The organism is Methylomonas sp. MK1 (assembly GCF_000365425.1).
Lineage (GTDB): Bacteria > Pseudomonadota > Gammaproteobacteria > Methylococcales > Methylomonadaceae > Methylomonas.
In genome coordinates this window covers 57,672-288,357 of record NZ_AQOV01000001.1, presented here as the reverse complement: position 1 = coordinate 288,357, position 230,686 = coordinate 57,672, and the positions used below count along the sequence as shown (strand labels likewise).

At 51.2% G+C, this 230,686-nt stretch carries 203 protein-coding genes, 1 tRNA gene and 3 pseudogenes (3 of these 207 cut by a window edge); 122 read left to right on the top strand and 85 right to left on the bottom strand.

The window, feature by feature from the left end:
• Positions 1–3 carry the final stretch of a GTP cyclohydrolase II gene (gene ribA, locus G006_RS24630; protein ID WP_020481345.1) on the top strand. It extends 654 nt beyond the left edge of the window, so only the last 3 of its 657 coding nucleotides appear in the window; its start codon lies beyond the left edge, outside the window; the stop codon is at positions 1–3.
• Positions 1–697 carry the 3' portion of a RibD family protein gene (locus G006_RS0101280; RefSeq protein ID WP_020481344.1) on the top strand. 20 nt of this gene lie to the left of the window's left edge, so the window shows 697 of its 717 coding nt (coding positions 21–717); its start codon lies beyond the left edge, outside the window; the stop codon is at positions 695–697. The genes ribA and G006_RS0101280 overlap by 23 nt, the downstream gene beginning before the upstream one ends.
• Complete coding sequence (locus tag G006_RS0101275; protein ID WP_020481343.1) at positions 694–1,734, top strand: zinc-binding dehydrogenase; 1,041 nt, start codon at positions 694–696, stop codon at positions 1,732–1,734. The genes G006_RS0101280 and G006_RS0101275 overlap by 4 nt, the downstream gene beginning before the upstream one ends.
• Before the next feature lie 75 nt (positions 1,735–1,809).
• Positions 1,810–2,187 carry a 6-pyruvoyl trahydropterin synthase family protein gene (locus G006_RS0101270; protein ID WP_020481342.1) on the top strand — a complete coding sequence of 126 codons (378 nt, stop codon included), beginning with the start codon at positions 1,810–1,812 and terminating at the stop codon, positions 2,185–2,187.
• A gap of 13 nt (positions 2,188–2,200) precedes the next feature.
• Entirely contained in the window at positions 2,201–3,301 is a 1,101-nt protein-coding gene (locus tag G006_RS24625) for a glycosyltransferase family 4 protein (RefSeq protein ID WP_020481341.1), read from the top strand.
• A 4-nt stretch (positions 3,302–3,305) separates the two neighbouring features.
• Here G006_RS24625 and G006_RS29465 read toward each other — a convergent pair whose 3' ends face one another.
• A complete protein-coding gene (locus G006_RS29465; protein ID WP_442785756.1) occupies positions 3,306–3,503 on the bottom strand; it encodes a DUF6316 family protein in 198 nt (65 codons plus the stop codon).
• Positions 3,504–3,869: 366 nt separating this feature from the next.
• On the opposite strand from G006_RS29465, the gene G006_RS0101260 reads away from it, so the two are divergent.
• Entirely contained in the window at positions 3,870–4,400 is a 531-nt protein-coding gene (locus G006_RS0101260; protein ID WP_020481340.1) for an REP-associated tyrosine transposase, read from the top strand.
• A gap of 465 nt (positions 4,401–4,865) precedes the next feature.
• On the opposite strand, the pseudogene G006_RS29460 reads toward G006_RS0101260, so the two are convergent.
• From G006_RS29460 to G006_RS26785, 4 genes and pseudogenes are all read right to left on the bottom strand, one after another.
• Positions 4,866–5,129, bottom strand: a pseudogene (locus tag G006_RS29460) (GIY-YIG nuclease family protein); the annotation flags it as partial.
• Positions 5,130–5,300: 171 nt separating this feature from the next.
• Positions 5,301–5,990 carry a hypothetical protein gene (locus G006_RS0101250; protein WP_020481338.1) on the bottom strand — a complete coding sequence of 230 codons (690 nt, stop codon included), beginning with the start codon at positions 5,988–5,990 and terminating at the stop codon, positions 5,301–5,303.
• Between the two features lie 186 nt (positions 5,991–6,176).
• A complete protein-coding gene (locus G006_RS0101245) occupies positions 6,177–7,160 on the bottom strand; it encodes a lysylphosphatidylglycerol synthase transmembrane domain-containing protein (RefSeq protein ID WP_020481337.1) in 984 nt (327 codons plus the stop codon).
• A complete protein-coding gene (locus tag G006_RS26785; RefSeq protein ID WP_020481336.1) occupies positions 7,160–8,278 on the bottom strand; it encodes a CDP-alcohol phosphatidyltransferase family protein in 1,119 nt (372 codons plus the stop codon). The genes G006_RS0101245 and G006_RS26785 overlap by 1 nt, the downstream gene beginning before the upstream one ends.
• A gap of 257 nt (positions 8,279–8,535) precedes the next feature.
• On the opposite strand from G006_RS26785, the gene G006_RS0101235 reads away from it, so the two are divergent.
• Positions 8,536–10,128, top strand: a complete 1,593-nt coding sequence (locus G006_RS0101235; RefSeq protein ID WP_033193968.1) for a sulfatase-like hydrolase/transferase — start codon at positions 8,536–8,538, stop codon at positions 10,126–10,128.
• A 41-nt stretch (positions 10,129–10,169) separates the two neighbouring features.
• Here the strand turns inward: G006_RS0101235 and G006_RS0101230 are convergent, their stop codons facing one another.
• On the bottom strand, positions 10,170–13,334 hold the full coding sequence (locus G006_RS0101230) for a DEAD/DEAH box helicase (protein ID WP_020481334.1): 3,165 nt from the start codon (positions 13,332–13,334) through the stop codon (positions 10,170–10,172).
• On the bottom strand, positions 13,331–14,200 hold the full coding sequence (locus G006_RS0101225) for a hypothetical protein (protein WP_200860418.1): 870 nt from the start codon (positions 14,198–14,200) through the stop codon (positions 13,331–13,333). Before G006_RS0101225 ends, G006_RS0101230 begins: the two co-directional genes overlap by 4 nt.
• A gap of 1,092 nt (positions 14,201–15,292) precedes the next feature.
• On the opposite strand from G006_RS0101225, the gene G006_RS0101220 reads away from it, so the two are divergent.
• The 6 genes from G006_RS0101220 (at position 15,293) to G006_RS24615 (ending at position 19,273) form a co-directional block, all read left to right on the top strand.
• Complete coding sequence (locus G006_RS0101220; protein WP_020481332.1) at positions 15,293–15,730, top strand: DUF6152 family protein; 438 nt, start codon at positions 15,293–15,295, stop codon at positions 15,728–15,730.
• Between the two features lie 40 nt (positions 15,731–15,770).
• Positions 15,771–16,568: a hypothetical protein gene (locus tag G006_RS0101215; RefSeq protein WP_020481331.1), complete on the top strand. Its 798-nt coding sequence runs from the start codon at positions 15,771–15,773 to the stop codon at positions 16,566–16,568.
• Between the two features lie 33 nt (positions 16,569–16,601).
• Positions 16,602–17,633: a hypothetical protein gene (locus G006_RS0101210; RefSeq protein WP_020481330.1), complete on the top strand. Its 1,032-nt coding sequence runs from the start codon at positions 16,602–16,604 to the stop codon at positions 17,631–17,633.
• 7 nt (positions 17,634–17,640) lie between these two features.
• Positions 17,641–18,138 (top strand): DUF6644 family protein, encoded by a 498-nt coding sequence (locus G006_RS0101205; protein ID WP_020481329.1) that lies wholly within the window; start codon positions 17,641–17,643, stop codon positions 18,136–18,138.
• 5 nt (positions 18,139–18,143) lie between these two features.
• Entirely contained in the window at positions 18,144–18,620 is a 477-nt protein-coding gene (locus tag G006_RS0101200) for a DUF6644 family protein (RefSeq protein ID WP_020481328.1), read from the top strand.
• Between the two features lie 77 nt (positions 18,621–18,697).
• Positions 18,698–19,273 carry a cytochrome c gene (locus tag G006_RS24615; RefSeq protein ID WP_020481327.1) on the top strand — a complete coding sequence of 192 codons (576 nt, stop codon included), beginning with the start codon at positions 18,698–18,700 and terminating at the stop codon, positions 19,271–19,273.
• Between the two features lie 173 nt (positions 19,274–19,446).
• On the opposite strand, the gene G006_RS0101190 is transcribed toward G006_RS24615, so the two are convergent.
• Positions 19,447–19,920, bottom strand: a complete 474-nt coding sequence (locus tag G006_RS0101190; protein WP_020481326.1) for a 2TM domain-containing protein — start codon at positions 19,918–19,920, stop codon at positions 19,447–19,449.
• Positions 19,921–20,175: 255 nt separating this feature from the next.
• Between G006_RS0101190 and G006_RS0101185 the strand changes: the two genes are divergently transcribed.
• Complete coding sequence (locus tag G006_RS0101185) at positions 20,176–20,706, top strand: hypothetical protein (RefSeq protein WP_152428776.1); 531 nt, start codon at positions 20,176–20,178, stop codon at positions 20,704–20,706.
• Between the two features lie 124 nt (positions 20,707–20,830).
• Here G006_RS0101185 and G006_RS0101180 read toward each other — a convergent pair whose 3' ends face one another.
• From G006_RS0101180 to smbP, 5 genes are all read right to left on the bottom strand, one after another.
• A complete protein-coding gene (locus G006_RS0101180; RefSeq protein WP_020481324.1) occupies positions 20,831–22,072 on the bottom strand; it encodes a hypothetical protein in 1,242 nt (413 codons plus the stop codon).
• 79 nt (positions 22,073–22,151) lie between these two features.
• Positions 22,152–22,769: a redoxin domain-containing protein gene (locus G006_RS0101175; protein ID WP_020481323.1), complete on the bottom strand. Its 618-nt coding sequence runs from the start codon at positions 22,767–22,769 to the stop codon at positions 22,152–22,154.
• Positions 22,770–22,789: 20 nt separating this feature from the next.
• On the bottom strand, positions 22,790–24,853 hold the full coding sequence (locus G006_RS0101170) for a protein-disulfide reductase DsbD family protein (protein WP_020481322.1): 2,064 nt from the start codon (positions 24,851–24,853) through the stop codon (positions 22,790–22,792).
• A gap of 260 nt (positions 24,854–25,113) precedes the next feature.
• Positions 25,114–25,629, bottom strand: a complete 516-nt coding sequence (gene fae, locus G006_RS0101165) for a formaldehyde-activating enzyme (RefSeq protein WP_020481321.1) — start codon at positions 25,627–25,629, stop codon at positions 25,114–25,116.
• 137 nt (positions 25,630–25,766) lie between these two features.
• Positions 25,767–26,102, bottom strand: coding sequence for a small metal-binding protein SmbP (gene smbP, locus G006_RS0101160; RefSeq protein WP_020481320.1), 336 nt, complete (start codon positions 26,100–26,102; stop codon positions 25,767–25,769).
• Between the two features lie 485 nt (positions 26,103–26,587).
• Between smbP and G006_RS0101155 the strand changes: the two genes are divergently transcribed.
• From G006_RS0101155 to G006_RS0101140, 4 genes are read left to right on the top strand one after another with little or no spacing between them, the layout of a single operon-like run.
• Entirely contained in the window at positions 26,588–27,061 is a 474-nt protein-coding gene (locus G006_RS0101155) for a (2Fe-2S)-binding protein (RefSeq protein ID WP_020481319.1), read from the top strand.
• Positions 27,058–29,310 (top strand): xanthine dehydrogenase family protein molybdopterin-binding subunit, encoded by a 2,253-nt coding sequence (locus G006_RS0101150; protein WP_020481318.1) that lies wholly within the window; start codon positions 27,058–27,060, stop codon positions 29,308–29,310. Before G006_RS0101155 ends, G006_RS0101150 begins: the two co-directional genes overlap by 4 nt.
• A 43-nt stretch (positions 29,311–29,353) precedes the next feature.
• Positions 29,354–30,472 (top strand): XdhC family protein, encoded by a 1,119-nt coding sequence (locus tag G006_RS0101145; RefSeq protein ID WP_020481317.1) that lies wholly within the window; start codon positions 29,354–29,356, stop codon positions 30,470–30,472.
• A complete protein-coding gene (locus G006_RS0101140) occupies positions 30,456–31,052 on the top strand; it encodes a nucleotidyltransferase family protein (RefSeq protein WP_020481316.1) in 597 nt (198 codons plus the stop codon). Before G006_RS0101145 ends, G006_RS0101140 begins: the two co-directional genes overlap by 17 nt.
• Here the strand turns inward: G006_RS0101140 and G006_RS0101135 are convergent.
• The 4 genes from G006_RS0101135 to G006_RS0101120 form a co-directional block, all read right to left on the bottom strand.
• On the bottom strand, positions 31,035–31,412 hold the full coding sequence (locus tag G006_RS0101135; RefSeq protein WP_020481315.1) for a hypothetical protein: 378 nt from the start codon (positions 31,410–31,412) through the stop codon (positions 31,035–31,037). The two genes, G006_RS0101140 and G006_RS0101135, sit on opposite strands and share 18 nt — an antisense overlap.
• Before the next feature lie 147 nt (positions 31,413–31,559).
• Positions 31,560–32,903: a GAF domain-containing protein gene (locus G006_RS0101130; protein ID WP_020481314.1), complete on the bottom strand. Its 1,344-nt coding sequence runs from the start codon at positions 32,901–32,903 to the stop codon at positions 31,560–31,562.
• Positions 32,900–33,391 (bottom strand): hypothetical protein, encoded by a 492-nt coding sequence (locus G006_RS0101125; protein WP_020481313.1) that lies wholly within the window; start codon positions 33,389–33,391, stop codon positions 32,900–32,902. Before G006_RS0101125 ends, G006_RS0101130 begins: the two co-directional genes overlap by 4 nt.
• A 139-nt stretch (positions 33,392–33,530) precedes the next feature.
• Entirely contained in the window at positions 33,531–33,962 is a 432-nt protein-coding gene (locus tag G006_RS0101120) for a desulfoferrodoxin family protein (RefSeq protein ID WP_020481312.1), read from the bottom strand.
• 458 nt (positions 33,963–34,420) lie between these two features.
• On the opposite strand from G006_RS0101120, the gene G006_RS0101115 reads away from it, so the two are divergent.
• From G006_RS0101115 to G006_RS0101065, 11 genes are all read left to right on the top strand, one after another.
• Positions 34,421–35,092: a thiopurine S-methyltransferase gene (locus G006_RS0101115; RefSeq protein WP_235048807.1), complete on the top strand. Its 672-nt coding sequence runs from the start codon at positions 34,421–34,423 to the stop codon at positions 35,090–35,092.
• 552 nt (positions 35,093–35,644) lie between these two features.
• Positions 35,645–35,884, top strand: coding sequence for a cytochrome oxidase putative small subunit CydP (cydP, locus tag G006_RS0101110; RefSeq protein WP_020481310.1), 240 nt, complete (start codon positions 35,645–35,647; stop codon positions 35,882–35,884).
• Entirely contained in the window at positions 35,874–37,430 is a 1,557-nt protein-coding gene (locus tag G006_RS0101105; RefSeq protein WP_020481309.1) for a cytochrome ubiquinol oxidase subunit I, read from the top strand. Before cydP ends, G006_RS0101105 begins: the two co-directional genes overlap by 11 nt.
• Positions 37,431–37,454: 24 nt before the next feature.
• Positions 37,455–38,594: a cytochrome d ubiquinol oxidase subunit II gene (gene cydB / locus G006_RS0101100; RefSeq protein WP_020481308.1), complete on the top strand. Its 1,140-nt coding sequence runs from the start codon at positions 37,455–37,457 to the stop codon at positions 38,592–38,594.
• Positions 38,595–38,605: 11 nt separating this feature from the next.
• A complete protein-coding gene (gene cydX, locus G006_RS29400; RefSeq protein WP_020481307.1) occupies positions 38,606–38,761 on the top strand; it encodes a cytochrome bd-I oxidase subunit CydX in 156 nt (51 codons plus the stop codon).
• Entirely contained in the window at positions 38,758–38,970 is a 213-nt protein-coding gene (locus G006_RS0101090) for a YgaP family membrane protein (RefSeq protein ID WP_020481306.1), read from the top strand. The genes cydX and G006_RS0101090 overlap by 4 nt, the downstream gene beginning before the upstream one ends.
• 41 nt (positions 38,971–39,011) lie before the next feature.
• Entirely contained in the window at positions 39,012–40,283 is a 1,272-nt protein-coding gene (locus G006_RS0101085; protein WP_020481305.1) for an NAD(P)/FAD-dependent oxidoreductase, read from the top strand.
• A 122-nt stretch (positions 40,284–40,405) separates the two neighbouring features.
• A complete protein-coding gene (locus G006_RS0101080) occupies positions 40,406–41,743 on the top strand; it encodes a TolC family protein (RefSeq protein WP_020481304.1) in 1,338 nt (445 codons plus the stop codon).
• Between the two features lie 7 nt (positions 41,744–41,750).
• Complete coding sequence (locus G006_RS0101075) at positions 41,751–42,851, top strand: efflux RND transporter periplasmic adaptor subunit (RefSeq protein ID WP_235048806.1); 1,101 nt, start codon at positions 41,751–41,753, stop codon at positions 42,849–42,851.
• Positions 42,848–46,123, top strand: coding sequence for an efflux RND transporter permease subunit (locus tag G006_RS0101070; RefSeq protein ID WP_020481302.1), 3,276 nt, complete (start codon positions 42,848–42,850; stop codon positions 46,121–46,123). The genes G006_RS0101075 and G006_RS0101070 overlap by 4 nt, the downstream gene beginning before the upstream one ends.
• A gap of 98 nt (positions 46,124–46,221) precedes the next feature.
• A complete protein-coding gene (locus G006_RS0101065) occupies positions 46,222–46,620 on the top strand; it encodes a cupin domain-containing protein (protein ID WP_026146759.1) in 399 nt (132 codons plus the stop codon).
• 302 nt (positions 46,621–46,922) lie between these two features.
• On the opposite strand, the gene G006_RS24610 is transcribed toward G006_RS0101065, so the two are convergent.
• Together G006_RS24610 and G006_RS0101055 are read right to left on the bottom strand one after the other, a co-directional pair.
• Positions 46,923–48,488, bottom strand: a complete 1,566-nt coding sequence (locus G006_RS24610) for an NACHT domain-containing protein (protein WP_020481300.1) — start codon at positions 48,486–48,488, stop codon at positions 46,923–46,925.
• A gap of 567 nt (positions 48,489–49,055) precedes the next feature.
• Positions 49,056–49,931 (bottom strand): hypothetical protein, encoded by an 876-nt coding sequence (locus tag G006_RS0101055; protein WP_020481299.1) that lies wholly within the window; start codon positions 49,929–49,931, stop codon positions 49,056–49,058.
• 305 nt (positions 49,932–50,236) lie between these two features.
• Here G006_RS0101055 and G006_RS26780 point away from each other — a divergent pair, with 305 nt between their 5' ends.
• From G006_RS26780 to G006_RS0101010, 9 genes are all read left to right on the top strand, one after another.
• Positions 50,237–50,992, top strand: a complete 756-nt coding sequence (locus G006_RS26780) for a response regulator transcription factor (RefSeq protein WP_152428775.1) — start codon at positions 50,237–50,239, stop codon at positions 50,990–50,992.
• A gap of 75 nt (positions 50,993–51,067) precedes the next feature.
• Positions 51,068–52,444, top strand: coding sequence for a diguanylate cyclase (locus tag G006_RS26775; protein WP_152428774.1), 1,377 nt, complete (start codon positions 51,068–51,070; stop codon positions 52,442–52,444).
• Positions 52,441–53,382 (top strand): methyl-accepting chemotaxis protein, encoded by a 942-nt coding sequence (locus G006_RS0101040; RefSeq protein ID WP_020481296.1) that lies wholly within the window; start codon positions 52,441–52,443, stop codon positions 53,380–53,382. The genes G006_RS26775 and G006_RS0101040 overlap by 4 nt, the downstream gene beginning before the upstream one ends.
• A gap of 21 nt (positions 53,383–53,403) precedes the next feature.
• On the top strand, positions 53,404–53,649 hold the full coding sequence (locus G006_RS0101035; protein WP_020481295.1) for a hypothetical protein: 246 nt from the start codon (positions 53,404–53,406) through the stop codon (positions 53,647–53,649).
• Positions 53,650–53,800: 151 nt separating this feature from the next.
• On the top strand, positions 53,801–57,298 hold the full coding sequence (recC, locus tag G006_RS0101030) for an exodeoxyribonuclease V subunit gamma (RefSeq protein WP_020481294.1): 3,498 nt from the start codon (positions 53,801–53,803) through the stop codon (positions 57,296–57,298).
• Positions 57,295–60,966 (top strand): exodeoxyribonuclease V subunit beta, encoded by a 3,672-nt coding sequence (recB, locus tag G006_RS0101025; protein WP_020481293.1) that lies wholly within the window; start codon positions 57,295–57,297, stop codon positions 60,964–60,966. The genes recC and recB overlap by 4 nt, the downstream gene beginning before the upstream one ends.
• Positions 60,963–62,954: an exodeoxyribonuclease V subunit alpha gene (gene recD, locus G006_RS0101020; RefSeq protein ID WP_020481292.1), complete on the top strand. Its 1,992-nt coding sequence runs from the start codon at positions 60,963–60,965 to the stop codon at positions 62,952–62,954. The genes recB and recD overlap by 4 nt, the downstream gene beginning before the upstream one ends.
• A 347-nt stretch (positions 62,955–63,301) precedes the next feature.
• Positions 63,302–64,894: an AAA family ATPase gene (locus G006_RS0101015; RefSeq protein WP_020481291.1), complete on the top strand. Its 1,593-nt coding sequence runs from the start codon at positions 63,302–63,304 to the stop codon at positions 64,892–64,894.
• On the top strand, positions 64,878–65,732 hold the full coding sequence (locus tag G006_RS0101010; protein WP_020481290.1) for an HNH endonuclease: 855 nt from the start codon (positions 64,878–64,880) through the stop codon (positions 65,730–65,732). The genes G006_RS0101015 and G006_RS0101010 overlap by 17 nt, the downstream gene beginning before the upstream one ends.
• An 850-nt stretch (positions 65,733–66,582) precedes the next feature.
• Here the strand turns inward: G006_RS0101010 and G006_RS0101005 are convergent.
• The 3 genes from G006_RS0101005 to G006_RS28565 all read right to left on the bottom strand — a co-directional run bounded on the left by G006_RS0101005 (position 66,583) and on the right by G006_RS28565 (position 68,520).
• A complete protein-coding gene (locus G006_RS0101005; RefSeq protein WP_020481289.1) occupies positions 66,583–67,902 on the bottom strand; it encodes a TolC family outer membrane protein in 1,320 nt (439 codons plus the stop codon).
• Between the two features lie 250 nt (positions 67,903–68,152).
• Positions 68,153–68,356, bottom strand: coding sequence for a transposase (locus G006_RS29455; protein WP_081607869.1), 204 nt, complete (start codon positions 68,354–68,356; stop codon positions 68,153–68,155).
• Positions 68,353–68,520, bottom strand: coding sequence for a hypothetical protein (locus G006_RS28565; protein WP_160167649.1), 168 nt, complete (start codon positions 68,518–68,520; stop codon positions 68,353–68,355). The genes G006_RS29455 and G006_RS28565 overlap by 4 nt, the downstream gene beginning before the upstream one ends.
• A gap of 778 nt (positions 68,521–69,298) precedes the next feature.
• Here G006_RS28565 and G006_RS0100985 point away from each other — a divergent pair.
• Together G006_RS0100985 and G006_RS0100980 are read left to right on the top strand one after the other, a co-directional pair.
• Entirely contained in the window at positions 69,299–70,828 is a 1,530-nt protein-coding gene (locus G006_RS0100985) for a DUF4301 family protein (RefSeq protein ID WP_020481287.1), read from the top strand.
• Positions 70,829–70,845: 17 nt separating this feature from the next.
• Positions 70,846–71,091 (top strand): annotated as a pseudogene (locus G006_RS0100980) (UTP--glucose-1-phosphate uridylyltransferase); the annotation flags it as partial.
• A gap of 24 nt (positions 71,092–71,115) precedes the next feature.
• Here G006_RS0100980 and G006_RS0100975 read toward each other — a convergent pair.
• The 4 genes from G006_RS0100975 to dksA are packed head-to-tail and all read right to left on the bottom strand — an operon-like array spanning position 71,116 to position 75,302.
• Entirely contained in the window at positions 71,116–72,006 is an 891-nt protein-coding gene (locus G006_RS0100975; protein WP_235048805.1) for a DMT family transporter, read from the bottom strand.
• A 1-nt stretch (position 72,007) separates the two neighbouring features.
• The gene (gene acs / locus G006_RS0100970; protein WP_020481284.1) at positions 72,008–73,948 is read right to left on the bottom strand and encodes an acetate--CoA ligase; all 1,941 of its coding nucleotides are present in this window, start codon (positions 73,946–73,948) and stop codon (positions 72,008–72,010) included.
• A 26-nt stretch (positions 73,949–73,974) separates the two neighbouring features.
• Positions 73,975–74,847, bottom strand: coding sequence for a tRNA glutamyl-Q(34) synthetase GluQRS (gene gluQRS, locus G006_RS0100965; protein ID WP_235048866.1), 873 nt, complete (start codon positions 74,845–74,847; stop codon positions 73,975–73,977).
• Between the two features lie 23 nt (positions 74,848–74,870).
• Positions 74,871–75,302: an RNA polymerase-binding protein DksA gene (gene dksA / locus G006_RS0100960; RefSeq protein ID WP_020481282.1), complete on the bottom strand. Its 432-nt coding sequence runs from the start codon at positions 75,300–75,302 to the stop codon at positions 74,871–74,873.
• A 110-nt stretch (positions 75,303–75,412) separates the two neighbouring features.
• On the opposite strand from dksA, the gene G006_RS0100955 reads away from it, so the two are divergent.
• Genes G006_RS0100955 through G006_RS0100945 form a run of 3 tightly spaced genes read left to right on the top strand, consistent with a single transcriptional unit; the run spans position 75,413 to position 77,634 of the window.
• Positions 75,413–76,576, top strand: coding sequence for a pyridoxal phosphate-dependent aminotransferase (locus G006_RS0100955; protein ID WP_020481281.1), 1,164 nt, complete (start codon positions 75,413–75,415; stop codon positions 76,574–76,576).
• Positions 76,567–76,890: a rhodanese-like domain-containing protein gene (locus G006_RS0100950; protein WP_020481280.1), complete on the top strand. Its 324-nt coding sequence runs from the start codon at positions 76,567–76,569 to the stop codon at positions 76,888–76,890. The genes G006_RS0100955 and G006_RS0100950 overlap by 10 nt, the downstream gene beginning before the upstream one ends.
• A 15-nt stretch (positions 76,891–76,905) precedes the next feature.
• On the top strand, positions 76,906–77,634 hold the full coding sequence (locus G006_RS0100945) for a DUF3581 domain-containing protein (protein ID WP_020481279.1): 729 nt from the start codon (positions 76,906–76,908) through the stop codon (positions 77,632–77,634).
• A gap of 96 nt (positions 77,635–77,730) precedes the next feature.
• Here the strand turns inward: G006_RS0100945 and moeA are convergent, their stop codons facing one another.
• Positions 77,731–78,987, bottom strand: coding sequence for a molybdopterin molybdotransferase MoeA (gene moeA / locus G006_RS0100940; RefSeq protein WP_020481278.1), 1,257 nt, complete (start codon positions 78,985–78,987; stop codon positions 77,731–77,733).
• The gene (gene mobB, locus G006_RS0100935; protein ID WP_020481277.1) at positions 78,980–79,504 is read right to left on the bottom strand and encodes a molybdopterin-guanine dinucleotide biosynthesis protein B; all 525 of its coding nucleotides are present in this window, start codon (positions 79,502–79,504) and stop codon (positions 78,980–78,982) included. Before mobB ends, moeA begins: the two co-directional genes overlap by 8 nt.
• A gap of 77 nt (positions 79,505–79,581) precedes the next feature.
• Between mobB and G006_RS0100930 the strand changes: the two genes are divergently transcribed.
• Positions 79,582–80,073 carry a DnaJ domain-containing protein gene (locus tag G006_RS0100930; RefSeq protein WP_026146754.1) on the top strand — a complete coding sequence of 164 codons (492 nt, stop codon included), beginning with the start codon at positions 79,582–79,584 and terminating at the stop codon, positions 80,071–80,073.
• Positions 80,074–80,559: 486 nt separating this feature from the next.
• Entirely contained in the window at positions 80,560–81,540 is a 981-nt protein-coding gene (gene rpoS / locus G006_RS0100925; RefSeq protein WP_020481275.1) for an RNA polymerase sigma factor RpoS, read from the top strand.
• A gap of 79 nt (positions 81,541–81,619) precedes the next feature.
• Here the strand turns inward: rpoS and G006_RS0100920 are convergent, their stop codons facing one another.
• Together G006_RS0100920 and ppx are read right to left on the bottom strand one after the other, a co-directional pair.
• Positions 81,620–82,855 (bottom strand): hypothetical protein, encoded by a 1,236-nt coding sequence (locus G006_RS0100920; protein WP_020481274.1) that lies wholly within the window; start codon positions 82,853–82,855, stop codon positions 81,620–81,622.
• Complete coding sequence (gene ppx, locus G006_RS0100915) at positions 82,849–84,351, bottom strand: exopolyphosphatase (RefSeq protein WP_020481273.1); 1,503 nt, start codon at positions 84,349–84,351, stop codon at positions 82,849–82,851. Before ppx ends, G006_RS0100920 begins: the two co-directional genes overlap by 7 nt.
• A 118-nt stretch (positions 84,352–84,469) precedes the next feature.
• Here ppx and G006_RS0100910 point away from each other — a divergent pair, with 118 nt between their 5' ends.
• Positions 84,470–85,375: an ABC transporter ATP-binding protein gene (locus tag G006_RS0100910; RefSeq protein ID WP_020481272.1), complete on the top strand. Its 906-nt coding sequence runs from the start codon at positions 84,470–84,472 to the stop codon at positions 85,373–85,375.
• Complete coding sequence (locus tag G006_RS0100905) at positions 85,372–86,136, top strand: ABC transporter permease (RefSeq protein ID WP_020481271.1); 765 nt, start codon at positions 85,372–85,374, stop codon at positions 86,134–86,136. The genes G006_RS0100910 and G006_RS0100905 overlap by 4 nt, the downstream gene beginning before the upstream one ends.
• Positions 86,137–86,140: 4 nt before the next feature.
• Here the strand turns inward: G006_RS0100905 and G006_RS0100900 are convergent, their stop codons facing one another.
• The 3 genes from G006_RS0100900 to fliK form a co-directional block, all read right to left on the bottom strand.
• The gene (locus G006_RS0100900) at positions 86,141–86,875 is read right to left on the bottom strand and encodes a helix-turn-helix domain-containing protein (RefSeq protein ID WP_020481270.1); all 735 of its coding nucleotides are present in this window, start codon (positions 86,873–86,875) and stop codon (positions 86,141–86,143) included.
• A gap of 62 nt (positions 86,876–86,937) precedes the next feature.
• The gene (locus G006_RS0100895; protein WP_020481269.1) at positions 86,938–87,942 is read right to left on the bottom strand and encodes a class 1 fructose-bisphosphatase; all 1,005 of its coding nucleotides are present in this window, start codon (positions 87,940–87,942) and stop codon (positions 86,938–86,940) included.
• Positions 87,943–88,094: 152 nt separating this feature from the next.
• The gene (fliK, locus tag G006_RS0100890) at positions 88,095–89,600 is read right to left on the bottom strand and encodes a flagellar hook-length control protein FliK (RefSeq protein ID WP_020481268.1); all 1,506 of its coding nucleotides are present in this window, start codon (positions 89,598–89,600) and stop codon (positions 88,095–88,097) included.
• Between the two features lie 288 nt (positions 89,601–89,888).
• Here fliK and G006_RS0100885 point away from each other — a divergent pair, with 288 nt between their 5' ends.
• The 5 genes from G006_RS0100885 to G006_RS0100855 all read left to right on the top strand — a co-directional run bounded on the left by G006_RS0100885 (position 89,889) and on the right by G006_RS0100855 (position 98,005).
• Entirely contained in the window at positions 89,889–91,823 is a 1,935-nt protein-coding gene (locus tag G006_RS0100885) for a hypothetical protein (RefSeq protein WP_020481267.1), read from the top strand.
• A 535-nt stretch (positions 91,824–92,358) separates the two neighbouring features.
• Complete coding sequence (locus G006_RS26770; protein WP_020481264.1) at positions 92,359–92,550, top strand: hypothetical protein; 192 nt, start codon at positions 92,359–92,361, stop codon at positions 92,548–92,550.
• A gap of 366 nt (positions 92,551–92,916) precedes the next feature.
• On the top strand, positions 92,917–94,299 hold the full coding sequence (gene ltrA, locus G006_RS26520; protein ID WP_020481263.1) for a group II intron reverse transcriptase/maturase: 1,383 nt from the start codon (positions 92,917–92,919) through the stop codon (positions 94,297–94,299).
• A 453-nt stretch (positions 94,300–94,752) separates the two neighbouring features.
• On the top strand, positions 94,753–96,291 hold the full coding sequence (bchE, locus tag G006_RS0100860; RefSeq protein WP_026146753.1) for a magnesium-protoporphyrin IX monomethyl ester anaerobic oxidative cyclase: 1,539 nt from the start codon (positions 94,753–94,755) through the stop codon (positions 96,289–96,291).
• Between the two features lie 241 nt (positions 96,292–96,532).
• Positions 96,533–98,005 (top strand): IS1182 family transposase, encoded by a 1,473-nt coding sequence (locus tag G006_RS0100855; RefSeq protein ID WP_020481261.1) that lies wholly within the window; start codon positions 96,533–96,535, stop codon positions 98,003–98,005.
• A 292-nt stretch (positions 98,006–98,297) separates the two neighbouring features.
• Here the strand turns inward: G006_RS0100855 and G006_RS0100850 are convergent, their stop codons facing one another.
• Together G006_RS0100850 and G006_RS0100845 are read right to left on the bottom strand one after the other, a co-directional pair.
• Entirely contained in the window at positions 98,298–98,879 is a 582-nt protein-coding gene (locus tag G006_RS0100850) for an ANTAR domain-containing response regulator (protein ID WP_020481260.1), read from the bottom strand.
• 2 nt (positions 98,880–98,881) lie between these two features.
• Entirely contained in the window at positions 98,882–100,360 is a 1,479-nt protein-coding gene (locus tag G006_RS0100845) for an MFS transporter (protein ID WP_026146752.1), read from the bottom strand.
• Positions 100,361–100,791: 431 nt separating this feature from the next.
• Here G006_RS0100845 and nirB point away from each other — a divergent pair, with 431 nt between their 5' ends.
• Genes nirB through G006_RS0100825 form a run of 3 tightly spaced genes read left to right on the top strand, consistent with a single transcriptional unit; the run spans position 100,792 to position 104,633 of the window.
• Positions 100,792–103,332: a nitrite reductase large subunit NirB gene (nirB, locus tag G006_RS0100835; protein ID WP_026146750.1), complete on the top strand. Its 2,541-nt coding sequence runs from the start codon at positions 100,792–100,794 to the stop codon at positions 103,330–103,332.
• On the top strand, positions 103,332–103,712 hold the full coding sequence (nirD, locus tag G006_RS0100830) for a nitrite reductase small subunit NirD (protein WP_020481256.1): 381 nt from the start codon (positions 103,332–103,334) through the stop codon (positions 103,710–103,712). The genes nirB and nirD overlap by 1 nt, the downstream gene beginning before the upstream one ends.
• Before the next feature lie 3 nt (positions 103,713–103,715).
• Positions 103,716–104,633, top strand: coding sequence for a PhzF family phenazine biosynthesis protein (locus G006_RS0100825; protein ID WP_020481255.1), 918 nt, complete (start codon positions 103,716–103,718; stop codon positions 104,631–104,633).
• Positions 104,634–104,636: 3 nt separating this feature from the next.
• On the opposite strand, the gene G006_RS0100820 is transcribed toward G006_RS0100825, so the two are convergent.
• The 5 genes from G006_RS0100820 to G006_RS0100800 form a co-directional block, all read right to left on the bottom strand.
• Positions 104,637–105,152 carry a metal-dependent hydrolase gene (locus G006_RS0100820; RefSeq protein WP_020481254.1) on the bottom strand — a complete coding sequence of 172 codons (516 nt, stop codon included), beginning with the start codon at positions 105,150–105,152 and terminating at the stop codon, positions 104,637–104,639.
• A 61-nt stretch (positions 105,153–105,213) separates the two neighbouring features.
• Entirely contained in the window at positions 105,214–106,578 is a 1,365-nt protein-coding gene (creD, locus tag G006_RS0100815) for a cell envelope integrity protein CreD (protein WP_020481253.1), read from the bottom strand.
• 168 nt (positions 106,579–106,746) lie between these two features.
• Positions 106,747–107,994 carry a hypothetical protein gene (locus G006_RS0100810; RefSeq protein WP_020481252.1) on the bottom strand — a complete coding sequence of 416 codons (1,248 nt, stop codon included), beginning with the start codon at positions 107,992–107,994 and terminating at the stop codon, positions 106,747–106,749.
• 207 nt (positions 107,995–108,201) lie between these two features.
• Entirely contained in the window at positions 108,202–108,549 is a 348-nt protein-coding gene (locus G006_RS0100805; RefSeq protein WP_020481251.1) for a hypothetical protein, read from the bottom strand.
• 126 nt (positions 108,550–108,675) lie between these two features.
• Positions 108,676–109,554, bottom strand: coding sequence for an HDOD domain-containing protein (locus tag G006_RS0100800; RefSeq protein WP_020481250.1), 879 nt, complete (start codon positions 109,552–109,554; stop codon positions 108,676–108,678).
• An 88-nt stretch (positions 109,555–109,642) separates the two neighbouring features.
• Between G006_RS0100800 and prmB the strand changes: the two genes are divergently transcribed.
• From prmB to G006_RS0100750, 10 genes are all read left to right on the top strand, one after another.
• Positions 109,643–110,572 (top strand): 50S ribosomal protein L3 N(5)-glutamine methyltransferase, encoded by a 930-nt coding sequence (gene prmB / locus G006_RS0100795; protein ID WP_020481249.1) that lies wholly within the window; start codon positions 109,643–109,645, stop codon positions 110,570–110,572.
• Between the two features lie 2 nt (positions 110,573–110,574).
• The gene (aroC, locus tag G006_RS0100790; protein WP_020481248.1) at positions 110,575–111,663 is read left to right on the top strand and encodes a chorismate synthase; all 1,089 of its coding nucleotides are present in this window, start codon (positions 110,575–110,577) and stop codon (positions 111,661–111,663) included.
• The gene (locus G006_RS0100785) at positions 111,664–112,818 is read left to right on the top strand and encodes an MFS transporter (RefSeq protein ID WP_020481247.1); all 1,155 of its coding nucleotides are present in this window, start codon (positions 111,664–111,666) and stop codon (positions 112,816–112,818) included.
• 34 nt (positions 112,819–112,852) lie between these two features.
• A complete protein-coding gene (locus G006_RS0100780) occupies positions 112,853–113,467 on the top strand; it encodes a MotA/TolQ/ExbB proton channel family protein (protein ID WP_020481246.1) in 615 nt (204 codons plus the stop codon).
• Positions 113,467–113,901 (top strand): ExbD/TolR family protein, encoded by a 435-nt coding sequence (locus G006_RS0100775; protein WP_020481245.1) that lies wholly within the window; start codon positions 113,467–113,469, stop codon positions 113,899–113,901. The genes G006_RS0100780 and G006_RS0100775 overlap by 1 nt, the downstream gene beginning before the upstream one ends.
• Before the next feature lie 44 nt (positions 113,902–113,945).
• Positions 113,946–114,899, top strand: a complete 954-nt coding sequence (lpxK, locus tag G006_RS0100770; RefSeq protein WP_051067696.1) for a tetraacyldisaccharide 4'-kinase — start codon at positions 113,946–113,948, stop codon at positions 114,897–114,899.
• Complete coding sequence (locus G006_RS0100765) at positions 114,892–115,083, top strand: Trm112 family protein (RefSeq protein ID WP_020481243.1); 192 nt, start codon at positions 114,892–114,894, stop codon at positions 115,081–115,083. The genes lpxK and G006_RS0100765 overlap by 8 nt, the downstream gene beginning before the upstream one ends.
• Positions 115,080–115,847: a 3-deoxy-manno-octulosonate cytidylyltransferase gene (kdsB, locus tag G006_RS0100760; protein ID WP_020481242.1), complete on the top strand. Its 768-nt coding sequence runs from the start codon at positions 115,080–115,082 to the stop codon at positions 115,845–115,847. The genes G006_RS0100765 and kdsB overlap by 4 nt, the downstream gene beginning before the upstream one ends.
• A gap of 118 nt (positions 115,848–115,965) precedes the next feature.
• The gene (locus G006_RS28160) at positions 115,966–116,247 is read left to right on the top strand and encodes a hypothetical protein (protein WP_020481241.1); all 282 of its coding nucleotides are present in this window, start codon (positions 115,966–115,968) and stop codon (positions 116,245–116,247) included.
• A 731-nt stretch (positions 116,248–116,978) separates the two neighbouring features.
• On the top strand, positions 116,979–117,452 hold the full coding sequence (locus G006_RS0100750; protein ID WP_020481239.1) for a GNAT family N-acetyltransferase: 474 nt from the start codon (positions 116,979–116,981) through the stop codon (positions 117,450–117,452).
• Here the strand turns inward: G006_RS0100750 and G006_RS0100745 are convergent.
• Entirely contained in the window at positions 117,449–117,913 is a 465-nt protein-coding gene (locus tag G006_RS0100745) for an EVE domain-containing protein (RefSeq protein WP_020481238.1), read from the bottom strand. The genes G006_RS0100750 and G006_RS0100745 overlap by 4 nt on opposite strands.
• Positions 117,914–118,328: 415 nt before the next feature.
• Here G006_RS0100745 and G006_RS0100740 point away from each other — a divergent pair, with 415 nt between their 5' ends.
• Positions 118,329–122,144 carry a DUF1631 family protein gene (locus tag G006_RS0100740; protein WP_020481237.1) on the top strand — a complete coding sequence of 1,272 codons (3,816 nt, stop codon included), beginning with the start codon at positions 118,329–118,331 and terminating at the stop codon, positions 122,142–122,144.
• Between the two features lie 28 nt (positions 122,145–122,172).
• On the opposite strand, the gene dnaQ is transcribed toward G006_RS0100740, so the two are convergent.
• On the bottom strand, positions 122,173–122,892 hold the full coding sequence (gene dnaQ / locus G006_RS0100735) for a DNA polymerase III subunit epsilon (RefSeq protein ID WP_020481236.1): 720 nt from the start codon (positions 122,890–122,892) through the stop codon (positions 122,173–122,175).
• 8 nt (positions 122,893–122,900) lie between these two features.
• Positions 122,901–124,970, bottom strand: a complete 2,070-nt coding sequence (ppk1, locus tag G006_RS0100730; RefSeq protein ID WP_020481235.1) for a polyphosphate kinase 1 — start codon at positions 124,968–124,970, stop codon at positions 122,901–122,903.
• A gap of 126 nt (positions 124,971–125,096) precedes the next feature.
• On the opposite strand from ppk1, the gene cysM reads away from it, so the two are divergent.
• The 4 genes from cysM to truA are packed head-to-tail and all read left to right on the top strand — an operon-like array spanning position 125,097 to position 128,701.
• Complete coding sequence (gene cysM / locus G006_RS0100725; protein ID WP_020481234.1) at positions 125,097–125,987, top strand: cysteine synthase CysM; 891 nt, start codon at positions 125,097–125,099, stop codon at positions 125,985–125,987.
• Between the two features lie 58 nt (positions 125,988–126,045).
• Positions 126,046–127,368: a 23S rRNA (uracil(1939)-C(5))-methyltransferase RlmD gene (gene rlmD / locus G006_RS0100720; RefSeq protein ID WP_026146745.1), complete on the top strand. Its 1,323-nt coding sequence runs from the start codon at positions 126,046–126,048 to the stop codon at positions 127,366–127,368.
• A 16-nt stretch (positions 127,369–127,384) separates the two neighbouring features.
• Positions 127,385–127,885: a L,D-transpeptidase gene (locus G006_RS0100715; RefSeq protein WP_020481232.1), complete on the top strand. Its 501-nt coding sequence runs from the start codon at positions 127,385–127,387 to the stop codon at positions 127,883–127,885.
• Positions 127,886–127,897: 12 nt separating this feature from the next.
• Positions 127,898–128,701: a tRNA pseudouridine(38-40) synthase TruA gene (gene truA, locus G006_RS0100710; protein ID WP_020481231.1), complete on the top strand. Its 804-nt coding sequence runs from the start codon at positions 127,898–127,900 to the stop codon at positions 128,699–128,701.
• A gap of 45 nt (positions 128,702–128,746) precedes the next feature.
• On the opposite strand, the gene G006_RS0100705 is transcribed toward truA, so the two are convergent.
• The gene (locus tag G006_RS0100705; protein ID WP_020481230.1) at positions 128,747–130,027 is read right to left on the bottom strand and encodes an AMP-binding protein; all 1,281 of its coding nucleotides are present in this window, start codon (positions 130,025–130,027) and stop codon (positions 128,747–128,749) included.
• Positions 130,028–130,242: 215 nt separating this feature from the next.
• Between G006_RS0100705 and G006_RS0100700 the strand changes: the two genes are divergently transcribed.
• From G006_RS0100700 to G006_RS0100640, 13 genes are all read left to right on the top strand, one after another.
• A complete protein-coding gene (locus tag G006_RS0100700) occupies positions 130,243–131,469 on the top strand; it encodes an NAD(P)/FAD-dependent oxidoreductase (RefSeq protein ID WP_020481229.1) in 1,227 nt (408 codons plus the stop codon).
• Positions 131,470–131,500: 31 nt separating this feature from the next.
• Positions 131,501–132,649, top strand: a complete 1,149-nt coding sequence (locus G006_RS0100695; protein ID WP_033193881.1) for a beta-ketoacyl-ACP synthase — start codon at positions 131,501–131,503, stop codon at positions 132,647–132,649.
• Entirely contained in the window at positions 132,621–133,112 is a 492-nt protein-coding gene (locus G006_RS0100690) for an ApeP family dehydratase (RefSeq protein WP_051067661.1), read from the top strand. Before G006_RS0100695 ends, G006_RS0100690 begins: the two co-directional genes overlap by 29 nt.
• Positions 133,109–133,837 carry a 3-oxoacyl-ACP reductase FabG gene (fabG, locus tag G006_RS0100685; protein WP_020481226.1) on the top strand — a complete coding sequence of 243 codons (729 nt, stop codon included), beginning with the start codon at positions 133,109–133,111 and terminating at the stop codon, positions 133,835–133,837. Before G006_RS0100690 ends, fabG begins: the two co-directional genes overlap by 4 nt.
• Positions 133,831–135,066, top strand: a complete 1,236-nt coding sequence (locus tag G006_RS0100680) for a beta-ketoacyl-ACP synthase (RefSeq protein WP_020481225.1) — start codon at positions 133,831–133,833, stop codon at positions 135,064–135,066. The genes fabG and G006_RS0100680 overlap by 7 nt, the downstream gene beginning before the upstream one ends.
• A gap of 1 nt (position 135,067) precedes the next feature.
• Positions 135,068–135,823: a beta-ketoacyl synthase chain length factor gene (locus G006_RS0100675; protein WP_020481224.1), complete on the top strand. Its 756-nt coding sequence runs from the start codon at positions 135,068–135,070 to the stop codon at positions 135,821–135,823.
• A 208-nt stretch (positions 135,824–136,031) separates the two neighbouring features.
• Positions 136,032–136,280, top strand: a complete 249-nt coding sequence (locus G006_RS0100670) for an acyl carrier protein (protein ID WP_020481223.1) — start codon at positions 136,032–136,034, stop codon at positions 136,278–136,280.
• A 5-nt stretch (positions 136,281–136,285) separates the two neighbouring features.
• Positions 136,286–136,933 carry a hypothetical protein gene (locus G006_RS0100665; RefSeq protein ID WP_020481222.1) on the top strand — a complete coding sequence of 216 codons (648 nt, stop codon included), beginning with the start codon at positions 136,286–136,288 and terminating at the stop codon, positions 136,931–136,933.
• Positions 136,930–137,313 (top strand): ApeI family dehydratase, encoded by a 384-nt coding sequence (locus tag G006_RS0100660; RefSeq protein ID WP_020481221.1) that lies wholly within the window; start codon positions 136,930–136,932, stop codon positions 137,311–137,313. Before G006_RS0100665 ends, G006_RS0100660 begins: the two co-directional genes overlap by 4 nt.
• Positions 137,297–138,040, top strand: coding sequence for a glycosyltransferase family 2 protein (locus G006_RS0100655; RefSeq protein ID WP_020481220.1), 744 nt, complete (start codon positions 137,297–137,299; stop codon positions 138,038–138,040). The genes G006_RS0100660 and G006_RS0100655 overlap by 17 nt, the downstream gene beginning before the upstream one ends.
• Positions 138,037–139,014, top strand: coding sequence for an LpxL/LpxP family acyltransferase (locus G006_RS0100650; protein WP_020481219.1), 978 nt, complete (start codon positions 138,037–138,039; stop codon positions 139,012–139,014). Before G006_RS0100655 ends, G006_RS0100650 begins: the two co-directional genes overlap by 4 nt.
• Positions 139,015–139,016: 2 nt before the next feature.
• Positions 139,017–139,433, top strand: coding sequence for an acyl-CoA thioesterase (locus G006_RS0100645; RefSeq protein WP_020481218.1), 417 nt, complete (start codon positions 139,017–139,019; stop codon positions 139,431–139,433).
• Positions 139,434–139,557: 124 nt separating this feature from the next.
• Positions 139,558–140,124 carry a hypothetical protein gene (locus tag G006_RS0100640; protein WP_020481217.1) on the top strand — a complete coding sequence of 189 codons (567 nt, stop codon included), beginning with the start codon at positions 139,558–139,560 and terminating at the stop codon, positions 140,122–140,124.
• Positions 140,125–140,258: 134 nt separating this feature from the next.
• Here the strand turns inward: G006_RS0100640 and G006_RS0100635 are convergent, their stop codons facing one another.
• The 5 genes from G006_RS0100635 to G006_RS28995 form a co-directional block, all read right to left on the bottom strand.
• Positions 140,259–140,636 (bottom strand): rhodanese-like domain-containing protein, encoded by a 378-nt coding sequence (locus tag G006_RS0100635; RefSeq protein ID WP_020481216.1) that lies wholly within the window; start codon positions 140,634–140,636, stop codon positions 140,259–140,261.
• 30 nt (positions 140,637–140,666) lie between these two features.
• Positions 140,667–141,497, bottom strand: coding sequence for a polysaccharide deacetylase family protein (locus tag G006_RS0100630; protein WP_026146742.1), 831 nt, complete (start codon positions 141,495–141,497; stop codon positions 140,667–140,669).
• Positions 141,494–142,612: an acyl-CoA dehydrogenase family protein gene (locus G006_RS0100625; RefSeq protein WP_020481214.1), complete on the bottom strand. Its 1,119-nt coding sequence runs from the start codon at positions 142,610–142,612 to the stop codon at positions 141,494–141,496. Before G006_RS0100625 ends, G006_RS0100630 begins: the two co-directional genes overlap by 4 nt.
• Positions 142,613–143,178: 566 nt before the next feature.
• The gene (locus G006_RS26765) at positions 143,179–144,900 is read right to left on the bottom strand and encodes a rhomboid family intramembrane serine protease (RefSeq protein ID WP_020481212.1); all 1,722 of its coding nucleotides are present in this window, start codon (positions 144,898–144,900) and stop codon (positions 143,179–143,181) included.
• Between the two features lie 310 nt (positions 144,901–145,210).
• Entirely contained in the window at positions 145,211–145,762 is a 552-nt protein-coding gene (locus G006_RS28995; RefSeq protein WP_020481211.1) for a hypothetical protein, read from the bottom strand.
• A 234-nt stretch (positions 145,763–145,996) separates the two neighbouring features.
• On the opposite strand from G006_RS28995, the gene G006_RS0100605 reads away from it, so the two are divergent.
• Together G006_RS0100605 and G006_RS0100600 are read left to right on the top strand one after the other, a co-directional pair.
• Positions 145,997–146,230: a helix-turn-helix transcriptional regulator gene (locus tag G006_RS0100605; protein WP_020481210.1), complete on the top strand. Its 234-nt coding sequence runs from the start codon at positions 145,997–145,999 to the stop codon at positions 146,228–146,230.
• Positions 146,227–147,489, top strand: coding sequence for a type II toxin-antitoxin system HipA family toxin (locus G006_RS0100600; RefSeq protein WP_020481209.1), 1,263 nt, complete (start codon positions 146,227–146,229; stop codon positions 147,487–147,489). Before G006_RS0100605 ends, G006_RS0100600 begins: the two co-directional genes overlap by 4 nt.
• Before the next feature lie 420 nt (positions 147,490–147,909).
• Here the strand turns inward: G006_RS0100600 and G006_RS0100595 are convergent.
• The 3 genes from G006_RS0100595 to sbcB form a co-directional block, all read right to left on the bottom strand.
• Positions 147,910–147,996 (bottom strand) — tRNA-Leu (locus tag G006_RS0100595).
• 117 nt (positions 147,997–148,113) lie between these two features.
• Positions 148,114–149,295 (bottom strand): pyridoxal phosphate-dependent aminotransferase, encoded by a 1,182-nt coding sequence (locus G006_RS0100590; protein ID WP_020481208.1) that lies wholly within the window; start codon positions 149,293–149,295, stop codon positions 148,114–148,116.
• Positions 149,296–149,399: 104 nt separating this feature from the next.
• Complete coding sequence (gene sbcB / locus G006_RS0100585; RefSeq protein WP_020481207.1) at positions 149,400–150,839, bottom strand: exodeoxyribonuclease I; 1,440 nt, start codon at positions 150,837–150,839, stop codon at positions 149,400–149,402.
• Positions 150,840–150,966: 127 nt separating this feature from the next.
• On the opposite strand from sbcB, the gene G006_RS0100580 reads away from it, so the two are divergent.
• The 3 genes from G006_RS0100580 to G006_RS0100570 all read left to right on the top strand — a co-directional run bounded on the left by G006_RS0100580 (position 150,967) and on the right by G006_RS0100570 (position 152,943).
• Positions 150,967–151,560, top strand: a complete 594-nt coding sequence (locus tag G006_RS0100580; protein WP_020481206.1) for an SRPBCC family protein — start codon at positions 150,967–150,969, stop codon at positions 151,558–151,560.
• Between the two features lie 88 nt (positions 151,561–151,648).
• Positions 151,649–152,581: a YVTN family beta-propeller repeat protein gene (locus G006_RS0100575; RefSeq protein ID WP_235048804.1), complete on the top strand. Its 933-nt coding sequence runs from the start codon at positions 151,649–151,651 to the stop codon at positions 152,579–152,581.
• Between the two features lie 71 nt (positions 152,582–152,652).
• Positions 152,653–152,943: a hypothetical protein gene (locus G006_RS0100570; protein WP_020481204.1), complete on the top strand. Its 291-nt coding sequence runs from the start codon at positions 152,653–152,655 to the stop codon at positions 152,941–152,943.
• Between the two features lie 39 nt (positions 152,944–152,982).
• On the opposite strand, the gene G006_RS0100565 is transcribed toward G006_RS0100570, so the two are convergent.
• From G006_RS0100565 to G006_RS0100555, 3 genes are read right to left on the bottom strand one after another with little or no spacing between them, the layout of a single operon-like run.
• Positions 152,983–153,204, bottom strand: a complete 222-nt coding sequence (locus G006_RS0100565) for a FeoC-like transcriptional regulator (protein ID WP_020481203.1) — start codon at positions 153,202–153,204, stop codon at positions 152,983–152,985.
• Positions 153,201–155,516 carry a Fe(2+) transporter permease subunit FeoB gene (gene feoB / locus G006_RS0100560; RefSeq protein ID WP_020481202.1) on the bottom strand — a complete coding sequence of 772 codons (2,316 nt, stop codon included), beginning with the start codon at positions 155,514–155,516 and terminating at the stop codon, positions 153,201–153,203. Before feoB ends, G006_RS0100565 begins: the two co-directional genes overlap by 4 nt.
• Positions 155,513–155,746 carry a FeoA family protein gene (locus G006_RS0100555; protein WP_020481201.1) on the bottom strand — a complete coding sequence of 78 codons (234 nt, stop codon included), beginning with the start codon at positions 155,744–155,746 and terminating at the stop codon, positions 155,513–155,515. Before G006_RS0100555 ends, feoB begins: the two co-directional genes overlap by 4 nt.
• A gap of 248 nt (positions 155,747–155,994) precedes the next feature.
• On the opposite strand from G006_RS0100555, the pseudogene G006_RS27435 reads away from it, so the two are divergent.
• Positions 155,995–156,346 (top strand): annotated as a pseudogene (locus tag G006_RS27435) (phosphoketolase); the annotation flags it as partial.
• Between the two features lie 3 nt (positions 156,347–156,349).
• On the opposite strand, the gene G006_RS0100545 reads toward G006_RS27435, so the two are convergent.
• Positions 156,350–157,366, bottom strand: a complete 1,017-nt coding sequence (locus G006_RS0100545) for a DUF4129 domain-containing protein (protein ID WP_020481199.1) — start codon at positions 157,364–157,366, stop codon at positions 156,350–156,352.
• A gap of 85 nt (positions 157,367–157,451) precedes the next feature.
• Positions 157,452–160,514, bottom strand: coding sequence for a Tn3 family transposase (locus G006_RS0100540; protein WP_020481198.1), 3,063 nt, complete (start codon positions 160,512–160,514; stop codon positions 157,452–157,454).
• Positions 160,515–160,764: 250 nt separating this feature from the next.
• Here G006_RS0100540 and G006_RS0100535 point away from each other — a divergent pair, with 250 nt between their 5' ends.
• Positions 160,765–161,319, top strand: a complete 555-nt coding sequence (locus G006_RS0100535) for a recombinase family protein (protein ID WP_020481197.1) — start codon at positions 160,765–160,767, stop codon at positions 161,317–161,319.
• Positions 161,320–161,352: 33 nt separating this feature from the next.
• Here G006_RS0100535 and G006_RS0100530 read toward each other — a convergent pair whose 3' ends face one another.
• From G006_RS0100530 to G006_RS0100440, 18 genes are all read right to left on the bottom strand, one after another.
• A complete protein-coding gene (locus tag G006_RS0100530; protein ID WP_020481196.1) occupies positions 161,353–161,964 on the bottom strand; it encodes a hypothetical protein in 612 nt (203 codons plus the stop codon).
• Entirely contained in the window at positions 161,951–162,484 is a 534-nt protein-coding gene (gene xrtM / locus G006_RS0100525; RefSeq protein WP_020481195.1) for an exosortase family protein XrtM, read from the bottom strand. The genes G006_RS0100530 and xrtM overlap by 14 nt, the downstream gene beginning before the upstream one ends.
• Before the next feature lie 117 nt (positions 162,485–162,601).
• The gene (locus G006_RS0100520; RefSeq protein ID WP_020481194.1) at positions 162,602–163,132 is read right to left on the bottom strand and encodes an SMI1/KNR4 family protein; all 531 of its coding nucleotides are present in this window, start codon (positions 163,130–163,132) and stop codon (positions 162,602–162,604) included.
• A gap of 76 nt (positions 163,133–163,208) precedes the next feature.
• A complete protein-coding gene (locus G006_RS0100515) occupies positions 163,209–163,562 on the bottom strand; it encodes a hypothetical protein (RefSeq protein ID WP_020481193.1) in 354 nt (117 codons plus the stop codon).
• Between the two features lie 4 nt (positions 163,563–163,566).
• Positions 163,567–170,952, bottom strand: coding sequence for an RHS repeat-associated core domain-containing protein (locus tag G006_RS24575; protein WP_152428771.1), 7,386 nt, complete (start codon positions 170,950–170,952; stop codon positions 163,567–163,569).
• 30 nt (positions 170,953–170,982) lie between these two features.
• Positions 170,983–172,383, bottom strand: a complete 1,401-nt coding sequence (locus tag G006_RS0100505) for a putative Ig domain-containing protein (RefSeq protein ID WP_152428770.1) — start codon at positions 172,381–172,383, stop codon at positions 170,983–170,985.
• Positions 172,384–173,177: 794 nt separating this feature from the next.
• Positions 173,178–173,504 carry a hypothetical protein gene (locus G006_RS0100495; RefSeq protein WP_020481189.1) on the bottom strand — a complete coding sequence of 109 codons (327 nt, stop codon included), beginning with the start codon at positions 173,502–173,504 and terminating at the stop codon, positions 173,178–173,180.
• A complete protein-coding gene (locus G006_RS0100490) occupies positions 173,501–174,757 on the bottom strand; it encodes a DUF58 domain-containing protein (protein WP_020481188.1) in 1,257 nt (418 codons plus the stop codon). The genes G006_RS0100495 and G006_RS0100490 overlap by 4 nt, the downstream gene beginning before the upstream one ends.
• 13 nt (positions 174,758–174,770) lie before the next feature.
• Complete coding sequence (locus G006_RS0100485) at positions 174,771–175,688, bottom strand: AAA family ATPase (protein ID WP_200860416.1); 918 nt, start codon at positions 175,686–175,688, stop codon at positions 174,771–174,773.
• Between the two features lie 92 nt (positions 175,689–175,780).
• Positions 175,781–176,626, bottom strand: a complete 846-nt coding sequence (locus G006_RS0100480) for a S26 family signal peptidase (protein ID WP_020481186.1) — start codon at positions 176,624–176,626, stop codon at positions 175,781–175,783.
• A 228-nt stretch (positions 176,627–176,854) separates the two neighbouring features.
• Entirely contained in the window at positions 176,855–178,060 is a 1,206-nt protein-coding gene (locus G006_RS0100475; protein ID WP_020481185.1) for an NAD(P)/FAD-dependent oxidoreductase, read from the bottom strand.
• 17 nt (positions 178,061–178,077) lie between these two features.
• Positions 178,078–178,488: an outer membrane protein assembly factor BamE domain-containing protein gene (gene bamE, locus G006_RS0100470; RefSeq protein WP_020481184.1), complete on the bottom strand. Its 411-nt coding sequence runs from the start codon at positions 178,486–178,488 to the stop codon at positions 178,078–178,080.
• A gap of 93 nt (positions 178,489–178,581) precedes the next feature.
• Positions 178,582–179,331: a beta-ketoacyl synthase chain length factor gene (locus G006_RS26760; protein ID WP_020481183.1), complete on the bottom strand. Its 750-nt coding sequence runs from the start codon at positions 179,329–179,331 to the stop codon at positions 178,582–178,584.
• On the bottom strand, positions 179,331–180,533 hold the full coding sequence (locus tag G006_RS0100460) for a beta-ketoacyl-ACP synthase (protein WP_020481182.1): 1,203 nt from the start codon (positions 180,531–180,533) through the stop codon (positions 179,331–179,333). The genes G006_RS26760 and G006_RS0100460 overlap by 1 nt, the downstream gene beginning before the upstream one ends.
• Complete coding sequence (locus G006_RS0100455; RefSeq protein ID WP_020481181.1) at positions 180,533–182,863, bottom strand: MMPL family transporter; 2,331 nt, start codon at positions 182,861–182,863, stop codon at positions 180,533–180,535. Before G006_RS0100455 ends, G006_RS0100460 begins: the two co-directional genes overlap by 1 nt.
• Before the next feature lie 3 nt (positions 182,864–182,866).
• The gene (locus tag G006_RS0100450; protein ID WP_020481180.1) at positions 182,867–183,535 is read right to left on the bottom strand and encodes a LolA family protein; all 669 of its coding nucleotides are present in this window, start codon (positions 183,533–183,535) and stop codon (positions 182,867–182,869) included.
• On the bottom strand, positions 183,496–184,107 hold the full coding sequence (locus G006_RS0100445; RefSeq protein ID WP_020481179.1) for a hypothetical protein: 612 nt from the start codon (positions 184,105–184,107) through the stop codon (positions 183,496–183,498). The genes G006_RS0100450 and G006_RS0100445 overlap by 40 nt, the downstream gene beginning before the upstream one ends.
• 2 nt (positions 184,108–184,109) lie before the next feature.
• Entirely contained in the window at positions 184,110–184,373 is a 264-nt protein-coding gene (locus G006_RS0100440) for a phosphopantetheine-binding protein (protein ID WP_020481178.1), read from the bottom strand.
• 65 nt (positions 184,374–184,438) lie between these two features.
• Here G006_RS0100440 and G006_RS0100435 point away from each other — a divergent pair, with 65 nt between their 5' ends.
• From G006_RS0100435 to G006_RS0100405, 7 genes are all read left to right on the top strand, one after another.
• On the top strand, positions 184,439–185,020 hold the full coding sequence (locus tag G006_RS0100435) for a methyltransferase family protein (protein ID WP_020481177.1): 582 nt from the start codon (positions 184,439–184,441) through the stop codon (positions 185,018–185,020).
• A 58-nt stretch (positions 185,021–185,078) separates the two neighbouring features.
• Positions 185,079–185,321, top strand: coding sequence for a phosphopantetheine-binding protein (locus G006_RS0100430; protein WP_020481176.1), 243 nt, complete (start codon positions 185,079–185,081; stop codon positions 185,319–185,321).
• Complete coding sequence (locus tag G006_RS0100425) at positions 185,318–186,610, top strand: hypothetical protein (RefSeq protein WP_020481175.1); 1,293 nt, start codon at positions 185,318–185,320, stop codon at positions 186,608–186,610. Before G006_RS0100430 ends, G006_RS0100425 begins: the two co-directional genes overlap by 4 nt.
• A gap of 163 nt (positions 186,611–186,773) precedes the next feature.
• On the top strand, positions 186,774–188,207 hold the full coding sequence (locus tag G006_RS0100420) for an amino acid adenylation domain-containing protein (RefSeq protein ID WP_020481174.1): 1,434 nt from the start codon (positions 186,774–186,776) through the stop codon (positions 188,205–188,207).
• Between the two features lie 103 nt (positions 188,208–188,310).
• A complete protein-coding gene (locus G006_RS28155; RefSeq protein WP_020481173.1) occupies positions 188,311–188,652 on the top strand; it encodes a hypothetical protein in 342 nt (113 codons plus the stop codon).
• A 276-nt stretch (positions 188,653–188,928) separates the two neighbouring features.
• Positions 188,929–189,363: a restriction endonuclease gene (locus G006_RS26755; RefSeq protein ID WP_160167648.1), complete on the top strand. Its 435-nt coding sequence runs from the start codon at positions 188,929–188,931 to the stop codon at positions 189,361–189,363.
• 83 nt (positions 189,364–189,446) lie between these two features.
• Complete coding sequence (locus G006_RS0100405) at positions 189,447–189,977, top strand: REP-associated tyrosine transposase (protein ID WP_020481171.1); 531 nt, start codon at positions 189,447–189,449, stop codon at positions 189,975–189,977.
• Positions 189,978–190,113: 136 nt separating this feature from the next.
• Here G006_RS0100405 and G006_RS24560 read toward each other — a convergent pair whose 3' ends face one another.
• Together G006_RS24560 and G006_RS0100390 are read right to left on the bottom strand one after the other, a co-directional pair.
• Positions 190,114–190,857, bottom strand: a complete 744-nt coding sequence (locus G006_RS24560; protein ID WP_020481170.1) for a YkgJ family cysteine cluster protein — start codon at positions 190,855–190,857, stop codon at positions 190,114–190,116.
• Between the two features lie 164 nt (positions 190,858–191,021).
• A complete protein-coding gene (locus tag G006_RS0100390) occupies positions 191,022–191,663 on the bottom strand; it encodes a hypothetical protein (protein ID WP_020481168.1) in 642 nt (213 codons plus the stop codon).
• Between the two features lie 354 nt (positions 191,664–192,017).
• Here G006_RS0100390 and dbpA point away from each other — a divergent pair, with 354 nt between their 5' ends.
• The 3 genes from dbpA (at position 192,018) to mepA (ending at position 195,640) form a co-directional block, all read left to right on the top strand.
• Entirely contained in the window at positions 192,018–193,406 is a 1,389-nt protein-coding gene (gene dbpA, locus G006_RS0100385; protein WP_020481167.1) for an ATP-dependent RNA helicase DbpA, read from the top strand.
• A gap of 203 nt (positions 193,407–193,609) precedes the next feature.
• Positions 193,610–194,746 (top strand): acyltransferase family protein, encoded by a 1,137-nt coding sequence (locus G006_RS0100380; RefSeq protein WP_020481166.1) that lies wholly within the window; start codon positions 193,610–193,612, stop codon positions 194,744–194,746.
• A gap of 36 nt (positions 194,747–194,782) precedes the next feature.
• Positions 194,783–195,640, top strand: coding sequence for a penicillin-insensitive murein endopeptidase (mepA, locus tag G006_RS0100375; protein ID WP_020481165.1), 858 nt, complete (start codon positions 194,783–194,785; stop codon positions 195,638–195,640).
• A gap of 73 nt (positions 195,641–195,713) precedes the next feature.
• On the opposite strand, the gene G006_RS0100370 is transcribed toward mepA, so the two are convergent.
• Positions 195,714–197,081: an autotransporter outer membrane beta-barrel domain-containing protein gene (locus G006_RS0100370; protein WP_020481164.1), complete on the bottom strand. Its 1,368-nt coding sequence runs from the start codon at positions 197,079–197,081 to the stop codon at positions 195,714–195,716.
• Positions 197,082–197,298: 217 nt separating this feature from the next.
• Between G006_RS0100370 and G006_RS0100365 the strand changes: the two genes are divergently transcribed.
• A complete protein-coding gene (locus G006_RS0100365; RefSeq protein ID WP_026146738.1) occupies positions 197,299–197,721 on the top strand; it encodes an HIT domain-containing protein in 423 nt (140 codons plus the stop codon).
• A 526-nt stretch (positions 197,722–198,247) separates the two neighbouring features.
• Positions 198,248–198,622 (top strand): DUF2975 domain-containing protein, encoded by a 375-nt coding sequence (locus G006_RS0100360; RefSeq protein ID WP_231499571.1) that lies wholly within the window; start codon positions 198,248–198,250, stop codon positions 198,620–198,622.
• Positions 198,623–198,743: 121 nt separating this feature from the next.
• Here G006_RS0100360 and acnB read toward each other — a convergent pair whose 3' ends face one another.
• The 3 genes from acnB to G006_RS0100345 are packed head-to-tail and all read right to left on the bottom strand — an operon-like array spanning position 198,744 to position 202,970.
• Complete coding sequence (gene acnB, locus G006_RS0100355) at positions 198,744–201,302, bottom strand: bifunctional aconitate hydratase 2/2-methylisocitrate dehydratase (protein ID WP_020481161.1); 2,559 nt, start codon at positions 201,300–201,302, stop codon at positions 198,744–198,746.
• 22 nt (positions 201,303–201,324) lie between these two features.
• Entirely contained in the window at positions 201,325–201,939 is a 615-nt protein-coding gene (locus tag G006_RS0100350) for a Uma2 family endonuclease (RefSeq protein WP_026146737.1), read from the bottom strand.
• A 20-nt stretch (positions 201,940–201,959) separates the two neighbouring features.
• Positions 201,960–202,970 carry an isocitrate/isopropylmalate dehydrogenase family protein gene (locus tag G006_RS0100345; RefSeq protein WP_020481159.1) on the bottom strand — a complete coding sequence of 337 codons (1,011 nt, stop codon included), beginning with the start codon at positions 202,968–202,970 and terminating at the stop codon, positions 201,960–201,962.
• 320 nt (positions 202,971–203,290) lie between these two features.
• Here G006_RS0100345 and G006_RS0100335 point away from each other — a divergent pair, with 320 nt between their 5' ends.
• From G006_RS0100335 to G006_RS0100325, 3 genes are all read left to right on the top strand, one after another.
• Complete coding sequence (locus tag G006_RS0100335) at positions 203,291–204,211, top strand: ABC transporter ATP-binding protein (RefSeq protein ID WP_020481157.1); 921 nt, start codon at positions 203,291–203,293, stop codon at positions 204,209–204,211.
• Positions 204,208–205,503 carry an ABC transporter permease gene (locus G006_RS0100330; protein ID WP_020481156.1) on the top strand — a complete coding sequence of 432 codons (1,296 nt, stop codon included), beginning with the start codon at positions 204,208–204,210 and terminating at the stop codon, positions 205,501–205,503. Before G006_RS0100335 ends, G006_RS0100330 begins: the two co-directional genes overlap by 4 nt.
• Before the next feature lie 165 nt (positions 205,504–205,668).
• Positions 205,669–207,504 (top strand): hybrid sensor histidine kinase/response regulator, encoded by a 1,836-nt coding sequence (locus G006_RS0100325; RefSeq protein WP_152428769.1) that lies wholly within the window; start codon positions 205,669–205,671, stop codon positions 207,502–207,504.
• 129 nt (positions 207,505–207,633) lie between these two features.
• Here the strand turns inward: G006_RS0100325 and G006_RS0100320 are convergent, their stop codons facing one another.
• Positions 207,634–208,308 carry a response regulator gene (locus G006_RS0100320; RefSeq protein WP_152428768.1) on the bottom strand — a complete coding sequence of 225 codons (675 nt, stop codon included), beginning with the start codon at positions 208,306–208,308 and terminating at the stop codon, positions 207,634–207,636.
• Between the two features lie 139 nt (positions 208,309–208,447).
• Between G006_RS0100320 and G006_RS0100315 the strand changes: the two genes are divergently transcribed.
• Positions 208,448–208,768 (top strand): hypothetical protein, encoded by a 321-nt coding sequence (locus G006_RS0100315; protein WP_020481153.1) that lies wholly within the window; start codon positions 208,448–208,450, stop codon positions 208,766–208,768.
• Positions 208,769–208,789: 21 nt separating this feature from the next.
• On the opposite strand, the gene tnpA is transcribed toward G006_RS0100315, so the two are convergent.
• The gene (gene tnpA, locus G006_RS0100310) at positions 208,790–209,221 is read right to left on the bottom strand and encodes an IS200/IS605 family transposase (protein ID WP_020481152.1); all 432 of its coding nucleotides are present in this window, start codon (positions 209,219–209,221) and stop codon (positions 208,790–208,792) included.
• A 181-nt stretch (positions 209,222–209,402) separates the two neighbouring features.
• On the opposite strand from tnpA, the gene G006_RS0100305 reads away from it, so the two are divergent.
• The 6 genes from G006_RS0100305 to G006_RS0100280 all read left to right on the top strand — a co-directional run bounded on the left by G006_RS0100305 (position 209,403) and on the right by G006_RS0100280 (position 214,371).
• The gene (locus G006_RS0100305; protein ID WP_020481151.1) at positions 209,403–210,101 is read left to right on the top strand and encodes a hypothetical protein; all 699 of its coding nucleotides are present in this window, start codon (positions 209,403–209,405) and stop codon (positions 210,099–210,101) included.
• Positions 210,102–210,275: 174 nt separating this feature from the next.
• Entirely contained in the window at positions 210,276–210,563 is a 288-nt protein-coding gene (locus G006_RS0100300) for a hypothetical protein (RefSeq protein WP_152428767.1), read from the top strand.
• Positions 210,564–210,620: 57 nt separating this feature from the next.
• Positions 210,621–211,427: a hypothetical protein gene (locus G006_RS0100295; protein WP_033193948.1), complete on the top strand. Its 807-nt coding sequence runs from the start codon at positions 210,621–210,623 to the stop codon at positions 211,425–211,427.
• A 121-nt stretch (positions 211,428–211,548) separates the two neighbouring features.
• On the top strand, positions 211,549–212,253 hold the full coding sequence (locus G006_RS0100290) for a hypothetical protein (RefSeq protein WP_020481148.1): 705 nt from the start codon (positions 211,549–211,551) through the stop codon (positions 212,251–212,253).
• Between the two features lie 65 nt (positions 212,254–212,318).
• The gene (locus tag G006_RS0100285; protein WP_020481147.1) at positions 212,319–212,843 is read left to right on the top strand and encodes a CHAP domain-containing protein; all 525 of its coding nucleotides are present in this window, start codon (positions 212,319–212,321) and stop codon (positions 212,841–212,843) included.
• A 100-nt stretch (positions 212,844–212,943) separates the two neighbouring features.
• On the top strand, positions 212,944–214,371 hold the full coding sequence (locus tag G006_RS0100280) for an alkaline phosphatase D family protein (RefSeq protein ID WP_020481146.1): 1,428 nt from the start codon (positions 212,944–212,946) through the stop codon (positions 214,369–214,371).
• 186 nt (positions 214,372–214,557) lie between these two features.
• On the opposite strand, the gene ftsH is transcribed toward G006_RS0100280, so the two are convergent.
• The gene (gene ftsH, locus G006_RS0100275; protein WP_020481145.1) at positions 214,558–216,489 is read right to left on the bottom strand and encodes an ATP-dependent zinc metalloprotease FtsH; all 1,932 of its coding nucleotides are present in this window, start codon (positions 216,487–216,489) and stop codon (positions 214,558–214,560) included.
• Positions 216,490–217,093: 604 nt separating this feature from the next.
• Between ftsH and G006_RS0100270 the strand changes: the two genes are divergently transcribed.
• The 7 genes from G006_RS0100270 (at position 217,094) to G006_RS28560 (ending at position 226,417) form a co-directional block, all read left to right on the top strand.
• Positions 217,094–217,795 (top strand): hypothetical protein, encoded by a 702-nt coding sequence (locus tag G006_RS0100270; RefSeq protein ID WP_020481144.1) that lies wholly within the window; start codon positions 217,094–217,096, stop codon positions 217,793–217,795.
• 146 nt (positions 217,796–217,941) lie between these two features.
• Positions 217,942–219,288 carry a hypothetical protein gene (locus G006_RS0100265; RefSeq protein ID WP_020481143.1) on the top strand — a complete coding sequence of 449 codons (1,347 nt, stop codon included), beginning with the start codon at positions 217,942–217,944 and terminating at the stop codon, positions 219,286–219,288.
• Positions 219,285–219,953: a hypothetical protein gene (locus tag G006_RS0100260; protein ID WP_020481142.1), complete on the top strand. Its 669-nt coding sequence runs from the start codon at positions 219,285–219,287 to the stop codon at positions 219,951–219,953. Before G006_RS0100265 ends, G006_RS0100260 begins: the two co-directional genes overlap by 4 nt.
• Positions 219,954–219,977: 24 nt before the next feature.
• The gene (locus G006_RS27430) at positions 219,978–220,916 is read left to right on the top strand and encodes a peptidoglycan-binding protein (protein ID WP_020481141.1); all 939 of its coding nucleotides are present in this window, start codon (positions 219,978–219,980) and stop codon (positions 220,914–220,916) included.
• 444 nt (positions 220,917–221,360) lie between these two features.
• Positions 221,361–225,050: a PAS domain S-box protein gene (locus G006_RS26750; protein ID WP_020481139.1), complete on the top strand. Its 3,690-nt coding sequence runs from the start codon at positions 221,361–221,363 to the stop codon at positions 225,048–225,050.
• A 3-nt stretch (positions 225,051–225,053) separates the two neighbouring features.
• Complete coding sequence (locus G006_RS0100240; protein ID WP_020481138.1) at positions 225,054–226,034, top strand: response regulator; 981 nt, start codon at positions 225,054–225,056, stop codon at positions 226,032–226,034.
• A 206-nt stretch (positions 226,035–226,240) separates the two neighbouring features.
• Positions 226,241–226,417 carry a hypothetical protein gene (locus tag G006_RS28560; protein ID WP_020481137.1) on the top strand — a complete coding sequence of 59 codons (177 nt, stop codon included), beginning with the start codon at positions 226,241–226,243 and terminating at the stop codon, positions 226,415–226,417.
• A gap of 249 nt (positions 226,418–226,666) precedes the next feature.
• On the opposite strand, the gene G006_RS0100230 is transcribed toward G006_RS28560, so the two are convergent.
• Positions 226,667–227,209, bottom strand: coding sequence for a hypothetical protein (locus G006_RS0100230; protein ID WP_020481136.1), 543 nt, complete (start codon positions 227,207–227,209; stop codon positions 226,667–226,669).
• A 725-nt stretch (positions 227,210–227,934) separates the two neighbouring features.
• Here G006_RS0100230 and G006_RS0100220 point away from each other — a divergent pair.
• The 3 genes from G006_RS0100220 to G006_RS0100210 form a co-directional block, all read left to right on the top strand.
• Complete coding sequence (locus G006_RS0100220) at positions 227,935–229,329, top strand: CmpA/NrtA family ABC transporter substrate-binding protein (RefSeq protein WP_020481134.1); 1,395 nt, start codon at positions 227,935–227,937, stop codon at positions 229,327–229,329.
• Positions 229,330–229,420: 91 nt separating this feature from the next.
• Positions 229,421–230,434, top strand: a complete 1,014-nt coding sequence (locus G006_RS0100215; protein ID WP_020481133.1) for an ABC transporter permease — start codon at positions 229,421–229,423, stop codon at positions 230,432–230,434.
• Positions 230,435–230,444: 10 nt separating this feature from the next.
• A protein-coding gene (locus tag G006_RS0100210; protein ID WP_020481132.1) for a nitrate ABC transporter ATP-binding protein crosses the window boundary here: on the top strand, positions 230,445–230,686 show its beginning. It continues 1,519 nt past the right edge of the window; 242 of the gene's 1,761 nt are visible here — the first part of the coding sequence; it begins with the start codon at positions 230,445–230,447; its stop codon lies beyond the right edge, outside the window.

Sequence of the window (230,686 nt, the reverse complement as noted above, 5' to 3'; positions counted from 1 at the left end):
TGAGCGCTGGCTGACTGCCCAAACCGCGTTTTCCGAATCAGCCGAACGGCCGTTTGTCACACTGAGTTACGCGCAAAGCTGGGACGGCAGCATTACTACTCGCGCCGGCGAAACTCTTGGCTTGAGCGGCTCTGAATCGCGGCGTTTAACCCACCAACTCCGCAGTCTGCACGACGGCATCCTGGTCGGTATCGGCACAGTGCTGACCGACGATCCGCAATTGACGGTCCGGGAATGCTCTGGAAAAAGCCCGCAACCCATTGTCTTAGATAGCTGGTTACGCACACCCCCGACCGCTCGCCTGTGCCAACGCACCGACAAAGAGTGTTGGCTGTTAACCTGTTTAAAACCGGATGGCGAATTTGACGGCAACGCCGAAATCATCACCTTAGAGGGTGATGACGATGGGCGTGTTGACCTGTCGGCAGCCCTGCAACGGCTTTGGGAAAAAGGCATCCGGACGCTGATGGTAGAAGGCGGCAGTCAGGTCATCACCGCGTTTTTAAAAGCTCAGCTGGCCGATGCATTGGTTTTGACCATTGCGCCGACTTTGGTCGGCGGATACAAGGGCGTCGGCAATCTGGATTTGGGCTGTAAAAGCCAGTTGCCGCAAATTCGTCCACTGCATTCGCAGATGCTGGGACCGGATTTGATCATGTGGGGCAATCTGCATTATCGGGAGGCCGCTGCAGCGTGAAAGCCCATCAGCTTTGGTTTACCAATCCGCGTGCCGTCGAAATCCGCGAGCAGCCATTGCCAGCGCTGGAGCCCGGGCAAATGTTGGTAAAGAGCGTTTGCTCCGCGATTAGCGCCGGCACCGAGATGCTGGTTTACCGGGGACAATTGCCCACCGACATTGCGTTGGATGCCTCGCTAGCAGTTTTACAGCAGCAAGCCGCTTATCCCTTGCAATATGGTTATGCCTGTGTAGGCCAAGTCGAAAAAATCGGCGCTGGCGTCGATGCCGCTTGGTTGGATAAGCGCGTGTTTTCGTTCCAGCCGCACGCCAGCCATTTTGTTGCCACGCCAGATCAACTGATCGTTTTACCGGAGGATATCGAAGCGGAAGCGGCGGTGTTTTTAGCGAATATGGAAACAGCCGTTAATCTGGTACTGGATGGCAGTCCGGCGTTGGGGGAACGGGTGGCGGTTTTAGGGCAGGGCATCGTTGGCTTGTTGTTATCGAGTGTATTGGCCCGTTTCCCCTTGGCGCAGTTGCTGGCTGTGGATGACATCAACAAACGCCGCAATTACGCCGAATGGTTGGGCGTGCATCAAGCGTTCGATCCCAAGTCTGACAGGCAAATAGCCGAATTGAAAGACGCTTTAAGATTGCCCGTGGAACTATCGGCAACGCCGAAATCCGGCGCCGATCTGATCTATGAAGTCACTGGCGCGCCGGAAGCTTTGAATATGGCTATCGACTTGTGCTGCTACTCCGGCCGTATCGTGATCGGCAGTTGGTACGGCAACAAGTCCGCGCCAGTGCAATTGGGCGGCGTGGCCCATCGCCATCGCATCAAATTCATCAGCAGTCAGGTCAGCAGCATTGCGCCGGAATTATCCGGACGCTGGGATAAAGCCCGCCGCTTCCAAGAGGCTTGGGAAATGATTCGACGGTTAAAGCCGCAAGCGCTGATCAGTCATCGCATGCCAATCGACCAAGCAGCAGACATTTACAAGCGGCTGGATCAGGAACCGCAGCAAGTCTTGCAAGCCATATTTACTTATTAAAACTCCAACGCTATTTACTTCCCCTATTTTTTCAAACAGGGGAGTAGTCACCAAAGAACCCAAGGAAAAAATAATATGTACAGCGTAGCCGTCAGTCGAGATTTCATCGCCAACCATTATTTAATCGGCGGCGACTGGGGTAGCGAAAACCAACCCCACGCCCACCATTACATCGCGGAAGTGCGTATCGACGGCGAGCAATTGGATCAGCACGGTTATCTGGTGGACATCGTCGCCATCGAAGCGGCTTTGGATGACATCGTGGCGGATTTTCGCGATCAAATACTCAACGATAAGCCGGAGTTTGCCGACTTGAACCCCAGCATCGAGCACTTTAGCCGCATCATCTGCGAAAAAATCGTCGCCGCCGTTAATCCACCGGGAACAGGCAGGTTGCGGGTAAAACTCTGGGAAAACGCGACGTGCTGGGCGGCTTACCGTTTGGTGTTCTAAACCGGCAAACATCATGCACATTGGCTTGCTGGTCGTTGGCGATATGAATAGCGTCAGCGGCGGCTATCTGTACAACCGCAAGCTGGTGGCTTACCTGCAAAGCCGGGGCGATCAAGTCACCATCATTAGCCTGCCGCCGCGCAATTATTGGCGGCAGCTGGCTGAGAATATTACCGGCGATTTATTGGAAAACATCGCCGCTGCCAAGCCGGATATTCTGATTCAGGATGCCATGGTTCATCCGGCGGTGTGTTTTTTGAATCGGCGCATCAGCAAGCAACTCAGCATCCCGCTAATCGCCCTGGTACATCTGCTGACCAGCATCGACCAAGCACCTTGGCACAGAGCCTGGTTTTATCGGATTGTCGAACGCCATTATTTGCAAACCGTGGACGGCATCATCGCCAACAGCCAGACCACCCTAACTCAAATCCGCGAGCTGTTGGCCGGTGCGTTACCACCGCACTGCATCGCAGTGCCCGCCGGTGATAATTTTGCCCATGACAATATAAACCCGGCAGCCGTTTTGAAGCGCGCGCTGAAGCCCGGACCGCTAAGAATAGTGCTGGTGGGCAACGTCATCCGCCGCAAGGGCTTACATGTTTTGATAAAAGCCCTTAGCCAACTGCCGGCCCAGGACTACCAACTCAGCGTGGCAGGACGGCTGGATATGGAACCCGGCTATGTGGCGCAAATTAAAGCCCGGATTCGAGCTGCCGGATTGACGCAAAGCCTGTCCTTGCTCGGCTCCGTGCAAGGCGAAGCATTAGCCGACTTATACCGGCAACATCACCTATTAGTCATGCCGTCTGCTTATGAAAGCTACGGCATTGTCTATGTGGAAGCCCAGCAATTTGGCTTACCGGTGATCGGCACAAGGGCCGGTGCTGCGTGGGAGATTATTCGTGAGGGGGAAAACGGCTATTTGATCGAACCTGAAAATCATGGCGCCTTAGCCAATTTATTGCACACCCTGCATCAGAATCGTCATCTACTGGCGCAATTGGGCGTCAATGCACTGCATGCCTACGCCGCCCAGACAAAATGGGAGACAAGTTGCGCCGACATCCGCGCTTTTTTATCCGGTCAAGTCAGGGCCGGGCAAAGTCGATAAACGCTCAGCTATTCGCCAACAACCGCGTCCGCCTGCAGGCGAGTCCCTGTCGCGCGTAATCGGCAACATACTGATACAACGCCAATTGGGCATTGGTCTTGGAGGAAAACGGCCCTCTCCTGCCTTCCCGAGTCAAAAAATACCAGGCGGGAAGACCGGTATCAGGATTAACCACTGATAAAAATCGTTCGGTACGAAACATAGTATTTTCTTTGTAAAGTCTTGATATAAGAAAACTCATACCATTATTTATGCCGTGTTTTTAAGCCTTGCCAAGCCTGACTTTATTGCGCCGGATTAGAAAAAAATTGTTGCTGGGGATGCTGATACTGTTGGTGGGGTGTTTGGAAAACAAAGTGTCATGGTTTTAAAACATTTGATGGGTTTCGCTTTGCTCTACCCATCCTACGGTCCTGGTACTGTTGCTTGGGTGCTTGGAAAACAAAGTTTTGTCATTTCAAGACATGACTCACTGGGTTAGGCTTGGTCTAAACTCAATGGGCCTTGTAGGATGGGTAGAGCAAAGCGAAACCCATCACTAACCTCAAATTTATCCTGAAAAATAAAAATGACCGAATACCGTCGCCATCGAGTCCAAGGTGGCACTTACTTTTTTACGGTAAATCTGGCCGATAGAAGCCAAACACTATTGACCGAGCATATTAAGATTTTGCGAGAAGCCTTTCGTACGGTTAAGCAAAAGCATCCATTTACAGTGGAAGCAATTGTAGTATTGCCGGAACATCTGCATGCCATTTGGACCCTACCTGAGGGTGATGATGATTTCAGTTTACGTTGGCGACAAATAAAATCAGAATATTCCAGGCATATTGAAATTGGTGAGAAAATTTCCCATAGCCGTATTCGTAAAAATGAAAGAGGAATATGGCAAAGACGATTTTGGGAACACCGAATAAAAGACGAGAATGACTTTGCCAGACATGTGGATTACATTCATTTCAATCCGGTAAAACATGGGCATGTAACAAACGCTGCGGATTGGCCTTATTCATCGTTTCATCGATATGTTAAGCGAGGGATTATTCCCGCTAATTGGGGCGGAGTGGCGGGATTGGAAAATGATTTAAACTTGGAATAACGGTGGTTATGGTTTTATTTGATGGGTTTCGCGTTGCTCTACCCATCCTACGGTCCTGGACTCAAACAGTTCTGTAGGATGGGTAGAGCAACGCGAAACCCATCGTTAACGTCATACGGAACCACCGTATGTTTCCTCGTAATAATCTCTAAGCGATTTACCCATATAAGTCCAATGCGGACTGGGTTGAACGCTATGCTCTATCCCCAAAATCTGTCTTGTCGCAGCAGTTAGAGACATTTCTTCGTGATTGAAGACGATTTTTTTTGCTGAACAAACCGTGGCAATAGATGGCCCATGTACTGATAGCAATTCGGCACCGATTGGAATTCCCATCTCTTCGAAATTCATATTTGGTCGTTTGGATTTTAATTGTTCAGCAGCGATTACTGATTCCTGATCCAACGAAGTAGGCTGTTGTTCTATTTCGGCAGTTGCGTCTTCAGTATGAAGAAGTTTCAGTATTGCTATTGCCTGTTCAGGTTCAATCCTGAAGAACTCTCGTTTGGGATTAATCCGATTCGGAGAAAAGGCAACATGCAGAGCTTTTTCCACTTCTTCTGCGTTTTGCACCTTACAAGCATATTGAATCTCAAACGGTACAGGGACGCCTGTCGTGTAAAGTTGAGCGATGCGGGAGTTTGCGTCTTCTTGCGTTGTATACCCAATTTTTACCAAGCCAGGCATTGCCGAGTTAGTTAGGACGTATACGATATTTAAAGTGGCCATTTACTTCAGTTGCCTAAGATTAGAGATCGTTGGCATCATTATAGCCATAGGTATAAACAAAGCCGGCTGGGCGCCTGCCAAGACAAAACCTAATAGGGCGCAGTGATACTAATACTCAAGCCACTGGTGGTAGATGGGCTTCCTTTCGTCAGCCCACCCTCTCAAACGAATTTAATCCGCCGCAAAGCAATAAAAATAACCCGCGCCGCCGGTGCTGACCAGGTTTTCCTGGCTGCAGCCTTTGCTGTCGTGGGTAGAGTTCCAGGAGACATTGCCGCCGGTGGCGCCGCGGTTGGTGCGGTCGGAGTGACCGACGCGCACCGAGCCTTCGCCGCTGCTGGTGTAATTCTTACAGGTATGGTCGGCGGCATCGGTGTAGGCGCGGCCGTCCGGCTTGGAACCGGTGATCAGGTCGTGCTGGTTCGGTGTAGCGCCCACGCCATTGATCTGCGCGCCTTTTTCGGTGAGGTTGGTGGTGCGATGCACGTTGTTGCCCAACTGGCCTAACTCCACGGTGTCGCCATGCAGGTGGGCAACGTCGTTCGCGACAATCGCACCGTTGGCATTGGCCCAAGGTCCGTTGCCGATCCGGTCGCGGGCATTGATCGCAGGTTGGTCGGCGGTGGCTTGGGTGCTCAAATAGGCACGCCAGGTGCGGTTGCCGGCACCGGCATCAGTCGCCAGTTTTTGGCAATGCGCATCGGCGCCCGCCAGGCCGCCCAGATCTGCACCCTTGCCGGAGCCGACACTGGTGACAAAGAAGCCTAAGGGCGGCTTAGAGGCGTCGCTGGGGGCCTGTTGAGCGAAGGCTGTGTTAGCGCTCAGAATGAGCAGGCCAGCAACAAAGCTAGTTTTTTTCATGCATTTTCTCTCTGATTATGGGTTATCAAAATGGATACCTTGAGCAAGGTTCCCGCCCCCAAAACTGCACTAATCGTGCCGTATTTATTCACCAGGAAATGCTGTCGTTGAGCAGCATGAATGCGTGCGAGCTGTTGCGATACAGACAGAGCTTGCTGATACCCTGCCTTTAGATAAGCACTTGCGCTACCTACTTGCCTGTAACAAGCGCAAGCAACCCAGGCCGCCTATGAGAATAATGGCATCGCGTAAGCGCATTAAGGCAATCAAGCCAATCGCCGCATCAGCCGGCAAACTCAAGTATTGAAACGCCCAAAACAGCGCCGCCTCCAAGGACCCAATCCCGCCCGGCAACGGTAATAAAAAAGACAGGCGCATGGCCACCAAAATGACCAGGAACGTAGACATATCCAAGGCAAGATCGAATACGCCGAGCAGTAGCCATAACTCCAATAGCAAACCAGCCCAGCCGCACAGAGAGAATAGAAAGGCTTTGCATAGTGCGGGCTTACCTGATGCGACGGCTGCCTTTAAGTCGCTACTCAAACGCTGCCAATGCATTTCGATGTGTTGTAAGCGCGGATGATGCTGCCAGCGCCGGGCCAGGCGGTTTAGCCAGGCTAATACCCGTTCCGGCCGCTTTAAAATAAACCAGCCGAACAACGATAAAGCCAGCAAGATACCGGCAAGTACCAGCAGGATTTCCCGCCAGTTGGTGACAGCGCCGACCGGCGAAACCAGCAACAGCAGCACCGCCAGGACCAGGATGCTGAAGTTGATCCACAGCTCGTAAAACCTATCCAGACCCAATGTCAACAACGCCCCGTGCAGCGGCAAATGGCAACGTTTGTACAGCCAGAAAATCTGCAAAGGCTCACCGCCGAATTGAGGGCCGGGCGTGATAAAGCTGACGGCTTGGCCGGCTTGGCGAATCATCAATAACTGACCAATGCCGACCGGTAATTTCAGCAAATTACTTAGCATCCACCAGCGCTGGGCCGCCACTAGAATAATGGCAAGATTCAAGCCTATCCAGGCCAGCCATTGGCTGATAGATAACGCCTCGATACTGCGGGTGATGGCGGCAAGCGGCAATTGGCTGAGTACCGCTCCGATCAGCAGCAACGCCGGCAACCACAATAAAACCGGCAGCGCCTTAAGCCAGGTCATCAGGACCCGTCATAAAGTTGAATCCAGTCGTCGCCCCACGAATACAGACTATAGCGGCCGGTGCCCAGCAGCAAAATCCAGCTGGCAGCGAAGATCAACAAGTAAGACAGAACAGGATTACTAGCGGGCGGATAATGCCAACCCAACAAGACGATCACGATCAACGCTCCCAAGCGTCCGGCCAAGCCAAGCAAAACCAGAGTAGCGCCCAGCGGCAAGCCAAAAACCAACAGCTTGTCCGCCGCATCGATTGCATCCCTCATCAGCAAAAACAGCAGCAGCGCTAACAAGATACGTAAGCCCGGCTGAAAATACCGCTCGCTCCATTCCGCCAAATTCTGATAAATCTGCGGCGTTAACGCACCGCATACCACCCACCAGTCCGCCGCAAATCCGAACAGTACCGGCAACATGAAGGCAATCCCAGCGATGGTAGACAACTTAGGATCAAGCAAAGGCCAAAGTGCCACCGCGACGAAAGCCATTTGAAAACCCGCCAGCGTGCGGCGCAGCGGATTAGCCGGTAAGGCATGTAAGGGCAAACCTCGTAAACTGCGGCGCTGCAAGCCCCATCGATAAACATAGTAAGCCATGCTCAACAGCAGATAAGAGATATGCAGTTTCCCCAAACCGATCACCAATAGCGGCGCGATCACCAGCCCCAACGCATCGAAGCTAATATCCAATTCATTACCCAACAGGCTTACCTGTCCGTTGCGGCGAGCCGCGAAGCCGTCCAAGCGGTCGAGGATGGCCGCCAGCGTGTAAAACAGCGCCGGCAAGCAAAGATAAGAGGCAAGCGTTTGCTGCATAAACAAAAATCCGCCGGTCAGCGCGATGCAGCCGCCGCGCAAGATGGTTAAACGGTTGCCCCAGCCGAAGCTACCGTAAAGCGGCGCGTCCAAACTGGCGCGGTTCAACGGTAAACGCCGCCATGCGCATAGGCAGACATAAGCCCAGATTAGACTGGCGCGAAACAGCCAGAGGCCGGCGAGCTGCCAATCCTCCGCAACGCTGAATAAACCAAAACCAAGCAGCAGCACGCCCAAGCCCAATTGGGTGATTACGCGCAATTCCTGCTGCAGAAAATTTAAGTTGGCATTCTCGGTTGCTTGCATGTGTGTCTGTTACTGAGTCGGATTGGTCGATAAGCTAAAGCAGAAGCTGTGCCAGTTTGGCGTTGTTTTTGCTAACAAGCACTGTCAACCTTAAACACTCAACATCGCATCCGATCCAGCATGCCCGCCTCAGCAAACTTAAACTCACTTTATCGGCAACGCGTTTGCCGCCCAAATTTAACCGCCTTACGGGGATATAGATGCTAGGCGATAACAGAATTTTCAATCGTCACCGGAGCGCTCACTTCGCAAGCGGTTTGAATAGTTTCGCGGTGATTTATGTATTGGTGGCTTTACTTATTCCCAACCGCCTCAGCTCCATCACGTTGGAGGCTTTTGCTTACCTGCCGCTGGAAGGGCTATTGCTCGGCCTGGCGTTACTGGTGCCGGGCCGGATAGGGTTACTGCTTCGTCTATGCGCCGCCGGTCTGCTGGCGACGGGGATCATCTTTAAAATGGCCGACATCGCGGCCTATCAGGTTTTCGACAGACCGTTCAATCCGGTGCTCGATTCCCGCTTTCCGACGGACGGGATGAATCTGCTGCAAGGCACGATAGGCCGGATTGGCGCCATCGTCGTCGCCGGTTTGCTCATTGCCTTGTTACTGAGTATTTTTTGGTTGACCAACACCTTGCTGCGCCTAGTACAAACGCTGTTGCAAAGTGCCGCGCAAATTAGCGGCACAGGTTTAGTCGCCGGCCTTTTGGCTTGGAGCGCTTGCGCCTTAGCGGGCTGGCCGCAGGCCGGCAAACCGTTTTACGACCTAATGACCCAGCACGTTGCCAGCATCCGCAGCGGCATGGCCGATCTGGAAAGTTTCAACAACATCGTCGATAGCGATCCTTATGCCGCAGTACCGGACAGCGCATTGTTCGAAAAATTGAAAGGCAAGGATGTGCTGGTGGTGTTCATCGAATCGTATGGCCGGACCGTGCTCGACAAAGCCGATTACGCTGCCCACATCCGCCCGTTGCTGCAACAAAGCAGCACCGATCTCGCCGCAAACGGCTTGTCGGCGCGTAGTGCTTACCTGAGCTCGCCGACCTACGGCGGCATCAGCTGGCTGGCGCATGGCACGCTGATGTCCGGATTATGGATCAATAGCCAGACCCGCTACGACCGTTTGGTGATGAGTCAACGTCCTTCCCTAAATCGACTGTTCCACCGGGCCGGCTGGCGCACGGTGGCGGTACAGCCGGCGCGTACGATGGCCTGGCCGCAAGGCGAATACTTCGGTTACGACCGCATCTATGCCGCGCAGGACTTAGGCTACAAAGGCCAAACCTTCAACTGGATCACGATGCCGGACCAATACACGCTATCGGCCCTGCAAGCTTTGGAGCGCAAACCCGGCGCGCGCCAACCGCTGATGGCCGAACTGGCCTTAATCTCTTCGCACGCACCCTGGACGCCTTTACCGGAACTAGTGGACTGGGATCAGGTCGGCGACGGCAGCATTTTCAATCAAGCCCGTTTCGGCGATACCCCGGAAGTCGTCTGGCAAAACACCGAGCGCATCCGCGAACAATATCGAAAATCCATCGAATATGCGCTGGCAAATATCGTCTCCTACGCGATTAACTATGGTGACGACAACCTGGTACTGCTGGTGCTGGGCGACCACCAACCGGCACCGTTTGTGACCGGGGAATCCGATAGCCACGATGTGCTGGTGCATCTGATTAGTCGCGATAGCAAGGTGATGGATGCAATAAAGGATTGGCAATGGACGGACGGCATGCTGCCGGCCAGCGATGCGCCCGTTCTGGGCATGGATACATTACGAGAGCGATTTATCGCGGCGTTTTCCCGTCGGACATCAATCATCAGACTAACATCAAAATTTTAGAGAGTTGCTCTTCGAATAACTCGATTGCATTGTTAATAACGCTAACTTTCGAGTTGTTTCCAAATTGCATGATAAATACGCCCTGATTCATTACCCAAAGCATTGACCCATGCTTTAGCCTCCATTTGGCTCAATTTATTTCTAACTTCAGTTAAAGATTGTTTACCAATTGCTCCCATTGATTTGGCCAGAGGTATAGCTGCCATTCGCGGCACGCCTAACAAGCGCAGAGCAATAGCGTTGTCATCATTGACGCCGTAGTAAGCGCGGGAAGGTAAATTGCGCAAGGGGCTGTCTTCTTCAAGATCTCCAGTGGTCATGGACAACAAAGCACCCAATCCCCAAGAAGCAGTTTGGGTCAATTTACCAAACAAATTCTGACCACATTTGGTTATATCATCGGCAAAATGGGTTTTGGCTATCGTTTGTACCGGAATACCGTTGACCCAATCTTTTAATATCAAGGCTAATTTTTGACCGTCAGGGTTTTGTCCACCGGTAACTTCTTTAAGGTTTTCTTTCAACTCTGGCACTTTAAGCAAAATACCCATCATTTTTTGCAAATCGGTGTTGTTCTTATGAAACAAGGTTTCACTATTCCAGACAGTGGCTTTGATGCCTTGCTCGTTTACTGTTTTAAGTGCTGTTCGAATGCTTTGCAGGGAAAAACCCGTACTGTCCACCAACTTAATGAGCTGCTTGCGAGACTGTTGAAAATCGCTGACGTAGTTGCTTATGCCGCTGAGCAGAGTACGCGCTTGCTTTGGATAGTGTTGACGCAAATGCTCAAAGCCAAAGGTACCGCGTAGGATTTCTTCGATTTTGTCGACAAAATCAGGCGGATAATCCATTTGGCGGTAAGTATGAGTCAAATATTGCAAAAATGATGACCATTCTGGATGATAAAAAATAGCTCTTCCTAAATCTTCCAATAAATCTTTATCGAGTTCATGAGCTAATTTTTGGGCGAGTTCTTGAGTCTCTATCACCATAGAAATCAAAGCCGAATTCAAATCTCCACTTTGCTTGTCGATAAATTTTGCCAGCTTTTGCGCCTTTTCGTCATTGTCGGCAACCAATGCGACCACCCCTAAACTACCTTGATCAACCCTTCCGGCACGGCCTGCAATATTCCAAAAATCTTCCGGCGGCATGTCTTGCCCATAAGGGTATTGATGCGCAGCCATTACGACACCGGCAACCGGAAAATTGACACCTTGGGCAATCGTGGTGGTGGCGGCTAAAAAATCAATCTCGTTATTTTCAATCAGCCATTCCATCAAAACTCTGGTTTCATCCGACAAACCGCTGTGATGAACACCGACGCCATAGTTCAGTAAATCAATCAGCGGGAAACCATCTCCATATTCCAGACGCAAAAAGTCTTGCACTAAGCGGATATTTTCGGAAAGCGCCGAACGATGATTGCACTCTAGTTTTAATTTGTCCGCTAGTGACCAAACATTTTTTGGCGAACTGTGCATCAGGATGATCGAACCGCGTTGCTTTATGCTTTGTGCTGTTAATGCGGCTAAGTTGCCTTGCTTATTAGCTTGGCTATAGCTATGTCGGTCGTTTGCTTCTTTGGGCAAAGCAAGCTTGGAATCAATACTTAAAGTTTTTCGTGTCGTGTGTTTGGGTTTAAATTGCAGTTGGTAGTCATAGCTTCTACGATTAAGCGGTGCGCCTTGCTCTGCCTGAACAATGCCGATGACTCGATCATTGGGTTGCCAATCAACACTTAAACTGATGTCCTGTGAGTTAGCCTCGCCCAGCCAACGCGCTACTTCACGGGCGTTCTTGATAAAAGGGGTCAGAAGCAAAAATTGCGCGTGTTGGCACTCCTTGTTGATGGTCGCCAGTAACAACTCCAAGCGCAAACCTCTGGTTTTATCTTGAAGCGTGTGGGCTTCGTCGACTACTACCAAAGTCAAAGGCCGCCCAACTTTGGTTTCCAATTCCTGCCTTAACATCAGGTCGAGTTTTTCAGGCGTGGTCACAAGCACACGGAATGCGCTACGTTCATCTTGTTCATGCAGCAGCTTGGTTTCGATGCCGTCAATTTCCAAAGCCGGGCTAACTTGCTCAACGCTAACACCCAAAGGTTCAAAATCTCTTCGTAAACGCCGCGCTACCTGATTGACCAAGGCTTTGGTCGGTGCAATATAAGCCACCCAACCGCGCTCGGGTTCAAATTGGTTTAAGGCTTGCAAAATACGGAACTGGGCAATCAGCGTTTTGCCGCTGGAGGTGGGCAAGCTGACCACTACGGCACGACGACTTGAACCCAACAAACCTTGTTCTGCCAAAGCACGGCGTTGTGGCGGTAGTACATCAAACAGCACTTTATCGCCCCGCCCCCTGTCAACCAGACTTCTGACAAATGCGGTGACTCGCGAATTGACAGCACGGGTAACCGTCCAGATCGAATTGTCAGTTAATTGTTTAGCGCAAGATGCCAATAAACGGGTCATCGGTGCAAGCGTAGAACAGCCGGTAGGTTCTAATGCCGCCAGAGCACGATCAAAGTGCATATCCAGCAAAGGACGAATATGAAAACTGCCTTCAACTACGCCATCGGTTAGAAAATAAGCCATGATTTCAGCCGCTTTTGCCAAATGATAAAAAGCAATCAGTTCCATTGCCGATATCTTGGCATTTGCGCCGGATTGGGTTTGCAGGTAATCCGCTTCAAATTGGTTTTGGCTTAGACGTAGGTCGGCAACCAGTTCCAGCACAGCATCGCGATCTTTCCAACCGTGTTTGCGGATGACACGCAGCCAAAGCTCCAAAACGGTGGTCCAGGTCCGCTCTCCCCAACTGACCGAACTCAAGGGCAATGTAGGCCAAGTTTTTTCGCGTAGCATTCTTGTAGCATCTGCACCTTTATCGCCGATCACAGCTAAGGCGCAGTAACGCAGCACCTGTTCCGCTTGTGCAATCGGTTCGGGTTTGTCAGGTAAGACGCGGAATAATCGGAAGGCATCGGCAGCGCATTCACGCAATTGGTCTTGATTGTCTTCGTTGATACCATCAAGCAATAAGTCAAGTACCACGAGCTCCAACGCTTGAGCATTGCGTTCGATTAAGCCGAAATCAATATCGACGGGGGGTTGCAATAAGACTTGGTATAAAAGCGCTTTATTGGCTTCGTTTTGGGCAAGTGCCAGACCATCACGCAGACTGTCCAATAACCAGTGGCTCATGACTGCGCTCCACAGGATACTAAGCGCGGCAAGTCAGAAATAGCGTGCGGCAGATAAAGTGCCTGTAAGTTACAAGTACTTGGCGGGCTTATCTGCTTTGCTAGGCGTTGTGCGCGACTTTTTAAATCGTTCTCAGCAGGCGCAGTATCGCGGATTAAGACACCAAAAAGGGCGATGGCCTTGTTGCCGGAATTGAGAAATAAAGCAACTGCCGCATTAAATTGGTCTTCATGTGGCGAGTTTTTACAGCGCGGCTGAAGATAGAGCAGCAATTGATACAAAATGCTTAAGTTTGTCGCCAGCGTTTCCAGTTGCTGAGTTATGCCCTTATTACCGTACATCACATTGGGCGGTGTTGACTTATCGCTGGATGCTTTTACTTCGCCAAAAACAAAGCGAGTTTCGTTTCCCAACTCAATAAGACCAATTAAATCGGCACCGGGTAAACTAGTTTTGGGTGTGCGTTTATCGCGCTCAGTATTCCAAGGCCAAATAACCCCGTGTTTTTGGTTGAGCCAAGCTTCGGCCAAGGCTTCAGCAACAGCCCAATCACGTCCCTCAGGTGTTTCGGCAGCCAATAGTGCATCAAGGCTAGTTTGAGCAAAGCCTGTTGTTGCCAAACCACGTAAATGCACTTTGAAATCATCTTGGGCAGCTTGATCGTGCAAACGTGCAGCAACATCCTTTTGTAAAAAGGTGTGGTAATGGTCAGATTGCTCCAAGGATTTTCCCTCCCAAGAGACTGCGCCATTAACACCTCTGTATTCCAAATTCTCCACGAATGCCTTGATTGCTGTTGTTAATAGAAAATCGTAATAGCTAGCATAGCTCCGATTAGCGATAGAGTAACGGAGGACTGTTGCCATCAAAACGTGCGATTACGCAAGCTGATCGCACGTTTTGAATGACAGCTTGTTTGCCTTTTCCTGTGACAGCAAATTAAATTATATCAGTCAGCAAAGGGTCGAGACGGTGTAAAAATGCAAAAATAAGATTCAAAAATCTCCCCACTCGACGAGTTATTTAATGTGCTTTCTGAATAAATAGTCCCACTTGGCGATCTTGGTAAATATATTTTTTTCCACCATGATTTTGGCTTTTACGTTTTTACAAAGCCTTGGTCAATTGTGACAGTTCGCCACTCTCAAAGTCCGACATTTTTTACTGGTTGAATCGTATCGGAATCGATGCCTGATTTGCATCGAAAATGGCTAATTGATGTCGCCAGCTCAGTGGCGGATATGCCTATCATTCAGGTGTTAAGAACCCAATCCACTCGGTTTTTTCAATATTTGCGTCACCCGACAACCGCCTAGTAAGGTCGTTTCATGGCCAAGGCATCGAATACGTTTGCTGAGGCGACGATGCGCGCCGAATCGGGAATAACCTCACCCGCCAAACCATCCGGATTGCCGGGCTAATTCTTCCGTACGCCAATCCTATAGTTTCCCGTCGAATTTATGCGGGCGGGTTACCAAGTATCCGGGCAGCACGCAAAACCCCCTCGTGGTTACCGCCGAGTGGTGCGTCGGCACATCCCAATCCCGCGGAGGTGCAGACGAGGCGTGCAGCGGTGCGCACCGGCGCTTGCGGCGTACCGCTGAGCACTTTGTGGATGTCCCTGTAGCCTGGCGGGGTGTAGCCAAAGCTTTCGGCGGTGCCGCTGGATCTTTGGGCATACCGCCGGAATTGCTCGAAGGATGTTGTACCGCTGCTGCGTTAACAGCACAGCAGTTGTCTTCACCGATAAATCGTCCTCTTGCCTTTGATCGTCACATGGTCGTCATTCGTAAAGTAATTAGCTATAAAACAACGGCTTAGCTAAATAAGCAATCTTAGTTATCCCGTTGCTATGGATTATGGGCCTGGTTTTTGCTGAATGTGGGCAATGACGTGGAAAGTTAAGCAAACCATTTTCCGCGATTGATTTTTTAGCGATTTAGCGGAGGACATATCGAATGAACACGAAAGGCAAACTGGTAAGCGTGATATTTGTTGGCAGCCTACTCTCCTTGACAGCGCCGCCAGCCCATGCTCACCACGCCTTTTCCGCCGAGTTCGACGCCGAACAACCCATAGAGTTAAAAGGCGTGGTCACCAAGCTGGAACTGGTCAATCCGCATAGTTGGTTATACCTGGACGTTAAGCAAACCGACGGCAGCGCCAAGAATTGGGGGTTCGAATTCGGCGCGCCATTCAGCCTGAAACAAAAAGGCATCACCAAAGCCAGCCTGCCGGTCGGCAGCGAAGTCACCATCCAAGGTTATCGCGCGAAAAACGGCAAGGATTTCGGCTATGCGGTTACTACCGTGCTGTCCGACGGCCGTAGCGTTAAAACCGGCGGCGCTCAGGATGCACCGGACGCACAAGCGCAAGGTAACGGACAGGCTCAATAAACAAATCGGAATTAACGAAATATAACGGAGTATGCCCTCAATGAGTTCACCCAATAACGGTCCGTCATCGCTGCATATCGCGCTGATGCTGGCCAGCGGTTTAGTTTTGCTGTTTCTGGCAACTGGCGACGCTGGTGCGGCCAACCCTAAAATTCCCCGGCTCGCCAACGGCAAACCCGACTTTTCCGGCATTTGGCAAACCACTAGCGCCGCCGATTACGATCTGGAGCCGCACAGCAACCGCAAGGACGCACCGCCCGGCGCCGGCATCGTCGAAGGTCACTACCTGCCTTACTTGCCTGCTGCACTGGAGCAAAAGAAGAAAAACTTCGCGGCGCGCGACACGCTGGATCCGGCCCTGAAAGGCTACACATTGGGCGTGCCGCGCGGCATTTATTACCCGGAACCGTTTCAAATCTTCCAGCGCAAACAAGACCTAACGTTAGTACATCAGTTCGGTCATTCGGTAAGAACCATACACACCGACGAAACCGATCATCCGAAAGACCCTTACGACTGGTGGCTGGGCGACTCCCGCGCGCATTGGGAGGGCGACACGCTGGTGGTCGACGTCAAGCATTTCAACGACAAAACCTGGTTCGACCGGGCCGGCAATTATCATAGCGACGCGCTGCATGTCGTCGAAAAATGGGCGTTTATCGACGCCAACACCGTCGAATATAAAGCCACCGTCGAAGATCCCAAGGTATTCAGCAAGCCCTGGAATCTATCGGTAATTCTGCATCGGCACCGCGAGAAGGATTTTCAGTTGATTGAGGACTACCGCTTTACGCTGGATTACGACGACGCGTATCCGCCTAAACCGAATAAACCTTAAAGCCGGATACCAGACGAGGACGTTATGACACACATGAATACAAGTCGCTCTGCGCTAGTTTCCGGGCTGGCCATCAGCGTAATGCTCACCGCCGCGCCTAGCCTATATGCTGCGGACGAGACGAAAAAACCGGACGCACCGGCTGCGAAACCGGCTCAACCGGCTACGAAACCGCTAAAACTCGGCGGCCCCGGCATCGAACAGGAAAGAAGTTTCCCGAAAATCGTCTCCGGCAAATGGACCGGCCCGAAAACCGCCGACGGCCAACCGGACGTGCAAGGCCATTGGTCCAACACTATCGCCAACCACAATAATTTTACCGACCCGCAAGGCGGCATCCTGAACGACCCCAATCCCAATCGGGTAGCCAAAGGTCCGCGAGAAGAACGCGCGCCCAGCCGGGTGAGTGATCCTGCCGACGGTCAGGTGCCGTTTCAGCCTTGGGCGCTGGATAAGGTCAAGGATTTTCAGGCGCATTTCCACGACCCGGTCAAACCGGAATACATTGAACCCTTGGCGCGCTGCGCACCGGGCGGCATTCCAAAATCCTTGTTTTGGCACGGTTACGAAATCAGCCAATATCCGGGTTATGTGTTGTTTCAATTCAACTCCGGCACCCGCATCATTCACCTGGATGGCAAGCCGCATTTGCCGGACAACATCAAGCTGTGGAATGGCGATTCGCGCGGCCATTGGGAAGGCAATACGCTGGTGGTGGACGTAACCAATCAAAACGGCAAAGCCTTGTTCGGCCGCTCCGGCGAGTTTATCAGCGAAAACGGCCATATCCAGGAGCGTTACATATTTAGCAACGATGGCGACCGCTACACCTACGAAGCCGTATTAAGCGACCCGACCGTCTACACTCGACCGTTTACCGTGACGGTGCCAGCACGCAAATGGACCGCAAAGGATCAGCCCAACGGCTGGCACTTCGAGGTCGAGCCGGCCAATTACACCGGCAAGGTAGCGCTTAAAGAGCCTATCCTCGATCAATATGAACGCGTCTGCGCCGAGAACAACGGCGGCTTCGGACTGGTCGCCGCTGAAGAACCGAAAAAATAAGCTCATCATGTCATTAGTCGAATTTGCCCAACTACTTAACGATTCCGAGTTCGGTACCGCGCTACGCGAGTCGGTGTACATGTTTCCCTTGATCGAAGGCCTGCATTTGATCGGCCTGGCAGTTGCCTTGGGTTTACTGTTTTTTGTTGATCTGCGCCTGCTCGGCCTGTTTCTGCCGCAGTTGCCGGTTGGGCAAGTCTTGCATCCGCTTAGGCCCTGGTTGCTGGTCGGGTTTTTAATCATCTTCGTGACCGGGATTTTGCTGTTCGTGGCGACGGCGGCAAAAATTATCACGTTGCCGGTGTTTTTCTACAAGCTGGGTTTTATCGCCTTGGCCGGCATCAATGCCTTGTGGTTTGAATTGAAATGGGGCCGCGACGTCGGGCACTGGGGCAATGCAGCCACGCTACCGGCAGCGGTGCGCTTTGCCGGTTTCACGTCACTAACTTTGTGGAGCCTGGTGGTCATCGCCGGGCGTTTGATCCCTTACTTGAGTTACCAATAAGCCTTATGTCTGTCCTCGAACTCTTCAAAGCTTTGCAATCCAGCGCGTTTGGCCGCTTCATAGGCAGCCTGGACCATTTGTTCTGCGCGGTATTGGAACTGGGCCATATCGCCGGCATGATCTTGCTGCTGGCATCGGTGCTGCTGACCAGTCTGAATTTACTCGGCCTGGGCTTAAGTTCCGTGCCGCTCGCGGAAATTCAGCGGAGCACTCGCAAATTATTCTGGACCGGCCTGACGCTATTGGTGGTATCCGGCCTGCTGATCTTTATCCCGGCCGCCACCAGTTACTACGCCAACGATTTCTTTTGGGCCAAATTCATCCTGTTAGGCCTTGCCTTGCTGGTGTATTTCACCCTCTACCGGTGGGTTGCGGCCCGCGACTCCAAGCAAATCTGGCTGGCGAAAGCTACGGGTGGACTGGCATTGAGTCTGTGGTTGGGTGTGGCCTTTGCCGGGCGTTTTATCGGCTTTTTTGCGTAACGCCGATTCATTCATTTTCAGTGTAAGGACGCTCCAGCATAGAGCTGGCGTCTCCTTTATTCGCAACGGGATTGCCGATGTTCAAACAATTTAATTCACGTTTAAAAGTTTTTGCCGGCAGCTTGGCGTCTGCCAGCCTATTGATGGCCTGCAACCCGGCCCCTACCGAGCCTGCTGCGCCGCCTGTTCCTTTCAAACCGGTGGCGACGCTGCAAGAGATCATGACCTCGATCATCGATCCGAATATCGACTTCGTGTGGAACTCCGTATCATCGGTTAGTACTGCCACCGGTACCGAAGAACGCCAGCCTCAAACCGACGAAGACTGGCGCTTGCTGCGACAACACGCCTTGTCTGTGGTCGAAGCAACAAATCTGCTGTTGATCGAAAATCGGCCCATTGCCGCTGCCAATGCCGTCACCTCCAGCGGCGGCGCCGAACTGACACCCGCTGCGATTAAAACCCTGATTGCCGAGCATCGCCAGGAATTTGTACAACGTGCGCAAAGCCTGCAAAGCACCGCGCAAGGTTTACTGGTAGCAATAGACGCCAAAAATGTAGAGGAACTGGAAAAAGCCGGCGGCGAAGTCGAACAAGCCTGCGAGCAGTGTCATAGCCAGTTCTGGTATCCGGGCGATGCTAGGCCGAAATAACCGTCAAAAAATCCAAATGGTCTGAATCGCAAAAACTGCGACTCTATTTATTCCAAATACGCTAACGCTGCGACTCGCCTCTAGTCCTGGCTCAAACGTTAAATACACTTTGCCGCGTAAATAAAATCGGGGACGCAGCGCAGTAAAGCTGCGTCCCCAGATCGTATTGCAATTTACAACGACCGCCCCAAACGCTTCTCGACCTGTTTTTTCTCCCACTCCGCGCCGAAGAAAGGCAGGATGTCGAATACCGACGAGGCATGAATCAACAGGCCCACACCCCAGCCCAACGCCGGCCAGATCACCCACAGATGGTGAGGTGTTTGCACCAGATTCAAGATACCCAAAGCGCCGATGACGACCAGATATTGAAGCAAATGCGTATAAAACCGCCGCAGTTTGCGCACGTGTTCCAGCGCGAGGATTTCTTCTTTACTAATGCCCTGACTTAAAGTGCTATTCATACCCGACTCCGAATTTAACTGTGAAAAATCGATCTCAAAGACCGCCGCCAGTGACTTCAGGGATTCCACGCTTGCCGTTTGTCCGCGCTCGATTCGTTGAATGGTGCGGACGCTGATGCCGCTTAAATCGGCCAGTTGTTGTTGCGACCAGCCATGTTGCAATCTCAGTTTTTGTATAAGCATTTGGAACTCCTTTTTTATCACTGGCCCTCAGTCTAGCGCTTGATTGGCCTGTTCCGTGACGACATTACCCCGCCAATGGCACGACAGTTGCCCGCCATTCTTTAGAAAACGCCTGCGAAAAATGCGATTAAGTTGCTGACTCGGTATTCAATTCCATTTTTTGAAAACAAGAGGGTTGGAGCAATCCACTCTCAAATCGTGTTGATAATTTTTAGGGCGTAGGCAAGAATGCCTTTCCTACTAAGGACAGTGGCATTGTCTATATTAAAAATAAATTTATCCCCAATGATCAAATCCCCCGGATCGGGCAGAATGGTGATGCGAGCCTTGCTGATTCCTTTAATCGCGTGGAGTCTATCTATTCCTGCTCACGCTACTCCGCCGTTTAGCTTTGGCATCGAAGACCCTGCGCTTCAGCCAGTTCCGAACGACGTTGCGGTTACACTAGCGGCCTTCGATAGTAATATACCGGAAATGGCTACTTGTACTTACATTGGACAGTCCTTGCCACTATCCGCATCGACTAACAAACTGGAGTATGTGGTTGCTACTACACAAGCACCTTGTGGTTGTGGTGCTTATTTGTGTCCCATATATGTATTACGTAAGTCGCAAGGTGCATATGAAGTGATACTTAATTGGAGCGGTTACGGGCTCTCTATAAAAAAAGGAATCCATCACGGATTGAATTCACTAGAGATACTGGCCGGTTCAGCTGGACACTCGGAAAACACAGTTTGGCGCTTCAACGGAAAGAAGTATGAAAAACTAATCACAGGGCGGTAACGATGTAGTAGGAATGAAAATTACTATACGTTAGCAACAACTGCGTAACCTTAAAAAATCTACTCGTTTTGAGAGTAGCTTGGGTTGCCGGTTATTCTTTCTCAATTAGTCCGATAAGCCCTCTTTATCCGTGACTGGCGGCAAGACTCAAAGTCCCTTCGATAAAACACCAAAACGTTTTTTGAGCCATGAAACCGTGATTCGGCAGTACGTATTTATCGGTCTGCACAACCCATAGCGGATCGTCCATCGGCACCTCGGCTACGGGACGTAATTGCAAGCCGTCCGCTACTCGCCAAACCGCAGCGCTGGCCATAATCCCTTCCGGTCCGGTTAGCATTAACGGATTAGGCGACGCATTAATGCCGCTAGCGGTATCGACTGTACACGACTGATTTGCCGATGCCGTAGCGGTCGTTTCCAAACGATGGGTGATAAAACCGCGAAAATGTCCGACGGCGGTCGCTGCTAAATCCCATTGCGTCGCGCCCTGCATGTCCGCTTGCTCGACCGGATCGAATACCGACTCGAACCAGGCCGGCACGGCTCTGCTATAGGTAAACATGTTTTTGGTGATGTTATCGGCTTCGGAGCTGGCAACTACCATCAATGGGTTTGTCTGCATAGGGTGATTCGTTACAGCCACTCGGCGGATGGCCGCGCGCAGAGCGGCAAAACGCCTGGCTTCAACCGCCGGATTGACCAACAACACCATGTCACCAAAGCGGGCTTGGTCGCCGCGTCCCTGTTGCAAGCGTTGCAACCAGACCGGTTGTAGTGCGTTTAACATCACGGACGCGCCTAGACTATGGCCTATGGTCAGCAAGCGGTTATCCGGATCGGCATCGCGTTTGACGACAGCTTCGACATTTAACAAGAAATCTAGAAATTGCTTTTGTCCTAGGCGTTCGCTGACCGACCGCCGCTCCCAAAAGGTCAAAGCCCGCAGCCAGGGCGTTTCCACCGTTTCGCCGCGCCAGCCCAAGTAGATGCCGACTACCCGGTAATGCGGGTTACGCAGTTTGATGTCGCGCAAACTTTCCTTGAAACGGCGGACGTTGTTATCGCTGTCCTTGGCATTGTGGTGCCAGCCGTGGGTATAAAGCACCACATATTGCGGTTGTTGGCTGTCTTGCAACCACGCTAATACGGCATCGGACTGGCGTTGATCGTAGAAACGGCCGTCGTCGTCGAATTCCACGAAACCCAAGGTGTAGTCATCTTGCCGGTTGACGACTAAATTCGCGGCGCTGCAATCCGCAGCGGCATTGGCTAGACAAGGTTTTACACTGATATTGGTACGGAAGTATTCTTGGGGAGCGCAAGCTGATAGCAGTATCAGCAGTGCGAACAGTAATCTGCTCATAAGGCGGTGACTAGGACAGAGACACAAGGTTTTGCGTCACTGTCCCACTCATGAAAGGTAATTTCAGCTACTGCAGGCATTAACCGGCATATTTGACGGTGCAGCCGTAAGGTTTGGTTACCGCTTTGCTGATGGCTTTACCTGCCGCCAATTCTTTTAGTGCTGACGAAATATAGTTTTCAGCCGTTGCGATGTCGGCCTGGTCTGCCGAGGCAATGCTGTCTATGCCGCCTTTGTAAAGCAACACGCCATTGGGATCGATGATGAACAATTGCGGGGTGTTAGTGGCACCGTACAATTTACCCACGGCACCATCCGGGTCAAACAGGGTGTTAGCGGGTGAAGCTTTGCGTTCTTGATTAAGTTTTTTTGCGGTTGCCGCATCGACAAAGCCCTGTTTGCCGGGCGCGGAAGAAATGACTTGCAACCAGACGATGTTTTGGCTTTGGGCTTGTTTTTGTAAATTTGGAATATTGCCGGATTGGTAATGTTTTTGCACAAACGGGCAGTCGGCATTGGTCCATTCCAGAATCACGGTTTTGCCGCGCAGAGCCGCCAAACTCAAGGTCCCGCCTTCGGCCGCCGCCGCAGAAAACGCCGGTGCCGGCTGGCCTACCACCGGTTCTGCTTTGGCAGGGGCCGGCATTAATAGCATTAAACTAACGGTCATCAATCCGAACAAACGCTGAGAAATCATAAATACTCCATTGCTGATGGTTAAAGACGGGCGCTTTGAATGGCGCCGATAACGAGATCGGGGGTCAGAATTTGCGGTAATACCGTCGCCTCCTGCGCTCCCGGTCCGAAATACAAATATAAGGGCACCCCGCTGCGACCAAATTGGCCCAATACCTTGGCGATGTCGGCATCGCGGTTGGTCCAGTCGCCTTTTAGGTAAGTCACCTCAGCGCTGTGAAAGGCGCCGCGAACCGCTTCGCTACTTAAGGCAACGCGTTCATTGACTAAACAGGTGATGCACCAGTCGGCGGTGAAATTGACGAATACCGGTTTGCCTTCACTGCGCAATTGGGCCAGTTTTTCAGCGCTGTAAGCTTGCCAGTTTTGATTTTTGCTGTCAGTTTCATGGCCCGTATGGGTCGAGGTCTCGATGCCCAGTTCGCCCGCCAGCAAGGCCAGCAGCAAAGTTACACAGGCGCTGGTATTGATGACCAGGCGTTTAAGTTGGGTGGTGTCGCGGCTAAGTTGCAATAACCAGATAGCGAGGGCAACCAACACACAGCCGCCCAATGCACCCGCAACGGCTTCTGGGCCTGCCTGACGGGCGAGCACCCAAATCAACCAAGCGGCGGTGGCGTACATCGGAAAGGCTAGGCCTTGTTTCAGCGTTTCCATCCATGCCCCTGGTTTGGGTAGCCAGCGCTGGAGTATCGGCCATTGGCAAAGCAGCCAGTAAGGTAGGGCCAATCCCGTGCCCAAACTCAGGAATACGGCGATCATTGTTGCCGGTGGTTGGGTGATTGCAAAGCCGAGCGCTGCGCCCATGAAGGGTGCGGTGCAGGGGGTTGCCACGACTGCGGCCAGCACTCCGGTGAAAAAGCTCCCGGCATAACCGTCCCGAGTGGCCAGCTTATGACCCAAGCCGGTGATGCCGGTGCCGATATTGAAGACTCCGGATAAGCTTAAGCCCACCGCAAATATCAAATAGGTCAGTATCGTTACGAACCACGGTGACTGAAACTGGAAACCCCAGCCAATGCTGGCTCCACCGGCTTTGACAACGACCAACACAGCGGCCAATGCGGTGAAACTGACTAATATGCCAGCCAGGTAAGCCCAACCGTGTCTGCGCGTTTTGCTAGGATCGTGGGCGGCTTGTTCTATCAGTGCCAGGGCTTTTAACGACAACACCGGAAATACGCAGGGCATCAGATTTAATATCAAACCACCGGCCAAGGCCAGTAATAGGGCGGTCGGCAAGGTTTGATCGGCCAAAGCGTTGGCCGGCTCAGCCTGAGGGGCATTTACAGTGCCAGGCCACACGGCGCTGATCTGATAAGCGCGCAAAGCGTCGCCGCTGCCTACTGTCAGTACGCCGGTCAGCGTTTGTCCGGGGCTTAATGGCTGGTCACCGGCTTGCAAGCTGATATCCAGACCTTGGTCGGCTACGCTTGTGATTTGCTCGCCAGCATGGGAAATCGGTCCCCAACGGTCGGGATAGAAGGCTAGCGCTTGATTGTCTGGCGCAGGCAGTTGTTCGCCAGTAAAGTGTAACCGGAGCGTGCCGGCCGACCCCTCAAGCAAGCTGGCTTGCCAGGGTAATTCAACAGGCCAGGACTTTTGGGTGGCTGTTATCAAAGGATGAGCTGGGCCTACCGCCACTCCTTTGGCGACCACCGGCAACTGTATTGCTAATTCCACCTCTTGGGGAATGCAGGCTTCCTCGCAAACCAACCATTTCACTTTCGCTGATATGGGCCATGCTGTGCCCACTTCAGCATTCTCGGGTACCCGCAGCGGCGAGAGTAGGGTGACGGCATCGTGATAGCCGTAATTGACGACAGGCCCCAGTACAATTTTGCTAGGCGTAGGCCATTGGATCTCGCCCACCGACCAGCCAGACGGTAGTTGGTATTGAATTTTGGTTGGGAGGCCCGAGTCGCCAGGGTTTTTCCAGTAAGTGTGCCAATGCGGAATAATCTGCTGGTGTACGCCAATCAAGATCTCATCACCAGGATGCACGGCAGTATGAGACACAATCAGGCTGGCTCTTACCTGATCCGTGGCCGCTTCCGGACCGGGGCTGGCTTGTGTGCATGACATTCCTAAAACTAGCGTGATGCCAAGGATAACGCGATAGAGATTAAGCACAGTTGCACCCTACATTTGCTGAATTAGTGGCAGTCATGCATTTTACAGTTCGGTGACGGCTTGGCTACGCACAGTCTGATCCTTGTTATCAGTGTTTTGCCGCTTAGATAAATGATTGCGCCAAATCGAAGAAACCCGCAAAGGCGGGTTTCAAACGGCTATGTGTTGTCGTTGCAAACATCAAAACGGCTCTGATCTGGCACACTGAAAAGTTAAACGTTATTGGTTGCGAAAGGATGTTTAGCGTCCTTTTTAGCGGCAATCACTTCTTGGGAACTTGGGAAGCCGGCGACAGCCCGGGCAATCGCTTCCTTAGTGGCTTTGTAATTGTATTCTTCGATTTTGGCGTCATCTTCAGCCAGCCAATGAATGAATACGCCCACGGAAATAAACAAATCGTCGGCTTCGTCGGCGGGAATGATGCCTTCTTCAACCGATTCCGCTACCGCAATGGCGACCGCACGTTGCGCCGGTCCAAAAATTTGTACGGCTTGTTTTGAGCCTTTGATCGTGACTTTGTTGAACAAGATCGTGGCCGGTTTCACCAGTAAGTTGGGCGCTACCACCGCCAATAAAGTGGAAAAGCCGTCTTTATTATTGGTCAACGCATTTGCAAAAGCAGTTTCCGCTGCGGAGCCGCGTGGACCAATGATTAAATCGATATGGGCTATTTCATTGCCTTCACCGACTAATGATTCGCCAACCCGCAAATTGGTTATTTTTGCCATTTTAAATAGTCCCTTTTTTATAAAAAAATGTAATTAATATTATCGACATGATCATTATCTATAATTGCCTGGTCCGGGATTTATCCGGGCCAGGCAATTAAGTGCGTTCTGTCTGTTTTGTATTACGTTACAGTATTTTAAATATTACCTGCCTTGAAGTGGCCTACGGCTTCTTCGGCATGTTTGGTCGCTACTTCAGCGTGGTTTTGTTTGCCATGCGCAATGGTTTCTTCCAGTGATTTTTTACCGGCGCTAATGTGTGCTTTTGCTTCGCCAGTAGCGGCGCTCTCCGCTTTATCGACGTGAGCTAAGGATTTTTCGGCGTGCTCTACCAATTGATCCGCATGGCCCGCTTTGCCATGGGTTACGGCATGCTCAGCATGTTTTAACGATTCGGCGGCATGTTCTTCGGCAAATACGCCGCTGCTGGCAATTAATAAGGCACTGGCAATCAGCGCTACAGTAGTTTTCATAATATCCCCCTGGGAAATGTTTAGTTAAAGTCACTATTTAAAGCCGCTATATTCCTAAGTTTATTTAGGATATATAGGCCTGAATAAACTTAGGAATATAGCGGTTTTAACAATACGAGATAATCCTTAATATCTGCTATATCGCCTAATTACTTAGTCAATTTATATGCCAGTTTTCAACTCGTTGTTTGCAAAGAAATTTATAGATTTAACGGTGATTGATGTGTTGGTAGGTCAGCAAAAGTTGCTGATTAGATGTTGATACAGCAGCTGCTTAGCGGTTATTGACGCGGAAGTAAGATTGCTATAAGCGGGTTGTTTTCTTCTGGAGAGTCGATTTGCCGGATAAATATCTTGATATTCAATCGTTTATAAGGCGCAGATCTGAAAGGTATCTGCCGAGCATATCCGGTGTGATTATTGCTTTACAGTGGACTGCTACGAGCGTGCTCCACATAATTACAACCAACAAATAATCGATTCTTATGAGCAAATACACAGTCAACGTCAACGGTACGCAAAAGACCGTGGATGTTAATCCCGACACGCCCTTGTTATGGGTGCTGCGCGATCATCTCAATCTGGTCGGTACCAAATTCGGCTGCGGAGTTGGGCAGTGTGGCGCCTGTACCGTGCATCTCGACGGTCAGCCGACCCGGGCTTGTCTGACGCCGATTGCCAAAGTCGGCTCCAGTCAGGTCACCACCATAGAAGGCCTGCATCCCAGCGGCGAACATCCATTGCAGAAAGTCTGGCAGGAACTGGATGTGCCGCAATGCGGTTATTGCCAGGCTGGGCAGATCATGACTGCGGCTGCGCTATTGAAAAAAAATCCCCGTCCGACCGACGCCGAGATCGATGTCGAACTGGCCGGTAATCTCTGTCGTTGCGGGACTTATTTAAGGATACGTGCCGGCATACACCGCGCTGCTGAACTCGCTGTCAAGGAGTCGATATGAACGAATACGAATTGGAAAATGCCAGCCGCCGCGATTTCTTGCGCAAATCCACGCTGGCCGGTGGTGGCTTGGTGCTGGGTTTTTATCTGAATGTAGCCGATAGCGCTAGCAAGCGCGTCGCCAAACCGTCCACCATTGCGGAAAGCAGCGTATTCAAACCCAATGCCTTTATCCACATCGCACCGACCGGCAAAGTGACCTTGATCAGCAAGCAGCCGGAGATAGGCCAGGGCATAAAGACTTCGCTACCGATGGTGATCGCCGAGGAGCTGGAGGTTAATTGGCTGGATGTGCAAATCGTGCAGGGCGATCTTGATCCGATTTACGGTAGCCAAAGTGCCGGCGGTTCGCGTTCCACGCCGACCAACTACCAGGAGTTTCATAAGCTCGGCGCGACGGCCAGGACTATGCTGATTCTGGCGGCCGCCGAACTGCTGCGGGTACCCGCCGCCGAACTGGTTGCCAAGGACAGCGCCGTGCATCATCCGGCCAGCGGTAAGCAGCTTAGCTATGGGCAACTGGTGGAAAAGGCGGTGTCGATCCAGGTGCCAGCGCCGGAATCGGTGAAATTAAAAGACCCCAAGGACTATAAATTACTGGGCACGCGGATCGGCGGGGTAGATAACCCCAGCGTGGTCACCGGTAAGCCTTTATTCGGCATCGATGTACAACTGCCGGGGATGTTGTATGCAACCTATCAAAAATGTCCGGCTTTCGGTGGCAAGGTAGTTAGCGCCAACCTGGATAAAATCAAGACTCTGCCTGGCGTAAAACATGCGTTTATTGTGGAGGGCGGTACCAGCTTAAAAGGCTTGTTGTCGGGTGTGGCGATAGTCGCCGATTCCACCTGGGCGGCGTTTACTGCCCGCAAGCAATTGGAAGTGGTGTGGGACGAAGGCCCGGCGGCCGCGCAAAGTTGGGTCGGCTTTACCGCCAAGGCCAAGGAATTATCCGAACAGGCCGGTAGTGAAGTGCTGCGTAACGACGGCGACGCGAAGCAAGCGCTGGAAGACGCGGATAAAACCGTGGCAGCGGCCTATAGCTACCCGTTTATCTCCCATGCCAGCATCGAGCCACAAAATTGTACGGCCTGGTTCAAGGACGGCGGCATCGAAATTTGGGCACCGACCCAAAACCCGGAAGCCGGGCAGAAGATCGTTACGGAAACCTTGGGGATTCCCAAGGAGAAAATCACACTGCATATCACCCGCAGCGGCGGCGGCTTTGGTCGGCGTTTGATCCCCGATTACCTCATCGAATCGGCGGCGATTGCCAAGCAAATCGGTGTGCCGGTCAAACTGACCTGGACCCGCGAAGACGATTTGCAACACGATCAATTCCGCGCCGGCGGCTTTCACTTTTTAAAGGGCGGCCTGGACGACAAAGGTAAGCTGATCGCCTGGCATAACCACTTTGTGACCTTTGCCCATAAAGTGGTGAAGGATGGCAAGGAAACCTTGGAACTGGGCAGCGGCGCCAATCTGTCCGGCGACGAATTTCCTGGTCGGTGGGTAGAAAACTGTTTGCTGGAGCAAACCCCGCTGGAGTGCAATATCCCCATGGGGCCATGGCGAGCGCCCCGTAGTAATGTGTTCGCTTGGGTGTTTCATAGTTTTATCGACGAACTGGCGCACGCCGCCGGTCGCGATCCGCTGGCGTTTCGCTTAGAAATCCTGGGCGATAAAGGCTTTATTCCTGGCACCGGTCAGCAAGGTATCCCTTACGATGTGAACCGGATGAAGCATGTGTTGCAGCACGTCGCGGAAAAGGCCGAGTGGGGCAAGAAAACTTTCCCACGTGGCCAAGGGCATGGCATCGCCTTTCATTTCAGTCATCTGGGTTACATTGCCCAAGTCGCCGAAGTCACGGTATCCAAAGACGGCAAGCTTAAAGTCGATAGAGTCGTGGTCGTCACCGACATCGGCGCGCAAATCGTCAATCTTAGCGGCGCGGAAAATCAGGTGCAGGGTTCGGTGGTCGATGGTTTGGGGGCCTTGATGTTCCAAGAGTTGAACATCGAAAAAGGCCGTATCGTGCAAAGTAATTTTGGCGATTATCCGATGATCCGTATCGCCGATGCGCCGACCCAGGTGGAGGTGCATTTTCTGAAAACCGACTATCCGGTCACCGGTCTGGGTGAGCCTGCGCTGCCGCCGTTGGCACCAGCTGTGTGCAATGCGATCTTCGCCGCCACCGGCGTGCGGGTTAGGCAATTGCCGCTATTGCGCACCGATTTGAGCTGGAGTTGATATGGCTAGTACAATCGCCGGCACACCCGCAAGCGAGTAAATCATGGCCAATCACATCAATCATCTGCTCGAAGCCTATCGGCAACTGCAACGCGACCAGGAAGACAGCGTGCTGGCGACCATTATCGAAACCTCTGGCTCCACGTACCAAAAGGCCGGCGCGCGGATGCTGATTACCCAGACCGGCGAGTTGGTCGGTTTGTTGGGCGGCGGCTGCTTCGAACGGGATTTGGTGGAGCAGGCCGCTTCGGTCTTTGCAACCGGCGAAGCCAAAACGCTGTTTTATGATATGCGTTCCGGGGATGATGCGATCTGGGGCTTGGGCCTGGGTTGTAACGGCGCGGTTAGGGTGTTGTTGCAGTTATTAAAAGCCGAGCAAGAATTTAGTCCGTTGAATCTGCTGGTCGAAGCCGCCGAGACCCAGGCTCATGGGGTATTGGTGACGGTATTTGATTCGGGGCATGCGGATTTTCCGCCCGGACGCAGCCAGTTCTTGCCGGCCGCTATCGTCGGCGAGCAGCCAATTTTGCCCAGCGCGCCGTTTCCATTTTCCACGGCGGCGCTGCAAACGGCCTTGCAACAAAAACCGCGCATCGAAACGCATCTGCTCGACGGCCAGGAGATCAAAGCCTTTTACGACCCGGTGCAACCGCCGTGGCAGTTACTGATCTTTGGTGCCGGTGCCGATGCAATACCGTTGGTGAACTGTGCCAAGTCTTTGGGTTGGCGCGTCACCTTAGTCGATCACCGGCCCGCACATATCAAGCCCGAGCGTTTTCCTTTAGCTGATCAATTATTGCATCTAACACCGGAACAGGTGACGGCGCAGCTGGATTTGCATCGCTTTAACGCCATCATGATGATGACGCACAACATTGAATACGACCAACGCTACTTGCAAGTCATCGTCCATTGCCGGGTGCCGTTTATCGGTCTGTTGGGGCCGGCGCATCGCAAACAGCGGCTATTGCAAAGCCTGGGCGATGATGCCGCGCTAATTAACGAGCGGGTATTCGGCCCGGTAGGACTGGACATAGGTGCGCAAACCCCGGAAGAGATTGCGCTGTCTATCGTGGCCGGCATCCATGCCCAGCTCAATGGTCGCAGCGGCCTGCAATTAGGCAGTGAAGTCGTCGCCATAAAGCATGCTTGCAGCCATTGATAATGTGCATGCCATCATCCTGGCGGCCGGTGCGTCCAGCCGGATGGGTAGCCCCAAGCAATTGCTGATCTGGCAAGACCGGCCATTACTGGCACATGCGCTTACCAACGCGCAATCCGTTTTGGCGGACCGTGTTGTGGTGGTGTTGGGCGCAAATGCCGAGGCGATAAAAGCAGCTGTCGATCTGGACGGCATCAGCGTGGCACTGAATCCGGACTGGGCGGACGGCATGGCCGGCTCGATTCGAGCAGGTATCGAAGCCTTGCCGGCCACGGCCGGCGCGGTGTTATTGATGCTGTGCGATCAACCCCTGATTAACGCCGCGCATCTGCAAAACCTGCTGCGGGCTTGGCAGCAGGCGCCGGAGTGCATTGTGGCGAGTCAGTACGCGGAGTCGTTTGGCGTGCCGGCCGTGTTTCCGGCCGAATTTTTTCAACAGCTCGCAAGTTTGACTGGCGATCGCGGGGCCAAGTCGCTGTTGGCTAAGCTCGATAGCCACTTGGTAAAAATCCCGTTGCCGGAAGCGGAACTGGACATCGATAACAGCGAAGATTACTCGTACTTAAACCTGATCCGATAGCGGTGTTCTAAATACATTGATCAGCAAGGCCAGAAATCCCAAAGCAACCACGCTGGAACCGATGCCGGCCAGCGGTTCGCCTACGGTCGGGTTGCCATCGTACAACAACGCTATCCCGACGATGGTGACAGGCAAGCCGAGGTTATGCAGCCAGAAATGCGCTTTGGCTAGAACATGGTTGCCCAGGGCCGGGAAGACTTGGTAGATCAGTCCCGAGAGTGCCAAGGACACCCAGCCCAGCAGATTGGCGTGCGCGTGAGTGTCGCGTTGTAGAAAAGAATGGCTGGCAGCCATGTAAATGCCGATGCCTATACCAATGATCGCGTAAACCACGGCGATGCGGATAAAGTTGATTGCCATAAAATTATTATCTGTGGAATTGAAAACGGCGCCAGTTTAGCCAGAAAACCGGCCGAACACTGTTAAGAAAACCGGCATGAAATCTTAAAAAATCACTAATTTGCTAATGCCGGGGTAGCTATTTTACGGCGGCTGGGCGCAAAGCAATTAACTGGCGTCATCTAAGGACAAGCGATTATCCACTTGGAGGCCGAACTGCCCGCGCCCGGTCTTTTTCAGGCGAATACCGCATTGGCGTTCATCCAATCGGCGTTTTAACAACACTAAGCGGGTCTCCAGATTATCCGCGATCTCAGGCAAGCCCAACTCAGCTTGTAAACGCAACTCCCGGTTGCTGAATTGGCTGCGGCCGGTTTCTTGATGACACCGCAGCAAGTGCCACAGAATCGCGCCGGCCACGCCTTTGATCAGATATAAATCGTCCACAAACACGCTGTGATCGCGCGGAAAATGGCGAACTTGCAATAGCGAGTCTTGCGGCACCGGAGGCGGCGGCGAGTCGATAGCTACGTCCGCATCAAGGCATGACTCTGCGCCCGCGAGTACTTGCATCGACGCGGCCAAATGGTCGGCCAGTACTGTCAGCGCATCTTCCTCGTCATAGCCAAAAGCCAGGTCTTCAGGGCTTTCGACATAAATTACCCCCAACAGCCGTTGAGCCCAAAGCACTGGAATCGCCATTTGGCTGCGGCTTTCAGCGATGCCCGGCATCGGGATGGCCGTTTCCAGCTGGCCGGTTAGGCCGATACGCTCCATTTGTTCGCGAACCGCCTTGCCGTAGCCGTATTCCTGAGTCATGTGGGCGATCCGGATCGCAGTGCGCTCGCGAGCGGCAATGCCGATCACGCCGTGGCCCAGCGCAATTTCCGAACCTATCCCGGCGACGTCGTAACCACTACTGGCGACGGTATACAGACAGGCGCGGGTTTCGTCGTGCAGCAATAGCATGACGTGAGCGATCCCGAAATCCTCGGTCAGCGTGTTTAGCGTCGCGCCGAGCAGGCTGTCCAGATCGACACAGCGATTGAGTTGCGCGGTCGCTCGGCGTAACAACGGCAGCAGCTTGGGCCTGGGCGGTGCCGGTAACGGCGTCGGCCCAACCAGCAGTTCTATGTCCAGTACCTGATAAATATCCGCGCCCAGTAAGCGAAACACCTCGGTCATCCCGGTGTGTGCGGCGATACCCGATAGCTTCGCGCGCATGACTTCAAACAAGGGACCGGCTGTTTCGGTGCGCAAATACCGGATTGCCAGCCGGTAACTGGTGGCCGTGAATGGATCGGTCACGCACAAGCTGGCATGGGGATTTGCCAGGATATTGGCGCGGGTTTTATTAAAAAATTGAAAAGTCAGCGCCAGATGCGTGGCATCGACATATTGCACTTGAGACAAATATGCCACGTTGGGGGTGCCGTCAGTCGCGCAAGTGGCCAGCGCCGCCGGTATCGCGCCTTCAAAACAAGGGCGTAATGCTTCTAGCGTCGGGCTCATGAAACGGGTCGAATCAGGCGGCTGCCGGCTAATGGGCCAGGCGTTTGTTCGTAAATGTCGTGGGGCGTGATGATTAAGGACACGCAATCCGCGGCATATCGATAATTGGCGCTGAACTCGGCGCTATAACCCAGACAGGCTATTGCGGCGGCAAAACCGTGTTGGCAGGCGGATAGCGTTTCTTGTTCCGCGGCGGTCAAAGGTCTGATGTCGTTAATTAAACCTTTAATTTGGATGGCTTGTTCGGTGGACGGTAAACAAAATACCGCCGCGATTCGCGAGCCAATTTGCAACGTATCAAGTAAAGCCTTGGACCTAGGCTGCGACACGAAAACGCATAATTGCCGGCCTTCATCCAAAACCCGGCAGCCTAATCCGCGAGTCAGCAAGGGGCGATTGCTCGGGCTGGCGCCGGCTACATCGATGGCTACCGGCGCGTGCAGGAAATCGGCAATAGGGTTGAGGTTGATGGCCTGATCGGGGCGCATGGTTTTTTGAAGGCGATTAAATTAGCGGATATTTAATCGTCCCAATTTGCAGATGACAACCGCTTAGTGAATAGGATAGGCAAATAGTGCTATCAGCCGGAAATTCGCGATAACTTCCCTGTCATCGCGGGTCAACTTTTTAGACTTCGGCGCTGCTCAACCAAAGATCGTGCTTGTTGCACAGGCTTAATGCGTAGACCGTGCCTGAGTATCCCGCCAGACTGAATTCGGAAATGGCTGCCGGATCTTTGCTGGGATCAAACATCCGCTCGTTCAGGAATTTGTAGTCTTTATCCAGCAGTACATGTTTGATAATGTAATGTTCGTAGCCTTTCATTTCGTGCGGCGTCGTGATTTTGACGGTGGCTTTGCCGTCGGCTTTAACGACTTCAATTACCGGCAGGTGCGTCGCGGCTTTGCCGGCCCAGCGGCCTTGCGCATCCTTGGTGTAAAACACATCGCCCGGCGGTGTAGGTTGTTTACCGGCTTCCGCGGCTTGGGCCAGGCTTGGCGCAATGGCGCTTATCGCCGCACCGGCGGCACTCAATCGAATAAAATCGCGACGTTCCATAAAAATTCCTTGTGATGGGTTAAAAATTGTCTACTGCTGAGTTAAGCCGGCATGACTTGCTCGGCAGCGTGTGCTGAACCGGTTTTTCTTATCCTGCCAATGCAGAAGAAACGTTCGCAACGGCTCCGGTTCGCCTGACCGCGCGACGCATCGAAATGTATCACGATTTGTTAGATCTACGTCCATGGGTTCTTGCGTCGGCTTATATTTATTGAGGGCGAGTTAATAACGTCCACGAATAAATCCGAATGGCTGGCGACCAAGGTATTGGCGGGTCAAGGTGGCTTTTTAACCGGTGAAACGCTATACGAAACTCAGTATCGACAAGCAGCGCCAGCGGACATGAAGGGCTGATTGCTATCAGCTTCGCCATTGTCTAAAAATACGCTTTTTCGCTACTAATAATGCCGAGCAGCAAACCGGCAAGTCAAATAGAATGGCTGTTCGTGCAAAATCAAATGAGAGGGCAGGCTATGGATCATGATTTCTGGCATCAGCGTTGGCAGCAGAACCAAATTGGTTTTCATAAGCATGAGTTCAACCCCATTCTTCAAACGCATTGGCCGCGCTTGTCTATCCCAGAAAAAGCGCGGGTGTTTGTGCCACTGTGCGGTAAGAGTAAAGATTTGCTCTGGCTATTGGCCATGGGTTATCAGGTGGTGGGTGTGGAATTAAGCCCGCTGGCTGTCGAGTCGTTTTTCGCCGATAACAATTTGCAACCGACCGTGCGGCGCCAAGGCGATTTTTGGGTCAGCGAGGTGGATGGTTTGCAGATTTTCTGCGGGGATTTTTTTGCATTACAAACTGCCGACGTCGGCGAGTTTGATGCAGTTTACGATAGGGCGGCGCTGGTGGCCTTGCCGCCGGATATGCGCATCGATTATGTGATGAAACTGTCCTCCCTGTTGCCGACAAACGTGCAAATGTTGCTGATAGCGTTCGATTATCCCCAGCACGAAATGCCTGGGCCGCCGTTTAGCGTACAAGCCGATGAAGTTGAGCGTTTATACAGCCACTGGTGTGAAGTGGAATTGCTGACCAGCGACGATGCCTTGGCGACCGAGCTGCATTTTAAAGAGCGCGGCTTAACTAAAATGGTAGAGCAAACCTATAAACTTTTGGTTCGGTGATAGAAGAATTACCGAATTGCCAGTCACATATTATCTAGCCGGCCCTTATTACTCTTTGCAGGGTCGAAGAGCACACCCGCCTGGGCTTCGATGGCTCTGCCCGAACGGAATAGCAGTGACAAATAGGGCCGGCTTGATAACCGCTGTTAAATTTCCTGGATTCGTCGTTCCCGCGACGGCCGGAATACCGTTAAACCGTTAGACTCCGGCGCACCTGGGGGCGGCGGCATTTAGGGAGTCGGGTTAAATAAGCGGGAGGCTGTTGCAGAATCGGCGCGCCACGTTTCATTTTCGTTTCAATTTCCTAAATAGTGTTTCAATGTTTCATTTTGAAACATATTTTTGCGCCTGTCGATAGTGATCGGCTCTTATCTACCTTGATTAGTCGGAGAAATTACGCTTGGCACGCAAATTGATATAAAAATATTATTGATTAATTATATTTGTGAGCCGCGTATGTTTTTCGGTCAATTCTCAGAAACTGATACCTCGAGCGCTGGAATGACGACTCCTGTGAATTTAAGGGGCCGGCCAATAAATCAGGAGGCGGCTATGAACGATTCCGCCCATTCGGCTTTACCGAAATCCAGCTTGCTGCGCTGGGAAATAGCCGCAGCGCTGCTGATAAAAGTCATCCTGCTTACCAGCCTGTGGTTTTTGATCTTTCGCTGGCAAGAGCGCCCGGTGTCCAAACCAGACATCGCCGCACACTTTGCTTTGCCCGCCGAACCGGTCCAAAGCAATCCCGATTTTTCCTCACAACCCACCCAGGAGTCTCGCCATGTTCGGTGATGATATAGTCATGCTGTCACGCATGCAGTTCGGGCTAACCGCGCTGTATCACTTTCTATTTGTGCCCTTGACCCTGGGCATGACCTTTATCCTCGGCATCATGGAGTCGGTCTACGTGATGACCGGTAAAGAGGTGTACAAGGACATGGTCAAGTTTTGGGGCAAGTTGTTTGGGATCAACTTTGCCATGGGCGTCACCACCGGTTTGACGCTAGAGTTTCAGTTCGGCACAAACTGGGCTTACTACTCGCATTACGTCGGTGACATCTTCGGTCCAATACTGGCGGCGGAAGGCTGGATGGCGTTCTTTTTGGAATCGACCTTTGTGGGTTTGTTCTTTTTCGGTTGGGATAGACTCAGCAAGGTCCAGCACCTTACGGTTACTTGGCTACTAGCGGTTGGGACCAGCCTATCGGCCTTATGGATTCTGATTGCCAATGGCTGGATGCAATATCCGGTCGGGGCTGAGTTTAACTACGAAACCCTGCGCATGGAGATGACCAGCTTTGCTGACGTGTTCTTCAATCCGGTGGCGCAGGTTAAATTCGTACATACCGTCGCGGCGGGTTATGTCACCGGCTCGATGTTCGTGCTGGGGATCAGTTCCTGGTACTTGCTCAACAAGCGCGACATCGGCTTCGCTAGACGTTCGTTTTCCATCGCCTCGGCTTTTGGCTTAGCCTCCATCTTATCGGTCATCGTCTTGGGCGATGAAAGCGGCTACACCTCCGGCGAAACTCAAAAAATGAAGCTGGCAGCTATCGAAGCAGAATGGGATACCCACCCAGCCCCGGCAGGTTTTACCGTGTTTGGTTTGCCCGATCAGGACAATCAGAAAACCGACCTGGCGCTTAAAGTGCCTTATGTGTTGGGCCTGATTGCCACGCGCTCCGTCGACGAAGAGGTCAAAGGTCTCAAAGATTTGCGCGAAGACAGCGTAGTGCGTATCCAGAGCGGCATGGTGGCTTACGACAATCTGCAAAAACTGCGCGCCGGCGACAACAGCCCCAGCGTCAAACAGCATTTTGCTGACCACAAGGCCGACCTGGGTTACGGCTTGTTGCTGAAAAAATACACCGACAAGGTCACCGACGCAGATGCTGCCACCATCCAAAAAGCCGCCAACGACACGATCCCAAAAGTCGCGCCGCTATTCTTGACCTTCCGCATCATGGTGGCTTGCGGCTTTATCATGCTGTTCATCTTTGCGATGACCTTTTACTACTGCGCCACTCGAGTAGCCGATCAAAAACGCTGGCTGTTGCGTATGGCGGTCTGGTGCATCCCGTTACCCTGGATTGCCGCCGAGACCGGTTGGTTCGTTGCCGAAGTCGGTCGCCAACCTTGGACTATCTCCGGTGTATTGCCTACTCACATGAGCGTTTCCAGCCTCAGCGCCGGGCAACTGTGGTTCAGTATCGGCGGCTTTGCCTTGTTCTACACGATATTGCTGATCATCGAGATGTATCTGATGTTGAAGTATGTCCGCCTCGGGCCCAGCAGCTTGCATACCGGGCGTTATTGCTTCGAACCCCAACCTGCCTAATCCATTTATCAATAGGAGTTCATTATGTTTGATTATGAAACCATCCGCCTGATTTGGTGGGTTTTTATCGGAGTCGTCGGCATTGCGTTCGCATTGACCGAAGGCTTTGATTTCGGGGTTGGCACTTTGCTGCCGTTTATCGGTAAAACCGATGTGGAGCGCCGGGTAATCATCAATACCGTCGGTGCCACCTGGGAAGGTAATCAGGTTTGGCTAGTGCTGTTGGGCGGGGCGATTTTTGCGATTTGGCCGGCCGTGTATGCCACACTGTTTTCCGGGCTGTATGCGGCGATGCTGTTGGTGTTGTTTTCCTTGTTCTTTCGTCCGGCCGCGTTTGATTACCGCAGCAAGATTGAAGATCCCCGCTGGCGCAACAGTTGGGACTGGAGTCTGTTCATCGGCAGCACCTTGCCGCCGGTTCTGCTCGGTGTGTTGGTGGGCAATTTAATTCTGGGCCTGCCGTTTCATTTCGACCAAGATCTGCGCTCGTTTTACGACGGTTCGTTCTGGGCGCTATTGAGTCCGTTTGCCTTGCTGTGTGGCGTGACCGGGCTTTTGCTCACGACCTTTCATGGCGCATTGTTTCTGAAATGGCGGAGTGAGGGCGTGATTCACGACCGCGCCGTGAACACGGTCAAATCCTTGGGGCCGATGTTATTGCTCGCTTTAACAGCAGTAACACTTTGGGTCTTTGTTGGTATTGATCGTCCGGAAATTACCCAGATGGCGGCTACCGACGCGCCGTCCAACCCGCTGCATAAAACCGTCGTCGCCCATGGCGCAAGCTGGTTGCAACATTTCATGACCTATCCCTGGATGTGGCTGGCACCGCTGACTGCGTTTTTCGGTATCGCGCTGGCTTGGTTGTTAGGCAAGGGCGAGTCGAGGATGGGGGCATTCGTACTCAGTAGCCTAGGCATTACCGGTGTGGCGCTGACGGTCGGGTTTGGTTTGTTTCCCTTCCTGTTGATTTCCTCAACCGCGCCCAGTTCCAGTCTGACTTTGTGGGACGGTACCTCCAGTCATAACACGCTATTGCTGGGGTTTTGGATCACCATCATCTTTCTGCCTATCGTCTTGCTCTACACCCGTTTTGTGTACCGGGTGATGTGGGGCAGCGTGACCGAAGCCGCTGTACTTAAAGACAGCCATACACTTTATTAAGGAGAAACATCATGTGGTATTTCGCTTGGATACTCGGCGTCGGTTTCGCGGCGTCCTTCGCCATCATCAACGCCATGTGGCTGGAATCGGTGTGTGACATCGACCATCACGGCATCGATCAATCGTGCGAGAGCTTGGCGCAACGCAGCAAAGAGAGGCTGTCATGACCGCGGAACGCATTGTTCGTATCGTCGCCGGCTTATTTGTCTTGCTGTCGCTGAGTCTCGGCGTTGAAGGCAGCCCGTTATTTCAGTCTAGCAATTGGCTTTGGTTTACCGCGTTCGTCGGGGCCAATTTGTTTCAAAGCGGTTTTACCCGATTCTGCCCGCTGGAAATGATTCTTAAAAAATTGGGCATCAAAGAAAGCTGCCAATAACAGCGGAAAAAAATAATTATCTATCAATTTGGAGTAGTCTCATGGCAAAAATCGTAATCGTAGGCGCGGGCATCGGCGGTATCCCGATGGCATTGGAAATGAAAGAAAACGCTCGTAAAGAAGATGAAGTGGTGGTGATCGCCGACACCCCAACCTTTCACTTTGTACCGTCCAATCCTTGGGTGGCAGTCAACTGGCGCAAGCCGGAAGACATCAAGGTGGAGTTGGCACCCATGTTCAAGAAAAAGAAGATCGGCTTTATCCAACAAAAAGTCACCCGTTTTCATCCGGAAAATAATCAAGTGGAATTGGCCGATGGCTCGCAAGTCGATTACGATTTTTTAGTGATCGCCACCGGGCCTAAACTGGCATTTGACGAAGTGCCGGGCTTGGGGCCCAACGGCCATACCCAATCGGTGTGTCATGTCGATCATGCCGGTGAATCCGGTGAGTTTTGGGACAAGTTTGTCGAAGATCCAGGTCCGATTATCGTCGGCGCCGCCCAAGGGGCGTCTTGCTTTGGCCCTGCCTATGAATACATGTTCATCGCCGAAACCGACCTGCGCCAACGTAAAATCCGCGATAAAGTCAAAATGACCTATGTCACCTCTGAGCCTTATGTCGGCCATTTGGGCTTAGGCGGCGTGGGCGATACCAAGGGCATGTTAGAAGCGGAGATGCGCAGTAAGCACATCAACTGGATCTGCAATGCCAAAATCGACAAGATCGAAGCCGGCATGATGTATGTCACCGAGGTGGATGAAAACGGTCAGGAGAAAAAGAAACACGAGTTGCCGTTCAAGCACAGTATGATTCTGCCGGCCTTTAAAGGTGTCGATGCATTGACTGGTATTGATAAACTGGTCAATCCACGCGGTTTTGTGATTGTTGACGAGAATCAACGCAACCCCACTTTCAAAAATATATATTCGATTGGCGTTTGTATCGCCATTCCGCCACTGGAACAAACCCCAGTGCCTACCGGTACGCCAAAAACCGGTTACATGATCGAGTCGATGGTCACCGCTACCGCCCACAATATTCGTGCGGAACTGGATGGCAAGCAGCCAAAGGAAAAAGGCACCTGGAATGCTCTGTGTTTGGCCGACTTTGGCGATTCGGGCGTGGCATTCCTGGCCATGCCGCAAATTCCACCACGTAACGTGCAGTGGGCTTCAAGTGGTAAATGGGTGCATTTAGCTAAAATTGGTTATGAAAAATACTTTATGCGCAAAGTCCGCAAGGGTATCAGCGAGCCGTATTATGAAAAACTGACCTTAAAAATGTTTGGCATTATGCGTCTGAAAGGCTGAAACTGGTTTATGCCGTGCTGGTATGGAATGACGAACACGGCTGTGCCGTTGGTTTACCAAAGGAACTAAGCGTCTAAGCTTCCATACCACCCTATTTGCCCTAACTGAATGCAGATTACTCAATGACACATCGATATTTTAGGCAGCTTGCCTTCGCACTGATGTTGGTTATGGATACGGCCTTGGCCGATGCGGAGCCCAGTCAATACAGCCTGGAGCAAGCCATTGAAACCGCCTTGGCGAACAATCCCGAGCTCGGCATCATGCAAGCTCGTATCGAGCAGGCCAATGCGCAGTTGGGCGAATCTTTGGCCAGTTTTTACCCGCAAATCAAAGCCAGCTTGTCTTACCAGCATAGCGATAATCCGGCCCAGGCCTTTGCAATGATCATTGCCCAGCGTCGGCTCAGCTTTGCCGGCAACGACTTCAACCATCCCGGCGGCGTGGACAATTATCGTCCGCAAGTAACAGCCAGCTACTCGTTGTTTCGCGGCGGGCAAGATTATTACCGTAAACAGGCGGCGGAACTGAACGTCGAAACCTCGGAACTGGAAAATGCCGCGACCCGCAATCAGTTGGTCAATAACGTCACCGCCGCGTATTACGGCGAGTTAGCGGCGATGGAAGCGCACGAGATTAGTCGGCGCTCCATCACAGCAGTGCAAAGCGAGCTGGATCAGTCGCGCATTCGCTTCGATGCCGGCACCGTATTAAAATCAGATGTCTTGTCCTTGGAAGTGCAGTTGGCCGAAGCCAAGGATGCAGAAATCCAAGCCGCAAACGCCATTGAGTTGGCGCAAAGTATGTTGAAAACCTTGCTAGGTTTACCCGCTAACGAAGCCTTTGTCATTAATTCAACTCAACAAGCCGCATTACCCGCCAGTCCGGCGGTTTTCGACGAATTACTCAATCAGGCACTGAGCAACCATCCTGAATTACAAGCCGCCCAGAAGCGCGTGGCGATGGCCGAACGTCAGCTCGATGTGGCGCAAGCAGCCCACTTACCACGCGCCGACGCTTTTGTCAGTTACGGTTCCGACAGTAAGGATCTGGCCTTCAGCAGCAATCGCGATAATGTCACGGCGGGCGTGATGGTGGAAGTGGATGTGTTTTCCGGCTTTGCCACGCAGGAAAGAATCAAGAAAGCCGAGCACGAATTAACCGCCGCGCAAGAGGCTGCCAGACAGACCCGTTTACGTATCGAACATCAGCTGAAATCGGCGCAAGTCAAATTGCAAGACGCTCTGAGTCGCGCCGAGGTCAGCGCCGTAGGGGTGAAAGCTGCCGAAGAAGCCCTGAGATTAGTCAATGAACAGCGCCAAGCCGGTGTGGTGACCGTGACCCGTTACATCGAAGCCGAAGTGGCGCGCGATAAGGCGCATACCCGGCAAATCACCGCGCGTTTCGATGCCTTGCGGGCCGAAGCGGAACTTAAACAAGCCACCGGTTACTGGCAATAAAGGAGTCATGATGACCGAACACTTTTCTGAATCACATTCGCCGAAATGGCTTATCCCCGCGGCAGCGATCACGGCGCTGTTGCTGGTGATTTTGTTTGCCTTGGGTATTTTGGGCGGCGATAAAAAGACCGAACCCGGCAACACTGCTTTGCCTGAGAGCAGCTTGCCCGCCAATGCACAGACCCTAAAAGTGGGCACACAAACTGCGGAGAACAATTTGTCCTGGCAGGGCGTGGTCAAATCCCGCTTGGCGGCGAAAATTGCCCCTAAATTGAATGCACGCATTCTGGAAATAGCCGTCAATCCGGGCGACAAAGTCAAACAAGGCCAGGTCATTGCCCGTCTCGATGATCGCGATTTGCGAGCGGCTTACAACGCGGCCAGCGCGGGACAGGCGGCAGCCCAGGCTCAGGCGGCTCAGGCCAATGCCGAAGAAAAACGCATTACCGATCTATACAACAAGCAAGCGGCCACCCGCCAAAATTACGAAGCGGTGCTGGCGCAAGCGCAAAGCGCTCGAGCCATGGCCAATCAAGCCGCCAGTTCCGCGCAACAGAGTAAAGTGATGCTTGGCGAAAATGTGCTCTATGCACCGTTCGACGGGGTAGTCGGTGAGCGTTTGCAAGAGCCGGGCGACATGGGCTTGCCCAATCAAGCCATCGTCACCTTGCACAAACCTGATGACTTGCGTCTGGAAGCATCAATTGCTAGTCACTGTGCTGCGGCCATTAAGTTAGGCATGGAAGTAAAAGTGCGCTTCGATACGCCCCAGCAAACGCTGGCGGCGACGGTCGACGAAATTGCGCCGGAAATTGATCCGCAAACCCGCACCCTGGCGGTAAAAGTAAAATTACCCAACATGCCTGGTTTGCAGCACGGCCAGTTCGGTTGGCTGGAACTGGCTTGTGCCAGCGCACAGCAGGCCGTGATGATCCCTTCGGCGGCCATTTTGCATTACGGGCAACTGCAAGCCGTCAAAGTGCTGGACGGGCAACGGCTGCTTACCCGGCATATTCGCACCGGTAAGCAGTATGGCGATCAGGTCGAAATACTATCCGGACTGCGCGCAGGCGAAACCATCTTGAGTAACGCTGGGTTGGGGGAATGAGCGAAGTGAACAAAACCATGGAAGCGAAAAAGGACAGTCTGACGGTTGCCATTGTCCGCTTATTCACCACCTCGCATTTATCGCTGCTGTTTTTATTGATTTCGCTGTTGGCAGGTGCTGCGGCGCTGACTTTGACGCCACGCGAGGAAGACCCGCAAATCATCGTGCCGGTGATGGATGTGTTTGTGCATTATCCGGGCGCGAGTAGCGAAGAAGTGGAAAAGCGGGTGACCACGCCGCTGGAAGTATTATTAAAGCAAATTCAGGGTGTGGAATATGTCTATTCCGCCTCCCGGCCCGGCGAGTCGCTGGTGACGGTGCGCTATCGGGTGGGTGAGAGTATCGAAGACAGTTTGATCAAAACCCGCGATAAGCTGCAAGCCAATCTGGACATCATCCCGCCCGGTGTCAGCGATTGGGTAGTCAAGCCGGTGGAAATCGATGACGTACCGATCTTGCTGCTGAGCCTATCCATGCCCAAGGCCAACGAAGACATTATGGCGGTGCGCCGCATCGCCGAGGAACTGATCGAGCGGTTGCGTGCCATCGACGACGTCGGCAAAAGTTGGGTCATCGGCGCGGCGCCGCGACAAATCTCGGTGTATCCCGATTCCGCCAAGTTGCAAGCCAGCGGCCTGAGCCTGCCGGAAATACAACAGGCTTTGGCGCAGAGCAATGTCAATCTGCCGGCTGGGCGTTTGAATCAGCACAACAACGAAATCCTGCTGGAAGCCGGGCCGCATTACGAAACCCCGGAGCAGATTGGGGCGACGGTCTTAAAAAACGTCGCGGGCCGCTTGGTGTATTTGCGCGATGTCGCGCAAATTGTCGATGGCCCGCAAGACACTGACTACTACACCCGCATCGGCTTCGGTCCCGGCGTTGAGCAAATGAAAACGGTAGGGCACAAGGGCGGTCCTTTGCCGGTGGCCGGCGAAGAGCGGCAAATGGCTACCATCGCCATCGCTAAACGCCGTGGCAGCAATGCCGTCGGCGTGGCCGAGCAAGTACTGGCCTTAACCGAAGGTCTACATGGCACGCTGATTCCGGATGAAGTGCTGGTCACAGTCACCCGCAACTACGGCGAAACCGCCGATCACAAAGTCAATGAATTGGTGATGCATCTAAGCATCGCGATTCTGACCATTATTGTTCTATTGGCGCTGGCGTTGGGTTTTAAGGAATCGCTGATCGTCTCGTTGGCGGTGCCGATGACCTTTGCGATTACCTTGCTGTGCGATTTGATTTTCGGTTACACCATCAACCGGGTGACGCTGTTCGCGTTGATTTTATCCTTGGGTTTGCTGGTCGATGACCCGATTGTGGATGTCGAGAACATTCATCGCCACTACAAAATGCGTAAAGAGCCACCGTTACAAGCCTTGCTGACAGCGGTCGACGAAATTCGTCCGCCGACCATCTTGGCAACCTTCGCGGTGATCATGTCCTTCGTGCCGATGTTTTTTATCACCGGGATGATGGGGCCGTACATGGCGCCGATGGCCTTTAACGTGCCGATAGCGATGTTGATGTCCTTGCTGATCGCCTTCACGGTGACGCCTTGGGCCAGCTATAAATTGTTAAAAGGCGATTACGGTAAAGATCACGGACCGGAATTTCGGCTACAGGAATCCCGCGGTTTCAAGCTGTATCAGGCCATTATGGCGCCGCTACTGAGTCACAAATCCAAAGCCTTGTGGTTTTTGCTGGCGGTGTTTGTGGCATTTGTCCTGTCCACGCTGATGGCCGTGACCCGAGTCGTGCCATTAAAACTGCTGCCGTTTGATAATAAAAATGAGCTGCAATTGGTGATCGACATGCCGCGCGGTTCGTCTTTGGAAGCCACCAATGAAGTCGCCACGGCCCTGGGTCAATATCTGGCCACGGTAAACGAAGTTAGTAGTTATCAAACCTACGTCGGCCTGGCATCGCCCATGGATTTTAATGGCTTGGTGCGGCATTACTATTTGCGCCAGGGGGCTTATGTCGGCGACATACGTATCATTCTGGTGGATAAATCTCGCCGCGCGCAACAGTCCCACGCGATTGCCTTGCGGATGCGTCCCGACATCGAACGGATCGGCCAAAAATACGGCGCCAACCTTAAAATTGTGGAAATGCCGCCGGGGCCGCCGGTGCTTTCCAGTGTGGTTGCGGAAATCTACGGGCCTCCGGAAGCCGGTTATCAGGATTTGGTGAGCGTGTCTAAACAAGTTCGTGAACATCTGCAAACGACCGAGGGCGTGGTGGATGTGGACGATTATGTGCAAGCGCCGCAAGACCAATGGCAATTTGTGTTGAACCAAGATAAAGCCGCGCTATTGGGTATTACCAGTCAACAGGTGGCCAATAGTTTGAAACTGGCGGTAGAAGGCGGTGTAGCCGGTACTTTGCATATCGCCAGCGAAAGGCAACCCCTGCTGATCACGCTGCAATACCCCAGAGCCGCACGTTCCTCGGAAGCTGATTTATTAAACCTGTCGGTGAAATCGGCGAAAGGCGATTTGATCCGCTTAAGTGAAATCGGTCGGTTCAGCCATGAGCTAGCGGATCAAACCATCTATCACAAAAACTTACGCCAGGTGTCGTATGTGCTGGGTGAAATGGCCGGCCGCAGCCCGGTGGAAGCGGTGTGGGATCTGCAGGATGCCTTGGAACAGCAACCGCTACCAGCCGGCTATAGCGCCGAAATGGCCGGGGAGGGCGAATGGAAAATCACCGTCGATGTGTTCCGCGACCTGGGCTTGGCCTTCGCGGCGGCGATGGTGATGATCTATATCCTGTTGGTAGGGCAAACCGGCTCCTTGGGTGTGCCGCTGATCATGATGATTGCCATTCCCCTGACGGTAATCGGCATCATGCCGGGCTTTTGGTTTATCAACTTGTTTGCGTCCGATGTGGGGCAATATGCCGATCCGGTGTATTTCACCGCCACGGCCATGATAGGCATGATCGCCTTGGCCGGTATCGTGGTGCGCAACTCCATCATCCTGATTGACTTTATCGAGAACATCTATCGTGGCAATCCGGACATCAGTTTGGCCGACGCCATCATCGAAGCCGGTGCCACGCGTCTGAATCCGATCTTTTTAACAGCGGCTTCGGCGGTGTTGGGATCGGTGATGATCGTCCTCGATCCCATCTTTTCGGGCCTGGCCTGGAGCTTTATCTTTGGCATTATTGCCTCCACCTTATTTTCCTTGGTGGTGATTCCCTTGGTGTATTTCTTGATCAACCGCGAAATGCCCAAGCAAGTGCACGTCGAAGACTAGCTTCTTAGCGCCCGCGATGCTAATTCAGCGGGCGCGGTACCGACCGTTTTTGTATACTCGCTACCTAGACACCCATCCCTTAGCTTTGAGGCCACTTTATGAAACAGCCAAACCGCGTTTGCTACTTACTTTCTGTGTTGGGATTATTGACGTGTGTGTCGCCGCTGGTGCAAGCCGACGAGTCCGCCAGCAAATTCTCGCGCGAATTGTTAATGACCAAGCCGGTGACTTTACCCAGTAAGGAAGTTGAGAGCCATGTACTGCGGGTGCGCTTCCCCAAGGGCTATAAAACTCCCTCGCATACCCACGAAGGGCCCGGCCCCAGGTATGTGGTAATGGGAAAGTTGAAAGTTGTCGATGACGGCCAAACCAAGGTCTATAGCCAAGGCGAAGTGTTCTGGGAAACCGGCGCGGAAATGACCGTGGAAAACGTCGGTAAAGGCGAAGCGGAAATTATTATATTTGAGCTTGCGGCGGTGAAGTCGGGTAAGCATTGAAGCCATAACGAATTGAGCGCACTTTGTTTGCTGGCTGATCGTTCTTTCTAAAGCATCAGCCGGCAACGTTTTTTCTAAGCTGCAAAAGAAAAACTAATACCACCATGTGGCATTTTCGGCCAGTTGCGGACGGATGGTTTTTATGACGAAGGTCTGTTGAATGACCTATAGCCGTTAGCGGTAATCTCAAATTGGTGCGACCACCGTATAGGTTGTGCCGAGCTATGCGAGGCGCAACGATCGCGACCGGTGCGCCCTAACGGCAGCACCCTATAGCAGAGCACCCTTATGGCCTTTTTGGGCTAATTGGGACTACTTTCGCTAACACCATTTGTGTCTTCATTTTTTCGCCTCAGGAAAGAGGGAATATTTAAATCTGTCCTATCGGAATATACAAAGGATTTGTTATCGCTGATGGATTTAACTTGTCTTCTGAGAAAAGTTGGTATATCCAATTCTGATTCGTACGGCTGGATATCCAATTCATCAATTTCTGAAACCAGCTCTCCTATAAGCTCTGATACTTCCTTTTTTCCATGAAATATATATTGGTCTATATCTACACTATTGTTTTCCCATGCCTCAACTTCCTCGTGGTACCTTAATCCTTCGTCCTGAAGTCTTATTAGTAATTGACTTTTATTTTGCTCTAGCAAGTTTTTTATAAAATCGGTCGGATATATCGACCTGCTATCACTACTTCGAGCATAATTAAATATATAAAAAACAACAAGGAATTCTTGAATACTATAATGAGAAAATCTATATTCTCCAGACGAGTTTTTATTTAGCAATGATCTCCCTTTTATATCAATCGCCTTAACCATTTCCAATAGTTCCAAAGACGCAATTAGCTCATCCAAATCCTTAGATGATATTTTAACTGCTTTCTTAGATTGCAGTTCAAACGCAAGTTGTGCACAGGCATGCATTAAAACTTTGGGGTTAAGGTCTGCTTTAGTTTGCTCTCTAAGGAGCCAATTTTCTACAAGGGAGTTGTAAATTGAATATTCGGAACCAACTGTCCAAAACTTTGGCGAATTCACCAAGTCCTCAATAAATGAAAGGAGCATAGGACGACATCTTAAAGAAGTCATCCTATTTATAATGGAATTTGCTTTTTCTTTCTTCTCTGAAGATTTTTGAAGAAATCGTCTAGGAAATCGTTTATCAAGATATGCATTTACTTGGTCGTCGTCAAAAATTGAAAGATATTTTGAAGGGCATATAAAGTTATCAATTCGTATTCTTCCAGGTAATTCTAGTGGATCTTTTTCAACGGAAGGAAAGAACTGAGTACGACACGTAATAATTACTCGATTGAAGTTTTTTGTTGCTGAAAGGATATCAAGCAACCGTTCTCTTACCCTTCCATGAGCAGATGGATCTTCATCGAGCGAGTCTAACAACAAAACAGTTTTTCTTTTATTTTCTATATCAGAAATCTTTAGCAAGGTGTTTTCACTCAGCTTTTCTAATACACAATGATAACCTTTAGGCCAAAATGAAGTTAAATGCAAAAGCTTGAGCATTACCAAAAATGATGTCTTCCCCATTCCGGCATCTGACAAGATGAATAGTTGGTTGTTTCCTTGTTGGTAAGTTTTTAGTCTTAAGAATTCTGATATTTTTTTAAATAAAGGCTCCCTGGATATAAAAAAATCTTCATCATGTCTATCTGCCGGGTTCACTTCCTGACAAAATGGTTCTATATATACCTTAGCTAATTCCAATGGATCGCTGAACAATATTTCATCATTTATTTTATTGAGCTCTGATTCCCGAGTTTTCTTAATTGAGGATAATTTTTTCCACAAAGCTGTAATCCATTTTTCGCCTAAGCTAAGTGAAATTATGTCTTCAGACATTACATCAACTCCAACATGTTTTTTGGTTGTCTAATCGCCCGTAGGCTGGGTAAAGCAACGCGAAACCCAGCAAATGCTTTGAAACAATAGAAAATTTTCAAGTTGCAACAGTTCAATGGGTGAGAAAACTCATCAGACTATGAGCTGGGTTTCATTATCATTCAACCCAGCCAACTTTGCTATGGATCAAATATCCTCCCTGCTCGCGCTAGTTAGTCAAAGCCAAGACACAGGCGGCAGGTTTTCCGATTGAGCCATCCTTGCCAGAGTTTGCTATGGCACTCAGCTATTTCTCTATCAATGCGCTGTATTTGTTCATTCTGATCGGCCCGCTCATTGTTATTGGTATTCAGATGTTTTGCAGGATCGGCAATCCATGCGCAGAAACTTTCCGGTGCTAGGGCGGCTGCGCTGCGTATTCGAAGACCTGAGGTCTAAGATTCAGCGCCTAAGCTGGTTAGAGCAAGGCCGTAAGGTGCAATAACCAATAAGCATTGCGCCGTATGTTTTTGTTTTCTTTCGGCGTATCACGCTATCGCGAATAAGCCCTACACGAAATATTCAAAATCAATACGCCTGCACCCCAAACTTCAACAACAATCTCGGCAAAATATCGTCCAGATTCAACACGTCCTTGTCGGTCAGTTCAATCAAATTGAAATTGTACTTCTGATAAATAGCGAGTTTTTCCTGTTTTCTGGCTTGGTATTTGGCGTCGTTTTCGTAGCCCCAGAATTCAATATAAACTTTGCCGGTGGGGATATAAAAGTCGCAGTACATTTCTTCTTCGATAGGCAGTTTGCGTTCGTACGCGTGGACGATTTCCGCCATGTATAACCAATTGTCGATCAGCATTTCTGCCTTGGAACGAACGAAATGGCCGTCGGTGGTACGGTGGGTGGCTTCGAATTTGTGGCGGAAGCTATCCATTTTGTCGGTGTCGGTTTTAGGTTTATCGACGCCCTTCATATTATCGACGTTGTCTTTCAACGCCCGGTTCCGGGTGATTTTTTCAGGCCAGCGCACGTAGGGAATGCCGGAACGGCTGTCCTCGCCTTGTTCGGCACCCATTGCCAATCCCTGTTCGGTGACTAGCCAGCCTTTCAAGCCTTTTTTGATCCAGCCCAATTCGGACAAGATGTAGTTCATTTTGTTGGCCGGCAGTTCAAACTGTTGCCCGAGCACGGTGGCAGTCAATAGTTTCGGCGCATCCGCTTTGCTTGGCGCGCTCGGCAACTGAAATTCTTCCGGCCAGGCAACATATTGGCCATATTTGCCGGTCAAATAGACCCCGCCGGCGGCACTGCCGGCGTCGGTTAACTGCCATTTGTCCGCTTGTTTCTCGATTAGGCCCAGCGCAGTCAGTTGCCCGAACATTTGCTCCTGGGATATGCCGCGCAATTTGGCCAGTTGGGTGGTGGATAGGCGTTTTTCGTCACTCATCGCTGTAGTTCTCTAGTTTGACCGCACAGAGTGTAGACCATCGTTTTGCGTGGGCGGGAGCTAGGAAACCAATTGGCATTCACTTTGCAGACCAAAGGCCAGTCTGTTGCGCAAAAATTACCGTTTGAGTTTATGCGCCCCAGCTAGGCTTCGATAGATCCAGCTTAGCCCAAACGGAATACCAGCGATAAATAGGGCCGGGTTAATAAAGGCATAAAGTAGCCTGAAAAGCGGGGAAGCGAATAACGCATCTAAGACCTTAGCCCAATAGACAAAACTTAAGACTTACGTACACTTGACAGAGTTTGGAACACGAACCTTTGTATCAACTTTTACAGACTATGGCACTACAGGTTTTGGAACTCGATAGATTAATCTTGGTTGCTGACCGCGAAGTCTCGTCCTTTAAAGGTATCAATCGGGTCAGGGAAAGTCTGCAAACAAATGTGGATTATGTTGCCAGCCGGGACGAGTTGTCTCGCTGGATCGCCGACAACAAGGCGAATTTAACCAGCAAAAATATTGCCTTTGTGATGGTATTTGACCCGGAAGTGGTCGAAATATCGCCGTCCGGTTCCGAGTTTGGTTTATTACTGGAATATCCGCGGATTTGTATCACCCGATCAAGTGATCTATCGACTACCTTGCGCTCGATAAAAACCGGTTTGTTTGATTTTATTGAAAAGCCCTTTAGTTTGGAACAGATACGCAAATGCCTTGAACTGGCTTTTTTCGAATATGAATTCGCTGCCACTATCAACAATCAATTCCGTAATCTGACGAAACGCGAAATTGAAACCTGCGAGTTGGTGGTGCTGGGCCACACCAATAAGGAAATATCCGAAAAACTGGATATTTCGATAAAAACCGTCAAAGTGCATCGCGCTAATTTAATGCGCAAAACCAACGCCAAAACGGTTACGGATCTTCTGAGGCTGCACGATACCTTCAAGTCAAATACTCGCCAAGGACCAACTGATTTGCCCACTATCCCCCCGCTAAAAATATTGAACACTCAACAAACTAACAAGCGTGAAAAACGCCAAAGATCTCTGGCTTAACCCCCCCCTTGCTACCCAACAAAACTACTTTTCGGCAAGCAATAACCGCAAGGCATAGCCAAATTTGAGACGCTCGTGACTGAATTTACAATTTTTCCAACGGTCGGGTCGATTGCGCAAAAACAACTTTTGCGAGCGACTTTAGATATGACTATTCGTTCGGTGTCGCAGCTAATAGACCACCATAACGTCAGCAGCGTGGTGCTTGAAATTGGCGAAGACTATTTTGTATTTTCCGTTGAAGACTTGCTGAAGCATCTGCATGCTGGCGGCAGCAGTGATGCCACCTTGGCTGAATTGACATTACGCAAGATAACCTGCGTTTTCGAAAATGAACGGGTGCTGACCGCATTCGAAATCCTTGAAAGCAATGGCGATCGGTATTTAGGTGTCGTCGATTCCACTGAGAGTCTGGTCGGCATATTGACCGATACCGACATTCTATCGGCGGTGGATCCTACCGTACTGGTGCAAAAAAAAACCATCGGTGATTTGGTGACCAGAATAGAGCCCATCACCTTTACTGCGGACTGGATTTTGGACGATGTGCTTAACCATCTACAGAAAATGGAGGACTCCATCATTGTGGTCGAATCCAAAATACCGATAGGCATTATCACCACCAAGGATATTTTTAAACTTATCTCTGCCGCGGATACCACCGATAGGCCACTCCGGGAGTACATGAGTAGTCCGGTCATTACCACCCAGGTCAGTTCAACCATTGAAGACGCGCTCGCTCAGTTAAAAACCTGTCACATCAAACGGTCCATCGTGGTGAATCAGGAAAACCAATTGGTAGGCGTCGTCACGCAGAGCGAACTGGTGGGTTTTGCCTATGGTACCTGGATAGATTTAATCAAACATCACGCCGGCGAGCTCAAAGAGCTTGTGGCTATTCTGGACGCCAAAGCCAAGGGTTTTGAAAAATCCTCGTTGACCGACCCTCTCACCGGACTCGGCAATAGACGAATGCTGGATAAAAGACTGGCCGATGAAATTGGGCGCATGCGGCGTTATGACGCCCCGGCGTTTTCGCTGTTGTTGCTGGACATCGATCTTTTCAAGCAAATTAATGACGCACACGGCCACTTGATTGGCGACGAAATCTTGAAAGCCATCAGCTTGAAACTAATGAGCTTGGTCAGGTGCAGTGATGATGCGATTCGTTGGGGCGGCGAAGAATTTGCGATTTTGCTGCCGCATACACTTCTTGAGGATGCCGTCGAGTTTGCAAACCGCTTGCGCACCACGATAGAAGACTATTCTTTCGTCGAACGGATAAAAGTCACTATCAGCATAGGTGTTGGACAGTTTTCAATTACCGAGCACGAAAGCCAATTCATTGATCGCGTCGACAAGGCGTTATACCTTGCCAAACATCAAGGTCGCAATCGGGTCGTCGCCGATACCTCAGCCGTGCCGATCCAACACCTTGTTATGCCGACATGAAACGCGTCGATACTGTTTTGCTGTGTCTGGCTATTGTCATCAATAGCGTTTGCTGGATTTGGAGTCGGCAAGCGCAGCAAACGCCGGTTGACTTGAATTTTCTAGCAGTGGTCTTATTAGTTGGCTCGCTAGTTTTTTCCTATCGCGGCCGTAAACATTGGCAAGACCGGCAACAGGCTCGGGTGGTCGAACTTGAGTCGGTGATGGCGGAGTACCAATTTTTGTCTGATCGCGCCATGGATTACGCAGAAAATCGTTTCAATATTCTGGAACAAGACCTGGCTTTGGCTCGCAATACCATCCAAAGCTCTGCGCATAAACTATCCAATAGCTTGACGGGTCTGGAACAGCAATCGACCGACCAACGCAAGGTGTTGACTGCCCTAGTCGATGAAATATTGCAAATGACCGGCGCCGATGACGAGCAACAACGGCAGCAGGCCGGTTTACATAAGTTTTTCGACGAAACGCATGCGCTGATTGATGAATTCGTTAAAAAAATTCAGGAAGTCAATGACTCCAGCGTGGGCATAGCTGTCAGTTTTAATCAGATGCAGAGCAAGTTTTTACGCATCGAAGATTCACTTGATGGGGTCACCAAGCTGACCAGGCAAACCGACACACTGGCATTGAATGCAGCTATTGAGGCGGCGCGGGCCAGTCACGGCGGCCGTGGTTTTGGTATTGTCGCCGATGAAGTCCGAAAACTTGCTGCCCAGACCCGGCAATTCAGCGATGAAATCCGCGCCACTCTCGATGACATAATCCAGTCGTTGCAAGAAGTGGATCAGCAAGTATCGCAAGCGGCGCAGACTGACCTAAGCCTGGCGGAACGGTCACGCGAAAACCTCGGCAGCTTGGGTCAGGAGCTTATGCACATGACAACCAAGGCGAATGGGCATTCAACTAACATCACTGTGGCAAGCAACGAAATATAAAGGCTGGCTCAGGAAGGGGTGATGGCTATGCAGTTTGAAGACATCGTCACGCAAATGATGGCTAAAATAGCCGTGGATGCCAAAAATGTCGGTAATTACTTGCACGCGCTCTTGAGATTGCATCACGACCGGGAAGAGCGCGACGGTTTAGCCCGCTTCAAACAGCGCATTGCCGCATTAAAACTACTGTTGTCGGAAACGGAAACACAGCCGCAAGGCGAAAATCCTAAACCCGACCAGCGTACTACCGAGATTGAGTTGTTCTAGCTTTCAGAATCGGGCTGCTATTTCTGCCGCAGGGAATACAAAGGTAGATGAATAGCTAAGACTGTATTGCGGCTAATTCGCAAGGTCTCGATGCTCCAGTCAAAAGCGGCGATAATAGGCACACCGCTCCTCTAAACTATTTCAGCCTATCATGCCCGCAGCAGGTCACGCCCACTCCCTCGACAACGGCATTGCCGTGATTCACTCCAATCAACTGGAAGAACTCCGCGATGTGGTGGAGTACTGGCTCAGACAGCATCCCTTGCTGCCCTTGGAAAACGAGATTTTTCTGGTGCAGAGCAACGGCATGGGGCATTGGTTAAAGCAAAGTTTGGCGCAAAACTCCGCGTTGGGCATTGCCGCCGCGCTGAAGATGCAACTGCCGTCTTTGTTTATCTGGAGCATTTACCGGGCGGTATTAGGCGAGCAGATTCCCACCGAGCAACCATTAGCCAAAGACCCGCTGATCTGGCGCTTATATCGATTGTTGCCGGGCTTGTTGCAACAACCCGGTTTTGAAACGTTGGCGAGTTTTTTGACCGAGGACAGCCAATGCCGCAAACGTCACCAACTTGCCGAACAACTAGCGGATCTGTTCGACCAATACCAGGTTTATCGTTCCGATTGGGTGTCCGATTGGGCGGCAGGACAAAATGTGTTGCGCAACGGGCATGGCGAAAGCAAACCGCTACCCAGCGCGCAGGTTTGGCAAGCCGCCTTGTGGCGCGCGGTGCTCGAAGATTTGGGCGAGCAGTCCTCGCCGTTTGCCAGTAGGGCAGCGGTACATGCGCAGTTCATGGCCAAGATTGATACGTTAACAGCTCGCCCCGCCAGCATGCCGCGCCGCGTCGTGTTGTTCGGCCTGTCTTCCCTGCCGCAGCAGTCGCTGGAAGTGCTGGCCAAATTGGGCCGATTTTGTCAGATCGTATTGTTTGTGCATAACCCGTGTCAGCACTATTGGGCCGACATCATCGAAGACAAGGAACTGCTGAAAGCCGAACGCCGTCGTCAGGCTTACAAATCCGGTATGAATGCAGCGCTGAGCGATGCGGAATTGCATTTACAGGCGCCGCCTTTACTGGCCGCATGGGGCAAACAAGGCCGGGATTATATTCGTTTGCTGGATCATTTCGATGAAACCCAGGCCTACGCCAATTGGCACTGGCCGGACAGCAAAATCGATATGTTCAAAGATTATGGGGAAGTAGGGCAGCGCAGTTTGCTGCAACATTTGCAGCAGTCCATCTTGGACTTGGATCCCTTGCCAGAGCAGCCGGTATGTCTGGCCACCGCCGATACGTCTATCCAATTTCATATCTCGCATAGTCCGCAACGTGAAGTCGAAATTCTGCACGATCAACTGTTGGCACGTTTCGATAATGCCCAGCAAAATGGTGACCCGCTAAACCCGCGCAATATTATCGTCATGGTGCCGGACATCAATACTTATGCGCCGCATATCCATGCGGTGTTCGGGCAAATTCAAAGCGACGATCCACGTTATATTCCCTACAGTCTGGCCGATCAGCAGCAGCGCGGGCAAAATCCGCTGCTGCTTGCGGTGGAAGCCTTGTTGAATTTACCGGAGTCGCGGTTTGCGGTCAGCGAATTTCTGGGCTTGCTGGAAGTACCGGCCTTGCGGACGCGCTTTGCGATTGACGAAACTGCGATACCTAAATTACATCAGTGGATAGAAGAATCCGGCATCCGCTGGGGCTTGAATGCTCGGCAGCGCGCGGAACGAGTCAATATGCCCGCAAACTTGCAGGCCAATACCTGGCAGTTCGGGCTGAGGCGGATGTTGTTGGGGTACGCGGTCGGTGCCGGGGTGGCTTTTGATGAGATTCAGCCTTACGAAGAAATCGGCGGCCTGGATGCGCAATGGCTAGGTGGTCTGGCGTTTCTGTTGGAAACGCTGGAAAAATACGCTGAGCGATTGCGGCTGGAATACCCGCCGGCCAAATGGCAGCAACTATTGTCCGAGCTGCTGAACGATTTTTTTCAAGTAAGCGACGAGCGCGAGCGCAAAACCTTGGAAACCCTGACAAGTTCACTGACGAGTTGGTCCGGACACTGCGAACAAGCCGGTTTAAGCGAAACAGATTTACTGCCCATCCCTGTGGTACGCGAGGCTTGGCTGGCTGGCGTTGACGAACCGTCCTTGCATCAGCGCTTTCTCAGCGGCCGGGTTAATTTCTGTACCTTGATGCCGATGCGCGCGATTCCGTTTCGGTTGATTTGCCTGTTGGGGATGAACGACGGCGACTATCCGCGCAATCAACAAGCGCATAGTTTCGATTTAATGAGCCAGCGCGGTCAATATCGCCCTGGTGACCGCTCGCGCCGGCAAGACGATCAATACCTGTTTCTGGAAGCATTGTTGTCGGCGCGCGAACAGCTATATATAAGCTGGGTAGGGCGCAGCATTCGCGATAACAGCGAGCGGCCGCCTTCAGTTTTAATCAGTCAATTGCGCGATGTGCTGGTGCAGGGCTGGGCGCTTGCCGATCAGCCTTCATTATTGCAATGCATAACTATCGCGCATCCCTTGCAACCGTTTAGCGAAGCGTATGTGCAAAAAAACCGCAATCCCAGTCTTTTTACCTATGCCAGGGAATGGTTTATACCAACTGCCGCTCAACCGCTCAGCAGCCCGATAGCATCAGGCTCGGATGACAAAGCCCACGCATTGAGCCTGGAGTCGCTTGCGCGGTTTTTGCGCGCGCCGGTGAAAAGCTTTTGCCATCAAACCCTAAAATTTGGCTTTGATGGTCTGGCAGTTACCAGCGATGACTGCGAGCCGTTTGGGGTCGATAATCTGCAAGCCTATTTATTCAGCGATGAATTGCTTCAGGGTTTGGCAACGGAGCACCCGGACGACTTGGAACAATACCTGTCCGGGCAGCAGGCCGTGATGATGCAAAAAGGGCAATTGCCCTTGGGCGGTTTTGCCCAGGCGAGTTTCGCCGCCTTAGCCGAGCCGGTCAAAGCGGCTTGGGAACGGTATCGGGTGCTGGTGTCGGAGTGGCCCGAGGCTTTAGAGCCGCATGTATTGCAGCTTGCGCCTTTTGCATTGTCCGGCGGAGTGACGCTGGAATTAGCCGGCGATCTTAGCCAATTGCGTCGCCAAGGTCAGCAAGGGCAAGTGAGTCTGTTGCATTTGACCGCGCAAACTCTGCTGAATAAGGATAAATCCATCAAATATCCGAATGTATTATTGCAGTGGCTACAGCATTTGGCGGCTTGCGCCGATAGTTTGCCGGTAAAGACCTTGGTTGTCGGTGCCGACACGGTGCTTGAAATGCCCGTGATCGAGCAAAGTGACGCCTACCAGCAGCTGCAAGACCTGGTTGCCGCTTATCACGACGGCATGCAAGCACCGTTGCCGGTGGCTTGCCGAACGGCATTTTGCTGGCTTGCCGCCCCTCCGGAAATTGCGTCGGAAAAAGCCCAAGCCAGATATGAGGGCGACGAATGGAATGCCGGCGAAGTCCATTACGACGCTTATCTTGCCCGCTTCTTTCCCAACTTTGCCAGCTTGACTGCGTTTGACGCAAATAAGGATTTTGAATATTGGGCGGATAGCTTATACCGACCGATGTTTACGAGTATCCGGGAATTGCCTGGAGCAGGGGAGGCAACGGAATGACCAGTGCAATCCCGCTCAACCCCATCGAATTCCCGTTGTCGGGTACGCGGCTGATCGAAGCCAGCGCCGGCACCGGTAAGACTTACACCATCGCCGCCTTATATGTGCGGTTAATTCTGGGACACCGTCCCGACAATGCTGAATACAGCCGGTATCTTTTGCCGCCGGATATTTTGGTGGTGACTTTCACCGAGGCCGCTACCAAGGAACTGCGGGAACGGATACGCGAGCGATTGAGTCACGCCGCGCGTTTCTTTCGCCAGCAACTTTCGACGACGGATGCATTCTTGCAACACATCCGCGCCGTTTATCCCGAACTAGACTGGCCGGCCTGCGCCCGCCGGTTGGAATTGGCGGCCAACTGGATGGACGAGGCGGCCGTTTATACCATTCACAGTTGGTGTAACCGCATGTTGCAACAGCATGCGTTCGACAGCGGCAGTTTGTTCCGGCAAGAGGTCAACACCGACGATACCGAATTATTGAATGAGGTGGTGCGGGACTATTGGCGCAGTTTCTATTACGACATGTCCAACGATGTCGATTTTCCAAGCTTGTATGCGCTGTTCAAGCATCCGGACGAGTTGTTACTGGCGGTACGTTCGCTGCTGGGTAACGCCGAGCCAATACCATTTAGCCTTGCCGACGGTCAGTCCATCAAAGAATTGATGGCTGCGGTGTCATCAATCAGGCAGTCGGCGTTACAGCAGTTGAAGGTGCCTTGGCTAACTTGGTTGCCTGAAGTCCGCGAACTAGTGGAGGCTGCCATAGAAACCAAAGTGCTGCCGGCAAAAAATTACAACTCCGTGAACCGCCGCAACTGGCTGGACAAAATCGAGGCATGGAGTTTGGACCCTTTGCAAGACACGCTGGACATCGGCAAGGGTTTTGAGAATCTGTCGCCGGACGGCATGGCAAAATTAGCCAATCCCGGACAAACACCGCCGGACCATCCCGGTTTTGCCGCGATAGGCAGATTACCTGCGCAACTCGCTGCGCTGCCCAGTTTAAAAGTCGAGCTGATCAAACACGCGGTGCATTGGATAAGGCAGCGTTACGATTTTGAAAAACAGCGCATCGCCAGGATGACCTTCGATGACATGTTGATTCGGCTGGATAACGCGTTGCAAGGCGGCAACGGCGACAGGCTGGCTGAGGTGATTCGCCAGCAGTATCCCATCGCGTTGATAGACGAGTTTCAGGATACCGATCCGGTGCAATACCGTATTTTTTCGACGCTTTACGCCACGCCGGCCGGCGCCGATTATGCGTGTTTGATGATAGGCGACCCGAAACAGGCTATCTACTCGTTCCGCGGCGCCGATATTTACACTTATCTAAAAGCACACCGCGATACCCAAGGTCGGCATTACACCCTGGGCACCAATTACCGTTCCACCCAGGCCTTGGTCGACGCTGTCAATCAGGTGTTTTTACAAGCCGATCAGCAAGAGCGGGGTGCGTTTCGCTTTAAAACAGCACAAGATAATCCTATACCTTTTCTGCCGGTCAAGGCCCAAGGCCGCGATGAGGTATGGGTTATCGAAAATCAAGCCGCTCCGGCGCTGACCCTGTGGCATTGGGATAGTGAGGACGCGGTCGGCATGCCGGCTTATCGGGAAACGTTGTCGGAGGTGACGACCAGCCAGATTGTCAAATTACTGAACTCAGCTGATGCGGGGCAAACCGGCTTTAGCGCGCCATCAGGCGTGCAGGCTTTGCAGCCTGGGGACATCGCCATCCTCGTTCGCAGTGGCACCGAAGCAGCGACGATACGCAACGCCTTGGCGCGCCGACGCTTGCGCAGTGTCTATCTGTCCGAGCGTGATTCCATTTTTGCCAGCGTGGAAGCGGTCGACATGTTGCTTTGGTTAAATGCCCTGGCTGAGCCGCGTAATGAGCGCAAAGTGCGTGCGGCCTTAAGCTCGGCGACCTTCGGTTGGTCATATCAAGCTCTGCACGCACTGGCCTTGGACGAACCCGGCTGGGAACTGCATCTGGAACGCTTTCTGACGTATCAACAACGCTGGCAACAGGACGGCATTTTGCCGGCTTTGCGGCAATTAATTAACGATTACGGCTTACACGCGCGTCTGGCTGACGACAGCGAAGGCGAACGTTCGATTACCAATCTGCTGCATCTCGCGGAGTTGTTACAACGCGCCAGCACCCAGTTGGAAGGCGAGCAAGCACTAATCAGGTATCTTGCCGAAGCTATCGAGGCAGGCGGCAGCCAAGCCGGCGACGACGGTATCATCAGGCTGGAAAGCGATGCCAATCTGATTAAAGTTGTCACGATTCATAAATCCAAAGGCTTGGAATATCCGCTGGTATTTTTGCCGTTTATTTGCAGTTTCCGGGAAGTCGGCGGTCGCTTCAACACCTATTACCGTTATCACGATGAGAACCAGGATTTACAGATCGACTTGCATAAACAAGAGCGCATCAAAGCCATCAGCGAGGAAGAAAGATTACAGGAAGATTTGCGTTTGCTGTATGTGGCAATGACCCGAGCCCGCCATGCTTGTTGGCTGGGCATTGCGCCGGTCAAATCCGGCAGTACCAAGGATTGCCAGTTGGAAAAATCGGCGATGGGCAGCTTACTGAATTGGCAGGCCAAAATGCCCAACAGCGCCTTGGCCGAGCAACTGCGTGAACTGAAAGGCAGCTGTGCAGCGATTTCGATAACGCCTCTACCGGAAATTGACGACGCGCGCTATAGCCCGGTTTTGGCTGACGAGGTTAAGGGCGAGGCACGCGTGCCGCTTAGCAAAGTATCCAGTAATTGGTGGATAGCCAGTTATAGTGCCTTGCACATCGCGGATCGCCTGACGCACGGGGAAGAGTCGTCTCAGCCGTTGCCGGAGATTGAAACTGCCCATGACGATAAGCAAAATGACGAAGCCGAAATCGCTGCAGCGCTTAGTAAACCTTTGTCCGGTGTCCACGCTTTGCCCAGAGGAGCCGGTCCCGGCGTGTTGATTCATGATCTGCTGGAGGAATGCGCGCAATGGGGGTTTTCCAACGTTTCGGCAAATCCAGCCCTAAGACAAGAATTGATTCAAAAGCGATTTATCGGCGGCGAATGGGAGAACAAACATGCCGTCATCGCTTCGGCCTTGGCGCACTGGTTGAACATGCCCTTGCTGGAGGACGCTAAGCTTAGTTTGGCTGCGCTCGAAACCAATGCCTATCAAGCCGAGCTGGAGTTTCTGCTGGCCGCCGATACCGTGGACACTGAGGAACTAGACCGCTTGGTCTGCCGCCACACCTTCGGCGGACAAGTGCGTCCAAGTTTGTTACCCGGCCAAGTAAACGGACTGTTAAAAGGTTTTATCGACTTGGTGTTCGTGCACGATCAGCAGTACTACGTGGTCGATTATAAATTCAACAGTTTGGGTGCCGATGAGGCGGCGTATACGCAGGAGGCCTTGACTGCGGCCATGTTGGCTAAGCGTTACGATTTGCAAGCCTGCTTGTATTTATTGGCCTTGCATCGTTTGCTGAAAGTCAGGTTGGCTGCTGCTTACGATTACGAAACGCACATCGGCGGGGGCCTGTATTTGTTTTTAAGAGGCGCGCTAGGGCCAACGGCGGGACGCGTATTCGATAAGCCAGCCAGGGCATTGATCGAACGCTTGGATGCCTTGTTTGGAGCATCGTCATGATTCGGCAAGCGGCGGCAATCGACAGCATGCAGCACTGGGTAGCAAAAGGCTGGTTGAGTCATTTGAATCGCGCCTTCGTGGGCTTTTTGTTGGATCTTGAACCAAACGCGACCGACGCGGTGCTGTGGGCGGGGGCTTTGGTCAGTCATCAGCTGGATAGAGGCGAAGTTTATTTGGACTTGGAAAAACTCTGTGAGCAGCCGGGGATGACGCTGGCCATTCCGACCGATGATGCTTGGACGGTCGAGCAGGATGCGGCGGCGGCCGAATTGGCGCGCTTAAAAGTTTACAGTCTTGAGCTATGGCAAGCGGCTCTATCGCAATCAAGACTTGTGTCATCAGGAGAAGGCGATACGCCGCTGGTTTTAGCCGGTAACCGGCTGTATTTGCGGCGTTATTGGCGCTATGAACAGATCACGCAAGCCTGTATTAAGCAACGACTGCAACCGGCGCGGAATAGCCTGCCAGACTCATTATCGGAACGCTTGCAAAGCCTGTTTCCCACCAGCCCGGAACGCCCGGATTGGCAAAAAATCGCTTGTGTTCTGGCGTTGCGGGCGCGATTTGCCATCATCACCGGCGGGCCGGGTACCGGCAAAACCACTACCCTGACCAAACTGTTAGCGCTATTGATTGAACTGGCGCAACAAAATAGCGAGCACTCCAAGCCGCTAAATATTTTACTGGCGGCACCCACGGGTAAAGCGGCGGCCAGAGTCAGCGAGTCGATTGCCAAAGCGCTAGACAGCTTGACTATCGACGAAAGTATCAAACAATGTATCCCTAGAAAAGCCAGCACCTTGCACCGTTTGCTGGGCAGCCGGCATGATTCGCGGCGCTTTTTGCATAATCGCCATAATCCTATCGTCGCCGACATCGTGATCGTCGATGAGGCGTCGATGATAGATCTGGAAATGATGGCGTCGCTGTTGGAGGCCTTGCCGGCAAACACTCAATTGATCTTATTGGGCGACAAGGACCAATTGGCCTCCGTCGAAGCCGGTTCGGTGATGGGGGATTTATGTCGCGGCGCCGAACACGCGGCCTATGATCAGGAAACGCTGGCGTGGATAAGCCGCTATGCCGGCGAACAGCCCAAACCGGTCGCAATGCCCGGCTCTGACATCAATCAACAAACCGTTATGTTGCGGCACAGTCATCGTTTCGATGCCCACAGCGGCATCGGCCAGTTGGCTAAAGCCGTGAATCAGGGCGATGCCTGGCAGGCTCAGGCGATCTTAACCGACACGGACCGCTACCCGGATTTGCGACCCGAGCCGCATGCAGAATACATCGCCTTACGGCAACACCCAAGCCCGGACGCCGCCAACAGCTTGTTAAGAAAGTTGGTGATTAACAGCGGGGACTCCGCTGAGTCGTCACGCCCCCGCCGAGGTTACGGCTATTATCTGGCGCAAATCCATAATGGTCGGCCGGACAGTGCGGAACGATACGACGCATGGGCCATGCAAGTATTGACCGCCTTCGATGCGTTTCAGGTGTTGTCGGCATTGCGGAAAGGGCCTTGGGGCGTAGAAGGCCTAAATCAGCGCATTGAAGAGTGGTTGTTTGCCAAAGCCAAGCAGGCGCTGTGGTATGAAGGCCGGCCGGTGATGATCACCCGCAACGATTACAATCTGGGACTAATGAACGGCGATATTGGCATTGCCCTGCGAGATAGTAGCGGCAAACTTAGAGTGGCATTTCCCAGTGCCGATGCCGGTGGCGAGCCGTTGGCCAATCTGAAAATACGCTGGATCTCGCCAATGCGCCTGCCCGATGTGGAAACGGCTTTCGCCATTACCGTGCATAAATCACAAGGCTCGGAGTTTAATCACGTTGCCTTAGTCTTGCCGGAAAACATCAGCCCGGTGCTCACGCGCGAATTAATTTACACCGGCATCACCCGCGCGAAGGACAGTTTTACCTTGCTGGAAACCAGTGAAGGCGGGGTGTTTGCTAAAGCTATTTCGACCTGCCGTAAATAGCGGTAAAGCAACAACCCATATTGTTGGATTTGATAGGTAACACTTTGGGCCATTGATTCAGAAAGACATACGCCAATGGCGAAAGATAGTTCTTGGAAAGGGGAAATTGTTGAAGCCGACCCCAAGCATCAGCTGGTGGCATCATCCAATTGATCGGCAGCAATTCAGTTTAATTAGCCATTGAATATCGATGAGTCTGTATTGAAATAAAGAAAAGGGAAAGCTCCAGCAAGTCATAAAGGTTATTTTGACAAAGCATGTTTTATGCTCGATATACGGATAATTATTTAATAACTCGTTGGGTCATTTATTAAAATTTATGAAAATATTTAGAGGATTTAATAAATATGGAATTTCGTGTTTTATCCAGAGACACTATTACACCCAATAGTGGCAAGGATACTGCTTATCTCAGAATAGATCATTGGAATGACTTTTCGTTTGTGACTATGTTTTACATGTCCATCCATGACGGAAATGGTCTACTACATGATATTGGTCAGATAAAGATTGGATTTAAAGGGCAAACCACAGAAATTCGAACCTATTCCAAATTGCCTTACAGCTTTGAGTACCTAGGCGGTGAGTTTTTCTCTCTGGGACAAGGTGTTGAGTTCTATCGAAATATGTCATCTTTGCCTAATGGACTAGGCAAACGAGTTCTATTAGCGTTGCGCGATATTGCTGTACAACCTGACCTCATTAAAGACATAAAAGAGGAATATGTCTTTAGGACATCGTTACTGCGTAGCGTCAGCCTTTCTGTCATAAAAGGACAGTATGCCCGAGTCCTCGAAGGGAAAGCCGAGCTCACTGATTTCAAATTTAAGTTCGTCAGGCCTGAAACAGAAGATTTTGGGCACTTAGATATAAGTTTCGATGTGGGGGTGAGTTCCCTGCCCAGCACTAACATCCATGCCGTTATTGGTCGAAATGGAGTAGGCAAAACAACTTTACTTAATGGCATGATTGAAGCCATTACTGATCGAAAAGACGCGATTGCCAAGTTCGTCGATACAGGAGGGTGGCAGGAAAACGAAATTTCGGAAGACTATTTCAGTAGCCTTGTGTCAGTTTCCTTCAGTGCTTTCGACCCATTTACCCCCCCTTTGGAACAACCTGACCCTTCCAAAGGAACCTGCTATTTCTATATTGGCTTAAAAGATCAGCAGAATGGTCAACTCCACCGAACCATTAGCGATCTTCGAAATGATTGTGTAAAAGCCTTGATTAGTTGTTTCTATCAGCCCCAAAAGACTGAGCGCTGGCTAAAAGCAATTAGCAAGCTGGGTTCAGATGAGAATTTTGCCTTTATGGGGCTAGAGCAATTAGAAGCTGTTTATCGGGAGCTTCGCAATACATCCTTTCATAGTGAGCAATCTGACTCGGAAAGTTTCCGAGTCCGATATGAAGAAAAGGTTACCAAATTTTTGTCTCGCATGAGTTCTGGACATGCGATTGTTCTGCTAACTGTAACCCGTTTAGTTGCCACCGTAGAAGAAAAAACGTTGGTACTATTGGACGAGCCAGAAAGCCATTTGCACCCACCACTATTATCGGCGTTTGTGCGTTCGCTAGCTGATTTGCTGCATGATAGAAATGGAGTCGCCATTATAGCGACGCACTCGCCTGTGGTTTTGCAGGAAATACCGTGTTCCTGCGTTTGGAAAATTTATCGAGTACGTGAAAGCGTCACGGCTAGTCGTCCAAACATTGAAACTTTTGGCGAGAATGTTGGTGTCTTGACCAGTGAAGTTTTTAGTCTCGAAGTTGAACGCTCTGGATTCCACGATCTTCTTGCGAACTCTGTTGAAACAGGCACAGCTTACGAGGAAATAGTTGCCAGCTACAATGGCCAAATCGGGTTTGAAGGTAGAGCGATTCTAAAAGCACTCCTCGCCAACCGTGATAGGAAAAATAGTCATGATGCGACTGAATGAGCCTCAATATAGCTTTGAACAATCTCTTAATAAATGTGTTGAAGGTATTACCGGAAATGCCGCGCTACGGGAGAAGCTGAAATATAGCAAGCCTGACTTAATGGTGGCAGGAGATGGATATTTAGAGGCGGTTGGTATTGGAGAACTACACATCATCCCTCCCATCGATACAAACATTGATTACGATCCTGTTGTTATCAATTTGTTGAAAAAATCTGAGCTAGTTAAAGTTTACGATAAATACTTTGTGCCAGAGGATAAGCCTGCTCGAAAAATCTATGATGCTTTATTAAATGCCGCAAAAGAAAAGTGCCCCTTTTGTGGTGGAATAGGCACCCCTCGCAACTTAGACCATTTTTTGCCTAAAGCGCATTTCCCTCAATTTTCCGTTCTGCCCCGCAACCTAGTTCCATCATGTCGCGACTGCAATATGGACGGCAAAGGGCATGACTTTGCGACGAAAGCCGAAGATCAAATTATTCAACCTTATGCAGATAAGGACAGATTCTTCATGGATCAATGGATATTCGCTATTTACCATGCAGGTGATGAGCGTGAGCCAGGTGTATTTGAATACTACACTTCACCTCCAGGAGGTTGGTCTGAGGTGGACAAATTAAGAGTTAGGAAACATTTTGAAGATTTTGATTTGGCTAAACGTTATGCAACTAAAGCAGCGGAACAGTTAGGTACAGTCTTGAGCCAAATTAAAACTATGGAGCAGGCAAGCCTAAACAAAGACATGATTCGGAACGTTCTTTTACAACCAGGGGTAGACGCGGCACCGTTTGTAAATCACTGGCAAAAAGGTATGTATCAAGCTTTGATGCATATTTAACTCCTTCTTTATCGCAGACAGAAATGGCAAGAGGCTTTACTAAACCTGACCTAGATACACAATTGTTGATTGGCAGCTTTTGGCCGATTTCCGTCTAACTCCACGACCAATACCATGATCGATCACATCCAATTCCCAAACGAAGGGACAATGCTGGGCCTCATTTTCGCGTGGGCGGTTGGTTGTTTCCCGTTCGCAATCCTTGGAGCCGAGCGATGATTGCATTTTGCTAGTCGCGAAAGCCTAACTTTCTTGGACGCAAATCAAGCCGCCTTACGCGCAAGGTTTTTTGCCGGGCGAGCAAATCAATTTGCTTTGCCTGCAAGGTTTTGTGGGCTTACGAATTACCTGAATGCGTTGCGAGGATAGCAAAATACCTTGTGCATAAGCCAAATAGCCTGGCGCGCGAGGTGTTGTGCCCAGTTAATAAATAAATTCGAGTTGCCCGCAAAGCTTTTAAATGAGCCAGCAAGGCTTTTAGGCTTGTCCGTAACGCTAAAAGCCTTGCGACGATAGCGAAAAGTCTCGTGCGGGAGCTTAAAAGGCTTGCGCCTAAAGCGATAACCAAATGGCTGCGAGAGTAGAAAGAATCGATTTAGGCTAGCGGGCTGCTTGCCGCCCGATCTTGGCTTAGCGGTTGAGGATGGGGTAAACGAAGTAAAGCCTATGTTTCCCGCAAATAGCAAAGCCTTGGAAGCTCACTATATCCTAAGCCTGCGTTCGGCTGCATATTTAACGGTTACAGTGGAAGGCTAAATGATAAGGACATGGCTGAGCTAATAACGCCCGGCATTGGGGAGCGGCGAAACCGGTGATGTTAACGAGCGGCTTCGAGCACTCCACGGGTCGACTAGTTCTTACTCAGCGTTCCCTGCAAATATTGATTGATCTGTTGCAAGTCCTCTTCATTCAGACTACCGGCGGCTTCCTTGAGTTTGATGCCGTTAATTAGATAGTCGTAACGGCTTCTGGCGTGATCGCTTTTGGCTTTAAAAAGGTTGCGTTGTTCGGTTAGTACGTCAACCATGGTGCGGGTGCCCACTTCAAAACCGGCTTCGGCGGCTTCCACTGCCATTGCCGCGGATTTGCTGGTGGCCTCCAGCGCGTTGACTCTGCTGATGCTGGAAACCACGCCCCGAAACGCGTCTTTAACGCCGCGATTGATGCTGCGTTTTACTTTAGTCAAATCTTCCTTGGCTGCTTCATACTCGTAAGCTGCCTGGCGGCTGCGGGAAGAGGTGCCTCCGCCTTCGTATAAAGGCAGGTTTAGTTGCAATCCGAAGCTTTCATTGTCGCCGCGCAAACCGTATTGGTTGCCGGTGTCCATTTCGCTATATTGAGCAACGATGTCAAGGGTTGGCAGATGCTTGGATTGTTGTAACTCGACGTTTTTGCGGACGTATTCGGCTTGATTAATTTGTGCGACGATAGAGAAATTGTTGTTTTCCGCAGCATTCGACCAGGATGATAAATCCTCTGGTGCCGGCGGGCTTAGCGGGATTTGCGGTTGCAAACTGTTCAGTTCGGCGGCGTTTTCGCCTATGATTTCCCGCAGGGCTTCCTTGCTGTTATCCAAAAGGTTTCCCGCTTCGATCTCGCTGGCCAGGGCTCTGTCATAACCGGCTTGGGCTTCATACACATCAGTGATGGCTATGATGCCGACGTCGAAACGCTGTTTGGCCTGTTCTAACTGCTTTTCGATGGATTTTTTTTCCGAGTTGGCAAATTCCAGATTGTCTTGCGCGGCCAATATATTGAAATAAGCCTCGGCGGTTCTGCGGATCAAGCTTTGTTGCTTGGCCTGGAATTGCGCTTCCGCCTGAGCAATTTTGTTATCAGCCTGATCGAGCTGTACCCAATGGTCCCAATGAAACACGGGTTGTTTCAAATTGATGCCCAATTTGCTGTCCCAGTAATGCTGTAAGGTGGTGCCCAAAAAGCTGGTACTTTCCAGACGATTGCGGCTGCTGTTGGCGCTAAAGGACAGATTGGGCAACATCTGCGCAATGCTTTGCGATTTGATCTCTGCGGTGGCTAGTTTATTAATGTCCGAGCTTTTAAATTCTGGGTCATTGGCTTTCGCCAGCTGATAGGTTTCCAGTAAATCCTGGCAAAAAGCGGGGCTTCCCCATATCAGAGCTACCAAAAACGTGAGTAACAGTTTTGTCATTGAGAAATCTTGCGAGGAGAGTTGAAAATGAACTTTAATTATGGCCTAAAATTGCTAGTGTAACGCGATAATTTAAGACTGACGAAGCTTGTGTGCGCAGACTTGATTAGCTAACAGTCAATTTTAACTTTAGGGTACCTCTAATAATAATCCAATAATAATTGTTTGCGAGGTTTAAAACGGCCTCAAAAGCCAACTTTTCCAAACAATCATCTTCCCATAGGAGCCTTTTCGGCCCCTATGGGCGGCATCAAGACGCAGCTACCCTGCGAATAGCGCAAAAACGCCTTATGTTGTACACCAAGTTCATGAAACCGATACGCACTTCGGAGCGAGCCAGGCCGATGCAACGGACTGAGTTTCCGCTCCATTGCATCATCCAGACAAACACGTGTTCGACCCGGCAACGGGTTTTGGAGCGGCTGCTGTTGCCTTGTTTTTCCCGGTCGGTCAGCGGTTTGCCGCGCCCCCTTTATGGTGAATCCGGCTGCGGTAACCTTGGGATTCAAGATGGGCTTCGACAGCTTCGGATCGATAGGCACTGTCGGTCCACACATCCCGGCTGGTGTTGCCGCTATCGAGCAATACCAGGTTGGTGAAAAACCATATTCTGGACACTAATTCAGCTGGAAGAGGCCTTTATTTAGTATCAAAGCCAACCTGGTGGTACTAAATATAGGCTCGATTTGTTGTAAAAAAGAATTTTTCACCAACCTGTTATGCCCGGCGGACGATTTGCGGACCTTGTAGTGTACTTGATCCAGCAGCGGCCGGAACGCGTCCCAATCCACATGGGCTTCAAATTCCAACAACGGATTGCCCAGCCGATCGATCCGACGATCTCGGTGCTCGAACAGGGGACCGAAAAGGTCGTCTTGTGCTGTCCTAATCTTTGTTCTCCAAAGGACTAGAGTCCAGTCTGATTTTAAACGCTGCTTTTTTCAGGGGGGATTACCGCTTAAACTGCAAAAGTAGTTGGAATTCGAGAAAAACAGGTTTTTTCAACACAATCGACCATAAGCAGTCAATCATGATATAGAATTTCTATTTAGCTCCAAAGCCGATGCATTGTTGCCATATGAATATAATGAAGAATTATGCCGAACGGTAACTCATATGGGAATCAATCGGATATCAGTGTTTTTCTAAAGTGGGGATGATTTTGGTAAAGACTACGTAGTCGGATATCACACCACAATCCCCACTGTGGGCAGATCAATGCCCTTTTTCGGCGGCAAGAAGCTTTCTATGATCATGGCGGGTATCAGCAGCATTGGGTTGCCGCTTTTTTCCCATCTGATGGTTTTTTCGAGGTGGCCAAATGTAGCCGTACTTTTGGCGTTTAATTAATTGTATAGATACATATAACAAAATTTACAACATCAAAAATTATAACATGATGCTATCAAACAACGATTTACAGCAAATTAGTGAAAAATGTATTTCAGAATCACAAATTGCTCATCAGCTTAAAAGTTTTGAAACTGGTTTCCCGTTTTTGAAAATTATTAATGCTGCATCACCAGGGCAGGGTATTACCATTGCTTCGGATGCACAAATTAATGATTTGTTGGAAACATGGGATGCTTATTTGAAAAGCAATGCTTCAATACTCAAATTTGTTCCGGCATCGGGTGCGGCCAGTCGTATGTTTAAAGATTTATATGAGTTTTTGGATGCCGATTATGCCGAACCAACAAAACCTGCTGAAATTAAATTTATTACTGAAATTAAAAACTTCGCTTTTTACGATGTTTTGAACGAATGTTGTTTGAAAAATAATAATAAAAGCATTGATGATTTGATCAAAAGTGGAGAGACGAAAGCTATTGTATCTAATTTATTAAACAGTAATGGCTTGAATTATGGTGCGTTGCCTAAAGGCTTGCTTTTATTTCACACGTATAACAATGAAAAACGCACTTCGCTACAGGAGCATTTGGTGGAAGGTGGATTGTATGCTTCTAATTCATCGAATGAAGTAAATATTCATTTCACAGTTTCAACTGAACACCGTCAACTGTTTGAAAATCATGTAAATGATACGCTTTCTGAATACGAAAATGTACTGGGCAAAAAATTCAACATCAGTTTCTCAGAACAAAAAACATCGACTGACACTATAGCTGTCGACGAACAAAATCAACCATTTCGCGAAAATGGAAAATTAGTTTTTCGCCCCGGAGGACATGGTGCTCTTATTGAAAATCTGAACGATTTAAATGCAGATGTTATTTTTATTAAAAATATCGATAATGTGGTTCCTGATGCACTTAAAAATCAAACAGTTAAATACAAGAAAGCTATTGCGGGTTTATTGATAAAACTTCAACAAAAAGCGTTTGAAAATCTTCAATTATTGGAGAAAGATAATATATCTATTTCAAGCTTACATGAAATTGCTCTGTTTTGCGAAAAGGAACTTAATAACATTCACCCTGAAATTAATAAATTGGATAAAAGTGAGTTAAAACAGTATCTGAAATCAAAACTAAATCGTCCAATTCGGGTTTGTGGTATGGTTAAAAATACCGGAGAGCCTGGTGGCGGTCCTTTTCTTACTGTAAATGCAGACGGAACCGTGTCTACTCAAATTCTCGAAAGTTCGCAAATTGATTTATCAAATCCGACAGAAAAAGCAAAAATGATGAATTCAACACATTTTAATCCTGTTGATTTGGTATGTGGAGTGAAGAACTATAAAGGCGAAAAATTTAATCTTTTACAATACGTTGATAAGCAAACCGGATTTATTTCATCGAAATCGAAGGGTGGCAAAGAATTGAAAGCTTTAGAGTTGCCCGGACTTTGGAATGGCGCCATGAGCGATTGGAATACAATTTTTGTTGAAGTTCCTATGGAAACATTCAATCCGGTAAAAACAGTGAACGATTTGCTTCGTCCTGAGCATCAGCAAATAAGATAATTTGTTTATAATTAAAGACAGCTGCTATTTTTGAAAAAATCGAAAACACCGGGAGCGGCGCAGGCGGTGAAATTCAGTTGACCGATGCGATTGCCGCATTGATGGAAGACGAAGAAGTGTTGTCTTACGAATTTGCAGGCAACCGTTACGACTGCGGATCAAAATTCGGTTTCTTGTTGGCTAACGTTGAGTACGGTTTGCTGCATCCGGAAATTAAAGCCGATTTCGCCGCGTATTTGCAGCAACGCGTCAGCAAAATTTAGTTCTCAGACGGCGCGGAATGGCGATTACCCGCCATTCCGTTGTTGCCGGCGATTGACGATTTCGTAAATCAACAGCGCGCACATAATCAGCGCGGTGCCCGCCATGGTTTTCAGCGTCAATGGCTCATGATTTACCGTGTAGCCAAGCAGCAACGACATGATCGGCGTCATCAGATTCATCATCGCGACGTTGGTGGCTTGCATATTGTTCAATATAAAATAATACAAAGCAAAACCCAAGGTTGTCGCAACGACGCCAAGATAGGCAATCGAATACAGGGTTTGCTCCGGAATGGTTTCAGGCAATTTGCCGTCATCCAGCCAATACCAAGTGCCGAAATACAATGGGACCGAGATTAACAATCCACCCGTGACTAATTGTAAAGCCGACAGGCGCGCGTCAATTTGTTTCACCCACACCGCACTGGCCGCGTGTATAAAGGTAGCAACCAGCACGCCGATCACGCCTTGTAGAGCCAGTTCATCCAATTCCAACGCCGAGCTGAACATCACCACTAATCCACCTACACCCAAACCATAAGCGAATAACTTGCCCCAACCCAGACTGCGTTCTTTCAGATAGGCGGCGGCCATGAAGGCGGTCATAAAAGGGCTTAAACCGAAAATCACCGAAATCCAGCCGGACGGTACGAATTGCGCCGACCAATAGGTAATCAGCATACTGCCGTAAAGCTGTACCGCCACCGCCAGGTAAGTCATCAAAGCGGGGCGGTTGAGCGGCAAACGCCGGCGCAACAGTAACAATAACAACAGCAGGCAGGCCAAGCCTGTGGTCATCCGTGCCATGGCGCCGAATACGTAACTGACGCCAATACTGCTCCATTTTATTGCCAGCGGTGTCGTGGTCCAGACCAACACTACGCCAAGGTATGCTAAGGCAAGTCGAATTTTCACCTTAAGGCAGTTTGAGACGGTTGGCGATCAATTGCTCGACCACCGAAGGATCAGCAAGCGTTGAGGTATCTCCGAGATCGTGGAATTCGTTGGCGGCGATTTTACGCAGGATGCGGCGCATGATTTTGCCGGAACGAGTCTTAGGTAGGCCAGGCGCCCATTGAATCAAGTCGGGCAGGGCGATGGCGCTGATTTCTTCGCGCACCAAGTCCTTCAATTCGCCTTTCAGGCTGCTGTTACCTTCAATGCCGACGTTTAAAGTCACATAAGCATAAATCCCCTGGCCTTTAATCGGATGCGGAAAACCCACCACGGCGGCTTCGGCCACTAAGTCGTGCAGTACCAGCGCGCTTTCGATTTCCGCGGTACCCAAACGGTGGCCGCAGACGTTCAACACGTCATCGATGCGACCGGTAATCCAGTAATAGCCGTCTTTGTCGCGGCGGGCACCGTCTCCGGCGAAGTAGTAACCGGGGAATTTGGCGAAATAGGTGTCGATAAAGCGCGCATGGTCGCCATAAACCGTGCGGGCCTGGCCAGGCCATGGGTAAGTTAGTACCAATACGCCTTCGGCTTCACCTTCCAAAACATTGCCATCCGGGTCGAGTATCGCCGGTTTTACCCCGAAAAACGGCAGCGTCGCCGAACCAGGTTTTAGCGGCGTCGCACCAGGCAACGGAGTGATGAGAATGCCACCGGTTTCGGTTTGCCACCATGTGTCCACTATCGGGCAACGTTGGTTGCCAACCACCTGGTAATACCATTCCCAAGCTTCCGGATTAATCGGTTCACCGACGCTGCCCAGAATGCGAAGCGAACTGCGGTTGGTGCGGGTGACAAAATCGTCGCCCTGCGCCATCAGTGCGCGGATTGCAGTTGGCGCAGTGTAAAAAATATTGACCTGATGTTTATCGATTACTTGCCAGAAGCGGTCGGGATGTGGATAAGTCGGTACGCCCTCGAACATCAAACTGGTGGCGCCATTACATAATGGGCCGTATAGCACGTAGGAATGGCCGGTGATCCAACCAATGTCGGCGGTGCACCAGTAAATGTCGCCTTCCTGGTAATCGAACACATATTTGTGGGTCATTGCCGCATACAGCAAATAACCGCCTGTAGTGTGCAGCACGCCTTTGGGTTGTCCGGTGGATCCGGAGGTGTATAGGATAAACAAGGGATCTTCGGCATCCATCATCACCGGCTCGCAGTCGGTTGAGGCGGTTTGCATGGCTTCGTGGTAGCAAATGTCGCGGCCTTCGGTCCAGGGAATGTCGTGGCCGGTATGCTTGATGACTATCACGGTATTTAAGTTTGGGCATTGATTGGCGGCTTTATCAACATTCAATTTCGAATGCACAATTTTGCCGCCACGATAGCTCTCGTCGGCGCAAATCAAAACCCGGCAATCGGCATCTATAACACGATCACGCAACGCATCGGCTGAAAAGCCGCCGAATACAATTGAATGCACCGCGCCGATCCGCGCGCAGGCCAAAATCACCACTGCGGCCTCGGCGATCATGGGTAGATAAATACAGACTCTGTCGCCTTTTTGCACACCGTTAGCTTTCAGAACATTGGCAAATTGGCAGACTTGCGCGTGCAGTTCGCGGTAGGTCAGTTTACGATCATGCGCCGGGTCGTCGCCTTCCCAAATAATCGCTACCTGGTCAGCGCGCTTTTCCAGGTGTCGGTCCAGGCAGTTGACGGTGACATTAAGTTTGCCGCCCAGAAACCACTTTATTTCGCCCTTGGGGTAGTCGTATTGCAGCACCTGCTGCCAAGGCTGATGCCAGTCCAAAAATTCGGCGGCCTGTTCAGCCCAAAAAGCTTCCGGTTCGGTTATCGATTGTTGGTAGAGACGCGGATAAGCAGCGCTATCGATATGGGCACTGGCGGCGATCTGCGGGTTAACCGGATAAATTTTTTGGTCTGACATAACGTAACCTCCTTCTTTGAACGTTATTAATTGTGTTGTAAGGCTGAGACGGTTTGGGTGTTCGTCAAGCGTTCGGTTTGCCAATGTTCGATGGCCCATTCCAGAATACTGTCGATTGCAGCCAGCCGCAAATCGGGCGGTGGATTTTGCTTGAGTAAGGTTAGCAGCAGAAACAAGGTTGGTCCGGCTTGATGTGAATTGACGGCTTCGGCGCGGGTTTGCTTACTTAGCTTATTGCCTCTGTGATCGACAATCAACGGAATATGCATGTATTGCAGTGATGGGTAACCTAGCAAATGCTGTAAATACAGCTGTTTGGCAGTCGAATCCAATAAATCGTAACCTCTTACCACCCGACTGACCTTTTGCCGATGGTCGTCGACGACGCAGGCCAATTGGTAAGCGATGATGCCATCCTTGCGCTTGACGATAAAGTCGCCGTGCTCGCTAGCCAGGTTTTGGCTGATTTCACCCTGCAAGTCATCAACAAAGCGTGTTGAAATATCCGCCGTTTTTACCCGCAGCGAATGTGGTGTATTAGTCAATTCTGTCTTGGCGCGGCAATAGCCCGGATAAATCAAAGGCGAATTCGCCAATAAACTGCGGCTACAGGTGCAAGGATATAGCTCATGCCGGTTTTGCAATTCGGCAACGGTTTGTTCGTATTGATCGAGATGTTGGCTTTGGTAATACACCTCGCCGTCCCAATGCAAACCAAAGCTTTGCAGGCAATTCAGGATTTCGTCGCTGGCTCCTGGCGTATTGCGCGGCGTATCGAGATCGTCGATGCGCAATAGCCATAGACCATTATGCTGACGGGCATCCAGATAGCTGGCGAGAGCGGTGTATAAAGAACCAAGATGAAGCGGGCCGGTAGGCGAGGGCGCAAACCGGCCGATATACGGTGCGGAATTGGGCAGAATTAACCCAATTGCTTTTCCCTGATTTCATCGAGCGTTTTGCAATCGATGCACAGGTTGGCGGTGGGACGTGCTTCCAGACGGCGAATGCCAATCTCGATACCGCAGGTTTCGCAATAGCCGTAATTGCCCGACTCAATTTCCTTCAAGGATTCGTCGATCTTCTTAATCAATTTGCGTTCACGGTCGCGGGTGCGCAGTTCCAGGCTGAACTCTGATTCCTGCGTGGCCCGGTCGTTCGGATCGGGAAAGTTGGCCGCTTCGTCCTGCATGTGGTGGACGGTACGATCCACTTCCATCATTAGTTCGGATTTCCATTTATTTAAGATGGCGGAAAAATGGCTCAACTGCGCCTCGTTCATGTACTCTTCGCCTTCTTTTTCCTCATAAGGCTTAAAAGTAAATTCCGATGCGGCAGGGTTTGTATTGTTCATCCAATGACTCCTGGCGGTCTATAAAAAAATCGGGGCTTTTTAACAGAATAGCCGGGGCCAAGCAAGAAGTTTGTTATGATGAAGACGCTTTTGACTAACGGAATTTGCACATGAAACACCACGTCGCCGAGCGAATGCGCGGCATCAGCTCATTTTATGTGATGGAATTATTACAGCGCGCCAAGCAGCTCGAACAGCAAGGTCGCGACATCATTCACATGGAAATCGGCGAACCGGATTTCGAGACACCCCCGGCAATATTGGCAGCTGGAAATGCCTTCATGCAGGGTAGAGAAGTCAAATATACCGCAGCAGCCGGATTGCCGGAATTGCGCCAAAGCATTGCCGATTATTACCAGGCGCAATACGGCGTAGATCTGGACCCAAAACGGGTTTTCATTACACCCGGCGCGTCCGGCGCGTTTTTGCTGGCGTTTGGGATTAGTTTAAATCCGGGCGAGCAAATCTTGATGGCTGATCCGTGTTATCCCTGTAACGACAACTTCGTACAGCTTTTCGACGGTAAAACTCGTTTTGTGAATGTAGGTGCCGAAACGGCGTATCAACTCAACGCCGAGTTGATACGCCAGCACTGGCAGCCGGCCAGCAAAGGCGTATTAATTGCTTCGCCGTCCAACCCTACCGGTACCATCATTGGCAACGATGCGCTGCGCGATGCGATTCAACAGACGCATGCCTTAGGGGGCTGCTTTTATTCGGACGAGATTTACCATGGTCTGGTTTACGGCGAAACAGTCAACAGCGCTTTGGAGTTCAGCGACGATGTATTTGTCATCAACAGTTTTTCCAAATTCTTTGGCATGACCGGTTGGCGTATCGGCTGGTTAATCGTGCCGGAAGATTTTATCGACGCCGTGGAAAAACTGGCGCAAAACATTTTTATTTCTACGCCTACCCACTCTCAATACGCTGCGTTGGCCTGTTTCAGCACTGAAAATATGGCCGAATTGTATCGACGCCGAGACGAATTTGAAAAGCGGCGGGATTTTCTTTACGACAACTTGTTAAGGTTGGGATTTAAAATAGCCTGTAAACCCCAAGGGGCGTTTTATATTTATGCCGATTGCAGTGCGTTTACCGACGACAGTTTTGAGTTTGCCAAACAGCTACTCGAACAAGAAGGCGTAGCGGTAACACCCGGCAAAGACTTTGGTCAATACTTGGCCAATCAACACATTCGATTTGCATATACCGCTTCAATCGATAGAATGGCCGCCGCGCTTCAGAGACTGGAAAGATTCATATGCCAATAAATCAATACACGCCACAACAGCTACAACAACATTTACAGGACGACCCATCGGTATTTTTACTGGACGTCAGGGAGCCCCACGAGTTTGCCTACGCCAAGATTGCCGGTAGCGTATTGATACCACTGCAGCAAATCCCCGCGCGCGTCGCCGAAGTGCCTGCAGACCGTGACGTGGTGGTGATTTGTCATCATGGTATGCGTAGCCAGCAAGCTTGCAATTTTTTGCAGCATTCCGGGCTGCAAAGGTTGTTCAATTTGAAGGGCGGCATCGACGCCTGGTCTCAGGTTTGCGATCCGTCCGTCCCACGTTACTAAATTATTAATTAAGCTATGTTTTTAAAAGAATACTATGACATTCAGGAGGGCAGTGTCGCTATCAGCGCCGCGCAGGCCAGCATGTTTGCCAAAGAAGTTGCCCATGACTTCAACCCCTTGCATGACGAAGACGCAAAACGTTTTTGCGTGCCGGGCGATTTATTATTCTCGCTAGTGTTGGACAAATACGGCCTTAGCCAGAATATGCACTTCATCTTTTCCGGGATGGTTGGTCACGGTGTATTGCTGAACTTTCCTGATGATGATGCCGAAAAAATCGATGTCACCGACAATCAAGGTAAAACCTATTTGCAGATCGAACGTTCCGGCGATGTGATTCGCGACCCTGCCTTAATCGAGGCGTTGATTCGCGATTATGTGGCTTTTTCCGGGCAGAACTTTCCGTATGTGTTGGTGCCTTTGTTGGCCAAAGAGCAAGTCATGTTCAATATAGACCGGCCTTTGGTGATTTATGAAAGCATGACCTTGAGCTTAAACCGGATGGACTTTCATGAGCCGCGGCTGGAAATGCTGGAACCGAAAATGGAAGTCAACGGCAAGCGCGCCACCGCTTATCTTTATTTCCAAATCAAATGCGGTGAAGACGTGGTTGGTTCCGGCTTTAAAAAGCTGGCGGTCAGCGGTTTGCGTGATTATGAAGCCGAACCGATGCAGGCGTTTGTAGACGAATATCTGGCCAGAAAACATGGTTATCTAGGGAATCTTGCGGAAGCAGCTGCGTAATCAGATATTCTGCCGTTCGTTTGCATGGACTGGCAGCCTGTTTGTGTTTCGAGTTTCCCTACCGGTGGGTCAAGAATACTCCGGTTAGTGAGAAGGCTAGTAAGCTGTCTGTAACGTCGAAGAGAAGGGCTCTACGGTCACCATTTCTCCAACATCTACACCTGTACTGTCGGCATCCAGCACAATAAAACAATTGGACTGACTGGCCACTTTCAGTTGATGGGAGTCTTGTTGGCCGGCGAGACGGACGGCTAATTCGCCGTCGTCCTGCTGGTACAGAATGCCACGTTGATATTCCTGCCGCCCGGGTGATTTTTTTAGCCTGCTGTCGCAACGAACACGTAAGCGCAATGCTTGCGTGGGTGGCGTGCCGGCGAGTTGTTCCAAGGCTGGTTTTACGAATTTCTCGTAAGTGACCAGGACGGCGACCGGATTGCCGGGTAAACCGAAAAACCAGCACTTGCCGATCTTGCCAAAAGCCAAGGGTTTACCGGGTTTGATCGCCAGTTTCCAGAAGTTCACCTGTCCGCATTTTTCCAGCGTTTGTTTGACAAAATCCGCATCACCAACCGACGCACCGCCGGTGGAAATGAGGACGTCATGTTGCTGGGCTGCGTTCTTGAAAGTTTGTTCGAGTTTCAGTTGATCGTCTGCGACGATGCCCAAGTCCGAGACCGTGTGATTAGGGTCGGATAGTAGCCCGGCTAATAGGTAGCGGTTGCTGTCATAGATTTGGCCGATAGCTAGCGGTTCTCCCAGTGGTACCAATTCGTCGCCAGTCGAGAAAAAGCCAATTCTAAGTTTGCGTTTCACGCTGATTTGTTCGACACCTGCCGCAGCCAGTAGGCTGAGGTCGCGAGCGGAGAGCTTTTTCGGTGCGGTAACTAACTCATCATGCTGTTTAACATCGCTACCAGCCGCGCGAATATTTTTATACGGTTGCCAGTCCTGGGGAAGTGATACAGTGTCTCCATTTAGTTCGGTTTGTTCTTGGGCGATAACGCTGTCCGCAAACTCAGGGACCACAGCCCCTGTAAATATTCTGACGCATTGGCCGGGCGACTGTAGCTCTGAAAATGGTTTTCCGGCCCAAGAGGTGCCGATTGCTTGTAGTTTAGCCTGCTGCCCCGCAACTATATCGCCAGCAGCAAACGCGTAACCATCCATTGCCGCCGTACGTTGCGGAGGGACATCGATGGGTGAGCTCACGCTATCGGCTAGTGTTCTACCAAGGGCCTGGGTCAACGCGATTAGCTCTTGTTCGGGGATCGCCTTGATGGCTTTGCGGATTTCCGATAGAGCCTGTTCGACGCTTAATAAATCGTGTTTGTTGGGGTAGCAGATGTTAGTCACGTTGGCGCTTCAAAAAGATTTCGATAACGAATTTGGCTATGGCTTGTGTATCGTTTAGATCAAGGCAAGGTAAGTCGGGTGGTGTTAATAGGGGTTGATCGCTTGCTATCGCGATAATCGACGGATCTTCAGGGTAAAGCAACGGTTTGCCTAGGTTCGGTCGGACGAGCTCTATTTTGGGATAGCGCTCATGTCTGAATCCTTCCACTAAAATCAAATCCAGGCCTGCATTGGGAAACAAAGCGAGTTGTTCAGTCAGCGAAATATCGGTATCTGCCGACAATTCGGTGATTATCGCCCGCCGGTATCGGGAGACCAGCATAACAGGGGTGGCACCCGCTTCACGCAGCCGAAAACTGTCCTTACCGGGTTGGTCCATCTCGAAGTCGTGATGACTGTGTTTAATAATACCGATTTGCAGATTATGTGCTTTCAGTATCGGGATAAGTTTTGTCAGTAAACTGGTTTTACCGGTGCCGCTGGTGGCCGCGAAGCCGAGGACTGATGGGCTGAACATGGACTTCTCTACATTTGTCGAACTGGCGGTATTCTAAGTTATTATGACGTTCGTCGGTTGAAGCGTTTGGAGTCTGGGTGATACGAATAGTGATATTGTTGGCATTGGTATTGGCAATTTTGATGCTATCGGGATTTATAAAGGTACCAGCCGAATTGCGCAGCAAGCGACTTAAACAACTAGCCTGGGTTGCGGTTGGGCTGATTTTGCTTGTACTGATGCTGAGTGGAAAACTTAGCGGTCTGTTGGCGATATTCGGCGTAATATTTGCGTTTCTATTACGCTCGATGCCTCTGATATTAAGATACGCGCCACAACTTCAGGGTATTTGGTTGCGATTCAAAGCAGGCAATCCGCAATATGGTAAGCCGGGTCATGGTTCATCTCGACAAGCGGGCATGACAACAACGGAGGCTTTTGAAGTTTTGGGGCTTATGCCTGGCGCAACGGAAGAAGAAATTATTCAGGCCCACCGTAAACTCATTTCGCGCTTTCATCCTGATCGAGGAGGGTCGGATTATTTGGCAGCCCAAATTAATCAAGCAAAAAAAACATTGCTGGGCCGTTGAAAAAAACACATCCAGAATATTCCTTTCAGAATTGTCTGTTTTTGCAGTTCTTTTGAATATATGTGATACGCATCACTTTCTTATTTTCATAATTTAGAAGTGGTTCGAATTTTAGTTTGATCTTGCTGATTTTACGCACCAAAAAGGCCTAAGAGGCTGCTGTGAATAAAAATCAAAAAAGAGATGTGGACCACAAAAATATCAGTAAATTCAATTTATAAGACAAATCTTTTAAAGTTATACTGGCACTCGCCGTTAAGGTTAGTGCCTTCGATTAGATCAGATCGGAAATACAAGAAGAGGCATGGTGTCGTTAAGATTGGCCTATTGACTTAAGTGGTTTTGACAGTGAGCAATTTCGGTTCCGTTGTTGGGTTTCAATCTTATCTGCATTTAAATAGTTTTAAGGGATTAATAGTTATCTGGCGAGACACGTACCCATAAAAATAAACGATTCAGCAAGCCAAAATACCTGGGAGATTAATCATGATGGAAGAAACGATAGATGTAATTAAAGATATGGATATTCCAGATTTCATTTCTTTTGATGATGTCGATGAAGAAGTTGTCGAAATCGATCCGAACGAAACGTTTAAGCTAGCCGAGATAGAAAGTAACGAATCGCAAAATGAGAGTACTTTCGATGCCACCCGAGCGTATCTGAATGAACTTAGTAAATCCCAGCTGCTAACTGCTGATGAAGAAAAAATCTACGGCAGACGTACTCAGCAGGGCGATCCAAAAGCCCGAAAAATTATGATCGAAAGCAATTTACGTCTGGTTGTCAAAATTTCCAGGCGCTATTTAAACCGCGGGCTCCCTTTACTCGATTTAATCGAAGAAGGTAATTTGGGGTTGATCCGAGCAGTTGAAAAATTCGACCCGGATCGAGGCTTCAGATTTTCAACCTACGCAACCTGGTGGATCAGGCAGACCATCGAACGCGCAATCATGAATCAGACTAGAACTATTCGTCTGCCGATTCATATTGTTAAGGAAATGAACATTTATTTGAAAGCGCAGCGGAATTTAGCGCAACAGCTTGATCACGAGCCGACTGTCGACGAGATAGCGCGGCATCTTGATAAACCCGCTAAAACCGTCAGTAAAATGCTGAAACTCAACGAGCGCGTCACATCCGTTGATGTGTCTTTCGGTAAGGATTTTGACAAACCCCTACTTGAGACAATTTCCGAAGAAGAAAGCCGTAATCCTGCTGAAATCTTACAAGACGACTTTATTCAACATAACGTCACCTACTGGGTCTATCAGCTTGCCGAAAAACAGCGCGAAGTCATTTGTCGCAGATATGGCCTTTGTGGATTCGAAAACGCAACTTTGGAACAGGTAGCCTTAGAATTGGGCGTAACTCGCGAAAGAGTCAGACAGATACAAATGGACGGCCTGAAGCGCCTCAAAGAAATTCTTGAAAGTAGCGGCTATTCGTTCGAATCGATTTTTAGCTAATAGTAAAATTTAACCGGCGGCAAACCAGAGTAGTGTGACTTTTTGTCAGATCTGGTTTGGGTGTCTTTTCTGAGGAGCCTCATAACCGATACAACGGCAAGCCTTTAATTCTGTCGTCGATTAGTTGGATCAGTTCGTTGTATGCAGAACTTCCTACAGAATGAAATTTGCTAACAAACGTTGCTTCGTCCATATGTTCCGGTAAGTCCTGCAATTCCGGGATAATAGAAGAATAATCTTTAGTGCTAGACATTATTCTTTGTAATTCTCTCGCTTTCTCGGTTGATGCTACTGCTATTTGACCAAATCTAGTCCCGGCTCGATCCGCTGTCAGATCAATGAAACTGAAGCCGCTGCCTTTTTGCGCATCTCCCAATTCTTTATCGATGCCAATTTGCTCGCCGAGTAATGAGGAATCAAGAATTGCCAATAGTGCCGAAGCAATAAAATGTTGAGGTATATCCACTCGCTTATAAGCAAATACAGGATATTCCTTGCTGTAGACCAAACCAAGCGGCAAATAGCGGCGTAAGTCCTGTTTATAGATGTAGCTGCCGACAGCAATGATGATCGCGCGATTTTCCTGAACGGCGTCCTCCGTCGGTGTTTCTTGATACGCCGTCAAAAATAAAGGTTGCAGTAAATCGGTTATAGACAAACGCCAGCTAGGATCATGTTGGCTGACAATTTCGTTGATTTGTTGTTGATAGTGATGCAGGTTTGGGTAATCCCGGTGTTTTTGGATAGCCAATTGCTTCGCCGCGTCGACGATGGACCCTAGATAACTAATTTCCAAAGCTTGCGGACTTATACGGACTTTCTTGACGTATTGACTCAATAATTGCCAATGCTGCTCTAGCGGCGTGTTATGCACGATAGCGGGAATTAGGAGGTTAGCAGCTGGATCGGGAATGGAAATTTCGCCAATTTTCAACGACTTGATAACAATGGCATCATCTTGTTCTCGTAAGTTAAAACTAAAGTCCAGATATCTACCCCAGGGGCTTTTGGGAACAAATATCGCTATCTGAATCATTAATCTGTCATCTGCAATCTGAATTTGCGTCGTATTTTCCGCAAAATGGTTTAGCAGATAACTTACCGCAATATTCAAGTCCTTCTGGTCAAGACTAACTGTTTTAATTTGGCCTCTTTCCTCCGGTGTCACATGCAATAACTGCTTCGCGCGCTGTATGTCTTCGCGGTTCAAACCCTGATGGATTTTTATCAACGGCGTATCGTCGATTGCGAAAAACAGTAAGCCTACGAACAATATTCCCAGTGAAAGTAGGATATACAGCAGGAATTTCAGCATTGATCGAAGATCAGATTAAAACGCGCCTCCTTGAGGTAGTACATTTCTTGTTTGAGATCGGCATGTGTCAGAGGCGCTTGTTCCAGCCAATTTTCCGGAAAATCAATTTTTATATCGTGGCGATTAATGGTGATGCTAAAGTCCGGACGTTTGCTATTACGGTTGCGGTGCAGCAAAGCAGCCAGCCGAAATACGACTGCCATGATCGGCGCATGTTGCCGCCAAGGAAATGGCAAATCCTCAAAACGGCTTAAATTAAGCTTTTTGCGGTGACTGCGCACCAGCTTGGACAGCAACAGCTGATCTTGTTTGGAAAAACCCGCCAAATCGCCATTTTCGATAATATAGGCGCTGTGCTTGTGATACTGACTGTGGGCGATCTCAAAGCCGATTTCATGGAGTTCCGCAGCCCATTCTAAAAACTGTAAACTGGCGGGATTGTCGTTAAAGCAAGGGTGATTGTCTAATTGCTGAACGATGTAACGTAGGGTTTCTTTGAGCTGTTGACTGTGTGAAGTGTCGGTGTGGTAACGCGCGGCAATGGTTTGACTGGTCTGCGAACGAACGTCATCGTTGTAAATTCTGCCCAGTAGATCCTGTACCAGACCTTCGCGCAATGCGCCATCCGAAACCGTCATTTGCTGAATATTCAAGGTCTTGAACGTCGCATAAACAATAGCGACCGCGCCGATAAATACTGGCCGCCGCTCGATACTCAAGGCCGGAAAGCTGATTTCGTCGATTCGATTAAGTTTCAAGAGATGTGCTACCAACTGTTCCAACCCTTCATTGGTGATGCCGTTATTACTCCACCCCATGGTTTGCAGCACGTTGCTGATGGCTTTCAGGCTGCCGGAAGCGCCGATGGCTTCCTCCCAGTTTTTGGAATTGAACGCGTTTTGAAAGGGTTCGAGATGTTGCTCGGCAAACAGCATCGCCTTGCGAAAGGCCTTTTTGGTCAGTTCGCCGTTTTTGAAAAAATTCTGGCTGACGGTGACGCAGCCCATGTTCAGGCTTTCTTTGGTGTGGGCAATATCATCACGGCCAATAATATACTCTGTGCTACTGCCGCCGATGTCCATCACAAAACGGTTGTTGGCATTGCTGCCCAGACTGTGGGCTACGCCTTGGTAGATTAACCGCGCTTCTTCGATACCCGAAATGATATGAATCGGATGCCCCAGGGCTTTTTCGGCCTTGTTGATGAATTGTTGCGAGTTTCTGGCGATGCGTAGCGTGTTGGTGCCAACTATTGCGACGCTGTTGGGTGCGAAATCCCGGATGCGCTGACCGAAGCGTTCCAGGCAGGCTAGGGCGCGCTCTTGCGTGATCTGGTCGAGATTTTTATGTTGATCCAGTCCCGCAGCCAGACGCACCATTTCTTTCAAGCGGTCGATGGTTTGCAATTTGCCGTTATGCAAGCTGCATATGATCATGTGAAAACTGTTGGAACCCAGATCGACGGCAGCAACACTGGTCGGTATTTGATGTGGCAAGAGTCTATTCCTGTTCAGGCTGCTGAGGGTTGGCGAATTCTGATAGAATCGGAAAGCTTTATTGATGCATTTTTAAAGATCGCGTCAATTCCTTTGCCCGAGATTATAACATTAGAGCATGACGGCTTTATCCATCCAAAACCTAAAAAAGACCTACAACAATGGCTTTGTAGCCTTGAAAGGCGTGGATCTCGATGTCCAGCGCGGCGACTTTTTCGCGTTGTTGGGTCCCAATGGCGCCGGCAAATCGACCTTGATCGGCATCATCAGTTCGCTGGTCAACAAATCCAGCGGATCGGTCAGCATCTTCGGTCACGACTTGGATAAAGACAATGTCGCCGCCAAAACCTGCATTGGCGTGGTACCGCAGGAAGTGAACTTCAATCAATTCGAAACCAGCATGAGCGTGGTGATGAACCAGGCCGGTTATTACGGCATTCCGCGCAAGCAAGCCTTGCAGCGCACCGAACAATGCTTGCGGCAAATGGAGCTGTGGGATAAGCGCGATGTGGTTTCTCGACGCTTGTCCGGCGGCATGAAGCGGCGGTTGATGATAGCCAGAGCAATGGTGCATTCGCCGCGCTTGTTAATATTGGACGAACCCACCGCCGGCGTAGACATCGAAATCCGCCGCTCGATGTGGGAGATGATGCAGGACGTCAACAAACAAGGCACCACCATCATTTTGACCACCCATTATCTGGAAGAAGCCGAAAGCCTATGCCGGAATATCGCCATCATCAATAACGGACAAATCATCGAGAAATCGGCGATGAGCAGTTTGTTGAGCCGCTTGCATACCGATCATTTTGTATTGGATATATCTCGCCCATTAACTCAAGCACCGGCAATCGATGGCTGTGAAATTGTGTTGAGCGCCGATACCGTATTGGATGTGGCGGTGCCGAAAAGCCACGGTCTAAACCGTTTATTTCAGGCCCTATCTGAGCAACATATCGAGGTCCTGAGCCTGCGCAACAAGTCTAATCGTCTGGAACAATTATTTTTGGATTTGGTGCAATGAACTACTCGGTCGCTTTTTTTACGATTTTATTCAAAGAAATCCGCCGTTTCACCCGGATTTGGCCGCAAACGCTATTGCCACCGGCCATTACCACGGCGCTGTATTTCCTTATCTTCGGCAAGTTGATCGGTGACCGCATAGGCTTGGTACATGGCGTCAGCTATATGGACTACATTGTGCCCGGCATTATTCTGATGTCGGTGATCAGCCATTCGTACTCCAATGTGGTGTCCTCGTTTTATTCCACCAAATTCCAGCGCCATATCGAAGAGCTTTTGGTGGCGCCGGTGCCGAATTATGTGATTTTGGCCGGTTACGTCTGCGGTGGCATCGCGCGCGGGGTGTTGGTCGGCGTGGTGGTCGCGGGTATTTCGATGATGTTTACCCACACCACAATTCTGCATTGGGACATTGCCGCCGCAGTGTTTGTACTGACGGCGACCTTGTTCGCACTGGCCGGTTTCATCAACGCGGTGTTTGCCGATAGCTTTGATGATATTTCCATCATTCCGAACTTTGTCTTGACGCCCTTGAGTTATCTGGGCGGCGTGTTCTATTCGGTAGCGATGTTGCCGGGAATCTGGCAAAAAATCGCCCAAGCCAATCCGATTTTATATATGATCAACGCCTTTCGTTACGGCATGATCGGGGTCAGTGATGTAGAGATTGAACTGGCTTTCGCGATGACGGGCGGCTTTATCGTGTTTTTAACCGCACTAAGCTTGTTGCTGTTGCATAAAGGTATCGGTATTAAAAATTAGTAGCTTATTCCAACGGTACTAACATATTGCGCAAGGCGGCAAGATCTTTGATCGCAATAAAGCGGTTTTGCACCACAATTAAATTGTCGTCCTGAAATTTTTTCAGCAGCCTGCTCACCGTTTCCAAAGCCAGACCCAAATGATTGCCGATTTCCTGGCGGGTTAGCGACAGCTTGAATTCCGACGACGAAAATCCGCGCCGTTTCAACCTTTCGGATAAGCTGATCAAAAAGTAAGCCAAGCGCTCTTCGGCCGGCCGTTTGCTCAATACCAGCTGGTTTTTATCCTCCAGCATTTTCTCGCCGGTATGCCGAAACAATTCGCGCGTCAGGCTGGGCATATTCTTGAACAAGTCTTCCATATTGTCAGCCGGCAGGATGCAGAAACTCATGGTTTCCAAAGCAATAGCCGCGCAGCCGTGCTTTTCGGCGGAAAGACCGTCGAAGCCCAGTAATTCGCCGGGCAACAGAATATTCAATATGTGCTCGTTGCCATGGCTATCGTTAGCCACCAGCTTAGCGCTACCGGACTTTATCGCCAGAATGCCGCGGAAATTATCGCCTTCGCGGTAGATAAAATCGCCGCGCTGCAAAGTTTTGCGGGCCTTGACGACTTGGCTGATGTTATTGATTTCGGCTTGCGACAGGCCGCGCGGTAAACAAATATTATCCAGACTGCAATTAACGCAACTGACTTGATTTTTAAGCGGCTCAGTGGCTTGGGGTTTCGATGAAAGCATAGTTTTGGGCTTGATAGTTTGCCGCTTCGTCAGGAAACGGCGAGTTTGCGACGGTTTGTTGGTTAATCCTGCTGGTGATAAGCAACTATGCGTTCTACTTCGGATTTGGAACCCAAAATCAATGGAACCCGTTGATGAATACTGCTGGGTTTCAAGTCCAAAATCCGTTCACGGCCGGTCGAACATAGTCCACCGGCTTGTTCGATAATGAATGCCATCGGGTTGGCTTCATACATCAGCCGTAGTTTGCCAGGCTTGGACGGATCGCGTAAATCGTGCGGATACAGGAATACGCCGCCGCGCGTGAGGATGCGATAGACTTCAGCCACCAGCGAAGCCACCCAACGCATATTGAAATCTTTGCCGCGCGGCCCGTCCACACCCGCGACGCATTCGTCAATATAACGCTTCACCGGCGGCTCCCAGAAACGTTGGTTGGACATGTTGATGGCAAACTCGCTGCTTTCCTCGGGAATTTTCATATTGCAATGGGTCAGAATGAACTCGCCGATATCCTGATCCAGCGTAAAAGCATTCACCCCGTTGCCTGTGGTTAGCACCAACATGGTGGATGGGCCATACAACACAAAACCGGCGCAGACTTGCTCGGTGCCTTTGCGCAAAAAATCCTCGGTTTCCGGTTCGACGCCTTCCCGGCAGCGCAGAATCGAAAAAATCGTACCCACAGTCAGATTAATATCGATATTAGACGAGCCATCCAGTGGATCAAACAACACCAGATATTTGCCCTTTGGATATTGTTTTGGGATTTTGATCGGGTCGTTGATTTCCTCCGATGCCATACCGCCCAGCGAACCACTCCAGTCCAAAGCTTTGACCATGATGTCGTTGGTAATAATATCCAACTTTTTTTGTACTTCGCCCTGCACGTTTTCCGATTCCGCACTGCCCAACACCCCAATCAGGGCGCCGCAATTGACCCGGTGAGAGATCTGTTTGCACGCAGTCACGATGTTATTCAGCAGCAGCGTGAACGTACCGGAAGCGTCCGGTAACCCGCGTTGCTGCTCGATGATGAACTGGGTCAGGGTAACTTGGTGGGACATGCGTTAATTCTCCATAGCGTCGGCTAGCGTAAGAAGTTGTTTCGGCAACCACGGCAGCGTAATCCCTGGTTGGGCGAATAAATTGTTGTGGTTAAATTGTTAGCCTGTTCGCGGCAGATTTGTGTATCCAATTGCTGTATTCCGTCCCGGTATCAGACTTTTTCGCTCAATAGACTTTGCGGCGGGAGCGTTTGCGGATTGGTTTGCGAGGGTTTCCCTTGTTGAACATCCATAAATCCGGGTTTTAATCCTTTTTGTTCGAACTGTTGTCTTAAATAGTCCAGACGTGCATTAATTTTATCCACGGTGCTGGTGGACTCGCTCCAGAAACGGGTATTAATAGTGCCGTCGTAACAGGAGACCTTGCAATGTATTGTAGCAAGTTCGGGAGGGGTAATGGTAATGCTCACTACCCAGTTCTTTTGGCCGTTCTCGCTGTTGGCTTGTTTGTCTTGTTCCACCATCAGTTGCAGCGTTTCCGGTTCGGCTTTATTAAAGAACGGTAACTCCAATATCCAGACCTGTTTGGGCGAATCGTCCCTGGGCAACGAATTGAGTTGATCCAAGGTCAATTTGGCCAGATTGCCCTGGGCTTTTTGCAAGGTTTCTTTCAGTAATTCGCTTGCAGTTTGTTGAGCCGAACTGTCGTCCTTAGGCACCGCCAGTTCCAAGCCTAGCTGTGCAATCAGCTTGCTCAGTTTTAATTTAAAGTCGTCTTGCAACATTTGCGATTGCGGATTTGCCTCCGCGTCGACTAAATTGCGCTCCATAAACAAACCGGACTGGGCGATGGCTTGCTTGAGGGTGGCCGGTTCGAACAACTTTGTTTTGTCCGGAACATGCTGCAATATTTCGCGGGCCAGTTGCTTGAGTAATTCGCCTACGGTTTTATCGCTTTCGGCAGGCTGTATCAAAGGCGCCAGATGCTCCAGCAATTGCTGTGACGGCACTTGAATGGGCAGTAACTGTTTAAACACCGTCGCGATGTGTTCGTCAATAGAAGGCGTAGGCAAAGACGCGCTAAGTACTGGGGTCTCGCCACTCTTCAGCATTTGCAAATCAACGCGACTGCCGACGGTTAGCGCGGATTTGGCCAGCGGATCGGTCCATTGCAACTGTTTGTTATCCAGCACTACTCGGTTTTCGCCGCCAGGCAACGCTGTGCTTTGGGTTTGCTTGGCATCACTCTGCGTTGGCGTCAGTTGCACCGTTAGCGTATGTTTGCCGATATTCAAAATCTGCGCCTGTACATGGTCACCGGGGTTTAATGTCGCCAGCGGATTGCTGAGTAGAGGTGGTGTTGCAGTCGCTGGAGTGGTCGGGGAGGGCAGTAATTTAAATAGTTGTGCTTCGGGCGCCGCTAAGCTAGACGTATTCGGCGCTTGCGATAGTGGCGGAGCGATAATTTTTAGCTCAGGGGTCGGTAAAAGTTTCACCACTTGCAACTGCAAGGTCTGGCCGGGTTGCAAAGCCAATGCCTGTTGGCTCTGCAAAGTCATGGTTTTATCGGCAACGCTGACCGTCAAGGTATTCAGCATGACTTGATTGGTGATGATTTTGGCGTCCAGCACTTGATTCAGTTTTAGCTCTGAAATCGAAGCGCTCGATTTGCTCAAAGCCATGACCAGTTTGGCATCTAAAGGCAGCTTTATATCCATGACATTCTCACCTCGCCATAATCGGGATTTACGCGTTGAAACTAGATTACTACAAAAACTTGCCTAGGCGCGTAACAGCTACTGGGCAGGTTTTGGCTGAGAGCGCCGGTTAGTCACTTAGCAAAACCCTACGTTAGTCATTCATCCCCCAAGCGGGCGGTGAGTTAATTGCTTGAGGAACAGTAAATCATCAAGCCAAAACCGTTAAATACCTTATTTATAAAGGGCTTGACAATATCCTTGTGCTGGCTCTAGGCTCAGTTGACATTCAACTGGGGAGAGCGAGCCATGAAATTGCTGCAATTGGGTTTTATCTGTACGGTTTTTTGGATTAATACCGCGCTGGCGGTTAGCGTGACGCAACGCGCAGGCAATAATTTTCGTACCGCGGCCAACAATCAAGAATTCACACTTAATAAAGCTAACGTGAATTCCGAGCAATTCGGCCTGCTGCGTACTTACGATTTCAATGCCAAAGTCGAAACCCAGCCCTTGGTAATCGAAAATGGTGCCGGTGCCGACGATTTGGTGATTGTCACCACCATGAAAAACGAAGTGATCGGCATCAACGCCCGCACCAACGACACAGTCTATAAAGTTAAACTCGGCCCCGAGATCAGCTCGCAAGACATGGACATGTGGAAGCACACGCCCACCTGGGGTATTTCCGCCACGCCGATTGTCGATCCTGCCAGCAACACACTGTTTGTCGCTTCCTGGCAAAAGAAGAACAACGACAACCGGTTCCGCGATTACTGGGTGTATGCCTTAAATCCGCTAAACGGCAGTCAAAAAAGTAAACCGGTGCGTATCTTCGGTAAGTCGCAGGAAGGCAACGGCTGCTGGTTTAACGACGCCGGCGCTACGTATCGGCAAAACAATCAAACCAAGCAATACGTTTATCCCAAACTGCGCGCCGGACTGGCGTTGACGGCTAACAATGGCTTGGTCATGGCATTTGCCGCCAACGGCGAATCGCTGATGGGCGGCCGGAAAAACCCGCATGGTTTCGTGGTGGCTTACGACACCAGGGCCTTGCTCGGCCAAGCCGGATTTTCCAAACAAGCGGCGATATTTTGCGCCACCTCATTCAACTCCTGGGGCGCCGGCATCTGGCATGCCGGCGGTGCGCCCGTCACTGAAGACGACATGATTTATGTCGCAACATCCAACGGCACTTCAAATAACGGCGATGTCGATCTAGCCGAGAGCATGATCAAACTCCGTTTTAAACCTAGTGTCGGCGGCTCTCGGCCTGAGTTGGAAAAGGTGGATTTTTACAAAGCGTTTTTGGATGAGCGCGTTCCCGCTGATAAGTGTCTCTGGGGCGACAATAACTCTGAAGTTTCTTGCGGCAGGGCAGAAGCCCATGCTGCTGGCGCCGACTGGGATTTCGGCGCGGCCGGGCCGATGCTAGTACCGGGTTCAAGGCTGCTATTGCAGGGCACCAAGGACGGCATCATTTACTCCTTGGATAAACTTAATTTGGGCCGGAACGACCGCTTTAATCAATTGATGTCCAAACCGCCATTAGTGGCAACCTACTTTGCGGGCGGCGTTCAGGAAAACTGGGACCGGGCCCAGCATCTGAATCGTAGCCTACCGTGCCCGGCATCCGGGCATAGTGATCACGGCTGGTTCGTGCCATGCGGCGACCCGGAAAACAACAAAATGCATCACATCCACTCGCTGGCCTTGGCGCAGCGCGATCAGAGCGGAGGCATCGTCTATGTCTGGGGTGAAAACTCGCGTTTGAAAACCTATAATTTTTCCACCGTGGACGGTAATTTACCAAGCTTCCGCGCCGAAGCTGAGGACCTGGCCTCGGTGGGCGTCGAATCGCCCGGCGGCATGCCCGGCGGTCTGTTGATGGTCTCCGGCAAGCCCTCCGCAAGCACTAATTTTGCACCCGCCATCGATTTTGATTCGGCTATCGTCTGGGCGGTATTTTCGAAATTCGGCGACGCCAATAAGGAATTTGCCGAAGGTCAGCTGATAGCGTACGACGCGACCACGATAGAGCCGGGTAACAAGTTGAAACGCTTATTTCGCACCGGTGACGACAATAACGGCGGCTTGGGTAAGATGTCGCGGATGATTCCGCCGGTGGTGGCGAATGGCCGGGTGTATGTGATGATTTATCGGGTCGGTACCTCAGACTGCACCGCGCCGGACAATCAATTACCGGTTTGCAGTCAGTTGAAGGTATACGGCTTGAAATAGTCGGGAAACCCGGCGATTTGCAAGCAATCCCAAGAAAATTTCCGCATCATTGCTGCTCGGAACTGAATCGCCGGCCTTATTTTCGCCGGCGTTTTAGCGCCGAGCCGCAACTACCGAGCAATTTATCGAAACGGCCTTTTACGCCGCCGCTCGACAAAATTTCTTCAATAATTCGGTTCAACGATCAAATCGTTGCCGCTTTTTGCGCGAACGATATCGCTCGGAACAGCAACCTTTCAGTCAGGCGCTAAAATCTTCTGGTTATTTTGGAAAACGAGCCGGAAAAAAGCCTGGTTGCTGGGAAAATAAGCGCAACCGTCAACCCTGGAGCTCGATAAATGGGCCGCACCGGCTTTTAGCGCTGATTCGCCGCAACTGTGGATGCCCATGCCTATCGTACGACCGACCATTTTAGCCCTAGACCTGGAAGGCACGCTGATCTCGACCGCTTACAGCCAAATTCCCCAGCCCGGACTCAGACATTTTTTAACGCAGGGTAAAAGACTGGTTTCCGCGAATTGTTGTCTTCACTGCGGTGGAAGAGACGAGATTTAGACCGATTGCTAAACGGCTGGTCGAAGACGACTATACGCAGCCGTGGTTTGCCTACATCGAATATATCCAATGGCAAGGCCCGGTCAAAGACCTGAGGTTTATTCCGGCGGCCCAAGTTGGCGATGTCTTGCTGGTAGAGGAGTGCGTGTGTAATATCGGTCTCGACCCTTAGCTGCGTGCGCCAGGATAAGCTGGCAAAGGATAGGAGGTGAAAGTCCTCCACGAGATAAGGTCTAGCCAACCGTCTCGGCCCCGAGTGATGCGCGGGTACTCGTGAGGGTAAACGTGAAGCGTTCACAGGGGAGACTACAGGCTGGGTATTGAGCTGCGAAATGGGTCGAACTTCGAGGTGCTGATTCCGTGCTGCTGAGGAGAAGGCAATATTGGTTCATGCGTATTGGCCAGCATGTATCCAAACCTCGCGCAGTCGTAGACCCCAAGCATGTGGAGAAGTCCTTTGTACGGAACCTGGGAGGTCTCATCTGTGCTCGATAGGCATGTCGAGCCGGTTTATTAAGGTAGAAACTGAACAATAAATATGCACGCAGATGAGAAGTCGGACAAAGCCGTAGTACCTGTGAAGCAACCGAACAACGAGGGCTTGCCCTTGGCGGAGGTTGTGGAGGGAAGGGCTTTGCCCAAGAGGAACACCGGTCAGGCAACCGCAGTCCGGACTCAGAGCCGGGGCACTGCGTCGAATGGATTGGCAGGTGTGCGCCAAGCGGCGCGACAAAAGCAGGATGTACAGTTCACCGCCTTACTGCATCACATTACCATTGAGCTTCTGGAGCAGAGTTATTTTGCGTTAAAGCGAAACTCTGCGCCCGGTCTCGATGGCGTGACGTGGCGCACCTATGGCGACAATCTCATTGAGAAGCTGACGGCATTACATGCCCGGATACACCAAGGCAGCTATCGAGCCCGCCCAGCACGACGGACGATGATCCCGAAAGCGGACGGTACGGAACGACCGTTGAGTATCTTGTGTCTGGAAGACAAAATTGTCCAACAGGCCGTGGTTTATGTGCTGGAAGCCATCTATGAAGAGAGTTTCATGGGGTTTTCGTATGGATTTCGACCGGGGCGCGGCCAACATGATGCGTTGGATGCGCTCAGTGCCGGGATTTATAGAAAGAAGGTGAACTGGGTGTTGGACGCGGATATCCAGAAGTTCTTTGATGCCATGAACCATGACTGGCTGATGCGATTTCTTCAACACCGAATCGGGGATAAACGTTTGCTGCGTCTCATCGCCAAATGGTTAACCATCGGCGTCATGAATGGCTCCCATAGGGAGGTTAGTGTTCAGGGGGCTCCGCAAGGGGCAGTAGTTTCGCCGATCTTGGCAAATATCTACCTGCACTATGTGTTCGATCTATGGAGCCATCAATGGCGACGCCAAAAGGCCCAGGGTGACATGATGATTATCCGTTATGCGGATGATACTGTGCTCGGTTTTGAATACGAGCAGGAGGCAAAACGCTTTTTGCAAGACATGCAAGAACGTTTGCAAGCGTTTGGTTTGACGTTACACCCGGACAAAACACAGCTGATCCGCTTTGGACGGCATGCGATAAGCGACAGGAAGCGACTGGGCGAGGGAAAGCCGGAGACTTTCGACTTTCTGGGCTTCACGCATTTCTGCACGCAGTCCCGGAAAAACGGCGCGTTTGTGATCGGACGTCAAACCATCAAGAAGCGCATGCGGGCAACGTTGCACGCGATCAAAAGTGAGCTGCGAAAACGCTGGCATGATCCGGTGCCGAAAACTGGCGAGTGGATTCAAAAAGTTCTGCAAGGACATTTGAACTATTTTTCCGTTTCAGGCAATGATTCCAGTATCTGGCTATTCTTCAACGAAGTGCGCCGCCTTTGGCTGCGCCGTATTAGAAGACGCAGCCAGAAGGATTTTATGACTTGAGATCGGTTCATGCGCATTACCTCGCGCTTCTTCCCCAGGGTTAGATTATTACATCCCCATCCTTGTTACCGCTTCGACGTTCGTACTCGAGGGAGGAGCCCAGTGCGTTAGCAGCGCACGCTGGGATCTGTGCGGGGGGTGCCGGGTAACCGGTATTCCTACCGCGACCAATATGAATTAATTTGCAATGACAAGAAAGGGTTAATAAGCTGTCCTTCGAAATGTAGGTGCGATTAGCTTGCGTAATCACACATTTCGAAACCAACATTCCTCCAATTATGCTATCGCTAATCGGATCTACGCGGGCTGTACTTGCAGATAAAGTTGTGCATTAATGGACTCTAACCAAACGCTCAACCGGAGCGCGGTTATACTTAGATTTTGTTTTTCAGCTTTCCGTACCACACCCGGTTAGCTTATTTGTTAGCCTTTTTCAATCAATCCGAGGCTTAAGTGAAAATCACGTTGCTTAATCCCCCACATACCGCGATTGGGAGCAGAATTCCCCGCGAACACCTGCCGCCATTAGGCTTGTTAAGTGTGGGAGGGCCTTTGCTCGATAATGGTTTTTCTGTCAGTCTGATTGATGCAGAGTTCGGGCCAATGACTCTGTACGAAAGTGTGCAAGGTGTCCGCGATGTATTACCGGATGTGGTAATGATTGGTCATTCTGGCTCAAGTTCTGCCCATTCCACAGTGGTTGAACTGTGCCAAGCCATTAAGCAATCCCTAGTTAACATCGTTATTGCGTACGGTGGTGTTCATCCTACTTACCATTGGGATGAAGTACTACGCGAATGTCCCGAAATCGACATTATCGTCCGTGGAGAAGGTGAAAGGACCACGTTGCTTCTGATGCAGGCATTGGCTCGCGGCCATTCCTTGGGAACGGTTGACGGCCTTGCCTATCGGAGCAACGGGCAAATTTTGCACACGCCGCCCGCTCAAATGATCCTCAACCTTGATGATTATCGCGTAGGCTGGGAGTTAATCGATCATAAACGTTATTCCTATTGGGGTGGTAAACGAGCCGTAGTGGTGCAGTTTTCGCGAGGTTGTCCTCATCCTTGTACCTATTGTGGTCAGCGTGGTTACTGGACTCAATGGCGCCATCGCGATCCCATAAAATTTGCCAAGGAACTGGCGCGGTTGCACCGCGAGCAAGGCGTCGAACTCATTAACTTTGCCGATGAATTGCCAACGGGTTCGCGTAAAGCATGGAGAACTTTTCTTGAAACATTAATTGCTGAGGATGTGCCGTTATTATTAGTTGGCTCAACTAGGGCGGGTGACATCGTGCGCGACAAGGATATTCTCAGTTTGTATAAAAAAGCCGGTTTCATCCGATTTTTGTTGGGTATTGAAAGTTATGATGAAAAAACACTGGTGTTCATTAAAAAAGCTGGCAGCGCAACGAAAGATCAACAAGCGATTCAACTTTTAAGAGCGCACGACATTATTTCAATGGCTACTTATGTGCTCGGTTTTAAAGAAGAAAAAGATCAGGATTATTGGTCTTCGTTCAAGCATTTGCTGCGCTACGACCCAGATCAGGTTCAGTTACTCTACGCGACTCCACATCGCTGGACACCCTTTTACTCCGAAGTGCAAGAACGGCAAGTTGTCCAAGCGGACATGCGGCGCTGGGATTACAAACATCAAGTTTTAGCTACGCGACACTCTGTTTGGCGCGTATTTTTATGGTTCAAAGTTATTGAAGTCCTATTGCAGATGCGTCCCAAGGTGTTGATTCGTTTACTGTTTCATCCTGACCCTGAATACCGTCACGCCATGCGTTGGTACACTCAAGTTGGGCGACGCGTATGGTTTCATGAAGTGGCTGAGTTCATCTTCAATACGAGGATTATGAAAAATGGGCCTATTTTGCGAGACTTTATAGGGAATTCACTCGCAAATCGGGAATACGCACTAACCAAAAATAAACGTGCGCTGAAAGAAAGCAGTTTGAGAAATGGCGCTGCCGGCGACTAACAAGTCGGTCAAAGTGATTCGCCGCCCGTTGGCGGTTTTGAAGTTCGGTTTTTAACGAGGTTAGACGGCCTCGTTTCACGTTCGTTAGAGGCTGGCCCCTGACCTCTAAGTGAAACGAGCAATATCTGATAAAAACCGGCCATTCAAAAACTCATCTCGATAGACAGCTATTGGCCCAGACTGTGTCAAAACGCCAGCTTTGGTATAATTTGGCTCAGGATTTATTGATGGGAGCCAGCCGATGAATCGATTCATTAAAGGTGAATGCCGCACTCAAATTACCTTGCTACCGGAAAGTCTGGATGACTATGTGGTCGAGACCAATCCCGTTCGTGTCGTTGATGTCTTTGTGGATGAATTGGATCTTAAGCAACTCGGTTTCGAAGGTGTTCAACCCGCCATTACCGGCAGACCCGCGTATCATCCAGCCGTTTTATTGAAGATTTACATCTACGGCTACCTCAATCGCATCCAATCCAGCCGTCGTTTGGAGAAAGAAACACAGCGTAATATCGAGTTGATGTGGTTAACCGGACGCTTGATGCCGGATTTCAAAACCATCGCCACTTTCCGCAAAGAGAACGGTAAAGCCATCCGTAATGTCTGCCGCCAATTTGTCATGCTCTGTCAGCAGCTGGGTTTATTTTCAGAAGCCCTGGTGGCCATAGACGGCAGCAAGTTCAAAGCGGTTAATAACCGCGACCGCAACTTCACTAGCGCCAAATTGCAACGACGTATGGAAGAAATCGAATCCAGTATCAATCGTTATTTAACGGCGCTGGATACCGCCGACCGTCAAGAACCCTCTGTAGCGCAGGCGAAAACCGAGCGTTTGCAAGACAAAATCGCCGCCTTAAAAGCGCAGATGAAAGCCCTGAAAGACATTGAGGTTCAGCTTAATCAGACACCCGATAAACAGATTTCCCTGACCGACCCTGATGCCCGTTCCATGAAAACGCGGGGGACGGGCATCGTGGGTTATAACGCTCAGACCGCTGTTGACACTAAGCATCATCTGATTGTGGAGCACGAGGTGATCAATGAGGGTGTGGACCGTAGTCAGCTTTCAAACATGGCGAAAAAAGCCCGCAGTGCCATGGGGGTTGACGATTTAACCGTCATCGCCGATCGCGGTTATTTCAAAAGCGAAGAAATCCTCGCCTGCCACGAAGCCTGCATTACCGCGATTGTGCCCAAGACCGTGACATCAATCGCCACAGCCGATGGCCGTTTTGGCAAAGCGGATTTCATTTTTGATGCCGAGAAAAACGAATACCGCTGTCCGGCTGGGGAGGCTTTGATTTGGCGCTTTTCCACTATTGAGAAAGGCTTGAAATTACATTGCTACTGGAGTTCGGCCTGCCAAAACTGTGCGCTCAAGGAACAATGTACGCCCAGCCCACAACGGCGTGTCAAGCGTTGGGAGCATGAGGGTATTCTGGACGCCATGCAAACTCGCCTGGACCTAGCGCCTGAGAGTATGCGTATTCGCCGGCAAACTGTCGAACATCCTTTTGGCACGCTCAAAGCCTGGATGGGCGCCACTCATTTTTTGATGAAAACCTTGGCGCACGTTCGCACCGAAATGAGCCTGCATGTGCTGGCCTATAATTTGAAGCGAGTGATCAATATCATAGGTCTTGAAGCGCTGATTGACGGTATAAAAGCCAAGATGGCATTGTGTCGTCCTAGTGAATCAGCCATAGCCGGTTAGTGGCTATTTCAGAGTACGGTTGTGTAAAGCCCATCTGTCAACAAGGCTTTCCAGGGTTCCATTTTGGAAATGGTAAATTCTTGTTTGTCTCGAGCTAAGCTCTCTCCTTCAGCCCGCGTCAGCTTTAGAGCGCCAAAATCCCTTATCCATGCTCGAACAATCTCAATTTGTGCGTTTTTACACGGTCTGGGCCGGCAGGAGCCAAATTTAAGGTTCAATCACAAATCAAAATTCGAATGCAGCAGAGCTTACGATAGCGTCAGAACCCTCCAAGCCTTGTCACCCAAAGCCTCTACTTATTAAACAACTCCGCCATCGAAATCACGTTCTTGGCCATTTCACCGATGGCGATGTTGCGGTCCATCGCTAGTTTGCGCAAGGCGTGATAAGCCTGGTCTTCCGTGTAGCCTTGGGATTTGATTAAAATCGCCTTGGCGCGATCTACTAGTTTGCGGTCTTCCAGTTGAGTCTTGGTTTTTTTCAATTCGTCTTTTAAGGCTTGTTGCTCCTTGAAACGCGCTATGGCGATGTCGATGATGGCCTTGATGCGTTTCGGATCCAGGCCATCGACTATATAGGCGCTGACGCCGGCTTTGATAACCTTGTTGATGGTCTCGGTTTGCTGATCCTCGGCGAAGATGACGACCGGCAGTGAGCAGTTTTGGTTGATATCGACGATGGTCCGCAAGACAGCCTCGTTAGGGGCGTACAAATTCAAGACCACCACGTCGGGGTTCAGGGTCTGGACAATTTGCATCATGTCCAGTTCTTTAAGTTTCAAGGTTACCACCTCACAGCCGTGCTGGCGCAAGCTGTTTTCCAGCAAGGGTTCGCTGTCGAATTCATCGACGACCAAGACATTAAGCGCTGCCATGTTCAATCCAGGGCGATTTTCAGCAAAGAGCCGTCAGGCATGATTTCGGTGATGTAGTTTTTCGGCTCTTCCAGATAGTAAATCAAACCCAATAACAGGAAACAGGACAGGCCCAAGATTAAGAAAAATTGTCCGGTGGAGACGAAGGTCAGCAAAATCAAATAGACGATGGCGCCGGCGTTGCCGTAAGCGCCGACGATGCCGGCCACTTCGCCGGTGATGGCGCGTTTGATCAAGGGTACGAACGCGAATATCGCGCCTTCCGCCGCTTGCATGAATATCGAACAAAGCAAGGTAACCGCCACTGTGGCGAGGATAGTCCATTGCGCGGAAATCATCGCCATCAAACAATATCCGCCGGCCAGGCCGGCCACGAATAAATATAGGGACAGTTTGCGGCCAATCTTGTCGCTAAGCCAGCCCCCGGCCGGCCGGGCGATGACATTGGTCACCACGAAACTAGAAGCCAGGAACCCGGCATCCAACATACTGGTGCCTTGGGTTTCGTTGAATGTCTTAAAGAAAAACATCGGCAGCATCGATAAAACGGCCAGTTTGGAGCCGAAGGTAACCAGATAGGCTATCGCCAGAATGAATACCTGCCGGTACTGATAATGATGGATGCTGGCAATCGGTTGGCTGAGGCGGTCGGCGTTGTTGTTGACCAATTGAAAGACGTGGATCAGGAACAGTAGCCAGACGACTGCATGAATAGCCAGATTCCAGCCTTCGGTGAGGACAGGTGTGGCCGGCGTAGACAGTTTCCACGCCAACAAGGAGATGGTCGCGTACAGGGGCACCAGACTCAGCATGTATAAAAACAAATCGCGGATGCTGGTGACTTCCATTGCCATTGGCCGGCGGGTTTTTAGTGCGGCAATTTCCGGCGGCAGGTTTTCCACGCTGAAGTAATAGATGACCGAATAAATCAGCGCGATCAAACCGGTCAAGGCAATCGCCGAACGCCAGCCGTGTTCGGCGCCGAAATAAAACGCCAGGCCCGGCAGGAAAATCGCTGCAACGGCCGAACCGAAATTGCCCCAGCCGGCGTAAATACCCTCGGCGGTACCGACCTGGCTGGCCGGAAACCAGTCGCCGATGATGCGTACGCCCACTACAAAGCCGGCGCCGATAAAGCCCAGTAAAAACCGAGACCAGGCCAGTTCGGTAAAATTTTCCGCCATCGCGAACATGAAGCAGGGGATGCTGCATACCGCCAGTAACACGCTGTAGCTGATTTTTGCGCCGAATCTATCTACCAACATACCGGTAATAACCCGAGCCGGAATGGTCAGGGCCACGTTCAGCAATAACAGGATTTCGATTTGGGTTTCGCTGATTCCCAGATCTTGCTGGATCAGTACTAATAAAGACGCATGATTGAACCAAATAACAAAGCTGATGAAAAACGCGATCCAGCTCATGTGCAGCACTTTGGTCTTGCCGCGCATGGATAGTAATTTAAAAGGCGTAAAAGACATGGATGATCCGTGGTTGTCGTTCCTTGGTTTTTATAAGCAGCTTATATGCCAACGATTCAGTAGCGGCAAATCCGTCAATTCGCGGCTACATGGCTCCATAGTGGTGCAACAGACCGGTTTCTTTGCCTTATTTGGGTGCGAATTTTGCGGGAAAACACGTTACCTAGCTGCGGGAGCCGGCATTTTTAAAGGCTTTTGAATGTTGGCATCAATTTTGTTAGAGATTTATCAAGTCTTGTCGTTAGACTTGCCCCCGTATTAAACCTGGACAAAGGCGTCCTGCTTGAATGAGTCATTCATTCGAACAGGATGCCTTTTTTTTTGGCTGCGAAAAAGGGCGGTAGCGACCAGACAGTAGCTCCTTGAATCGCCTTACCGCCACTAGGCCAGGTAGCGCGTTTGCATAAATTCTGAGTAAACAGAGGCCCCTGATGAATATGAAACAAACCCTGGTTGTTATCGGCAACGGTATGGTAGGCCAGAATTTTCTGGCTGGATTGGTCGCCAGCAACGCGAAAGATCGTTATAGGATTGTCACATTCTGCGAAGAGCCCAGAGCCGCTTACGACAGGGTGCATTTATCCGAATATTTTTCCGGGAAAACTGCGGCCGATTTGTCCTTGGTGGAAGACGGTTTCTTCGCTGAGCACGGCATCGAGATTTATTTAGGTGACAGGGCTGCCAGTATCGACCGGGAGCGCAAGCAAGTCACCTCTGCCAAAGGTGCGATAGTCGATTATGACAAACTGGTATTGGCAACCGGCTCTTATCCCTTCGTACCGCCGGTGCCAGGGCATGAACGACCGCAGTGTCTGGTGTATCGGACCATCGAAGATTTGGAAGCGATGAAAACTGCGGCTGCCAAATCTAAAGTCGGCGTGGTCATCGGCGGCGGTTTGCTGGGCCTGGAAGCCGCCAAAGCGTTAAAGGATTTAGGGCTTGATACCCATGTGGTCGAATTCGCGCCGCGTTTGATGGCCGTGCAACTCGACGATGGCGGCGGCGCAATGTTGAAGCGCAAGATTGAAGCGTTGGACGTTAAGGTACATTTAAACAAAAACACCACGCTGATCGACGATGGCGAGGAATGTCTGCACAAAATGAATTTTGCAGACGGCGAAACCTTGGAAACCGACATCGTGTTGTTCTCCGCCGGCATCCGGCCACGCGACGACATTGCGCGCGGCTGCGGCTTGGATGTCGGGCCGCGCGGCGGTATCGTCATCGACAATCAATGCCGCACCTCCGATGCAGATATTTATGCGATAGGCGAATGCGCGCTGTGGAACGGGCAGATCTTCGGTTTGGTCGCGCCCGGTTATGCGATGGCGCGTACCGTCGTCGCCGATTTAGCCGGCGAAGCGGGCAGTTTTACCGGTGCCGACATGAGCACTAAACTTAAACTGATGGGTGTCGATGTGGCCAGTATCGGCGATGCGCATGCCAAGACCCAAGGCGCCATGGTGTATACCTATCAAAACGGTGCCAGCGAAATCTATAAACGTCTGGTGGTCAGCCCAGACCAGAAACGGCTGTTGGGTGCGGTTTTGGTTGGGGAAGCTTCCGCTTACAGTACTTTGTTGCAATATTGTTTGAACGGCATAGAACTACCGGAGCATCCGGATTCTTTGATTCTGCCCCAACTCTCCGGCGAATCAGTTGGTCTGGGGCCGGATGCCTTGCCCGCCTCGGCGCAGATTTGCTCTTGTTACGATGTCAGCAAGGGCCAGATTTGCGGTGCAATTGAAGCCGGTTGCACCACGCTGGGCGGCCTGAAAGCCGAGACCAAGGCCGGCACCGGTTGCGGCGGCTGTTCGGCTTTGTTGAAGTCAGTATTGGATTGTGAATTGACCAAACTGGGCGTGGAAGTCAGCACCGATATTTGCGAGCATTTTCCACATACCCGCCAGGATTTGTATAACCTGGTGATGGTCGAGGAAATCAAAACCTTCGATGAATTGCTGGATAAACACGGCAAGGGTTTGGGCTGCGAAGTGTGTAAGCAGGCGGTCGGTTCTATCCTGGCTTCACATTGGAACGACTACATCCTGAAAACAGAACATATCGGTTTGCAGGATACCAACGACATCTTCCTGGCCAATATGCAAAAAGACGGTACTTATTCGGTGGTACCGCGGGTCGCCGGCGGGGAAATCACCCCGGACATGCTGATCGCCATAGGTCAAGTCGGCAAAAAATATCAGCTGTACACCAAAATCACTGGCGGCCAGCGCGTGGATTTGTTTGGCGCCCGCGTCGAGCAATTACCGGCGATATGGCAAGAGTTGATCGACGCCGGTTTCGAATCCGGTCATGCTTACGGCAAATCCTTGCGCACGGTGAAATCCTGTGTCGGCAGCACCTGGTGCCGGTACGGTGTTGATGACAGCGTCGGTTTGGCAATAGAACTGGAAAATCGCTACAAAGGCTTGCGCGCCCCGCATAAAATCAAGTTCGGCGTGTCCGGCTGCACCCGCGAATGTGCGGAAGCGCAAGGCAAAGACATCGGCGTCATCGCTACCGAGAATGGCTGGAATTTATACGTGTGCGGCAACGGCGGTATGAAACCGCGTCACGCCGATTTGTTTGCCACCAATCTGGATAAAGAGACATTAATCAAGTACATCGACCGGGTGTTGATTTTTTATGTCCGCACCGCCAACCGGATGCAGCGCACCTCGGTATGGATGGACAATATGGAAGGCGGCTTGGACTATTTGAAATCGGTAGTCATAGAAGATCGGCTGGGTATAGGCGCGCAATTGGAAGGGCAGATGCAGCATGTTATCGATACCTATCAGTGTGAATGGAAAACTACCTTGGCCGACGAGCAACGGCTGAAACGCTTCCGGCATTTCGTTAACAGCGATCAAGCCGACGACAACGTGGTGTTTGTCGAGGAGCGCGGCCAAGTTAGGCCCGCCAACCCGCAAGAACGTAAACATTTCAAATTGATCGAGGAGGCGGCATAATGAGTACTTGGATAGATGTGTGTGGCATCGACGATTTGCAAGCCGATTCCGGGGTGTGTGCCTTAGTAAAAGGCAAACAAATCGCGATTTTTTACCTGCAACGCCGGCAGGAAGTCTATGCAATCGGTAACTTCGATCCGTTTAGCGAGGCCAATGTCCTATCGCGAGGTATGATAGGCGATATCGGTGGCGAACCGATGGTCGCATCGCCGATGTATAAGCAACATTTCCATCTAGGTACCGGTGTGTGCTTTGAAGATGCCGGCGTTAGCGTGCCGGCCTATCCGGTACGCTTGGAAAACGGCAGAGTAGCCGTCATGCTGGCCTCGCCGCCGCTGCAACAAAAATCGCCGTCTTTGGCTGTCTGTGAAATGGAGTAACGTGTGAACTACCAATATTACATCGCTGATGTCTTTACCGACCAGATTTTCAACGGTGCGCAAATTGCGGTATTGCCGAAGGCAGACGGCTTGAATGCCGAAAAAATGGCTAAAATCGCCAAGGAATTGAATCTGTCGGAAACGGTATTTCTGTTTCACAAAGCGGAAGACGACAAGCACCGGCGGATGCGAATATTTTCGCCTTTAGGCGAAATCAATTTTGCCGGCCATCCGATTATTGCCGCAGCCTATGTGTTGGCTATCTCCGGCGATGTGGCGTTAACCGAACCGCTCACTAAACTCGAGTTCGAACAAAATATCGGCCTTATCCAAGTCAATCTGTCCAGTCAGGATTGTCAGCCGGGCTTGGTGCAATTTAGCCGTAGCGTTGATTCGATTATCGACCGCTTCGCGCCCAGTGACGATGAAATTTGCAGTTTTTTAGGCTTGCAGTTGTCGGAACTGGATCATAAAAAATATTCGCCACGCTTGGTGTCGTGCGGGTTTCCTTATTTAGTGGTGCCGGTTTGGAATGTCGAATCGGTGCGTAAGGCGCGTTTTAACTACGCGGCCTGGGCGCAATCGGCCGCCCCACAAACCGCAGCGCAGGAAATCTTGCTGTTTTGCCCGAAATCGTCAAGCCCGGAAGCGGACTTTAACGCCCGCTTGCTGGGACCCAATATCGGCATCCATGCCGATCCACCGGTCGGCAGCGCGATACCGGCATTTTGTTGTTATTTGTGCTCGTTCGAACACACCCAAAAAGGTACCCACACTTTCGCGGTCGAACGCGGCGATCAAAGCACTCGCCGCAGCTTGATTCAATTGGAAATGGACAACAAAGGCCTGGAGAACTTGACCATCAGAGTCGGTGGGCAAGCCGTGTTGTTTGCCGAGGGAACGATCCATCTTCCGGATTAACGTTTATTCGACTAATTCGTGTCTAGCTAACCGACGTCTACACCATAAACAGGTTGCCCAAAGCACAATCAAAATTTCCAGCGCAAACGATCTGTGCAGCAGAAAATTTAGCCACCAATCCTGGTAGACACTGGGCACCGTAATTAAAGCAAAAGGCCTGTTTACGAATGGCGCCAACCAGTAAATATTGGTCGAGATATAGTCCAGCAACATATGCAACATCCCGTTTCCGGTAAAAATTAGCGCCAACAACGCCAGTTTCTTCTGCTTACAATGCTGAAAACACAGTATTGCCAATGTTAATAACAGCAGCCAAACGCTGGGAAAGTGACTGAAATAGCTATGGTGCGGGTGCGCGCGGTGGTCGAAACCATAAAAATAAATCATATCCAGATCAGGGGCGATACTGCCCAATAAGCCGGCACGCAGAAAAATTAGCCTGGACGCCCCATATTTCTCGAATCTGTGAAACAGCAGTGTCGATACTATATAGCCGGCTGGGAGATGAGCAACAATCATAATTACCTCCATGTTGTTGCTCGGAACGATGCTTACAGCCAGCGCCCCGAGCCGATGGGATTTAAATGATTGCCGAGTTATCGGCATCGGATTGACTGAGTCGGTACCAATCCAAGCGCCGCGTGGTAACCATCGCCAGAGCCAACAATGCAAACATCAATAAAGATCCCAGCATCAGTGCGTTATCCTCTGATTCCAGCAAGCCATACAAACTGCCGAACAAGCCTCCCAGTAAGGCGCCGGCGGCAATGCCGCGTTTTACGCTGCGTAGCACCGCACTGAGGTAGAAGCCGATTAATGCCACGCAAGCGGCGCTGGCGATTAGATAAGCCAGCACAAAATCCAGGTGTTCCGATAAGCTCAACAGCAGCAGGAAAAACATCGCTAGAGCCAAACCGACCAATGCATATTGGGCGGGATGAATCGCCAGATTTTTCAGGATTTCGAACAGAAATATCGCGGCAAAAGTCAGGCAGACGAACAGAAAACCGTATTTGCTGGCCCTATCAGACAAGGAATAGACATTGATCGGCTCCATCAAGCGGATCCCGAAGCTGTCGTAACAACTGATAGCCTGACATTTGTATAGGTTTTCGGCGACATTCGATGCCAGCGCATCGACAGACCACTGCGCATGAAAACCGCTCTCGCCCACTTGCTGGGTTTGTGGGTCAGGCAGAAATCGGCCATAAAAACTGGGATGCTGCCAAGAGGAGGATAGCTCCACGCGGGTTTGCTTGCCGGCCGGAATAAAATCCAGTGATTCGATGCCGCGTATTTTTAGCGTAAACGTAAACGGTATGCTGATGGGGCCAAACTCGACCGGCGGCGCATCCAGTGTCACGTGCATGCCGTTGGCTTGGTGTATGGGTAATTCAGCACCTTGTTCGAATGCATACTGCTTGCCGCCCCATTCCATGCCCGGTGCTTCCAATACGCCGCGCATATCCGCCAGCACGACGCTGGTGTAAGGCGTGCCGAAACTGATCTGGCCGTTATGCAGCGGCTTGGGGTTACCGTAACCGCCAGGCAACTTCATATCACCCTTGATACTGACATTCAGCACGTAAGAACGCACTTTGAACAGGCCGCGCTGCTTGGTTTCCGTGGCAAGCTCGCCGGTTATGTTTAGATGCTCGGGCAGAAAATACAGCAGGCGATTATCGACGCGTTCGATTTGCTCGCGTTGGGGTTGGCCGTCCTGTTTGGTTTCGATAATTTCGGTCCAGCGTTCAGTGTAAGGTACTACCAGTAAGGGGCCGAACAATTGCTGGGGGCCGGCCGAGCTGGCGGCAATGTCGTTTACCGCCTGTTGTTGGCGCTCGGCGCGTTCGCCAACCAGATTTTTTATCATGCCTATTGGTATCAGCAGCACCAAAGTCAGACCGAACATTATGTAGATCTTTTGCCAGAGTTTTTTTTGCATCGCGTTTATTCCGTAGAGTTAAAAGACGATGAACAGCATGCACCGGCAAGGTGAACTGACGATGTGGCGGATGTGAAGCGAGAGTGAAGTTGGCGGTACTGCGGTTCGCGTGACGCGAATTAAAGCGTGAGGGGGTATGGCTAAGCCTTTAGCCATACCCTTAATAGCTTAATCTATGGTTTCCACCCAATGACAACGTTCCTTGACGATGGGTGCGGTATGTTCGTTGGCTATGCCTTTAGCTATCAAGGCAATCACCCGGTCGTCGGTGTCGTAGCCGATATGGGCATCCATGGGATTAGCCAGCTTACCTAAGCCAAACGCATCATAGACTCTGGCGACGTTGATGTTGATGTTGGTGACATTGACGCATAATCGCGAATCCAGATATTTATTCACAAAATCGTGCGGGATGGCATAACTCAGCAAATCGTTGGGATCGCTAAACGCGATCACCGAGGTTTTGGCTAGGATCCGTTCATTGTATTTGGCCCCTTCCGCTCGACAATAGGTGTCGGCATGATTGGCGACTTCCGGTAGCGACCGACCTAATTGCAGCATGGGCAATTGGTTGGACATCATGTAAATGGGTATCTCTTTATTCTTTAAAACATTGGTCAATGCTGCGTAATAGCTGGCTGTTTCGCCGTTGCTCAACTTCGCGGCAATCTGCTGCAAACCGTCAATAGTAATACGGCTACCCAAACTGTGCGAAATGAAAGCATAGCTATCGTTATAAAACGGTGTGACGTTCTTGGTGGAACAGGTTTGCTTGACATCATCGGGCAGACTGTTCCAGTCGCCGTGGATCATCCAGCAGAAGGATTGCGCAAACGCCGAGAGAATGTCTTCGCGCTTCTCTCCCAGATAAATGATGGGGTCCGGTCCGGTATCGTTGGAGAATTTTTTTAACAGATCGTTGACTTCGGCGCGGCGAAACGACTGCTCTCCGGAGTTATCGTAGGACAGTACTTCTTTTTCCTTGGCGCTAATCTCCGACCAGGTCAGCTCGTAAAACAGCATTTCCTGGGATTTGCTGGCGTCCAGATAACGGTGGATACGCAAATTGCCCAGCGGTCGCTCAAGGTTTTTTGCATCGGAGAGGCGGATATTTTTGACATTTCTGCTGGTGACGGTCAGATCAAGTTCCTTGGCCAGCTTTTCCATGAACTGGGTGGCGTACCCCGGTAAGTGGTTGCCAACCCCGTGCACCATCAGCAGCTTCATTTTCCGATCATGCACTTCCAGTTGCGGTTTGATGCCTTCGAATTTATCGCCTTTGATTTCGCATATGCGGGTGTCTTCGGCTTCCTGCTTTTCCAGAATGGCTTCGGTAATCCCTTTGCCGAGACTGGCGCAACCGTTTAACAGCACGCTGATCGCCAGTATCAGCAGCTTCATGTAGACTTTTTTCATGTCTTGGATAGTTTTATTGCTAGAGATTGGTGGTCTTGGAGCGCAGCCCGCCGCATTACGCGAATGGCTGCTTCATGTCATGCGGAGATTTTATGATAAATCCCGGTTGCTCGGGAGGCTTAATCGAGGCGCGAATTGTAAACTCAGGTAAAAATGGCGTGTTGGCCGCATAAATTGCAGTTCGTGCCTTGCGCCAGCGTAGCAAGCTTATTCTTTATCCAGTTTTTTCTTGGCTGCCTCGGCTTGGGCGCCGATTTTTTCCACTGTTTCCCTATATTTGGCCTGAGCCTGATTCGCATGGTCAGCGATGATGCCGTTGTCGGTGTTGGCTTCTTTGATCAAGCATTCGAAATAATCACGCGATTTTTGTTGCCAGGCGTTGATCGCCGCAATGCTTTTATTGTAGGCATCGATATTGCCGCCATCGATAGTAGGTGACTCAGGCACTACGCCGCAGCCGCTGGGTTGCCAACTGCCATTGGTCAGGCTGCCGGCTTGCGCGGGGAGTGCGAACATGATGGGTAGCAAGGCGGCGATTGTTAATGTGTGTTTCATCTAGCTAACTCCTACAGTAAGAAAATACCAAGAATAATCAAGGTTACGAATTGCAAGTTGTGGAAACCGATTAGGGCCAAATTATTCCGCAACTTGCGCAGATTGCCAACGCTGGCCCTGTGCGGTTTAGCTCAGCATCTGCCGTATATGCTCGATCTCGTCCTTGGCCTGGTCGAGTATATTGATGCTCAAATCCGCATCCAGATTGCCTTTAGCCAGTTTTTTATAAGCGGGCAATTCGTCCAGCTTGGGCATTTGTTTGATGTCTATCTTGCCAATGAAGCTGTGCAATTGCGAAATCATGACTATATCGCTGTAACTGGCAGTTTCGCCGCTGTCGCGGTGCCAGTTTTCGGCGTGAATGATCACGTCTTCAAAGTCGCTGGGAAAATCCCATTTACGGATGATTTGCACGCCAATCGGGCTGCGCAATTCGCGTACCGCCTCAGCCAGGTCGCCTGGATTAGTCAAAATCTCCGGTTGCCGGTCAGCATAGGCCAAAATCGGCACCACGCCTATGTCGTGAATCAAGCCGGCCAACATGGCTCGGTCGGGATCGAAACCGGGGGTTTTATGGGCAAATACCGCACTGATCGCCGCGACATAACTGCTATGCGCCCAAAGATCTTGCATCTTGCGGCGAATCACCGGGGATTTGGCGTTAAATACGGCTTTTAATGCGAAGGCGGTAATGATGTCCTGGGCGGCTTTCAAACCCAGACGGGTTAAAGCCTCGGGACAGCTCTCGATCTTGCGCCGGCCTCGGTATAGCGGACTATTGGAGATTTTTACCAAGCGCGCGGTAATGCTGGGGTCGATTTGCACGACTCTGGCGATTTTGTTGCTGTTGGCGTTGGGCTCGTTAATCGCCCGGCGAATTTTTACCGAGACATCCGGGATGGTCGGCAGCGCCAAGGAATCGGATTGCATGTATTTAAAACAATCCTGGTACAGACGATTTTTTGCCAGTTTGGCGGATAGCGCTTGAGAATGGGCCTCGGTCATTTACTTTGCTTTATTCGGGCAAGCGGCGGGGGATTGGTTTAAAATCCGCTGCCGCATTTTTAAACGTATTTTTAAGTATAGACACGCTATGAATTTAACAGGCCCGGATGTTATCACAACCCTCAGCAGCATCAGAGACTATATTCGCTGGGCTGCCAGCCGCTTTGCCGAACATCGGGTTTTTCTAGGACACGGCACGGTCACACCTTTGGATGAAGCCGCGGCGATTGTGTTGCATACCTTGCATCAGCCTTACGATCTGGATCACGGCTATTTGGATTCGATACTGACTCTGGCTGAGCGCCAAGCGGTGGTGGCATTGATCGAACGCCGCATCGTCGAACGCAAACCGTCCGCCTATTTAACCCACGAAGCGATATTTGCAGGCCTATCGTTTTATGTCGATGAACGGGTCTTGGTGCCGCGCTCGCCCATCGCCGAACTCATCGCCGAACGCTTCGAGCCTTGGGTGGAAGAAACTCAGGTGTTCAACATCCTGGATTTATGCACCGGCAGCGCCTGTATCGCTATCGCCTGTGCCTATGCTTTTCCGGATGCGCAAGTGGATGCGGTGGAATTGTCGGACGATGCTTTGGCGGTGGCTCAGATCAACATTGAAAAACATGAACTGGAAGAGCAGGTCCAACTCTATCAATCCGATTTATTCAACGACTTGCCGGCCAAGCCTTACGACATCATCGTCAGCAATCCGCCTTATGTCGCCATCGCCGAATGGGAGAGCCTGCCCGCGGAATTTCACGCCGAACCCGAGATGGGTTTTACCGGCGGCGAACATGGTCTGGATTTGGTGTTGCGGATTTTGGTTGATGCCAAGCGTTATCTGGCGGAGCAGGGCATTTTGATCATCGAAGTGGGCAGCAGCGCCGAAACTTTGCAGGAAATGTTTCCCGACGTGCCATTCCAATGGTTGGAATTCGAACGCGGCGGCGACGGCGTATTTCTGTTGACCGCGGCACAAGTCACTCTTTATCACTCACATTTTGTCAGCGCGTTATAAAAATGTCCGGAAACAGCATAGGAAAATTATTTACCGTCACCACCTCCGGCGAAAGCCATGGCCCGGCCTTATTGGCTATCGTCGATGGTTGCCCTCCCGGACTGGAGTTGTCCGAAGCCGATTTGCAAATCGATCTGGACCGGCGCAAACCCGGAACTTCCAGACACACCACGCAACGCCGAGAAGCCGATGAAGTGAAAATTCTGTCCGGCGTGTTCGAAGGCAAAACCACTGGTTGTCCAATTGGACTGATGATCGAAAACACCGACCAGCGCTCCAAGGATTATTCAAAAATTGCCGAGAGCTTCCGGCCCGGTCATGCCGATTACACCTACCAGCACAAATACGGGTTTAGAGATTATCGCGGCGGCGGCCGCTCGTCGGCGCGAGAAACCGCGATGCGCGTAGCCGCTGGCGCGATTGCCAAGAAATATCTATTCCAAGAACATGGCGTCCTGGTGCGCGGCTACTTGTCGCAACTGGGTCCGATCAAAATCGACGCATTCGATTGGAACGAAATTCCCAATAATCCGTTCTTCTGCCCGGATGGAGGTAAAGTTGAAGAAATGGAAAAATACATGGATGCCTTACGTAAGGAAGGCGAATCCATCGGCGCGAAGATCGAAGTAATTGCCAGCAACGTCCCGCCCGGACTCGGCGAACCGATTTTTGACCGGCTGGATGCCGAACTGGCTTATGCTTTGATGAGCATCAACGCGGTAAAAGGTGTGGAGATTGGCGACGGTTTTGAGTGTATCGATACCAAAGGCACGAAATTTCGTGACGAAATCACCCCGGAAGGCTTTTTAAGCAACCATGCCGGCGGCATTTTAGGTGGGATTTCCAGTGGCCAGGACATCGTGGCCCGGATTGCCTTGAAGCCCACCTCCAGCCTACGTTTGCCGGGCCGTAGCATCAACAGCAAAGGTGAAGTGATTGAAGTGGTCACCGAAGGCCGCCACGATCCCTGCGTCGGCATCCGCGCCACGCCGATTGCCGAAGCGATGGTGGCTATCGTATTGATGGATCATCTGTTACGGCATCGCGCGCAAAACCTGCATGTAAATTCAGGATTGCCGATTCTGCGCTGAATGAGCGTACCTTACTGGCGCTTATCAGGCTTTTACTTTTGCTATTTCGCCACGCTGGGTGCTTTCCTGCCATTTTGGAGTTTATACCTGAAGCAAGTCGGCTTCGCCGCCACCGAAATCGGCGAGCTGACAGCGTTTTTGGTAGCGACCAAGATCATCGCACCGAACTACTGGGGTTGGTTGGCCGACAAAACCGGCCGTAATTTACGCCTGATTCGCATCACCTCTTTGCTGTCCGTACTGTGTTTTGCCGGATTTTTATACCGTAGCGATTACCTATGGTTTGCGGCGGTGACGGTGATTTTCAGTTTTTTCTGGAACGCCACCTTGCCGCAGTTCGAAGCCGCGACCTTGTTTCATCTACAAGCCGAACCGCAGCGTTATAGCCAAATCCGGCTGTGGGGGTCTATCGGCTTTATTGCGGCGGTATTGGGCATAGGTCGGTTTCTGGATCAGTTTAGCATCGCCTATTTACCGTGGATTATCGGTAGCTTGATGCTGATGAATTGGCTGATGGCTTTAATCACGCCGGAAGCAAAGCCGCGTTTAGTACATACCGAAACCGGCGGCATCTGGCAAATTCTACTCAAGTCGGAGCTGCTGGCATTTTTGCTGGTTTACATGCTGCTGCAAGTCGCGCACGGTCCTTACTATGTGTTTTATTCGGTTTACCTGAAACAACACGGCTATTCGGCCACCGAAACCGGTTTATTGTGGGCCAGCGGCGTAGCGGCAGAGGTGTTGCTGTTCATGGCGATGCGCCAGTTGTTGAAATGGCTCTCGCCGCGCACATTGTTGCTTGCCTCGGTATTGCTGAGCGTACTGCGTTGGCTGTTAATCGCCGAAGGCGTGGATTCGCTGGCATTGACCATCTGCGCGCAAATTCTGCACGCAGCCACTTTCGGCGTCGCGCATGTGGTGGCGATGCAATTGCTATATCAGTATTTCGGCGAACGCCATCAAAGCAAAGGCCAGGCGCTTTATAGCAGCATCAGTTTTGGCTTCGGCGGGATGATAGGCAGTCTGTACAGTGGCTATTTCTGGGATATGCTGGGTGGGCGTTTGGTTTACATCATCGCCGCCTTGGTCTGTTGCGTGGCCTTGCTGATTACCTATATCGGCGTGGCCCGGCAATCTCGCCCCGGATTGGGTTAAAATTGATCAGTTTCATGAAAGAGGGATAGACAACGTGTTTGAAGTAATCAAAAACGGCGGCTGGATGATGGCGCCGATCATCTTGTGTTCCATCGTGGCGATGGCGATCATCGGCGAACGCTTTTGGTCCTTGCAGCGGAAACGCATCATTCCCGTCGATTTGGTGCCGTACATTTGGCAATTGCATCGGGATAAAAAGTTGGACGAACCGACCATTCGGCGCATCAAACTCAGCTCGCCTTTAGGCAGAATTCTGGCCGCCGGCTTACTGAATCGCAAGCATGGCCGGGAAATCATGAAATCCAGTATCGAGGAAGTCGGCCGCCAGGTGACTCACGAACTGGAGCGTTATTTAAACGCGCTGGGTAGTATCGCTTCTATCACGCCCTTACTCGGATTGCTCGGCACAGTGGACGGCATTATCCGGGTGTTTTCCGATATTGCGATAGGCGGGATGGGCGATCCGGCCGTGCTGAGCGGCGGTATTTCCGAAGCCTTGATTTGTACCGCTTCGGGTTTGACCGTGGCGATTCCCAGCCTGTTTTTTCACCGTTATTTCGAACGTCTGGTTGATGATCACGTGGTGCGTATGGAAGAAGAGTCGCTGCGCCTGATCGACATCATGCAAGGCGCGCGAGAGGATATTTAATGCAATTCCGCCGCAAACGCCGCACGCAGGTCGATATCGGTTTAATCCCGATGATAGACGTGTTGTTGGTTTTACTGTTTTTCTTCATGGTGGCCACCACGTTTCGCCATCATTCCGAACTGAAGATCAACTTACCGGAAGCCCAAGGCAGCGATGCTACAGAACAGGGTAAAACCATCAATTTATATGTCGACGTGAAAGGCACCTACGCCTTGGCCGGCGACGACAATCAGTTCCATGAGCTTGTAAATCAAAACCTGGACGGCTTGAAAGCGGCTTTAGCACAAACCGCCGGCGAATCCAGACTATTGCCGTTCATCATCAGTGCCGACGGCAAAGCCCCGCATCAAGCGGTAGTCAGCGCCTTGGATATAGCAAATCAATTGGGCTTTCATCATATTACCTTTGCTATCAACAGACCGGAAAAACCGTGAACAAGAAACTCGTTAAATGGTTTGAAGACGCCTGGTACAAGGAGATGTATATCTCCGCTTGGTTAATGCCTTGGTCGATGTTGTATGTCGATGCCATCCGCTTGCGGCGCTTTTTGTACCGCATCGGCGTATTGAAAAAAACCCGGCTGCCAGTGCCGGTGATCATCGTCGGCAACATCACCGTGGGTGGCACCGGTAAGACGCCCTTGGTGATCTGGATGGTCGAATTCCTGAAACAAAACGGCTACAAACCGGGCGTGATTAGTCGCGGTTATGCCGGCGCCGGCAGCACCGGTCCGCAAGCCGTAACCGCCGAGAGCGATCCGGCGCAAGTGGGTGACGAAGCGGTGTTGTTAGCCAAACGTTGCGCTTGCCCGATTGTGGTCGGCGCCGAGCGGGTAGCGGCGGGCCGGCAATTACTGTCAACCAACGCCTGTGACGTGCTGATTTCCGATGACGGTTTGCAGCATTACGCGCTGGAACGCGACATCGAGATCGTGGTAATCGATGGTCAGCGTCGCTTCGGTAACGGTTATTGCTTGCCGGTCGGACCTCTGCGCGAACCGCAGGAGCGGGTCAAACACGTCGATTTGGTGGTCGTTAACGGCCCGGATGAATTGTTGGAAGGCGAATTGCCTATGCACTGCAAAGGCCAGCAATTAATTAATTTGCAAACCGGCGAACGAAAACCCCTTATCGAATTCAAGGGCATGGCCTGTCATGCCATTGCCGCGATCGGCAATCCGGCACGCTTTTTTGCGCAACTGGCCGCCGCCGGTCTGAATTGTCAAACCCACGCCTTACCGGATCATCACCCGTTTACTGCCGAAGACTTGCAATTTAAAGAGCTGCGCCCGGTACTTATGACCGAAAAAGACGCGGTTAAATGCGCCCGCTTCGCTACCGACCAGTATTGGTGTTTACCTATCGATGCCGAACTGCCCGAGGCATTTTCCCAACAACTCTTAACACTACTTAAAAACAAAGCTCATGGATAAAAAACTGCTCGAGATTCTGGCCTGCCCGCTGTGCAAAAGCTCCCTGATTTACGACAAAGACAAACAGGAACTGATTTGCAAAGCCGACAATTTAGCCTTCCCCATCCGCGATGATATTCCGGTGATGCTGGAAGACGAAGCCCGCGAACTGAGTTTTGAAGAATCGGACGCTTTGCGTAAATGAGCGCCGGCTTTAAAGTTGTCATTCCGGCTCGCTACGGTTCTACCCGCTTGCCGGGTAAACCCTTGCTGGACATTGCCGGCAAGCCGATGATCGTCCATGTCTGCGAGCGCGCATTGGAAGCCGATGCCGAGCAAGTGGTAGTGGCGACCGACGATCAACGTATCTTCGACGCGGTCGGCGATTTAGGTTTGCAAGCGGTGATGACCGATCCCAATCACCAGTCCGGCACCGAACGGCTTGCCGAAGTGGCTAGGGTTATGGGCTGGGCAGACGAACAGATCGTGGTCAATCTGCAAGGCGATGAACCGTTGATTCCACCGGCTTATATTCGCGATGCGGCTCTGGCGCTGGCGGGTCAAGACCAAGCTGGCATCGCTACGTTGGCTGCGAAAATTTTGGATGTGGAGGAAATCTTCAATCCGAATGCGGTTAAAGTGGTTTTGGATAAAAACGGGTATGCCTTGTATTTCAGCCGGGCGGCGATTCCCTGGAACCGTTCCACTTTTCCTGATAAGCACGATATCGCGTCGTCTGGTTTGCCGCATTTCAGGCATATTGGTATGTATGCTTATACGGTGGGCTTTTTGCAGCGGTATTGCAGTTGGGATGCGTCGCCGTTAGAAAGTGTCGAGTCGTTGGAGCAGCTTAGGATTCTTTGGCATGGGGAGCGGGTTTTGGTGAAGATTGTCGATAAGACGCCGGAGGCTGGGGTGGATACGGAGGAGGATTTGGTGAGAGTTTCTAGACGGTTGTGTCAAGGCTAATAGGGTGTCAGCCAAGTTCATTCGGCTTGCTCGTTATGCGAAATAGATAATAAGTTTCGCAATACCCATAAAAAGGGACATATAGGTGTCCATTCTAATTATTTTTTGGTGATCGTTCATGGATAATCATCCTGCTATAACTCCCGGTGAAAAAATCCAAGTAGGGTTGCACGACTTCATTGTGCAAAGTCTGTTTCCTCCGAATTCTCAAGTTCATGTATGTTGGGTAATTTACCTGCATAGAGGGAAGCCCACAAAATGTCCTGTAGGGTGGAATGGAAAAGAATGGTTCATTTCAGATGAAGACGCAATTACTTATGTAAGAGAGAGTGAGCCCTTTATGCGAGAGCTAAAACAACTTGGTGAAAGTGATCGCTGGTTATATCAGCCATGGAAATAAGGGAAGGACACATAATGTGTCGCTATCGCGACGGCTTGATTTAATCGGGTACTCGCACCCGAAGGCGAGATACTTTCTTTTGCTCCGCCAAAAGAAAGTATCCAAAGAAAAGGCGGCCCGGATGCCGCTTTGATCCTGCGCGCCGAAGCTTTTATCGAGGGTCGGCAGAAGGGGCTTCCCAGCCCCTCCGCCGACGTGCGGCATCCCTGCCGCACCCCTTCGGGCTGATCTCGATAAAAGCTCCGGTGCTCGGCGCGGCATACGGGGAACACCGGAGCTGCGTAGTAGGGGTATATACGCTCCCTCTCCTCACGGGAGAGGGCTGGGGTGAGGGGATACATGGTTATTACAACGTTTATTTGAGTTTCCCTCATCCTAACCTTCTCCCTGGGGGAGAAGGGACTTTTATCTTTGGAGTCGGTTTTGATCCCGTGTTTCGACCCCGAGCATCGCAGTTTTTTGCAGGATTAGCCCGTGAGGGGAGCGGCAGGGATGCCGCTCGTTGGCGAAGGGGCAGGAAGCCCCTTTCGCCAACCCCTGCAAAAAACTGTGAAGCGCAGGATCAGGGCGAAATCCGGGTGTCTTTTCTTTTGGATACTTTTCTTTGGACAAGCAAAGAAAAGTGTCGCGGTTGTCGGTCCGCGAACCGACGTTAAAACAATCCGTCGCGATAGCGACACCAATTGCCATACTTAGATTCGATGGGATTACTCTATTCCACAGACAGAAACATGACCATCATCAACCTTTCCCAAGAACCCCAACAAATCCCCACCTTAGCCCAATGGCACCAAGCCGAATGGTCAAACCTGAATCCCGGCCAAACCCTGGAACACCGCATCGAAAGAATGCAAGCTTATTTAAGCGACAAATTAGTTCCGAGCACCTTCATTTACAAACATGAAGGCCAACTGGCCGGCTCCGCAGCCATCATTGAAAGCGACATGGATACCCGCCCGGAACTGACGCCATGGTTGGCCAGTGTTTACGTAGCGCCCGAATACCGCCGGCAGGGAATAGGCGCGAAGCTGGTACAACATGTCATGCTGCAAGCTCAGGCTGCCGGCTTTGCCAAACTCTATCTGTTTACACCGGATCAGGCGGATTTCTACGCAAAACTTGGCTGGACTGCGATGGCCGAAGAAGTTTATCGTGGTCACCGCGTCACGCTGATGAGCGTGACGCTAAATCTTTCGGAAGATTAGGCTTTCTCCAAACCGAGAATAAAGTCCCATTGCTCGGCATTCACCGGCATGATGGACAGGCGGTTCCCGCGGCGTAGCAAAGCCAGATCGGCTAGTTCGGTTTTCAGTTTCAATTCGCGCAGACTGATATTACGTGATAGCTTTCTGACAAACTTTACATCGACCATATACCAGGTAGGTTTGTCCGGATTACTTTTCGGATCAAAATGTTTGTCGTCCGGGTCAAACGCGGTAAAGTCCGGATAAGATTCGCGCACAACTTGCATGATGCCGACGATGCCTGGTTCGTCGCAGTTGGAATGGTAAAAAAACACCTGATCGCCGATTTTCATGTCGTCGCGCATCATGTTTCGGGCTTGGTAGTTGCGGACACCATCCCAATGCTCGGTTTGTTCGGGTCGGTTAAACAAGTCGTCAATGCCGAAGGTGTCGGGTTCTGATTTCATCAGCCAGTAATTCATAGATTTCCAGTTTGGGATTTGTTGTCAGGTTTTTTCATTTATCCCAAACTCAGACACAATCGGCAAGCAAAATCGCGCAAAACAGTGGCCGTAAACACCGGCAGTGTCGTGGACTCTGAATAGGGGTGGGGTTTTGAAGCCTAGCGATAGCCAGTAGCCATTGAAACCTGGCTTTGTGTGAGCTAAATATTCGCCCGAAGTGGTCTAAACTAGACAGCTAGCGGGAGTACACTCAGGCCTGTCGTGGTATAGTATCCACGCCAGTATTGTCGTTAGATAGATAGTGCTCAAATAAATACATTTCCGCTTCGTTAAATAATTTCAATTAGTCTATTTACGGAGTTTACAACGGCCTTTTTTAAAGAATACGGTCGGTGTCTATTACTACGGTAGTTTTTACTATTTCATCTGATTTATGTCTGCTAGTATTAAAAAAAGCAAAAGACGTCGCTATATCAGGTATGCGATTGATCTAAACGCTTTATTGATAATCGACCAAACTGATACACTGGAATGCCGTATTCTGGATTTTTGTAGCGGTGGATTTTATCTGGTTTTTGATAAAACTCATCCGCAGATTGTTTTGCATAAAAATATAAAAATCCGCTTTTCTATTCAATTAGAGTTTGAACTAAAAACTTTTGAAGTAGATGCACAAATAACGCATATCGGCTCGACGGGAGTAGGCCTTGTCACTGAACAGATGCCAGCCACCACGTTTAATGCTTTAAGAAAAATAGCAAGTGTTGGATCGCTGGCCTCAACGCATGACAATTTAGACACTTCACCAGATAATTTAAATCAAGAAAATTATAGAAACACATTTAAACAATTTTTAATAGAAAGTTTGCCTTCATTAGTCGATAGATTTTTTGACTCGCTCGGCGATTGTATGGAAGCTGCGAATGCGCATTCTGAGTTTTTTTCAAGTCCGTCGGCTTTTGATGATTTAATTACTACGCTAAAGCTGAATAGAGAGATTATTAGTAGCGAGTTTTGTTGTTCTGTTATATATCAGGTTGATTATATTTCTAGTGACATCGAAAAAAACTCAGATGCTTTATATCATGATTCGCTTTCATTAATAGAAAAAGACGACTTTGAAGACTGGTTGAATATGTCGGCCGCTATCAGAAAGCTTAAAAACTATTTTGACGACGAGCTTAGTCTTTTAGTTAGAGAATTATGCAGAGTGTTTGGTGTATTTGACAATACGGTCAATAATCCGATTGGTCCGGCGGTTTTATGTGACAGCTTTAGGGAAATATTCTTACAGCTAGAGCTGGGGAGTAATATAAAAAAGGCGATTTATAATTGCTTCGAAAAAACCTTAATTATCGAATTACCTAATTTTTACAAGCAAGCGGCTGCGACTTTATCTAAATTTGAATCGGCACGATTGAAAATGCCGGTTCATAGCAAGCAGAGCGGCCCTGCTTTTGATGCTAAAAATAGCGAAAAGCATCAAGTTTATTTCAATGATTATTTGGATGCGGAACCGATTGCCGTTCACAAAGCCATTCAACCTTTAAGCCAGGTTACAGGCAAATTACTTAACCTGTTAAGTGAAACAATGGGTGTATCCACCGATACCAGGCAGGAGGAAAACAGTCAGCTGATCAGCAACGCCCAACAGGTATTTGACCCTTCGGAAGTATTATCTGCGATTGCTAAAATTCAAAAGGATATTACCGCTAAATCGGGTCTTCATTTAGATACTACAACACTACAAAAAAGCCTTACCGATAAATTACAAGCTGATAATCCGGAGGCAAAATCGTTGGCCGCAAACGATGTTCAGCGTCTTGAGCTGTATGGCAGGTTTTTTGATGCCTTGTTTGGTGAGCTTGAGTTTTCTAAAGACATTAAAGATTACTTGGAAAGTATTCATTTGCCTTTATTGTCATTACCTATGCAAGGTAATGATTTTCTGGATTCCGAATCGCATCCTGCCCGCAAGATACTTAACCAGCTAGCCGTTCTGGAGCCGGCGATTAAAAGTAATCGAGTAATCAAAAATACTAATATAAAAAATACCGTAGAAAAGGCCATCGCGCGGATTTCCGCTGAATCCATTAGCAATCCTAACGTCTTCACGGAAGTCGAACATGAATTGGAAAGCGTCGCTAAGCAGTTGACCAAATCCAATGAAACCAATGTCAAACGTATTATAGAGCCCTACGAAGGCCAACAAAAATTGGAGGCGGCCAGGCTGACTATTCAGCAGGAAGTCGATAAGCGCATAGCCGGCCGCTCCGTGCCATCGATTATTCCCACGCTGCTTGGGGCGGGATGGCAAGACCTGTTAGTGATTGCCGAGTTAAATAAGGAAGCTAATCCCGAAGAAAAAGCCTCCTATTTGAAAGTTATTGACGATTTACTATTTTGGCTTTACGAACAGGATTCGTTTCTAAATATGCAATCGGTCAGCATTCATACCACACTCAAATTTATCGAAGATAATTTAGGCACGGTTTGTCCTAACTTATTCAAACGCGATAATGTTATTGAGGAGTTATTTGCTTTGCTGGTAGGCAGCGGGGTGCCAAAAGTTAGGAAACCGATGGACACCATCAGAATTCCGGCCTCGAAATCCACGAAGGATGTTATTGAATCTGAATGGGCGTTACAGGTTGCACAACTACAGGTAGGAGAATGGCTGATAATTTATAGAGGCTCGGAAGGTTTTGAGCCGATGAAACTGGTCTGGATAGGGGATGTTTTACCGATTTGCGTTTTTGTTAACCGAGATGGACTAACTAAGTTAGAACTGAGTAAGAGCGAATTAGCATTACTTTTAGAAAACGGCGGGGCTAATAGAATCGAAAGCCTGGACGTGCCCTTAATGGATCGCGCGACCAATCAAATGTTGCAAAACATGCATAGCAAGCTGATTTATAACGCAACGCACGATGCGGAAACCGACCTGCTCACCAAAGACGAGTTTATTAAACAGCTAAAAGTAGAGCTAGTTAAACTCGATAGCACCGGGCATATACTGTGTCATATAGAGGTGTTGGATTTTCGAGTCATTACCAATGTTTGCGGTGTGAATGGCGGTAAACAATTCTTAAAAACTCTCACGCATTTAATTGGCGATCAGTTGCGCGATTGCGATTTATTCGCGCGAATCGGCGATAAATCGTTTGCGGTGCTGTTAAAAGATTGCACTGCGCAAACCGCTTATGATTTAACCAAAAAATTGTTAAAAGTTATCAGCGAATCGCGATTTCAATGGCAAGATAAAAGCTATACCATCGGTGTAAGTATTGGTTTAGTGCCGTTCGAACAGAATAATTTCGATGTTAACGAGTTGTTGCAAAATGCCGATACTGCCAGTATGTCGGCGGAGCGTTCCGGTCCGAATAATGTATTGCTTTTTACTAACGATGACGAGAATTTAAAACGTCAAAATAAAATATACGAATGGATAGGCAATATTGACAAGGTGTTTTCCGAGAATAGATTGTTTTTACGTTGCCAAATGATTGCCGCTGTCGATGAAACCAGTGCTAGCCATCAACATTACGAAATTCTGCTGGGTATTAAAGACGAAAACGATAATATTATTCCGCCCGATCATTTTATACCCGCCGTGGAACGCTGTAAGCGTATGCCGGAAATTGATCAATGGGTAATTACCAATGTATTGTTGTGGATTGAGAATAATAGAAATTATTTTGATCATATCGACGGATTCGCTATCAATCTATCCGGGCAATCCATTAATAGCGAAGAGTTTTTAGGGTTTCTTAAAGGGATATTAGACTCGACTAGCGTGCCGACAAACAAACTTACTTTCGAAGTCACGGAGACTGTTGCAGCGGAAAGTTTTTACTTAACAAATAGTTTCATCAAAGCAATCAAGCAGTTTAATTGTAAGTTTTCATTGGATGATTTCGGGTCAGGTTACTCTTCCTACTCGTATCTGAAAAATTTAAATATCGATTACCTGAAAATAGATGGGGCTTTTGTTAAAGATATTTTAAATAGTAAAGCCGATATTGCGATAGTGAAATCCATGAACGAAATCGCCCATTCTCTGGGCTTGGCAACCATCGCTGAATACGTTGAAAACGCTGAAATTAGAGAGGTTTTAAAAACCATAGGTGTCGATTTTGCACAAGGCTACGGCGTGCATAAACCGATGCCGCTTAACGAGTTAGTCATAGAACCACCACCAAGTGCACCGCTTTTTTCATTTGAAGACACTGAGTTCTGGGGGTTTTGAAAGCAGGGTGTCTAAAAAATCAGTCACATTACTGTTGCCACAAACAATTGCCGCTGACTTTGGCTATTTTTGCCAGGCGCTGTTGGTGCGCCAGTTCTTCCTCACTACTACAAGCAATTATTTTTAATGGCGCTCTGTCGGCAGATAGTCGCACGATAGCTTGTTCGCTACCATTGCCGGTGTGATCGCCTTCATCCAGCAAGGAGGCCTGGCCACCAGTCATCAATAAATAGACATCCGCGAGGATTTCGGCGTCGAGTAAAGCGCCATGCAATTCGCGGTGACTGTTGTCTATGCCGTAGCGTTTACATAACGCATCCAAACTGTTTCGCGCGCCGGGGTGTTTTTTTCGGGCGTAAGCCAGGGTGTCGAACACAGTGCTGTTGGTCTCAACGCGGCGTTGTTCGCCGGCTAACAGAGCCAATTCGTGGTTCAAAAAGCCGACGTCAAACGTTGCGTTGTGAATAATCAGCTCCGCGCCCTGGGTAAAGCGCATGAAGTCTTCGACCACATTGGCGAAGCGAGGCTTATCTTTTAAAAACTCGTTAGTGATGCCATGCACTTCGATAGCGCCGGCATCGATTTCCCGGTCCGGATTCAGATAGACGTGAAAATGATTACGGGTCAAACGGCGGTTAATCAGTTCCACGCAGCCGATTTCGATAATCTTATGGCCTTCCTTGGGGTTGATGCCGGTGGTTTCGGTATCCAGTACCACTTGGCGGATTTGGCGGGGTTGTTGACTCATGGCTTATCCTATCCACAAAACGCTTTGAGCAATTCGCTTTGCACTTGATAAATGGGTTGATCGCCGGCGCGTAAATGCCGGTATTGGCCGTCGCTTTGCAATTGCCAGGCTTGGGCGTTATCTCTGAGATACGCATCCAGGTCGTTTAGAATTCGTTCCGCAATCCGCTTGTCGGCAATTGGGAAACAGACCTCCACGCGGCGGAACATATTACGGTTCATCAAATCGGCGCTCGAGGCGTATACAGCCCAGTCGCCGCCGTTGCAAAACGCATAGATGCGGGTATGTTCCAGGAAGCGGCCGACGATGGAGCGTACTTCGATATTCTCTGAAACACCTGGCACGCCGGGGCGTATACAGCAAACCCCGCGCACGATCATTTTGATTTCCACGCCGGCTTGCGAGGCGCGGTACAGGGCTTGTATGGCCTGCTCCTCAACCACGGCATTGACCTTGATGATAATCTTGGCCGGCTTGCCTTTTTTGGCGTTCTCGATTTCCCTGTCAATCATCTTCATGATGCCGTGATGCAAAGTGAACGGCGATTGCAGCAGCTTATTCAGCTTGCTGACCTTGCCTAAACTGGTCAATTGCATGAATACCCTGCGCACGTCTTCACCCAGTTCTTTTTCACAGGTAAACAATCCGTAGTCGGTATAAAGCCGGGCGGTTTTTGGATGGTAGTTGCCGGTGCCCAGATGCACATAATTACGTAATGTGCTGCCTTCCTTGCGCAAGACCATGCACATTTTGGCGTGGGTTTTATACCCAACCACGCCATATACCACGTGCGCGGCGGCTTCTTGCAGTTTCGCGGCCAGACCGATATTGTCTTTTTCATCGAAGCGCGCCCGCAGTTCTATGACCACCGTGACTTCCTTACCGGCGCGGGCAGCCTTGATCAACGCTGCAACGATAGGCGAGTCCACGCCGGTCCGATACAAGGTTTGTTTGATGGCTAATACATCCGGGTCCGCAGCGGCCTGACGAATGAAATCCACTACCGGCGAGAAAGACTCGTACGGATGATGTAACAAAATATCCTGCTTGCGGATGCTGGCAAAAATGTCCTTATTGCGACCTAGCGCTGACGGTGTGCTGGATTTAAACGGCGTAAATTTCAGATCGGGCCTTTCGACCATGTTCAATATAGTTTGGATACGGCTTAGATTGACCGGGCCGTTGGCTAAAAATAGTCGGTCAGGTTTTAAATCAAAACGCGCTAACAAGAAATTCACAGTTTCTTCGGGACAATTGCCGTCAATTTCCAAGCGCACTTCATCGCCGTAATTGCGCATCGCCAATTCGCCTTCCACGGCCAACATCAAGTCGTCGATCGCGTCGTCGTCGACAAAAAAATCGCTGTTGCGCGTGACGCGGAATTGATAGCAGCCCTTAACCATCATGCCGTTGAACAACTCGTTGACGAAAGCATGAATAATGGACGACAGAAACACAAAATCGTAAGGCCCGCTATCGGTCTCGCTGACAGGTAATTGCACGATGCGGGGTAGGGCACGCGGCGCCTGCAAAATCGCCCGGCCGCTGTTCCGCCCAAACGCGTCTTTGCCGGTGAGGGAGATGATGAAATTTAAACTCTTGTTCAAAATCCGCGGAAACGGGTGGGCGGAATCGAGCCCGACCGGGGTCAGAATCGGCAGCAGCTCTTCGTTGAAATATTTTTCCAACCAGGCTTTTTGCGCCGAGCTCCAGCGATCACGCCGCAGGAAACGAATATTTTCGGTTTCCAGGCAGGGGATCAGCACCTCGTTAAGTACCCGGTATTGCTCGGCGACCAGCTCGTGGGCTTTGATCGAGATTTTTTCGAATTGCTCGTTAATGGTTAAGCCGTCGGAACTGACCAGATTAGGATCCATTTCCGCCATTTGTATCAAGCTGGCGACGCGTACTTCGTAAAACTCGTCCAGGTTGGAACAAGAAATGCATAAGTAATTCAGCCGTTCCAATAGGGGCAGCGTTTCGTCCAGGGCTTGAGCGAGCACCCGAAAATTGAACTCCAATAAGCTGTGTTCGCGGTTGATATAAAGCTCGGGACTAGTTAGATCGATTGATTCCATGTCGGCTGCTGGTTGGATTGGGGTCAGTCGATTATAAATGAAATTTTTTAGCCTTGGGTTACAGCGGCGCTTGAGGTCTGGAACTTGCTATAATCGCCGCCGTAACCTTAACCGGACGTTAAAGTCATGAACTTCCCAACCATAGAATCTTTTGTCGGAAATACGCCATTGGTGCGATTGCAACGCTTGCCGGTAGGCGGCGGCAATACTATTTTGGTCAAGCTTGAAGGCAACAATCCGGCCGGTTCGGTTAAAGATCGGCCAGCGTTAAGTATGATTCAACACGCCGAAGCGCGCGGCGAGATCAAGCCCGGCGACCGCCTGATCGAAGCCACCAGCGGCAATACCGGTATTGCCTTGGCGATGGCGGCGGCGATTAAGGGTTATAAGATGACCTTGATCATGCCGGACAACATGAGCTCGGAACGCATCGCATCAATGAAAGCCTACGGCGCGGAAATCATCCTGACGCCGGCCAAAGGCAGTATGGAAGGCGCTATCGATCTGGCGCGGGCCATGGAAGCGCGCGGCGAGGGACGGATTCTGGATCAATTCGCCAACCCGGATAATCCTTTGGCGCATTACGAAGGCACGGGGCCGGAAATCTGGCGCGACACGCAGGGCCAAATTACGCATTTCGTCAGCTCCATGGGCACCACCGGCACCATTATGGGTACATCCCGGTATTTGAAAGAGCAAAATCAAGATATTCAAATCGTCGGCGTGCAGCCGGAAGGTGACTCAAAAATCCCCGGCATTCGCCGTTGGCCTAAGGAATATTTACCCAAAATATTCGAATCGGTGCGGGTGGATAGCATCATCGAAGTCAATCAGCTGAACGCGGAAAACACCACGCGAGCCTTGGCGGCGGAAGAGGGCATTTTTGCCGGCGTTTCCTCAGGCGGCGCAGTTTACGCGGCTTTGCAATTGTCACAACAAGTTGAAAATGCCCTGATCGTGGCCATTGTCTGCGATAGGGGCGACCGCTATTTATCCACTGGCATTTTTCCAACCTAAACAACACAGCTTCATATTGGGTTACGCCACGCTAACCCAACCTACCCAATTGAGCATAATGGCCCACAAGAAAAAACTCCCCTTAGACCCCGTCACCGTTACCATAGAATCTTTGTCTCACGATGGCCGTGGTGTCAGCCATGTCAACGGCAAAGTTGTGTTCATCGATGAAGCCTTGCCTGGCGAAACGCTGGAATTTGTCTACACCGACAGCCGCAAGGACTATGCGGAAGGCAAAGTGGTTAATCTGATAAGCCGGTCTGAGCATCGGGTCGAACCGGCTTGTCCGCATTTCGGCAGTTGCGGTGGTTGCAGTTTTCAACACGTCGACGACGCCGAACAGATCAACTTCAAAGAAGATTTACTGCGCGATCAGTTCCGCCGCATCGGCAAAGTTGAGATTCCGCAAATCTGGGAAGCATTAACCGGGCCGCATTGGGGATACCGCAGCAAGGCGCGGATGGGCGTGAAATGGGTGGCAAAAAAGAATAGAGTGTTGGTGGGTTTTCGCGAGCGGCGCAACCCGTTTTTAGCGGAAATCGATAGCTGCAAAGTGATGAATCCCATCGTCGGCGAAAAGCTGATTGCCTTGGGGGAGATGATCGCTGGTCTAACAGTGAAAGATAAAATTCCGCAAATCGAAGTCGCTATTGGCGACAACGAATGCGTGCTGGCGTTTCGAGTACTGGAACCGCCCACCGACGCCGATAAACAGAGGCTGCGCGAATTTGCCCATCAGCATCAGGTCAGCATTTGCTTGCAGCCAAAAGGCCCGGACACCATTGTCCCGCTGGACGGTGAACCGGAAGTCATCCCGAGCTATGCCCTAGCCGAACAGGGCGTTAAATTCAATTTCCGCCCGGCGATGTTTACCCAAGTTAATTACCAGATCAATCAAAAAATGGTGACCCGGGCTTTGGCTGCGCTGGAATTGACCAAGGAAGACAGGGTGTTGGATTTGTTCTGCGGTTTGGGTAATTTCACCTTGCCGCTGGCGACCCAGGCGGGTCAGGTCGTCGGTGTGGAAGGTGACTTGCCGCTGGTCAAGCACGCTCGCGAAAACGCCAAGTTGAATAATCTGGACAATGTCGAGTTTCATGTCGCCGATTTGACCAAGGATTTGAAAGACCAGCCTTGGTCCAAGCAAAAATTTACCAAGGTGTTGCTGGATCCTTCCCGGGCCGGTGCATCGGAAGTGTTGCACAACTTGAAACACTGGCGGCCGGAGCGCATTGTTTACGTATCCTGCAACCCGTCCACTTTGGCCCGCGATGCCGGGATCTTGGTGAACGAGCTCGGTTACAAGCTGGTCAAGGCTGGCGTGATGGACATGTTTCCGCAAACCGCGCATGTCGAATCGATAGCCCTGTTTGTAAAATGATCCCTGGTTCTTGGCAATGAACGCATTTGCCGGCATCTCTCGCTATCTGGATGTTTCAATTACCGAGCAACACCTACTTTTATTAGACAACGGCGCGGTGCTGGCCGAGTATCCGGTCTCAACGGCTAAAAACGGCCCCGGCGAAAAAAAAGGCAGCTACTGCACGCCGACCGGCTGGCATAAAATCCGCGCCAAAATCGGCGCTGGCCTGCCGATTAACAGCGTCCTTGCCGGCCGCCGGCCCACCGGGGAAATCTACACACCCGAATTAGGCTTACAGCATCCGCAACGCGACTGGATACTCAGCCGTATTCTCTGGCTGGGCGGCCTGGAACCGGGTAAAAACCGCTACGGCGATGTCGATTCCACTTGGCGTTACATTTACATCCACGGCACGCCGGATGAATTGATGCAAGGCCAGCCAGCATCTCACGGTTGTTTGCGCATGCTAAATGCCGATCTGATTGCCTTATTCGAACAAGTTGCAGTGGGTTGCCGGGTGTGGATTCATGAATAGTTGTCAAATTGTATGCCGCGCATCGTTTTAGGTATCGAATACGACGGCAGCGCTTATGCCGGCTGGCAATGGCAGGACGGTAAAGCGACCGTGCAGGGCCAGTTGGAAAAAGCCTTAAGTAGAATCGCCAATCAGCCGATTACCGTACTTTGCGCGGGCCGCACCGATGCCGGCGTGCATGCGCTGGAACAGGTGGTGCATTTCGATTGCGAGGTGGAGCGGGATATGCACGCCTGGTTGATGGGTGGCAACAGCCATCTGCCGGATGACATCCGGATTACTTGGGCGCAACAGGCGCAGGGCGACTTCCACGCCCGATATAGCGCCATAGCCCGCGCTTATCGGTATGTGATACTGAACCGGCCGATGAAGTCGGCTTTGCTGAGAACGCAGGCCACTTGGTGTTATCAAGCGCTGGACGAGCAAGCCATGCATCAAGCCGCGCAGGCTCTACTGGGCGAACACGATTTTTCCTCGTTCCGCGCGCAGAGCTGTCAATCGGTTAGTCCCAATCGCTTGATGCATTTTATCGATGTGTATCGCGACGAACAGCGGGTTATCATCGACCTATGCGCCAATGCGTTTCTGCATCATATGGTCAGGAATATCGCTGGCGTGTTGATGGAAATCGGCATGGGCCGGCGGCCGGAGGATTGGACTGCCGAACTTTTGGAGACCAAAGACCGTTCCAAAGCCGCGATGACCGCGCCGCCGCATGGTTTGCACTTAGCAGCCGTGTTTTACCCGGAGCATTACGCTATCGCCAAAAACACCTTGTTCGATAAACTGCCGGCAGACGCTAAGCGCCATGATTAATCGCGCCTTTGCTTCGCAGCATGGCAAATCGAGTTGGCAAAGCGTTTAACTTAAACCTTCTAATAGCTTTTCCAGTGCGATTTTTGCGAGCTTACCTGTCCCGTTGCGCGGAATCTCCGTAACAAAATGAATTTTTCGCGGCAGAAACACCTCATCCAGATAAGGCTGTAAGCCCAGTCGAATGGCTTGATTGTCCAGTCTGCTGACGACGACAGCGGCCAAACGGCCATTCTCCTGGATAAAACAAAAACCATCTTCCACGCCGTCTATATCCTGCAAGCGACGGTTCAGTTCGGTCAAGGAAGCACGCTTGCCACCGATTTTCACCATGTCCTGATCCCGGCCCAATACCGAAAAGCGGCCGTCGGCTTGGATTTGCAGCGTGTCTTGCAAAGGCACTACGCCGGCTAAATGCGCGGCTTGCAGACAGGTTTGTCCGTTTTTATCTTGACGCAAGCTGCAGCCTGCGTAGGGTCGCCATTGGTTTTCAATTAATGTCTCGCGGCTGGCAAACGACAGGGTTTCGGTACTGCCATAGATTTCAAGCGGGGATTGCCCTAAAATTGCCGCCGTTTCACCGGCCAGCTTTTCGGATAAAGTGTCGGTAGCAGAAATAATGCCGGCCAGATTGTCCCAGGCGGCGTTGGTTTTGATTAAGGAACGCAAATGAGTAGGCGTTGACGCCAACACCGTAGGCCACGGCGCGGTGTTAATCGTCTGCCGGATGTCTTCGGCGAAGAACGGCCGGCCGTCGTGCAGCACCAGTTGGGAAAACAACGGCCAAAATACCGAGGTTTCCAGGCCGTACATATGTTGCGGCGGCGTGGTGGATAGAATCAATAGTTGCTGCTCCGCCAATCCCAGGCTGCTGACCGCCATTTCGGCGGAGGTTTTAAAGGTATGCAGGCTATGCGGACACGGCTTGGGTGTGCCGGTGCTGCCGGAGGTGAAGGCGATTACGGCGGTGCGTTGCCAATCTAAATGCGATGGCGATGCTGCGGTTGCAGAGTTTGGCGCGATGACTTCGAACCAATCCAAACCTGTTTCCTGCGGAGCGTGTTCTCTGGCGATATACGCGCCGGGATAGTCGCGTAGAATTTCCAGGATAACCGCCATTTGCCCGGCGGGCGGCAGCAGGCAAATCTGCCCGCGTACCGTGGCTGCTAACAGGCAGAGACAGAATAGGTAGCGGTTTTCGCATAAATTAAATTGATAGGGCTGATCCGGTAATTGCGCGGCCAGGGCCGTCACGTCGGCCCATAAATTGCCGCGGCTTACCACATGGCCGTTGTGGAGGGCAAACGGCGCCGTGTGTCTGGAGTCCATTGGTGTTTGTGGGGCGGGAGAGTTTTGGGTTTCCAGCATTGAAAGGGGTCTTATTGGGGCAATACCGCCAAGTTAACGCCTATCCTGCTAGGGGTTGTCGTAGAAGTTCGCTCTCCTGCTGGAGGACGATCACGCCAATTTAACTTAGCGGCATTGCCGCTGTTTCTGAATTTTTACTGGACGTATTTTAACCGGATAAGAGGGTTGGTAAGTAAATGGATGCAGATGTATTGATTATCGGGGCCGGCCCCTCCGGCAGCGTGGCTGCCAAGATGCTGAAACAACTCGGTCACCAGGTGGTGATTCTGGAAAAGGAACAGTTTCCGCGCTTTTCGATTGGCGAAAGCCTGCTACCGCAGTGCATGGCTTTCATGGAAGCCGCTGACATGCTGCCAGCCGTGACGGCGGAAGGTTTTCAATTCAAAAACGGCGCGGCATTTTCCAGAGCCGGCAAACTGACCGAATTCGATTTCACCCAGAAATTCAGCCCGGGCTGGGGCACCACCTTTCAAGTACCGCGCGCCCATTTCGATAAGGTGTTGGCCGATAGCGCCGAAGCGGCCGGCGTGCCCATTCATTATCAACAAACAATTCTGGCAGCCGATTTTAGTAATCCCGGGCATGCCAGCCTGACCAGCGTGGATGCCAAAGGCGTACACAAGGAATGGCGCGCAAAAATGGTATTGGATGCCAGCGGTTTTGGCAGGGTCTTGCCAAGATTGTTGGATCTGGAAACGCCTTCTTCGTTGTCGCCGCGGCGCGCGCTGTTCACGCATATCGAAGATCGGATTGCTGTATCCGATTACGACCGCAATAAAATTTTAATTGCCATTCATCCGGAATTTCATGAAATCTGGTACTGGCTGATTCCATTCAGCAATGGCAGAAGCTCGCTGGGTGTCGTGACGCCAGCCGGTTTTCTGGACCAGCGCAGCGGCGAGCCGTTGGAAGTGCTGAAAGAAATGGCGATGGAGGAACCGCGGCTCGCGGAGTTGTTGACCCACGCCCGTTTCGATACGCCCGCTAATACCATCGGCGGCTACTCGGCCAACGTCAAGCAACTCTATGGCCAGGGTTTTGCCTTACTCGGCAATGCCGGCGAGTTCTTGGATCCGGTGTTTTCATCCGGTGTGACAATTGCGATGAAATCAGCCGCGCTGGCCGTGCCCTTGGTTAACCGGCAATTACGCGGCGAGCCGGTAAACTGGTCTGTCGAATACGAACAGGCTTTGCGCAAAGGCATAGAGGTATTTCGGGCCTATGTGGAGGCCTGGTACGATGGCCGTTTCCAACAAATTATCTTCGAAGAAAATCAGTTGGCCAGCGTCAAAGCCATGATCTGTTCCATCCTGGCCGGCTATGCCTGGGATGAAGAAAACCCGATGACGCAGCGCTCCGCAAAAAAAATCGAGGCCATCTTGGCAACTTATCAAACTGCCTGAGCGGTGTAATTTGTATTTACATGATTTAGGCATGGTCTGCGCCCTGGGCGGCAGCAATGCGGATATTTTAGCCGGGTGGCTTGCCGGTCGCTCCGTTCAGCCGGTGCCGCCGGTCTGGCTAGACTCGATCATTCCCGCCTTCGGCGTAATAACCCAGCTACCTGCCATTCCGTCTAACCTCAAACAATACGATTGCCGCAACAACCGTTTGCTGCTGTCGGCGCTCCGCCAGATTGAGGCTTCGGTCAGCAAAGCCATAGCCCGTTACGGCGCGGAACGGCTCGGCATAGTGGTCGGCACCAGTACCTCCGGTATTGCCGAGGGCGAAACCGCAGTGCGGGTATGGCAGGAAACCGGGGGCATGCCAAGCCACTATCACTACAAGCAGCAGGAATTGGGCGGTGCGGCGGAGTTTTTGGCGGCTTACCTGGCGATTCGCGGTCCGGCCTACACCGTGTCCACGACCTGTTCATCCAGCGCCAACGCCCTGGCCTCAGCGCGCCGCCTGTTACGTTTGGGTGTCTGCGATGCGGTCGTGGTCGGCGGAGCTGACAGTTTATGCCGCACCACGCTGGAAGGCTTTTTTGCGTTGGGTGCCCTTAGCAAAGCCACTTGTAATCCGTTCAGTAAAAATCGCGACGGGACGACGATAGGAGAGGGTGCGGCTTTATTTTTAATGACGCGGGAACCCGGCGAAATCGCCTTGCTCGGTGTCGGCGCCAGTGCCGATGCCTATCATATTTCCGCGCCACGTCCTGACGGTAGCTGCGCGTTACTGGCGATGCAGGCTGCGCTGGCCGATGCACAGCTAAAGCCTAAGCAAATCGATTACATCAATCTGCACGGCACCGCAACTTGGCAAAACGATGCGATGGAAAATCGGGCGGTCGGGCAGTTGTTCGGTAGCGATACATTTTGCAGTTCCAGCAAACCATCTACCGGCCATTGTTTGGGTGCGGCGGGTGCGCTCGAAGCCGGTTTGTGCTGGTTGCTACTGTCTGATTTACATCAAGAAAGTCGTTTGCCGCCGCATCTGTGGGATGGCGAACCTGATCCCGACATGGTGCGGCTGCATTTGGTCGGGCTGGAAAACCAGGCGCTAAAGCCGCTACAATACTGCCTCAGCAACTCTTTTTCATTCGGCGGAAACAATGTGTCCTTGCTCATTGGACATCCCTGACAGCCCTGCGGTTTTTCCTTACCCCATCGAAACGCTAGTACCTCAGTCCGGGCGTATGGTATTGCTGGACCGGGTGCTGGAAGTAGGGGACAGCCATATCGTAGTCGAATTGGAGGTGCGCGAAGACGGCCTGTTTTCGTGTAGCGATCATAGCGTACCGACCTGGGTGGGCTTGGAATATATGGCACAAGCCATTGCCGCCTACTCCGGGTATCACCGCAAGTGCCGAGGCGAAGCGATTGGTTTGGGGTTTTTATTAGGCACTCGCTACTTCGAATGCTCGGTCGGCAGTTTTCCCTGTGGTGCCAAACTGACCGTCAGTGCGGAAAAAATTATTGAGGCGGCCAACGATATGTCGGTGTTCGACTGCACGATAACAGGGCAAAATATCAAGGCCAGCTCCAAGTTAAATGTGTTGCTGCCACAGGATTCGCAAAAATTTCTCGCCGGAAAAGGAATATGAGCCAACCAACCATCCTGGTCACAGGATCCAGCCGAGGCATCGGCAAAGCCATCGCCCTGCGCCTTGCTCGCGAGGGCTACGATATTGTGCTGCATTGCCGCAGTCGGCTCGATGAAGCCGAGCAAGTCAAACAGCAGATTGTCGAGATGGGCCGCCAAGCGCGCGTACTCAGTTTTGATTTAGCCGACCGGAATGCAGCCAAAGACAGTTTGGAAAACGATATTCATACCCATAGTGCCTACTACGGCGTGGTCTGCAATGCCGGTCTTTCCCGAGATAATGCCTTTCCGGCCTTGAGCGGCGAAGATTGGGACCAAGTATTGCGCAGTAATCTCGATGGTTTTTACAATGTGCTTTATCCGCTAGTCATGCCGATGATACAACGCCGTAAACCGGGGCGCATCGTCACGCTGTCTTCCGTTTCCGGTTTAGTCGGTAACCGCGGCCAAGTCAATTACAGCGCCGCAAAAGCCGGCATCATCGGCGCGACTAAAGCGCTGGCGGTTGAATTGGCGAAACGCAAAATCACCGTCAACTGCGTGGCTCCGGGTTTAATCGAGACCGAGATGCTGGAAGGATTGCCGCTTGAGGAGGCGCTTGCCGCCGTACCCGCCAAACGCTTGGGGACGCCGGAAGAAGTAGCGGCGTTGGTGGCTTTTTTGATGTCGGAAGATGCCGGCTACATTACCCGCCAAGTAATTTCCGTGAACGGAGGTTTGTGTTGACGCGGCGTGTGGTCGTTACCGGTATGGCCGGCTTTTCACCGATTGGTAACGATTGGCAAGAAATCCGCAGCAGACTTCTGGCAAAGCAATCGGGCATTCGCTACATTCCGGAATGGGAGATTTATAACGGTCTGCTGACCCGCTTGGCCGGGCCGGTGGAAAACTTCACGCTGCCGGCGCATTACACCCGTAAAAACACCCGTAGTATGGGCCGAGTCTCGCTATTGGCGACCCGCGCCAGCGAACTGGCCATGATCGATGCCGGTTTGCTGGGCGATCCGGTGATCAGCGGCGGCCGCACCGGCGTAGCCTACGGCTCGTCGGTAGGATCGACGCCGGCCATCGCCGACTTTGGCAGAATGCTGATCAATCACGACATCGGCAATCTGAATGCCACCACCTATCTAAAAATGATGGGGCATACCACCTGCGCCAACGTCGCTTTGTTTTTTCAAGTGCGCGGCCGGGTCATTCCTTCAGTCAGTGCCTGTACCTCGGGTAGCCAGGGCATCGGTTACGCTTACGAAGCGATCAAATACGGTTTGCAGGATGTGATGCTGGCGGGCGGCGCGGAAGAACTTTGCCCGACAGAGGCGGCGTTGTTCGATGCGCTATATGCCACCAGTACCCGGAACTCAGAACCAGAGTTAACCCCCAGACCGTTCGACCGCGACCGCGATGGATTGGTGATAGGGGAGGGTGCTTGTACCTTGGTATTGGAGGAACGGGAACGCGCTTTGGCGCGCGGCGCGCGGATCTACGCCGAAGTTGCCGGGTTTGCCACCAATGCCGACGGTGTGCACGCCACGCAGCCCAATGCCGACACAATGCAGGTGGTGATGCGTCTGGCCATGCAGGATGCTCAGCTTGAGCCGCAGCAAATTGCTTATATCAGTGCGCACGGCACGGCCACCGAGCAGGGCGACATAGCCGAAAGTCATGCAACGGCCGCGGTGTTTGGCGGCAATACCCCGATTAGCAGTTTGAAAAGTTTCACCGGCCATACCTTGGGTGCTTGCGGGGCCTTGGAAGCCATGGTGGCGATTCAGATGATGCGGGAAGGCTGGTTTCATCCCAATTTGAATCTGGATAATCTCGACCCGCGTTGTGCCGAACTGGATTATCTGACCGGCGACGGGCGTCATATCCACGCCGACTACATCGTCAGCAATAATTTTGCGTTTGGCGGTATTAATACGTCCTTGGTTTTACAGCGTTGGGATAGCTGAGTTGACCGAAAGCTTGGCCGAATTTGGTATCGAAAGCCGTTTGGCCTTCACAGTAAAGCACTGGTGTTTCTGGCAATCCGCGCATCATCCCCAGACCAAGGTCTGGCCCAACGGTGAAATATTGCCGCATAACCAAGGCAAACCCGATGTGGGGTTTTTACCGGCGATGCAAAGGCGCAGATTATCGCCTTTAGCCAGAGCCGCCTGCGCTGTGGCCTGGCGCTGTCGCGGCGAAAATGGCGACATGCCCTCGGTGTTTTTTTCAAACCATGGCGAAAGTCAGTATTATTTCGAGATGCTGGAAGAGTTGGCAGAGGGCGAACATGTCTCGCCTAGCCGCTTTAGTCAATGTGTACATAATGCCATCGCCGGCTTGGCGAGTTTTCATGGCTCCAGTTTTCTGCCTTATGTCGCCTTGGCCGGCGGTACGGAAGGGCTGTTTTCGGCTTTTCTGGAAGTCGGCGGCATGCTGCTGGATGCTCCTCAGGTTTTGCTTGTCTGCTACGAACAGCCTCTCCCCGACGCTTATTTACCCTATCTGACCGGCAGTCAAACGACCTGGGCTTTGGCGATGACGCTGGCGAGGTCTGGCGGCGTGGGGCCGCAATTGCATTTGACGCGCGAGCCGGCAAATGGCCCGGCGTTGGCGGAAAATGGCTTGCCGAAGTTAGTTCAAGCAGTCATATCTGGCCAGCAAAGCGGCTATTGTCAGCAGGATAGGGCTATCTGGGATTGGCGTTTGGATGGTATTTCGTGATGTCGATTGCCAGCAGCGTAAGCGATCTGCCGTAACCCAGGGTATAATCCACGCTTGGCGTAGTAATTTATCGCGCGGTTGGCACAGAAACTTTGGCGCTTGGAGTGATGCCAGAGGAAAATACAATATCAAACCGATACTCGCTAAATCGAGGCTTTAGAGCGATTCTCAGGCCGAGTCGAGTATCGCAATAGGAAACAACACCCGTATGAAGACCCAAGAAGACGTATTCGCCACCTTAAGAGAATTGATGTCGGAAATGTTCGAGTTAACCCCCGATGACATTACCTTGGAGGCGAACTTGCGGCAGGATTTGGACATCGACAGCATAGACGCGGTGGATTTGATGGTCAGGCTGCGCGAGATTACCGGCAAACGCATCAATCCCGAGGATTTCAAAAATGCCCGCACCATCCAGGACGTGGTGGATACTGTGTATCGGATCAGCGCTGAATAGGCTGAATGTTTAAAAACTTTCTCAGCAACCTGGTCCCGACGAAGATTCAGGCAAATCCCGATACCAGTGTTTGCCCACAATCCCCAGCAGAGCCTCGGCAAATTATCCTTAATGTGATTATCGGGGCAGCGACTGTCAGCTATCCCTTTCTGATTTGGATTTCCGCCGATTATTTTCAGCCTCGCGCCATGGCTTTGGGGCTAGCCGGATTGTTCTTGCTGCGTTACTGGCTGCAAAAACATCGCAAATCGGCCGGCCTAGCCGAGTCTCGGCTGATATTGGCGTGCGCGCTGTTTCTGTTGCTTGGTGCACTGGTTAACGATGCTGACTGGCTGCTGGCTTATCCGGTGTTCGTCAGTCTGCTGTTTTTTGCGGTATTTTCCTTTAGTTTGATTCATCCGCCGACGGTGGTGGAACGGTTGGCCAGGCTGGAATTTCCGGATCTGCCCGCTCATGGCGTGCTGTATACCCGCAGAGTAACGCTGGTTTGGAGCTGTTTTTTTCTCGGCAATGCGGCAATTTCTTTGCTGACGATTTGCTATGGCGACCGCTGGTTGTGGAGTATTTACAACGGTTGCATCTCGTATGTGCTGATGGGTTTGTTGATGGCAGGAGAAATGGCAGTCCGCCGTAAAGTGAAGGCCAGCTTTTGAGTACGCCGACGCAGGAAAATCAACAAGGCGTTTTGTTCCCGGAAACGCTAGTCGAAAAAATTCAGGCCGACGGCGTGGTGTTGGCCTTGCGCATTCCCAAAGATCTGACTTATTTCAACGGTCATTTCGATGAAATTGCGGTAGTACCGGGCGTCGTGCAAATCCAATGGGCGGTGCATTATGCCCGGCAATACCTCGGTTTAACCCACGTCTTCAGTCATATGGAATCGGTAAAATTCAAAGAGCTGTTGTTACCTGGACAAGAGCTGGAATTGGCATTGCACTATCTGCAACAAGCCGGCAAACTCACTTTTTGTTACCGCTCGGCAGCCTGCGAATATAGCTCGGGTAGAATCTACTTTCATGACGACCTTATTTAAGCCCTGCATCCTGATTCCGGTTTATAACCATGAAAAGCCGCTCCCCGGCATTATTGAGCGCTTGGAGGCGCATGAACTGCCTTGTCTGTTGGTGGATGACGGTAGCGATGCGTCCTGCGCCCAGGTGATTCGCGGCTTAGTTGAGCAATATGACTGGGTGCAAAGTATCAGGCTAGAGGTAAACCAAGGTAAGGGCGCGGCGGTCAAGGTCGGCATTCTGGCGGCTCAAGCCCAAGCCTATTCGCACGCGCTGCAAGTCGATGCCGACGGCCAGCACGATTTAAACGATCTGGATAAATTTCTAAGCGCCGCCAGACTAGCGCCGGAAGCAGTGGTTATCGGCCGAGCCCTGTTCGACGCATCGATTCCTAAACTGCGCTACTACGCTCGCTACCTGACCCATATTTGGGTACATATCAACACCTTATCTTTTGCCATCCCCGACTCGATGTGCGGCTACCGGGTTTACCCTCTAGCGTCTTGTGCAAAGTTGATTCAAAGCCTTGCGATGGAAAATCGCATGGGCTTTGATACTGAGATTTTGGTGCGGCTTTATTGGCAAGGCGCGGCAGTCATCTCCATTCCCACCCAGGTTCGCTATCCGCTCGACGGCTTATCGCATTTCCGCGCCTGGGAGGATAATCTGCTCATCAGTCGGACCCATGCCCGCTTGTTTTTCGGCATGTTGTTACGCTGGCCAAAATTGTTGCTGAGGCATTTTCAATGAAACCCGTGAACGCCGCCGCCCGGCATTGGGCCGCTGTAGAGGAAAACAGCCTGTTGTGGGGCATACAGGCTTTGGTATGGGTATATCGGCTGTTCGGCCGCTGGGTGTTTCGTTTATTTTTGCGACCGGTGGTGAGTTATTACTTTCTGGCCGGACGTCTTGCCCGCGAGTCATCAAGGGAATATCTGCGGCATCTGTCCCGGTTTTACCCGGAGTTGGGTTTAGGCGGCGGGCTCTGGCAAAGTTACCTGCATTTCTTAAGCTTCGGCGAAACCTTGCTGGACAAAATTGTGGTGTGGACCGGCAATATCACGCCGGAACAAGTGGATTTTCCCAATCGCCAGCTGTTGCTGGATTTGATCGAACAAAAGCGCGGCGCCATGCTGCTGTCCGGGCATATCGGCAATCTGGAAATCTGTCAGGCCATCGCCACGATGCGCGGCCACATCCATCTCAACATCTTAGTGCATACCAAACATGCCGAGAAGTTCAACCGCCTGCTCGGCAGTCGCGGCAGCGCCACGATACAGTTGATTCAAGTAACGGAGCTAAGTCCGGCGATTGCGATCAGCTTGCAGGAAAAGATCGAGCGTGGCGAGTTTCTGGTGATGGTGGGAGACAGAGTACCTGTGCAAGGCAGTCGCACCGTGTCGGCCAGTTTTCTGGGGGAGAATGCCGAATTTCCGCAAGGTCCGTATCTGTTGGCTTCCTTGTTGCGTTGTCCGGTTTTTACCCTGTTCTGCTTCCCGGTAGACGGACGCTTCAAAATTCATCTTGAACCGTTCTCGGACAGCATTCGCATCCCGCGAGCCGAACCCAAACGACAAGACATGCTGCAATCTCTGGCTAGACAATATGCCGAACGGTTGGAAACGTATTGCCGCATCGCACCACTGCAATGGTTTAATTTTTACCCGTATTGGCGCAAGCCGGTCGCGGGTGACAGCGGTCAAATAGCCGCCGAGGACAAGTAAATATGTTGCGCGCCGAAGTGGAATTAACTGTGCCGTTTCACGACATTGATCTGCTAAACATCGCTTGGCACGGGCATTATTGCAAATATATCGAGATTGCCCGTTGCGCGATGCTGGACAAAATCGGCTACGGTTACATGGCCATGAAAGAAACCGGATACGTCTGGCCGATTGTGGATTTGCAGTTGCGTTACGTGCGTCCTGCGCAGTTCGAGCAGCGGATTCGGGTATCGGCGGAGCTGGTCGAGTGGGAATACCGGATGAAGATCAAGTATTTGGTCGCCGATGCCGAAACCGGCGAAGTCTTAGCCAAGGGCCATACCATCCAGGCGGCCGTCGATGCGGTAAGCCGCGAAATGTGCTTCGCTTCGCCAGCGGTGTTTTTGGAAAAACTCGGCATTAAAATCGATTCGCCCTAGACAGACGCTAGCTATGGCGCTTGTGTTCAGGACTTTCCTGGCTTGTTCTATCTGTTGTACTGTCGCGTCGCTGTTTTGCCCAGCGTCAGCATGTTCCTAACCTTTTGTTTGAGGGATTTTGACTATGTTCAGAAAAAACTGCATTTTGATGTGGCTATGCCTGGCTGTTTTGGCGGTAGGTTGCAAGAAGGAGCTGAAACCCGGCGAAGGTGCGGCCGCGGCCGTGCAGCCCGCTCAGGTTTATTACACGCAGTTCAGCCTGTTCCAAGAACAAAACAAGTTTCGCACCACCAATTATCGTAAAGGCCAATTGATTCCGATCAATACGCCGGTCGCGTTGCTGAAGCTGAATTCCGACGAAGCGGTGCTGAGGATAGAATCCAGCGGCCAACTGATTACAGTCGAAAACGTGCAAAAATTTACCAAGGACGATATGCCCATCGCCTTCAGTAAAATCGCCGGCACCAGTAAGGTCGACCTTAACCAATTTACTGCCGCTGAGCGTGAGAGCATTTTGGTGGGGCAGGTGAAGACAGGCATGAGCAAAAAAGCCGCACTAGCCGCCATCGGCTACCCGCCGCAGCATGTGACGCCTTCGCTGGATAGCGACGAGTGGACCTACTGGTCCAACCTATTCAACCGCTTTGTGGTGAAATTTAAAAACGGCAAGGTCGATAGCATTGTCGAATAAGCACCAGGCTTTTTATGAATCCAGCCCTTAAGTATCGTCGCTCCCGCGAAAGCGGGAGCCCAGTGACGATGTGGGCTTCGTGGCGCGGTGTAACGGCTCCGAGGAATTTAAGGGCCGGGTTAATAATCGCTGGTCTATTCAAACCCAAATCCTGCTTTTGCCCAAGCTTTGCTGCCTCCTTCCAGATTACTTAAATGCTCGTAACCCAGTTCGTGTAGCGTTTTGGCGGCGGCATTCCCCATTGGGCCGCCTTCGCAATATAGATATATTGGGGTGGTTTTATCTTGGGGCAGTTTATCCAGGTGTTTCTCGACGCTGTTGTAAGGAATAAACGCATCGGTGCCTTTGATATGGCGCTGCTCCGGGGTATGCACGTCCACCAGAAAAATATCCTGACGTTGCATCAGCTGATTTAACTCCGGCGCCGTGACCATTTGTAAATAATCGGGTGCTTGAAACGCGCAACCGCTCAGAAACAGGGCCAACGCTGCACTGGCATAGGTTTTATTCATGGCTTAAATCTCCGAAATCAGATGGGTGCGTTAGGGATTTTGGCAACGATCGAAGCTTTCGCTTAACGTGACCGGTTGCAACTTCTCGGCGGTAATGGTGTCCAGCAGGGGCGGCAATACCTCCAGAATCACAGGCTGGCCGCTGCTGGTCCGCGCGACGTTACTGTCATGCAATAACAGAATGTCGCCAGCCTTCAGGTCTTTCAATAGTTTTGCCAGAACCACTTGCGGATTGCCGTCGATAGTATCGAAGCCGCGCCGGGTCCAACTCGCTAATTGCAGCCCCAAACGCTTGAGTACCGGATCCAACAGAGGATTTCGCAAGCCTACCGGCGGCCGGAAAAATCGCGGACGGCTGCCGGTGACTTCCGTCAGAGCGTCCTGGGCGGCGTTGAGTTCCGCCATCCAGCCATTTAACAACAGAAACGGCAAATGGTACTTATGGTGCATGCTGTGATTTTCCACCGCGTGCCCGCGTTTGACGATGTCCCGGCATAGGTCAGGGTAGCGTTGGGCTTTGGCGGCGATACAGAAAAATGTCGCCTTGGCACCGCGCTGCTCCAGAATATCGAGCACGGCCGGGGTGATGTCCGGGTCGGGGCCGTCGTCGATGGTAATGGCGATTTCGCCGCGCGCCACAGAAGCGGGCGGTAACGAGGTCCAATTAGATCCCGTCCAGTCGCAACGCGGCCAAAGGCCGGCAAAGGTTAACACCAAGTGGTCGACAATAATCGCAGTCAGGGCCCAGGGCCAGATACTAGGCTGCACGGCTACCGCCAACAGCGCAGCGGCGGTTAACCACAAGGAAGCCTTTATCAACGGCGTTGGTTGCCAATCTCGGTAAGCGGAAAAATTCATCATGAGTGGGATAGGGGGTTGGCCTTGTACGCGTCGCCGGTGCCGAGCAAGGCGGCGATCAGGTTTTTCTGCACTTCCGAACTGCCGGAAAACAAGCGGCCGGCCATGGCATCCTGCACCAATTCCGCCAGCGCACTACCCGATTCCAACCCGGCAGCACCCATAATCTGCACCGCATCCAGACTGGATTGCAAGAAAGCCTCTGCGGCGTACAATTTGGTTTGCGCCGACGCCAGGGTAAGGCGTTGACCTGCGTCGCACAGCCGCGCGCATTCGTTTAACCATAAAGCGATAGTATCCAGCCTTAGCTTCATCTCGGCAATCCGATGGCTGATGGCCTGATGCTTACCCAGATGCACACCGCCCGAGCGCCGCTCACGACTGTAACGCACCACCTCCGTTAGCTGCCAGTCCATGATGCCGGCAATGCCGGCAAAGACAAAGGCCCGTTCGTATTCCAGTGCCTTCTGGATCATCTGCGTGCCGGCACCGATCTTTCCCAGCAGGCGATCGGAATCGAGCCGGCAATCCTGCAAAATCACGCTACCGGTGGCACTGCCCCGGCAAGCAGCTAGCGCGCCTTCATCACTAAAACGGCAGCCGTCATCGTTACTGGAAACCAGAAACGCGCAAATTTTGCCTGCCAATTTGGCGTACACCACCAAGCAATCGGCCACGGGGGCGTTGGTGATATAACGCTTTTCGCCGTTCAACACATAACTGTCGCTGTGTAACTCCGCGTGGGTTGTCATCGCCTGTACGTCCGAGCCGCAAGACGGCTCGGTGATCGCATGCCCGCCCAGCCATTGTCCGCTGATTAAAGGCGGCAGAAATTGTGCTTTCTGCGCCTCGCTGCCGTACAACAGAATAGGAAAAACCGATCCCCACAAATGCGCATTGACCGCCAGCATCAGGCCAGGGTCGCGGCAAGTTTCTCCGAGTCGGCGATGGCTTTTGACTAGCGCGGTAAAGTCGTCGCCAAAACCGCCTAAGTATTGGGGGAGGGCATGGCGGAACACACCCAACTCGGCGACGGTACGTAGCCTGGCTTTGATTTGGGCATCATTCGGTGGGCCTGCATAAGCGGGTATGCTGGAGAAATCGGGGATTTTAGTCATGACGGAGCTGTTGACGAACCTAATAAAGCCCAATTGTATCGTTCCCACGCGGAGCTTGGAAACGCAGGAAAATCGCAGCCGTCATGCCGGCAGAAAAATGCAGTATTGTGGCAACTGATCTTGCCTCCTATTCCCAGGCACCCAGCTAAAGGTATCCAGTGGTGGGTGATCAAAACCTTCGCCCACCAATTTAGTTGCTCGTTGCTTTTTCGACATTCGGCCGTGAAGCACAAAAGGTGGCGGTAACTTGCTGTCCAACGCTAACAAAATAGCATCCAGATGTTCGGTGCGCTCAGTCAGGACCAGTACTTTTCGACCCAGATCAAAAGCTGTAATAATCTCCCGAGCAATCGCCGCCGTTCAGTCCAAATCATTGGCAATGTGACGAAATACATCTTGAATGGCCGACTCCATCTACAAACCGCCACTAAATCCGATACAAACCCAGCCAAATTTTGAATGCCTTGGGTCGGCCAAAAGCTATCAGACGAGCCAAACGCGTCAATGGCAAGTGTCCAGCCAAAAGCAGTCGGTGTTGCCGCAACGGTCGCGAACGATTCCGAAGGCTACTTCGTCCTAAGGGAGTGCTTGCTCTCATGCAATATGCGAGCTGTTATTGCCTTTAACTTGTCTTTGATAAGGGTTGCACGTTCAAGATCGGTTGGCTGAGTTTTACCGCTTCCAGGTTTTTGAAAGGGGGCGAGTTCGAAGATCGATACTAATAGAGCTGTTGATAGTTTCATCTCTTGTAACATCTGTAATCGCTGATCCGATTCCGCTAGTCTGACTTCTGATAATTGTTGTATCGCTTGTTTTAAGCCTGAAAGGTAAGTGTTTTTGATCTTTGAGTCCAACTCCGCAGCGGACATTTGGCCTCTGCGAAAAGTAACTATGTCGAGATCAAGTAAAACAAGTTCATGAAACAGACTATTCGCGCCCTGCATCAATAAGGCTTGATTTGTTAGCTCTGATTTAATGTTCAATGTTGCCCGGGGCGACATCGAGACTAAAGCTGTTGTAGCGACAACCGTCGACGACAGACCTATTATTAGGTGTTTTTTGACGCGGTGTTTGAAACTTTCCATTTCCAAGCGTTCCGGCAACAGTAAACCCAATAAGCAACCAGTTAGCATAGCGCCGATATGCGCCGCGTTATCAATGCCGCGATTGGTAAATCCATAGAGCAAAGCATAAAAAACAAACAACACTATGCCGCTCAACCTTCGTTTACTAAAAATTTTTGGTAAGCGCTCCCTGTGTTGATACAAACCAATCATTAGCGCAATAGCAACGCCTAACACAGCCCCGGACGCACCTGCGGAAACTGCGTGTTGCGCACCAAAATAAAGGCTGAGCCCATTGCCGATCAAACCGGAACCTAAATAAATCAGTGTAAAAGGCAGATGACCGTATATGCGTTCCACCACCACCCCACCAACGACATATAGCCCCGCCATATTGATGCCTAAATGTATCAGGCTACCATGGAGAAACATGGCGGTTGCCAGTCGCCACCATTCGCCACGTTGAATATCAAATGCAGTATTACCGCCCCAACTCAGTAGCTGCTCGGATGGCGTTTGCTCTATTTTCGCCCCGGCATGCCACATTGCAATCCAAACCAATACGTTGACACCGATTAGCAACCAGGTGATCCACGCTATGGGAGCATAAGCCTCCAACTGATCATGAAACGCTTTTTCCTCGGCTAGCGGATTAGTGGCGAAATTGTTGGCCGATTGACTGACGCTAGAATTACCAGTGGATTTTATAGTTGATCGAGCGAATCCCAAACGCTGATTGATTATTTCCAGCAACTCGATTTGATCTTCTGTAGACAAAGACGATATAGGTAGCACTGGTCGCGCGGGGTTAATACCAGTCCAGGACATAGAGTCATCAATAACCCCTACAATAGCTTGTAATCGAAATTGTATGAATGGCAAATTATTGAGTTTGGAAATATTGGCTTCCACCAACTCACTCCAGCTATGCCGTTTAATTGCGCCGGCAAACAGCTGAGACTCTATGCCATCGTTATCCAATGTGACAATTGGTTGGTGGTCGGGCAATCGGCGTTTAAGAATGCTATCGAATATCGCCACAACCACATATGTGAAAACAATCGGAAGCCAAAGCCTGCCGTATTCGTGTTTCTTGCTGATGACAATAAGAAATACCCAGGAAGCAACCAGCCACCACCACAAGCTGTTTCGATATTTGGCCAAGGGACTCTTGATAGACGAATAAAATTGTTTGCTGATTGTTGCAGATTGAGTTCGGTGCATGACAACCCGTTGTTGATAGTCTGCTCCAATTATAGATAGAGCAATTGGAGAAGTGTTGGCCTTGAAATGTGCGATTACGTTAGCTAATCGTACTTACATTTTGAAGGACAGCTTATTTCCCGTTTGCTGCCCTTGCAATTTAATCTTATTTGTCGGCTTAGGGTCGATTGTGCATTTCCATACACCCAAAAGCCACCATTCATTACTTACCTAGTCGTATCGGAACCGGTGGCGGTACTCGTTGTTATATGCTTCGAGCAAAGCAATCAGTCTTGCGTTTTCAGCTTGAAGATCGGATAAAAGCGCATTACTAGTCATCAATGTCATATTCGGATAACAATATTGCCATATCTTCGCCAACACCCCAGCCGACATTCGGGCCTTGCAGCGCAACTTGCTCGAGTCTGTGTATAAAAGCTGGGCGTTTGGCTTCCGGCAAGGCCATGACATATTTCAATGCTTGTTCGAACATACGCACTAAGGCATCAAAATAGCCTTCATCGTCCATGCCGCAGTAACCCAGGAATACAAACACTTCCTCGCAATAAAAAACCGATAGTTCAGCCAGTCCTTCGGGTTGACCGAGCGCCTTTTTGTAATCGGTAATCGCTTTCTTCGCTTTGACCACAGAGATGGGTTGATTGCGCATGACATCCGAGCAAATCCAGCGGGAAATCGTGTCCTTATAGGGTTTAATAATATCCTCGCCCAACCCGAATCGTGCATGCAGAAACGTTTGATTATCTTTATTGGCCGCGTATATATCCTGTATCAGCCCGATCAGACCAACTCGATCGACGTCAGCCAATTTGGATTTAACGTCTTTCCAGGTTGCTTTGGTTTTTTTCTGTTTGCTAGTCATTTGCTGTCGGTTGTTTTATTTTGGTTCGTACTTGCAGTTAGCCTAAGTTATATCATCAGCATTCAGCGCTAACCATCACAGTCACATAGATTTGACACAGAAAGGGGCTATTTTTCCCGAACGGGAACTTCAATGCTTGTCTATCGTAAATTCTAAATTAAATTTCCCGTTCGGGAAATTAAACTTGCATATTGGTTGTTTTCGCCTAATAATTTCCCGAACGGGAAAAATCTGATGATCAACATTCACTCTACCCAACAACTTGGCCAAGCGCTGCGCGCCGCCCGCAAACAGCTCGAATTAACTCAATCCGAATTGGCGTTGGCGGCAGGTGTTGGCGTTCGCTTTATCGTCGACCTCGAAGCCGGCAAGCCGACCGTGCGTCTGGAAACGGTGATGCGCGTTATTGAAGCACTGGGTGGGCAGGTCATGCTCGATGGCCTGCCGGATATAAGCGAAGCACCATGAGTTATTTGCTTGCCGTTTATTTATTTGATCGTCGAGTGGGGGATTTGGCTCTGGTGGAAGGCAGACTGCAATTTTGCTACAGCGCCGACTGGCTGCAACAAGCCGACGCAGTCCCTCTGTCCTGTTCATTACCGTTGCAAGTAGAGGTTTTCAATGATCTGCAGGCGAGGCCGTTTTTTGCCGGCCTGTTACCGGAAGGCAAATTACGCCAACTGATCGCACGCCTGTTTCAGGTCTCGAAGCAGAACGACTTTGCCTTGCTCGATCATATTGGCGGTGAATGCGCCGGCGCCGTTTCGCTTTTGCCGCCAGACCGATTACCCACTGTATCTGAACCAGCGAACGAGATAGACTGGCTATCCGACTCTGACGTACTGGCTTTACTGGATGAATTGCCGCAGCGGCCGATGCTGGCTGGTCAGGATGGTTTGCGCTTATCGTTGGCGGGCGCTCAGGATAAATTACCGGTGGTGTTTGATGGTCAACGAATCGGTCTGCCCCGCAATGGCACGCCCAGTAGTCATATTCTTAAACCGGCCATCTCAGCCGTTGAAGACAGTGTGATCAACGAAGGTTTCTGTATGTCACTGGCAGATGCGATGCAATTCCAGGCCGCACAGTCGAGGATTTGTGCCGTTCGCGATCGTTCATTTCTGCTGGTTGAGCGATATGACAGAACTCAAGCTGCAAATGGCCAACGCGTGCGACTGCATCAGGAGGATTTCTGCCAAGCACTTGGCGTGGTACCGGAACTGAAATACCAGAACGAGGGTGGACCGGGTTTGGAACAGTGCTTTGACTTGGTCCGCCGCGTGACCCGACCGAGTGCGCCACAGGTACTGCGTCTGCTGGATGCGGTCATTTTCAATGCCTTGATCGGCAACCACGACGCCCATGCCAAGAACTTTTCTATCTTGTATGCCGACAAGGGCGCAGTTCTGGCGCCGCTCTACGACGTATTGTCGACCGCCGTTTATCCCAGCCTGACGTCCAAGATGGCGATGCAGTTGGGCGGCAAATACAAATTCAGCGAAGTACAGGCAAGACACTGGGATCGCTTTGCCCAAGCGGCGGGATTGTCGGTGGCACAAACCCGAAAACGTATCCTCGGCTTGTGCCAACGGCTACCAGTCGTCGCTCGCAGGTTGCAGACATCGGCGAATAAAGAATTCGCCGGAAACTCGGTGATTGAACAAATCGTACAGCTGATCGAGCAACGCGCGGCGCTGACAGTCAGGCGGTTCGCCGGGTTTGATTAAACTCCAAAGCTCTTGGATACGCGACACAGACTATAGCAAGGCCGGTGACTGTCACTTATTGAAATGCTTGGGGTGATCTAATTGATATTTGGAAAAATAGGATAGCTCGCTTTCCTCTGGTGATGCAGAGGGCAGATGAGAATAGAGCTTGTTGACCACATTTTTGAACCACAGTGGCCTGTAGATTAAGACAAATATCAGGATTGAGTCGGTGACCGGGACCGGGAGTATTTCCAAGCAGCCGATGGTGACTAAAACTAGAAACCACTTGAGACGCCATAGCAGCGGCGGATTTCTGCGTTTAAAGTGAAATATTTTCTTCATGCTCAACCAGTTTTACCGAGGCGTTATTCAAAGGGAACGTGGCAATCATTAGGCATAAAAAAAGGACCGGGTGTTAACCAAAGTCCTTTATTTTTATGGTGCCTCAGACCGGAATCGAACCGGTACGACCTTTCGGTCGCGAGATTTTAAGTCTCGTGCGTCTACCTATTTCGCCACCGAGGCCTTCTTACTGATGAAGTGCGAAGGCCGCGAATTCTATAGCATTGATTAAATTTGTCAATTGAAAAATGGCAAATTAATGTCGGTTTATCCGTTCGCGATGGCAAATCCTAATAGGCCTTAAACCGCTTGTTTGATTCTGAGTAAGGCATTTTCCAGATTGGTCATGCTGGTGGCAATAGAGATTCTAATGTGGCCAGGGCAGCCGAATGCTGAGCCTGGCACTAGGGCCACGCCGGCTTTTTCGATTAAGAATTCGGCAAATTCCAGATCGTCGTTGATACCGTCCAGTCTGCTCAGCAGTTTTTCCACATTGGGGAACACGTAAAAGGTGCCGTCGGTGGGCAAGCATTCAATGCCATCAATGCTGTTGAGTTCGGCGACCACATAATCGTGACGCTTTTTGAATTCCACCATCATCGTGTCTATGCAGCCTTGATCACCATTCAGGGCTTCCTCGGCTGCTACTTGCGAGATCGATGTAGGGTTGGAGGTGCTTTGCGACTGAATGATGCACATTGCTTCAATCAAGGGCGCTGGTCCTGCTGCATAGCCGATCCGCCAACCGGTCATGGAATAAGCTTTGGATACACCGTTTAAGACGATGGTGCGGTCGTAAAACTCTGGGTGAGCGTTAAGGATGTTGACGAATTCGCCTTTGTTCCAGAGGATCAACTCGTACATGTCGTCGGTAGCGATCAACACCTCGGGAAAATCCAATAATACGTCGCCCAGGGCTTTTAATTCATCCAGGCTGTAGGCCGCGCCAGTTGGGTTGGATGGACTGTTGATCACCAATAAGCGGGTCTTGGGGGTAATGGCAGCGCGCAGTTGTGCAGGAGTGATTTTAAAATTTTGCGCTTGACCGGCTTCTATTATCACGGGGACGCCATCCGCCAGCAGCACCATATCCGGGTAGGATACCCAGTATGGGGCAGGGATGATAACTTCGTCGCCGGGGTTCAGTAGTGCCTGTGCCAGATTGAAAAAACTTTGTTTGCCGCCGCAGGACACCAGGATTTGGTTGGCTTGGTAATCCAGGCCATTGTCGCGTTTGAACTTGGCGATAACGGCTTTTTTTAAGCCGGCGGTACCGTCTACTGCGGTGTATTTGGTAAAACCTGAGTTAATGGCTTTAATAGCGGCGGCTTTAATATGGTCCGGCGTATCAAAGTCCGGCTCGCCGGCACCCAGACCGATAATATCTTTGCCGGCAGCACGCATCGCGGCGGCGCGGGCGGTAATAGCCAGGGTAGGGGACGGTTTGACCGCTTTTACGCGGTTAGACAGGGTAATGCTCATGATGCCTCGGTCGAAATTTACTCAAATGGTTTGCATTATACGGCATAACGCTAAAAGCGCCTTATTCCTGAAACAATCTGCCGGCTTTTAAATCGGCAAAAACCTCAATTCGAAAATTTTAAGCGTCGATCTTCCGCGTAGGCCGCCAGCTCGTTCAGTATCGCTTGATTTGCATTGGGCTCCTCCCGCATCAGCGCAATTTTGGCAGTGAACTGATCCAGCGTCAGCCCGCCATTCCCAAGTACACCGTTTAGTTTGTCGCGACAATATTGCTGCCAGAGCTGGGCGTCTTCTCTGGATAGGGTATGCGGATAATTCCGGGCGCGATAGCGAAACAGCATTTCCGGCAAACGGACATCATCAAAATCGGCAGCAAAGTCCGAAAGTTTCTCGGGTTTTGCTTGCCTGATTCGCGTCATCATAGCTTTGTCGCTGTTGCTGAAAAATCCGCCGCTGTAAATCATCAAATCAGGATCGTTAGGTGAATCTTGATATTGACGGGTAAATACTTGCGACAGCTTTTCCGCTAAAGGTGGCGCAGTCTGAATCCGCTTCAAATTTGCTCGGCATAGGTCTAAATCGAGTCGCAAGCGTTCGGCGTCGGGCGCTCTTACCACCGACAAAGGCGCCAATACCGGGGCTTTGTTGATATGTACGGTTTTTAAGGGGATTCTGGCAACGCCTTCCGGCAGCGCGTCGCTGGCAACAAATAGCCGCTGCTGAATCTCTTCCGCACTTAACTCAAGCAAGGGGGCCGGATCGACCGAAAGGTCGTAAACGATGATTTCGTTGTTATTGCTAGGATGCTGTACCAGAGGCAAGATCACGGCCAAGCTATTATTCCGCGCCGAAAACCGACCGGAGACATGAATTAAGGGGGTAAAGCTGCCGAGTTGCAATAGGTTTAACGCAGCGTTTTTATATCGATTGGTCAATAAATAGTTGAATAGTTTTGGCTGCCGCTCTTTGATTAATTTGGCCATTGCGATGGTCGCATAGACGTCGGATAACGCATCGTGCGCGGCTTCATGGGCGATGCCATTGGCTTTGGTGAGTTCTTCCAATTTAAAGCTGGCGACGCCGTCGGCATTGACCGGCCACTCGATACCTTCCGGCCTTAAGGCTTTGGCGGCCCGGACTACGTCGATAATGTCCCAGCGCGAGTTACCGTTTTGCCACTCGCGCGCATAGGGGTCGTAAAAATTACGGTAGAGTAGGTTGCGGGTGACTTCATCGTCGAAACGGATGCTGTTATAACCCACGCTGCAAGTGCCTGGCTCTACAAGCTGCTGGTTAATCAAGGCGGCAAACTCCGCTTCGCAAACACCTCTTTCTGCCGCCAATTGCGGGGTGATACCGGTAATCAGGCAGGCCTCGGGGTGCGGTAAGTAATCATCGGCAGGCCGGCAGTAGGCCATGACAGGCTGGCCGACGATATTGAAATCATCATCGGTGCGGATGCCGGCAAATTGACAAGGCCGGTCGCGTTGCGGATCTATGCCGAAGGTTTCGTAATCGTGCCAAAAAAAAGTTGCTGTAGTCATTAAATACGCGAGGGTAGGCGGACAGAGTCGGGAAAATTTCCGCAAACATGCTTTTGCGAATACTTGCGGACAGATTTTATTTTATAATCGCCCGCTCCATTTTATGTGTCCATCATAGGAAAGTGTTATGAAAAAAACCTCGCTACTCGTTTCTACCGTTTTATTTTTGTTCGCCGGTTTAGCCAATGCTCATGGTCCGGTCAGAGCAAAAATGACAGCCACCATCACTGTCGATGCGCCAGTGGCAAAAGTGTGGGATTTGATCAAGAACTACGACGATATGTCTTGGCACCCAGGCATTAAAAGCGTGAAAGGCGACGGTACCAATAACAAAGGCGCCATCCGCGTGTTGACTTTGGCGAACGGCACCATCACAGAAGAATTAAAAGCCTATGACGCCGCAAAATTTTCTTACAAATACAAAATCACCGATATGAGTTCAACCGGCACTATTAAACATGCCGGCCAAGATGAGCCGCTGCCAGTATTGCCAGTCGGTAACTATGCGGCAGAATTGTCCGTGAACGATAAAGGCGGAAAAGCAGAAATCGAGTGGGTGGCCACTTACTACCGTGCTTATGTCAACAACAATCCACCAGCAGAATTGAACGAAGAAACTGCCGATAAAGCGGTTAGCAATGTTCTGAAAACCGGTCTGGAAGCGATTGCCAAAAAAGTAGGCTCAGGTTCCGCTGCGGTTGAGATCGACATTAAACGCTAAGTTGTTGTTTCCGGTTCTCGGTAATTCACGCCGAGAACCCTCGCTCCCCCTGCCTGTTATTCTCATCATGTGCATCAGATATTCGTTTTTGGTTTTTTCACTGCTGGCTGTATTCCTATCTAGCGCTAGCGCCGATTCGCGTGCCTTTATTACGAATCAGCTAGATAACTCGGTATCGGTAATCGATACAAAAAGCCAACAAGTAATAGAAACGATCAAAGTAGAGGGTAAGCCTGCCGGCGTTGCGCTGAATCAAGCGAAGAAACAGGTATACATCAGCACCCCGGAAGGCGGCGGTTTTGCGGTTTTGGATGGCGAGAAACTAACTACTTTGACCAAGGTTAAAGTCGGAGGGGCATCGCTAGGGATCACTGCGGATAGAAAGGGCGAGCTGGTATTTGTCGCCGATTGGTATGAAAACTCGGTGACGGTTTTCGATACCAAAAATTTTGCGAAGATAAAAACCATTACCGTCGGCAAATCGCCGTCTGGCATGACGGTCAGTCCGGACAATCGCTGGCTGTATGTCGCCAATCGCATCGACGATTCCATTTCGCAAGTCGATTTGAATAAATTGACAATCCGCAATACCACCAAGGTCGGCGCGCATCCATTCGGCATTGCTGTGGACAGTCAAGGTAAACGTCTATATTCCGCTAACGTGGAAAGCGATAACGTGACTGTTTTGGACGCCCGTAGCATGAAGCGTCTAGCAACCATCAAGGTCGGCGCCAGACCGTATGCAGTTTCATTGGCATTGAACGACAGTCTATTGTTTGTTACGAACCAGGACGATAGCACGGTATCGGTAGTCGATACCGCCACATTGAAGCAGATTGAGGTCATCGCTGTGGGCGATAAGCCGGAAGGTATCAGCACGCATCCGGACGATCAAAAGGTCTACGTTGCCAACTGGTTTGACAACAACGTGTCCGTCATCGACGCCAAAACCCTGAAAGTGGTAAATACCATTAAAACAGGGGAGGGCAGTCGCGCCTTCGGCGAGTTCATTGCACGTTAGGCGATTCGGCATTTTGATGGCCGCTCTTGTATGGTAGACTGCGCGCCGTTGCTAACCTCATTGAGAAATATATGGCTGAAACCGTTGAAGATTTAACCATTAGTTACGAAGACGGCGGCGTTGAAACTGTCAAGGAACTGGACAAGAAAATCCTGAGTAAGGGCGCGTGGGCCACGGTCATTTACCGTTATCAGGATTGGGAACCGGCTAAGAATCAATATAGCCAGGATAGATTTAGTATTCGCCGCTATCAAAAGCGTAACGGCGAATATCAGCAAAAATCCAAATTTAATATTTCCAGCGAAAAACAAGCGCAAGAGTTAATCGACGCGCTACAAGGTTGGTTGGCGGAAGGCCAATAAACAAGCTTAGCCTGGCGAGGCCTAAACCGCCTCGCTACACTAATCCACCCATTCGTAAATCTCGGTCAGGGTCGGATCGCATTTGCAGCAACTGGTACCGCATGAAGAGCCAACTGGGCTTAATCGTACTTTGCCTTTGTTGATCCACTTGCCCAGCATGCCGCGCAAGGCATCGGCATCCATATGAAAATGCAAAACAAGATCGCTCAAGGTGGCCCGGCGTTTCTCCTGCAAATAGCTGCGTAAGTCGGACAATATCATTGCGGGACGCCACTAGTTTGGCGCACGCCGTAAAAACGCAGTACGAACAGAACGCCGGCAAAGATAAGAGTTAGTGCCAATATCCAGCCGATAGCCGAATTGGGGTGCTGGGCATAAGTCATGCCTTGGTAGAATAGGGTGGCGGTCAGGTAAGCCACAAAGGTAGTCCAGCAAACCACGAATAAAGCCCAACTGCCGTTGGTCTCTTTATATATAGCCGCAGTGGCGGCTACGCAGGGGGCATACAGCAAAATGAACAACAAATAGGCAAAGGCGCCGATTTGGCCGTCGAAATGCGCTTGCATGACGCCGAAGGTATCGAGTTTGACTTGCTGCTGTTCCGCTGCCGCAGCCTGGTCTGAGATATTAGCTATGCCCAACCCCAATGGGTCAAGAAGTTTGTCGGCAATGGCCGTTAGGTTATCCGGTATCGTTTGACAGGCCTCTAGCAAGGCTTGCTGTATATCAAAGCTTTTCTCGTCTTCTGAATGATCGGATACAGCCATTTGACTGTACAACGCGTCCAGTGTACCGACTACCGCTTCCTTGGCCAGCACACCGGTAAAGATGCCGACGGTCGCAGGCCAGTTATCGTGAGCGATACCCATGGGCTGAAATACCGGCGTCAACGCGCGGCCGATTTCGCTTAGTACCGATTTATCGCTATTTTCCTGGCCGAAACTGCCGTCGGTACCCAAAGAATTCAACACATTCAACACCAGTACCATAGGCACGATGACTTTGCCGGCGTTGAATATAAAGGTTTTTAAGCGTTCCCAAGTTTTGGTGTATACGCCTTGCAAAGTGGGTAAATGATAGGCGGGCAGCTCCATCAAAAAAGGCGTAGGGTTGCCGCGTAACAAGGTGTGGCGCATGATTAAACCGGTCAACACCGCCACTACAATGCCGAATAAGTACAAACCAAACACCAGATTCTGACCGCCGACCGGAAAAAAAGCAGCCGCAAACAAGGCATAAACCGGCAGACGGGCACCGCAAGACATGAACGGATTCATTAAATTGGTCAATACCCGGTCACGCTGATTATCCAGGGTTCGGGTCGCGATAATGGCGGGCACATTGCAGCCAAAACCGACGATCATAGGCACGAACGATTTGCCGGGCAGGCCGATGATGCACATGAACCGGTCCATCACAAAGGCGGCTCTGGACATGTAACCGGAGTCTTCCAGCATCGATAAAAAGATGAACAAAAAGCCGACGATGGGAATAAAAGTAGACACCACTTGAATGCCTCCGCCGATCCCGCTGCTTATTAACACAACCAGCCAAGCAGGCCAATTCATGCCAGTTAATAATTCGCTTAATCCGTCAACCAGCAAGGCGCCGACCGCTTTGTCGAAAAAGTCGACAAAAGCACTGCCGATGTTAATGGTAAACATGAACATCGCATACATAACCAACAAAAAGATGGGGATACCCAGGAAACGGTTTAGCACAACGCTATCAATCTTGTCGGTGGTGCTTCGGGAAATTTCGTTGAGCTTACAGACGCTGGCTTGTACCAGCTGGTTTACCAATCCATAACGAGCGTCGGCGGCGAGTATATCGATTTCGTCTTGGGTTTGGGCTTCGATGTCCGCACGCAATTGTTCGGCAACTTTTTGCAATTCAGGGCCAGCAAGTTGCTTTGCCAAGGTGTCGTTTTCGAGCAAACGCAGCGCAAGCCAGCGACTGTCGCAAATTAATTCTATGGATTGTTGCGACAATTGCGGTTGCAATTGGCTTACCGCGGTTTCTATGGCCGGATGGTAGTCGACTTGCAGCGCCGGAATTGGTTTGCTGATGCAGGCTTTGTTGATAATGTCCCGTAATTCCTTAATACCGGCACCAGTTGCCGCAGTAACCGGCACTACCGGGCAAGCCATTTGTTTGGCGAGCAGTTCGATGTCGATCTTGATACCGCGTTTTTTTACCGCATCCATCATGTTCAGGACCAATATCATCGGTACCCGCATTTCTATCAGCTGCGAGGTCAGGTAAAGATTTCGCTCTATATTGGAGGCATCGACAATGTTAATGATTAGATCGGCTTGGCGGGAAGCCACGTAATCGCGGGCTACTTTTTCGTCTAGGGAGATACTGTCGTCATCGGCTTCTAAAGAATAGGTGCCGGGAAGATCCACCAGACTTATTTGTTTGCCTTGGTGTGTGTATTCGCCGGTTTTTTGTTCAACAGTCACGCCAGGCCAATTGCCGACATGCTGTTTGGAGCCGGTCAATGCATTGAACAGCGTGGTTTTTCCGCAATTTGGGTTACCAACCACGCCAACAGTAAAATCCATACTCATACTTTTTCTATAAGTAAGACCGACGCCTCGTTTTTACGCAGCGACAATGAAAAACCGCGAATTTTGATTTCAACCGGATCGCCCATCGGTGCAAAACGAGTAATGGTGAATTCGGTGCCAGGTGTTAAACCCATAGCCAACAACTTCTTGCGATAGACGCCACCCGATTGATCGAATCCAACTATACGGCCTGTATCGCCAGTCGCCAGCGTTTTAAGATATGTCGACATGCAAGCTAATTAATAATTGTTCTCATTAAGTTGCAATATAGCACATGATCCCAAAGGTACGACAGTATTAGTTTAAGGAATAGTTATAGAGAGTGTATAATTCGCATAATGTATATTATGTAAAATTATACCTGGCAGCCTAGTTACGCTCTTTCGGCTCATCGTTCATTTGCATAAACTTGTATCCGCTCGATATTGAGGGTTGATGAAACATTTCTGAATTGGTCAGACACAAGCTTCGTTGCCTTATTCTGAAATGGGCCAGCAACGACGACGGTGCCGAACAATACGGCGACATTCCGACCAAGGAAGCCTTGGCGGCGGTGGTATTGCTACGCGAGCACTTTCCACGACTGAAAATTCGCTTTGCACGTGCGCGGCTACAAGGAAAAAGGCAGTATTAACACCCCGCTGGAACTGGCGATTCAAAACGAAAATTACCGCTTTAGTCTGGCAATCGATGCGATAGATCGCATCCCTGCCTTGCAAGTGTCCGGCGCGCACGTCAAAGAAAAGCTGCGCGACCGGCAAATCGACTGCCGCAATTATGTCTACGAACAAGGCATAGACCGCTCGGAACACGATCAATGGCACTGGCCTGCATTAAAGTTGACGATAAATAGCACGGTACAACTGCCGCATGCGCCGAATATGCGCGTCAGCTAACGGTTTGTCGCCGTAACGGGCCGCTTCGAACAAACCGGTAAATTCCGCGGCGCTGCGCCGCGCATCGCGATGCCTACGGCTGATTTGCGCCAGATATTCACGGGTATTGGCGGTGTCGGCGCGAGGCACATCGTGCAACGCACACAAGCGCGACATCGCCCGGTAATACTGGCGGGCGGCGGTTTCGCCGCCGGCATGGTGGCCGATCACGCCCAAACGCAGGTAATCCCATTGGCTTATCAGCCAAATCACCCACGGAATTTCCCGCAACAAAGCCCCGAAAGCCAGCAAAATCGCCAACAGAATTACAGCCAGCAAACCCAATATGGCCGCCAGCCAATGCTCGCGCAACCATTGTTTTAGCCATTCCCACCAATCGAAAAACACCGCAACGGCGGGTACCAAAGCCTGTTGTGCCGATTCGCTAAGGTCGGCAATGCGGTTGATTGCCGCCGCTTGCCAGGCCGGCATATGGACTCGCTTAGCGGCGGCACGCATGTCCGCCGGGCTCGGCCAACGGCTGCTGTCCCCCTCGCCTCCACCCGACGCTTGTTGTTGCTCGCCACCCGCTTTTTCGGCTGGCTGACCGGAATCGGTTTGGCCGCCGCTGCCGGCTTGTTCGATATCGCCGCCGAGATTTTGCAAGCTGACCTGGCCGAAACGCCACTCCAGATAAGGCCAGTTGATTTGTGGCGTGATCAGATAAAGCCCGCCACCGATGAGCACGATGGCGGCGGTGGCCGCCAAAATGGCCGCGCCCTGCCCTTGGCTGCCGGGCCGGCCCAGACTCGACCGCTGCAAGTCCGCGCCGCGCCGCTGGACTTGCTCGGCAACCAGACAAAACACCACCGTCACAATATAAGGGGCCAGATAAAACAACATGGTCCAGTCGGCGCGGTAATGCGAGGCGGCGAACAACACGATCGCCAACGATACCAACAGACCGAGATTCATCTCGCGCCGGCCGGCGGTGACGCAATTGTGGGGTTAATTAACCAAAAGAACGGTTTGTCCCGGCATCCATCTGGAGCCCTTGGTATCACTGGCTTGCAGCCGAAATATCGATTTCAAAATCGCCAATCAGTTTTTTGATAACTTCTTGAATACTAAGAAGACTTCCCCGGTTGTAAAATTCATACTTGCCAATGAAGTTAATATGCTGCCAGGCAACGGGCGAAAAACGCAGTATTTCTTTGGCCTTGTCTGGGTGTACGGCTCGATAATGCTGATGAAGTGCCGACAAAATGGTCGCATTATAGAAAATCACCGCATTGGCAATAAGCCGAATGGATTCGGCATTGATGTCGAGTTCAATTTCAGTCTTTCCATTCAGCATCCTGCCGCCGCTGACTTTGGCAATGGTAGCGCTTAATTGGTGATAGGATTCGCCTCGATTCAATGAGCATTGCACCACTTCGCGTACTTCCTTGTTGTCAATATAGTCCAGCAAATAATCGGTTTTGATAATTTCATCGAAGACGATCAGCGCTTTCAAGGTCGGATTGAGCTTTTTGTAAGCGGATAATTTACTGACAATCTGGCTTTGTGTCGTTTTTTTAGTGGCCAATGAAGCCAGTATTCTCAAGACTTTATCCCATTCCTTGATAATCAGCGCTTTATTGACCTTTTTGCTGGGTTTGATAATTTGTTTGGCATAGTGCTCGATCTCATCGAAGCTCACCAGGTCATGTTCGGATTTGTCACGCAACTGAGTAAAGCGCGGCATAAACCGGTAACCGAACATATACATCAGTGCGAAGTTGACGCGATTGATGCTGTGCATATCGCCGGAAACAGCCGTAATTTCAACATCCGAGGTATTGCTTTCGACAATATCCAACAAGAAGTGGCTTTCATGCTGATTGGCGCCGATGACCTTAAGGCAAAGCGGCAGATGATTGGCATTTAGCGAGAATAAGACAACGCCTTGCAACATGCCGAAATATTTCTTCGAATACCGTGATTTGATCGTATGGTATTTCGTTGCGAATTTTTGACCGTCAACACTGGCGTGGACGCCATAATCAGACAAGTTGTACTCCGAAAAAATGGGTAACTTGGCCGTATGATTCATGATGGCATCATTGGCTGTAGCGAGGGTTTGATAGCGGATATAGTTTTTATTCACCCGGTCCAGGTCTTGCTCTTTCACGTCGCTGATTGCTTTCATTTTTTTGGTTTCTGTACCGGTCGCATTGGCGATAATGCAGGCATGAATGACTTCAGGATCGGCGGTTGATTTCGAATATTTGGGTTGGAGATGCGAAAATGATTTTAGAAAGCCGGTGGCTTCTGCCGAAAATCGGAGAATATCGGCAATACTTGAAACGTGCAGCTTTTCATAAAAAGGATTGTTAATGTCGTCATCCAGCCGGGTATAGGGCAGCGTCCATTTGACGATTTCGCCTTGCTTATTGTGTTGAAGTTTAAGACTGGAGTTTTCGCCGGATTGAATGTGTTCATTCGCCAGGTCGTATTTGGTTTTCAGGTTTTTTTCGAGCTCGGCCAGCAAGGTGGCAATGTCCATCGACAACAACGGCATATTGAGTTGCTTAAGAATCTCATCTTTGTGCTCGGCCCAGTATTCAGCATCAATCAATTCATCGTCCAGGGTACGATAGCTGATGCTGTCTTTGATAAAGACCGTGTTGTTGGCAATACCTTGTTTGATCTGGTGATAAACCATGCATTCGTAGCGGTCGCCATCCACCAGTTTGACTACTTTTTGACCGTCAACTTTTACTTTGAGAGTGAGAAGCTTTTTTAGCGATTGGGGAAAAAAGTTCAAGGGCACATCTTGATACGGATAGTCCCGAAATGATTGGCCGCCGCTCAGGTGTTTTCTTAAAAACGCAATCGCCTGCGTCAACCCCTCATGCGTGCAAGAAAAATCCAACACCTTGAATAAGGGGCGAATATTCTTTTTAATGGTCAATGCCTGTTGCGTATAGTATTGCCAGCGGTAAAAGTCTCGATCCAGATTAGGCTTTTTAAAATCATCCAGGAATTGTTTGTAATCGGCCATGGGAACCACCTCAAAGGCTTTGGCTCTCACTTGTTCATCAGGAATACGGTTATCAATATTGATGGCTAACACCTGGCAGGCCTGATTTCGCAGTTTTGTATCGACGTTTGTCAGCAACTCAATTTTTGAGCGTTGATAATCTTCGGCGTCATCGGCATATTTGTTCATCTTCTGGATTAAGCTGGTCACCAGAGAATCATTGATTTTAAGAAACCGGCGATGAACGTAGCAAAGCAAATACAACCGGGTCAGGTTTTTATCGGTAAAGCGCCTGAGTTTCTGGATGGTGTAAAATTCCGCCAGATTCGCATAGTAGATAATATTCTGCTCTGATAGCCCCAGTTTTGGCATCAGCAGCCGGGACTGCTGGTAAATGCCGAGGATCAGTTGTTGTTTGGCCACGCTATTTTTGATTTCCGTGGTGCTGAAATTTTTCTGATCTTTTTTGAGTAACGTGAGGTTATAAAACAGCTCGTCGTTTTGTAACAACTTATCCAATTGCGCACGGAGTGCTTTATCGGCATCGGTGTACAGCTTATTGACCAACCGGTTGCGTTCTTCCTGAAGCGCGGTCGAAACAATATCCTGGAAGGTTGAATACGCCGGTCTGATCACATTTTGTTGTTGGCAGTAGATCAGCAAGCCTTCCAACACGAATTTAGCCAGCGAGTGACGTTTGACCAGTACCTTGGCTTCTTTGAGTAATTGGGTCTGAAGGCAGGTATCGGCCTCTTTCAAACCGAATTTACGCATCACTTCACAGCGGTTCCGGTAGTGATGATTTTTCGATACCTGTTTTTTAGGAAAGGGTTCTTCCGGAAAATACAGTTGCATAATAAACGCCGTATCCGCCTTCACCCTTTGGAAGCTGAACAAGAAGAAATAATTGACGGCCCGGTAATAACCAAGCTGCAAGATATAGTCAACTTTACGGGCGATGTTGTTTTCAAGGCTATCGAGTATGGCTATGTCATCGGCATCGAGGGAGAACAGAAATGACCGTTCTTCATCATCCAGCGAGGGTATCGCATAAAGCGAGTTGATTTCGTCCTGGGTTAATATGTTCAGTCGTGCCATGCTGTTTTGTATCGTTGCTGATGGTTGTTATGGCACGAAATATTCCGGGCGGCCATTTTGTCGCTGTTCCTCTTAATAGCCCCTTTGGTAATACCCGTCTCTGAAAAATAGAGCTTTGGCAAATCTAGTCTATCAATAGACCTTGGCCTAGCGATAGAGTCGGTAGCCGCTATAAAAGCCTACCAATAGATACGATTTAGATTTATGATAGACACACTATCACAATGTTTTAAATCCTAGTGAGCGAAAAATGATCATCGGCTATGCCAGAACCTCAACGCTCGATCAAATAGCCGGGCTTGAAGCACAACTGCGGGAACTCGAAGCCGCCCAGTGCAAAAAAATCTTTCAGGAGCAAGTATCTTCCGTTGCCGTCCGTGCACAGCTTGAAGCCGCTTTGGAATTTGCACGAGAAGGTGATGTCCTGGTGGCCACCAAACTCGACCGACTGGCTCGATCAGTGGCCGATCTCATGGCCATTATCAAAACGTTAGAACAAAAAGAAGTGGGTTTGCGGATTTTGAATCTCGGTATGGACACCCAGACCCCAACCGGCAAATTGATGCTGACCGTGTTGGGCGGTGTGGCACAATTTGAGCGGGAAATGATGTTAGAGCGGCAACGGGAAGGTGTTGCGAAAGCTAAAGCCGCAGGCAAGTACAAAGGCCGTAAGCCTGTGGATGATGCGTCACGTCAAGAGGTTGTGCGACTCGCTGAAAGCGGTTTAGCAAAAACCAAAATTGCCCGTCAATTGAGCATCGGCGAGGCCACCGTCTATCGAATTTTAGCCGCTACGAAAAAATGAACATTGCTTAGCAGGATGAAGACTTACGCCGTTTCAAGTCCGCAGCAACCCACGCTGTAATTGAATACACAACCAAGCCGCCGCAATCCCCAACAGCCAACGACCGCCCAGTTCGCAAAACACCATCCAGTCAACAAACCAAGGAACCAAACGGGGATTGGCGCCTGACTCGGCGATGTCTTGAAACGATATTTCCAATTTGCCAAGTAGCTGTGCCGGTACAGTGGCCATGACCACCAATACCGCCGTTAACAAACCCAATCCGATCAGCAGTAAACGTTGCCGCCAGTGCTGCACCGGCCATACCAGCAGAATCGACCCTTCAATTACCAACGGCACAAAGCTATGCAGCAAGTGAGCTGATGATTTCAATTCAGTGCCAGGCGGGATGAAATGATTGGCGTTCAAGTAAACAGGCCGCAGCACCCAGGCCGACAATTCAATCGAATAATCCAGTTGTGATTGAGCTGATTTCACCAGCCTTAAGCCAGGGGATAGGTCCGGCGCCATCGAGATCATGACCGCCTTAAGCAGCGGGAACAGCCCTTTTGCCAGCCACTCCCCAAGATACAAAACCAAGCCGGACAATACCAGCCAGGCCAACAGGCCTTTCAGGGTCAGAACAAACAGCTCACGCCGGTTCATGACTTTGATTCGTTGAACCGAACGCCCACCAGGCAAAATAGAAGCATCCTAGAACGACCATCAAGGTCGGGGCCACATAGGTATGAATCAGCTGAAACCAGCCGGGTTGGTAGGCGATGACAAAATATAACGCAAAAATACGCAGTAGGTTGATGCTATAAATCAAGCCAATGCCCAGCAGCAAACCAACCAGTTTCCGCTTCAATCCGGACGGAAATACCAGAACGGCGGACACCACCAAAAACAACACCCCGGCGCCATCGCAGCCACGCACGATCTCCAGATCGGCTTTAGCCGAAAGCAGATGATTCTGCTTGGCCAACACCTGCTCCAACGGAGCCAGCCAGTTGACCAGATCGGCGCAAATAGCAACCACGCCGTGGTAGTAAATCACATTGATGAACAGCTCGACCGGAATCTTAAAGTAGCCGTAGTCGAGTAGTACGTAACAGGCTACGAATAAAAGGAAAGTTGCCCATTCGGGAAGCTTTTTCGGTAGAATTTTTTTCAATGCTCGCATGCCATCGTTAAAACGGCTTGCGATACGTTTCCAGCTATAAAACGTGCTGTTTCAATCAAAGTCAATTTACTTTCCCCAAATTGAATAATCATCTTAGTTGCTTGGGTTTAGTTTATTTTATGACCCTGAATATGGAATAAAGATAGGTTTTTCTAATGGAAAATCACTGGGGAAGCAGCAGTTTTTTATTGTTTTGGTGAGTGTTTGTAGCAACCAAGCTGAAAATCCAAAGTGAAAAACATCTTTTTCAGGATCGCGGGGAGAGGTAACAAGAATTGACCACTTGGATGAGAGACCTTCAGTTTTAAAAAAAACAGTGTCGCCATTATCTGTGATTGCAAATGGCAACAAGCCTCCAGAAGCTGGAAAAAGGCTTGGCACTTCTTCTCCGAAATCTTTTTCAGCAATATGAAACCCTTCTCTAATAAGGTCAAGCTGCGATATGTTATTCAGATATTTATTTTTACTGAATGGATTTAATATCCACAAAAAATTATCAATCTGACCGGTTCCGTATACGGATATGAATTGTTTAAAATCTAATGGAAACTCACAAAAGTCAACATCCAGCATCGCCCAGTCGTTGCTGGCGGGTTGTTCTACAGGAACATCTGGGGCCTGAAGTATTTTTGTTAATTCTCTAAACATTCTTATCTTCCTGCTGGATTTAGCATAGTCACTCCTAGATTAAATCCAACTTTTGAGGCGAGACGGGGCTTTACCCTCATTCAGCATTAAAAATGTCATGTAGAGGATTAGAAGGCTCATTCAAGAGAAATCGTTCTGATCCTTTAACATAGTAGAGCTCAAGATCACCTTTATCTTGCTCATTTTCTATAACAGCCACACCGTCAAGTACGGAAAAAAAACTAAATACGGAAATATCAGCTACATATTTAATAACTTTTTCCAGCATTTCTTTGTCAGAGTAAGATAGTTCATTGAACCAAGTTGATAACTCAACTAGTTTTCTATCGGGTTTACGACCAGCAGGTTTTGTTAAGATTTTTAAACTACCAGAAATGGAGGCGTCTCTTACCACAATCTTTATAGCATTAACAAATTCTTCGCTATTCATACCGTTATTTCCTGAAAGCATCTGGATACATGGATTTATTTAGATTTATAAGGTCTTGTAATGCGCTATTAGGGGCGTCAGTAAAATTTCTCAAATCGTAAATGTCTTTTGCTAATTGATCTCGCGCTGTCCCAAAAAACTCACCTTTGACAGTTGGAATGGCTTTGTGCAATTCAGTGGGTAAAACAATCGCAGGTGCATTCTTCGGATCATAAGTCGAGATTGCTTGACTCAAAGGATGAGATTGTCCTACATGATGTATCTGCAATCCGTCAAATGGCGTTGAATTAGCTTTAAGCACATTTGCAGGCCCAACATCATAAGCCTGGACTCCCTTCGTTACATCGACAATATTATCAACCTTATTGACTGCCCGCACCGTTCCGGCAAGTTCGGACACACCGGGAATAAGGCCAAGTCCGCGTTCCCAACCGGAAAGCTCTTGTCCTCCAAAAAGGGTAGTTCCCTTAACTGCACCATAAATGTCGGCATAAACGCCAGCAGGTGTGAAGCCAACGCCAAGATCGACGGCTGCTCCAGGGTTGCTGCTGAAATAACTTTTTCCAGCTTCCCATTTATTTGAAACAGAATTCGCCAGCAACCCATTCGGATCATTAAAGTTAATCGGGTTGTTATGAACGTAGGTATATCGGTTCAGGCCATCGGTATAGCCCAAAGGATCTCGCTGGGTAAACCGAGTCTGGTTCGGATCGTAATACCGGGCCCGGTAGTAAGTCAGCCCACTGGCGTCCGGTTCCCTGCCGGTATAGCCGTACTGCGGTATAGTGCCTGAGCTTGCGATTTTGCTGCCGTAAGCGTCGAACCTTTGCGTGCCAGTGACGGCTTTTGTTGCATTGGTGGTGGCGAGGACGGAGCCCAGTCCGTCCTGGTGGTAATAAGCCGCCGTGGCGCTGGGCAGGTTGACGTTGCCTGTCAGTCTTGCCAGCGGGTGGTCTGTGCCGGCTTGCACATAAACAGCATTTGCTGTGGTCCAGCCGCTGCCGGGGTATTCGGCGTAGATTGAGCTACCGTCGTAATGGTAGTTGGTGGTGGTAGCGCCTTCGGTTTTCTGGGTACGTCGGCCTTGGTCGTCATATTTAAAGCTGCCGGTGGTGACCGCGTTGACTTGGACTTGATTAAGCCGGTTGAAGCTGTCGTAGCCGGTTTGGTTTTGCGTGGTACCGGTGCAGCTTTGGTCGTTAGCTCGGGTGACAGTGCCGCCGCTGCATTTTTTGGTTTGCTGGCCGGCTGGATCGTACAGATAGGCTTCCAGCAAGCTCCCGCTCAGGTTGGTTTGGCGGACTTCGGTCAGTTGGTTCGCCGCATCGTGTTTGTAGGCGATGGTACTGGTGGCCGGAACGCCGATCTGCTTTTGCACCCGGTTGCCGTAGACGTCGTGGCTGAAGCTTTGGGTTTGGCTGGGCGTGCCGTTTTGGACTTGGGTCAACCGGTCCAGCGCGTCGTAGCTGTAGGTGTAGCCGAGGGTGGCTTGGCCGGATAGGCTTTCCTGGTTGGTTTTCCTTCTGCCCAGGCCGTCGTAGCTGTATTGGCTTTGTTGGATGACCGTCGCGGCGTTCTTATGGGCGACCTGGCTGAGGCTGTTATCGCTGTTCCAAGTCTGGGTTTGACTGATGCCGTTGGGATAACGGGCTTCTGTGAGCCTGCCGCCGTTGTCGTAGTCGAAGGTGTAATGGTCGAAGTTGGGCGCCCACAGGCTGATTAGCCGGCCCACTTCGTCATACAAGTAGTAAGTGCCGCGTCCGTCGTTGTCTTGTAGGCTGTCCAGCTGACCGCCGGGGCTCCAGGCGTAGCTGAGGGTTTTTTGGCCTCGGCTGTCGGTAACATCTTGCAGGCGGTGGGCGGCGTCGTACGCGTAGTCATAGGCCACGTCGAGCTGGCTGCCCGGCGTCGGGCTCCAGGTTTCGGCGCGGGTGGTTTGCCCTAGCGGGTTGCGGGTGTAGTCGATTTTCCTGCCGTCTTCGGCGGTGGCGCTGAGCAGTTGGTGGCCGTAGTCCCAGACGTAAGTCAGGGTGTGGCCTGAGCTGCCTGGCGTTTGCACGGTCTTGACGTTGTTGTTCAGATCGTAGCTGAAGCTGGTGACCTGGCCCAGGGCGTCGGTCTCGCTAAGTTTGCGGCCAAAGTCGTCGTAGCTGTAACTGACCTGGGTGGCGACGGTGTCGCTGCTGCTCGCGCCGGTGTCGGCGTTGATGGCCGTGCCGCCGTCGGCGGTGGTCTGGCCGGCTTGGAGGGTCTTCAGGTTGCCCAGGTTGTCGTAGCTGTAGCGGGTCAGTGGCCGGATGCTTTGGTTGAAGGTGGCACTGCCGGGGTTTTGGTCGACATGGGCCGGACCGGCCACGCGGATCAATTGGCCCAGGGTGTTGTAAGTATTCAGCGTGTCGCGGGCGGCTTCGCTGGAACCCGCCGCCGGGGTATCGGTGGTTTTAACCACTTGGCCCAGCGCGTCGTAGTCGAACTGGCGGATTTGCCCCAGGGTGTAGCTGGCTATCTTGGGTTGGGTGACGGTTTTCAGGCGGCCGTCCTGGCTGGCGTTCCAATAGCTGTAAAGTGTGCTATTGCCATTGGGGTCTGTGACGGATTTAACCCGACCGGCGGCATCCAGTTTGCGGTCGACGTGATGTCCGGCCTTATCGTAAGCCTTGGTCCAACGGTTGACGGCGTCGTAATCGAAGTCCAGCGTGTAGTTGTCGGGATCGGTGATTCGGGTAAGGTTGCCGGCCGCGTCGTATTGGTATTGCGCGACGTGGCCGCCGGCATCCAGGGTTTGCTCAAGCCGTCCGGCGCTGTCGTAACTGCGAAAGCCCGAGTCCCATAGCCGCAGTTGGCCGTTCTGGTTCAACACCAGTTCCTGGCCTTTCAAGCGACCGTCGCCGTCGTAAAAATAATCGCGTGGGTGACCGGCGGCATCGGTACCGGTCAGTGGCAAGCTATCGGCGTCATAACTGCTACTGACCGTCTGCCACTCGCCGTCTATGCCTAGCGTCTGCCGGCCCAGGCTGTCGAATTGCAGCGTGGCGCTGTCGGCGGGGTCGGATGCATTGATTAGGCCGTCGCCGGTCTTGTCGCCCAGGCGCGCGATCTGGGTCGGATATAGAGTGTTGGCATCGTAAGTGGTGGTGACGGTCGGTCCCGTGCCGCCGGCAAAGCTGCCCAACACCGCGCTGGTGAAGTCGCGCAGGGTTTTTGTTTGGGTGGGCTGGCCGGTGGCGACGTCGTAGTTGCGTTTAGTCCAGGCGGCGATGTTGGCTATGGCCGGGGTGGTATTGGCAGCTGGGATGATGCCGGTTTTCAGCCGCACGCTGTCGGTGAGGTTGCCCTTGGCGTCGTATTTGAGCAGGGTCCAGTTGCCCTTGGCGTCCTTGATACGCTGCGGGGCGTTGAAGGTGGTGAAATCGTAGTATTCAGTAGTGGCGCTGGAGGGCTGGGTGATGCGGGTGACGTTGCCAGCCCCGTCGTATTGGTATTGCACATTTAAGCCAGCCGGGTCGGATTCGGTCAGGCGATTGAAGGGGTTGTTCGGATCGTAACTGTAAGCGTGCACGGCGCCGGCTTCATCGACGATGCGTAGCGGGTTGCCGTTGGCATCGAAGGTATGCCGGCGCTCGAAACCGCGTTCGTTGACGGTGACGGTTTCGCGGCGGAAGTCCTGGTAACGGAAGGTGGTGGTTTCCGGCAACAGCGTGCCGTTGTTATGCCGTTGGTGGCGGAATACCCGGCCATCGACGTAGTACGAAAACTGCATGCCTTCGCCTTGCGGGGCGGTGGTGGTTTTCAGGGCGTGATTCAGGTTTTGGCCGTCGGCGCTGCTGTAATAGGCATAGGTGACCGGCGCATGCTGGCTGGCGACAGCCAGCGGGCTTTTGTAGCTGGTCAGGTTGCCGTTGCCGTCGTAACCGTATTGATGGGTGGCCAGTACGGTGCCGCCGATGGCTAGCACTTGCACTTGGTCTATACGATTAGCCGTGTAATGAAACGCTAGTTTACGGCCAGGGCCGTCAGTCACCGTACACAGCACGTTGCCGCAACCGGTGTTGTAAGCCAGGGTCAGGGTGTTGAGGTTGCGGTCCTTAAGGGTCAGCAGGCGGGCCGCTTGCCCGGCGGTAACGCCGGCATTGCTTTCGAAGCCGTAGCGCAAGCCGTTCTTCTCGGTGACGCTCCAACTGCCGTCGGCTTCGCGTTTCAGCGCGGTATACACGCCGGGCGCGGCCTGGAAGGCGCTGTTAACCGGCACGCTGCTGCCGGCCAGACGAAAGAAGCGCTCCGCGCCGCTGCCGTCCAGCCAGCCGACTTTCACGAAACCGCCGTCGACGCCGTAAAAGTTCAGTTTGTGATTAAAGCTGTGGGTCCAGCCGAAGCCCAAGGGGCCATCCTGGGGATTGCGGCTGTTGTAATTGCGTTCGAACACCAGCGGCAGGCCCCGGCCCGGTACGGCAATATCCTTTTCGCTGTGGTACAGGTTGCCCGTCGCCAGATTGACCGGGTCGCCACCCCAGCTTTGCAGCCAGTTCAAGCCATTGGACAGTGTGGTGGAGTTGATCGGGAAGTTGCTAAAGAAGTTGCTGGGTAGGAAGCTGTCGCGCGGAAAGCTGCTGGCGACTGGGGTTGGGTTGACCAGTGCCCAGCCGCCGCCCAGCTTGTTGATCATCGCGGAGATATAGCCCTTGGTTTGGTTTTCAGCCATGAAAACCCCGCCGTTCCAAGGTTGCAGGTTATTGCCGGCTTGCCCATCCGTGTAGGCAATGGATTTTTTCGGCACAATGATCGTCGCACCGTCATTGATATAAGTTGTGATTGTGGCTTGAAATGGATTCATGGTTGAATCCATCAATGTCGACCAGTTGCCGATATTGGCCGAGTTCAGCGTGACCAACGGATTGGCACCGCCCGATTCGCCGGCAAACTGCAACCCTCGCACCGTCGATACGGCGTCGGTACGAATCAACTCCTGCCAGATGAAGTGCTCGTAGGCCGAGGATGTATAAGCCGATAATTTAAAGGTTGGCCATATCTCGTTGCGCAAAGTAGCGCTATCGGTTGCCGTCGTATCGAGTTTTACGAACTGGGCCAGACCGCCCTTGACATCGATATAAGGGCCGCTCGGATGTACCGCAAAAGGCAAGTCGAACAGGTAATCGACCTTGAGACCGGCTGCGGTCAAACCCAGATGCGTACCGCTTTCGCCGCTGACGCCTTGCAGTTCGCCCAGCCGTTGGTTGGCGTCGGTGACATAACGCAGGTATTTCAGTAAGGCGATATGCAGCAGTTCGCCTTCGGTATTATCGTAATTGGCGGCGTTGGCCGGCGTCGGTGCCGTGGGCGCGGCTTGCACCGATTGGATCAATCGGTCGGACCGTTCCGCCAGCAGACGATCCGAACCTTGGCGGGCGTAGGCCATCAGCGCGTGATGGGCGCCGGCTTTCAAATTGGTGTAGACGGTTTTGTTGAAACAATGCTGATCGGTATCAGGCGTACTGTTGGCGGGGTCGTCATTGGGACAGGATGGGCTACGCGTGGTGTCATCCAGGGTGACTTTCATGATCAACCGATGCTCCGTACCCAAGGCGATGGAACCGGTACCCGTCGTTTGGATTACGCCGTCGACTTTGATAACCGGATGGAGATTCACCAGGCTGGGCGGGATGGCCAGATCGCCGTTCCAGTTATTCCAATCGGTTTGTGAGGCGGCATCCGGCACATAGGATAGCGTCACCCGCTGATGAACGATGGAGGGCAATGACAGGATTTGCTCGGCAACCAGATCGGTGCCGCTACTGTTTCTGACTTTAATGGATAGTCGATAGCGGTGGCTCGCCGGCAGGCTAGCGATTTCGGATGAACTGGTGCCGGCCCAACTGCCGTATTGCACCACTTGGTAAGGTAAGGTGATCGGCAAAATGTCATAGGTTCTAGCGGTTTGTTCGCCAAGGTAAGGTACGTCCAGCAAGGTGTTGTCGGCATTCAAGCTCTTAACGTAACTTTCGACCTGCGTGGCGTAGCGCTCGTGCGGCAAGGTAGGCGTGCGGCTGCCCAAATAGCCGGTGGCGCTGTAATCGAAAGCAACGTTTTGTTGAATACCGGCAATACCCGGTTGATAGCTTTTGTCCTTGAAACTCGGGTCTAGTGGAATCCAGCGATAGCCGGTGTTGTCGGCAGACGCGCCCCGGTAATTGCCGTAAGGCAAACAGGCTTCCACCCAGACGTGGCGTAATTGGATGCCGTTCGCATAGGAGCCGGCACCGGGATTTTGATTGGTAGCCAAGATGGACGCGGCTGCTTGATAGGTTTTAGCGCCGACCCAACGTGGGCCTCTACCATTGGCGCCGAGATTGGCGGCATCAAGCACCCGCACATCGCCCAATACATAGCGAGCCGGTATGTTGGACACGCGCAGCAGTGCGATCAGCAACGACGCTTGGTCGGTGGCGCCGCCGGCACCGCTATACAAGGTGCCGAGTGAGCCTTTCATCGATCCGAAGTAAGGTTCGAAACGGATGGTGTTATAAACGTATTGATATAGTTTGACCGGCGAGTAATTCAGTTTCGCGGCAAGGTCTCGGATTTCCTGGGAGATAACCACGTCTTCCGTCGCGGCCAAATCGGTCGGCGCGTAACCGCAGGCCACCGCTTCGTTGGGCGTCGTCGGCACCGCTGCTTCAGCCGGCGTCCCCAACATATCCAGCAGAAAAGCATAGGTTGGCATATCGGGTTTGAATGGCCCGGCGCTCAGATAGCGCGGTAATTTTTTACTGGGTGCAACCGGCGTGGGCGTGACCTCGGCGCCCAGTCGGTTAGTAGGCGTGGGAATTGCTTCGGGCGTGGCCTCGGCGGTTTGTCCACGGCGGTGCAACGCACGCAGTTCGGCCTTGGCGTTGCCCAAAGCGCGGCGGCGAGGGCCGTCCTGATGAGCCGAGGAGAATCCCGCCAATGACCGATCAACGCGGTCGAAGCGCTGCGCGACCTGCTTGGCATAATGGTCGAAGGCAGCCAATTTATCGGGCTGTTTCATCCCGGCCAGTCTGGAACGCACCCGGTCGAGTTCGGCTTCCACGTCCTGGCGTAAATCCGCGATTTCAGAGCGTTTGCCTTCCAAAAGTTCTTGTTTGGAGGGTAGCCGGTTGGCTTGGCCGGTCTGCTGTAATTGGTCCTCGTTGTCCGCCTCGTCGAGCAGTTCGGCGGCTTCTTCCAGATGCTCGCGCAGTTGCTGCGCTAAGGCGTTGCCCGGCTGTTGATGCACCTTGAGCAGCGATTGCACCACGGCCTCCGGCAAAGCGGTTGGGTCTTGCGGCGCGGCGTACGGGGTTGAGGTCGCGAGGAGGCCCTGGCACAGCATAGCGAACGCCAGTAGAAAGCGAAAACGGGAAACGGGAGACATGAAAGAATCCTTGGCAGAGCCTTTAGATATTTAGCGAAGGTCGCGTGTTTTGGATTGCTCAACATGCCGCATGATGAGGAAAAGCAACCCCCCCATGATCAGCATGGCCCAGGTCGGTAGTGCCGGCACTTGGGTGGGTTCACCGGGCTCCGCCACTTCGATTTGACTGGTGACGGAGGTGTGCATATCCGCTGCCAGCACTTCGTAGGTAAAATTATAAAAGCCTAGCGCCGTGGGTATGCCGGTAATCTGGCCGGTATTAGTATTCAGGCTGAGTCCGTCCGGCAGTTGGCCTGAACTCAATAACCAGCTATAAGGTGGTGCACCGTCATTGGAAGTCAGCGTTGAAAGGTAGGGCTGATCGATGATGGCCTTGGTTAAGGGGATGGCCGTGGTGACACCGGCAATGCTGCGACCATTTCCTTTGAGCAAGCCAAAGGCATCGGGCACGTTGGGATTTGTACCGAGCAAGGCCTGTGTCTCCGTGCCGTCCGGCAAGCCGTCGTTATCGGTATCGGCCAATGTGGTTGCCGGGAGCGCCGCTAAGGTCAAGGTAGTCAGCAACGCATCCCCGCCGCCCCAACTGCCGTCGGCTTGTTGCTGAGCGATGAGAAAGTTCTGAGCGCTTACGGCGGCGGGATCGTTGGCGCCGGCCACGGTTACCAGCGCTCGATAGGCCAGCGCGGTTTCCAATACAGTGCCGGCGCTGCCTTCACCGAAACCGCCTCCGGGTGTTTTCTGTTGAGTCTTCAGCCAGGTAATCCCGGAAGTTATATAGCTCAATACGGAAATGGGGTTACTGATTTGATCATTGGTACAGTCAACTGAATATCCGTTGTATCGCTGAAGTGCTATCAAATTGAATGCCGTTGGGGTGATTCGGCTTGGTGGGACCCCCGTATCTGACTTTATATATGGCCAGCCAAAATCAGTGTTCTGCTGCCCATAAATAAAACAAACAGCATTAAATTCCGATGTGTACGTGGTTCCAGTTTGTTTGATAGCTTCCAAAGCCAGAGATGTATCGGGAGAACTGCCGTCGAAATGATCGTAAGCGCCCCAGCTCTGAGAGGTATCGTTGCGTAACGCAATCAGTCGAGTCATCAATCCTGAGACATCACGCCCGGCTTTGTAGAGCGCGATGGCTTGGCGGGCTAAGGCATCCGTGCTGTAGGCTTCATGATTTTGCAGCCAGGCAACACCGTTAGCATAAGTATCGCTCTTGGTCATGCCGGCATTAACCAAGGCTTCAACCGCAGCGGCAGTTTCCGCCATTTCCAATCCCGGCGCTCCCTGCCAACTGCCGTCGCCGTTCTGGTGCGTAATCAGCCAGGCCATGGCTTTGAGACGGGCATCGTCGACGGGCGCCGCCAGGGTGGCTGTTGCCATGAAAAAACCTGAGCACACCGCAGCCAATCTTAAACGCTTCATTTCCATATTCTCCCTGATCCGATCACCTGAGCAGGTACTCAGCCTCAATCAAATCTGACACCGGTTGTTTTAAATTTGGCTGGTCATCGCACCGCGCGATGCCATAACCATCCATTGGTCAAACTGCATTTACCTGAACGCCAAACGAGACGCTGCCGGGCTTAAGTATCCGAATCGGAATCAGACAAGCTCGTGCGTAGGTCTACTGCTTTTACGAGCTATGGTTCGCATGACCTGGTAAGCGGTTATGTGTTGAAATGACTAACAGCTCAAATAACGGCCTCGATAAAAAATCTACCGGGCAAATATGACAAGTGTATTAATGGACAAAAATAATACTCAATATGGTCGTTGGGGTAAAAACTAGGCCATAAAGTCCATCAAGCGAGATAGGAATATTTGGGGGGCTTACCTATCCAGCTTACAACAAATATTAGCTATTTCTAATTTTTACCTTTTCGAGGGGATGGGCAAAAATAGCCTTGATGGGATTTTACTCAGTATAATATTTTTCTAATTTTTTGATTTAAAAAGTAATGGAAAAATTACGCGGTTTTGGGCTTACAACCCCTAAAATCACCCAAAGTGGTTTTGCAGGCAAAAACCAAGATTGCCCGGCAGTTGAACATCGGAGAGCTACTATCAAAAATACATGAATTTAACAGTACGATGAATATCGTTATTATTCAATAAGTTATCAAAAAACTGATTGGCGATTTTGAAATCGATTTTTCGGCTGCAAGCCAGTGATACCAAGGGCTCCAGATGGATGCCGGGACAAACCGTTCTTTTGGTTAATTAACCCCATTGTAGGAAGCCTGCAACATCGCCAACAGATACAAACCGGCGCGCGGCATCCCCCAAATCGGCATAAATACCAATACGAACAGTAAAAAACCGATAAACAACACCGCCTTTTGCCACACCTTACCCGCTCCCGAAAGCCAGTGGCTTTGCCGCCAACCGACAATGGACGTACCACCGAAGACGATAGCCCAGAACAGCATTTCCCGCGCAAAGCTGCCGTATTGGATATCCAAAAACGCATTGCAGGCAACGGCCAGCCATTGTGCTAGAAACAATCCTACATAGACTGGAAAACTCAGCGGCGATGCGGTCATCGGTTAAACAGCTCCGTTAAGTTGTCGCCTCGCCTTACCGTCACGCAATGCGCGCTCAATTCCAACAAACCGGCGCTCAATGTCCGGTTGCCGTTGTCGCGACGGGACACACCGGCGGCGCTTAGGAAACTGTCACGTTCAAACAATACCGCGAACAAATACACGCCCTTGGCCCGCAGCAAAGCCAGCGCCTGCAGGGTTTCGGCATTGCGGTGGGGCGGCTCCGCCAATAACAGCAATACCGTTTCGCCGCGGATGCAATTCAACGCAATCTCGGTCAGCAATTTGGCATACGGCGTGTTGCCGTCTGCCTCTGCGACTGCCAGCGCGTCAAGAATGGTTTGATAATGAAAATCGCCCTTACCGGACAGAATCCGCAACGGCTGCGCGGCATTAGCCAACACGCGGCTGTGCATGTTCTGGCCACAGGCATAAGCCGCCACGGAGGCGGCAATGCGTATCGCGTATTCCAGGGTGCTGTGCTTGCCGCGGCCGATATTGGCATCCTTGGCTAAATCCAAGGCGATGCAGATGCAGGCTGACGCCAGGGGTTCGAACTCCTTGACCATCAACTCATTCAAGCGTGCCGTGGTCGGCCAATGAATATGCCGAGGATTGTCGCCCCGCCGGTATTCGCGCAGGCCGGAAAACTCAGCAGCACCGGCGCCCTCCGGCAAACAATAACCACCTCGGTGAATCTGGCTGGGCGCGCCGAACAGCGGCAGCGATAGGATAGGAAATACCATCGGGTAAATGGTCAGGGTTTGCAGGGAACGATCGGCACGGCTGCGCGACTCCGCCAAGCCCAACGGAAAGCTGGACGCCAAGCCCATCGGTCCCAGTTTATAAAAACCGCGCTTTTCGCACAGCAAGGGGACGTCGAAACTACGCGCGCCGCGGCCCGGCACGTAAGCGACGCTGCCCAGCAATTTGTCACCGTCGTTGGCGCCTTGTTCTGCGGCACCGACGAACGGTAAGTGGTCGACCAACTCCACCATGAAGCGCGGCAGCCAGCCGCGATTTTGTACGTCGACCCGAAACACAATGGTTTCGCCTTCCAGCGCCCGTTGCGGCCCTATCCGCCGCACCGACAAGCGTTGAAGCAACCAACGCGGCCAGAGCATGCCGGTCAATAAGGCGGCGCTGAGCAATGCGGCGATCAGCCATGGCAGACTCTGCTCGCGGCTGATCGCTGCCAAATACGCGGCCAGCGTAAAGCCGCACAAGATTAAAAATTTCAGCCTCAGCGCCATTGCTGTCTAGCGATCAAACTACCGGCGGTGGCAGCCGGTCGAGAATTTCCGCGAGAATCTCGCCGGCATTGCGCCCCAGTACCGCAGCCTGCGGTTTGACGATCAGGCGGTGTTCCAAAATGGCCGGCGCGATGATTTTCACCAAATCCGGCGACACGAAATCCCGACCGCGCAAATAAGCCAAGCCTTGCGCACCGCGCGCCAGAGCCAAGGTACCGCGCGGGCTGATCCCCAATCGCAAATCGCTGTGCAGGCGGCTGGCGGCGCTGATGCCGACCATATACTTAGCCACGTCCATACTAATATGCACCGCCTTGACCTGAGCCCGCGCCGCCAGAATATCGGCTTCGGACGTGACGGCCGGCAAGCTGTCGATGGGATGAGTCTGGGTTTGTGCTGCCAATATCCGCATTTCTTGTTCGATACTGGGGTACTCCATCCGCAAGCGCATGAAAAACCGGTCCAGTTGGGCTTCCGGCAAGGCGTGGGTGCCTGCCATATCGATCGGGTTCTGGGTAGCCAGCACCATGAACAGTTTGGGAAGTTCATGTGTATGCCCGTCCACGCTGACATGAAACTCTTCCATGCATTCCAACAGCGCCGATTGAGCGCGCGGCGTGGCCCGGTTGATTTCGTCGGCCAGTAGTAAATGGGTAAATACCGGTCCCGGCCGGAATTCAAAATCGGCGGTTTTTTGATTGTAGATGGCGACGCCGGTAATGTCCGACGGTAATAAATCCGAGGTGCATTGCAGGCGTTTCATATCCACCGCCACGGAACGGGCTAATGCCCTGGCCAACATCGTCTTACCGGTGCCGGGCACATCCTCCAGCAACACATGGCCGCGGCACAGCATCGCCACCACTGCCAATTCGATGACCGGCCGTTTGCCGATAATGACTTTTTCGACGTTTTCGATTAAAGAAAGCATGGCATCCATTAGCTCAGGATTGTCCTATTAAAGAGATGGGCGGGAAATTAGAGAGCCAAGCTTAGCAGAGCCTGGCCGTTTGTCATTCCAGGCTATGGGTTAATGCGCTTGGCCGCGAATTCGGTATCGGAAAATAGCGCCAACACCGCGAATATCACAATCGCCACCAGTGTCGTGCCCGCTGCGGCAACAGATAAACCAAAAAACGTCAACCAGGAAACAAACGCATAATAAATGGCCGGCATGACGGCTTTATAACCAAAGGATATGCCTAAGACCCCGAATAATAACCAGATGGCAAAATTCAAACCAACGCTAATCCGCGCCAGGTGATAAACCGGTTTAACAATACGGTCCTTACGCTTGCCCAATCCGAAAAATACCAGGCCATAGAGCGCGATCAAAGCCGAACCGTAAACGAATAGTTCCGGGTGCTGGGCTGCCGACGTCGCTTGATCGAAGACATAAAGCACGCTTGCATTTATGTTGCTTTGCGCCAATAGATGGTTTGCCAATGTCTCGGGATTCGTGGACTCAGCAACGTCCGGAATAAAATCCGGGAAATAGAAAACGGCTTGTTGCGGCACGATTAACGTCGCGTTGAGCAATGTATTCCGCGGATATTCAGCGGCCGGTTTGCCGTTAACCGACAATACGCCCGCCGTAAAACCGATTTCATCGCCGGGCATACCGACGATTCTGCTGATCTGCAGTTTGCCGGCAGCATCGTTAAAGCTGATCAAGCGTCCGGCTGCCAAATCGACTTTAGCAGACATTACCATAAAAGCGTTCTTGGACAATTCCTTGTATAAGGGATTGGCCGATGCCATGCGGCTGATTGGGTGGCACAAAACGGTATAAATGATCGGTAAGCCGAAAACGACCACCGCCAGCAGGCTGAGTAGCGTTGGCCACAACGAAGATTGATTAACGCTCATAGTGATTCATCTCAGTTGAAAGCCCTAAAGACTAGCACAGCCTAAAAACCGTGCATGTCGGTGACGTGGACAGCTGGCTGTCCGGATTTGGATATGTCTAATTCTCCGCAATGTCTGGCACTTCATCAACAGCGCCGATTTAAATTCGCTGTTGTGACTGTTGATCAAAAAGGAGTGGAAAAGTAAAAACGCTGCTTGGCCGGCAAAGATTGGAAATTTTTGAAAAAACTAACTTACGCTGCGGCGACCAGCGAGCAGGCTTTGTTGCAACTTGTTGTCGTCGACCCATAAGTCGCCAGCCAACAATTGGGCAATCTGAGCTTTCAGTTCGGGCGCGCGGTCAGCTTCGAAAAATAAGTTATGGACTATGTTGGAATGATAAAAGCGTTCTACGAACAGGCGCATGGTGTTGAAGCCTAGCAGGTAATGGCAGTCATCCTCCGCGTGCAACTCGGGGTCGGCTTCCCATCCTTCGGTAAGCCCGAAATGGACGCGGTCGGCAACGCGGGCGGCGCTGGTGAGCGCCAAAAATACGCCGGACGAAAACACCGGATCGAGGAAGCCGGCCGCATCGCCGCAGCAGGCATAGCGAACACCGTAGCGGCTTTGGTTGGTGTAACTGAAATCCGCTTCGACCCTTACCGGCGCGAATTGCTCCGCTCCTGTTGTTAAACGACTCAGGAGCGGCGAGGCCGCCAGATAACGGCGCAACAATTCTTCCGCATCGCAGTCCTTGGGACGCGCTTTCTGTACTACCAAGCCCACACTGAGGCGCCGCTCGGCCAGCGGAATGATCCAGATCCAGCCGATGTCCACGACCGGCACGTATATATTGCCGGAACGGAACAATTCATCGGCCTCCTCGCCCGGTTGAATGTTCTCGAAGTGGGTGTATACCGCAAACTTACCCAAATTTTCGATCCGTTTGATGCCTTTGTCTTTTCGGCCCATCAGTGCGCTGCGTCCGGTGGCGTCGATCAGATAGCGGCAGCGGTATCGGCTTTTATCAGACACAATGCTGACGTCGTCCGCTTGACAGGAAACATCCAGTACTTTTTCTTGCTGATGGGTTTCGACACCGTGTTTCGCGGCGTTTTCAAACAGCATTTGGTCAAACGGTGCGCGCTCTATTTGATAGGTTTTGCGGTGTACGCTCAGAGGGAAATACATACGTTGTTCGGTAGCTTCGTCCATAAATACCGCGCCGTTTTTCGATAGATTGCCGGCACTCCAATCTACGCCCAAACGCTGAATAATGGGCTCACTGAACGGCAGCATCGATTCACCAATGTGAAAGCGTGGATGCCTACCACTTTCCAACAGCAAAACCTTATGACCATATTGTGCCAGCAAAGTCGCAGCCGTCGAGCCGGCCGGGCCGCCACCGACGACCACCACATCATGGTCAAAACTGTTTTGCTCGTTGTTTATCATCTTTAAAGATTGATGGATTAGTCGTTTGGATAACCGTCTTCCGCAGCGTTGTAAATGGCGCGGTAAACAGTCCAGTGCACGCCACCGATACCGGCACCGGTGTAAGTAATGATGCCCACACCTTTGTAAAACTCATCGGTGCGCATCACGTCCGGACCAAAATAAAACGGAATCCAGGCTTTGCCGGTTTGGTAAGACTTGGTGTCGGTGGGTTGGCCGAGAATTTCATGAACCTGGCCCTGGGTCATGCCCAGTTTGAGTTTGGCGAACGGGCTATTGGCGGGGAAGTTACCGTCAATTCGCGAGTCAGGCGCGGTACTGGACTGAGCCGCTGGCGCGCCTGCTTGCGCGGGTGCTTTATTGCTGGATGCGCAGCCAGCGCCCAGCGCTAAAGCGACGAAGAATGCTAATGTTTTATAGTGCTTCACAGAGATACCTTCCGGTTAATTTTGTTAGCGGTCAATAGTAGTTCAGTTACCGCGATTTTTCACCATCGTCTGTTTTCGTATAACAAGATGCCACTATTCATAACCACCCACATTAACTTGCCAACCCGGTGTATGCGAGGTTAGTGCGACGGCTTGCGGCATTCTTCCAGTTAAAGCCGCTTCAAGCAAAGGGATTGCAGCCAAAATTGGCATGCTATTTACCGAATTAGTCCAGGACGCCGGAAAAATGATTTCGCCAACTTGCGGTCTGCCAATGTGCATCAGACGTCCGTCTACTGTTCCGGCCGCCAATAGTAAGGCATAGGCAAAAGCCGGATTACCGGAACCGGGAGCCAGATAACCCGGCCATACCTCATCGTAACAGACCAGCAATAGCTCGCCGCCCTCACAAGACAACTGGCACCAGGCCTCCAACAAAGCCATTGCCAAGGTATCTGATCCCGCCGCCAGAGCAGTGGCAGGCTGGATACATTGCTGAGCGATACTCCAATAACCGGCCACGGTGTTCTGAACGGAATTGTGAAATGCGGCAGGTGAAATCACCCCATCGGCTTTGACCAATTCTGTGCAAATCTGGTCGGTAGTTCTAATTTCCCCGGCCACACTGGCAAATATAGTCGGCAAGGTTGTGGGAGAACGCTGTGCTTGCTCGCAAGCCGCAGTTGCAACACTGAAGGCCATTTGCATCGCCTGACTGCTGCGCCGACGCAATAGCGGCGGAATGGTTTCCCGGTTGATATCAAAAGCCGGAAACGGCAGGCTGGCGCGAAACTCCGCGTCCGGCGCACAGGCGCCAACGCCCAGCAAACTCATGCACTCCATTACGCGGCCTCCAGCAGGACACTGGCATTGTTGCCGCCAAAGCCAAACGCATTGCTTAAGATCAGGCGGGGGCTAACCTGCAAGTCAGGCGCGGCCACTACCGTAAACCCGCATTCCGGGTCAGGATCTCTCAAGCCGCAGGTACCGGGTAAAAAGCCTCGCTCCAAGGCCAGCAGGCTAACCACGGTCTCCACCGCACCAGCCGCACCCAGGGTATGACCTAACAAGCCTTTTACGCCACTGCAAGGCGGCGGATTGGCAAACAAGCTCCCTACCGCTCTGGCCTCGGATAGATCGTTCAGGGTACTGGCGGTTGCGTGCAAATTGATGTAATCGACCTCACTTAGGTCGCGTCCTGCCAAGCGCAAGGCCTGGGCCATCGCGGTAGCAGCACCGACACCATCCGGGTGAGGCGCACTCATGTGGTGGGCATCGGAAGACTCGCCCACTGCCAATAAGCGGGGCCGATCTGCATTTTCCGCGTAGGGCTTTTCCAGCAATAGTAAAGCAGCGCCCTCCCCTATGTTGATGCCTTGGCGCCCGGCATCCATGGGTCGGCAAGCTTCCGTCGAAATCAACTGCAAGCTGTTGAAACCGCGCAGCGTCAATCGGCACAAACTGTCTACACCGGCGACCAACACCGCGTCGCAACAATCTGAGTTAAGCAAGCGTTGCGCAGCAGCCAAGGCTTTGGCGCTGGAGGAACAGGCGGTAGAAATCGCATAGCACGGCCCTTGCAAACCCAGTTCCAACTGCAAAAACTCGGCAGTCGCTTGGGCGGTCTGTACCTTGGTGAAATGGAAATCACTGGGCATGACGCCGTCCTCAAGTAACCGAGCATAAGCGTTCTCGGAGTCGTAGATACCGGAAGTACTGGTGCCCAATATCAAACCCACTCTTGCCGCCCCGTAGTTTGCGATCGCCCGCTCTACATCGGCACGAAAACCACCTTGGTTCAGGGCCTTTAAAGCCAACCGGGCATTGCGGCAGTCGTAGGCTTGCAAGCTAGACCGAATTGCCGGCAACACTGAAGTCACCTCTCCCACCAAGGTATCGAAAGGAATAGCAAATAATGTCAGCGGCTTTAGGCAAGTTTGGTTAGCAAGCAGCCTGGCATACAAGGCTTCCACATCATCACCGGCAGCGCTGACGCACTGGTAGGCCGTAACGACGACGGGAGAGATCAGCGGTGTGATAGTCATTAATTCTTTGGCTTTTGGATCAGTAGCGGGCAAAGCAGAAAACCCAAGGTAACCCCCAAGCTTACCGAGAGCGCCAGAATTGGCAAGGTGGGTGTTTTGCCTAAGCCCAACGCACCGAAGGACGCAATCGTCGTTAGAGTGGATGAGGCGATGGCATGATAGGTCACATCGGCGTCTTTGCCGCGGTTGTCGATAAAAAAGATGCCGTAATCGACGCACAGCGACACGGACAACAATAGGCCGATCACATGCAGGAAGCTGACTTCCTCACCCATCAGCGCCCAGGTGGCGAAAATGAACAGTACGGAGGCCAGGGAAGGCAGCAAAGTCAGCAACACCTTACGCATATCGCGTTGCTGTAGCCATATAAACAAGGCCATTACGCCAATACCGATACCCAACATCACTAAAGAGCGATCGCGATATTTGCCGGCCAAATGATCCAATTGATCCTTTTGGCTGAAATAGCGGGTACCTTCCAAGCCTGCCAAACCGGCTATCAATTTATCGGGATCATGCTCGCCCAACCACAGCGACAACATCACGCCAGTTTGCCCGGTCACTATTTGCCCGGACAGAATATGCTTAACCGGTGAATCCATAACTTTAGCGGGCTGCAATGGTTCGTCTACCGCAGGCAGCAATGTTCCAAGTTTCTCCACGGATAAGCCAGCCTTGGCTAAGCCCGCTTGCCAAGCTTGCTGAAACGCTGGATTTATACTGCCTTGATAGAATTTGGCGTTTTCAGCTTGCAACTGCGCGGATACCAACCACGGAAATAAGCCGTGATACTCGCTAACGACACCCGCTTGCTGCAAAGCCTTTAACCGGCGTTCGGCGGCTTCGGCTCGTTGCAGCGCCGTTTCCCAATCGTCTGCTTGTATCAACACAAACCGGCCCGGTTCGATACTGGAAAAGTGCGAACGCACCGCCGTATCCTGCTGCTTCAATACATCCATGTCCACAGCCAACTTCTGCATATCGTCCATCCAGCGGAGTTGCGGCAAGCACAAACCGGCCATGACTAAAGTGGCTGCGAACAGACCCAGCAAGACTTTCCGGTGTTTACCGCAGAAATCCACCCAAGCCGCAATGCCGGGCAAATGCGCGGAGTGTAGTGCAGAATGCGTCAGCAAGGCCGGCAATACCCAGCGGGTCAAACCCAGGGACGCGGCGATGCTGGCCAAGGCGAACACGGCAATTTGCTCAAAGCCGGGAAACCCGGTAAAACCTAAGGCACCGTAGCCGATCACGGTGGTCAAGCCGCCCATTAGCAGGCTGGGCCACAATAAACGAACCGCCGATAACGGCGTATTACGGTGCTTGGCGCAATGCACCATCACATGAATAGGATAATCGGAGGAGATGCCGATCAAACTGGCGCCCAAGGCTAAAGTCAGACTATGTACCTGCGGAAACACCAACGCTGTCGCCAAGGTACCAAGCACAAACGAAGCGCCCTGCACCATCATCACCCAATGCAAGGCCGAAAACGAATGAAACAGGAACAGAAACACCAAACCCACGGCCAGGCTGGATACCACCGAAACCAGCGTCACATCCTGGCTGATCTCACTTTGCGCGGCCACACTGAACACCGGTACCCCGGCCATCGATAACTTAAACGCCCCACCGGCTGCTGCGTTCAAGGCAGCGAAATCGGCGCGAATCGCCGCTTGCAAGCGGGTCTGCGCCTCGGAATCCAGCGCAGCCGGACGGCTTTGCAGGATTAAAGCACCGCCGCTGCCGAGCTTGGCTTGCTGCTGAAATTGGCCCTGCAAAGCCTTGAAGCCGTTTAAAGACAGTAGTAAAGGATCCTGCTTGGCAACGGTTTTCACAAAGCCACCTTGCGGCGAAAGCAGTGCTTGTTTTAAACCTTCGGCCTTGGTTTCCAACTTGGTGGGGTTGAACAATTCCGGTGCGTCTTGGTCAGGGTTCAGGCTGAACAGTCGGGCGTGATAAGGCGCATAAGAAGCGACGGCATCCACCCAGTCGCGGGGCGGCTGGTCTGCGGGCCAAACCTGCTCTACGTCATCGAGCTTGGCAAGCTGATTAACCAGCCTGTTGCTGAATATAGCGATGGAAATTGGGTTTTCGCCGGCATTCCCATCACCTGCCGCTTTAGTGGGCTCTGACTTTTCGACGATGATTAGGTAGCGTCGCGATAATTCACCGGATTTCAACAAACCGGCCAATAGCCGAGAGTCCTCATCGTCAGTCGCGGTAAAAAAAGCGTTTAGGTCCGTCTCGACCTTGATGTGCCAGAACGTGATTGCCAGAAATAAAGGGAACAGCAGCACGAACCAGCGTTTTCGCCAAACAAAAGACACGCCCTATTCTCCGCTGGCTTCCCGCAACAAACGCGGGAGAGAATAGTCCTGTTGCTGCGCTGCCGTGGCTTTCTGTATTCGATACTCGGTGGATTCGCCGTCCGACTGCTTGATTAAAATGCGCCGTTGTTCGTCTTTGTCATCGCCGGATATTTCGATAGAAGGGAGATCATCGCCGCTCAGCTCCGGTTTCGGCGTAAGCCGCAAAGTCCATTGCGGGCCTTGCTTTTCGGCGGCGATGGCATAGTTAAGCTGCAATTCTTCGGTACGGCCTTGCAGGATGCTGCGAAACACCTTGATTTGCTCGCCCGCCGGCCCTGCCGAATCCAAAGCCGCGCTGTGGCGCTGGTTTTGCTGCGGATCCCAGTAGAGCATGCGCTGTTCGGCGATAGCCATGATTACCCTGGCCGGTTGCAGTTGCAGTTTGACCAGGCTGCCGTCAGCGCCTGAGAGCATGTAACCTTGGCCATGCCATGGTTTGTCCGCAAGCTCTAGTAGCCGGGTTTCGTCATAATGAAACTGCGCCTGACTCGTTTGGCGGATGCGGGTCAATAACTCGCTCAGCACCGCGTCATCAGCCCAGCCAAGCACGGGCACTACGGCCAAAAGCAAAAACAGCATGCGTTTAATCGTCACCCCTTGAATACCTTGTGGCCGTTCATGGCGATGCATTTAAAAGTCTCCAATGCCGGCGGAATCTCCAGATCGGGAAAGCGCTTGTGCCGGTAAAACCATTCGCCGGTTCCTAAAATACCCATTAACCCATACACCACCACGCCGGTGTAAAGCGCCCAGGCGGTTTGTCCAGCAAGAGCTGGCAGCGCAGCGCAAATGCCTATATTGGCGGCAAAAAATACGGTCCAAATCCAGGTCAGTTGCCGGCAATAGTCGGCAATACCCGGCACTAACTCGGGAAACTGCAAACGCACCAAGCGTTCGATAAAAGAAGGCGGCGACCACAGGGTATGCCCGAATAAGAATGTCAGCCACAGATAGGCGAATGATGGCACCAGCCAGACAAAATAAGTCGTCGCGAAATAGGCGCCGGCTAGTAACACCGCAGCCAGTAAAAAACTAGTTAAGCGTGCAACTAAGCCAGACGCGGTAAAACCGCGCCACAGTGTCAATGCTGCAAATACAATGAGTTCAAAGCTGGCAAAGCCCAGACCGGCCAGATAAGCACTGAGGAAGGGATAAGCAACAACAAAACAGGCAATGGCGACCGGCTTGATGACATTACCCATACTTAACGGGTACGATTAGCGGCGACGAAGTCTGCGAGCGAGCGGAGAGAGAGAAAAATCTGATTGTTGCGTTCGTCGCCGGAGGTGATCTTGATACCGTATTGACGGTCCAGCATTACGCCAATTTCCAGGGCGTCGATGGAGTCCAAACCCAGTCCACCACCAAATAAAGCATCATCCGGCGACAGGTCATCCGGGACGATGTCTTCCAGGAGCAAGCCTTCGATAAGCATGGTTTTCAATTGGCTGATCAAGTCATCTGACATGGCTGTTTAAATTCCATTAATAAACGCCAGATTCTACACAAATTCCCTTAGAGGTTCAAAATCACTTGGATTGCGGCGCAGGCAATGCCAAAATTGCCAAACGCTTAACCACTCAACACCCCATGCCGATAGATAGATACGTGCGTCCTTTCCTGGCTTTAAAGATCCTGTTATTCACGTTACTCGTCCCTGGTGCGGTGCTGATTTACGTGCCTTATTGGTTACTTTCCGATCCGAACCGCAACTTGCCGCACGCCAATCTGGCATGGGCTCTGCCCTCAGGACTTTTTATCATCCTGGGTTTGGCTATTTATCTGCGTTGCGCTTGGGATTTTGCCGTCGAGGGCTCGGGTACTCCGGCTCCCATCGATCCGCCGAAGACACTGGTCGTGAGCGGACTGTATCGCCGGACCCGCAATCCGATGTTTCAAGGTGTTCTAATGCTGCTAATGGCGGAATGTGTGTTGTTTGCCGATCCGGCCCTACTGATTTATGCCGGCTCGATTGCCCTGTTTTTTCATATTACCGTGGTATTTCGCGAAGAGCCGGACCTCTCCAGCCGATTTGGCACGTCTTATAAACTCTATTGCCGACAGGTGCCGCGCTGGGGCTTTGCGTTAAATGCCTTTTCGTCGGAGTCCGTTTGATGCGCGTGATGCGCTTTGCATACTACTTCTTTCTTAACTTATTCACCATTTCACTGCCATGAAGGAAACACTGAAGAATTTCATCTTTGCCGAGCTTATTTACCATGAAGATCCAACCTCATTCGGCGATGACGATAATCTGCTGGATGCGGGGCTGGACAGCATGGGCATTATGCGGCTGATCATGTTTGCCGAGAAAGAGTTTGGCGTTACCTTGCCGGACACCGAAATCGAACCGGATAACGTCGGCAGCCTGAAGTCGCTGGAAAGCTGGATCCGCCGCAGCGGTTACGCCGGATGACCAATTCCACGGAACAGCTGTTCAATCCTGGCGATTATTTTACCTACGTACTCGACCAGGAGATTCGTAATGCCGGCATGCCCGGCGGTTATTGCGGATTTGCGCTGCAACTGGCGGAAACGCCTGATTTGTCTGGCCTACAGAATCGACTGGATTTACTGGTAGAACGCTTTCCGCAAGCATCCGCCAAAATCGAGCCGCGCGGCAAGCGTTTTGCGTGGGTCGCCACCGGCAAGCCCATAGCGCTGGAACTTCATGAATGCCGGGCGGATGCCGATGAAGCGGACGAATCGCAACGCATATTGTTGGAGATTTTCAATCGCCCGGAATCCCGGCCGCTGACCGTACACTGGATAGCCGGTGCAGACGGCGGCACCTTGCTGCTGATCTGGCTGCATCCCCTCTTAGATGCCCGTGGCTGCAAGATATTGTTGGATTTCCTGTCCTCCGAGCGGCCGGAAAGCTTTAAAGATTCGCCGTCGCTGATCGAAGCCAAATTGGCGCAATGGAGCTTTTGGAAAAAACTGCAATTATTCTTCAAAGCCAAACGCCACAACACACAAGCCAATAGCCTGGACAGTTGCCTACCGACTCAGGTTGAACAGGGGCCGCAACGCCTGCAATTAAAAGTACAAAGTTTCGATGCCGACCAATCGCAACGCATTGCCAAGTTGGCGCAACAGCATACCGGCCTGACCGGGCGTACGCTCTATTACCTGGGCTGCTTCATGCGAGCGATGGAACTGGTGGGACCGCCGGCGGCAAAAGACGGTTATTGCATCCCTTATGCTTTTAACTTGCGTCGGCAGAATGCCCCAACACCGGTGTTTGGCAACCATATCGGCTGCTTGTTCGCCCGCGCTACTCGTCAGCAAGTGCGAGACCGAAACGGCTTGTTTGCACATCTACTCAGCGAACATAAACAAGTGGTTAGGGATGAGCTGGATCTGGCTTATCTGCCGCTGATGTGGCTGGGCCAATGGCTGGCACCGGCCAAGTACGCCAAAATCTTACGTAAGCAACACAGCGGCGGCGAATTGAGCTCGCTGTGGTTTTCCGACATTGGCGAGTTGTCCTGGACCAAGACAGGTTTTCTAGGCGTTCCGGTTACCAATATGTCGCTGCTGTGTTGGATGCCTTTACCGCCGGGTTTGGCGCTGTTAGCCTGCCAGCTTGATGGCAAGCTGGTTTTGTCCTATAGCTACTTATCGCCGGCGATAGACGAAGCGTGGCTGGATAAGGTAATGGCGAAAATGAACGCGGAGTTGTTAGAAACTGCCCTGAGCTGAGTGATGCACATCGTTCCCACGCTCCGGCGTACCCGCGGGGCATAAATGGGAACGCAGTTGGAACCGCTCTGCGGGTCGGGACGCTGGAGCGTCCCAGACGAGGTTCCCACGCCGGAGCGTGGGAACCATAAGTAGACAATATTTTTGCCGAAGTCCTCAAATCATGCTGCTAGAGCCCTTTCTAAAACAATGCCAACACCAACCCGACGCGCTAGCCCTGCAAGAGCAGGATCGGCAAGTCAGTTATGGGCAATTGCTGCAACAAGCGCAATCCATCGCCGCCGCCTTGCAAGCCAAGGGCATCCAACCCGGCCAGCCTGTCGCCATTCATCTGGATCGTGGCATAGACGCCGCCATCGTGCTGTTCGGCGTTCTGCTAGCCGGAGCCTGTTATGTGCCACTCGACCTAAAAAACCCAGCCCCCAGACTGAGCTTTATCGTTACTGATGCTCAGGTTCGTGCGGTATTGGGTTCGAATTCCGCGCCGGATTGGCTGGATGAAAACTTGTGGCTGGACATCGCCAGCGTTAGCGAAGCTGTTCCAGAGCCAGTGGAAATTCCCACCGAATCACTGGCCGCGATTTTGTACACCTCCGGCTCCACCGGCCAACCGCGTGGCGTAGCCCTCAGCCACCGGGCCATTTCGGCATTCGCATCTTGGGCTGCCGACTTATTGAAATTAACAGCTGCTGATCGTATCGCCAGCAGCGCGCCGTTCTTCTTCGATCTATCCACCTTTGATCTATATGCAGTATTAGGCGCCGGCGCCAGCCTGCATTTCGTGCCAGCCGGTTTAACCATGGCCCCAGCCCGTTTGAGCACCTGGCTAAGCGATCAAGCCATCAGCGGCTGGTACACCGTGCCCTCGCTGCTGGCCTTCCTGACCTATAAAGGCAACTTGGCGCAAACACCTTTGGCTGCGTTGCGCTTTCTCATCTTTGCCGGTGAAGTGTTTCCCACCCCGGCGCTGATCGATATGGCCGCCAGTTTGCCGCAGACCGCTTTGTACAATTTCTTCGGCCCCACCGAAACCAATGTCTGCTGTTATTGGCCTGTGGCCCGAGAAAGCTTGGTCGCTGAGCAAAGCATCCCGATTGGTCTACCTGCCGCCGGTTGCGAACTGCATATCGATGCCGAAACCGGCGAGCTCTGGGTACGCGGACCGACACTCGCCACCGGCTACTGGCGCGACGGTCGCGTGCAGTCTTTTATGAACGCTGATGGTTGGTATGCCACCGGTGATCGCGCCAGCCTGGAACAAAAGGAATACCGCTTCCATGGCCGCCTGGGCCGCATGCTGAAGTGCTCCGGCTACCGCGTTGAACCGGCAGAAATCGAGGCGGTTGTGAATGCCATCCCTGGCGTCAAAGCTTGCGCCGTGATCGGCATAGACGATCCCACCGCCGGGCAGCGCCCGGGTTTGGCGGTGGTTTTAGAACCGGACATGTCCATCGCCGAGATTAGCAAGTTACTCAGCCGCCAATTGCCGGTCTATATGCAGCCGAGTCGTTATTTAGTTTTGGAGGAGTTGCCGCGATTGGCGAATGGGAAGTTGGATTTTCAGCAATTGCGAGCGTTTATAGAGACGCAAACATGAACCTGGAATCGGGCAGCAATCGGAAGTTAGACTCTTCATTAAGATACTGACATTTAGATATGACATTCGGAAACTTCATAACCACTTTTCTGGCCACATGCCAATGATCGAACCTATCAAGCATTTTAGCTATGAATCCGGGCGGAAGTGTTCTGCTGCCGGATGTACCCGCTTGGCTGATTATGAGGTGTATCTCTACGATTACTACCCTTTCCAAAACGAAGAGTTTTTCGAGCAAGACTACACGTGCCCGTTTCTTTGCACTGAACATATGGAGCAAAACGAACAAGAAGCCATAGGCGAGAGAAAGCCGCGCGGCTTTGTGAGTTATCCGTTTTCCAAACGAAGTTTTGCACAGGGGTATACAACGTATGCCCCTCTTTCTGATGTATATCCTCCGCTGAAAATCTTGGAAACGGAGCGCCAGCGAAGTGAAGATTTTTAGTCCCCGATAGCCGTAGCGCCGGGCGGGTTTTCGCAGCGAAGCGGAGAAAACCTGCAAGGCATCGCGACACGGCGTTAAGTCATGCGAGAGCCGATGTTTCGACCCCTTGTTGGGTCGGAACGAGGTGACGCGGACGAATCGGGGCGCCGTAGGCATAAGCGGTCGCGTAATTTTTGCCGATTTTTTCCAGCAGGATGCCCGAAAAAATCTTTCGGCAAAAATAGCGACTCCCCGGTTCTCTATTCTGTTGGGACTGGTGCCGCAGACCCGGGATTAGTGCGTTCAGTAGCTGAAGTTAACGACGAACTGATCCGCCATCTCGCCAAGCACCCCGAACTTCTTTATGACCTGCATCCTTGGCGGTTCGAAGAACTTGTTGCCGAATTGCTTCGGGCTCAAGGTTTCGAACCTACACTTACCCCGCGAACTCGTGATGGCGGGAGAGATATCCTAGCTGCGCGTTCCGATGCGCTCGGTAGCTTACTTTATTTGGTTGAATGTAAGCGATACGGACCAAAGAATAAGGTAGGGGTAGAAGTGGTCCGAGCGATTCATGGGGTTACAAACTCCGAGCGTGCTACAAAAGGCGTGATTGTGACGACTTCCTTCTTTACCAAGAATGCGATAGATTTTGCAACTCCTCTGAAATACGGTATTGGGCTACACGACTTTGAAACACTGAAATCTTGGCTCGCGAGTTACAGGAATTAGCGAGCATCACATTCCATCGTTCCCACGCTCCGCGTGGGAACGCAGCCCCAGACGCTCCAGCGTCCTGAACCAACGAGCACCCAATGGGCCGAAGCCGCTACACCATCACTGAACCCCAGCAAGTGCATTTCCTGACCTGCACGGTGGTGGAATGGCTGCCGGTATTTACTCGACCAGATACCGTGCAAATCCTGCTCGACTGCTGGCAATTTCAGCGACAACACGTCGGTTTAAAGCTTTACGGTTACGTGATTTTGGAAAACCATTTGCATTTCATCGCGCAGAGTGCCGCGCTGGATAAATCTGCTGCCAGTTTCAAAGCCTTTACCGCGCGGCGAATCATAGATCACTTGCAGGCAAAACAGGCCGAACGTTTATTACAAAGATTGCGGTTTGCCAAATGCGCGCACAAGCATGACCGGGAGTTTCAGTTCTGGCAGGAAGGTGTGCATGCGGAGTTGATTCTTAGTGAAGCAATGATGCGGGAGAAATTGGAATATATTCATGCCAATCCGGTGAAGCGGGGTTATGTGAGTTTGCCGGAGCATTGGCGATATTCCAGTGCTTCTAATTATGTGGGACTGGGAGGCTTGATTGAGATTGATGTATGGTAGTTCGACGCTGGAGCGTCTGAGGCTGCATTCCCACGCTGGAGCGTGGGAACGATAAAACGCTGGAGTGTCCGGGGCGGGCGTTCCCACGCGGAGCGTGAGAACGATAAACGATAACAAAACGGCGAAAAAACTGCCGTCACGGATTCGCCATGTAATCAAAAAATTCCCGTAGCCAATCCTCGCCGCGCTTTTTCGGAAATTGGTTGGGGTGTTTCTTGACCCATTGCAAGGCGTAAATCATCGGCACCGAATCCAGGTCTTTGATGTGGCTGGTGCGCCATAGTTTGCGGACAATTTTGGACACCTGAAATTTCAACTCGATATGTCTGACGTGCTCCGGTGTCGGGTTTTGGCAATATTCGGCCGGCGATGTCACCAGGTATTCCCGGCAGGCCAATGGCCGGACCGGATGGATGGAGCAGCTTTCCGCTTCCAAAAACGGACAGGGCACGCCTTGCTGAAAATAAGTCAGCGCGTGTTGCTGCACCGCTTCGTGGCTCGTACCATCAGCCAGCATCCCTTCAAGTCGGCTCAGCCACTGAATAGCGTCCAGTTTTTCGCAAGCGTCGGCAAAGCGTTGCTTGACCGCCGAACGTCTGGGCTCGGGCAATTGTTCGACCACACCGGCGATTTGATAGGCTTCAAATTCCGCCAACGGCACGACTTGTCGGCAGCAGGCACCGCAGCCGGCTTGGCAGGAGATGGTCTCCTGGTCCGCAACGAAGGCAGCTACTGCGGTTTCGACAAACGTGTTGTTGAGGCGATGCAGTGTCGGCAGCATTGCCACCGGCGTCACCTTTTGCGTCGGCGCGCTGATTTCCAGTTCGATAGGCTTGCCGTAAAGCGTTAGTTTGATGTTGGCTGGTGTGGTTTTGCTCATGCGTGCTGTTATTAATCGTCTCAAGTTTATGCAGGAAGGCAATGAAGGTATTGGCGTTCATGGTGCCCGCAATGACGTCAAAATGGAGGTCGCCGAGCGAGAGCAACTTTGAATACTTATCAGCCTGCGAGTTCTATCAAGCTTCTTGCGGGTTGATCCAAAATTTATGCAAAAAAATATGCTTGCAGAGCGACCATGTCGTGAGCAGAGATCACACGGTTTTCCCGGCTAATATGCTCCTCTTGCAAACCTGGTATGTAAAATTGCCAAGCTTCCAGCGCACCCAGTTCATCCGGAAGAACGGCATCCTTTATCCCCATCGTGCGGCTTGCCGGCGTGGCTCTACCACGGCTCATTTCTACGGCGAGATTCTGCTTGTGCTTATCGTGCCACTTTTCTTGCGGCGCGAAGGTGCCCCAAAAGCCGGATGCAGTCACTTTTAATGATATTTCGATATAGTTGTCCAGTTCATTCCAGTCAATCGGCACAGCAGCCATATAACGCGACATTGCACTCATATCAATTTTATTAAGCTTAGCTTGTTCGAATCGACCAATAGCGCCTTCGTAGTCTTCCTTAAATGGGCTTACCGAACTCCACCATGGCGTTATTCCATACTTGGGATCGGATTTGGCTTCCCCCTTGGTTAATTTGAAAAGTTTGAATCCTGCCGGTAAAGTCTCGACGCGAACCGTGTCTTTAACAAATGCGTCTATATGAGACTGAGGTATATACCAATTGCCAAGCTCTTGCCTTGCTTGGCCTGCCTTAAAATCGCTTATCATCAGACCGTCGTTAACGCCCATAGCCGCTCTCCTTTTTTCGTTTTCTTACACCCTTTTCCCAAATCCTGCATTTTTTCATTTCGTCGTTTAACTGATAGTATCAAAAGATCAATAGCTGATTTGATGATGTAAATTATAGTCAGAAATAACCGCCACTCTTGCCGTAGGTCTAAATATTTAAATGTTTATAATGTGGAAATTCCTAATGTTTAACTGTGTTTTTATGTGAATCTTGCCGGGATGCAGTGACTTAAAATCGGCTGCAAATTGCAAGCCCGGCAGCCTGTTGATTGAGCAATGACCAAAAGCCCAACTCTGTTATCATTGCCTTCCGCATGTCGGCAAGCGTGCCGCATCTTATCGATTAGAGTCTTTGTGAATACACCTGAATTTTCGTCCCTGCCGTTAAAACCCGCCCTACTGGAAAACATCGAATCCTTGGGCTACACCCACCTGACACCGATTCAGGCCGAAAGCCTACCGCATATACTAGAAGGCAAGGATGTGATTGCCCAAGCCAAGACCGGTAGCGGCAAGACCGCGGCGTTTGGCATCGGTTTGTTGTCGCGGCTGGATTTAAGCAGCTTTAAAGTGCAAGCCATGGTGATCTGCCCTACCCGCGAACTGGCCGACCAGGTATGTAAGGAAATCAGACAATTGGCCCGCTTCACTCAGAACATCAAAGTTCTGGCTCTATGCGGCGGCACACCGTTTGCCCCGCAACGCAGTTCACTGGAACACGGCGTGCATGTAGTGGTGGGAACGCCGGGCCGTTTGCAGGAGCATCTGCAAAAAGCCAGCTTGCGCCTGGATCATTTAAAAGTGTTGGTACTGGACGAGGCCGACCGCATGCTGGACATGGGCTTTGCCGACATCATCTCCGACGTGATCTCTTATGCGCCGACGCATCGGCAAACCCTGTTGTTCTCCGCGACATACGCGGAGCCGATTCGGGCCTTGAGCCAAAAGTTTCAATTCAAACCGGTGTCGGTCAGCGTCGAAACCAGCCATCACGACAATCCTATCGAACAACGCTTTCATCAAGTAGACAAAGCCAAGCGCCTAAACGCTTTGGGTTATTTGCTGGCTTATCATCGCCCGGAATCGACAGTGGTGTTTTGTAACACCAAGCGCGAATGTCAGGACGTAGCGGATACTTTGACCAATTGCGGTTTTTCCGTGCAGGCCCTGCACGGTGATTTGGAGCAAAAAGACCGCGATCAGGTGCTGGTGCGCTTTGCCAATAAAAGCTGTTCGATTCTGGTTGCCACCGATGTCGCCGCGCGCGGCCTGGACATCAAAGACATGCAGGCAGTGATCAATTACGAACTGCCTTGGGACCCGGAAGTGTACGTGCACCGAATCGGCCGCACCGGCCGAGCCGGCGCGAAAGGACTGGCGCTGAGTTTGGTCAGCGAAGCGGAAATGAACCGCGTCAAAGCCATTGAAGAATATATTGCGGGCTCCGTAAAGTGGGACGAAATCGCCCCGTTTAAACTCAGCAGCGAACACCGCTTCGAGCCACCCATGGTCACACTGTGGATAGACGGTGGACGCAAAGATAAAATGCGGCCGGGCGACATTTTGGGCGCGTTGACCGGCGGTAACGGTATATCCGGTGGCGAAGTGGGCAAAATCGATATCTTCGATAAACACGCCTACGTCGCGGTGAAGCGCGGCAGCGCCGATAAAGCCTTGACCTGTTTGCGGGCCGGAAAAATCAAAGGCCGCAATTTCAATGTACGCAAATCGCAATGGAATTAACTTAAAGGCAAAGGCGTTGTTTGCTCGGCTTTAAAGCGCTGATCGGGCATCCCTCCTTCGCGGGGTTGACAGCCACGGTTGGCTCATCGGCGTCTTGGGCTTGCAGAACACCCGGCAAATAAAACAGCGCACAGATAGCCGAATAGCCAAAGCCTGCTATACCTATCCCAGCCGATACCTCCTACTTTAAAAGACTCAAGCCCGTGGCGCCTAAAACTCATATCAGTTACCTGGACACCATTCGCGGTCTGGCGGCCTTGGCCGTTATCAGCGAACATTTCGTGATCGCTTATGGACTACCTTGCGAAACGCCGCTCTGTCAGCAAGTGCTGGATTTCTCGCCGCTACACATTTGGTGGGACGGCTCGGCGGCGGTTTCGATGTTTTTCGTGCTCAGTGGTGTGGTGCTGTCTTTGCGCTATTTTCGCGCGGGACATATACCGGATCTCAGCGAATTCCATTTGGCGCGCTTTTTGATCAATCGGATGTTTCGGATCTGGCTGCCCTATTTACTGGTTTTGCTGATCAGCACGGGCCTGTTTTTGCACACGTTCGACAGCGATATACTCCAAACCAGTCTGCCGCCGACCGACTGGATAACCGGCATGTGGCATAAATTTCCGTTAACCCCTGCCGATATGCTGCGCGAGAGCTTTTTATTGAAATTACCATCCTTGATCGTACTACTGCCACAGGCTTGGACTTTAAGTATTGAACTGGTGCTTTCTCTGCTGTTGCCAGTAGGTTTATTGCTGGCGGGACGAGGCACTTCCTGGCTGGTGTTTTTTGGTCTATTGGCCACGAGCCTGTTAGGTGTGTCGATTTTCTTGCTGCATTTTCTATTGGGTATGACTATTGCCAGACACTATACCGACCTAACCCATTACTTATCCGGTCGGCGCTGGCATCGGCGTTTACTGCTATTGGCCGGCTTAGCGTTTTATACCTGCGGTACGTTTGTGCCGTCCGACATATTTGGCGATACGGCGGTCTGGCTAGGCTCCGGCTTGGGCGCGGGCTTGATTTTGATGTTCGTGCTTGGGTCTAAAGATGCGCAACGCTTGCTGTCGCAACCGGTGTTACGGCAAATAGGCAAAGTGTCTTACAGCGCCTATTTAAGCCATATGGCCATCCTGATTTGTCTGACACCGCTGGTTTTAAAATTTCTGGAAGGATTTACTGAAAATCGTCTGGCTTTATGGTTTGGCGGCTGGTTAGTCACGATAGCTTGCGTACAAGGGGTTTCCTTGCTGTTCTATCACTGGCTGGAGATACCCAGCATGAGTTTGGGACGACGCGTGACCGATGCAATAGCCGCCATCGGTAAGCCGACGCTATAATCCCAACCAATCACTCCATTTCCTGGCCACTTCATCATGCGACTTGCTGCCCTTTCGACATTATTATTAGGCGTTGCCGTTTTTAGCGTTAGCTACGAGGTTAAGGCCGGCTCAACCGCTCATGACTGGGCCAAGATGACCACACCGACCCAGGAATCCAGCGAAAGCATAGGCACCTACACCAGCGGCTGCATCAGCGGCGCTGCCACCCTGCCCCTGGACGGCCAAGGCTATCAAGTGATGCGCCTGTCCCGCCATCGCTATTATGGGCACCCCAATTTAATCGGCTTTATCCAGCACTTGGGCCAATTCAGTGCTGAACAAAAACTAGGCTCGTTGTTGATTGGCGATTTGGGGCAACCGCGCGGCGGCCCGACCTTAAGCGGCCATCGCAGCCATCAATCAGGCTTGGATGTGGATATATGGTTTTTGTTATCGGAACAAGCCAGTAATCGGCAGCTAAGCGCCAACGAACGCGAAACCTGGAGCGCGCCGTCGGTCGTGGACATGCAAAACGATACTATCGATTACCGGCATTGGTCTCCGGATCTGGCAAAGGTTCTGGAAGCCGCTGCACGCCAGCCGGAGGTTGACAGGATTTTTGTAAACCCCAGCATCAAACAAGAGTTGTGCACCACCAAAAGTGCCGGAGCCGGCGAATGGTTGCGTAAGATTCGCCCATGGTGGAAACACGACGATCATTTTCATGTACGCTTGAAATGTCCAACGCATAACCTAAATTGCGACTCGCAAGAACCGTTGCCTGCTGGCGACGGTTGCGACGCCAGCCTGGCTTGGTGGTTTTCCGCAGAAGCCAAAGCCCCGTCGAAAAACGTGCCGCTGCCGCCACCGCCGTTACCGGCTTTGTGCGAACAGCTGTTACGGCAGCCCTAATTCTCGTGGGCAAATCAGGCTTGTGGGATAAGTCAGGTGACTCTTCGCACAAGCCGGCCTCGGAATCCTCGGGCTAAAACTCCAGGCGGGCGCCCAGTGTAAATAAATGACTTTCCACGTCCCGGTATCCCACTAGCGCGTCGTAGTTCAAAAAGGCGCTTAAGCCTTGTGCAAAGGTACCCGATACGCCCGTACCCACCGTGAAATAATTGCGGTCCGGCGCGTTAGTCACCGTATTAAAGGTTAACCCGCTGCTGTTATCGCCTAGAAAGCGTACCGCGATATTGCGGCTGCCGTCTTTATACTGATGATGCCATTCGCCGCGTACATTGGGCGTAAACACACCCCAAGCCGTACTAACCGCGTAGGAAATCTGACTACCAACCGTGGTGGTGACCGACTCGACACCCTGATCTGCAAATGCCATCCCCCAGCCGCTGCCGCCTGATTCACTAAAACCGTCGACATCGAGTTTGATGTAATTGGCTTTTACATAGGGATTAAACAGCCATTGTTTTACCGCAAAGTTATAGCCACTGCCTACGCTAACTGAGTATTGGTTCCCGGTAGGCGCAGCTTTGGCAAGTGTATTTACCGTTTCACTGGGTACCGTATATTGGATATGCCGCACCGACGCGTAATCGATGGCGCCCATGGTCGCCACACCGTCAAAATACAAGTTATCCGTTGCGTAGTAGGTACTGTAAAGCGCGCCGGTGTAAGCATCGCTATCCAAGGTACCGCCGTTGCGGTCGAAACTGGACTCGGTGCGCGTATAGGTAAACGCCGCACCGACAATCAAATCATTACCAAAGCGATAGTCTATGCCGGCATTAATGCTGCCGCTATTTAAGTTATAACCCAGTTGATTGACATCCGTATCGACATTGCCGGTGTTGTAATTGCCGTTGACGAAACCGCCCAATCGGTCCCAAACGTCGCCACTATCACCCGCCGCGCCGCCAAGCGGGTTTGCCAGCGAAGCCAAATTGATCGGCACCGCACCGCTACCCAAGCCGGCGACCTGAAAGCCGCGAGCACCGGCTCGCAAGGCGGACATCCGTCCGGCAATCGCGTTGAAAGAAGTGCGCGTAGCAGAAACGCCTTGCGACGGTATCTGCTCGGGTGAGGTTTGTTGTAGCGCGTTAAATGTCTGCGGTATTGATTGGTTAAGAGCGGAACCCACTACCGCATCGCAGCGATTCTGAAAATCGTCCGAGTTAATTCCCCGCCCGCCTGGACAGGCAATTTCAATCACATTTGCCATATTGCTCTGGCTGGAATTGATGCCGTCGGTATTTTGCAGCAATCCCGCGATAGGCGACACGGCTGGCGTGGCAGCCGAGAAGCTGAAACCTATCAACAGCACGCCAAGTTTTAACCGTACCAGCGGGTAACTAGGGCCGGATATTGCGCCGGTCTTATTTTGCATCGTCATCATTATTTCTCCCCCCCATGAAAATGTTTATGTGCTTTAAAAAATCTAGGTATCAAATCAGCAATTTGGTCTTAGCATAGACGATAACGAAAATACCTACATACTTACTGCGAAATTGCAGCAGTTTAAACTTGTTGCCAGGAAATAAATTAGCGTAAAAGTCGGCATAGCTGATGGGTAAATAGCTACAATAAAACTTTATTCTTCAGTTGAGATAGCCATGCCGCACTTCTTACTTCATCAAAAACTAGCGCAAGATTGTTTTAACGTAGGGAGCTTTGCGCTAACGGAATTGTTAATGATGAACGATAGCCAATATCCCTGGTTCATCCTGGTACCAAGGCGCCACAATATCAGAGAAATTTATCAGCTTGACCAGGCGGATAGACAGGCTCTGCAAGCCGAGTCCTGCCTACTTGCCGAGACACTTGTAAATATTTATCACCCCGACAAACTCAATATTGCCGCAATCGGCAATCTCGTACCGCAATTGCATTTGCACCATGTGGTGCGCTACCAAACCGATAAGGCCTGGCCGGCGCCGGTATGGGGAAAGCTCGCCAGCCTACCCTATGCGGGCTACCAGGCGGAACAACGAATCACCCAGCTTCGCTCCGCTCTGCAGCCGCATTTAATCAATTGAGAATCGAATTAATGTTTTCCGTTACCCATTACGTGGTGTGTGACAACGGCCAAAAATAAGCACAAGGCGTTAAAAAATCCTCATGGACATAATCCAGTTGGAGGATGGGCAAGCGAAAATATGAAATACGCTTTCGGCAGCTGAAATAACCCAATTTTTATGTGATTGACGCTGACAATAAAAGCACGTCACAATCAAAAAAAAGTCGCAAAGTAAGGACAGGTGTTCCGTGAACGGGTAAGTCCAGGTGCTTTTAAATACCCTCAAACTAGACTGTGCGAGCATGACAGGCTCAGAAAATTTCGAGCCTAGTAGGCCGATATCGATTGCTGAAATGCGTCGAGCTTAGGGCAGACTGTGTAAAACTTCAAAAGCCATTGTTACTACCATGCCTATTTTCATCATCTGCTGTTTAATATTAAGCACCCTAACCCTAACCCAAAATGCATTTTTACCCTTACTTAATATAGAGGCCGTTTGGGGTGGGTGGGCCTGCCTCGCGGTACTCTTTCTGTTGAGCGGTTGTTTGAAATTAGTACCCGGCAAGATATGGCACGACGGTTTTGCCTGCGCGGGCTTATGGACTTGGTACGGTTACTGGAGCCCGCAATTCAGCGACGGCTCGCCGCAATTCAGCGTGTTTCCGGTCTATTTCGCCTTGCTTAGTAGCTGGATGCTGCTGGGTTTAATTAACAAAAGCCCGCAGTTTGATTGGGAATCGCAAGAATCTTTGCGTTATATGCAAAAATATTTGGCCCGCTTCGACACTTGCGTAGTGGCTGGCTTGGTACTAGTTTGTCTGGCATTGCCGGAGCACTATCTATCCTATCCAATTGCCATGACTTTCTTCATCGTCCGTAGCGCTTTTCAGCGCTGTCTGGAGATTATCGATAGCCTGTGAGCTGTGAGTTCCGAAAAATCGACTCTGCCTGATACTTAAATATATTCCCCTGGAGCAGCGCGGAAACCCATGAATCTGGGTCTCCGCCTGCTGTCCGGCAAGATGGCTAAAATACGCGGAGCTAAGCTACTTCCTTGGCCTTGTCCTGATAGCTGTCGATTTGATCGAAGTTAAGATAACGGTAGGTATCCGCGCTGGTTTGTTCAATGCTGGCCGCGTATTGCATATACTCGGCTACCGTCGGAATTTTGCCCAATAGCGAGCATACCGCCGCCAATTCTGCGGAAGACAGATAGACGTTGGCGCCATTACCTAAACGGTTGGGGAAATTACGGGTCGAGGTGGATACCACCGTCGAACCTTCTGCCACCCGCGCCTGGTTGCCCATACACAAAGAGCAACCAGGCATTTCGGTGCGTGCACCTACTTTGCCGAACGTGCCGTAATAGCCTTCTTTGATCAATTGGTTTTGATCCATTTTGGTCGGCGGCGCTACCCACAAACGGGTTGGCAATGCGCCGGCTTTCTCCAGCAATTTGCCGGCAGCGCGGAAATGGCCGATGTTGGTCATGCAGGAACCGATGAACACCTCATCGATTTTAGTGCCGGCGACTTCGGACAGCGGTTTGATGTCGTCCGGATCGTTCGGGCAAGCTAACAACGGCTCGGTGATTTCGTTCAAATCGATTTCGATAATTTCCGCGTATTCGGCGTCCTTATCTGCTTCCATCAATACCGGATTCGCCAACCAATCTTGCATCGCTTTGATCCGACGTTGGATGGTCCGGACATCGCCGTAACCTTCGGCAATCATCCATTTCAATAAGGTGATGTTGGAGTTTAAATATTCACGAATCGGCGCTTCGTTGAGCTTGATGGTGCAACCACCGGCAGAACGTTCCGCTGAGGCGTCGGACAGTTCGAATGCTTGCTCGACTTTTAAATCCGGCAAACCTTCGATTTCCAGGATGCGGCCGGAAAACACGTTTTTCTTACCCTGCTTCGCCACAGTCAGCGAGCCGCTTTTCAGAGCCGCATAAGGGATGGCGTTCACTAAATCGCGCAAGGTAATACCGGGTTGCATTTGGCCTTTAAAGCGCACTAACACCGATTCCGGCATGTCCAATGGCATCACGCCGGTCGCGGCGGCAAACGCAACCAAACCGGAACCTGCCGGGAAGGAGATACCAATCGGGAAACGGGTATGCGAGTCGCCGCCAGTACCGACAGTATCCGGCAATAGCATGCGGTTCAGCCAGGAGTGAATCACACCGTCACCCGGACGCAACGATACTCCGCCGCGGGTCATGATAAAGTCCGGCAAGGTATGCTGCATTTGCACGTCGACCGGTTTGGGATAAGCGGCGGTGTGGCAGAAGGACTGCATCACCAAATCGGCCGAGAAACCCAAGCACGCCAAGTCTTTCAGTTCATCGCGGGTCATTGGTCCGGTGGTGTCTTGCGAGCCGACCGTGGTCATTTTCGGTTCGCAATAACTGCCCGGTCTAACACCGGCCACGCCGCAGGCTTTACCAACGATTTTTTGCGCCAGGGTAAAACCTTTGCCGCTGTCATGAGCCACGCCCAAGCGGCGGAACACCGTGGAAGCCGGCACGCCCAAAAATTGGCGGGCACGGTCGGTCAAACCCCGGCCGATGATCAACGGAATCCGGCCACCGGCGCGAACTTCGTCAAATATCACTTCGGTTTTTAACGCAAATTCGCAAACGACTTCATCCGTGCCGTGGCGTTTGACCACGCCCAGATAAGGAAAAATATCGATCACATCGCCCATCGCCATCCCGGTAACGTCGCATTCGATGGGCAGTGCGCCGGAATCTTCCATCGTATTAAAGAAAATCGGTGCGATCTTGCCGCCGATGCAGACGCCGCCGCCGCGCTTGTTGGGGATGAACGGAATGTCGTCGCCCATGAACCACAGCACTGAGTTAGTCGCGGATTTACGTGACGAGCCGGTGCCGACCACGTCGCCGACATAGGCTACAGGGAAGCCTTTAGCTTTAAGGTCGATGATTTGCTGTTCGGCGTTAGTGATGCCATCGCGCGGCATTTTCAGCATTGCTTTGGCGTGCAACGGAATATCCGGCCTGGACCAAGCATCGGGCGCGGGCGACAGATCGTCGGTATTGGTTTCGCCGGTAACTTTGAATACGGTGACTGTGAGTTTTTCCGGCACTTCCGGCTTGGCGGTAAACCATTCGGCATCGGCCCAGGATTGCAGCACTTGTTTGGCATAAGCATTGCCGGCTTCGGCTTTTTCTTGCACATCGTGAAAGGCATCGAAGATCAGCAGGATTTGCGACAAGGCTTTCGCTGCAATCGGTGCCAACGCGGAGTTGTCCAGCAATTCGATCAACGGCGCGACGTTGTATCCGCCGAGCATGGTACCGAGCAACTCGGTGGCTTTTTCCGGCGTCAACAACGGCGATGTCGCCTCGCCTTTGGCAACGGCAGTCAGAAAACCGGCTTTAACATACGCGGCTTCATCCACGCCGGCTGGAATGCGGTTGGCCAACAAATCCAGTAGAAAATCGGCTTCGCCAACGGGCGGATTTTTCAATAATTCAACCAACGCCGCGACCTGCTCGGCGTCCAGAGGTTTAGGCACCACACCTTCGGCGGCGCGTTCGGCTACGTGTTTTCGGTATTGTTCTAACATGATGATTTCCGGTGAAAAGATATTAGGCTTGGGATGCTTTGGCTTCGGCGGCGGCTTGTTCGGCGATAAATGTGCGCATATCGTCGTTATCGACTCTGGCATAAATGTCAGCGACACTGAGAGTCAATCCAACCGATTCGAACGGCACGTCATCGCCGAGAAAATAATGGTTGGACACCCAACCCTCGCTGCGCCGGCAGACTTCGACGTCGACGATGTCTTGTTCGATCAGCACGTATTCCTCTAACGTCGGGATAGTTTGATACAAGCGGCGCTTGAGGGTTTCGTCGCGGCGACGGGTCGATCTTGAAAGCACTTCGACGACCAGTACTGCTGCCTCGGCGTAATAGTCATGGGTGGATGTGTCGTTACAGACCACCATGGCATCGGGGTAAAACAAATAGTTACCGATTTTGAGTTTTACGTCGGAGGAGAACGGTTCACATGGTTGGCCACGCAAATGCACGTGCAACGCGGCAGAAACATTACCTTTAATGCGTTCGTGATTTTTACTGGTTCCAGACATCGCCACCAGTTCGCCATCGTCATACTCGTGCTTGATATCGCTCAGTAATTCCGCCGCCAGATAATCTTCGAGAGAAATCCACGTTTGCTCAAACTGTGGTTGCGCGCTCATAACCGCCTCCTCCAATAAAATCAACTCATCGCGTCAACAATGGCCTGACCCATTTCCTTGGTGCCGTATTTACTGTCAGGGTTCAAGTCCGGGGTTACATAGACACCACCGTTCACAACTTTTTCAATGGCGTTTTGCATGCGGGTAGCCGCTTCGTGTTCGCCCAAATGATTAAGCATCATGACGCCTCCCATCATCACTGCGGTAGGGTTAGCGATATTTTTGCCGGCGATGTCGGGTGCACTGCCATGTACCGCTTCGAACAAAGCTGCATCGACACCTATATTCGCGCCGGGAATCAAGCCCAAACCGCCTACCAAACCGGCGGTCAAATCGGACAAAATGTCGCCGAACATATTGGTGGTTACGACTACGTCGAATTGTTCCGGTTTCATGACCATGTGCATGCAGGCCGCGTCCACAATTTTTTCGTCAAATTCAATATCAGGATATTTTGCCGCCACTTCCCTCGCAGCTCTCAAGAACAAGCCCTGGGTGTATTTCAAGATATTGGCCTTATGACAGACCGTTACTTTCTTACGATTGTTGTCGATAGCATATTTGAATGCATATTCGACGATGCGCTCTGAACCGGCCTTGGTTACTACTGCCAAGCTTTCGGCGATGTCTTTGGCCGGCGTCAGATAATGCTCCAAACCCACATACAAGCCTTCGGTGTTCTCGCGAACGATGACAATATCGACATCGTCGTAACGGGTTTTTACACCCTTCCAGCTTTTTGCCGGGCGCACGTTGGCGTAGAGATCGTATTGTTTGCGCAGTTCGACGTTGATGCTTCTAAAACCCTCGCCAACCATCGTGGTTAACGGGCCTTTAAACGCCACCCGAGTTTGGGCGATGGATTCCATCGTGGCATCCGGCAGCGGCGTACCGGTTCTTTCATACGCCGACATGCCGGCGTCCGCCTCATGCCAATGAATTTTCGCACCCGAAGCGTTGATCACCGCCACTGCGGCATCCATGATCGAAGGGCCAATACCATCACCTTTAATCAACGTGACGTTATGCATTCATTTCTCCTACTTGATAATTAAAAATAACAACTCACTGGGCACGCTTGGCTGTATCGCAATTGGCATCAATTCACCCTCGCGATAAAGTGCCTACATAATGAGTAATAATACACAGTTTCGCAGCCCGCCGCATGGGCAAGCCGCAAGCGGATACGCCTTAATTTCTGGCATCCTTTGGCGACACCGCCAAACCCACCCAATAAATCCAGCAAAATTCATACCCAAGCACGGCAGGCCGATAATCGGCGTCCGGCACACAAAAAAGCGGTATCATCGAACCAGCATTATTTCTACCCAAGTCCCGATTAAAACTAACCATGATCACCGTCGACAAGCTGATTTTCGAATACCCCGGCCTGCGCGCTTTGGACGATGTGTCGTTCAACATCGCCGCCGGCAGCATTACTGCGCTGGTCGGCCCTAACGGTGCCGGCAAAACCACGCTTCTGCGTTGCATGGCAGCCTTGGATCAACCGGTCAGCGGTTCGATCAATATCGCCGGCATCGACGTGTTGGAACAACCGCGCGATTGCCATCGGATCATCGGCTATCTGTCTGATTTTTTCGGACTTTATCAACGCTTGACTGTGCGGCAATGCCTGCATTACGTGGCCCGCGCCCAGGGTATTCTTGAAGCTAATTGCGCTGCCGCTATCGACGATGTCAGCCGGCGTTTGCATATCCAAGATCGATTGGAAAATAGCCCAGCCGAATTATCGCGCGGCTTGCGGCAAAGGGTAGCAATAGCGCAAGCCATCATCCACAAACCGCCGGTGGTGTTACTCGACGAGCCAGCCTCCGGCCTGGACCCGGAAGCCCGCCACGAACTAGCCGAGCTGTTTCTGGACTTGCAAGCCCAAGGCATGACACTACTGGTGTCCTCGCACATCCTCGCCGAGCTGGAAGCCTATTGCACCGACATGCTGGTGCTGCGCCAGGGTCGGATCGTCGAGCAAGTGGTGGTAAAGGCGCCGTCATTGCTCAAACCGTTTAAATTGTTGCTAGCTAATCCGATAGAAAACCTGCTCCTGCACCTACAATCCCTGCCCGGTATTAAGGTGCTGAATAGCGACGATAAACAACAAGCCTTATTGCAGCTCGACGGCGACGGCGATGCCGCGCAACAACACCAAGTATTGAAAGCCCTCATCGCGCTGGATTTACCGGTCTGCGAATTCGCTCCGGCAACCAGCAATCTGCAAGACGCTTATCTGCAAACCATCCGCCACAGCTCATGAATCTGAATCCCGAATTTGAACGCCAACTGATTTTGGAATGCTCGCAAGCCCGGCTGGTCGGCGCGCCTGTGGTGTTGGGCGCGGTGTTTACCTTAACCTATTTCCTGGATGACTACCGACTAGGCAACATAACTGCGCAAGCCGCGCTGACGCTATTCATGCTGATTACGCTGCTATGGGGCACCCGGCAAAGCCTGGACAGCATCGTCGAGGAGTACCGTGACCGTACCTGGGACACGCAACGCTTGTCCGCCCTCGGCCCCTGGCAAATGACCTGGGGCAAACTGCTTGGTAGCACCAGCATGGCCTGGTATTGCGCCGGCATCTGTTTATTGGTTCATGCGCTAGCCACCGACAATCCGGCCGCCCTACCCTTGCTGTTTTTTTACACTATTGGCACCGCATTATTGGTGCAAAGCACCGGTCTATTGCTGGGTTTACTGGCAGTGCAACGCGGTCAGCTTAAAACCGGGTCGATACTGATTTTGGTACTGGTGGGTTTTATCGTTTTCATGCCGTCACTGACCGATCTAACCGATACGGCAAATTATTTGCCCGGTAATTTCCAAAGTAATTCCTGGTACAGCTTGACTGTTAACGCGCAGACTTTGCACCAAATAAGCCTATTTTTCGCCTTATTCTGGTGCATGATGGGCAGCTATCGCTTGTTGGCACAAGACTTGGGGTTGCGAAATTTACCCTGGGCCTGGCTGGGTTTTACGCTGTTTTTGATCGTGTATTTGGGCGGCTTTATTCCCAGCTCCAGCTACTCGTTTTCCCTGGCTGCTTTTGCGGTTTGCAGTGTGTTGACTTACGTCGGAGTGATCGTCGAACGGCACGAACCAATGCGTATCAAGCGCTTGCTGGACTATTACCGACAAGCCAACTGGCGCCGAGTTGGCGAAGAACTGCCCATGAGCGCATTGAGTTTTGCACTAAGCCTGCCGTTTGCGATATTTCTAAGCTTCCAAGAGCAACGATTTGCCTGGCTGGACATCTCCCTGCATGCCTATCCACTGGCTATCGCACTTTTAGTACTACGCGATTGCACCATTTACCTGTTTTTTTGCTACGGCAAAAATCCGCAACGCGCGTTTAGCCTGAGTTTACTGTCCGCAGCGCTGCTGTACGGCATCCTCCCCGGCCTGTTTGCCGCCATCGGCATGACCGGCGTTTCAGCCTTATTCTTTCCGCTGTGGGCAGAGTCTGCATTTTCTGCGTTAGCCTGTGCTGCGCTGCAATGCGCACTGATTTTACGTCTGCTCTACCAACGCTGGCGAAAAAGCGTTTAACGCCAGCAGAACCTGTCTGTGCGTTAGCTAACTTAACTTGCTTAAGCCCGCCAGAATAGAGAGAATAAAGCCAAACTACAAAAACAACAATAACTTGGCTATCGGAAAAACTGATGCGCCCTTTGCGCCGCACCGAGTACGATGGTTGCGACCGGGACCCGCGGCATGCGCAAACCAAATCCATTCATAGAGCATTTTTCCAGCCAGGCTTTTTTTCGGGCACCCGCCCGTCGCCCGCTCGAGCGTTTACTCGATACCAAGCTGTCGCTCAGCCCCATCAAACTATTTGCCATCCCCCAGTTTGACGAAGACACCGAACGACAATTTTGGGAAGAACGTTATCTGGTGTTGCTTAGCCCCCTAAAATGGGCTCTGGGCTTGGGCGCCGCCGCATTCCTGGCCTACATCCTGCTGGATCTAAAGATTGGCAATACCTCAAATACCGAAGCGTTGTTAAGGCTGCCTATCGTCCTGGTGCTGGTGGGTTTATTCAGATATCTACATGTCTGCGTGGAAGCGGTAGCCAAAATCAACACCATCGCCAAACTCAGCGCCGGACTGTCCGCAGCCAATTTAATCGCCGTCTTGTTATACGACGGCAACCCCCGCTACTACGCTGAAACCTGGCCGGCCCTGCTGCCCATGTATTTTTTCAGTTACGGGCAAATGTTCATGTCTTTGCGGGCAACAATAGGTTTTGGCTGGAGCACCGCGCTAACCATGCCGATAGCCGGCTATTGGCTTGGACTGACCGTGATTGACTTGATCCCGTCTATCCTAAATCTTTGCATCGTCAATATCTTTGGCGTCTGCACCCGCTGCCAACTGGAAGCTTACGCCCGCAAATCCTTCCGCGAAAAACGTAAAGCTCAACTCAGCGCCGACGACAAAACCCGCTTCTTACAGCAAATGGGCCACAATCTGCGCCAACCTCTGCAAGCCTTGGCCTGCTATGCCGCGGTATTGGACACCGCGCAAACAAACCCACCTAGCAATGGCGCGGCGTTTATGCTCAATCGCATGGGCATGGTGATAGACGAATTGAACGCCGCCTTTAACCACGTATTGGATATCGCCAACCTGGAAACTGGTCGGCAAATTCCGCAGCCGACCAGTATCGATCTGAATACGCTGCTGACCGGCTTGGAAAATCAATACGCCCCGCAAGCCGCCAAGCGCGGTATCCGGCTTAAAGTAGTTTTACGCCGCCAGGAGCCTTACAACCTATGCAGCGACAGCAACATCCTGCGGCAAATCCTCGGCAATTTGCTTGATAACGCCATCAAATATACCGAGAGCGGCTGGATACTGGTGTCGGCAGTCAAAACCGGCAAGCAACATCTGACCTTGCATGTTTGCGACAGCGGCCCGGGGATTGCGGCAGACATGCGCGAAGAGGTATTCAAGGAATTTGTTCGCAACCAGCGTCGCCAGAACGACAACACAGTGCCGGGCCTGGGCATAGGCTTGGCTTATGTGGCCGCAGCCGTTAAATGTTTACCAGAACACAGTCTGCGCTTGGTATGTGGTTCGCGTTTTGGCTGCGACTTTAAACTCCAACTACCGATTGCCGAGACGACAACGGCTGCAACCAGCGGATTAGATAAAGAAGGCGACTTTTCCGGCTACTTTGTGATGGTGGTGGACGACGATGCCGAGGTATTACAAGCCATCGCCAAGCAACTAAGGGCCTGGGGCTGCCTCGTGCAAGAAGCGTCTTCGCTGGCGGAAACCGCCGAATTGCTAGCCGAAAACGATAGAGACCCGGATTTATTAATCACCGACTTTTACCTGGGCAACCGCGAAACTGCTCACGATATCATCGCCGCCGTTCACGCTTCCTGCGGCCCAGCGCCGACCATGATCCTCTCCGCCCGCGCCATCTCAGACCAAGAGAAAGTTACGTTACCGGAACACACCGCCATTCTGCGTAAACCTGCCGGTGCCAAAGCACTGAGGGAAACCATGGTTAAAACCATGCAGATAACCAAATCCGTGTGAAGGATAGTCGACAAAGAAAATCCGTTTATTAACCAATGGCGTAAAGTTAAGCTTTGGCGCTATTAATTCCCCTCTTTGAAGAAGAGGGGCCAGGGGAGATTTTATATAAATACCCCAACTTCGAAGCCATCAATTGCCCACCCCCGGCTTTCCAAACACAATCCCCCGCTCAAACACTTTAACCAACAACTCAGTACGCTTAGCGACCCCAAATTTTTGATAAATCGGCCGCAGATGATTGCGCACAGTTTGCTCTTCTATCCCCAACTGCCGAGCAATCTGCTTATTGCCTATCCCTTGCACCAACCAAGTCAGCACCTCGAACTCTCGCGGCGTCAGACCTAAACTGGCCGAATCAGTTACGCCGGGTATTTCTGTAACACTACTAGCATCCAAACTAACGACGCGTTGCGGCCCCACCGCCGATGCCGGCAAATACACCTTGCCAGCCAATACATCCCGCAACGCATCGACAAAGACCTGCCGAGACACTGTCTTAACGATAAACCCCATCGCCCCCAAACGCAGCGCCTGAAAAACCAACTCCCTATCGCCCAACCCGGAAAACATCACCACGCACAAATCCGGAAAGGCTTCCTTCAATTCCTCCAGACCCGCCAACCCGTCTTTTCCGGGCAATTGCACATCCAACATAACCAGATTCAACGGCGTTTGCTTTGCCAACAGCAACCCGTCGTCAAGGCTCTCAGCTTCGAACACTTGCAACTCAGGGATGATTTGTTTCAACAAACACGCCACGCCCTCACGGGCGCAGAAATGGTCGTCAATTAACAAAATATTCACAATCACAAATCTCCCAGTAAACGCCTTTATTTGATTCTACTCGCGGTAAGTTTTGAAATAAATCCAGTACGTTTGTACTGGTACGGAAAACAACTGGCAATTTCAAAGCAATATGATCAAACTTTCATCAGGATAAATCTTGATTTTCAACTTATTGAAAAGTGGACTTTACACTATGCATTATTTCAAGCAGTTCATTATTTTATTCGCTTCATTAATTATTTCTGGCTGTTCTTTGCTAAATGGTTCACCTGAATCCCCAATAGATATCGATAAGATCAGTGCCGAGATCACGCCGAAATTAGAAAAGTTCGACTCCAACCAAATTACTGATCCTTCAACCCGCAATATAGCAATCAGCCAAGCCCTGACAGTAAAGTATCCCCCGGCAAAGCCGGGGGCTTTATGTTGTGAACCGCTCAAAGCGGTAAATAGGGTCGCTAACGCGGCCCTTTCATAATAGCCGCCAATAAGCGGCGACTCATTGCCAAAGGTTCAGTTGTTCAATTCGCTGGTCTTCCTGTTCTTGATGCCGGATATATTCCCGAATCATCGTCTCATCCCGACCCACGGTCGATACAAAGTAACCTCTTGCCCAAAAATGCTGGCCTACAAAATTTCGCTTCTTTTCACCATAAACCCGTGCCAAATGAATCGCGCTCTTCCCTTTGATGTAACCTATTACCTGTGAAACCGCATATTTCGGCGGAATCGAAATCAGCATATGCACATGATCCGGCATCAAGTGACCTTCCAATATTCGACTCTCTTTTTGGCTCGCTAGCCTTCGAAACACCTCACCCAAATGTTTACGCAACTCCTTGTACAGCGTTCGGCGACGGCATTTCGGAATAAACACCACATGATATTTGCACTCCCATTTCGAGTGACTTAAGCTCTCGTTCTCGTCCATCAGGCTCTCCTCTTCGCGTTTGCTTGGCGGCTCACGCGTCCGAGTGTCCTGATGGACTCCTCTAAATGTCAAACTTCAGCTGTCTCCCCGGCAGAGCCGGGGGATTTCTCATTTTTGGTTAATTGATTTGCGTTATGCCTAGTTCGTTAATAACGCCGGATTACAACAACGTACAAAAGACATGGTCTTCGACTTTGCGGAGCTATCGCTAAACCTAGCCGGAACTGCCGTTGGTACTGCAGGTACCAAAACACTATTGGCTGCTCTATCCACCGGTATATCCGGTACCAATATCGCCTTCGACAAAAACTTTATTTACGAATCCACAGTACCCGCATTAATTATGCAGATGAATGCCGATCGTGCTGAACTCTATAGGATGATCGCAACCGGCATGCAATCAACTTCGACATCAGGCCAAAACGGATACTCATGGGCACAAGCGGTGCATGATCTAATTGACTATTACAACGCCGGTACTCTTCAACACGCGATTAACTCAATCAAGAAAAATGCTGGTAGCAAGCAAGTTGCCGAGGAAAAACTGACTAAGGACTTATTAATGCCGCAACTTGCTACAGAAGACGACGTGAAAATGCGAGCTTCCATCACCAGTAGCTTAAAAAACATTACGGAACAAAATCTAGCCAAGGTAAAAACCAGCTTCGGCCCCCTGAGTAAAGGGTTAGTTCATCTAAACGGATGCAAGATTCTTGGAGAAAATACGGAAGCAACTATTTCAGTTGCAGACGCCAAAAATCTGCTAATCGAATGTATTCGGGATGTCAGCGAAGAAAAAAACAAAGGTGTAACATTTAAAGACGATCTGACCGAAATCAAACAGCAATTTATTACGGTTGGTCTGATTCCAACCAGTTAGGTCATTCTACTTATACACCAAAAAGGGAGCCTCTAAAAATAAAGCAAACTCCTTCTCTCACGGGGAGAAGGTTGGGATCGGGGAATTAAAATCAATTGTTCACATCCCTCACCCTAGATCCGGAGGGAAAGAGAGTTTTTAGAGGTTCCCAAAAATCAATGGAGATTTTTCACTATGAGAATGCGCGGTTATGAAGGCCATTTGAGCCTTGATCAATTACAAACGCAAATACGCTTCGAAGAGGCTGGTTCGTTGGAATTATTCGATTGCGTGACGGCTACTGACAAAAACAACAAACCTCTTAATGTGTGTAAATTTAACGAACTTCCTCCAGGCGACATACCAAAAGATATTTTCTTGGCTGTTACAAATTCACCCAAACCGGCTGGCGCAACCAACAAAGTTTTAACTGACACAGTCATAGTAAACAATCAATTTACGACCGTAGATTTTTATCGGTGAAAAATCAACTATTAATTAATTTATAGGCATTAAATCCGAATGTATTTTGGAGGGAAAATGGCAGGAATCAACTTCACGCCCGCATTACGAATCGAATATGACCGATTATTCAATACCTGCATCATAAACGCAGGTAAACTAACAGAGGTTGGAAAATTATGTGATCAACTAATTGCCAATCGCGCTCGTTACCAAAATATCGGCAATAACTTGGGAATACCGTGGTTTTTCATTGCCGTGATTCATAACATGGAATCCAGTCAAAAATTCTCGAAACACTTGCATAATGGTGACCCACTCACTGCTCGTACCGTTCAAGTCCCTGCTGGCCGCCCACGCACAGGCAATCCGCCTTTTACCTGGGAAGAAAGCGCTTCCGATGCACTAGTGATGCATAATCTTAATGGGAATAACGATTGGTCTACCGCCGGAGTGCTCTATCAGCTGGAAGCCTACAACGGTTGGGGTTATCGAAAGCACCACCCTGAAGTTTTAAGTCCTTACCTTTGGTCTTTTTCGAATCATTACAGCAGTGGAAAGTACATTGCCGACGGCACATGGTCAGACACGGCGATTTCCAGGCAATGCGGAGCAGCGGTTTTGTTGCGACGAATGGCAGAGCTTGGTGAAATTGACTTTACCGATCAGCCACGACCTGTTGAATCGCCCACCCCATTGGTAGTCAGTTATTCCGAAACCAAGTCCGAAGACCTGAGCACGATTAAACAGGCTGAGGATTTGCAACGCTGGCTTAATACCTTTTCTGGTGTGTTCGTATTGATTGATGGCGTACCGGGAAAGAAAACTTCGGACGCTTTCAAACAGGTTACAGGTTCGTTTTTACCGGATGACCCTAGAAACTAGATTTGTCTGAATTACCGGTAAATATATAAATCGGAAAAATGGTCAGATTCCCCGAGGCAAAGCTGATTGTTAATTGCCTAGGCTTTTATGATACTGAGCAAATCCCTCCTTAATTGCAAATATGGACGCTGAAACTCTTGAAGAAAAAGAACTTATTTCTCTAGAGCGAACAAAGCTCGAAAGAGAACGGCTTGAGTTCGAGCAAAAGAAACTACAACGCATGACAATCGGAGTCTCGACGGTTGCAGTCCTCGTATCGCTTCTTCAGGTCGGCGTCGCCTATTTACAAAGTCGCCTCTCAACTGCGCAGACAGTTGAGAAATTCATTCCGTACCTTCAAAAACAGGAAACTCGTGATGCAGCTTTACTAACTATGTCAGGATTCGTCGATCAGCAATTTGTCACGCAGTTAGCCGAAAAGTTGATAGCAACCACCGTTCTCGAAACATTTCAGGTAAAAGGAAGTGAGCGGGAAAAATCACAAGCAACCGCAGCGCTTTCCGAGTTGGATAGAAAGCGTAGAGTTTTAATTGACAAGATCTTTGACTCCAGTAAACCCGCGCGAATCGAAGCGACGACCGAACTAATTCGCCAGTGGAGTACGGATCCCAACATCATCCCGCAGCTTATTGAAGTGGCATCAGCAAAGCTCGCGAATCAGAGTGGTATTGTCAACACATTGGTGATTTTACGAGAAACTCCCCCTGATATCCTTAGAGCAAACGCCGAGGATCTTGCGTCGTTTTTGAGTAAAGCAAAGTTGAATGGTCCTCAAACAGCTGGACTTGTAGCAGATGTGGAAAATCGCGCAACGGCTTCGCGTTAACACGAGGAATGATATTGCGAGGTTTTTCAAATATTGACACTGGAGCAACTCATAGGAGACAAAAAATGAATGAAAACGTAGCTAAATTGATTGCAATTGCAGAAAATGAGGTCGGCACCCGCGAAGGCGCCACAAACAATACCGGCGCACGCATAGTCGAGTATCAGGGGGCAACTTGGTTGGCACCAGGTGCATGGCCTTGGTGCGCAGCGTTTACAGCCTGGATAATGCGGGAATGGCTCGAAGATGAGAGAGTTCGAGAAGCATTAAATTTGCCATCGTTTTCCCTAGCGGATAAATGGCGCTGTAAAGATGCGAGTGCGTTTGGTTGGGAAAAATGGGCAAAACAAAAAAATTTGCTCGTACTGCCGGAAACAGAAAAAGCCAAGGCCGGCGATTTCGTTATATTCGATTTCTCACATATTGCTTTAGTTGTAAAAGATCAAACTACAGTAAAAGAAAAACTCATAACAATTGAGGGTAATACTAACGGCAAGGGTGATCGAGATAGTGAAACTGGCGATGGCGTGTGGCGAAAAGAACGCCAACCAAGCTTAACCAAAAGCTACGTCCGGATAATACCTGTGTGATCGACTAGTTGTTCACTCTATCAGCTCTGCGCCCTAGCCTCCTGAAATAGACTTCTGAGCATCGGCAACACCCAAGACGAGTCAAATAAGAGGAACCAACATGACCATCACCCTAGGCCCCATCATCGGCCACACCACCGACACTTCGGTCAAAATCTGGATACGCGGCGCGAAAGGCCCTAATCATGCCAGTCGCGAGTTTTGTTACGGTGCTTTTGATGTATACGATGGCGCCAAATTGGTCGCGTCGAAATATTGCTTTTTAAAGGATTATTACGATTTTACCGGAGTAGTGAAATTCGATGGCTTAAAAGCCAATACCGCTTATCGGGTGGAATGCGGTCTTATCTATAAGCGTGACGCACAAGCGCCGGCTACCGATGTTTTGGTGCAGGGACCAGTCGTGAATAGCACCGAAAAAGTCGGCACCACGTTTAAAACTCACCGGCCCAGCAACGATACCACGCTAAATTTTGTATTCGGTTCCTGCCGCTATTTGTATTGGGACAATTTTGTCTTGAATGACGCAGAAAAAGGGGACAAGACTTTCCGTTCCATTTTCACTCAGCATCAACAAAATCCGTTGGATTTCTTTTTGGCGGTGGGTGATCAGGTGTATGCCGATCCCTTGAACAAGTTGCATGAGTATTCCAACTTCGACGAGTTGTGCGAGATTTATCGCAAGTCATTTAAATTGCCGAATATCCGCGAATTGATGAGTTGCGTGCCCACTTATATGATTCTGGACGATCATGAAATTCGTAACGACTGGTCGAAAAACCAGATGCGCGATGAGAACAGCGGTTTTTTCGCGACGCGGATGCGGGCCTATGCCTCTTACCAGCACCTCCATAATCCCGATACTCCCAACGGTCAGTTTTGGTATACCTTCGACAAAGGACCATTTCCGTTTTTCGTGATGGATACCCGCACCTTGCGGATTAGCGAAGCGACCAGCATAGAAGGTAAAACCATGCTCGGCCGCGAGCAGCTCAATGCGTTTTTGGAGTGGTTGCATGAATACCGCAATGCGCCCTTTAAATTCGTGGTGTCCAGCGTCCCTTTCTTCCCGGACCCTAAGCCTATGAAAGGCAGCGATGACAAATGGGCCGGCTTTAACGACGAGCGCAGCATGATCCTGGAATTCATTCGCGTGGAAGGGATTAGCGACGTGGTGTTTTTGTCCGGAGACGTGCACAACTCCAGTTTTGCACGGATGCGTTGCTACCAGGACCCACAGTTTTTGTTGACCTCGTTGGTATCATCGCCATTTTATTGGCCCTACCCGCACGAAAGCCAAAGCGATTTTTACGGCGGCAGGACGCTGGAATTTATGCAGTGGTCGGACGGTAGCCGCAGGTTGCGCGACCGGATTGAATATCGCTACGAGGGTGAAGGCTTTATCGGCGACGAGAGCTTTACCCGAGTTTCGGTGGATATTGGTAAGGGCAGGCCTTGGTGTAGCGCGGAGATTTTTGATAGGAAAGGTCAACTGTTTCGTCAATATTCCAAAGCGTTTTTGTTTTAGGGCTTGCCTAAACGCTTCCACTCTCAGAGCAAAATGCTTGCTTTGTTGGAAACCATTCCCGCTCCCTCATTTTATTCTCCTCACCCCAACCCTCTCCAGCTGGAGAGGGAGCTTTATTTGTTATGGTTGGAGCATTTTTGGATTGCCGCTTTCGCGGGAATGACGGTATGTGCCAAGTGCGGCGATTTATTTCCCACCGCCAATTAGCGCTACCATCTCCTCCCGCTGAATCACCTCTTTCTCTTGCAGCAACTCCGCCAACTTATCCAAATAACCGCGTTTCTCGCTCAATATCTTTTGCGCGCGGCGTTCGGCGTCTTCGATTAAACCCTTAATTTCCGCATCGACCACGCGCGCGGTTTCCTCGCTGTAATTGCGTTGTTCGGACATATCGCCTGGCAGGAATTGCAGTTGCTGGCGTTGGCCGTAGATTTGTGGCCCCAGTTTTTTGCTCATCCCCAAGTAACAGACCATGTTACGGGCTATTTCGCTGGCTTTTTCTAGGTCGTTTTGGGCGCCGGTGGAGATGCTTTGCAAAGCCAGCTGTTCGGCTACGCGGCCACCCAGCAGAATAGCCAACTGATCTTTCAGCTCGTTTTCGGTGGAAAGATATTTTTCCTCGACCGGCAGTTGCAAGGTAAAGCCCAGCGCTGAGACGCCGCGCGGGATGATCGATATTTTATGCACCGGCTGACCGGTGGGGACATTTTCCGCGACCAAAGCATGGCCGGCCTCGTGATACGCCACCCGGCGCTTTTCGTCCGGGCCGAGGATACGGTTTTTCTTTTCCGGACCGGCCATCACTCTATCAATGGCAGCTTCGAAATCGGCCATGTTAACGGAGTCGCGGCCGCCGCGTGCTGCCAGTATGGCCGCTTCGTTGGCAATGTTGGACAGATCGGCGCCGACGAAACCGGGCGTGCGCTTGGCCACAGTGGTCAAGTCGATGTCTTTATCCAATTGCATGGCTTTGCTATGCAATTGCAGAATCGCCACACGATCCACCAGATCGGGTTTATCGACCACAATTTGTCTATCGAAACGGCCGGCGCGCATTAGGGCTTTATCCAGTATCTCCGGTCTATTGGTAGCCGCCATCACGACTACGCCGGAGGTGGCGTCAAAGCCGTCCATTTCGGTCAATAACTGGTTCAGGGTCTGTTCGCGTTCGTCGTTGCCGCCCAGCATCGCCGGACCGCCGCGCGAGCGGCCTATCGCGTCCAGTTCGTCGATGAAGATAATGCACGGGGCTTTTTGCCGGGCTTGTTCGAATAAATCCCGCACCCGCGCCGCGCCGATACCGACGAACATTTCGATAAATTCCGAGGCACTGATGTTAAAGAACGGCACCCCGGCTTCACCGGATACCGCGCGGGCCAACAGGGTTTTACCGGTACCCGGCGAACCCACCAGCAACACACCTTTCGGCATCCTCCCGCCCAGCTTTTGCAGTTTTTCCGGGGATTTTAAAAACTCTATGGTTTCCTTCAACTCCTGCTTGGCACTTTCCGAGCCGGCGACGTCGTCGAAGGTGGTTTTCGAGGTTTCCTGCTGGATGCGGATTTTATTACCCAAATTCAAAAAGCCGCGCCCTGCGCCGCCGCTCATCTTCGGCAGCAACCACATCCACAGCCCGGCAAAGATCGCGACGGGAATCACCCAGTTAAACAGTAAATTGCTTAACCAGTTGTCACCGCTTCTGACTACGTATTCGACTTGATGCTCTTGCAAGTTTTTAACCAGCGACTCGTCCCACAAGGGCACGGTGAAGAAATGCTTGCCGATTTTTTTGTCTTCCTCTTTTAATGTGCCGTTGATGAAACGCTGAGTGACGACGGCGTTTTCGACTTTATTGTCGTTAACCAGGGTAAGAAACTGGCTATAGGGTATTTCCTGGCCCTGGATGCGCTCGCCGCCGGCGAATAGCGACAGTACGAAAATCCCCAACAGCACGTATAACCATATCGGCGAACGCTTAGGCTCACTGCCGTCGGGCTGGTCGGTACCCGGTTTAGGTTTGGATTGCGCTTGCCAGGTCGATTTAAGCCAGGCCCAAACCACGCATAAGAATTTGACAAAAGCCTGATAAAGCTCGGTTAGTTTTTGCTGGTCTATCATGACGCACTCCCCTTTTGTAGTTATCGGGATACCCCAAAAACCGCAATTCCGCCATTTCCCCAAGGAGGTTGTCGTAAAAGCCCCCTCTCCTCGCGTACCCGCGCGAGGCATAAAGGAGAGGGAATTGCTTCGACTTTTACGATGCCTTCCAAGGGTGGGGATAACTCGATGTTTGAGGAACCTTTATTCGTTTACTGTACTCCAGTTTTACCTGATTTTATCGGGTAATCAAATGTATCCAGCCGAAATCGTTTTTAAAACTCGTCATTCCTGGGTATGCGGAAATCTAGTTTTTTAACTCTCCCTGGGCTCCCGCTTTCGCGGGAGCGACGAGAATTTAGATCGCGGTGATAATGAAGCATTCCCAAAATGAATTTAAGGTCAGGCCTACTAATTCCAATTATTTTTTACTGATCGGAAAGTGAAAAATGCATCCAAACCTTTGGTATTTCCGTACATCTCTACACAACCGAATTTCGGCATAATCACCTCATCAATTGAGTTGCTGTTTCGTCGCGTTTGCTATTTAATGACCAACGGTCAAAGCAACCCGGGCGCACGGCGTCCCGCAACTCATTTTTCCCAACTTAGAAGGAGGGACAAAATGTCAAACCCGCTTAGTAGGCTGATCGGCAAACTATTCACAGACCCGGTCGAACAAGTCGGCATCGCTCTGCCGTCCGCTACTTTGGTAGCAGTGTTTTTTAATTATCGAGAGCAGATTCACCCTGTCTTGCAGCATTTGCCCAACCCTTTCGCCGCCAGCACAACGGGCGCGCTGATTTTTCTGCTACTGACGCTGGCAGTTTCCCTCATCGTCAAACGCCTGTCGCACGACTTACTCAATACCACTTACGATTATTTGTATCGAGACCGCAAACGTCTGAAGTCGGATAGTTGGTACCGGCGCGCGCAAAATCTGGCGTTATCTACCAATGATCCCTTGCTTAGTAAATATCATGAAGCCTTGGATAGACTCAGGGATAACGATAATCCGGTGGTCGCCAAGGTGGAGGCCCTGCAAATTCAATCCAAACTGGCGCGCAGCCTGACCTTGATATTGGCGATCTTTACTTTGGTATTGTTTATCGACAAGTTGATGTTACTGGGGTTGGTGTGCGGCGGCGTTTCAGGATTAATGCTGTCGAGTTTTTGCAAGGAAAGGTGGGCCGCGTCTGAATTGGTTTATCAAGCGCTTTACGAAACCTATTACCGCCAGGAGCGCCGCCACCCGATATGGACTTCACCGATTATTCGCATCAACAAACCGGTACAGCCGTCATGCGAGACCGAGTCTGTAGGATAAGAAAATCGAAATTGGCAGAAAAAACCGGTCCGGAGTCGCAGACATCGATTACTAGACCGCCAGATAGACCGGGTATATCATCCGCCCGGCAAGCCTAACTAGAGACCTTAATCGATCAACCGGATCGTTACCAAAAAGGCGGACTTATGCACAAACCGACATATCGACTTAAAGCCTTGGCTTACGCCGGGCTGAGCCTGCTCCCGCTTTCCGTTGTCGCCCAAACCGCGGCCGTTAACGGCGAAGACAAACCCATCGCCCTATCCATTCATTTTTTAATTACGCTGGGCATCTTGGCGATAGTTGTGCTCGCCTTTTTGCTGTATCTGCGGCATCTGCAAAAAACCTTTCTGGAAACCTGCACCCGCGAAAAACAATTGGCGCTGTTCTTTCAAAGCCCGGCAGGTCTGCCGGAAGGCACGATACGCGGGGTGATCGCCATGCTGATCGTCACCGCCTCTATGCTGTTTTTAGCCTTACCCAACAACCAGTTCCCGGACGTATTGGGCGGTATCCTCGGCACCATCATCGGTTTTTATTTCGGCGCGCGCGGGCAAAATCGCGATTCCGAAAGCGCCGCATTGCAGCAAGCCCACGAAGCCACGACCCAACGCGACGAAGCCGTCAGCCAGCAACAGCAATCCAAAACCGGTTCTATGCTGGAAACCGTCAGCAATGGCATCGACTTGGCCCGTACCGTGGCCGGTTTATTGCCCAAAGACATCGGCGGCAAATACGTCGATCTGGCTAACAAAGTCGAAAAAGGCGTGAATGTCGCTAAAGGCCTGATGGGCAAAGGCAAGATCGAAGATGCACTGCACGCGGTCACCGACACGCAAACCGCACTCGATCAGGACGGTCCCTTAACCGACATCGTCGGCAGCGCCGTGAAAACCTTCGGTGCCACCCTGGGCACCTTTATGCCGCCAGCGGCATTGATCGCCGCGGTAGTGGCCGGTACCGTCAAATTGACCGGTATTTATTACCAAAAATGGAAAGCCCGGATTTTACACATGCCGATCTCGCCGGCTGCCGGTTTGACGCTGGAGCCGGTCGACGACAACACCGGCTTCATGTTGCTGCGGCAAAGCCCGTTATTTCGTAACGCGTTCCAGGCGCAAATGGAAAATCCCAAGTTTCTGAAAGAGGCCGTCAACGATTTCATCGGCAACGCCAATTCGGCGGATTTGTTCGAAAAATACGCCGAGCTAGGCGGCTTTCAAACCTTAGAACAATTTGAAGAAGGCCTGGACGAATTCCATCGCACCGCCGCCGACCGGGAATTGAAATCCTTGATCTTGGCCCGCGACCCGGCCATGTTCGGTAACACCGGCGGTTACGAATCGGTGTTACAAGCCGTGGACAAATTGCATCAAAACCCGGACGCATTGAAAGACCTTGATAGCTTGATCGTGGTGACCGAGAAGCTGCAAGCCGAAGACAAACCGGTCGCCGGCATGATCACCAAAATTCTGGAGGGCCAAGCGTCATGAAGCGGAATCTTAAATTCATCATGCCCCTGTTAATAGCAGTTTTGTTAGTCTCCGGCTGCGCGACCCGGCAATTGAAAAACTTTAAGGAAGCCGCCGCTGAAAACAATTGGCAGGAAATCGCCGCAGCGGAAGTCGATTGCAAAGTCGACGACGAGGCCTGCAATCAGCTGCATTTGCTAAAAGGCGATGCCTGTTACCGACTGGCCAAACAAAACACCGACAGCGTCAAAAACTACCAATGCGCCGCCGAGCAACTAGAGCAAGGCATTCACCTGACAACCGATTGGGCCAATGCCGAGGCCGTAGTAGGCAAACGCGCCCAGTATTTCGAAAATTGGTGCGAGTCGCTGCGTTTGCTGCGTAGCGAACAAACCAGCACAGCCGCCGCCACACCTTACAATCAAAAGCTGCACAGTTGTGCCCGCGAATTTCTGCAAGCCCCCGGCGACTTAAAACCGGCCGCCACCTTTTTTCTACATAACGCCGAACTGGCTGCGATTCGTTTCCAAATCAACGACACCGGCAGTTGCCAAGCGCTGAAACAATTGCAACAAAATGAGAGTCAAGCTGCCGCGCAGGCCGCCCAAAGCCGCTACGCCGACCATCATCGGCGCTTGTTAAACGACATCGCCGGGATCAAAGCGTCAATTCCCGGCTGCCCATAAGCCTTTAGCAGATAGGAGCCGGTCATGGCCTTTAGTCGCCCTCTTAAATTTCAACTGCCTATGCTGCGCGGCCGCGATGTTCTTGAAGTACAAACGCGGTTAAAAGCTTTGCAGATTAATGGTGTCGGCCAACCCGACGGATTATTCGGCGCCAAAACCTCCGCAGCGGTCGTGGCATTTCAAACCAGTCGCGGTTTGGACAGCGACGGCATTGTCGGCCCGTTAACCTGGAGCAGTTTGTTCCAGGACGACAGCTTCCCGAATACGCAACGCCCTGCCGCCAACGACGCCGGCAGCACGATTATAGGTAAAGATTTACTCGACGAATTAAAGGCCAAACATGCCTATCAAGACAGCGTGCCCTGGCAATTAACCGTGCACGGCTTATTGGTAGGTAACGACAATGCGCCACTAGGTAGCGGCGGCGAGCCGAAAACAGTTGCCAAAATCTGGAGCCAATACGGCAGTGCGTTGACGCATTGGTCTACCGAGTTAAACGTACCTGTAGAACTCATTATCGCCACGATCTGCACCGAATCGTCCGGCAATCAAAACGCGGTGCGCGAAGAACCTGGCTTTATCGACGAAGTGCGTACGCCACACAAAATTTCGCCGGGTTTGATGCAGACTTTGATTTCCACCGCCCGAGCGGCCTTGAATAAAGACGATATCGACAAAGCCTGGCTATTAGTCCCCAGCAATTCGATTCAGGCCGGCACCGCCTACATCGCCGGACAATGGAAGCAAACCCACTTTGATCCGCCGAAAGTGGCATGCGCTTACAACGCCGGCGGCATCTATCGTAACGACTCGGCCCGCAATCGCTGGAAAATGCGCCAATATCCCATCGGCAGCGCCGAGCATGCCGACCGCTTTGTAAAATGGTTTAACGATTGTTTTGTGTTTTTCGAGAACGACGGCGGCGCGCCCGAGTTTAGTTTTTTTAATGCACTGCGCAAATAAGTTTAACTGCTGCACCTGACTCTTAGACTCCCTGAAGCTATCATTTCCTCGAAAGTGAGCGCCGGTAGACCACCGAGCGAATCCAGGCAAGAGGTCTCCCACCTGCATCGGCAGTCGTAAAAGCTCCCTCTCCTCGCGGGAGAGGGTTGGGGTGAGGGGGATATACAGCATTGATCTGCATACCCTCACCCTGCCCTCTCCCGAAGATAGAGGGTTCTGTGTTGGCTTTTACGACAACCACCTTGGGGAAACGATGTTTGAGCTTAGGGTTAATCACAAGATTGGCTCTTCGGTTCCGAGACTTCCCTACCACCGCCATTTGACAATTCCCTGCCCCAAGGAATCTTAACCTCATGAAGGTGTCGATTGGCGTAAGGTATTGCCGCAACGCCACCATCCATGGCATAACGTCGGCTGACCTGCTTGCCAACATTGAGGCCCAACATGCTGCAAAAACGCCTGATTGCTCTGCTGTTGCTGTTGATCCTGTTACCGACTTTATCGGTCGGTTACATGGCCTATCGGTTTGCCACCGACAATATCCGCACGGATCGCTTTAAGATTGTCAGCCGCGTGGCGGAAAGCCGCCATGAACAACTCAAACTGGTACTGGAACGTGCCGACACCCGTGCCCACGCCTTCCTGGCCGAAGTGCTAATGAAATGCGTGGCGGCGGAGCAATTGAATCGCGCCTGCGCCGCTAATTTCTTGAACGACTATTTACTCACCGAAGGTGCCGCCGGCGCGGTTTTTTTTCGCCGCGACACCCATTCCGGCACGGTCAGCGTCGGCGAGCAACCCGTCGCACTTGCCGATTTAAACGATTTTCAACCAGGACAACTGGCCGACTTCAGCAAACCTGTTCAGGAACAGCCACGTTTTTATTATGTGATTGCCAAAGATGCCAAACTGCCCTGGCAATTGTTGGTCAGCTATCCGGTTAGCCTGATTCAAAATATTTTTGCGGCTCACCCCGACCTGGGTAAATCCGGCGAATCTTTCTTGGCCGACAGCAGCGGTTTTTTTGTTACCAAACCGCGCTATGCCAGCCGACAAGGCAACAGCCACCCCATCGCTGCGCAAGCGATGCAAAGCTGCCTGGCCCGGCAAAATGCGGAAATGATGGACAGCGATTACCGTGAGCGTGCGGTTATTCATGGTTTCCGCACTATTCCGGAAACCGGCGGCGGTTGCATCATGGCGCATATCGAACAGGCCGAGGCGCTGGCCCCGATTCAGCGCCTGGAAAAACAGATGCTGATCACCGTGCTGGTATTTGTCGGCTTGACGACGATAATCGCCAACGCCCTGGCCAGGCGTATCGTCCGGCCTATCTCACGGCTGACCAGCACCGCCAGACGCATCCGCGACGGCGATTTGTCGGTGCGCGCCGCAGTCAGCGGTCTTGATGAAATCGCCGAACTGGCCAGTTCCTTCAATCACATGACCGATGCGCTGGCCGATGCCCAGCATAATCTGGAAGCGAAAATCGCCGAGCGCACTCAGGCACTGCGCACCAGCGAGGAACGCTATATGCTTGCCGAGCGGGCCGTTAACGACGGCATCTGGGACTGGGACATTGTGCATCACGAATACTACTTATCGCCGCGCTGGAACAAAATTCTCGGGTATGCCGACGGTGAATTGCCTAACGTGGAATCAATTTTCTTCGAATTAATTCACCCGGACGACAAAGCCCGCGCCAGTGAAGCGTTTCGCAAACACTTGGAACATAACGAGCGTTACACCACCGAACTGCGTTTGCGGCACAAGGACGGCAGCTACCGTTGGGTGCTGGATCGAGGGGATGCGCTGCGCGACGCTGAGGGCCGGCCGGTGCGCATGGTCGGTTCCATCACCGACATCACCGAACGCAAGGCCGCGGAAGCCGAGTTGTTGAAGTACCGCGAGCATCTGGAAGAACTGGTGGCCATGGCGACTACGGAGGTCAAAGCCATCGTCCAAACCGCAGTCAATGGCGTGATTTCCATCGACAGTAGCGGTTTGATTCGGATGTTCAATCCCGCCGCCGAAAAACTGTTCGGCTGGAGCAGTGCGGAAATCGTCGGTAAAAATGTCTCGCTACTGATGCCGGAACCCGATGCCTCCGCGCACGATAGTTACATTCAACATTTCTTGGCGACCCATCAGGCCAAAATCCTCGGCATCGAGCGGGAAGTCATCGCCCAACGCAAAGACGGCAGCCGCTTTCCCGCCAATTTGGCGGTTGGTCACGGCATTATCTCCGAAGGCCGGCATCTATTCGTCGGCTTTATTTCCGACATCAGCCTGCAAAAACAAGCCGAGCAGGAATTGAGACTAGCCAAGGAAGCCGCCGAGGCGGCTGCCAAAGCCAAGGCCAATTTCCTGGCTAACATGAGCCACGAAATCCGCACGCCGATGAATACCGTCATCGGCTTTGCCGAAGTTGCCTTGCAAGATCAAAACCTGGCCGGTGATACGCGCGGCCATATAAAAACCATCCTCAGTTCCGGCCGGCATCTGTTGAGCGTGATTAACGACATTCTGGACTTTTCCAAAATAGAAGCCGGTAAGGTGGAGCTGGAGTCGGTCTGTTTCAATCTGCCGTTTGCGGTGCAAGAGGCATTGCAAATCATGGGTTTGCGCGCCGCCGAAAAAGGCTTGCGCATCGATTTGGCGATAGAAGCCGGCTTGCCCACGCATTTCGTCGGCGACCCGAACCGCTTGCGGCAGGTGATTTTGAATCTGGTCGGCAACTCGGTAAAGTTCACCGATACCGGCAGCATAGGCGTTACCATCACCCGCGCGGAAGGCGTCGAAATGTTGCATTTTGCCATTAGCGACACCGGCATCGGCATGACCCCGGAACAAACCGAACATATCTTCGAATCCTTCTCGCAAGCCGATGCCACCACCAGCCGCCGTTTCGGCGGGACCGGCCTGGGCACCACCATCAGCAAACAAATTGTCGAGATGATGGGCGGCCGGATTTGGGTAGAAAGCCAGGCGGGTGTCGGCTCGGTATTTCATTTCACCGTGCATATGCCGGAGTCGGCCAGCGCGGAAAACTGCCTGTACGATGTCAGCTCTGTGCATAACGTGGCTTATTTCTCCCCACGCCGCTTCAAGGTATTACTGGCCGAGGACATAGAAGCCAACGCCACGCTGGCGCGCTTGCGCCTGGAGCAGCAGGGCCATCAAGTCAGTTGGGTTAAAAACGGCCAGGAAGCGGTGGACGCCTTTCAAAGCGGCGACTACGACTTGATTCTGATGGACCTGCAAATGCCGGTGCTGGACGGTATCGCCGCCACCCGGCAAATTCGCGAACTGGAAAAACCCGGCGGCAGCCATATCCCGATTCTGGCCCTGACCGCCAGCGTGTTGAGCCATGAACGCCGCGAATCGCTGGATGCCGGCATAGACACCATTGTCGGCAAACCTATCGATGTCGATGACTTATTGACGCAAATGGAAAGACTGGTGCCCAAAGGCCAAGGCATTGCCAATACCGGCCTCAGCATCGCCGAACCGCCGAAAGTTGCCGTGGACTTCACGCCGTTGGCCGGCGTCGCGGATTACGAAAAAGGCTTGACCACCTGGCTGGATCCATTGATTTACGCCGATGCCTTATTAAATTTTGCCGAGCAACATGGCGCGGACGGCGCCAAATTACTACGCAATCTACAAGAGCACCCTGAGAATCTCGAAGCGGTCCGGCGCATCGCCCATGCTTTAAAAGGCGTGGCCGGCAATCTGGCCTTACCGGTTATCGCCGGCCTGGCCACTGAGGTTGACGCGCAATTCAAAACCGGCGACCTGCAAAACATCAAGGAATTGATCAAGACGCTGGACGTCGCGCTAAACGCCGCTGTTGAAGCCATACACCAACTAAAACTGCCGAGCAAACCGGCAGCGGTCGCCGCAACAGCCTTCGACGCGGAACAGGTCGGCAGCCTTTTACAGCAGTTGAACACCGCACTGGACAGTTTGAATCCTGACTACGTCGAACCGGTTTTACAAAGGCTTGGCGCGTTTCTCGCCGAAACCGAGCTGAAAGCCATCCGCTTCGAAGTGGATAGTTTCGATTTCGACGCCGCGAAAATCCAAGTTAATCGCTTGGCGGATAAATTAGCGATCACGTTTAAGGAATAAGCCATGAAAGACAGCTACAAAGTATTGCTGGTCGACGACGAACCGAACAATTTGAAAGTGCTTCAGCAAATCCTCAAGGACCGTTTTCAACTTCTGTTTGCCATCAACGGCGAAAAAGCCCTGGCGGCCGCCCGGGAACATCAACCTGACATCATTCTGCTGGACATCATGATGCCGAATATGGACGGCTACCAAGTATGTACGCAGTTAAAAGCCGATCCGCTGACCGCGAAAATCCCGGTGATTTTCGTTACCGCGATGGGAGAAATGGAAAACGAGGCGCGCGGTTTCGATGTCGGCGCGGTTGATTACATTCAAAAACCAGTATCCGGCCCCATCGTGCTGCGGCGGGTGCAAACCCATTTATCGCTGGTACGAGTAGATGAATTGGACCAACTTGCCCGCGCTGCTATCGAAATGCTCGGTGACGCCGGCCACTATAACGATCCTTACACAGGCGACCACATCTGGCGCATGGCGGCTTATTCGGCGGCATTGGCCCGCGCCGCCGGCTGGTCGCCATCGCAAGTGGCGATGATGGAATTGGCCGCCCCCACCCACGACACGGGCAAAATCGGCATTCCGCACGGCATTCTTAAGGCGGCGAGAGCATTGAACGAAGAGGAATGGCCCATCATGCAATCGCATTCGCAAATTGGCTACGACATCCTGAATAAAAGCGACAATCCGGTATTTAAAATGGCTGCGGAAATTGCCCGCCATCATCACGAAAAATGGGACGGCAGCGGCTACCCGCTGGGCTTGGCCGGCGAAACGATTCCCGAGTCGGCCAGAATCGTGGCGATTGCCGATGTGTTCGATGCCTTGACCACTAAACGTCCTTACAAAGAACCGTGGCCGCTGGAAGAGACTTTAAAATCGATGCAAAGCATGGCCGGCAGTCACTTCGATCCACGCCTGCTGGCCTTGTTTATAGAGATAATGCCGGAAATCTTACGGCTGAAAGCGGCGTGGGGCCAATAAGCTACTAAATATCGTATCGGTGACGATTTTCCGTAACGATTGCAGTTGGAACCCGGCTTTTCTGTATCCGCCCCTATCACGTTTTCAGTGCTCAGGCCACAGCCTACAAGGCTTGGCGATCCGCTGCATCAAACCCCGTTTAATTCGATAGTTTTGGCATTTTTTATGCTGCGTAATCCTTGTCATTAAATAACCAGGGGCGCGTCATGAAAACCTACGAAAAAATACAAATCGGCGATGTGATCCACAGTAACTGGTATGGCGACGGCACCGTCGCCGACCTTAATGAAACCGGGACAGGCAAAATCAAATTCGGCAGATTCTTTGTGCTGTTCCGGGAGTTTGAGATTTTTTACGCAAACGGCTGGATGTTGTCGGTATAAGGTCATTACTACCAGCCGATTGGCTAATGCTGTCGGATACGATGGCGTAAGCGGTATGAGAAATCGCGGAACGCTGCTTAAACAGGTTTTAATTCGGGCATTAACTCAGCGGATGCGCCAATAGACGCATCCGCCGCGAGGTTTGCAAACATTTCATACGGCTGATTCCGTCTTGAAACCGACATAAAAGAATGTGCCTACCTAACTAGCGTCCTAAATAAACAAATTAACCGCCGACAGTCGCTAGGTTTACGATTTAGCCGCACTCTTACTGCCCAATAAAATGGTATGGCGTTGGTAGCCATCGTCTGCTGCCGCGGCCTCTGACTCGGTTTTCCGCAATTGCTCGGCCCGGTCTTTTTCTATGGCTTCTCTGAGCACCTCGCGATAAGACCGATTGATGCTGCTGGCGTACTGCGTGTCTTTTTTTTCTTGCGTTTCGGCGATGGTCTTGGTGGGTTCCGGGTCATAACGCTCTTCAAGTTCCTCAGCCAGTTTTTTCAACTGCTGGCTGATTGCCAAGGCCAATGCAGACGAATGGGTTTTGTTGTCGGCCAAATTGAAAATCCGGATCAGTTCATCCCGTAAATTAAACCCGTACACCACCGGATCGCCGTGCTTTTGCTGAAAATCGTAGGCAATAAAAAAATCCAGCGGATTGGTGGGATTTTTATCGAAGAAGATCGTGGCGCTTTCCATCGTATAATTCAGCGCCTCGACAAACTGCTTCCTGGCCTGTTCCATTTCGTCAAAGATAAAGTCATCGGCAATTTGTTTTACGATGTATTTCATAATCCGCCCCGGCTTAAATTCGATAGACCCGTCAACATAAAACTCGCTGCATCCTACTCTGTTTCATAGATGGCGGGAATCATTGCCACCGATTGTATCAATTTGCTTTGCTCGTGCACCTATTAACCCGGCCCTATTTATCACTGGCATGCTGTTCGGGCTGTACTCGTCGAAGCCCGGTCTGGTGCGCACTTCGACAGGCTTTTATGCCTAACAAAATGCCCACCCATCACGCCGAGGGCGTTCCCCATGAAGCCATGACGTCCAAAAACCCCTGGAGCGAACCGGCAAGCTCTTCAAACACAGCGCCGAGCTTTCCGCACTCGCGATCCTCGGCAACACCGCTAATTCTTCCGCATGTCTCGCTGAGGCTCCCCATTACGGTGCGCACCACGCATGTGCAAAAAAAGCACTTCCGAATCAATAGAGTGCATCGTTTTTTATGCGCGCAGAGATGAACCTGCTAATTCCTCCAAATTGAGGCTTGCAGAAAACTGACGTAAAGCACTGTTTATAAACGTTATTTATAAAAATCCATTACAAGACTCATTAAACTGGCATCAGCATTGCTTAGTAACAAGCAATACTCCAGTGTAGGAGTGGTAAACCAAAACCCCGCTCACTGTTGAGCACCAAAGACAAAGGCGTCTACTGTCCGGCTTGCAAGCAAGTCGGGCATAGACGCCTTTTTTTTGGCCAATTTTTCTCAATTGACAGGAAACGATATGAAACAGAACAGCATATTCACCCCCAAGACACTAGCCGCCGCGCTAAGCTCGGTCGTCGCACTGGCGGTACTGGGCTTTTCCAACCACAGTTTCGCCGCCGGCAAACTGGAAAAGGAAGACTTGAAATTCGGCTTCATTAAACTGACCGACATGGCACCGCTGGCCGTAGCAGCTGAAAAAGGCTTTTTTGAGGAAGAAGGCCTGTTCGTACAACTGGAAGCGCAAGCCAATTGGAAAGTAGTCATGGATCGCGTGGTGAACGGTGAATTGGATGGTTCGCACATGCTGGCGCCTGCCCCCTTAGGTTCCAGCATTGGCTACGGTACTAAAGCAGACATCGTCACCGCTTTCAGCATGGGCTACAACGGTAGCGCGATTACCGTATCCAACGACATCTGGAAACAAATGAAAGCCAACGTGCCGATGGAAGGCGGCAAGCCTGTACACCCCATCAAAGCCGACGCCTTGAAGCCGGTAGTGGATAAATATAAAGCAGAAGGCAAGCCATTCAACATGGCCATGACCTTTCCACCCGGTAGCCACAACGTCAAACTGCGCTATTGGCTGGCCGCCGGTGGCATTAACCCCGGTTTTTACGCGCCACCCCAAGACACATCCGGCCAAATTAATGCCGACGCCTTATTGGCGGTAACCCCGCCGCCGCAAATGCCGGCCACATTGGAATCCGGGACTATTTTCGGCTACTGCGTCGGCGAACCCTGGAACCAACAAGCGGTGTTTAAAGGCATCGGCGTACCGGTAATCACCGACGACGAACTCTGGAAAGACACCCCGGAAAAAGTCTTCGGCGTCACCCAAGCCTGGGCGGAAAAATATCCGAATACGTATTTAGCCGTCACTAAAGCCTTAATACGCGCTGCGATGTGGCTGGATGCCGAAAACAACAAAAACCGTAAAGAAGCCATCGAAATGCTGTCGCAAAAACAATATGTCGGTGCCGATGTTGACGTGTTGGCGGCCAGCATGAACGGTACTTTTGAATACGAAAAAGGCGACAAACGCTCCCTGCCCGACTTCAACACCTTCTTCCGTCACGGTGCCAGCTATCCCTCCTACAGCAGTGCGATCTGGTATCTGACCCAATTACGCCGCTGGGGCATGATCAACGAATACAAACCCGACAACTGGTATATGGAAACCGCGAAAAAAGTTTATCGCCCTGACATCTATCTGGCTGCCGCAAAAGAACTGGTCGCCGAGGGTAAAGCCAAAGCCGAAGACTTCCCTGCCGACACCAGCATCAAGCCGTCGCAAAACTTTTTCATCGACAAAATTCCGTTCGATGCCAACAAACCTAACGATTACCTGGCCAAGTTTGCTATTGGCTTGAAAGGCAAGCAAACCGTCTCCGGCGGCAAGATTGTCGACTAAGAAACTCTGGTGGGTGCTCTACACAAGGATCGTATGTTGATGCAAGGACGCATCCTTTTTACCGACACCATTAAGACAAGCGAGTAAAGACATGACTAATACACTGATCAAATTTTTCAACATCACCGGCCTGACCTGGTTCGTACCCTTAGTCAAAATCGCCGCCGGTGAAAACCCAGCCCAACAAATGCGCCAGTTATGGCTGGTCATGGGCGTGCCCATCATCGCTTTCATCTTGTTTTTGGGGTTTTGGAGCGTCACCGCCGCGCGGATCAACACTAGCTTGGGCGCTATTCCCGGCCCGGTCGCGGTCTGGTCGGAAGTCAGCGGCCTGGTAACTGAACACTATGCTGAAAAAACCAAAATGGCCGAGTTTTATCAACGCCAGGAATTGCGGAATAAAGAAAAACTGGCCGAAGACCCCAAAGCAGAAATCAAGCCCCGCCCCTACACCGGCAAACCGACTTATCTAGACCAAATTTTTACCAGCCTGCGCACCGTGTTTGCCGGCTTTATCATCGCCACGCTGATCGCCGTGCCGCTAGGCATCATCTGCGGCATGAGCCCGGTGCTGAATACCGCATTTAACCCGCTGATCCAAATCTTCAAACCGGTATCCCCGTTGGCCTGGCTGCCCATCGTCACCTTGGTGGTGAGTGCCATGTATGTTACCGACGACGATTCCTGGTTTGCCAAATCGTTTGTCACCTCGGCCATCACCGTGACTTTATGTTCCTTGTGGCCGACGCTGATCAACACCGCCGTCGGCGTGTCATCGATAGACCGCGACTTGGTCAACGTCGGCAAAGTGTTAAGACTGGATTGGGCCACGCAAATCAAACGCATCATTCTGCCCTCGGCTTTGCCTTATATCTTTACCGGGATGCGCCTATCCTTGGGGGTGGGCTGGATGGTTTTGATCGCTGCCGAGATGCTGGCGCAAAACCCCGGTTTAGGCAAATTCGTCTGGGACGAATTCCAAAACGGCAGTTCCAATTCCTTGAGCAGAATCATGGTGGCAGTATTTACCATCGGTATTATCGGTTTCATTCTCGACCGGGTAATGCACTCGTTACAAAACCTGTTCTCGTTCCAAAAAATCTGAGGATACCGTCATGAGCGCCGCCCAAGCCAAAATCATCGAACTTTCCATGCACAAACAATCCGCCATGTCTTCCGTTCCCGCCAACGATGCGTATAAGCCGCTAGTAGAGTTAAAAAATGTCTGTAAATCCTACGGAGAAGGCAAAGATAAAACCTCCATCCTCAGAGACATTAATCTGGACATTCGCGAAGGCGAGTTCATTGCTATCGTCGGTTTTTCCGGTAGCGGCAAAACCACGTTGATCTCGATGAT

Bases quoted from the DNA above. Each gene is read 5' to 3' on its own strand.
- G006_RS0101270 (WP_020481342.1), top strand. From the start codon at position 1,810: ATGTACAGCGTAGCCGTCAGTCGAGATTTCATCGCCAACCATTATTTA.
- G006_RS24625 (WP_020481341.1), top strand. From the start codon at position 2,201: ATGCACATTGGCTTGCTGGTCGTTGGCGATATGAATAGCGTCAGCGGC.
- G006_RS29465 (WP_442785756.1), bottom strand. From the start codon at position 3,503: ATGTTTCGTACCGAACGATTTTTATCAGTGGTTAATCCTGATACCGGT.
- G006_RS0101260 (WP_020481340.1), top strand. From the start codon at position 3,870: ATGACCGAATACCGTCGCCATCGAGTCCAAGGTGGCACTTACTTTTTT.
- G006_RS0101250 (WP_020481338.1), bottom strand. From the start codon at position 5,990: ATGAAAAAAACTAGCTTTGTTGCTGGCCTGCTCATTCTGAGCGCTAAC.
- G006_RS0101245 (WP_020481337.1), bottom strand. From the start codon at position 7,160: ATGACCTGGCTTAAGGCGCTGCCGGTTTTATTGTGGTTGCCGGCGTTG.
- G006_RS26785 (WP_020481336.1), bottom strand. From the start codon at position 8,278: ATGCAAGCAACCGAGAATGCCAACTTAAATTTTCTGCAGCAGGAATTG.
- G006_RS0101230 (WP_020481334.1), bottom strand. From the start codon at position 13,334: ATGAGCCACTGGTTATTGGACAGTCTGCGTGATGGTCTGGCACTTGCC.
- G006_RS0101225 (WP_200860418.1), bottom strand. From the start codon at position 14,200: ATGGCAACAGTCCTCCGTTACTCTATCGCTAATCGGAGCTATGCTAGC.
- G006_RS0101220 (WP_020481332.1), top strand. From the start codon at position 15,293: ATGAACACGAAAGGCAAACTGGTAAGCGTGATATTTGTTGGCAGCCTA.
- G006_RS0101215 (WP_020481331.1), top strand. From the start codon at position 15,771: ATGAGTTCACCCAATAACGGTCCGTCATCGCTGCATATCGCGCTGATG.
- G006_RS0101210 (WP_020481330.1), top strand. From the start codon at position 16,602: ATGAATACAAGTCGCTCTGCGCTAGTTTCCGGGCTGGCCATCAGCGTA.
- G006_RS0101205 (WP_020481329.1), top strand. From the start codon at position 17,641: ATGTCATTAGTCGAATTTGCCCAACTACTTAACGATTCCGAGTTCGGT.
- G006_RS0101200 (WP_020481328.1), top strand. From the start codon at position 18,144: ATGTCTGTCCTCGAACTCTTCAAAGCTTTGCAATCCAGCGCGTTTGGC.
- G006_RS24615 (WP_020481327.1), top strand. From the start codon at position 18,698: ATGTTCAAACAATTTAATTCACGTTTAAAAGTTTTTGCCGGCAGCTTG.
- G006_RS0101190 (WP_020481326.1), bottom strand. From the start codon at position 19,920: ATGCTTATACAAAAACTGAGATTGCAACATGGCTGGTCGCAACAACAA.
- G006_RS0101180 (WP_020481324.1), bottom strand. From the start codon at position 22,072: ATGAGCAGATTACTGTTCGCACTGCTGATACTGCTATCAGCTTGCGCT.
- G006_RS0101175 (WP_020481323.1), bottom strand. From the start codon at position 22,769: ATGATTTCTCAGCGTTTGTTCGGATTGATGACCGTTAGTTTAATGCTA.
- G006_RS0101170 (WP_020481322.1), bottom strand. From the start codon at position 24,853: ATGTCATGCACACAAGCCAGCCCCGGTCCGGAAGCGGCCACGGATCAG.
- fae (WP_020481321.1), bottom strand. From the start codon at position 25,629: ATGGCAAAAATAACCAATTTGCGGGTTGGCGAATCATTAGTCGGTGAA.
- smbP (WP_020481320.1), bottom strand. From the start codon at position 26,102: ATGAAAACTACTGTAGCGCTGATTGCCAGTGCCTTATTAATTGCCAGC.
- G006_RS0101155 (WP_020481319.1), top strand. From the start codon at position 26,588: ATGAGCAAATACACAGTCAACGTCAACGGTACGCAAAAGACCGTGGAT.
- G006_RS0101150 (WP_020481318.1), top strand. From the start codon at position 27,058: ATGAACGAATACGAATTGGAAAATGCCAGCCGCCGCGATTTCTTGCGC.
- G006_RS0101145 (WP_020481317.1), top strand. From the start codon at position 29,354: ATGGCCAATCACATCAATCATCTGCTCGAAGCCTATCGGCAACTGCAA.
- G006_RS0101140 (WP_020481316.1), top strand. From the start codon at position 30,456: ATGCTTGCAGCCATTGATAATGTGCATGCCATCATCCTGGCGGCCGGT.
- G006_RS0101135 (WP_020481315.1), bottom strand. From the start codon at position 31,412: ATGGCAATCAACTTTATCCGCATCGCCGTGGTTTACGCGATCATTGGT.
- G006_RS0101130 (WP_020481314.1), bottom strand. From the start codon at position 32,903: ATGAGCCCGACGCTAGAAGCATTACGCCCTTGTTTTGAAGGCGCGATA.
- G006_RS0101125 (WP_020481313.1), bottom strand. From the start codon at position 33,391: ATGCGCCCCGATCAGGCCATCAACCTCAACCCTATTGCCGATTTCCTG.
- G006_RS0101120 (WP_020481312.1), bottom strand. From the start codon at position 33,962: ATGGAACGTCGCGATTTTATTCGATTGAGTGCCGCCGGTGCGGCGATA.
- G006_RS0101115 (WP_235048807.1), top strand. From the start codon at position 34,421: ATGAGAGGGCAGGCTATGGATCATGATTTCTGGCATCAGCGTTGGCAG.
- cydP (WP_020481310.1), top strand. From the start codon at position 35,645: ATGAACGATTCCGCCCATTCGGCTTTACCGAAATCCAGCTTGCTGCGC.
- G006_RS0101105 (WP_020481309.1), top strand. From the start codon at position 35,874: ATGTTCGGTGATGATATAGTCATGCTGTCACGCATGCAGTTCGGGCTA.
- cydB (WP_020481308.1), top strand. From the start codon at position 37,455: ATGTTTGATTATGAAACCATCCGCCTGATTTGGTGGGTTTTTATCGGA.
- cydX (WP_020481307.1), top strand. From the start codon at position 38,606: ATGTGGTATTTCGCTTGGATACTCGGCGTCGGTTTCGCGGCGTCCTTC.
- G006_RS0101090 (WP_020481306.1), top strand. From the start codon at position 38,758: ATGACCGCGGAACGCATTGTTCGTATCGTCGCCGGCTTATTTGTCTTG.
- G006_RS0101085 (WP_020481305.1), top strand. From the start codon at position 39,012: ATGGCAAAAATCGTAATCGTAGGCGCGGGCATCGGCGGTATCCCGATG.
- G006_RS0101080 (WP_020481304.1), top strand. From the start codon at position 40,406: ATGACACATCGATATTTTAGGCAGCTTGCCTTCGCACTGATGTTGGTT.
- G006_RS0101075 (WP_235048806.1), top strand. From the start codon at position 41,751: ATGATGACCGAACACTTTTCTGAATCACATTCGCCGAAATGGCTTATC.
- G006_RS0101070 (WP_020481302.1), top strand. From the start codon at position 42,848: ATGAGCGAAGTGAACAAAACCATGGAAGCGAAAAAGGACAGTCTGACG.
- G006_RS0101065 (WP_026146759.1), top strand. From the start codon at position 46,222: ATGAAACAGCCAAACCGCGTTTGCTACTTACTTTCTGTGTTGGGATTA.
- G006_RS24610 (WP_020481300.1), bottom strand. From the start codon at position 48,488: ATGTCTGAAGACATAATTTCACTTAGCTTAGGCGAAAAATGGATTACA.
- G006_RS0101055 (WP_020481299.1), bottom strand. From the start codon at position 49,931: ATGAGTGACGAAAAACGCCTATCCACCACCCAACTGGCCAAATTGCGC.
- G006_RS0101040 (WP_020481296.1), top strand. From the start codon at position 52,441: ATGAAACGCGTCGATACTGTTTTGCTGTGTCTGGCTATTGTCATCAAT.
- G006_RS0101035 (WP_020481295.1), top strand. From the start codon at position 53,404: ATGGCTATGCAGTTTGAAGACATCGTCACGCAAATGATGGCTAAAATA.
- recC (WP_020481294.1), top strand. From the start codon at position 53,801: ATGCCCGCAGCAGGTCACGCCCACTCCCTCGACAACGGCATTGCCGTG.
- recB (WP_020481293.1), top strand. From the start codon at position 57,295: ATGACCAGTGCAATCCCGCTCAACCCCATCGAATTCCCGTTGTCGGGT.
- recD (WP_020481292.1), top strand. From the start codon at position 60,963: ATGATTCGGCAAGCGGCGGCAATCGACAGCATGCAGCACTGGGTAGCA.
- G006_RS0101015 (WP_020481291.1), top strand. From the start codon at position 63,302: ATGGAATTTCGTGTTTTATCCAGAGACACTATTACACCCAATAGTGGC.
- G006_RS0101010 (WP_020481290.1), top strand. From the start codon at position 64,878: ATGATGCGACTGAATGAGCCTCAATATAGCTTTGAACAATCTCTTAAT.
- G006_RS0101005 (WP_020481289.1), bottom strand. From the start codon at position 67,902: ATGACAAAACTGTTACTCACGTTTTTGGTAGCTCTGATATGGGGAAGC.
- G006_RS0100985 (WP_020481287.1), top strand. From the start codon at position 69,299: ATGATGCTATCAAACAACGATTTACAGCAAATTAGTGAAAAATGTATT.
- acs (WP_020481284.1), bottom strand. From the start codon at position 73,948: ATGTCAGACCAAAAAATTTATCCGGTTAACCCGCAGATCGCCGCCAGT.
- dksA (WP_020481282.1), bottom strand. From the start codon at position 75,302: ATGAACAATACAAACCCTGCCGCATCGGAATTTACTTTTAAGCCTTAT.
- G006_RS0100955 (WP_020481281.1), top strand. From the start codon at position 75,413: ATGAAACACCACGTCGCCGAGCGAATGCGCGGCATCAGCTCATTTTAT.
- G006_RS0100950 (WP_020481280.1), top strand. From the start codon at position 76,567: ATGCCAATAAATCAATACACGCCACAACAGCTACAACAACATTTACAG.
- G006_RS0100945 (WP_020481279.1), top strand. From the start codon at position 76,906: ATGTTTTTAAAAGAATACTATGACATTCAGGAGGGCAGTGTCGCTATC.
- mobB (WP_020481277.1), bottom strand. From the start codon at position 79,504: ATGTTCAGCCCATCAGTCCTCGGCTTCGCGGCCACCAGCGGCACCGGT.
- rpoS (WP_020481275.1), top strand. From the start codon at position 80,560: ATGATGGAAGAAACGATAGATGTAATTAAAGATATGGATATTCCAGAT.
- G006_RS0100920 (WP_020481274.1), bottom strand. From the start codon at position 82,855: ATGCTGAAATTCCTGCTGTATATCCTACTTTCACTGGGAATATTGTTC.
- G006_RS0100910 (WP_020481272.1), top strand. From the start codon at position 84,470: ATGACGGCTTTATCCATCCAAAACCTAAAAAAGACCTACAACAATGGC.
- G006_RS0100905 (WP_020481271.1), top strand. From the start codon at position 85,372: ATGAACTACTCGGTCGCTTTTTTTACGATTTTATTCAAAGAAATCCGC.
- G006_RS0100900 (WP_020481270.1), bottom strand. From the start codon at position 86,875: ATGCTTTCATCGAAACCCCAAGCCACTGAGCCGCTTAAAAATCAAGTC.
- G006_RS0100895 (WP_020481269.1), bottom strand. From the start codon at position 87,942: ATGTCCCACCAAGTTACCCTGACCCAGTTCATCATCGAGCAGCAACGC.
- fliK (WP_020481268.1), bottom strand. From the start codon at position 89,600: ATGGATATAAAGCTGCCTTTAGATGCCAAACTGGTCATGGCTTTGAGC.
- G006_RS0100885 (WP_020481267.1), top strand. From the start codon at position 89,889: ATGAAATTGCTGCAATTGGGTTTTATCTGTACGGTTTTTTGGATTAAT.
- ltrA (WP_020481263.1), top strand. From the start codon at position 92,917: ATGCACGCAGATGAGAAGTCGGACAAAGCCGTAGTACCTGTGAAGCAA.
- G006_RS0100855 (WP_020481261.1), top strand. From the start codon at position 96,533: ATGAATCGATTCATTAAAGGTGAATGCCGCACTCAAATTACCTTGCTA.
- G006_RS0100850 (WP_020481260.1), bottom strand. From the start codon at position 98,879: ATGGCAGCGCTTAATGTCTTGGTCGTCGATGAATTCGACAGCGAACCC.
- G006_RS0100845 (WP_026146752.1), bottom strand. From the start codon at position 100,360: ATGTCTTTTACGCCTTTTAAATTACTATCCATGCGCGGCAAGACCAAA.
- nirB (WP_026146750.1), top strand. From the start codon at position 100,792: ATGAATATGAAACAAACCCTGGTTGTTATCGGCAACGGTATGGTAGGC.
- nirD (WP_020481256.1), top strand. From the start codon at position 103,332: ATGAGTACTTGGATAGATGTGTGTGGCATCGACGATTTGCAAGCCGAT.
- G006_RS0100820 (WP_020481254.1), bottom strand. From the start codon at position 105,152: ATGATTGTTGCTCATCTCCCAGCCGGCTATATAGTATCGACACTGCTG.
- creD (WP_020481253.1), bottom strand. From the start codon at position 106,578: ATGCAAAAAAAACTCTGGCAAAAGATCTACATAATGTTCGGTCTGACT.
- G006_RS0100810 (WP_020481252.1), bottom strand. From the start codon at position 107,994: ATGAAAAAAGTCTACATGAAGCTGCTGATACTGGCGATCAGCGTGCTG.
- G006_RS0100805 (WP_020481251.1), bottom strand. From the start codon at position 108,549: ATGAAACACACATTAACAATCGCCGCCTTGCTACCCATCATGTTCGCA.
- G006_RS0100800 (WP_020481250.1), bottom strand. From the start codon at position 109,554: ATGACCGAGGCCCATTCTCAAGCGCTATCCGCCAAACTGGCAAAAAAT.
- prmB (WP_020481249.1), top strand. From the start codon at position 109,643: ATGAATTTAACAGGCCCGGATGTTATCACAACCCTCAGCAGCATCAGA.
- aroC (WP_020481248.1), top strand. From the start codon at position 110,575: ATGTCCGGAAACAGCATAGGAAAATTATTTACCGTCACCACCTCCGGC.
- G006_RS0100785 (WP_020481247.1), top strand. From the start codon at position 111,664: ATGAGCGTACCTTACTGGCGCTTATCAGGCTTTTACTTTTGCTATTTC.
- G006_RS0100775 (WP_020481245.1), top strand. From the start codon at position 113,467: ATGCAATTCCGCCGCAAACGCCGCACGCAGGTCGATATCGGTTTAATC.
- lpxK (WP_051067696.1), top strand. From the start codon at position 113,946: ATGTATATCTCCGCTTGGTTAATGCCTTGGTCGATGTTGTATGTCGAT.
- G006_RS0100765 (WP_020481243.1), top strand. From the start codon at position 114,892: ATGGATAAAAAACTGCTCGAGATTCTGGCCTGCCCGCTGTGCAAAAGC.
- kdsB (WP_020481242.1), top strand. From the start codon at position 115,080: ATGAGCGCCGGCTTTAAAGTTGTCATTCCGGCTCGCTACGGTTCTACC.
- G006_RS28160 (WP_020481241.1), top strand. From the start codon at position 115,966: ATGGATAATCATCCTGCTATAACTCCCGGTGAAAAAATCCAAGTAGGG.
- G006_RS0100750 (WP_020481239.1), top strand. From the start codon at position 116,979: ATGACCATCATCAACCTTTCCCAAGAACCCCAACAAATCCCCACCTTA.
- G006_RS0100745 (WP_020481238.1), bottom strand. From the start codon at position 117,913: ATGAATTACTGGCTGATGAAATCAGAACCCGACACCTTCGGCATTGAC.
- G006_RS0100740 (WP_020481237.1), top strand. From the start codon at position 118,329: ATGTCTGCTAGTATTAAAAAAAGCAAAAGACGTCGCTATATCAGGTAT.
- dnaQ (WP_020481236.1), bottom strand. From the start codon at position 122,892: ATGAGTCAACAACCCCGCCAAATCCGCCAAGTGGTACTGGATACCGAA.
- ppk1 (WP_020481235.1), bottom strand. From the start codon at position 124,970: ATGGAATCAATCGATCTAACTAGTCCCGAGCTTTATATCAACCGCGAA.
- cysM (WP_020481234.1), top strand. From the start codon at position 125,097: ATGAACTTCCCAACCATAGAATCTTTTGTCGGAAATACGCCATTGGTG.
- rlmD (WP_026146745.1), top strand. From the start codon at position 126,046: ATGGCCCACAAGAAAAAACTCCCCTTAGACCCCGTCACCGTTACCATA.
- G006_RS0100715 (WP_020481232.1), top strand. From the start codon at position 127,385: ATGAACGCATTTGCCGGCATCTCTCGCTATCTGGATGTTTCAATTACC.
- truA (WP_020481231.1), top strand. From the start codon at position 127,898: ATGCCGCGCATCGTTTTAGGTATCGAATACGACGGCAGCGCTTATGCC.
- G006_RS0100705 (WP_020481230.1), bottom strand. From the start codon at position 130,027: ATGGACTCCAGACACACGGCGCCGTTTGCCCTCCACAACGGCCATGTG.
- G006_RS0100700 (WP_020481229.1), top strand. From the start codon at position 130,243: ATGGATGCAGATGTATTGATTATCGGGGCCGGCCCCTCCGGCAGCGTG.
- G006_RS0100695 (WP_033193881.1), top strand. From the start codon at position 131,501: ATGGTCTGCGCCCTGGGCGGCAGCAATGCGGATATTTTAGCCGGGTGG.
- G006_RS0100690 (WP_051067661.1), top strand. From the start codon at position 132,621: ATGTGTCCTTGCTCATTGGACATCCCTGACAGCCCTGCGGTTTTTCCT.
- fabG (WP_020481226.1), top strand. From the start codon at position 133,109: ATGAGCCAACCAACCATCCTGGTCACAGGATCCAGCCGAGGCATCGGC.
- G006_RS0100670 (WP_020481223.1), top strand. From the start codon at position 136,032: ATGAAGACCCAAGAAGACGTATTCGCCACCTTAAGAGAATTGATGTCG.
- G006_RS0100665 (WP_020481222.1), top strand. From the start codon at position 136,286: ATGTTTAAAAACTTTCTCAGCAACCTGGTCCCGACGAAGATTCAGGCA.
- G006_RS0100655 (WP_020481220.1), top strand. From the start codon at position 137,297: ATGACGACCTTATTTAAGCCCTGCATCCTGATTCCGGTTTATAACCAT.
- G006_RS0100650 (WP_020481219.1), top strand. From the start codon at position 138,037: ATGAAACCCGTGAACGCCGCCGCCCGGCATTGGGCCGCTGTAGAGGAA.
- G006_RS0100645 (WP_020481218.1), top strand. From the start codon at position 139,017: ATGTTGCGCGCCGAAGTGGAATTAACTGTGCCGTTTCACGACATTGAT.
- G006_RS0100640 (WP_020481217.1), top strand. From the start codon at position 139,558: ATGTTCAGAAAAAACTGCATTTTGATGTGGCTATGCCTGGCTGTTTTG.
- G006_RS0100635 (WP_020481216.1), bottom strand. From the start codon at position 140,636: ATGAATAAAACCTATGCCAGTGCAGCGTTGGCCCTGTTTCTGAGCGGT.
- G006_RS0100630 (WP_026146742.1), bottom strand. From the start codon at position 141,497: ATGATGAATTTTTCCGCTTACCGAGATTGGCAACCAACGCCGTTGATA.
- G006_RS0100625 (WP_020481214.1), bottom strand. From the start codon at position 142,612: ATGACTAAAATCCCCGATTTCTCCAGCATACCCGCTTATGCAGGCCCA.
- G006_RS26765 (WP_020481212.1), bottom strand. From the start codon at position 144,900: ATGCACCGAACTCAATCTGCAACAATCAGCAAACAATTTTATTCGTCT.
- G006_RS28995 (WP_020481211.1), bottom strand. From the start codon at position 145,762: ATGACTAGCAAACAGAAAAAAACCAAAGCAACCTGGAAAGACGTTAAA.
- G006_RS0100605 (WP_020481210.1), top strand. From the start codon at position 145,997: ATGATCAACATTCACTCTACCCAACAACTTGGCCAAGCGCTGCGCGCC.
- G006_RS0100600 (WP_020481209.1), top strand. From the start codon at position 146,227: ATGAGTTATTTGCTTGCCGTTTATTTATTTGATCGTCGAGTGGGGGAT.
- G006_RS0100590 (WP_020481208.1), bottom strand. From the start codon at position 149,295: ATGAGCATTACCCTGTCTAACCGCGTAAAAGCGGTCAAACCGTCCCCT.
- sbcB (WP_020481207.1), bottom strand. From the start codon at position 150,839: ATGACTACAGCAACTTTTTTTTGGCACGATTACGAAACCTTCGGCATA.
- G006_RS0100580 (WP_020481206.1), top strand. From the start codon at position 150,967: ATGAAAAAAACCTCGCTACTCGTTTCTACCGTTTTATTTTTGTTCGCC.
- G006_RS0100570 (WP_020481204.1), top strand. From the start codon at position 152,653: ATGGCTGAAACCGTTGAAGATTTAACCATTAGTTACGAAGACGGCGGC.
- G006_RS0100565 (WP_020481203.1), bottom strand. From the start codon at position 153,204: ATGATATTGTCCGACTTACGCAGCTATTTGCAGGAGAAACGCCGGGCC.
- feoB (WP_020481202.1), bottom strand. From the start codon at position 155,516: ATGAGTATGGATTTTACTGTTGGCGTGGTTGGTAACCCAAATTGCGGA.
- G006_RS0100555 (WP_020481201.1), bottom strand. From the start codon at position 155,746: ATGTCGACATATCTTAAAACGCTGGCGACTGGCGATACAGGCCGTATA.
- G006_RS0100545 (WP_020481199.1), bottom strand. From the start codon at position 157,366: ATGAATCTCGGTCTGTTGGTATCGTTGGCGATCGTGTTGTTCGCCGCC.
- G006_RS0100540 (WP_020481198.1), bottom strand. From the start codon at position 160,514: ATGGCACGACTGAACATATTAACCCAGGACGAAATCAACTCGCTTTAT.
- G006_RS0100535 (WP_020481197.1), top strand. From the start codon at position 160,765: ATGATCATCGGCTATGCCAGAACCTCAACGCTCGATCAAATAGCCGGG.
- G006_RS0100530 (WP_020481196.1), bottom strand. From the start codon at position 161,964: ATGAACCGGCGTGAGCTGTTTGTTCTGACCCTGAAAGGCCTGTTGGCC.
- xrtM (WP_020481195.1), bottom strand. From the start codon at position 162,484: ATGCGAGCATTGAAAAAAATTCTACCGAAAAAGCTTCCCGAATGGGCA.
- G006_RS0100520 (WP_020481194.1), bottom strand. From the start codon at position 163,132: ATGTTTAGAGAATTAACAAAAATACTTCAGGCCCCAGATGTTCCTGTA.
- G006_RS0100515 (WP_020481193.1), bottom strand. From the start codon at position 163,562: ATGAATAGCGAAGAATTTGTTAATGCTATAAAGATTGTGGTAAGAGAC.
- G006_RS24575 (WP_152428771.1), bottom strand. From the start codon at position 170,952: ATGTCTCCCGTTTCCCGTTTTCGCTTTCTACTGGCGTTCGCTATGCTG.
- G006_RS0100505 (WP_152428770.1), bottom strand. From the start codon at position 172,383: ATGAAGCGTTTAAGATTGGCTGCGGTGTGCTCAGGTTTTTTCATGGCA.
- G006_RS0100495 (WP_020481189.1), bottom strand. From the start codon at position 173,504: ATGACCGCATCGCCGCTGAGTTTTCCAGTCTATGTAGGATTGTTTCTA.
- G006_RS0100490 (WP_020481188.1), bottom strand. From the start codon at position 174,757: ATGGCGCTGAGGCTGAAATTTTTAATCTTGTGCGGCTTTACGCTGGCC.
- G006_RS0100485 (WP_200860416.1), bottom strand. From the start codon at position 175,688: ATGCTTTCTTTAATCGAAAACGTCGAAAAAGTCATTATCGGCAAACGG.
- G006_RS0100480 (WP_020481186.1), bottom strand. From the start codon at position 176,626: ATGAGCGTTAATCAATCTTCGTTGTGGCCAACGCTACTCAGCCTGCTG.
- G006_RS0100475 (WP_020481185.1), bottom strand. From the start codon at position 178,060: ATGATAAACAACGAGCAAAACAGTTTTGACCATGATGTGGTGGTCGTC.
- G006_RS26760 (WP_020481183.1), bottom strand. From the start codon at position 179,331: ATGGAGTGCATGAGTTTGCTGGGCGTTGGCGCCTGTGCGCCGGACGCG.
- G006_RS0100460 (WP_020481182.1), bottom strand. From the start codon at position 180,533: ATGACTATCACACCGCTGATCTCTCCCGTCGTCGTTACGGCCTACCAG.
- G006_RS0100450 (WP_020481180.1), bottom strand. From the start codon at position 183,535: ATGCATCGCCATGAACGGCCACAAGGTATTCAAGGGGTGACGATTAAA.
- G006_RS0100445 (WP_020481179.1), bottom strand. From the start codon at position 184,107: ATGGGTAATGTCATCAAGCCGGTCGCCATTGCCTGTTTTGTTGTTGCT.
- G006_RS0100440 (WP_020481178.1), bottom strand. From the start codon at position 184,373: ATGTCAGATGACTTGATCAGCCAATTGAAAACCATGCTTATCGAAGGC.
- G006_RS0100430 (WP_020481176.1), top strand. From the start codon at position 185,079: ATGAAGGAAACACTGAAGAATTTCATCTTTGCCGAGCTTATTTACCAT.
- G006_RS0100425 (WP_020481175.1), top strand. From the start codon at position 185,318: ATGACCAATTCCACGGAACAGCTGTTCAATCCTGGCGATTATTTTACC.
- G006_RS0100420 (WP_020481174.1), top strand. From the start codon at position 186,774: ATGCTGCTAGAGCCCTTTCTAAAACAATGCCAACACCAACCCGACGCG.
- G006_RS28155 (WP_020481173.1), top strand. From the start codon at position 188,311: ATGATCGAACCTATCAAGCATTTTAGCTATGAATCCGGGCGGAAGTGT.
- G006_RS0100405 (WP_020481171.1), top strand. From the start codon at position 189,447: ATGGGCCGAAGCCGCTACACCATCACTGAACCCCAGCAAGTGCATTTC.
- G006_RS24560 (WP_020481170.1), bottom strand. From the start codon at position 190,857: ATGAGCAAAACCACACCAGCCAACATCAAACTAACGCTTTACGGCAAG.
- G006_RS0100390 (WP_020481168.1), bottom strand. From the start codon at position 191,663: ATGGGCGTTAACGACGGTCTGATGATAAGCGATTTTAAGGCAGGCCAA.
- mepA (WP_020481165.1), top strand. From the start codon at position 194,783: ATGCGACTTGCTGCCCTTTCGACATTATTATTAGGCGTTGCCGTTTTT.
- G006_RS0100370 (WP_020481164.1), bottom strand. From the start codon at position 197,081: ATGATGACGATGCAAAATAAGACCGGCGCAATATCCGGCCCTAGTTAC.
- G006_RS0100365 (WP_026146738.1), top strand. From the start codon at position 197,299: ATGCCGCACTTCTTACTTCATCAAAAACTAGCGCAAGATTGTTTTAAC.
- acnB (WP_020481161.1), bottom strand. From the start codon at position 201,302: ATGTTAGAACAATACCGAAAACACGTAGCCGAACGCGCCGCCGAAGGT.
- G006_RS0100350 (WP_026146737.1), bottom strand. From the start codon at position 201,939: ATGAGCGCGCAACCACAGTTTGAGCAAACGTGGATTTCTCTCGAAGAT.
- G006_RS0100345 (WP_020481159.1), bottom strand. From the start codon at position 202,970: ATGCATAACGTCACGTTGATTAAAGGTGATGGTATTGGCCCTTCGATC.
- G006_RS0100335 (WP_020481157.1), top strand. From the start codon at position 203,291: ATGATCACCGTCGACAAGCTGATTTTCGAATACCCCGGCCTGCGCGCT.
- G006_RS0100330 (WP_020481156.1), top strand. From the start codon at position 204,208: ATGAATCTGAATCCCGAATTTGAACGCCAACTGATTTTGGAATGCTCG.
- G006_RS0100325 (WP_152428769.1), top strand. From the start codon at position 205,669: ATGCGCAAACCAAATCCATTCATAGAGCATTTTTCCAGCCAGGCTTTT.
- tnpA (WP_020481152.1), bottom strand. From the start codon at position 209,221: ATGGACGAGAACGAGAGCTTAAGTCACTCGAAATGGGAGTGCAAATAT.
- G006_RS0100305 (WP_020481151.1), top strand. From the start codon at position 209,403: ATGGTCTTCGACTTTGCGGAGCTATCGCTAAACCTAGCCGGAACTGCC.
- G006_RS0100300 (WP_152428767.1), top strand. From the start codon at position 210,276: ATGAGAATGCGCGGTTATGAAGGCCATTTGAGCCTTGATCAATTACAA.
- G006_RS0100295 (WP_033193948.1), top strand. From the start codon at position 210,621: ATGGCAGGAATCAACTTCACGCCCGCATTACGAATCGAATATGACCGA.
- G006_RS0100290 (WP_020481148.1), top strand. From the start codon at position 211,549: ATGGACGCTGAAACTCTTGAAGAAAAAGAACTTATTTCTCTAGAGCGA.
- G006_RS0100285 (WP_020481147.1), top strand. From the start codon at position 212,319: ATGAATGAAAACGTAGCTAAATTGATTGCAATTGCAGAAAATGAGGTC.
- G006_RS0100280 (WP_020481146.1), top strand. From the start codon at position 212,944: ATGACCATCACCCTAGGCCCCATCATCGGCCACACCACCGACACTTCG.
- ftsH (WP_020481145.1), bottom strand. From the start codon at position 216,489: ATGATAGACCAGCAAAAACTAACCGAGCTTTATCAGGCTTTTGTCAAA.
- G006_RS0100270 (WP_020481144.1), top strand. From the start codon at position 217,094: ATGTCAAACCCGCTTAGTAGGCTGATCGGCAAACTATTCACAGACCCG.
- G006_RS0100265 (WP_020481143.1), top strand. From the start codon at position 217,942: ATGCACAAACCGACATATCGACTTAAAGCCTTGGCTTACGCCGGGCTG.
- G006_RS0100260 (WP_020481142.1), top strand. From the start codon at position 219,285: ATGAAGCGGAATCTTAAATTCATCATGCCCCTGTTAATAGCAGTTTTG.
- G006_RS27430 (WP_020481141.1), top strand. From the start codon at position 219,978: ATGGCCTTTAGTCGCCCTCTTAAATTTCAACTGCCTATGCTGCGCGGC.
- G006_RS26750 (WP_020481139.1), top strand. From the start codon at position 221,361: ATGCTGCAAAAACGCCTGATTGCTCTGCTGTTGCTGTTGATCCTGTTA.
- G006_RS0100240 (WP_020481138.1), top strand. From the start codon at position 225,054: ATGAAAGACAGCTACAAAGTATTGCTGGTCGACGACGAACCGAACAAT.
- G006_RS28560 (WP_020481137.1), top strand. From the start codon at position 226,241: ATGAAAACCTACGAAAAAATACAAATCGGCGATGTGATCCACAGTAAC.
- G006_RS0100230 (WP_020481136.1), bottom strand. From the start codon at position 227,209: ATGAAATACATCGTAAAACAAATTGCCGATGACTTTATCTTTGACGAA.
- G006_RS0100220 (WP_020481134.1), top strand. From the start codon at position 227,935: ATGAAACAGAACAGCATATTCACCCCCAAGACACTAGCCGCCGCGCTA.
- G006_RS0100215 (WP_020481133.1), top strand. From the start codon at position 229,421: ATGACTAATACACTGATCAAATTTTTCAACATCACCGGCCTGACCTGG.